Raw genomic sequence first — 230686 nt, 5'->3', positions numbered from 1 at the left:
ATAAAGCGCGGCCACGAGATAGCCGAGATCTGGACGACAGCGCCAAAATCCTTTGAAAGGCATCCGAGCTTCATCAAGCGGCTGCTTCTTCCTGCAGACTATGACGCTCGTACGGTGATCGAACGTCACGGAATACGCGTTCGAAACATCAGCGGCGTAAAGAAGCGCGATCTGGTCGCCCTTTTGGATCAGTGTAGTCCCGCGGACGCGCTTCTTTGCACCGGCAGCCATGTGATTTTTCCGCTGGAGTTGCTCGACCGTTTTCCTGACCGGGCTTTCAACCTGCACCCGGCGATGCTTCCCGATTATCGCGGCCCCGGCCCGATCGAATCTCTCGTTCTGCACGGGAAGGCGGATGAGTTTGGCGGAATAACCTTGCACCGCCTTTCAGAGGGCATCGACGAAGGCGAAATCGTCGGCCAGAGACGGTTGCCTTTCTCCGACTACGGAACACGATTGTCCTGGTCGCTCGCCTTCGCGCGCGCCAGCGGAGAACTTGTTGAAAACGAACTTGACGCGCTTCTGCGCGGGGTTGGCGCTTCAGTCCCACAGGAACCCGGATCCGGATCCTATATCGCGGCGAAAGACATCGAACTTTCGGTTCGACAAGACTGGCCATTTGATCGCGCTGTCGATCATATGCGCAAGGCGCCGCTCGTTCAGTATCGCACCTTTCTGACCCTGAATGACGGCGGGAAATACATCGCCATTATCGGGACGCCGCGTTCCGTGGCCCCCCCAACCGGCGAACCGGCCGTCATTGGACGGTGGGCCGTCGTTGTTGATCTTGCCGACAGGCGCGTCAGATTTTTCAGGGACAACAGCGTTCGAAGGATGCTTCGACGCCTGAGATCCCATGTCGATGTCGCCGCCTTCCGATGGCGATTGATAGCCAAACCGGAACCAGAAAACTGACGTCGGTTCGACGCTGTAACCAGAAATCAACGAGACAGCCCGAAATGGTTGTTGACGCAGACCGTTATATCTATTATTCTTGATGTATGGATACAACTCAGGCGATTTTTGCATTTTCAGCGCTTAGCCAGGAAACACGTCTGGACGTGCTGCGCCTTCTGATCAAGGCGGGTCAGACCGGAATGAATGCAGGCGAGATCGGCGATGTGCTGGGCGTGCGCCAGAACACCATGTCGACCAATCTCAATATTCTCCTGCGGTCCGGACTGGTTCGCAACGAGCGCGAGGGCCGTTCGATCCGGTACTTCGCCGATATCGACGGTATCCGCGGCCTTCTTGCATTTCTGATGGAAGATTGCTGCGGCGGAAAACCTGAACTCTGCGAGCCCGTGCTCGACGCAATCGTCTGCGACTGCTGATGGAGAAAAAGATGGACGACAACAAGATCTTCAACGTGCTTTTCCTGTGTACCGGAAACTCCGCGCGCTCAATCCTCGCGGAAGCCATATTGAACCGTGAGGGCGCCGGCAGGTTCCGCGCCTATTCGGCAGGCTCGCAGCCGAAGGGCGAGGTTCATCCGCAGGCGATCGCGCTCCTGAAAAAGGCCAATTACGACACGTCCTTTGCACGTTCCAAGGACTGGCTTGAATTCGCCGAGCCCGGCGCGCCGGAGATGGATTTTGTTTTCACTGTCTGCGACAACGCAGCTCAGGAAAGTTGTCCGGTGTGGCCGGGACAGCCGATGACGGCGCATTGGGGCGTTCCCGATCCGGCTGCTGTCGAAGGCTCAGACACGGTAATCGCGCTCGCCTTTGCCGATACCTACCGCATGCTCAATCAGCGCATCACGATTTTCTGCTCGCTGCCGATTCACAGCCTGGACAAGCTGTCGCTCCAGAAGCGCCTTTCCGATATCGGCAAATCCGGATCGTGACCTGGTCTGTTCCAAAACGGCTTGGCGCAGAGTTTACCGGCACTGCGTTCCTTTTGGCGACCGTGGTCGGCTCCGGCATCATGGCGGAGCGGCTGGCCGATGGGAATGTCGCGATCGCCCTGCTTGGAAACACTATTCCGACCGGCGCCATTCTCGTCATACTCATTACGATGTTCGGGCCGATTTCGGGCGCCCATTTCAATCCGGCGGTCAGCCTTGTCTTTTTCCTGAAGAGACAATTGCCGGCGCAACTCTTCGCCGCCTATGTGGCCGCGCAGATCATCGGCGGTCTGGTTGGCGTGTGGGTTGCGCATCTTATGTTCGCAGAAGAGCTCATCCAGTTCTCGCTGAAGGAGCGAACCGGCGGGTCGCAATGGTTTGCCGAGGGCGTCGCGACTTTCGGCCTGCTCATGACGATATTGCTGACCATCAGAATGCGCGAAAACGCGGTCGCCATGGGCGTCGGCCTTTATATCACCGCCGCCTACTGGTTTACCGCCTCGACATCCTTCGCCAATCCTGCGGTCACGATCGCGCGTGGTTTTTCCGACACCTTCGCCGGAATTCGTCCACAGGACGTCCTGCCCTTTATCGTGGCGCAATGCGCGGGCGCTGTTTTTGCCTGGGCCTATTGCAATTGGCAACTCGGCGAGGACGGCGATATAGATGTTGGCAAAAAGGCGTAGCGTACAAGAATAAGGTTGAGTGTGTGAATAATCCTATCGAACAGGATCTGCCAAATGTCGATTTCAGCCGGATGCGGCCGGTTATAACCGAATATCTGAAAAGCGACGACGACCCGGGGCATCCACCGCGCATACTTTTGTTGTACGGCTCGCTCAGAAAACGCTCCTTCTCCAAACTGGTCGCGCTGGAAGCGGAACGCCTTCTGAAATGGCACGGCTGCGAAACGCGCATCTTTGATCCGCGCGACCTGCCGCTGCCTGATGCAGAGGAGCCCGATCATCCAAAGGTGCGCGAGCTGCGCGACCTGGCCAGCTGGTCCGAAGGCATGATCTGGGTGTCGCCCGAACGTCATGGCGCGATGACCGGAATCATGAAGGCCCAGATCGACTGGATACCGCTTTCACTGGGAGCCGTGCGCCCGACACAGGGAAAGACGCTCGCTGTCATGCAGGTCAGCGGCGGATCACAGAGCTTCAACGCGATCAATCAGATGCGCGTGCTGGGGCGCTGGATGCGGATGGTGACCATCCCCAACCAGTCGTCCGTCGCAAAGGCGTTCCTGGAGTTCGACGAAAACGACCGGATGAAGCCGTCGGCCTATTACAACCGGATCGTCGACGTGGTCGAGGAACTGGTGAAATTCACCTGGATGGTGCGCGGGCGCTCGGATTATCTGGTTGATCGATACTCGGAGCGTGTGGAAGACGCGGCACAGCTGTCAAAACGGGTCAACCAGCGCTCCTGATTCGAGTTACGTTTCAGTGGCTCAGCTTCATGACCGCGATGCCTGCGACGATCAGCAGCGCGGCCGAGACGCGCAGCGGCGTGAGGGCCTCACCCAGGAACATCGCGCCGACAACAAGCGCGCCGACTGCGCCGATACCGGTCCAGATCATGTATGCAGTTCCGAGAGGAAGGCTGCGCATGGCCAGCGCGAGCAGTGAAAACGACACAATCATCGCACAGAGCGTAACGAACGACGGGGCAAGACGCGTAAACCCCTCCGACTGTTTCATCGACAAAGCCCAGACGACTTCGAACAGGCCGGCGAAAAGCAGAAAAACCCAGGACATGACTATCACCATGCAGGGTCGTCCCGTTTGATTTGATGGAGACTGGAAGGTCGTCCTTCCGAAACCCTATATGATGAGCGCCGCCGGGCCTTTCAAGGCTGCGCCGTTCTTTCGTCAGGCGTCCGGCTCGAGGCGGATGAGCGCGCCGGAGCTTCCGTCTGTCAGGATCATGACAGCGCCGTCCTGCGCAACGTCGACGTCGCGAATGCGCGCCTCGCCCTGTAGATACCGGGCTTCGCCCCTGACCTTCCCATCCTCGATGACCAGCCGGACCAGGGCCTGTCCGCGCAATCCGCCGATCAGCACGCTGCCCCGCCAGTCGGGAAACATCGCGCCTTCGTAAAAGGCCATGCCGCTCGGCGCTATGACCGGATCCCAGTAGTAGACCGGCTGCTGCATGCCTTCCATCTGTGTCAGTCCCTCGCCGACCCGTGCGCCGCTGTAGTTTTCGCCATAGGTAATCACCGGCCAGCCATAGTTCAGACCCGGTTCCGGCCGGTTGAGTTCGTCGCCGCCGCGCGGCCCGTGCTCCACCGTCCACAATGCGCCGTCCGGCGCTATCGCCGCCGATTGCAGGTTTCGATGCCCGTAGGACCAGATCTCCGGCAAGCCGCCCGGAATTTCCGGATTGCCTGCGGCCGGGCCGCCCTCCGGATTGATCCGCACGACCTTGCCAAGCGTTGTTCCGACATCCTGCGCCAGTTGACGCGGTTCAGGATCGGATCGCTCTCCTGTCGTTACGAAGAGGGCGCCCTCCCGGTCGAAAACAAGCCGCGACCCGTAATGTTTTGTCGAAACCCAGGCCGGTTCCTGGCGGAAGATGACCTTAACCTCTGTCATGGCTTCGCCGGAAGGCGACAGGACGCCTGTCGCTACAGCTGTGGCGTTGGCGCCGCCGCCTCTTGGTTCGGCGTAACTCCACCAGACGCGCCGCGTCGACTGGAAATCATCCCGTACGACAACGTCGAGCAACCCGCCCTGTCCCCGAGCATCGACTTCCGGCAGGCCATCGATCGGTCGCGACAGAGCGCCTTCCGGATCCGCCAGACGCATGGCTCCCTGCCGTTCGGTAATGATCCAGCCGCCGCCTGGCAATTCGTCCACGCCCCAGGGATTGCGCAGACCATCGACGATGGTCTCCTGTTTCAGTTCAATTGTCTCGTCAATGACCGGAGCACGGGTCTGGCCGGTAAACGCCGGCTCCTGCCAGGAAGCATTAGGCGGCGTTGCGTTGAAATCCTGAGCCAGAACCGCCGAAGGAGATAGCGCCGCGGCGAAAACGATCGCCAAACCGGCGATAAAAAATCTATTGGACGTCATCATAAAGCTCCCTGCGTACAGGGAACCTTAGATGGACCAGCAGCAAGGCTATTCAAGTCCGAAACGACGCGCGCCCAGATCCAGTCAGGCGCGGCGTTTCGTGAATTCTATCGACTGCAATCGCTTGCGGGCACGGACTGGACGTCGGAAACGCCTCCGCCGGTCACGGTGATCTGAGCGCATGTGCTGGTAGTGCTGTTCCACCAGACGGATGTTTGCCCGAAATTGATAACCCGTTGATAACCCCGGTCTCGCAAGGCTGCAAACGCGGGCGCCTGTGCGACGCCGTTCAGATTGGTGATGTCGCTGACATTGCCATAGGTCGGCACGGTCTGGCAGGCGGAAAACAACAACGGCGCCAGCACAACATAGATGAGGCGTTTCATACGTTCATTCCTCGTTCTTCTTGATACACGGAAGACAATCTACGGCAGCTTAGACAAATTGGCAGTAGAAATGAACTGAAAGTGATCGCTTAAAACCGGAAAGGGCCGCCGAAACAGTATCCGGCGGCCCTCCTGTATCATGATGGTGTTACGCGCTTGCCCGTCAGAGGCTGGCCCTCTCAAGCATCCGGTTAAGGCCTGCGGATTCCTGCCCGCCGGCGCCTGGACGATTGCCCTTCCGGTGCTTCTTCTTTCCACCATGCGGGCGGGCGGCCTCCTGCGGACGATTTTCCGCCGACGGCTTGCCGCGTTTGCGACGACGACGGTTTTGTTCGGACGGCTCGCCGAACGCGACCGGCTTGTCGCCTTCGGCGCGCGCCTTGTTCCTGTTGCGGTGACGCGGCTTCCGTTTCTTCGCGCGTCCCGCGCCATCAGCCTCCCGGTTTGGTTCGCCATGCGGCTTTTCGCTTGGGCGGTCGTCAGCGATCTCCGGCGTGTTGTCGTTGACCGCCCCGTCCATTACCGGAATGCGGATATTCGTCAGCCGCTCGATATCGCGCAGCAGCGAGCGCTCGGCCGTCGTACAGAACGCCACGGCGTGACCTGTCTTGCCTGCGCGAGCGGTGCGCCCGATACGATGCACATAGACTTCCGGCACATTCGGAAGGTCGTAGTTGAAGACATGCGTCACATCGTCGATGTCGATGCCTCTTGCAGCGATATCGGTTGCGACCAGGGTCGAAAGCTTGCCGTTGCGAAAAGCCGAAAGCGTCCGCTCGCGCTGTCCCTGGCTGCGATTGCCATGGATCGGCTGGGCGTGGACGCCGTCGCGGTCAAGCTGCTTGCAGAGCCGGTCTGCGCCGTGCTTCGTGCGGGTAAAGACAACCGCGCGTTCGACAGCGGCGTCCTTGAGCATCGTCGAGAGCGTGCGGGGTTTCGCCCTTCCGTCGAGGAACACCACCTTCTGGTCGATGCGCGTGATCGGCTTTGAGACCGGCGCCACAGATACTTCCGCCGGATCCGACAGGAAATCATTGGCGAGGCTGCGGATTTGTTTCGGCATCGTGGCCGAGAACAAAAGTGTCTGACGTTGCGAGGGAACGCGTCCGAGGATCTTGCGGATCGTCGGCATGAATCCGAGGTCCAGCATCTGGTCGGCCTCGTCAAGAACGACTGATCCAGTGTCCTGAAGAGTGACGGCGCCTGATTCCAGGTGGTCGAGCAGGCGGCCAGGCGTTGCGACGATGAAGTCGACGCCGTTGGCCAGCGTGCGGATTTGCGGTCCGGGTTTGGCGCCGCCGATCACGATGGCGATCGATGGCTTGAGCGCGCGGCCGTAGGTCCGGATCGAATCGGCGATCTGGGAGGCCAGTTCACGGGTCGGCGCAAGAATCAGAACCGCGGCGGTTTTCGGGCGCGGCTTTCTGCGGTTGCGCGCCAGCCGATCGAGCTGCGGCAGCACAAACGCCGCCGTCTTGCCGGTGCCGGTCTGGGCGATTCCCAGAACGTCACGACCGGCTATCATGATGGGGATCGCCTGCGCCTGGATAGGTGTGGGTGTATCGTATCCTTCGGACTTCACAGCCTTGAGGACGGGCTCGGCGAGGCCGAGATCATTAAATGTAGTCAAAACAGTCTTTCCTGCCCGCGCGCGGTCATTGACCGGTTCACGCGGTGCTATTGTTTCTTTTCTTTCAGGAAACCAGCGTAGATCGGCAGCCAAATCGGGGGCGCCCGTGACGGGCGCGGCGTGCAGGCAACGATCTTGGGGGACAATTGCAGGGTCGCATCTGTTACCGCTGATCCGTTGTCCGGTCATCTACGCGCGGCGTGCGACGTGGCGTAAATGACACCGAATCGTGATGATTGCAAGGTGTTCATGGAAAAAGATTGCTCCGAGCTCGAAGCCTTTGCGCCTTTCGCAGCCGCTGACGCCGGTGTTGTCATCAATTCTCGTCCAGGGCCTCGCCTTCGGCAAGATCCGGAATACGCGCCGTGGTTTCGGACACTTCGCCGCTCATCGTTTCCGTCGCCGGAAATCCGAGCGCTTTTCTAAGCGAATTCAACCGGTTCATCCATCCCTTTAGAAACTTCCCCTGACCTGGCTTCATTGCGAACATGTGGTAGTAGGTGGCGCGTATCTCGGTGTAGGCAAGCAGCGCAGAGTCGATATCGCATCCGTCGCACGCCGCCTGCGTCGCCGCTCCGAAGACTCCGTCTTCCTCGCATTCTGTCGCCCGCTGGAGGATCCGTACAGCGCGTCTGGGGCCCATATTGACGGCCGTATCGAATTGGCAGAACGCCATCTTGTCCCGCAACCGGTCGCATCGGGCGCCTTTCCAGTACATGGACTGATAAATGTCCGCCACTTCGCCGTCCGTGATGTACAGCACGTCCTTTGAAGAGAGCGACCTGCCGCTGCGCCATGCGTCGTAGGTGGCCTGGGTGACGCCCTTGTTTGTGCGGCCGCCTCGATCGTCCGGATCGTCGACAAACCCCCCCTCCCATCTAAGCACGAATTTCAGCGCCTGCGCATATGAGAACATGGCGTTACCTCATCGAAGTCTGAAACCGGATTTTATTATACCTTCTTTCCACCGGACCTGCGAACAGCAGCGTCGAATCCGGTCCGTCGGCGGCTTTCAAGCCTGCCGGTCAGACCGGCCGCGGGAGGTCCGTCGCCCCGAGTTGACAATCCTCAGGGGCCGACATACCAATGATCATACCGACGCGAAGAGTGTTTCGCCTTGCGAAACCGGGAGGAGCCGTGCCGGCAAAAACCAGGAATTCTGGCGGATGCGACGCTGGTCGCCACCCTGATCCGCATGACATGCGTCGATGGCTGGAGCGGCTTATCTCGCTTGTTGCGGCGGAGGGATCTGGCTGATGAAGCCTGTCTGTCTCGCCGGGCTTCCTGGCATCGTATTCGGCGTCGCCGCGGGTTGTGGCTGCGCCATCCCTCCCGACCGAATACGCCTATCTGGGAGGAGTTGCGACACATGAATTCTCGGCCTTATCCCTGGGAGCAATTCTATCCGCCAGGTTTGCGTTGGGATTGTCCAATTCCGGCAAGCACCGTGCCACAACTTCTCGAAGCCGCCGCCGCGGCGGACGGCGATCGCACGGTCGTTCATTTTCGTGACTGGACAATATCCTACAAGGAATTGCAGGCGCAGGCAGAGAAACTCGCCGCATCTCTACTGGCGAAAGGGTATGGCGGCGATCGCTGCATCGCTCTCTACATGCCCAACTCTCCTTACCATCTGATCGCCTTTTTCGGAATTCTGAGAGCCGGGGCCCGGGTCGTCCACCTGTCGCCGCTCGACGCCCGTCGCGAACTCGCTCACAAAATGACAGACTCCGGCGCACAAACGATCGTGACGACCAACGTTGGAGGGATGTTCGAAAATGCGGTCAAGCTGATGGAAGACGGTCTGGCTGGAACCGTGATTGTGGGCGACGATGCAGCTTTTGGCGATCCAGGCCCCGCACGCGACGCAATCATCGAACGCGACGGCGTGATCCGTTTTGACGAGTTCTGCAGCGCGCCCGTTCCGCCGGAATGGCCGGCGGTCGGTCCCGACGACATCGCCTTGCTGCAATATACTGGCGGCACAACCGGTTTGCCGAAAGGCGCCATCCTCACCCACGCGAATCTCAGCGCCGCCGTCAGCCAGTACGACGCCTGGTATTCGGGCCTTTACGGCCGTCCGGATGAAACCGAAATCGTGCTTTGCGTGCTGCCGCTTTTCCATATTTATGCGCTTTCGGCGGTGATGCTGCTTTCCGTCAAACGCCAATGCGAACTCGTTTTGCATATGCGGTTCGACGCCGGAAAAGTGCTTGAGGATATCGAACGGCGAAAGATCACCAGCTTTCCGGGCGTTCCAACCATGTGGATCGCCATTGTAAATCATCCCGACCTTATGAACCGCGACATTTCTTCGCTGCAACGCTGTGCGTCTGGCGGAGCGCCGCTGCCGATCGAGGTTGGCCAGCGCTTTGAGAAGCTGACGGGCCAACGTCTGGCCGGCGGTTGGGGAATGACCGAAACCTCTCCGTCTGGCACCAATCTGCTGCCTTTCGGAGAAACCAGGCACGGCTCCATCGGCATACCCTTGCCTGGTATTGAACTTCAGATCGTCTCGCTGGAGGATCCTCACAGGATCTTGTCGCCGGGCGAAATTGGCGAATTGCGGATCAAGGGAAAAAACGTGACGCGCGGCTACTGGAACAGACCTCAGGAAACGGCCTCGTCCTTTGCCGACGGTTTCTTTCTTACCGGAGACGTCGGATACATGGCCGAGGACGGTTTTTTCTATATCGTCGACCGAAAGAAGGACATGATCATTTCCGGCGGCTTCAACGTCTACCCCCAGATGATCGAACAGGCGATATACGAACATCCGGCGGTGGCTGAATGCATCGTGATCGGTGCGCCAGACAGCTATCGGGGCGAAGTCGCAAAGGCCTTCGTTACACTGAAAGCCGGCGCCGATACGCTCACACTAGAAGAATTGCAATCTTTTCTGTCCGACAAGCTCGGCCGTCACGAAATGCCGGGTATGCTCGAAATAAGGGATGCGTTGCCGAAAACCCCGGTCGGCAAATTGTCCAGGAAGGAACTTCGGCAAGAAGAGCTTTCACGGGCGGCCGGGGCCGCGAAAGACTTGGCTCTGAAGGCTTAATTCGAGGAGATTCATCATGTCCGCCGGAAGATTTCAACTGGACGGCATGGTCGCCGTCATAACCGGATCCAGCCGCGGGATCGGCCGGGCAATCGCAGAGACGATGGCGGATCTCGGCGCGAAAGTCGTGATTTCCAGTCGCAATGCGGAGCCGTGCCGGGAAGTCGCTGACAAGATCACAGGCAGTGGCGGAACGGCCATCGCGCAGCCCTGCAATATTTCCCGCAAGCAGGACGTTGAAGAACTGATTTCCGTCACGACCCGTGAACTCGGAACACCGGATATCCTCGTCTGCAACGCCGCGGTCAATCCCTATTTCGGGCCGCTGGAGGGTATCGAGGACGAGGCGTTCGACAAGATCATGAGTTCGAATATCAAGAGCAATCTCTGGCTCTGCAACCGTGTTGCGCCCGGCATGAAGGAAAAAGGCGGCGGGGCCATCGTAATCATCTCGTCGATAGCCGGACTGCGCGGCACCGAAGTCCTTGGCGCCTACGGCATCTCGAAGGCCGCTGACTTTTCACTTGCAAGGAATCTCGCCGTCGAGCACGGCCCGGACAATATCAGGGTGAACTGTATTGCTCCGGGTCTGGTCAAGACCGATTTCGCCCGCAAGCTTTGGGAGGACGAGAAGAGCCTTGCGCGCCGTACGCAGACGACGCCGCTGCGGCGCATCGGCATGCCTGAGGAAATCGGTCCGATCGCCGCATTTCTGGCCTCACCGGCGTCCAGTTTCATTACCGGACAGGTCATCGTCGCTGACGGAGGCGTGACGATCGCCTGATGACGGCGCTCGCTCTACAGAGCCAGTCTTTCAGCAAGCCGCGCTCTCAAGTCTGCGCCTCCGGGCGTCTCGAATATGCACGCGCCGTGATCGAGAACATGGGCGTGATCGGCAAGGCGCTCCGCAAATCCGAGATTCTGTTCGACAATCAGGAAGCCTCGCCCCTTGCCGGCCTCGGTTGCGACATGCGTCGCCATCCGCTCTATATTTTCCGGCTGAACGCCCTCGGTCGGCTCGTCAAGCATGACAAGCTGGGTGTCCTCCGCGACGGCGCGGCAAAAAGAAAGGATCTTCTTCTCGCCGCCGGAGAGGGTCCCGGCCCGTTGGGCGCGGCGTTCCCGCAACCGCGGGAAAGAAGCAAACAGCGCCTCGTAACGCGCAAGGTCACGATCCCGATACTGCAGCGTCAGATTCTCGCGCACGGAAAGATCGTCGAAGACGACGGATTCCTGCGGGGCGTAGCCAATGCCGATCGCACGACGCGCATGCGGTGGTTCCGCGCGCATATCGCGTTCGCCGAAGAGGATGTTGCCGGACTGGGCTGCAAGCTGGCCGGCAATCAGCTTTATCAACGTCGTCTTGCCAACGCCGTTGCGACCGGTGACGAAGACGATCTTGCCGGGTTCCACCGTCAGCGAGACGTCGCGGATGACGGTTACGTCACCGTAGCCGCCAGAAAGCTTGCTGATTGCAAGTGAATGCGGCTTGCTCATTTGCTGCCTCCGCCATAAACCGCCTGCACGGCAGGATTGGAACGAATCTCCTCCATCGCGCCGTTTGCCAGCAAGGCGCCCTGGTTCAGCACGAGGACGTGGTTCGACAGGCGTTCGACCACCTGCATGTCGTGTTCAATGATGATCGCCGTTGATCCGGTGGTCGCGACGATGCGTTCTATGGCGTCGATCATCTCGCCCGTTTCAGACGAAGATAGCCCGGCGCAGGGTTCGTCCAGCAGCAAGAGTGGCGACTGGGTGAGGCAGGTCATTGCGAAATCGAGCATCTGCCTTTGCCCGAGCGACAGCGAACCCGCCGGCTGGCGACCGTCTTCCAGGAACGGGAAGATGTCGTACATCTCGTTGAGAAGCGGCGTTGACCAACGAAACGGGCGAAGAGTGAACATTTGCGAGAGCGTGAGATTGCCTGCCCAAAGCGCGATATCCAGGTTGCGGTCGACGCTGAGATCCGGAAACACCGACGGGATCTGGAGCTTTCGAGCAATGCCCTTGCGTGCGATCCGGTGGCGCGACAATCCGCCGACCGTTGCGCCATTGTACTCGATGCGCCCCGCGGTCGGCTTCAGGCGCCCGGTCAATACGTTGAAGGCGGAAGTCTTTCCGGCGCCGTTCGGCCCTATGATGCTGTGAACGCCCGGCGTATCAATGCGGAAAGAGAGCTTGTCGAGAATACGCACGGGACCGAGAACGAGTTCGACATCCTCGAATGCGAGCCGGACCGATCCATCGGCCCGGGATTTGTCTGTCTCGAGATCCCGCTTGCGCGCTCCCTTCGCGCCGATTGACGGCAAACGGCGCGCCAGACCTTCAACGAGGCTCCAGAGCCCGCCCGGAAAACGGATCACCACGACGACGAAGACCAGCGCGATCAGCACCTCCCAGTATTGGAAGCTGTCGCGCAGTTCCGACGCCATGAAACCGATCAGGATAGCGCCGAGCACCGGCCCCATGAGACTTGCGCGCCCGCCAACCGCTGTCCATACGACGATTTCGGCAGACAGCAGGAAGCCGACGGACTGCGGCGTCACGATCCCCTGATGCGGCGCAAAGAGCGCTCCGGCGAGCCCGGCCACCGCGGCGCTGATCGCGAAGGCGATCGCCTTCAGGAGCGCGGTGTTGACGCCGAAATATTGCAGTCTTTCCTCGTTTTGCGCTGTTGCGCCCAGCAATTGCCCGAACGGGGCGGTCCCCACATAGGCGAGCACACCGGAAACGAGAACCAACGCCGCCCAGATGACATAGTAGAGCGTCTCGTAGGTATCGGTTCCCGGAAGCGCCGGTATGCCGGTCATGCCGTTGAAACCGCCGGTCAGCCAGTCCATCGAATTGGCGAGCTGAAATCCCAGCATGGTCAGCGCCAGCGTGATCAACGAGAAATAGGGACCCGATCCGATCTGCCGGATGAAGACGAGGAAGCCGACCACAAAGGCGATCAACGCCGGCAATAGGATGGCGGCGAGAAGACCAGCGACCAGAATGAGGGGGCCCGCCTCCAGCTTCAGGGCGAATCCGAAAACATAGGCGCCGACGCCGAAGAACAACGCCTGTCCAAGCGGCAGAAAGCCGGCCCTGCCCCAGCACAGCCCGATGCCCTGGCCGACCATGCCATAAAGCAGGAAAAGGCCGAGCTGATAGGCGACGAAACTGTCCCACATGAAGGGAACGAGAAGCAGCCCGATCAGGAAGAGGACGTTAATCGCGCGCGACGATGCCATTCGGTCTCAGCCAGAGAAAAAGAATCGAGATGACGAGGACGGTCATATAGCCGCCAGTCTTGCTTGTGATCGCCGAAACGATGGCGTCGGACCCGCCAATGACCGTCGATCCGACCAGCAGCCCGACGAGCGAACCCAGCCCGCCCACCACGAGGATGAAGAAAGAGGACAGCAGGTAGTCAATTCCCATATAGGGTTCGACCCGTACGAGAGGAGCGAGTGCGACGCCGGCGAGGCCCGCCATGCATACGCCGAAAATGAAAGCGCCGCGGGCAAGGACCGCCGTATTGACGCCAACGGCCGTGGCCAGCGCCGGGTTCGAGACCATCGCCTTGATGCGCGCGCCGGTGTTGCTGCGCCGATACCACAGGAAAAGTCCGGCGAAGAAAGCGACCATCAGCGCCATAAGAACAACGCGATAGGCCGGATAGACGGCGCCGAAGACCTCCACCGTGCCTGGCAAGCTCTGATTGACGCTCTTGTAGTCACGCCCAAAGACAGCCTCGACAATTTCACGCATGAGAATGGCCAGCCCCCAGGTGGCGAGCAGCGTGTCGAAAGGTCGCCTGTACAGGTGGCGAATCACGAAATATTCCAGAAGCCAGCCGACGGCTGCGCAAACAGCGAGCGCGAGCGGCAGGGCGGCGAGCAAGGGCAGTCCGGCGTTCTGAACAACAAGAACGCTGTAGGCGCCGAGCATAACGAATTCGCCATGCGCCATGTTCATGACGCCGAGCAGACCGAAGACAACGGCCAACCCCAGCGCGACGAGCGCCAGGGTCAGCGAGATATAGACGAAATTCAGCCCCTGTAGCGCGACGAGTTCCATCCTGCCCTCACTGGCAGTTGTCGCCTGCGCCGACATTGCTGAAGGTCTCGACGACGGTAAAATCCGCGCCGTTGGCCTCTGCGAGGTAGATGTCCTTGGTCGTGTGCCGCTGCTCGAGCGTCGCTTCGCCGCGCGGTCCGCTGTAGCTTACACCCTCGGCGGCCTTCTCCATGGCCGCGACGTCGAGCGAGCCAGCCTTGTCGGCGATCGCCTTCAAAAGCAGAAGTCCGTCATAGACGGATTCGCCGAGTGAATTCAGCACTGGCGCGTCATCGCCAAACTTCGCCTTGTAGGCTTCTGCAAACTTCTTTGCCGGCTCTGTATCTATATTCGCGAAGTACCCGGCGGAGGAAAAGAGGTTCTTCGAGTTTTCCGCGCCGATGCCCGCCAGTGTATTTTCCTCGATCAGTGTGCCGAGACGCGTCACATCATCGGAAAGGCCGAAGCTTGCGAACGCCCGGTTGAAGCCGACCGAAGCGCCGCCGACCAGCGTCACCAGAACGGCGTCAGCGCCGCTGTCCTTGATCTTGGCGAGGTTGGAATCGAAGTTGTCAGCGGTAAAGGGGAGATATTCCTCACCGACCACGGTTCCGCCCGAAGCCTCGATATAGGTCTTGGCCGCCGCATTGGTGTCGCGCGGCCAATTGTAGTCGTTGCCGATCAGGTACCATTTCGATGCGCCCTTGTTCTCGGCCATCCACGGTATAACCGGTTCAAGCTGCTGCGCAGGCGTTTCACCGAGAACATAGACTCCGTCTGCGCATTCACCGCCTTCATAAACCGGCGTATAGATATAGGGGACCTGTCCCTTGAAGAGATTGTCCAGCGCCCCGCGCACGGCGCTGTCATGCATGCCGATGAAGGCGTCGACCTTCTCGCCTTTCCAAAGCTTGAGCGCCGCCTGGATCGCATCGGAGGGCGGTCCGCCGACATCGGCGTAGAACGGTTCGACCATCCGGCCCAGAATGCCGCCGCCGGCGTTGATTTCCTCGACTGCAAGTTCGGCGCTGTTCTTGCTCGACGGACCGAATAGTCCGCCAGGCCCGGATTGTGGAATGAGGATGCCGACCTTGACCGGATCGTCGGCCGCGAAGGCCGACGTGACCGGGCCGGCGAGCGTCATTGCAAGCAGCGCCGCTGCGGTGGATGATTTAAGAAGCGTCCGTCTATTCATCGGATTTCTCCCGGTTCTTGTCATAAATTCGGTTTGGATGAAAACGCCGCGATGTCTTCGAGCATCTCTGCGACGGCAAGCAGGTGGCTGTCGGAGTTTTCCGGTCCATCCAGTTCCATGCCGATTGGCAAGCCGGTGGAGGAAAGAGCGACAGGAATGCTGATGCCGGGAATAGCCGCATTGCTTCCCGGGTCGGTATTGCGGATGAATGTCGCGAAAGTCGGAACGCGCGCGCCGTTTAGCTCCACGGTTTCGTCCTCTCCGATCGGACGCGCCGTCAAGGGAGCCGTCGGAAACAACACTGCATCAAGCTGGTGTTCTGCGAAATGGTCGGCATACAGTTTTCGAAGTTTGGGGCGCGCGACGTCAATGGCGTTGCGATACGCATCTTCCGGCATCGCGCCCTCGCCGAGCAGCGACGCGATCAAGCCCTTCACGTCAGGGCTGCCCGCCTCGGCGCATATCTGTTCCATGGTAAGATCCAGACCGTTTTCTTTCAGGTAGGCCGGAAGATCCTGCATGAATTCGTAGAGCACCACCGGGAAACTGACGGCTTCATCCGTTTCCATAAGCTCCGGGATATCGGCTTCGACAAGCGTGACCCCGGCGTCCTCCAGGGCCTTTATAAAGGCTTGGGCGGCCGCGTCGACGTCAGCTTCCAGATCCTGGTAGAAGGTGATCCTGGGCACGCCGATCCGCAAATCAGAGAGCCGGAGATTTGCAGGTTTGCTGCTGTCTCCGCTCATCTCCACATCGAGCAGACGAGCATCGGCGACGGATTTGGCGATCGGGCCGACCGTATCGCGGGTATGGGAAATCGGCACAACGCCGTCATTGCTGTAGCGACCGACCGTCGGTCGGAATCCGACCACGCCGCACAACGCCGCTGGTAGGCGTACCGAGGCGCCAGTGTCGGTTCCTACGCCTGCCGGCATCAGATCGGCGGCGACCGCCGCCGCAACGCCGCCACTGGATCCGCCCGGGCTCATCCGTTGATCATAAGGATTGCGGGCTGCGCCCGTCACGGCGTTGTTGCTCGTGACGCCAAACGCCAACTCATGCATGTTGCCCTTCGCGCCGAGCAGAGCTCCGGCGTCGAAGAGCTGCGCCACAGCCGACGCATCAGCCTTGGCGACATGATCTTTCAGAGAGCCCGTGCCTGCGCACGTGGTGAGTTTCGCCGTATTGATATTGGCCTTGATCACGAGTGGAACGCCATGGAGCGGCGTCTCCTTCTGAGCCTTCGCGTCGGCTTGGTCGGCGTCGTCGCGCAAACGGTCCCAGTCAACCGCGGTGAACGCGCCGAGATCGGAATGACGTTCGCTACGTTCAATGAGCGCATCAACGAGCGTCCGGCTCGACAGCGCGCCCGAGCGCATCGCGTCGACAGCCTCGTGAACACCCAGTTCGGTTGGATTCTTCATGGCGCGTCTCCCGGAACATGATCCGCAACAAATAACGATCAAACAGGGAGTATCCGGCAGTCGTGATACAGTTCCTATCCCCAATATTGAGGATATTCAGGCCAGCTATTGCAGGGTGATGCGATGAATGAGCTGGGTTCGGCTGCCGACGCCGAACTTGCGATAGATGTTCTTCACATGCGTGCGCACGGTCGAAACAGAGATGAAGCAAAGATCAGCGATCTGCTGATCCGTCCTGCCTGAAGCGAGCGCAGCGGCGATCTGCTTTTCACGATCCGTCAGGCCACATGCCCGCGACGCGCGCTCGATCGCGTTCAGCATGATCTCGCGCGACGGTCCGTCCCGGTCAGCCTGTCGGGCAAGAGCGAGACGCATCGCGTTGGTGAAGGCCGGCCCGATCAGGTCGAGAATTTCGATGTCGCGGCTCTGGAAGTCCTCCCGCCCGAACCCGCGCCATATTCGGAGATCGCCGATATTCGTGTCGCCGCTATAGGCATAGTAGTTGATGCCGAAACACAGACCGTCTCTCTTCAGAAAGTCGTTGAAGAATTCGCTGCGCTCGAAGGCGCGGCGGGACATCACCTCGTTGACGCTCGTCGTGCGCCGGCGCCGCTGCAAGCGCGGGGTAATCGGGTCATGGAACTGGTAATAGTCTTCATAAGACGTCAGATTGTCGTCCGACATGTTCAAGGCGATGCGGTTTCCGAAGATCGAAGAGTTTTCGTCCCAGACATAGGAAGCGAGATACTGAGCCTTGAGCAGATCCATGATCAGCGGACCGACTTGCCGGCGCAGTTCCGTGGGATCATGGTCGCTGGCCAATTCGCCCATGATCTTAAAAACAATGCCGGACTCTCTGGCGCTTAAACTCACCATGCTCTGTTTCCGGTAAACGGGAATTCGAGCAATAGTGTCTCAAAAGAGATGGCACCGCAAGCGGACGCAGAACCACGGATTGTCGGAATTGGCTGTTTCGGTAAAATTCCGACCGGCCGACCGCGGCCAGCCGGAACAACAAACCAAAAAAAGTCACTCACACTTGCAATTACTGCTTCTTGAGCTGCCGGTAATGGGCCAGGTAGGCGTCGACATAGACATCAACCTGCTCATCCTTGATCGGATGCGCCGCAAGTTCACGCGAGGTGTAGTTGGCCTTCACGCTGTTGACCAGACTGTCCGTGGCGCGCTTATCGATCTGGACGATGTGCATATCCGTGTCCGGAGATGGAAAGTGGGAGTTTACGATGTCTCGGGGCATTTCCTCAAATACGATGACGAGTGATTTGCCATCTGCAATCGGCGGAATTCTTACACCCCGCACAAGATCTTTCTGGGTGATGACAGTCATGCCTGCATCACGAAGCGTCTTGACATAAGTTTTAACGGCCTCCGGTTGGTGAGGGTGTTCGAAATAGCTGACGGCGATATTGCGGCCACCTTCAACATTGAAAGAAGTAATGTTCCACTCACAGTGTGACTTATATGCATAAGCGGAAGTGATACTAACCGCCGCAACACAAGCAATTACTGCTACCTTGATTGCTCTTTTCAATTTCTACTCCTCTCTTATCGCAAAAATGCAAGTTATTCGCGAAAAGAAGATAGAAATACTAAAAATATTTCACAACACAATATAATAATTTATTTATAAAGATTTGTAAAGAAATTTAACACGTTTCTATTTGACTTTGCCGCGTCTATATATTGTATTTCTATTATCAATATTAAAGAAAGTACTCAAACAAAGTTTTGGTGCCGAGCTTCATGTTCCGCTTCTCTCGTAGAATGCGCGCATGTCTTGCGTCAGCATCCGGCGCGACCCCGGATTCGTGTAGAACATGTGACCGCCGCGATAGACGCGCAGATCAGTGCGGCCGACAGCGAGTGCGGGAGGCAGGTGATCAAGCACGAAACGGCTGACGCCGTAAGGCGTCAACGTATCGCTGTAACCATGAACAATCATGAGGCGGAAGGACGGAATCACCGAGAGGAGATCGCGGATATCATCGCTCGCGCTGGACGTTGAGCGGCTGCCTCTCCAGTCCCAGCGCCGGTTGATCTCGTTGTTGAGCAGAACATAGGTGAGACGGCATTCGTAGCCGAGCTCCCGATTGGCGTAGGTGGCTAAGGCCGACCCGTAGGCCCGTGTATAGCCGTCGAGGACGGGATCGTCATTGCGAACGTAGCCTCGCTCCGGATAAGCGTCAGGGGCGGCGAGCGCGGAATCGTAACGGCTTACGATCTCGTTTCTTCCCGCTGTGTTCTTCGCCAGGAATCCCCCAACGAAACCGCGTCCGGCTTCCACGTCATCCTGAGGAATGCCGGTTATATCCGAAACGCGCGTGTAGAATACCGTCGCTTCGTCACCCGTCGGGGGCGGCCCGGCCAGAGAAACGAGATAGTCGTTCATGGCGAAGCGTTCGACGTCAGCCAGCTTTTCAGGTGTGAATTGATCGTCACGCTCCAAACGGGCGGCAGCGATGGAAGGCAGCAGCAGCGCGGCCGCCAGCGGATCATCTTCCGTGCTCGTCAGGAATCGTCCTTCGATCATCGGGGACACCATGACGACGCCGGTGACCAGCATGCCCTGCCGGTCTTTCAGCACCTTGGCCACCTTGGCGGCGCGAAAGCCGCCATAGCTCTCGCCGAGCAGGTATTTGGGCGATTCCAGGCGACCATTTTCCTGGACATAGAGCGCAATCACCTTGGCGAGGCTGTCGGCGTCCTGGCGCACGCCATAGAACCGGTCCGCCGCATCGCCGCCGGACGCCCGACTCCAGCCGGTTCCGACGGGATCGATCAGCACGAGGTCGGTAAAGGGCAACCAGCTGTCCGGATTATCCGACAGGGAAGGCGTTGTCCCGTTGCGGGCGTTGCGATCGAACTCGAGGATACGCGGACCGACGAGGCCAATATGCAGGTAGGCCGAGGCGGCGCCGGGCCCGCCATTGAAGACGAATGTGATCGGCCGGTCGCTGGACTGGCCCCCGGCGACATAGGCCGTATAGAAGACCTTTGCGGAGAGGTCGCCGTCCTGTCCGAACAGGTCGAACGCACCGGCGGTCGCTTCGTATTCCAGATCGCCTGACGGCGAGGAGAGGATGTGTTGCGTTTTTGAATCCGCGGGAATTAAAGCCAGGACGCCCTCGGCTGCGGACGCGTCCTGCGACCGTTGCGCCTGCGACAAAGACGGCGCCGACACGACAATGAAGGACAGGATTGCGACTATGGCAAGATGCCTGAGCATGGGGGCGCTCCCGCTTGAAGACAACATGACGCCTTAGCTAGCGCATCAAACCCGTTCTGTGAGAGGTAGGCGGATGCACTTTCCCGTGAAATGCCGTGTGCGAAACCGATGGGCGCATGACCTGCTGTCAGAACCGGCGGATAATCGTTCTGACTACGCGGCGAGCGAATCTACCAGTCTGTTGGCCAGATCCGCATAATTGACAGGTTTGCTGAAGACCTGAACATCAGACCCCAAACATTGCCTGATATCGTCCCGGCTGCGTCCAGTCACAAAAACATAAGGCTGACCGGACCGGTTGAGCTGCAGAGCGACGTCCGCACTGGTTTCCCTGCCCAGATCAAAATCCAGCAGAGCGCAGTCAACTGAACAATTTTCCAACAATTTGAGGGCGCTGATCTGGTCATGTGCGACGATACACCTGTAGCCTTCGCTCTCGATCCTGTCGGCGGCGTCGAACGCAACCAGAGGATTGTCTTCCACAAGCAGTATTGAACAGGGTTTCGCAATCTTTACCATGCAACAAGAACAACCGACGTCCATAAAAGTTTCATCAAAATCAGTTTGGTGTGTTCATGGTAAATTAAGTGTTGAAATCGACTCGATGTCGAGAACTACAACATTGGCAGAACGCGATCTCCGAGTAGCTCAAGCGTCCTGAGAACCAGTTTCTGATCCATTCCGAGCCACTGGATCCTCGTGATGAAACGGGTGCAGCCGGTCGCTTCCGCCAGATCCGCAAACTGTTCCGCGCATTCCTCCGGCGCGCCGATCACCACCCGGCCAGCCAGCAACTCGTCGAAATCGAGCTGCTGCTTGCCAGACCCGACCACGTCTGTGAACAGACCCCATTGGCCAAAAACGCGATAACTGGCCTCCAGAAACGGGCCTGCGTCGCGGATCGCGGTTTCCTTGTCCGGAGCCACCACGACATTGCGCAGCAATGGAAAGTCGCCCGGCATGTCTTTCCCAAGGTCGGACAACGTATTGCGGAACACGGAGGCCTGTTCGACAATCACGTCTTTCGTCAGATGCGACGAGGCCACCCAGCTGTCGCCGAGCGATGTGTCTGCAAGTCTGGCCGCCCTGGCGACCGCCTTTTCCACGCTGCCGCCGAACCAGAACGGCGGGCGCGGTTTTCGCACCGGCTTCAGGGCGAGCGTCAGGTCCTCGACCGTAAAATGGCGGCCGTTAAAGGTGACGCCGTTTTCCGTAAAAAGACGCTTGATCAGATCCACAGATTCCACAAAGCGGCTGATCCGGGCCTTGTGTTCCAATCCCATGATTCGGAACTCGTCCTCCTGCCATCCCGGCGACACGCCGAGGATCGCCCGACCGCCACAGGCGGCGTCCACGAGCGCAAGCTGGGCCGCGACATGGAGCGGATGATAGAGCGGAAGAACCAGCATGCATGTCGACAACGACATCCCTTCGGCTTCGGGAGCAAGCCGCATCAGGGTTTCGAGCGCGGGAAACCAGACCTCGTTTCCATAGTTCAGGTGAGAGCCGATGGACACGCCGTCGAAACCAAGCTGCCGGGCCACGCGCACCTGCTCGACATGATCCTGCAGGCGCTCCGGCATAGAATCGCCCGGACGATGCTCGGGATTGATGAAAAGACTCATCTTCATGGCGTAGGATCCCGTTTGTTTGGCTTCCCCGTCACTACCGACGCTTGCGCGTTCCTGCAACATTGACAAAAGTAATCGGTCAACAACGGAGATCACATAACATGGCTACATGGGTCGCTCTGCTCGGCAGCATCAATGTTGGCGGCAACAACAAGCTGGCCATGAAGGACCTGCGCGCAATACTCGCCAATATCGGTTACGAGAATGTTCGGACCTACATCCAGAGCGGCAACTGCGTGTTTGAAACCTCAGAGACGGATACCGACGCGATGGCCCGGGCAATTAGGACGACTGTAGGAAAATCTGCCGATTTCGAACCGGCCGTCTATGTCTATCGTGAAACCGAGATAGGCGACATATTGAGAGCAAATCCGTTTCATGACGGCGACCCGAAGAAAACGCACGTCTTTTTTCTCGCTGAGAAATCAGACGCCGCCGATCTTGACGCAATAAAAGCGCTCGCCGCAACAAATGAAAGGTTTCACCTTACCGATCGCGCCTTCTATCTGCATGCGCCTGACGGCGTCGGGCGGTCGAAACTGGTTGCAAAACTTGGAAAGCGCCTCGGTGTCGCGATGACGGCCCGCAACATCAATACGTTATGCGAGATCGCGAAGTTGTGTGGGGAAACCGGGCCAAGTTGACGTTACACTCCTGGCAATTGGACAGGCAATGTAAAGAGAAGGTTCGACCATGGGACGTCTGACGGCGAAGGATTTCGACCAGGAACTGCTCGAACTCTATGACTTCTACGCCCACGGCAAGATTACAAAACGTGAGTTTCTCGACCGCTCGGCCAAATGGGCGGCGGGCAGCGTGACGGCAATCGCACTGCTCGACATGCTGAGCCCGAATTATGCGCTCGCCGAACAGGTGTCTTTCAACGATCCCGATATCACGCCGCAATACATCACTTACGATTCTCCCAATGGCAACGGCTCCGTGCGCGGCTATTTCGTGGCGCCAGCCAATGCGCAGGATCCCTTGCCGGCCGTGCTGGTGATTCACGAAAACCGGGGCCTGAACCCCTATATCGAAGATGTCGCGCGACGGCTGGCGAAACAGGGATTTCTGGCCATGGCTCCGGACGGTCTGACATCTGTCGGCGGGTATCCGGGCAATGACGCGGAGGGGCGCGAGCTGCAGCGCACGGTCGATCCGGAAAAGCTGATGAATGATTTCTTTGCCAGCTTCGAATATTTGCTGAAGTCGGAAGACTCCAGCGGTAAGGTCGGCGCCGTCGGCTTTTGCTATGGCGGAGGCGTCTGCAATGCGCTGGCCGTCGCATATCCGGAGCTTGCCGCCTCCGTTCCCTTCTATGGCCGGCAGCCGGCCGCATCGGACGTGCCGCGGATAGAAGCTGCGATGCTGATGCAATACGCCGGTCTCGACGAACGCGTCAATTCCGGATGGCCGGCCTACGAGCAAGCGCTGATCGAAAACGAAAAGACATTTGAGGCCTACATCTATCCGGACGTCAACCACGGATTCCACAACGATTCAACGCCGCGCTATGATGAGGCGGCGGCCGAACTTGCCTGGTCGCGAACCATCGACTGGTTCAACCGATATCTCTCGGGATAAGGTCCAAACGCGGGATTGAAACAATGGCGCGACAAAAGACCTGGCGAACAAGGTTGCTGAGCATCATCGCGGTATTTTTGTTGTGCTTGCCTGCAACGGCGGGGGCGTCGCCGAAAAACGAGATCCTTTTCATATTCAACCACGGATCATCCGTTCACTACGGCGCTGACTGCTATATTCCGCTCCTGCATCCGAGGCCTCAATGGCTGAACGACATCGACAATCAATATGTCGAAGGCCTGAAGGTGCGGGTCGTCACGCCCTGCACAGGGTTTGAGCGCGGCGCCAATCCGGATGAAAATGGCTGCAACCAGGTCTGGGTTTGCAACCGGGCCAAGTTCATTGTCTGGATGATCGAACGGTACCAGGCGCAGGGATATCCGCCTGAACACATATTCGTCGGCGGTCATTCCGCCGGCGGCTGGGCGTCCCTTCTCATAAAACGCTGGAAACCGGAACTCTTCAACGGCGTCATCGTCACGGCGCCAGCCTTCAACGGCAAACGTCGCGGCAGGATGTGCAAGTGCGTCGATTGCGAGGGCGAACCGAAAAACAAGTGGAACAGCTTCCACAGATACTGGCATGAAAACCGGCTCGGCCTGATGGGACCTGACCGTCCGGATCTCAGAGCTCTTGTCTTCACCTTCTTGTGCGATCCCTACGCGCGACCGGCGGAACTGACTTTTGACGACAATCTTCATGTCAAGACGGAAGTTTATCCAACCGGGCTCGGCCGATCGCTGTCCTGTGCAAAAAAGCCTAAAAACAAACGGTACCGGCTGCTGGAAGAGGGCAGACCTGTTTCAGTGGAGCGATGCGACCACCCCGTTGACTATTCCCCCAAGAAGCCTCCGGCATGCGGGTCCGGGAAGGACGACGAATCGCATCCGAGCTATGCCACGATTCTCAATTGTCCCGAGGGCATGCGAGAAATATGCGAGCGCAACCAGCATACCCGCACGCACAGGAGCGACGATTTTCGCGAATACGTCGCCTCCAACAGACTGGTTATCGATTTCATGGAAGAGCGGTTGAAAGACTGGCGACCTCCGGCCCCTTCCAGTCACGGACGAACGCCGTGCAGTTTTATCGATTTTCCAAAAGAATGCCCGCCTTATCGCTACTGACAGAGCGTTGAGGCGATATTCTCCAGCAAATCCGCAGTCGCCTGTGGTTCGGTGACCATCGCATCGTGGCCTGTTGCGATTTCTCTCACCGGCCAGCCAAAGTCCTGCGCCCTCTGAAGAGCAACGTTCGCCGGTCCGTAGATCGGATTGGTGCAGTGAATATAGGCGGCCGGTAACCCGTTGCCAACTCTCGGCCCTTTCAAGTCCAGCGAAGTGGTGAATGTCGCAAAGGGATGAGGGGTCAGCCTGCTTTCAAGGAAAATCCGGTCTTCGGGCCGCGTCACTCCGAAACTTTCCGCCGGCGCCGGCGGCAGGCTGACGCCGCCGCTCGTCTTTTCAGCGAGCGCCGCGCGATCCGCAGCCAATTCCGGCGGTAAAAGGCTGAACCAGGTCTCACCAGATTTCAGCATGATGCCGTCGAAATAGATCAGGCTGGCCAGACGATCAGCGATCCGATCGGCGACGCCGGTCACCGGAGCGCCGCCGAAACTGTGGCCGACAAGCACAATGTCGTGCAGGTCCTCGCATTCAATATGCCGAACGATATCGGCTACGAACGTCTCAAGCGTAATATCAGCGGAGAGGAGATGCGACCGCTCGCCCAACCCGGTCAGGGTTGGCGCCGTAACACGGTGGCCGCGGGCGCGAAGGATGTCGACGACGCGGGACCAGCACCAACCGCCGTGCCAAACGCCATGGACGAGGACAAAAGTCTTTGAAGACATGAACAGGAGCGCCTTCCGTTTCACAGTTACCTTTGGACACCAAATCAAGCGCGTACAAAGTCATTGTTTGATATCAACTTAACATTCTGCAACACTTCCTGCATGATCAAACCAGGATCCGAAATGCGCCTTCTTGCCTGCAGATGCGGTAAAGTCACTTTTGAATAGCAAGGGAAACCGATTATCAGCGTTGCTTGCTGTTTCAACAGTCGTCGATCGAAATCCGAACGATGATCCGCGAGAGGCCAAGTGGCGTCGAATTCGACGATTCCCCGCCAAGCTATCAGTCGCATGCGGGAAAGTTCATGTGGAAATTGCTGGTCGCCTGGTTGGCGATGGGATTTCGAGCGCCGGCGGATTGGACTTGGCAAGGAGCGCTGACCAGACTTCCCCTCTCAGCCGAAGGCAAACCTGGCTGAAGGTCAAATGCGATCCGCTTTGATCCGCGATCAAAGGGAAAGGCGTGGACGCAATGACGCGGCCACGCCTTTCATAGTCAATCGGAACAAGCCCAGGCTCTAATTGGTAGCAGCCGTCAGAGCCTCATCGAGGATCTCGTCGCGACCATAGACGTCACGGCGGTAATACACAGATCCATCCTTGTTGACCCAGGCGGTCAAATAGGCGACGTGAACAGGAATCCGCTCCTCAAGCCGAACGACAGTCCGCTTGCCGGAATTGACGATCTGATCGATCTCGGCGCGCGTCATGCCCTGATCCTTCAGAATAACTTCCGCCAGATCGAAAGGATCCTGCACCCGGATGCAGCCATGACTGAAATACCGTTGAGCCCGGTCAAACTTGGATTTCGACGGCGTGTCGTGCAGATAGATATTGAACTGGTTGGGGAACATGAACTTGACCCGCCCAAGCGCATTGCCGGCGCCCGGCTCCTGGCGGAGTTTGACCGGAAACTTCGCCCGGGAATATGAATTCCACGGTACGCCGCCCGGATCCACCACGGTTTCGTTGCGCAGTACGTTGATGTTCTGCGCCCTGAGCGCATAAGGGTTGGACTTCAATTTTGGCAGGTATTCCTTCGTGGCGATGGAATAGGGCACGTTCCAGTAGGGATTGAACTCCAGATACTCCATCTGGTCGCTGAATACCGGCGTCCTGTGATAGGACGCGCCCACCTGTGTCAAAGCCGCATGTATGGTCTTCTCATCCTTGACGAACTTCACCGTCTGGTCCGCCAGGTTGACGAAGACATAGGGATTGCCGAAATTCGCCTGCATCCAGCGCCGGCGCTCCAGGTTGAGTTCTACCAAACGGATGCGTTCCTCAACCGTAGTGTTGAGTTCCGTCAACGTGTTCGGCCCGATCGCGCCGTCCTGTTCAAGGCCCATCCGACGCTGGAATTCCATGACTGCGTCGACAAGCGCTCCGTCATATGCGTCGCCGGTATGGACGCCTTCCTCGAGCTCGCCCTCCTGGATCATCCGTTCCCGCAGGACCGCTACGCGCGGATCGCTCATGCCCGGCTTCAGGGTCTCGCCGTCCGGAACCTGCACCCATCCGCCCTTGGCCTTCGTCACGATCAGCGACTGCAGATGTTTCCGCAGCCTGTCGTAACGGGCTGTATTGGGTGAAAAGTCACGCAGTTCCGCAAGTACGTCATCGGACTGCGCGAGGCGTTCAAGAATCTTGTCCGCCGAAATTTCCTCGGGAAACAGCACGAGTTCGCGATTGACCTGATTGGGCTCGACGCGTCCGCTGTGCAGATGCTGACCATAGAGAGCCACCGCATAGGACAGCGACACTTCGAAATCGGCCAGGCTCTCCTCGTCTCCGTTGTTGAGTTTCGTCAACATCGTATCCGCGCCGTATTCGGCGGGATTGAGCCCGTCCTCGTAGGCTGTGAGCAGGGCGAAAACGACTTCGCGGGCCTCCCTGGTGGGTTGACCGTCAGCCAGCCAGAGCGGCGCGTAATCGCGCTGCTCGTACCACAACGCCAGCCGCGATGAGCGTTTCTCGTCGGAAGCAAGGCGGTTTTCCGAATTGTTGAGGCGGCTCTGCATGGCGTAGTACCATGAGGAGAGATCGCCGCCCTCCGCATCAGGCGCCATCGCCGAGACATCGTCTTCCTCTATGATGGTTTCGATTGTCTGCGACCAGACCGGCAATGGCGCAGCGGCGAGGATCGCCGCCATAAATCCAAGAACAATGAATCGATTCACAGGCGTCTCCCGATAAAAGAGGGCTAAGGGCGCGCTAAAAAATCTGCCAGCCCGGTCCTCGCTCGACACCTGAACCGGAAAAGCGGCCCTGATGTCCATCAGGCGCCTTTTATCACGGAAGCCGGTATAAAATCTATTTACGCTTTCGTCATAGCGCTAGCCGGCTGAGCACAACGAACGCATTCATCTGAGCCAGACAACGCGATCCGCCGTCTGCGTCACACTGCAAGCGCCTCGCGTTCCGTCTGCAGCTCGATCTCCCGCGGCTTGAGCCAACTCCGAAGTTCCTTATACAGGTGCCGGAAGGGCCGCGGTTTGGTTCGCGGCTTGAACATACCCGAGCTTTCCCATTTCGTAGGATCGAGCGTCAGTTTCTGGACGTTCATCCATTCGACGTCCTTCAGGCGATCGAGATGTTCAGGATGCACGTCCTCGACCGCAATCAGGAACAGGGCCTGAATCAGTTCTTCGTGCAACTCCATGTTCGAGCGGTAGAGGGCGCCCAGCGCTTCGAGGCTTTCCTGTTCCTTCAGGTTCGACCTTCGATGTTCGGCCAGCCATTCAATGTTTAGGTAGTTGACGAAATCAAAGGTCAGGCGGCCGCCATTTGACTGCCTATGCTGCAGCCATTCATCAAGGAGACGGCGCATGAAAACGGAGATGACAAATAATGGAAGGACGCCGCGCGGCTGCATCGCCTGCTGCTTTTCATCGTCGGTGAATGCACGATTGAAAAGCAGGGGACACAGATGTCCCCAAGCCGCAGAGTAGTCCCACAAACCACGCGCTACGGAAACGATTTCGTCGCCCAGATATTTGTAGCCGTGCTGGATGGAGCGCGTCAGTTCATCGTTCAGCTCGATCAGATAGTCGCTGTAGTACTGAATTCGATCCACATCGTGCTTGCCCTCGAAGTCCCGCCGGATCATGTCCACCGTCATCGTATTTGCGATCGCGATCAGATCGGTGCCCGGTGAATAAAACGGATCGGCGAATACCGCCGCCTCTCCGACGCAAGCCCAACGGTCCTCGGAAAAGACCTTGCTGCTGGAATAGCTGTATTCCTTCATGAACTTGAAATCGAGCATCTCCTGCCCGTCGAGATAGGCGCCGAACTCCGGTTCGAAGCCTTTCAGCCACTCAATCGCTTTTTCTCGCGTGTTGTATGTGTCGAATGGATGCATATCATCGCGCGCCACGATCCCGATGCTCGTCACATCGCTGCTGAGCGGAATGATCCATACCCAATATCCGGCGCCGCACAGATGATTGGTTGAAAAATACCGCCTGGCTTCCGGCACCCGGTCGTGCCATTCGCTATTATTCTGCGGGACCAGGTCATCAACATCCACACGACCCGCAATCCGGAACCAGACGCTGGAGCACGCCTCGCCCTCATGCGGTAGTTTCAGTTTGAGCTGGCGTTGGAGCAACTGCCGGCGACCGGTCGCGTCAACGACCCAGCGGGCGGTCAGGGCGCCGTCCGCGCCAGCCGCTTCGGTGGTGTCGGTAAAGGTGATCCTGTGCGCGCCGCCTTCGTCGGAAAGTTCGACCTTACGTACCTGACAACCTTCCAGAAAGACCGTGCCTTCGGCGCGGGCCATATCCCGCATGTCGCGCTCGAGAATGCCCCGATCAATCTGATAGGTCGGAAACTCGGCAAAATCCGAAAGCCCAAACTCCGGCCGGGACGCCAGGGTTCCGTTGTTCGGAGATCCATCGTTTGAAAAAAAGAATCGAAGTCCGAGCTTCTTCAGCTGCGTCTTGTCCAGATAGTCCTGAAGCTGCAGAAATCCGGCCAGATAGTGCGACCCGAATTCAACCGTTGATTCTCCTACCTTCCAGATCGCGTCGGGAATCGGCGGCGTCAGCGGATCGAGAAGTGCGATCGAGCGTTCGGGTTGCTCCAGTCTGAGCTGACGGGCAAAGGCCAGGCCAGCCAGTCCCGCTCCGCAAACAACAACATCGAAATGTGAACTATTGTATTCCGAGTTCTTCACCTTGCACCTGTCCGCTGAGCTTCATCTTGTCTTCGCGTTAGGTTTCACAGCGTTGTTACCGACAATACGTTTGAATGCAAGTTTGTTGAAGATCATTGGGGTCTTCGAACCGCGCGCTGTGGATTGCTTGTATTACATACCTTAAAGCGATATTCTCACCGGATACCAGATTGCGCTGGATAAGCTGGATATGCTTCGTTTTTTCTTGCTAAGATTGGCGAAATTGAGCTGCGATCGCGCAAATGAGGAAGCAATTCTCCGTTTTCTCAGTCCTGAGATTTGATCCAGAACTTCCTCCGACGCCTCCCGCAATGACCTTTTTATCGGAAATTCGAATGCGAGTTATCCGTTGACTTTTCTTCTCCATCGAAGGAACAAACCCGTTAACCGGCAATCCGGCGCGCCCGGGCCGAAGGAATCTGGAGCAGCAGAATGACTACAGCAATGAATCTGGCCGACGTTTTTACCGGCGTGGCCAAGCGTTTTCCCGACCGCAAGGCGATCGTTTCCGACGAGGTCGTCATGTCGTTCAGCGACCTTGTCGCCCTGGCGTCCCAAGGCGCCCGTTACCTGAAGGACCGCGGTATAGGCGCGGGCGACCGGGTCGGCGTCGCGCTCCAGAGACCGGAAGAGACGGTTGCAGCCGCTCTCGCGCTATGGATGATCGGCGCTTCAGCCATGCTGCTCGACTTCCGCGCCAAGCCTGGGGAAAAGAATTCGAGCGCGAAAAACTTCAGTATCCGCGCCATTATCGAATTGCGCGGAACGCCCGCTGAACCGGAATATGAATCCGTGCTGGCAAAACAAGGCTGGCGCAACGAGATCGCCGCCATGGACAGCGCCGAGTACGAGGCGGTGACCGCGCATCATCCAGCCATCATTGCGTTGACCTCGGGCACGACCGGTTCGCCGCAGGGAATCGCCGTTGGTCACAACACATTCCTGAACCGGTATCTTGCGCACCGCACGAGTTCGCTTGGCTACAGCGGCGGCGTTTTCGTTTGCTCCCTGCCTCTTGGTTATACCGCTCCGCAGATCCACACCCTCTTTCATCTGATGGACGGCGGAACCGTGCATTTCCTGCCTATCCTGTCTTCAGCGGCGGAAGTCGCCGAAGCCTTTGTCGAACTGAAGGCGCGCGCCGCCTTCATCGTGCCGCCGCAGCTTGCGGGCATGCTTGAAATATCGTCCGGCAGAGACACTCCCATGTTTCCGGACCTGCGAGCTCTGACGGTCGCAGGCGCAGCCGTGCCGCCGGAACACAGTGTTCGGGCCCACAAGGAACTGACGCCGGGCTACCGTGTCGATTATGGTTCGAGCATCTGCTGCCCCATGATTTCAGAGCTGTCCGGCGAGGACGTGTTGAAGAATCCGAACTCCGTCGGCAAGCCGCATGTGCTGACACATATCCGTATCGCCGGCGCCGATGGCGAATCCCTGCCGACGGGTGAAAACGGGTTGATCATGATCAGATCTCCCTGCATCGCCGACGAGATCATCGGGGAGGAGCGCGAGAACTCCGACCGCATCGCTGATGGATGGGCCATACCCGGCGATCTCGGCTATATCGACGGGGATGGTTTCCTGGTTCTGACGGGCCGGGCGTCGGATTTGATTATTCGCAACGGCGTCAATGTTTTCCCGCGCGAGATCGAACACACGCTCCTTCGACATCCGGAGGTGAAGGAAGCCGCCGTTATCGGCTATCCCTCGGAAACTTCCGGCGAGGAAGTCGCCGCCTTCGTTGTCTCCTCAACTGACACGCTGACGGTCGAAAAGCTCGGCGTTTTCGCACGCGCTAATATCAGCGCGGACAAGTGCCCGCGCGAATTCAGGCTGATCGACGAACTGCCACGCAACAACAACGGCAAGGTCGAAAAGAAAAAACTGGTCGCAATGTTTACCGGCGAAGCAGTCTGACCGACCGCACGCTTCCCGGCGACCATCGGGTCGACGGGCGTCGCAAGCCCGCCAATGGCAATCTTGACGGCGATCGGCGAATCGGCTCATCGCCTTCAAGGTCCTTTTCGCCGGCTATCACCCGCCGGCTGAAACGGTGTGCATGGATTTTTCGATCAGCGCCGCAGCCGCCTCTCCCGCCTGTTCGATGTAGTCGGGGTCATGATGAACAAGCATGACGGAAAAAGCCCCGTCCATGAGTAGCGTTACCTGCCGCGCAAGGGTATCGGCGTTGTCGATTCCGGCCGCGCAAAACTCCTCTGCCAGCCATGCTTCTACATTCTTCTTGTGAAGCGACGCCGCCTTGATCGCCGGATGGCCAGGCATGTTCGCCAGTTCCCCGGCCGTCCTCAGATAACCGCAACCGCGCCATAGTCGGTGTTGCGAGGCGTCCTTCATGCCTGAAAAGACGGCTCTTACGCCGCTTGCGGGATCATTGCCCCGCTCATGGAACCAGCTTTTCATGGCGGCCAGGTTCGGTCCGTCGCGCGCCGTCAGATAGGCCTCGATCAGCTCGTCCTTGCTGGTGAAATGATAATACACGGTGCGCTTGGTCACACCTGCCTTCTCGGCGATCCTGTCGAGATTGCTGGCGCGAACGCCATGCGAATAGAAGAGCGCGCTGGCCGCCTTCACAATCGATTCCCGGGTTTTCGCGCTGTCTCTCGGCATCCAGTATGTATACTCACCAGTGAGTTTACTAGCAAGCGTCTCCCCCGTAGCCTCTCCAACAATAGAGAGGATCGTAAAACGACCATGGAACACCTTGTAACGATGGAGCGGAACGGGCCAATCGCCCTGTTGCGGTTAAACAGGCCTGAGAAACTGAATGCCCTGTGCTATGCGCTCAACGACTGCCTGTGCAACCGGCTCGATGATATCGAAGGCGACAATGACTTGAGGGCGGTTGTGATGACCGGCGCTGGCGATCGGGCCTTTTCGGCCGGGGCGGACATCGCTGAGTTCCGCGAAAGCCTGCGCCAAGGCGCCGAAATAGCCACCCGGGACTTCGTCCGGCGCGGACAGGCCATGACGGCGCGGATCGAGGCATTTTCGAAGCCGGTGATCGCGGCCGTCAACGGCGTCGCCTTTGGCGGCGGCTGCGAGATAACCGAAGCTGCGCATCTGGCGATCGCCGCCGAAAGCGCGCTCTTCGCCAAACCGGAAGTCAGGATCGGAATTGCGCCGACATTTGGCGGAACCCAGCGACTGCCCCGCCTCGCCGGACGCAAGCGGGCGCTGGAACTGCTGCTGACCGGAGAGCCTTTCTCTCCGGAGCAGGCACTAGCAATCGGCCTGATCAACCGGATCGTTCCCGACCACAACCTGATCGACGCTGCCATCGAACTGGCTCTCGCGATCATTGCGCATGAACCGCTGACCATCTCATCGATCCTGAGAGCAGTGGCGGGCGGACTGGAAACGACTACCGTCGAAGGGCTTTTGATTGAGAAGGACCAGTTCGCAGTGCTTGCCCGCAGCGAGAACACGGCGGAGAAACTCGATGCCTGGCTGGAACGCCGCAGCGAGTAGGTGCGACGACGGTCCGTTTGCGCAATTCCCAGAGTTGAAAGGACTGTTTCCGTTCGCATGAGCCGGCGACTAAATTCTCGATACCGTTCTTGCCGTAGCGCAACAAGGCGCCGTCCAAACGAAAACGGTCATTCGATAACCATGCTGTCTCCAAAAGGAGACCGATAGATTTGCTGACGCTTAAAAATGTCGTATGTACGCCTTTGGTAAACCGGGTTCCGTTGCGCCATGCCCGAAAGCGAAATCATCGGATTTTTGATCGTCAGCCTGTTCGCACTCGGTCTTGCGGTCGTCGCCAACCGGTTGACGAAGACCGTTCTGACGGCGCCGATGTTGTGTATCGGCTTCGGTCTTGCCATGGCTTCGACCGGCGTCATGTCAGGGGCAGGCGCGCACGAAGCTCTGCATCTGGTGGCCGAAATCGCCCTTATCGTGCTGCTTTTTCTGGACGCGGCGCAAACCAACCTGTCTGCCCTGCGCCGGCGGCATGTCTGGCCGGTCCGGATGCTGGTCGTTGGACTTCCGCTTTGCATTTTTCTCGGCGCATTGGCGGCACTGCCGTTCCTGCCCGGTTGGCCGATATTCGCCGTAGCGTTGGTCGCGGCGATCCTCACCCCGACCGACGCCGCCCTGGGACTATCAGTTGTGACCAATCCGGACATTCCAGAGCGCCCCCGAAGGGCCCTGACGGTCGAAAGCGGTCTGAATGACGGGATAGCCCTGCCCGCAGTGCTGCTTTTCGCCAGCCTCGCCGCGGAAGCGACCGAACGCGCCGACGTTAACTGGATCGCCTTTATGACGCGTCAGCTGACGCTCGGACCACTCACCGGCATTGTCATAGGCTGCGCCGGCGGATTGCTCCTCCTGTGGGCGAAAAGACGGCGTCTCGCCACCGATCCCTATGAAGGCATTGGCACGCTGTCACTGGCCATGACGTCCTATTTCGCTGCATCACTCATTGGCGGAAATGGTTTCATCGCTGCGTTTATCGCCGGCCTCTGCTTTGGCAATATCGTCAAGAACGCAAGCGCCTTCATCTACGAATTTACCGAAAGCGAGGGTCAATTGCTGAGCTGGGCGGCGTTTTTCCTGCTCGGACTTGCACTCTTGCCAGCCGCGCTCGCCCATCTTGACCTTGCGACTGTAGCGATTGTTCTGGTCAGCTTTTTTGTCGTGCGGCCGGTTTCGATATGGATATCGCTGATTGGAACAGACGCGTCTCCCGAAACACGCCTGTTTTTCGGCTGGTTCGGTCCCCGCGGCCTCGCTACAGCGCTGTTTGCACTGCTCGTGGTGCCGCAAATCGACGCCGGATACGCCGAACCTGTTCTCTACATCGCAATCAACGCCGTGTGGATCAGCGCGCTTCTACACGGTTTGACGGCGGCGCCGCTCGGCCGGCTCTACGCCCGCAGGATAAAGGCCCGAAACCTTGCTGCGGAATCCGAACCGGTCATTCGTTCGGCCAAACCGTTTCGCAAATCGGGCGCCCACTGACGGAACCGTAAGAACAGCGAAACTGTCGCTGCCAGAAGGAAATTCTGAAAAAGCAGGAAGATTTGGCGACATCGCCGGATCGATTCGATGCACAATCGGCGCAAGATGGAATCCGGAAAGACAGGACTGACACATGTTGCGAAACGACCAGCTCGCCGAATGGGACCGCGAAACCTTTTTTCACCCCTCCACGCATCTTGCGCAGTTTGCGCGCGGCGAACTGCCCGACCGTATCGTCAAGACAGGCGACGGCGTCTATATCACCGACCGTGAGGGCAACCGGCTGCTGGACGCATTCGCCGGACTTTATTGCGTCAATGTCGGCTATGGCCGATCGGAAATCGCTGACGCAATCGCGAAACAGGCGAGGGAGCTTGCTTACTATCACGCCTATGTGGGCCATGGGACGGAAGCCTCGATAACCCTGGCGAAGATGGTTGTCGATCGCGCGCCGGTGGGAATGTCGAAGGTCTATTTCGGTCTTTCCGGTTCGGACGCCAACGAAACCAACGTCAAGCTTGTCTGGTATTACAACAACGTGCTTGGCCGTCCGGAGAAAAAGAAAATCATATCGCGCTGGCGGGGTTACCACGGCTCGGGCCTGATGACCGGATCGCTGACCGGCCTGGAACTCTTCCACAACCAGTTCGACCTGCCTTTGTCGCAGGTCATTCACACCGACGCGCCCTATTACTTTCACCGCAATGTCCGCAGCCAGTCTGAAGCGGACTTTGTCGCGCAATGCGCCGCAAGCCTCGAGGAACTGATCGAAAAGGAAGGCGCTGACACCATCGCCGCCTTCTTTGGCGAACCGGTTCTCGGGACCGGCGGGATCGTGCCGCCGCCGGAAGGCTACTGGGACGCGATCCAGACCGTGCTGCGCAAGCATGACATTCTCCTGATCGCGGACGAGGTCGTGACCGGCTTCGGACGGCTTGGATGCATGTTCGGCTCGGACCATTACGGCATACGACCTGATATCATAACCATCGCCAAGGGCCTGACCTCAGCCTATGCGCCGCTTTCGGGCAGCATTGTCTCGGAAAAGGTCTGGAAGGTTCTCGAAGACGGGACCGACAAGCTCGGCCCAATCGGCCATGGCTGGACTTATTCGGCCCATCCGATCGGCGCGGCGGCGGGCGTCGCCAACCTGAAACTGATAGACGACCTGGACCTGGTGACGAACGCTCGTGAGACGGGCGCCTATTTCAAACAGGCGCTGAAGGACGCGCTCGACGATATCGAGATCGTTGGCGATATTCGAGGCGAAGGTCTGATGGCCGCCGTGGAATTCGTGCAGGATCGTGAAACCGGCGCCCGTTTCGAGGCGTCTCGCAAGGTCGGTCCTGCGATCGCAACCGCCCTGCTCGACCGGTCCAAGGTTATCGGCCGCGCGATGCCGCAGGGAGACATACTCGGTTTCGCGCCGCCGCTGTGCCTGACCACCGAAGAAGCCGACACCATCGTGGAAGCCACGCGCGATGCAGTAAAAACGGTTGCTGCAGGGCTCTAAGCTCTATCGCTGATCAGCAATCAGGGAGAGCGGGACGTCCGGCTCCTCCTTGATCGCCTTCGTCATGATGTAGCTGTAATAGCGCTTGAGGCCGATATCCGAGGACAGCATCTCATCGACCATTTGCTGGTAGGATTCGACGTCCTTTGAAACGATTCTGAGCAGATAGTCGATACCGCCGCCGACAGCCCAGCAACCGGTCACGTGATCATTGTCGAGAATGGCCTGCTCGAAGCGCCGGAAATCCTCGCTGCGATGGTTCTCGATCTCGGCCGCCATGAAAATGACCGATGCCGAACCGAGCGCCTTCATCGACAGTCGCGCGCCGTATCCGGAAATCACTCCGGCTTTCTCAAGCCGCCTGAGCCGCTCCCAGCACGGCGTCGTGGTGAGATTGACCCGATCGGCGAGCGCCGCTTTTGTGATCCGACCCTCTTTCTGCAACACGGCGAGTATTTTCAGGTCTATGGAATCGAGCCTTAGCATCGCGTCTAGTCCTGCCTGATCACGGAGCCGAGACCGGCAGCGCGCGCGCGCGCCAGCGCGACCGTCGCAATCGCCGTGTCCTGCGCGCCCGTGCCGGTGAGATCACAAATGGTGATGGCGTCGGCTGAAACCCGGCCAGGCCGCGAACCGTCTATGATCTGCCCGAGCTCCGGCGGCGTGACATCCGTCATCAGGCCAGCTGCGCGAGCGGCGCGCAACTCGCCGAGCTCCGCACATTGGCTGAGCCTGTCGCAGACATAGAGGTCGGCGATGGCCAGCGCTTCAGGCTGAACTTCGTTCTTGCCGGCCTGGTCAGATCCCATGGCGGTGACATGCAGGCCGGGGTGCAGCCATTCGGCGGCGAGAACCGGCTCACGCGCCGGCGTTGTCGTGATGACCAGCTGGCTTTCGGCGACAGCTTCCGCCGGATTGTCCTCCGCGATCGCTTCAACGCCGAGCGCATTCCGGATATCGTCGGCGCAACGTTCCGCCTTCTCCCGGTCACGGCCCCAGACAAGCACGCGTTCGAAGGCGCGCTCCAGATGAGCCGCCTCGATCTGCAAACGAGCCTGAACCCCTGTCCCGAAGACTGCGGCTGTCGTGACGGATTCCGGGGCGAGATGAAGCGACGCCACGGCGCCGGCCGCAGCCGTTCGGAGATCGGTCAGATAGCCATTGTCGAGAAGCACCGCGTCGACGAGGCCAGTGTTGGCGTTGAGCAGCACCATCATGCCGTTGAGACTCGGAATTCCAAGTGACGGATTGTCGAAGAAGCCGGGACTGATCTTGACGGCGAAACCATCGAAACCCGGAATATAGGCTGTCTTTATGTCGACCTCGCCGTGAGCCTGGGGAAGGTCCATCGACAGGACCGGCGGCATGACCACAGTCCCGGAGGCCAGCTTCGCGAATGCGTCCTCGACGATATCATTCGCATCGCGGTCCAGAACCATGCACTTCTTCAACTCCCGTTCGGTCAGAACCAGGATCTCGCGCATCGTTACGCCTCCGTTACAAAAATCCGGCGCTCATGAGACTGTGAGCCCGACACACGGTATTGGCTTGCCGCCCGGGAAGACAGGCGGCTTAACTGTTGTCCGCCCTGACCGCTTCCTCGAGCTTGCGCACGAGATCCGGGTTGGCCGCCTGGACGCGGCTCCAGTTTGGAATGAAAGGGGTTTCCATCGGGTTTTCAAGGAATGTGTGGCCAGCCTCGACAATGTTGCCCGCAAACAGTTCGACGGCCGCCTCCTCGATATGCCTGTCGACATAAAGTCCATTGATCACCGCGTCGTTGTAATACATCTCGATCAGGTCGAGCGCGGTTCGGTAGTAGGTCGCCTTGAGGGTGCGGAACGTCTCCTGGCTGAAGATCATGCCGTCGGTCGCCAGTTTGCGAAACAGCGCCTTGCTGATGTCGGTCGACATGCGCGACAACCCGCGTTGCGGATCATCCTGCGACAGCGGCTGATGCTTGTGATCATACGCGTCGGAAATATCGACCTGGCACACCAGTCTCTTGCTCAAATTGCGCCAGACCTCTGACAGAACGCCGATTTCCAGCCCCCAGTCTGACGGGATCCGGATATCCGGCAGAATTGCCGTGCGCATGGCGAACTCGCCGGCGAGCGGATAGCGGAAACCCTGAAGGTAATCGACATATTCGTGATGCCCGCTGACCCTCTGCAGCGCCAACAGCAGCGGCGTGACAAGCAGGCGGGATACGCGCCCGTTCAGCTTGCCGTCAGCGATGCGCGGGTAGAAGCCCTTGCAGAATTGATAGGGAAAGGCGGGATTTGCGACCGGATAGACAAGTCGGGCCAGCATCTCGCGGCTATAGGTGACGATATCACAGTCGTGCAGCGCGACGACGTCCGAGTTTCGGCTGGCGAGCGTATATCCGATGCAATACCAGACATTGCGGCCCTTGCCAGGCTCGAGCGGCGCCAGATCGGCGTCGGAGAGTTCCTTGTCAATCGCCTGCAGGCGCGGACCGTCATGCCACAGAATATCGTGGCGCTGAGGCAGCCGGGAAAAATACTCCCGGGCGTAGGCGAACTGATCCTTGTCGGCCCGGTCCAGTCCGATGACGACGTGATTGATGTATTGCGCGCCCGACAACTCGTCTACAATGTTGGACAGCGCAGGGCCTTCGAGTTCGGAAAACAGCGAGGGCAGGATAAGCGTTATCTTGCGTGTTCCCGAAAATAGCTTGAGTTGCCGCTCCAGTTCCTCGACTGGCGTCCGCGTCAGATTATGCAGCGTTGCCACGCTTCCGTTCTGGTGGAAGTCACCCATGCATCACGTCCCGTTCTTCTCAATTTCATCGATACACGACAGCACACTGTCGTTCCAGCCTTCCGGGCCCGGAAATCTTGCGCGTCTTATTCGGCCATTCATTTCGCCGGCTAATTTTGGGATTCCACCATGCGCCGGATTCGGAATTATAACACCGCAATCCGCCGCCTCCAGCATGGCAATGTCATTCGGCGCGTCGCCCAGAGCCAAACAGAACGGGCGGGATCCTTTTTTGCTTTCAATTTGCAAGCTAATTTTCCCAACCCGGTCCGCCTTGTTGCCGCCTAAGGAAAGCGTATGGAAGCGGCCACCTTTCTGAATAATGATTCCCGATTGCAAAAGCCTGCTCCGAAACGCCTCCAATTGTGTTTCTGTTCCAGTCCATAGTCCCGGCTCAGAGAAGGATCGGATGCGCGCGCGTTCAGCGGAACTCGGGTCGAGGCCGGTTCTGGATGCAATCTCGGAGACGTCCCAATCGGAAAATCCCGAGAAGCAGGATCGAAGCTCTGCGGGCAGGGCGTCGAGCGCAGCGACAAGCTTTTCATGGGTTGTCCCGGCGCCATCCTCCCCGCTGTCCGGCGGCAAGACGCCCGCGCCGTTTTCCACGATGGCCGGACAATGCGCAAAACCCATCGCAGCCCGCAGCGGCGCAATTTCCGCAGCGGTCTTGCTCGAGGCAAGAACGAGCGGAATATCCAGCTGTTTCAACCGCGACAGGGCCGGCAGAGCGGCTTCGAAACTGTATGTTTCATGATCCAGCAACGTGCCGTCCAGGTCACTGAAGACAATGATTGGACGCATCAGGCGGAACCGTTCGTGATCCAGCGACACTGGTAGGGGGCAAACTCGATATCACCGGTGAAAGCACGCACCGGCTCACCCGAAAGCAGATCGCTCCAGTCGGCTCCGCCAATCAGGTTCAGCGACATGGAGGGAATCGTTACTGTCTTGTCGGAGACGTTGTGAATTGCAAAAATACTCTGCTCCCGGTCCGTGCTTTGACGCCAGAATCCGAAAAGCTGCTCGCCCAGTTGCAATGTGAACTGTGTAGCGTTTGGATGAAACGCCGGCTGGCGGATCCGGATGCCGATCATCCGTTTGATATGGTTGAAGGCGATCGCCTGACGAGAGGTTCCATCGGCGAGTTTCTGCTGCAAATCCGGATAGTTCCAGCGATGGCGATTGATAGCGCGATTGATTCCCGTTTTTTCGACGCCTGAAATATCATTCGGTGTGGCGAGCAGAGAATGGATGTAGAAGGCGGGAATGCCTTCCAGAGCCATTGCAATCGCCTGACTGCACAGGAAGCGCTCCAGATTATAGTCGTCCTCACCCTCGCAGGTTCCCTTCATGGCGTCATAGAGCGAGACATTCATCTCGTAGGGCCGGTCTTTTCCGTCCGGCATACGCCGCATGCTGACCTTGCCTCCGAATCCCGTCACCGCGTCGATCATTTCGGTAATTTCTTCATCGCTCAGAAGACCTTCGGCCGGCCGCAATCCGATTCCGTCATGCGAGGCCGTGAAATTGAAGTAACAACAGCCGCGCTGAGCCGGCGGCATCGCCATCTGCCACGCGTTGAGATGTGTCGAATTGCCGGTCAGAAGCGCCTGCAGGATCAAGGGAGGCAGTGAAAAATTGTAAATCGCGTGGGCTTCGTTGCGATTGCCGAAATAGCTGAGATTCTCGATATTCGGCACGTTCGTCTCGGTGATCAGAACCACAGCTTCATCGCTGTAATCGGCAAGCAAGCGCATGAGGCGGACAATTTCATGCGTCTGGCGCAGGTGAATGCAAGGCGTGCCGATTTCTTTCCAGATGAACGCCACGGCGTCGAGCCGAATCGTGCGCACGCCACGGTCAACGTGAAAGCGCATGATTCGAAGGAACTCCAGAAGCACTTCCGGATTGGAGAAGTCGAAATCGATCTGGTCGTGGCTGAAAGTGCACCATACATGCTTCGAGCCATTCGCCGTTTCGACTTCGCGAAGCAGCGGATGGGCGCGCGGGCGCACCACGTTGGTCAGGTCGTCCGCTGGATCGGCCTCGAAAAAATAGCGGTCGTATGGCTCGTGTCCCTGCAGATATTCGCTGAACCAGACGCTTTGGCTGGAACAGTGATTAAGGACGAGGTCCGACATCAGTCGAAATTTGCCGGCAATGCGCTGGATATCCTCCCACGCGCCGAGGGCGCTGTTGACCGTGTAGTAGTCGGTAACCGCAAAACCGTCATCGGAGGTAAAGGGAAAATAAGGCAGAATATGCACGCCCTTGATCGTTCCCTTCAGATAGCGGTTCAGGAAATCGTACAGAAGATCCAGAGGCTTGTGTTCGCCATCGACAAGGCTGTTGCCATAGGTGATGACGTAGGTGTCCTTCTCGCTCCAGATGGTGTTGCCGGCCACCCGGCCGCGCCGTCTTGGGCGCGATTCGCCGCTCCAATAGGCAGAAATGACCGCATTCGTCAGTTCTCCAACATCGTAATCCGGATAGATTGAGCTCAGCATCTGGCGCAGGCTTTCGTTGAGACGAGCCGATACGTCGCTGCTGCCGTTCCCTTCGATTTTTGGGTTCGCCCGCCCTTCCTTGCCTGCTGCGACCGTCAACGTAATCCAAACCTTCCAACTTGCTGATTTTCTATTGGTAGCACCCTTTGTGCGCTGCCGCAAAACTCTTTGCAGCTGTCGATAAAACAGCCCCGACGATGATCAGCTTTCAGGCGCGGCGATTTCTTCGGTTCCAATTCCCGACGACACTGACTAACGTCCGCGGCAAAGAGGAAACGAAGAGATGGACAAAAGCGAATTTCGTAAATGGTCGCACCGGGCAAGCGACTGGTCCGCCGATTATCAGGATGGTATCGACAAGCGGCCCGTGCGTCCGCGCCTTCAGCCGGGCGCAATCGGCAGGATGATCGATGCTGGCCCGCCGGAGGAGGCGCACGCCATGGAGGATATCTTCGCCGATTTCGAGCGCATCATTCCGGACGGGATGACGCATTGGCAGCATCCGCGTTTTTTCGCTTATTTTCAAAGCAACGCCGCGCCTGCGGCCATAATCGCAGAACAGCTGGCCGGCGCGATGGCTGCGCAATGCATGCTTTGGCAGACATCGCCCGCAGCCACAGAGCTGGAAATCGCGATGATCGACTGGCTTCGCCAGGCGATTGGCCTACCAGAGGGGTTTCAGGGAACCTTTCAGGACACAGCCTCCACGGCGACGCTGTGCGCCATCCTGACCATGCGGGAAAGGGCGCTTGGATGGAGCGGCAACCAGACCGGACTTTTTGAGCGCGAGCGGCTACGTGTTTACGCGTCCGAGGGCACGCACACTTCCGTTGACAAGGCCATGTGGGTCTCCGGGATGGGCCAGGACAATCTCGTGCATATTCCGTTGCGGGACGATCTGTCCATGGATGTCGCGGGGCTTGAACGCGCGATCGCCGAAGATCGGGCGGCGGGGTATATTCCCGCGGGACTGGTGGTATGCGTCGGCGGCACGTCGATCGGCGCGATCGACGACGTCGGAGCGCTTTGCGCCATCGCAGAAAGGGAGAATCTCTACACCCATGTCGACGCCGCCTGGGCGGGTTCAGCGATGATTTGCCCAGAATTCCGCCATTTCTGGGCAGGTGTGGAGGCCGCCGACAGCATCGTCTTCAATCCGCACAAATGGCTTGGCGCCTCCATGGAATGTTCCGCCCATTTCGTGCGCGACCCGGAAATGCTGGTGAAAACCCTCGCGATCCATCCGGAATTCCTGAAGACCTATGGCAAGGACGGTTTCGTGAATTTCAGCGAATGGTCGGTGCCGCTCGGCCGACGGTTCCGGGCCCTGAAGGTCTGGTTTCTGTTGCGCGCCTACGGGCTGGAAGGCCTGCGCCGGCGTATCCGCGATCATGTGCGCTGGTCCGAATGGTTGGCCGGGCGCCTCGCCGCCGAACCTGACTTCGAGATTGTGACGAAGCCCATGCTGTCTTTGTTTTCGTTCCGATATGCGCCGCCTGACTATGAAGGCGATCTCAACACTCTGAACCGACAGCTTGTCGAGGCCATCAACGATGACGGCCGCATCTACCTCACCCAGACCATGTTTGATGAAAAGCTGGCCATCCGTTTCGTCGCCGGCCAGTTCGAAATGGAGGAGCAGGACATCGACATCGCCCTGAAAACCATATGTGAAGTCGCGCGGTCTCTTACGGGATGACGGCTTCCGGCCCTGTGCTGCGTTATCTCTGGCTTGCGGCCGGCTTTCTGAGTTTTGGCGCCGGCATAGCCGGAATCGTGCTGCCTCTGGTGCCGACCACGCCGTTTCTGATCCTGTCGGCGTACTGCTTTGCCCGCAGTTCGGACCGGCTGCACGACTGGCTGGTCAACCATCCGCGATTTGGACCCCCGATACGCGATTGGCGCGATCATCGCGCCATTTCCACCCGTGGCAAGCGGCTGTCCATCGTCGCGATGGCCGCCGTTCTTGCAATCAGCTTCGCCGTTGGCGTCAAAAGCTGGATCATCGCGATTCAGTTCGGTGTGCTGATTGTGATGGGTCTTTTCATCCTGACGCGACCTTCGCCGCCGCCCGACGCCGGCGGTCAGTGAAAATTCCGCCCCTTTGGCAAGATCGACCGGTTGGGCGCCTGTTGCACGTCTTTCGACGAGCCGGCGACGCGCTCCCGTATCATTATGCCGCGCGGGGTCTTGCGGGGCGGTTGCTGCCTTCGAACCTCGTCGGCCCTGGCAAGTCCGTCGACAGGCTGGTTCAGATCCGCAAGCGATGCGAGAAGCGGGGTAAGGTCCAGCAGCTGCCGGGCGACGACATGGATGACCCCGTCCTGTGACTGTAACGGCCCGCAAATGCCGACGAAGCGGCTGCCGAGCACGATCGTGCGATAGCGTTCGAACACTTTCGGCCAGACGATGGCGTTGGCGACGCCGGTTTCATCCTCGATGGTCTCGAAGACGACGCCATTGGCAGAACCGGGCCGCTGCCGCACCAGCACCAGCCCGGCGACCGTAACGAATCGCCCGGGGGCGACGTCCTGGAGATCCCCGTTGCGGCGATAACCCTTTCGCTCGAGAACCGGGCGCACGAAGGAAACCGGATGGGCGCGCAGCGAATAGGTGAGGCTGCGATAGTCATTGAGAACCTGTTCACCGAGCGGCATGGGCGGCAACAGAATTTCACTTTCTTTTTGCAAGTTATTTTGTCCGCTTATTGCAAAAAGCGGCAAACGTTCGGCTGCGCCCAGTGGATCCAGCGCCCGCACGGCCCAAAGCGCATCGCGACGGCTGAGCCCGAGCGAAGAAAAGGCGTCCGCTTCGGCAAGCAGCTGGATGGCGCGCCGGGGCAAGCCGGAACGCATCCACAAATCCCGCACGCTGTCATAGCCCCGGCCCCTGTTATCGATCAGCATGGTCGCGTTTTCCTCGCCGAATCCCTTGATCTGGTGAAGCCCGAGGCGCACCGCATGGGTGTGTTTCATCACTCCCTTCATAACGTTGAAACGGCGCGCCACGGCGCCAGGCGCCGCTTCCAGCTCCGCCGGTGTGCAATCTTCCAGCGTCGACAGCCAGTCGGAGCGATTGACGTCGACGCAACGCACCGCGACCCCATGCTCGCGGGCGTCGCGAATGAGTTGGGCCGGCGCATAGAAGCCCATTGGCTGGGCGTTGAGGATCGCTGCGCAAAAGACATCCGGATAATAGCATTTCAGCCAGCAAGACACGTAGACGAGCAGGGCGAAGCTCGCCGCATGGCTTTCCGGAAACCCGTATTCGCCGAAGCCTTCGATCTGGCTGAAGCAATGCTCGGCGAAATCCTGCTCATAGCCGTTGGCGACCATCCCCTCGACCATCTTGGCGCGGAAGGAGTGAATGGTGCCCACCCGCCGGAAAGTCGCCATGGCGCGCCTGAGCTTGTCGGCTTCACCGGGCGTGAAACCGGCGGCCACGATGGCAATGTTCATGGCCTGCTCCTGGAACAGCGGCACGCCCAGCGTCTTGGCGAGAACGCCTTCCAGCTCCTTCTTGGGATAGGTGACCTTTTCCTTGCCCTGGCGGCGCCGCAGATAGGGATGCACCATATCGCCCTGGATCGGCCCCGGCCGGACGATGGCCACTTCGATGACGAGGTCATAGTAGCAGCGCGGACGCAGCCGCGGCAGCATTGACATCTGGGCGCGGCTCTCGATCTGGAAAACGCCAACCGTATCCGCTTCGCAGATCATGTCGTAGACGCGCCTGTCGCCATCCGGGAGCGACGCCAGGGTCTCTTGTCGCCCGTAATGGTCCCCGAGCAATTCGAAAGCCTTGCGCACGCAGCTCAGCATGCCGAGCGCCAGCACATCGATCTTGAGGATGCCGGCGCATTCCAGGTCGTCCTTGTCCCACTCGACGACAGTGCGCCCCTCCATCGCCGCATTCTCGATGGGAATGACCGAGCTCAACCGGTCTCGCGTAATCACGAAGCCGCCGACATGCTGCGACAGGTGCCGCGGAAATCCGATGAGCTGGGAGGCGAGATCAAGCGCCTGCATGAGATGCCGGTCGCCCGGATCAAGGCCGGCCCTGCGGGCGTCCTCCTCGCCCAGCTTCGAGGATGACGAGCCCCATCGGGTGCCGCTGATCGCCGTGATCGTGTCGTCCGACAGACCAAAGACCTTGCCGACCTCGCGAACCGCCGATCGTCCGCGATAGCTGACAACCGTAGCGGCCAGCCCCGCATGCTCCCGTCCGTATTTGTCGTAGATATACTGGATCACCTCCTCGCGCCGTTCATGCTCGAAATCGACATCGATATCCGGCGGCTCGTTGCGCTCTTCAGAAATGAAGCGCTCGAACAGAAGATCCGTCTTCTCCGGATCCACCTCGGTAATGCCGAGACAATAGCAGACGGCGGAATTGGCGGCCGAACCACGCCCCTGGCACAGGATGTTTTGACTTCTGGCGAAGCGAACGATGTCGTAGACCGTGAGAAAGTAGGGGGCGTATTCCAACCGCCCTATCAGGTCCAGCTCATGGTCGATCGCCTTCAGTACTTTCTGGGGCGCGCCATGCGGGTAACGCTGCGCGAGGCCTTCCGCCGTGAGCTTTTCCAGTGTCTTCTGCGGCGGCAGCGGACTGCCGGTCGGTTCGTCCGGATACTGGTATTTCAGATCGTCCACGGAGAAATGTAGCCGGCTGAATACTTCCACGGTGCGGGCGACCGCTTCTTCGTACCCTTTGAAAAGACGCGTCATTTCCGCCGCGTCACGCAAATGCCGCTCGGCATTGGGCTCCAGCAGCCGGCCGGCTTCACGCAGCGAAACATGTTCGCGGATGCAGCTCACCACGTCCTGCAGAAAACGGCGCTCGGGCCGATGATAGAGCGCATCCCCGACGGCGAGCAGCGGCGCGCCCGTGCGTTTCGCCATCGCGCCAAGCCCCGCAAGACACCGCTGGTCGTATTCCGCAAAGCGCCGCGAGGCCGCGAGATGGACATAATCCCCGAAACAGTCTCTCAGATACTCGAGCGCCACCGGCTCGCGTTGCGGCAGGGTCTGCGGCGCCATGACAGCCATGACGAGGCCTTCTCCATGGGCGGCGAGATCGTCAAGACCGAGATGGCATTCGCCTTTCGGCGCGCGCCGCTTGCCGGCCGTGAGAAGTTCGCACAGACGGCCATGGGCCGGCCGATCTTCGGGCCAGACGAGGATATCCGGCGTTCCATCGCAAAACACCAGCCGGCAACCGGGCGCATAGGCGACGTCCGCCTCCTTCGCCGCCATGTGGCCGCGCACGACGCCGGCCAGCGAATTGCGGTCCGTCACGCTGACGCCTGCAAGACCGAGTCTCGCGGCTTCCGCCACCATCTCCTCCGGATGCGAGGCTCCGCGCAGGAAGGAGAAATTCGTCGTCACGGCGAGTTCGGCGTATCGGGTTGCGGTCATGCGAACAGTCCGTGCATGTACCATTTCGGATGGGCGGTCTCGCGCCCGAAAAGGCCGTGCCGGAATATCCAGAAGCGATGGCCCTCGTCATCCTCCACGCGGTAATAGTCGCGGCTTCGGCCGCCGCGGCCTTCCAGCCACCATTGCGCGCCAATCCGTTCCGGCCCTTCCGAACGCACGATGCGGTAGACTGCTCTTCGCCAGCGGAAGCGGACCGGTGGTCCGTCCGGAGCCTCGGCAATCGCCTCGACAAGCTCCGGCCGGTCGAACAGCAGGAGCGGGCGCGTGATAACGCAGGGCGCTTCGGCGGCGGCCGCGAAACCGGAGCTGTCCGGATGATCTCCTGCGGCCGAAACAAGACCGAAACTGCGTTCGGGAATATGCGCGTCAGCCGCGGCAAGGCGCAACACGCGGTCGACGCCGAGACGCGCGCCCAGCCGGTCGACCAGGCTGTCAAAGGCCTCATGCGCATGGGCGCCTGCAACGAGATCGCCCTGTCGAACCGACCGCTCCTGGCTTTCCAGGACATTCAGCCGGATCAGGTCGAAGCCGAACCCGGCGTCGAGATCCTCGTGAAAACCGGCGATTCGTTCGCGAAACAACATTTGAATGCGATCGGGCGTGTGGACCGGGCCGGCGGACCGAACCTCGATCGCGGCGACCTTTCCGTCCACGCGGAAGAGCCGCAATTCGAGCCGGCGGGCGCCGACCTGTCTTGCATCCATCAAAGGCTGCAGATTGGCGGCGAGCAGACCGATCGTCCGTTCGATGTCCTCCTGCAGGGCGACCGGCTCTGCGAAGATCTTCTCCGACGCCAACTCCGCCGCCGGCAGCCGCGGCTGAATGACCTCTTCCTCGCGACCGAGCGCCTGGTCGAGCCGTCGCAGGAGCTGAGCGCCGAAGCGGGCGGCAAGCGGCGCCCGGGGCAAATCCGCGATACAGCCGATCGTCCGCAGGCCAAGCTTGCCCAGCATGTCGATGCAGTCGGGATCGAGCCGGAGCGCGGCAAGCGGCAGGCCGCCAAGGGCCGCCGGCTGGTCGCCCGGCTCGACGATCCGCCTGTCTCCATAGCGCGCGGCCGCCCAGGCCGCCCCGGCCGTGTCGGCGATCGCCGCCTGCGCGGCGAATCCCGCGCCACGCAGACGGGCGGTCACGTCGCCGAGCATGGCTTGCTCGCCGCCATAGAGATGAACGCAGCCGGAAATGTCCAGGAAGAGGCCGCCGCAACCGCCGGCAATCGCATCCGACGGCTGATCGATCGCGACCAGCGGCGTATAGCGGTCGCACCATATGGCGACTGATGTGAGCAGGGCCATGTCGGCCTCTGCATCATGGTCGAAACTGTCGAGATCAGGCGCCAGCGCCCGGGCGTCGCTCAGGCTCTGGCCGCGACGTAGCCCCGCCCGCTCGCCTTCTTCCTCGACGGCGACGATGCGCTGGGCGTTCCTGATCCTGGAAATGGCGACGAGCGGCGGGACGTCAGGACGCCCGGTCAAGCGCCACGACCTGCCCCGTTTGCGGCGCGCCATGCGGTCGATCGAAAGGCAGGGCAGGGCGATCGACATAATGCGTTGGGACCTGTTCAAAGCGGCGACTCCGGTGATTCCATGCAATGGCCCATTGCCCCGTCCGGCCATGTCGGTTGCGTTCGAGGGCAAGGTCCAGCCGCAATGGACCGATGCCCCCTTCGAATATGGCGTCGGCAAGCGACGGCCGCGCCTGCACGCGCCAGCGCGTGGCGACCGCGCTTGCTTCTTCTTCCCCGGCCTGCCTGAGAATGCAGGCGAAGACCCTGCTGTCGCGCGCCTTCATCATCAGGCGGCGCGTCGCCGTCATGTCGCAAAGGCCGGGATTGCCGCGCATGTGGAAGATCACAGCCGCCAGATCATGGCATCCGGCGGCCTCGTCGCTTGCCCAGAGCGCCGACTTCAGTTCCGCAGGATGGATGACGAGCAAACGCGACGGATCAACGCCGAACATGGAAAGTCCCGCCGGAAAGATCTCGCCGCTTTCCAGGCGCGCCGCCGGATCGGCGATCCAGACGACAGGGCCTTGTCTGTCCTTCAGGCAGGCGACAAGCATTGCCGCCAGAAAGCCCGTAGCGGCGCCGATATCCCGGGTCAGCGGGCAGCGAATCTCGTGCAGGGCATGGGCGGGAAACCCGCCTTCGAAGACATCGTCGAGGGGCGGGAAGCCGAAGCTCGCCCCGCCATCGGCAGAGCCGTCCGTCCACGCCGCCCCGCCGACGCCGGCATGCCGCCGGTCAATTCCGGCGACGGCGTCACGCAATATCCCGATCGTCTGCTTCGCCTGATCGCGTCGCATTGGCAACCTGCTTGTTCATGTTTTGTTCTTTTATAGATTCCAAAAACACGGGAGGGAGTCAAGCAGCCGCGAGTCTGAAAAAAACCCGGACAGGCGTCAGCGCTGCGCAAAATCGCGCTGCTGACGCCGCTCTGAGCAGGCCGGCAGACGCGCCGGTGATGTTGATTATTCCGGCTGCTCGTCGCTCTTGTCGCTCTTCAGCGAGCTGAGCTTGGCGAAGACTGCGTCTGCGTCGATCTCCTTCTCTTCCTCCTTGGGGGCGGGAGGCGAGGTATCGAAAACCATCTTCTCGGTTTCCTGCGCCGGCAGCAATGTGTCGTCGGGCTTGGCGACCACTTCAGACGGTCTTTCCCTGGCGGCCTTCTCCACCTCGAGATCGAGATCGATCTGGGTGCAAAGGCCGAGCGTCACCGGGTCGAGCGGCGTCAAATTGGCCGAATTCCAGTGGGTGCGATTGCGAATCTGCTCGATTGTCGACTTGGTCGTTCCAACCAGACGCGAGATCTGCGCATCGCGCAACTCCGGATGATTGCGCACCAGCCACAGAATGGCGTTGGGCCGATCCTGGCGCTTGGAGACCGGCGTATAGCGCGGCCCTTTGCGCTTGAGTTCGGGAACGTGCACTTTGGGGTTCGAAAGCTTCAGCTTGTGTCCGGAATCGGATTCGCCCGCAGCGATTTCGTCGCGCGAAAGCTGGCCGGTCTGGATCGGGTCGAGCCCCTTGATGCCCTGCGCCGACTCGCCGTCGGCGATCGCCTTGACTTCCAGCGGATGCAACTTGCAGAACTGGGCGATCTGATCGAAGGTCAAAGCCGTATTGTCGACCAGCCAGACCGCTGTGGCTTTGGGCATAAGCAGTTGTTGTGACATGAATAAAGTTCTCCTGTCCGCCCGCTCCGGTAAGCGGGTCGTGGTAAATCACCACAATTTCCGGGAATTGACGCGCTATATAACGACGTTTAGCGCCGAATGCAACGAAGAGAAGAACCATCACGGCCATTTGTCTAATTGCCCTCGGTGCTTCACCTGCTATTAAGGGGAGACAAAGACCGGGGGCGGGCGCCTGTAGAAGCGACCGTCGGAGACTGACCGCGAAGGAGGATCGCATGTTCGAACCCAAAACCCATAAAGTACTGAAATCCGTCAAGAAACGCGCTCTGATCGACAACGAAACCTATCTCGACTGGTATCAGCAGAGCACCAAGAATCCGGAGAAGTTCTGGAAAAAGCACGGCAAGCGCATCGACTGGTTCAAGCCATACACCAAAGTCAAGAACACAAGCTTCACCGGCGACGTGCTGATCAAATGGTACGAGGACGGCGTCACAAACGTTTCCTACAACTGCATCGACCGGCATCTGAAGAAGCGTGGAGACCAGGTCGCCATCATCTGGGAAGGCGACAATCCCTATGAGGACAAAAAGGTCACCTACAACGAGCTTTACGAACAGGTCTGCCGGCTCGCCAATGTGATGAAATCCAATGGCGTCAAGAAAGGCGACCGCGTCACCATCTACATGCCGATGATCCTCGAGGCCGCCTATGCGATGCTGGCCTGCGCCCGGATCGGAGCGATCCACTCGATCGTCTTCGGCGGATTCTCCCCGGACGCCCTTGCCGGACGCATCGTCGACTGCAACTCGACCTTCATCATCACCGCAGACGAAGGTCTGCGCGGCGGCCGCGTCGTTCCGCTAAAGGCGAACACCGACAAGGCTGTCGAACACGCCGCGCGCGACGGCGTTGAGGTGCGCAATGTGCTGGTGGTGCGCCGCACCCACGGCAAGGTCGACTGGTACGAAGATCGCGATATCGACTACGACGAGGCGATGCGGCTGGCGAAACCGAAATGCCCGCCGGCGAAGATGAAGGCTGAAGACCCGCTCTTCATTCTTTACACGTCAGGATCGACCGGCAAGCCGAAGGGCGTCCTTCACACGACGGGAGGTTATCTCGTCTACGCCTCGATGACCCACGAATATGTCTTCGACTACCATCCAGGCGACATTTACTGGTGTTCAGCCGATATCGGCTGGGTGACGGGCCACTCCTACATCGTCTACGGACCGCTCGCCAACGGCGCCACGACCCTGATGTTCGAAGGCGTTCCAAACTATCCGACGCCTGCGCGTTTCTGGGAAGTCTGCGACAAGCATCAGGTCAACATTTTCTATACCGCGCCGACGGCGATCCGCGCGCTGATGGGCGCAGGCGATTCCCATGTCACGTCGACCTCGCGAAAATCCCTGCGCACGCTCGGATCTGTTGGCGAGCCGATCAATCCGGAAGCCTGGGAGTGGTATTACAACATCGTGGGCGAGGGAAAATGTCCCATCGTCGACACCTGGTGGCAGACCGAAACCGGCGGCATCATGATTACTCCGCTTCCCGGAGCAACCGACCTCAAGCCGGGATCCGCCACCCGACCCTTCTTCGGAGTACGGCCGCAAATTGTCGACGGCGAAGGCGAAGTGCTCGAGGGCGCCGTGGACGGAAATCTTTGCATCGTGGATTCCTGGCCTGGCCAGATGCGCACGGTCTATGGCGACCACGAGCGCTTCATCCTGACGTATTTTTCGACCTACAAGGGCAAGTATTTTACCGGAGACGGCTGCCGTCGCGACGAGGACGGATACTATTGGATCACCGGCCGCGTCGACGACGTCATCAACGTGTCCGGCCACCGGATGGGCACCGCCGAGGTCGAATCGGCGCTGGTCTCCCATGATTCCGTCTCGGAAGCCGCCGTAGTCGGTTATCCGCACGACCTCAAGGGGCAGGGCATTTACTGCTACGTCACGCCGATGAGCGGCGTCGAGGCAAGTGACGACCTGCGCAAGGAACTGGTCAAACATGTGCGCGAGGAGATTGGTCCGATCGCTACTCCGGACAAGATCCAGTTCGCTCCGGGGCTGCCCAAGACACGCTCGGGCAAGATTATGCGGCGCATTCTCCGAAAGATTGCCGAGAACGAATTTTCCTCGCTAGGCGACACCTCGACGCTGGCGGATCCCACCGTGGTCGACGATCTCATCGAGAATCGCCAGAACAAGAAATGAAGCCTGCCGGTCACGTAAGCCGGTAGAGATCCTCGCGCGTCGGCGGCAAGCCCGAAGGGGCCGAGCCGCGGGCGCGTTTTCGCGCCAGGGTCTGGTTGATCTGGACGGTGCCGCGTTCGAATGCGAGCGCACAACCCGTCAGATAAAGCAGCCACAGCCGCGCTTTCGGCGCGCCCACATCGGCAACGGCTTCATCGAAACGCGCATGCAAACGATCGGCCCACAGGCGACAAGTGCGGCCATAGTGTTCGCGTAAATTTTCCACATCGTGGACCTCGAAACCGTGTCCTTCGAGATTTTCGATGCTCATGCCAAGATGGTCGAGTTCGCCGCCGGGAAAAATATATTTCACCAGCGCCAGATGCTCGGCGCTCTTGCGTCTGAACGCCTTCTTGCTGCGCTTGGCGCGGCGTGAAATCGCGTGATGCATGTAAAGCCCGCCAGGCTTGAGCAAGCGCCAGACCGAATGAAAGTATTTGTCGTAGTTGGCGCTTCCAACATGTTCGAACATGCCGATCGACGACACCTTGTCGAATGTGTCCCGAACGTCTTCGTAGGACGTCAGTTCGATTGTGATCCGGTCCGACAGGCCCCGATCGGCGACACGTTTGCGAGCGAGGTCAATCTGGGCTTCCGACAAAGTGATTCCGTGTCCCGTCACGCCGTAATTTTCCACTGCATGGATCAGCAGCGAGCCCCAGCCGCATCCGATATCGAGAAGTTTCTCGCCCGGCTGCAGGCGCAGCTTGCGACAGACATGATCCAGCTTGTCGACCTGGGCTGTGTCGAGACTGTTCGACCAGTCTTTGAAATAGGCGCAGGTATAGACCATGTTCTCATCGAGAAAGAGACGGTAGAAGTCGTTCGAAACGTCGTAGTGATGGCCAATCGCCTGTTTGTCCGAACCGAAGTCGAAAGGCCTCTCTCCCGCCAATCCCGAATCGGCTTCATTGCGGCCAACGAGGATAGACGGAACGTTTTTCAGCAGCTGCCACTTGGGAAGATCCTTGATGCCTCTTTTCAGGCGGGTGTTCAGCCCTTTCTCCGCCAGATCGAAGATGGTGCCGTTCTCGATATCGACCTGTCCCGAAATCCAGAGTTCGACGATCGAATCGAGCTTCGGCCTCAGCGCGACCTTGCGAATGGCCATCGGATCGTTGACCGCAAGCAACGGACCATCCGTCGGTCCGATTATTTCTCCGTTCCAAAGGCGAATTCCGAATTGCGGCTGCAAGGTGTCCGCAACCGTCCTGATCATCGCCGCCGCTTTTTTGTCTGCGCTCATAGATTTCCCGCCGGATTTGAATCCCGGTCGAGCATTAGCCGAAAGAAAATAAAATTGCCATCCGGAGCTTCCGGATGGCGTTGCGGGGAACGTCCAGGCGCACCGATTTATTTCACGAGACGCAGAGACTGGATCGATCGCGCGATGGTTTCGTAGGTTTCGGTCAATTCGTTGGCGGTGTCGGGTTCATAATAATAGGTGAAGCTGCCTTCGTCCGGCGACGCGCAATCCTTCAGCATATTCAGGGCCGTATTATTGTTCATGCTGAAGCCGATTGTGAAGATCTTGATCTTTTGAGCCTTGATTGCGTCGCACAGATTGCGCGTATGAGTGCGCGAGGTCGAACCTTGGCCGCCATGATTGAAATCAATCTCCCGGCCCCATTCCCTGCACCTGCCTTTCTTGTATTTTTCGCAAACATCCTCGATATCGCTCGTGACATTGGCGAAGGCCGTGTTGAATTCGCCATCTGTCATCAGGATGATGTATTTCGCCGTCTCCTCGTCGATGACGGCGGGCCTGGATTCTTCGGGGACATAGTTGGCCCAGTCGTGAGAAATGGTGTACCAGGCCCATTGCAACCCGATATGACCGGCCGTGTATCCCGACGCGACCAGGCCATCGATCCGCGCGTCAAGTCCCGATTCGTCGCTGGTGAGCAGCATCAAGGGCGACGCCGGACAGAATTGCAGCCTTGAATCCCGGCTGATCATGCCATAGGACGGATTGGCGTCGGAATACTGGTAGGACGTTCCGCCGCCTTTGGGCGCCTTGCGGTCGGTCGCGCAATCGTCCGTAGCCGAGCCGTCTCTGTTCACTTCGTAGAAATCCTTGACATCATCCTCGTCGATTCCATTGCTCATGGTTTCCTTGAACGAATATGGATCGAATCCAAGGCCCGTTTCCGCATACAGCGCCTCATTGAACGCCGGCGCCTTGGTCTTGGGCAGCCAGAAATCAGGAAACACATATTTCGCCAGATCACCCGCATTGACGGCGTCGCTATAGGGGACCAGGCTGATGCGGACATTCTCGTCCGTATCGGTGTTCATGGCCAACAGTTCCTGGACACCGAGTTTCGCAGCGTTCTTGAGAGCCGAAATCTTGTTACCGCTCATCGAGCCGGTAATGTCCAGCACCATCGCAACTTCGATATCGGACATACCGTAGGATGCGGCCGAATCAGCGGAGACGACCTGAGTGTTCTTGCGGTTCGCCGTTCCCATGAAGGTCAGGTTCTGATCGGTTTTGGCGATCGCCGTTACTTCCTGGTCTATATCGTCGATATCGACGTCAACCACCTCGTATTGTCCGGACGTAAGGTCATCAAGGCCGAGATTGGCGGCGAATATTGACTTGAGATAATCCTCCGCCTCCTCTTCCTTGATATCGCCCACCGCCAAAGCACGCGCAGTCGCAAGCGTAGCCGCGTCCAACGCATTATTAATCTGCGTTTTTTCGGAAAGGTTTCGCGCCAGGTCCACAGCCAGACCCGCGGAGAAAAAGATAGCCAGAATGGCGAAGGCGAATATCATCGCGAAATTGCCGCGTTCGTCCTTCGCGAATGACCGCCAGAGCAGGCGCGCTTTTGCTGTTTTCATTGACCTGTGTCCGACCATAAAGAACCGGCAATCGCATCTGTGCGACGGAACTGCCAGAACCGCATTGTCCCAAACATGGAGCATGCGGCCTCAGTGGTATACAGGTGATGAATTGACGTCGATTTAAGTCGAAAACTCGAATTTTAGTAAAATTGGAAAACCGTTGTATCGATTCAGAAGTCTACTGCGCGTCCCTTGATTTCCCAGTCTCCAAAACGCGCAGGATCCTTGCCGCCGCGTCCACCCAGTTCCCGTTGCGGAGGCGGGTTGTCGCTGGTGCGCCTGCGTTCTTCTGCTTCCTGCAACGCCCGCATTGCGGCCGGTGGAAGATCCTTCTCCGATTGCTTTGCCTCAGGAACGCGCTCCACAGCTTGCGAATCGGCTGTTTTCGCGCCTTCCTCGCTGGCGTTTTCCAATTCTTCCGGGACGGTCATCGGTTGCTTTCAACATTGAATTGCCGGTGCGGACTTCCCATCATATAGGATAAAAACCAATACCGTGGAAGGAGTTGAACCCATATGAATCTTGTTCGCACCGCGATGCTGCTTGCGTTCATGACTGCGTTGTTCATGGCCGTCGGCTACCTGATCGGCGGTTCCGGCGGCATGATGATCGCATTGGTGATCGCCGCCGCGATGAATATGTTTTCCTATTGGAACGCGGACAAGATGGTGCTGCGGATGCACCACGCTGTGGAAGTGGACGCCCGCTCGGCGCCGGAATATTACGGAATCGTGCGCCAACTCGCTGAAAGGGCCGACCTTCCAATGCCGAAGGTCTATTTGATCAAGAACGATCAGCCGAACGCCTTTGCAACGGGCCGCAATCCGTCCAACGCTGCAGTCGCAGCAACGACGGGCCTGCTTGCCCGGTTGACCCATGAGGAGGTCGCCGGCGTGATGGCGCATGAACTCGCCCATGTAAAGCACCGCGACACGCTAACCATGACGATTACCGCAACGCTCGCAGGCGCAATCGCGATGCTCGGTAATTTCGCGCTGTTCTTTCGCGGCGGACGCGACAATCCGCTTGGCATAGTCGGCGCTTTGCTCGCCATGTTTCTCGCACCGGTCGCCGCCGCCATGGTGCAAATGGCCATCAGCCGGACGCGCGAATATTCCGCCGATCGCGGCGGCGCCGAAATCTGCGGCAATCCAATGTGGCTTGCTTCCGCGCTCGGAAAAATCGCCGGCGCCGCGAAGAACATCGTCAACGACGACGCGGAGCGCAATCCGGCAACCGCCCACATGTTCATCATCAATCCGCTCGCCGGTTTGCGGATGGATAATCTCTTCACGACCCATCCGCCCACGGAAAGCCGCATAGCCGCGTTGCGTCAGATGGCAGGCGAATTTTCCGGCGGCGCAGACTTTTCCAATGAACGCGGTCCTGCAGACGCCGTTGCCTCTTCGGGCCCTTGGGGACGAAATCCGGGCAAACCACGTCCCAAGGGGCCATGGTCTTGACGCCTGCGTCGAAGCAAAAACGTCGCCCAAGGAAAAGCGCCGAAGGAAACCGCGAACAGGTTCCGGGGCTTGGCTCACGGCTGGCTGCGGCCAAACTGCTTTCAGCTATCGTCGACAGACGCGCCTCCATGGATGGTTTGCTCGATCCGCAAAACGGAAATCCCGCCTGGCGAGCGCTTTCCGAGCAGGACCGGTCTCTGGTGCGGGCGATCCTGCAGGCCGCCCTGCGCAATCTTCCGATAATCGACGCATTCATCGATCTTCTTGTCGCCCGACCCCTGCCGGAAGGGGCAGTAGCACTGAGACACACGCTGCGCATTGCCGCTGCCCAGATCCTGTTTCTCGACATTCCTGCGCACGCCGCGGTCAACATAGCCGTTGAGATGGCGCGCGGCGATCCGCGCAACCGTCGTTTCGTCGCCCTCGTCAATGCGCTTCTTCGTCAGATGATCCGGCAAAAGGATGAAGAGCTCCCGCGACTGCAAAGCCGGGTAATCAATGCGCCCGCATGGCTTGGTGAACTCATCGAGAGCGCTTATCCGGAACACGCGTCGGCGATTTTCGAGGCGCACCGTCATCCTCCTGCAATAGATCTGACGGTCAAAAGCGACTCTGAAAGCTGGGCGGCAAGGCTGGGCGGTCGCGTGACGCCGACCGGATCGGTGCGTCTCGGACATGTGGACGGACCAATTACCGACCTTGAAGGTTTCGCCGACGGCGAATGGTGGGTACAGGATGTAGCGGCCTCCATACCGGCGCGGCTCTTCGGCGAGATTTCCGGATGGCGCGTCGCCGATCTTTGCGCTGCGCCAGGTGGCAAGACCGCGCAACTGGCGCTCGCGGGCGCTTCCGTGACGGCGCTCGATTTTTCGGCAAATCGGCTGAAAAGGCTCGATGAGAATCTGAAAAGGCTGAAGCTCGACGCCGAATGCGTCCATGCGGATCTCTTCGAGTGGCAGCCTGGTGAGGCTTTCGACGCTGTGCTGCTCGATGCTCCCTGCTCGTCGACCGGCACAATCCGTCGTCATCCGGATATCCCATGGACGAAGTCCCCGTCCGATGTTGCAAAACTGGCAGATCTGCAGGAACGCATGCTTGCACGGGCGCTGACGCTGGTTCGACCAGGGGGAATGGTCGTATTTTCCAATTGTTCGCTTGCGAAAGAAGAGGGTGAAGATGTGGTTTCGGCTATCCTGGAATCCCACCCGAAGGTAGACCGCAGAGCCGTGGAATCGGCTCTCATTCCCGGGCTTGAAGATGCAATCAGTCCCGAAGGCGATCTGAGAACGACGCCAGACATGCTTCCCGATCCGGACCCGGCCTACGCCGGGCTGGATGGCTTTTTTGCAAGTATTTTGATGCGATTAAGCTAAGTGTTAACAGTCGAATTATACCCTGCCTGTGCTTGACTGTTGTGTTATAATTGCGCGAATGGACTTCGTGTCGGGCGTTTGGAAATGGTCTTTTGGCGGCTGCGTTGTACTGGCAATACTACCCTTTGTATCTGCGTGAAAGCTTGCGACGACTGTCTCGGCGGGCTTCGCCCGGTCGTCTCGTGCCTTTCCGTTTCACCTCTGCGCCAGACCGGCTGATCGTCGCGCCTACCGATCTGCGGATCGCCGATCCCTATATCGCCGAAGAGTTTCATCTAGGCAGATTTCCTCTCGCCGGGCGCATACTCGTATGCGAAGGCGTTTCTCCGTTTGAACTGGACGGACCAACGCCGGGATTCGACGCCGCCCTGCACGGATTCCGCTGGCTCCGGCACCTGCGCGCCGCAGACAGCGACGCCGCCTTTCAAGACGCCCGACTGTTGACGGAAGACTGGATCAGCCTGTTCGGACGCCGGCAGTCCGGCGTCGCTTGGGATCCTGACGTCACTGCGCAGCGACTGATCGCCTGGCTGTCTCATTCGCCGATCATTCTCAAGAATATGGACCGCGCTTTCTACAAGCGTTTTATCAAGAGCATTGCGCTACAGATCCGGTACCTGCGGCGCATCGCCGGTGGGGCGCCCGATGGCGAGGTTCGATTCCGAGTCCGGATCGCCCTCGCCATGGCCAGTCTCGCTACGCCTGCGAGCGCGACGCGCATCAAATCGGCCGCCCGCGCGCTCGACAATGAAATCGCCCGGCAAATCCTCCCGGACGGCGGCCATATTTCGCGTAATCCCCATGCCTCGCTGGCGCTTTTGGCTGACCTTCTGCCTCTCAGGCAAACCTACCTCAATCTTGGCCATACGCCGCCGTCGAAGCTGGTAACGAGCATCGACCGGATGTTCCAGGCGCTGCGGTTCTTCCGCCATACCGAAGGAACGCTGGCGCTTTTCAACGGTGCAAGAGCCTTGCCCGCAGACAGGCTGCTGTCTGTGCTGCGATACGACGAAACCGCCGGTCAACCACTCCGGCATGCGCCGCAACTCAAATACCAGCGCCTTTCCAACAGCGATACGATCGTTATCGCCGATACGGGATCTCTGCCGCCCGTCGAACTGTCGACCGAGGCCGGCGCCGGCTGCCTGTCGTTCGAGATGTCGTCTGGTCGCAACCGGTTCATCGTCAATGCAGGAGCGCCCGCCTATTATCACGCCGAATATTCGAGGCTTTCGCGAACGACGGCCGCACACTCGACGTTGACCATCGGCGACAACTCCTCGGCCACCATGTCGACTTCAACTTTTCTGGGACCGATGATGATCAACGGTCCGAAGGTGGTCGAATACGACCGGACGGATGATTCGTCCGGCAGACAGGGTTTTGTCGCCCGGCATGACGGTTATGCAAAGACCTTCGGCCTCATTCACGAACGATCGATCCAGCTTAGCGCCGATGGTAATATTATCAGCGGTCGCGACAGGCTTCTTGCGGCGGGCAAACAAGCTCCGGGCGACACCGATTTGAGCGCCACGGTGCGTTTTCACATTCACCCGAGTATCGAGGTGACGCGCGACCCGAAAAATAACGTCGTGCTTAAGGCGCCGGATGGAGAATACTGGACGTTTTTCTGTCCGAACCCCGCTCCTGTCGTCGAGGACGACGTGTTTTTCGCCGACCTCGTCGGCCCGCGACGCTCCGAACAGATTGCTCTGACCATTCCGGCCCGCGCCGATGTCGCGGTCGGCTGGACGCTGGTGCGCACGCCGGTCAGGCGTGAAGACCCCGACGGCTAATAAAGCCGTGCATGCGGCCAAACGTCGGTTTGATCCGTTCCCACTGTATGCTAGGCGGCGGGCATCATTGTCTCTTGGCCGGGGAATCACATGGCGATCATATCGAGAAAAACTCCGATAACCGACCGGATCAGACCGACAAGGGCGCTGCTTTCGGTCTCCGACAAGAATGGTCTTCAAGATCTCGGCGAAACGCTTGCTGGTCACGGCGTCGATCTCGTGTCGACCGGAGGGACGGCCAAGGCTTTGTCCGGCGCTGGATTGTCTGTTCGGGGGGTGTCGGACCTGACCGGATTTCCGGAAATCATGGATGGTCGGGTCAAGACCCTGCACCCTTCCGTTCACGGCGGGCTCCTCGCTATCCGCGACGACGCCGAACACCAGGCGGCGATGGAGGCGCATGATATTGTCCCGATCGATATCGTCGTCATCAACCTTTATCCTTTCGAGGAGGTGCGGTCAAAGGGCGGCGACTATCCAACGACCGTCGAAAATATCGACATAGGCGGCCCGGCGATGATCCGCGCCGCCGCGAAGAATCACGCCTATGTGACTGTGCTGACGGATCCGTCCGACTACGATGCGCTGGCCGCGGAGCTTTTGGAAACCGGCGGTGAAATTCGCTACGCTTTCCGGCAGAAAATGGCGGCAAAGGCCTATGGGCGGACAGCAGCCTATGATGCGGCGATTTCCGGCTGGTTTGCGGAAGCGATCGACGAGGACAATCCGCCCTACCGGGCGGTTGCGGGGAGATTGCACGATGTGATGCGCTATGGCGAAAACCCGCACCAGACAGCCGGGTTTTACGTGACCGGGGAGAACCGTCCGGGCGTCGCCACCGCGACGCTGCATCAGGGAAAGCAGCTCTCCTACAACAATATCAACGATACCGACGCGGCATTCGAACTGGCCGGCGAGTTCGATCCGGTTGACGGGGCCGCCTGCGCGATTATCAAACATGCCAATCCATGCGGCGTCGGCACGGCGACAAGCCAGCTCGACGCCTATCGCGGCGCGCTCGCCTGCGATCCGGTCTCAGCTTTCGGCGGCATCGTCGCGTTCAATGGCAGGCTCGAGGCGGCAACGGCCGAAGAAGTGGTCAGGACGTTCACCGAAGTCATCATCGCACCCGGAGTCGACGACGACGCCATGTCCATTATCGCCGCAAAGAAAAACCTGCGACTTCTGACGACTGGCGGCCTGCCTGACCCCGCCGCGCCCGGCGTCATGGCGAAGACGGTCGCGGGCGGTCTGTTGGTCCAGTCGCGCGACGCAGGACGCGTCGCCTTGGCGGATCTCAAGGTCGTTACAGATCGTCAGCCGACCGATCGGGAACTGGCCGATCTGATCTTTGCCTTCCGCGTCGCCAAGCACGTCAAGTCGAACGCGATCGTCTACGCCAAAGACGGCGCGACAGTGGGCATCGGCGCCGGTCAGATGAGTCGGGTGGATTCGTCGCGCATTGCGGCGAAAAAGGCGCGCGACGCCGCAGAGGCGATGGGCCTTGCAGAACCGCTGACTATTGGATCCGTGGTCGCCTCGGACGCCTTTTTCCCCTTCGCCGACGGCCTGATTTCAGCCATCGAGGCAGGCGCCACGGCCGTGATCCAGCCTGGCGGATCGATGCGCGACGACGATGTCGTCAAGGCGGCCAATGAGGCCGGCGTCGCCATGGTCTTTACCGGCATGCGCCATTTTCGGCACTGACGCCGGCTACGCGCCGTCCGGTTTTGTGTGTGCGCTGACGACTCGCGGCAGAAGCAGCAGGCCAATCGCGAACAACAGCAGTATTGGCGTTACGCCTATGCGCTGGCTCTGGCTTGCAACAGTCGCAAAAACAACAAGCGCGGGACCGATGAAGGCGGTCGCTTTCCCTGACAGGGCGTACAATCCGAAGGCCTCCGTTACCTTTTCGGCGGGAACCTGATCAACCAGCAAAGTCCTGGATGCAGCCTGGGCGGCTGCGCCTCCTGCGCCGATCAGACAACCGGCGACATAGAACAGGATGGTCGGCAACTCCTCGTTGGAGACAGTTATGAAAAACGCCTGATCCTTTGCAGTGGAGATGACCAGAAGGCAACTCACGAACAGCATCAATATTCCGCTGGCGACAACGATTTTCGGCCCGTATCTGTCATCCAGCTTGCCCCCGATCCAGCCTCCGAATGCACCCGTGAAGGCTGCAAGAATTCCGAAAATGCCGCGCTCAATTGTCGTCAGTCCGAGAACGCCGACGGCATAGATCCCGCCAAACGTATAGAGCGCATTGAGGCCGTCCCGGTAAAACAGGCTCGACAGCAGGAAGCTGAAATAGCTTTTCTGACTGGGCAGCGCTTTCAGTGTTTTCCAGAGTTCGCGCAGGCCTTCCCGCACCATGCCGCGTGTGGCCATGCGCTTGTCCGCGTCCGGCGTGAAGAGAAACATCGGGATGACAAACACCACATACCAGATCGCGGTTAGTGGTCCGGACGCGCGATCACCTGCGTACGTTGTCGGATCCAGACCGAAAATCGGGTCTAGACCCAACAACGTCTTGCCTGTATCGGGCCGTCCGGCCATGAGACCCAGCACGATGATGAGCGATACGATGCCTCCCACGTAACCAAGCGCCCAGGCGGAACCGGATAATCGACCCAGACGAGCGCGAGGCACCAATTGGGACATCATCGCATTGTTGAAAACCGCTGCGAATTCGAAGCCGATAAAGGCGAGAACAATACCGGTGAGGATCAACACGACATTGCTGGAGCCGGGCGCCGAATACCAAAGCATCCAGCTCCCGATCACCGCCGGTATTGAAAACGCAAGGATCCACGGTTTGCGCCGTCCCGTGCTGTCGGCGACGGCTCCAAGAACCGGCGCCAGAAAGGCGACTATCAGACCGCCAATGGTGATCGCAGTCCCCCATTGGGCCTGTCCTTCGACGTCGGACGTAAACAGCGCGTCGACGACATACGGCGCGAACACGAATGTGATGATCAGCGTGTGAAATGGCTGCGTCGCCCAGTCGAACAGCATCCAGCCGAAGACGCCCTTGCGGTCGACCCGCTGCGTCGGTACTGCGTCACTCAATTTGCGTCCCCTTATACGCCCCTCTTGCCAACACAGCCCGCCATGGCTGGTGTGTCCCGCCTATTGCGCCGCCAGATCGCTCATCATTCCAGCGGCGACCGTCAGCCGCGAAATGCTGAAGTCGCCACTGTCGATGAGTTCGTTGATGCGCGCCTGTATCCGTTCGCGTCGCAGCCGATCCGCAGCCTGCCAGGCGGCGACCGGATTTTCCTCCTTGCCGAACTGGGTGATCACGGCATTCATCACGTTGCGGCGGGCGGCGGAAATTTCGTCCAGGCTGCGACCGATTGCGAGCTCCTCGTAGAAGTCGGCCGCCTTTGCGGAGTAAGCCGCTGCTTCCAGCCTTGAAATGCGATAGGCGCGGGTAACGTCGAAATATATTTTCGCGGCCTCTTCAAGACCGGCGTTCGACAGGTTCGCCGCCAGCATGATGTCCGGAATGTTGACCAGGCCGACGGTTTCCGACAACCGCGCCGCCTGCTTTTCCGGAACGCCATGATCGATCGCCCTTTGGTAGATCGCCTGCCTTTCGCGGCGCATGAAGTTCGGCAGGATATCGGGCATGACGGGCTGGAGCGTCTTTACCGCCTTCGCCAGCGCTTCAACCATGTCGGCGAGCGGCCCTTGGGCGACGCCGGCCTTGGCGCTCCAGCGCACCACGATGCGGAAGATATGCCGGAGATCGCCGTACAGCTCGTTCTGGTAGGCGCCGGGCGTCTGGTTATCGAGCGAATCGATGATGTCATAGAGCTCTGACAGGCCCAAGCCGTCGCGCACCACCACAAAAGCGCCGACAATCTGCGAAGGCAGCATGCCGGTGGCGTCCGCCATGCGGCTGATGAAGGACGGACCACCGCGATTGATCACATCGTTGGCGAGCACTGTCGAGACAATCTCGCGCCGAAGGCGGTGTTCAAGAATATCGTCTCTGTGGGTCTTGTGCATCCGTTTCGGGAAGTAGTCGACCAGCGTCGATTCGAAATATGGATTGTCCGGCAGATGGCTTTCCGTCAGTTCGTCGAACAAAACGATTTTCGCATAGGACAGAAGCACCCCGATTTCCGGTCGCGTCAGCGGTTTCCCGGCGGTTACGCGTTCAGCAAGTTCAAGATCATCGGGAAGGGTTTCGACCTGCCTGTCAAGATGTCCGGCGCTCTCCAGATCGTTCATGAGCTGCGACATATCTCCGGTCAGTTCGGCGCTGTCCTGCTCAACGATGGAGATTGCGAGCGTCTGCAGATAATTGTTGCGCAGCACAAGCTCGGCGACCTGTTCTGTCATTGCGGTCAGCAGCTTGTCGCGATTGGCGCGATTCAGCCGCCCCTCGCGCATCGCCTTCGCCAAAGCGATCTTTATGTTGACCTCGACGTCAGACGAATTGACGCCAGCTGAATTGTCGATTGCGTCGGAATTGCACCGCCCGCCTTTCAGGCAATAGGCGATGCGACCACGCTGCGTCACGCCGAGATTGGCGCCTTCGCCAATCACCTTGGCTCCTACCTGGCTGGCGGTGACGCGGATGCCGTCATTGCCCCGATCGCCGACCTCGGCGTCGGATTCTCCGTCTTCCTTGATATAGGTTCCGATACCGCCGAACCACATCAGATCGATATCCATTTTCAGGATCGCCCGAAGCACTTCCTGCGGCGTAGCCGTCGTCTTCGTCAGACCGATCGCGGCTGCGGCCTCGTCCGTCAGCTTTATCGACTTCTGCGAACGGGACACGATCATGCCGCCTTTTGACAGCTTAGACTTGTCGTAGTCCTGCCAGCTCGATCGACCTAGCTCGAACACGCGTTTGCGTTCCTTGAAAGATGTCGAACAGACCGGTTCCGGGTCAATGAAAATGTCGCGATGGTCGAAGGCGGCCACCAGCCTGATCTTGGGCGACAGCAGCATGCCGTTGCCGAACACGTCGCCCGACATGTCTCCGACGCCAGCGGCTGTAAATTCCGTCGTCTGGATATCGATGTTCATTTCCCGGAAGTGTCGCTTGACCGCCTCCCAGGCGCCGCGGGCGGTAATTCCCATCTTCTTGTGATCGTAACCTGCCGATCCGCCGGAGGCGAAAGCGTCGTCCAGCCAGAAATCATGCGCCTGGCTGATGGCGTTGGCCGTATCCGAGAAAGTGGCCGTGCCCTTGTCGGCCGCGACCACAAAGTAGGGGTCATCGCCATCGATGCAGCGCGTTTCTTCAGGATGCGTCACCACGCCATCGATAATATTGTCGGTAATGTCGAGCAGCGAGGAAATGAAGGTTTTGTAGGCTTCGCGCCCCGCCTTAAAGACATCGTCCCGGGAGCCGCCGGTAGGCAATTCCTTGGGATAAAATCCTCCCTTGGAACCGACGGGCACGATGACTGCATTCTTGACTTGTTGCGCCTTGACGAGGCCCAGAACCTCGGTCCGGTAGTCCTGCGCCCGATCCGACCAGCGCAGACCGCCGCGCGCGATCGGACCGAAACGCAAATGGACGCCTTCCACTTCTGCGCCGTAAACGAAGATTTCGCGAAAGGGCGCCGGCGCCGGCATTCCGTCGATCGCCCGCGGATCCAGTTTCAAAGACAAAATAGCCGGCGAAGCGTTATCGCCGCCCTGATAGTAGTTGGTGCGAAGGGTCGCCGATATCAGATTGACGTATTGCCGCAATATCCGGTCGTCATCCTGGCTTGGCACCCTGACCAGCGCCTCGTCAATCCGAAGCCGGATCTCTTCGGTAATCTTGTGCATCTCGTCTTCGGGCGTCGTCAGCGCAAACCGACGTTCAAACAGTTCGAGGATGTCACAGGCGATGTCGTGGTACCGATTAAGGGCTTCCGAGATGTAACCCTGCGAATAGGTAACGCCGATTTGCCGGAGGTAGCGGGCATAGGTCCGCATCACCTTCACTTCCCGGACGGACATGCCGCAATTGACCACCAGGCGGTTGAAGCCGTCATTGTCCACCTTGCCTGACCAAACCGCCAAAAATGCGTCTTCCAGTTTCCTCGCGATTCGCGGCAGATCTATGGCTTGCCCTTCCCTTTGAACCAGCTCCATATTGTGCAGCACGACGGTGCGCACCGCTCCGACATCCTCGCCCACCGAAAGTTCGAAGGTTTGTTCGCTGATGACGTTGAAGCCGAGATTCTCGAGCATCGGAACGCGTCGTGACAGTTCCACGGCCTCGTCAAGATGGAATATCTTCAGGCCGAGATGATCGCTTGTCTCGCCGGCGCGCTGATAGAAATCGAGGCCTATATCATTATCCGGCAAACAGTCGAGGAAGCTCTGCAGGTCCTCCACCGCCTCTTCGGGGGTGAAATAATCACGATAGGCGTCCGATGTGTGCAACGCCAGGCCATCGGGACCTGCCAAAGCCAGAAAACGATCTTCCCAGCGCGTCACGATCCGACGGACATTTTCTTCCAGCACCTCCTGCGGAACGCGAGGTGTCTTGCCGCTGGAACGACCGAATATGAAATGCACGCGCGCGACTGATCCTTCGGGAAACGCCGGATAGAACGCCGACAGGTGCGCGTCAAAGACGTCCTTTAGATAGGCCGCCACGCGCACGCGCGCCTCGGAGTCGTACTGATCCCGCGGCACATAGAGAATGACCGATACAAAGCGGTCGAAGCGGTCAATGCGCGGCAGAACGCGGACGCGCGGCCGGTCGTTCAACTCAAGCACCTGTTCGCAGAAACCCGCAAGCATCGGCACGTCGATCTGGAACAGCTCGTCGCGCGGATAGCTTTCAAGCACATTCAGAAGCGCCTTTCCGGAATGACCCTCCGGATCAAAGCCGAAACTGGAGATGACTTCATGGACTTTGGATCGAAGCAGCGGGATGCGCGTGACGGATCGCGTGTAGGCGCTTGAGGTGAACAGACCGACAATCCGCAATTCGCCAATGACCTGGCCTTTCTCGTCGTAGCGTTTGACCCCGACGTAATCCATGTAGGCGCGCCGATGCACAAGCGAACGGACATTGGCCTTGGTGACGATCAGCATGTCGGAGCCTTGCATAAAGGCAAGCAATTCCGGCGTTGTGCTGACGTGGTCGGCGCCCCTGCGCAGAACCCTGACATCAGGGTCTGAAAGTATGCCGATCCCTTCTTCGGCGGCGCGCTCGATCGTCGCATCCATGCCGTAGCCGCTGTAGACATATTCGCGCATGCCAAGGAAAGTGAAATTGTCGTCCCGCAACCACTCCAGAAAGGCGAGGGTTTCAGTCTTCACCTCCGGATCGTGGCTGGTTTTGCTTGTCTCCAGCGACGTGATCACAGAATCGAGCCTGGTGAGCATGGCGCGCCAGTCGGAGTTCGCGCGGTGCACTTGATCCAGCACCGACGCCAACGCGTCCGCGAGCTCTTCCCTCGCCGCATCAGACAACGGATGCAGGTGGATCTGGATAACGCTGACCTTTTCCAGCGCACCCTGGTCGCCGGCGCTGAACAGCCGCGTCTGTTCGATCGCGCCGTCCTTGGACCGGCCAATAGACACGATTGGGTGTGCGGCGAGTTGCAGATCGCGATGCGACGCAGATATTTCGCCCATCACCGAATCATAGAGAAACGGCATGTTGCGGTCGATAATCGTCACCACCGTCAGCGCCGCGCCGCCCATTTCAACGTCGTTGATGTGATCCACAACCACTCGGGCCTGAGCGCCGTCCCACGCCTGGAGATTTCTCCAGGCGTCGATCGCCGCCGCAGCCAGCGCCTCGGGGCGGAAGGCGAGAACATCGTCGGCGCTAACCATGCCGAAAAGGATTGACGGATCGAGATAGGCTTCGTCCTGCTTCTTCAGAATCCCCGAAATTTTTTCGATCTGCCTGTCGCGCCTGGGATGGCTGCGTACGCCCATTTCCGTCTCCCCACTCTTGCGATTTCTTCGCCATTTTGAATATTTGTCATGATGGTATCAGAACTGTGACGGCAGGCGACTCCTTTTTGGAAGCAAGCTGGAACGCAATTAAAAAGTAGCCAGAAGGATAATCGATTTGAAAAAAGAACAGGTAACAGCGCTCGATCTGCCGCCGGCTGAAGAACTCAGCGACGAAACAAGAGCCTATTTCGACAAATGCGCGGAGAAGCTCGGTCTCATACCCAATGTCCTGCTTGCCTATGCGTTTGACGAAACCAAATTGCGGGCGTTCACCGACTTCTACAACGATCTCATGCTGGGGAAATCCGGTCTCTCCAAGCTCGAGCGTGAAATGATCGCCGTCGCCGTTTCATCGACGAACCGCTGCTATTACTGTCTTACGGCCCACGGAGCCGCCGTCCGGAGCCTGTCAGGCGATCCGATCCTGGGCGAACAGATGGTGATGAACTTTCGGGCAGCCGATCTCGATCCACGACAGAAGGCGATGCTCGATTTCGCGGTCAAGCTAACGCAATCACCCGATCGCATTGAGGAGCAAGATCGCGCCGATCTACGCAGCGCCGGCTTTTCGGAAAGAGATATCTGGGATATTGCGGCGACAGCGTCATTCTTCAATATGTCGAACCGCATGGCTGCGGCGACGGACATGCGGCCGAATGACGAGTATCACGGGATGGCTCGCTAGAACTGACAGGGAAAGCCTCAATGGCTGACAAGGACGATCTTTCGAAGAAGGCGCGGCGCGACCTCGACAAGCTACAAAACGAAGGCGGTCTGCTCGATGCGCCGAAGCTCGAATCAAAGACAAAATCGGTCCGCGGCCATTTCACTGCGTCCGACGCGGATCCGTCGGACCCGATCGAGGTCTGGGGCACGCGGATTGGCCGCTGGCTTGCAGTCGTGGTATTTATCGCCCTCGCGATCTGGCTTTTCAATTTCTTCGGGCGGGGCGAATGACGATAAACGGAGACAGGCTGCATGCCGACCGGCCAGCCGTGCTGGTCATTTCCAGTCATGTGGTGCGTGGTTCCGTCGGCAATCGAGCGGCGGTTTTTGCGCTCGAATCGCTTGGACACGCAGTCTGGGCGCTTCCGACTGTCGTACTTCCGTGGCATCCCGGACATTCTCCGTCCACCCGCTCGATGCTGCCCATCGCGGATTTTTCGGCAATAGTCGACGATCTGTGCCGGGCGCCCTGGCTGGGTGAAATCGGCGCGGTTTTATCCGGTTATCTCGGGCATCGCGAACAGGCCGACGGCGTCGCCCGTCTCGTCTCGGAGATCCGCAAACTCAATCCCGACGCGCTCTATCTCTGCGATCCCGTCATCGGCGATCGGGGCGGTCTGTACGTTGCCGATGACATCGCGTGCGCCATTCGCGACACGTTGCTGCCGATCGCCTCAATTGCGACGCCAAACCGGTTCGAACTCGGCTGGCTCACGGATTTCGAAATCACCAGCAACAACGACATCGTCACCGCCGCCGCGACGCTCCGACCCGAAAGGGTTCTGACCACATCGGCTATTCCCATGATGGCTGGCAGCATCGGCAATCTCCTGCTTCGCGACGACCGGGCCTGGCTCGCGGAGCACCGCGAGATCGCCAACCCTCCGAATGGCCTTGGCGACCTCCTTTCGGCGGCTTTTTTGTCTCGTATCCTTGATGGCGAAGCTGATGAAAAGGCGTTACAAAACGCGACGGCGACGGTTTTCGAGATACTGGCGCGCACCGTCAAGCGCGGCGCCGATGAACTTACTCTTGAAAAAGACGTTTCCAGCCTTGTGAGGCCTTTCGCAATGGTGCACATGCGCCGCGTCATGACACCTCAGGCCGCAAGCTGACCTCCAGGAAAGTGATCCGCACAATATGACACAAAAAGACGCTACGCAGACATTTCCGGACAAGCTTCTGAGCGGTTATCAGCGTTTCATGCAGGGGCGCTACGCGGACGAACGCGATCGTTATCGCGACCTTGCTGAAGCCGGTCAGAAACCGCATACCCTGATTGTCGCCTGTTGCGATTCACGAGCGGCTCCAGAAACCGTTTTCAATTCTGGTCCGGGCGAACTGTTCGTGGTGCGCAACGTCGCCAACCTCGTTCCTCCCTATGCGCCGGATGGCGAGTATCATTCAACATCCGCTGCGCTGGAGTTCGCCGTACAGTCGCTTCGTATTCGAGATATCGTCGTGATGGGTCATGGCCGTTGCGGCGGCATTTCAGCGGCTCTCGATCCGGGCTTGAAGCCTCTGTCGCCCGGCGACTTCATCGGTCGCTGGATGGGCTTGCTCAAGCCGGTGGCCGCCGAACTGCAAAACAGCTCGCTACTGACTACGGCGGAGCGTCAGACGGCCCTTGAGCGCATTTCCATTCGCCACTCGATAGAAAATCTGCGCAGCTTCCCCTGCATCAGCATACTGGAGGAGCAGAAGAAACTCCGCATCCATGGCGCCTGGTTCGACATTTCGACCGGCGAACTATGGGTTATGGACTGGAAAACGGGCGACTTCATTCGCCCGGATCATTGAACCAAAAGGCTCTCAATCAGCTGTCTATTCTCTGGGCGATGATGGCGATCGCCTGCTGATACACACTCGCCGCATTCCAGGCCTGAATCGCACGGTAATTTGTCTGGCCCGGCTGATACCCGCCACCCCGACGCCATCCATGCGCTTTCAGATAATTGGCGGTCGATGCAAGCGCGTCCGTTCTTGAGCGAACGAGATCACGCCGGCCATTCCTGTCTCCATCCACAGCGTATCGCAGATAGTTCGACGGCAGAAACTGCGTGTGCCCAAGTTCGCCGTGGGCGGCGCCGCGCATTTGCGACCGGCTGAGTTCGCGCCGCTCCACCAGCGACATCAATGCATAGAGTTCAGCGGTAAAGAATTGCGACCGCCGGCAGTCATAAGCGAGCGTCGCAACGGCCGAAACCGTGTCTTCGTTACCCATATATCCGCCGAAACCGGTCTCCATGCCCCAGATGGCAAGCAAAACACCGGGCGGCACGCCGTATTTGCGCTCAAGGCTGTTGAACAGACTCTGGTTCTGCTGCTTCAAGCGCCGACCCTTGGCAACGATTGCGTTGGCGCCGCGCTTCGCCATGAACTGGTTCAACGAAAGCTTGAAGCTCGACTGGCTGCGGTCCAGGCGTATTGTCTTGGTGCGATAGCTGACGTTGCCCAGCGTCTCGTTGATCGTTCTCTGGCTGAAGCCCTTGGCGGCGGCTTCCCGTTTCGTCTGCTCGACCCATTTGTTGAACCCGGCGGCGTTGTTGCCGCATTTGGCGGCCAGGGACTGGCTAACACCTGCGATTCCGATCACTGCGGCAAGGCCGATTGCCATTGCGGCCTTTTCGATACGGCGATTCATAACCAAACCCCTTTCCATTTGTCTCGTCGAATGGATCTCTACCGAAACTGTGTAAACAACAGGTATCTGTAGCAGCCGAGTTCCAATTCAATCCGTAGGATACTACGGAGAATCAAGTCAAACGGATAGGATATTGTTGCACAAACAATATTTGGACTGTTCCTGATCGGCAACAAATAGGTTTTAGGCAAAACGGATCGGTTTATATGTCCGATCCGTCCAGCTCGGCGAGATCAGGCGGCCTGGTTCTTTGCGGTGACAAGTCCCCGCGCCACGAGCAATTCCGCAATCTGAATGGCGTTTAGCGCCGCTCCCTTGCGTAAATTGTCCGAAACGATCCATATGTTGAGACCGTTTTCGACCGTGGCGTCTTCGCGGATGCGGGAGATGAAGGTCGCGTCTTCGCCTGCGCATTCATACGGAGTCACGTAACCGCCGTCCTCCCGCTTGTCGACAACCAGGCAACCCGGCGCGTCACGCAGGATATCACGGGCTTCGTCTGCCGAAATTTCATTCTCGAATTCGATATTGACCGCTTCGGCGTGTCCAATGAAGACGGGAACCCGCACTGCGGTGCAAGTAATCTTGATCTTTGGATCGAGCATCTTCTTGGTTTCAGCCAGCACCTTCCACTCTTCCTTTGTGTAGCCGTCATCCATGAAGACATCGATATGCGGAATGACATTGAAGGCGATGCGCTTCGTGAACTTCTTGTTTTCTATCGGATCCGCGACGAAAACAGCCCGGGTCTGATTGAACAATTCATCCATGGCGTCCTTGCCGCCGCCGGAAACGGACTGGTAGGTAGCGACGACCACGCGCCGTATCTTCGCGGCGTCGTGAAGCGGCTTCAGGGCAACGACGAGCTGCGCCGTGGAACAGTTGGGATTGGCGATAATGTTACGCTTGGTGAAACCTTCGACAGCGTCCGGATTGACTTCCGGAACAACCAGCGGCACATCGGCGTGATAGCGCCACGCCGACGAATTGTCGATCACCACGCAACCCTGGGCGCCGATTTTCGGCGACCACTTTTCCGAAACCTTGCCGCCTGCCGACATCAGGCAGAAGTCAGTTCCGGAAAAATCGTAGGTTTCGAGGTTCCTGACCTTTAGCGTGCGATCTCCATAGGACACGTCCCTGCCTACGGAGCGGCTGGAGGCCAGCGGCACAACTTCATCAGCCGGAAAATTGCGTTCCGCCAGAATATCGAGCATTTCCCGGCCCACATTTCCGGTGGCGCCAGCGACTGCTATCTTGAATCCCATATTGGTTTCTCCTGTCTCTCTTCCCGTTCCGGCCTGGAATGCAGGCCTTCGCCTCCCCGGCTGGACCGGGAAGAGAACGGACAAGCCAGAGACGTCAGATCTTGACGGTCGTTTTCTTTGTTGCCGTTTTTGTGGAAAGGCGCGCGCGTATGCATGGTTCCGGCGCCATTTCGGCGCGGAACAGACCGTTTATCAAGCTGCGGTCAGAGATGTGCATGTCGCGACTCCGTTCGAGAGCGCTTTTACAGTGGTTTTGCAAGGAGTCAACCGATCTCGCGCTACGGCCTGAAAAGATAATAATCCTTGCGCAAGACCGGCCATCCCTTGCCATCGGTCGTAAAAATGACGCCGTATCGGGCGAATACGAGCGCCTGGAAGTAGGCGTACCACGCGCCGAGGGCCACGCCGGCGATGACGTCGCTCGGATAATGGACGCCGACAAGCACCCGGCTGAAGGCAAGCCATACCCCCAGGAAAAGAGCCGGCAATCTCAACGCCGGGAAGAAGATCGCAATGCCAGCAAACAGTGCGCCGGCGGTCGTCGAATGTCCGGAAGGAAAGCTCGCAAAAGCCGCGTCCAGGGAGAATGGCCGAAATTCAAAGGCGCCGACCCGATCATAGAGAAAGGGGCGAGCGCGGCCGATCGCATATTTCAGGGACGAGGCCAGAAGACCGGATATACCGACGGACAGAAAGATGTAGCTCGATACCGCCATCATCTTTGCAAACAGCAAACGCGTCCGAGACTGCAAGCCGCTCCAATCCAGGCAATAGCATCCGAGCATGAAGACGCCGGATGGAACGAGTATCCATCCGGACTTGCCGATGTCGGTAAAGGCTCGGGCAAAATTTTTCAGCGGCTGCGGCCAGTCGGCCCGAAAGCTGCCGATGGTGTCGTCGAGCACGACCATCGTCAGCACCACCACCATGGCGACGATGAACATGTATCGCCAGCCAAGGATGTTAACATCCGTTGTGGCGTTGTTGTCAAAGCGCCGTTTAAGGAAGCCGCGGTTGGCGACGATGTTGCTTCTGATCCGGGAAAGAAATCCGGTATCTGAAAAAATGCCGGTTTGCGAAATGCGTCTGAGCGATAGGACGCTCATGAAAAATTATCCAGTTCTGAAGCCGGCTCGCAATACTGAGCCGGCTCGTTTGCTGTTTCAGGTAGACAGGGCTCGAAATTCCTTGACGATTTCGTCGCCCATCTGTCCGGTTGAAACGGTCGTCATGTCGCCCGATGCGATGTCGCTCGTACGAATTCCCCGGTCGAGTACATTCGCAATTGCGGCTTCAAGTCGATCCGCTTCCGTGACCATATCGAAGGAATATTTCAAACACATGGCAAATGATGCAATCATTGCGATCGGATTCGCCATGCCCTTGCCGGCGATATCCGGAGCCGAGCCGTGCACCGGCTCGTAAAGCGCCTTGCGCTTGCCGGTCTTTCCATCTGGCGCGCCAAGCGAAGCCGAAGGCAACATGCCGAGCGACCCGGTCAACATCGCCGCCACATCGGACAGCATGTCACCGAACAGATTGTCCGTTACGATCACATCGAACTGTTTGGGCCAGCGCACCAGTTGCATGCCGCCGGCGTCGGCGAGCATGTGGTCGAGCTCGACGTCCGAATAGCGTTCCTTGTGCGTGTTGGTCACGACTTCGTTCCACAAAACGCCGGATTTCATGACGTTTCGCTTTTCCATCGACGTGACCTTGTTGCGGCGGTTGCGCGCAAGCTCAAAGGCGACGCCGGCGATCCGTTCAATCTCGTAGGTGTCGTAGATCTGGGTGTCTATACCGCGCTTCTGTCCGTTTCCGAGATCGATGATCTCCTTTGGTTCGCCGAAATAAACACCGCCGGTCAGTTCGCGAACGATCAGAATATCGAGACCTTCCACGACATCGGGCTTGAGCGAGGAGGCCTCGGCCAGCGCCGGATAACAAATGGCGGGGCGCAGATTGGCGAAGAGCTCCATATCCTTGCGCAGCCGCAACAGACCAGCCTCAGGCCTTACGTCATAGGGCACGGAATCCCATTTCGGACCGCCAACGGCGCCGAAAAGGACGGCGTCTGCAGCCATCGCCTTGGCCATGTCCTCTTCGGAAATCGCCTGCCCGTGTGCATCGTAGGCCGCGCCGCCGACAACGCCTTCCTCGATCTCGAAGCCAGCCTGAAGTTCGTTATTCATGAAGTCGATGAGCTTGCGAACTTCGGTCATCGCTTCCGGGCCGATGCCGTCTCCGGGAAGAAGAAGAAGTTTACGGCTGGTCATGGATATTCCTTTTCAATTGCAAGTGTATTTATCGCGCGATCAGAGCAGCGCGTTGGTTTTGCCTTCGCCCCGATAGGCTGTAACCTGTATTTCAACGCGCATTTCCGGTCTGACAAGGCCTGCGACCAGCATCGTCGCAGCCGGACGGATATCTCCGAAAAATTCGCCGAGAATGGGAAAAACCCGGCCCGCGTCGGCCGCGTCTGTTATGATGTACTGCGCCCGCACCACGCTAGCGAGATCGAACCCGGCTTCGGCGAGCGTCTTTTCGATGGTCGCGAGCGCATTTCGGGTTTGCTCCTCGACTGTCGAAGGCATGACCATCGTGTCGTAATCGTAGCCCGTTGTGCCCGCGACAAAGCACCAGTTGTCCTGGACAACGGCGCGCGAATAGCCGGCGGCCTTCTCCAGTGGCGAGCCAGTCGAAATCACCTTGCGCATCTCGTCTCCGCAGTAGAGGGGGCGGGATCGCCGGACAGACCGCCTTTCCCGGTTAGGCCGGACCGTTCGTCGTGACTAGTGCCAGGGCCGGTGATTGGCCAGGTGGTCCTCGTGCCGGGCGATATGCTGGCTCTTCTCCATGGTGAGCCCGATGTCGTCGAGCCCGTTCAGCAGACAGTGCTTTTTGAACGGGTCAATCGAAAACTTGATCACGTCGCCGTCCGGCCGATGTATTTCCTGGGTGACCAGATCGACGGTGATCGTTGCATTGGCGCCGCGCGACGCATCATCCATCAGAAGGTCCAGTTCTTCCGGCGTAACGACGATCGGCAGCAATCCGTTCTTGAAACTGTTGTTGTAGAAGATATCGGCGAAGCTGGTCGAGATAATGCAACGAACGCCATAGTCCATCAGCGCCCACGGGGCGTGCTCGCGCGACGATCCGCAACCGAAATTGTCGCCGGCGACCAGAATGCTCGCATTCTTGTAGGCCTGCTTGTTGAGAACGAATTCCTCGTTTGGCGTGCGATCTTCATTGTAGCGCATCTCGGCGAAAAGGCCCTCGCCAAGACCGGTCCTCTTGATAGTCTTCAGATAATCCTTGGGGATGATCATATCCGTGTCGATATTGATGATCGGCAACGGAGCGGCGACGCCGGTCAGGCGGCTGAACTTTTTCATGGCGAGACATCCTTGAATATCCATTTCCCCGCGGCGGCGGCCTGAAAAGACAGTGGCAGCCAGCAGGCATGCGAAGCATGTATCAAAGCTCTCGCGGAAAAAGAAGGGCTCAAGAAGCGATTCTTGCCCCCAGAGGCCTACATGTCGATGATAGTGCCCCGGCCGTCGTTCCAAATATGCGGATCGTCGCCCCGGCGGTTCTCCCGCATGGCGGACCTGTTCCGGAGACGCGCAACGACCAGCCCGACCCCGGCAAGCGTGAACGCAAGGCCGATCATTGCAACGCCGACCGTAGCGAACACCAAAACGGCGACCACCGCCACGGCTAAACCGACAACGCCAATGATGATAGAGCGAATCTGATCCATAATACTTCCCCTGAATTGCTGTTGCCGGCGAGGCCGACAATTTGTTTGAAGGGCTGTCATTCAATTGGCTATTTCGAGGAACCGTTTCAACCGGCGACACATGACATTTCCGTCAGATTGCTGTTGCACTGTAGCTTCGCTCGTGAAACCAGTATCGTCATGACCAGTAAAACCGCCATGCCACACCGCCATGCGCGTTCACGACGTTCGGCCCTCTATGTTCCGGCCAACAATGTTCGCGCGCTCGCCAAGATCGGCGACCTTGCCGCTGACGGCTATATCATCGATCTGGAAGATTCTGTGTCGCCGGACGACAAGGAGACCGCCCGCCAAACGCTGACTGAATATTTTTCCGGCGGTCCGGAGGCCCATAGCGAGCGCATTATTCGCGTGAACGCTCTCGATACGCCTTGGGGAGAAGCGGATCTTGCAGCGGCCGTCGCGTGCAGGCCGGACGCTGTCCTGATGCCTAAAATTTCTTCACCGGAGGATATTGTCGACGTAGAGGCAAAGCTCGCGTCCCTTGACGCCCCGGAGAGCCTTCGCATATGGGCCATGATCGAAACGCCCGCGGGAATCGCACGTTGTCGCCACATATCGGAGGCGGCTTTGGAAAGGCGCACGCGCCTGGATTGTCTCGTCGCCGGAACCAACGACCTTGCAAAGGACACCGGAACCGCGTTGACGCCAGACCGCGCCTTTCTTACGCCATGGCTGTTGGAAATCGTGCTTTGCGCCCGATTTGCGGGACTGGACGCGCTGGATGGCGTATCGAATGAATTCCGGGACGCGGAGCGCATCACGGCGGAATGCCGACAGGGCCGGCAGATGGGATTTGACGGCAAGACCTTGATTCACCCCAACCAGATCCGGCCTGCAAATTCGGAATTTGGTGTATCCGAGCAGGATATCGCCACCGCTCGTCGCATCGTCGACGCTTTTTCGTCTCCAGAGCATGCCGGCAAGGGCGTCATCAGTCTGGATGGCAAAATGGTGGAGCGACTCCATCTACAGCAGGCAGAAGCGCTGCTTGCCAAGGCCAGCATGGAGGAAACCTGATCATGCAACTCTATCGACTGCTTACCGGCCCGGATGATTCAAGCTTTTGCCACAAGGTCACGAAGGCGCTTAACGAAGGATGGGAGTTGCACGGCTCTCCCGCCTATGCCTTCGACGACAAGGACGGTCAGATGCGATGCGCGCAGGCCGTCGTGAAAACAGTGGCCGGAAAGACCTACGAACCGGACATGAAACTGTCCGAGCAATAACGGGCGGCCGCTATTCGATATGGTCCTGCAGAGAGCCGCCTCTGCGATCTTCGACGCGCCGGTAATAGTCGGACAGCATCCGCCCGCGCTCGGGTCGGAATGTCTCGCCAGTCGGCGCGACGCGCACCATGCGATCGATACGAAAAGTCCTGAAATCATTGCGCATTTCGCACCACGCCGCGAGCGTCCAGACCTTTCCCCAAAACAGCAGCGCCAGCGGACGGATATGGCGCGTTGTCGGGCTTCCTTCCGCGTCCGCATAGTCGATCGCGAGCGTCTTGCGATCGTCGGACGCCCGCTCCAGCAGGTCGAAAAGTTCGCGCACCGTATTCGGCATCATGAAGTGCGGCGCATGGATCTGCGTGCGCGCGATCCGGCGACGCTCTTTATCCGGCAGCACTGCCTCGATCTTGACCAGCGCCTCCTGCGCAGCGTTGGCGATCGCAATTCCGCCCCAGGCGCGCGCCAACCTCGCGCCGGTCACCAGGGCGACGATTTCGTCACGCGTGAACATGAGCGGCGGAAGGTCGAATCCCTCTCGCATGATGTAGCCGACGCCGGCCTCTCCTTCGATGGGCACGCCCGTCGACTGCAGGTCCGCCATATCGCGGTAGATGGTGCGTTCGGACACCTCCAGCCGTTGCGCCAGATCAGCTGCTGTCACGAGGCGTCCGCCGCGCAAATGCTGGACGATTTGAAAAAGACGGTCGGCGCGGCGCATGGCCTACCTCATTCGTCGGGGCAACCGGAGCCGGTCCGGTTGCCTTGTCTCACAGGATCCCTGTGAGATCATTTGAAGACGCCGATGCTGTTACCGTCCGGGTCGAGACAATAGACGAAGCGGCCGGCCGGAATGGAAATGATGTCCGACACGACCTTCCCGCGCTGGGCGACCAGCCGATCCATCGTTTCCTCGACGGAATCCGGCGCGGCGAGATGCACAGTGACGCCTTTTCCGGCGTCCGCGGCCTTGCCTTCGTATATGTGACCTCCGACACCGTTTTGCGGATTCTCGCAGGGAAATACTGCGATGGGATTGGCGCCGGTTTCATTGACGACCAGTTCGGTCTTGAAAACGGTGTTATAGAAAGACTGGGCGGCAGCGAAATCGCTGACCGGAATTTCAAACCAGACGATGGCGTTCTGGGGAAGTGTATCGGACATGATAGTCTCCTTGCTGTTTGACGGAAGAACTATCGCACACCCCTCCTGACAGCATCCTGTCAGGAGGATCGTGCCACATCGGACAGTTTTGACAAGCCATCGCCTATCGGCGCCATAATTTAATGCCGCGAAACCGATGTTTCCGGACGATTACGCCAACGATGCAGCCTTTTTGGCGAAACCGCGCGCACTCAGTGCATCGTCGATTTCTGTCAGGATCGCGGGATCGTCGATCGTCGCCGGCATCTTCCACTCCTGCCCGTCGGCGATCTTCTGCATCGTTCCACGCAAAATCTTTCCAGATCGGGTTTTCGGCAGCCGATTGACGACAATGGCGATCTTGAAGGCCGCGACCGGTCCGATATGGGTGCGGACTTCGCGGACCAGCTCCTGCTCGATTTCCTCAGGAGACCGTGTAACGCCGGTGTTGAGTATCACGAAGCCGAGCGGAAGCTGTCCCTTCAGTTGATCCTCGATGCCAATCACCGCACATTCGGCGACGTCCGGATGGCCGGCGATCACCTCTTCCATGGCGCCGGTCGACAGCCGGTGACCCGCCACATTGATGATGTCGTCCGTGCGGGCCATGATGAAGAGATATCCGTCATCGTCGATGTAGCCTGCGTCGGCGGTCTTGTAGTAACCGGGAAATTCCGCCAGATAGGTGTCTTGAAACCGGGAATCCGCATTCCACAAGGTTGGCAGGCATCCGGGCGGCAACGGAAGTTTCACGACGATATTGCCGAGTTTTCCGTCCTCGACCGGATGACCGGCGTCGTCGAGGATCCTGATATCGTATCCCGGCATTGCAACCGTCGAGGAACCGGGTTTGACTGTCAATGCGCCAAGTCCCACGGGGTTGCCCGCAATGGTCCATCCCGTTTCGGTCTGCCACCAGTGATCGATGACCGGAACGCCCAATTTGGTTCGCGCCCATTCAATCGTGTCAGGATCGGCGCGTTCGCCGGCCAAAAACAGCGTGCGGAAATGATCGAGGTCGTGCCCGGCGATGAATTTTCCTTCCGGATCCTCCTTCTTGATCGCCCGTAAGGCCGTCGGCGCCGTAAATAGCGCCGCAACCTTGTGTTCTGCTATGACCCTCCAGAAAGTTCCGGCGTCCGGCGTTCCGACCGGCTTGCCCTCGAACAGCACTGTGGCGTTGCCGTGTAGAAGCGGCGCATAGACAATGTAGGAATGGCCTACCACCCAGCCGACATCGGACGCCGCCCAGAAGACTTCGCCTGGCCGCATTCCATAAATGGCGTTCATGGACCAGGCGAGCGCAACCATATGGCCGCCATTGTCGCGCACCACGCCTTTCGGCTGGCCGGTGGTTCCGGACGTGTAGAGAATATACAGCGGATCGGTTGCCTCGACAGGCTCGCAATCGGCGTTCCGGCCAGCAGCGCGCGCGCTTTCCATCGCACTGGCGAAATCCACGTCGCGACCGTCTATAAGATCGCATTCGTGCTGTTCGCGCTGAAGCACAAGGCAGGCGCGCGGCTTGTGCGTGGCGAGTTCGATCGCCTCGTCAAGCATGGGTTTATAGGGAACGATCCGCCCCGGTTCGATGCCGCAGGAGGCCGCAATGATGAGATCGGGCTTGGCGTCGTCCAGTCGCGTCGCCAGTTCCGGACCGGCGAACCCGCCGAACACCACGGAGTGGATTGCGCCGATCCGCGCGCAGGCGAGCATCGCGATCACCGCTTCAGGCGTCATCGGCATGTAGATGATGACCCGGTCCCCTTTGGAAACGCCGAGATCGCGTATGACCGCGGCAAGCGTTGCGACCTCGTCTCGCAGTTCAAGAAAGGTGAATGTCTTCTTCGCCCCGGTAATCGGGCTGTCATAGATCAGCGCCGACTGGTCGCCCCGTCCGTTCTGGATGTGCCGATCAACGCAATTGTAGCAAGTGTTGGTTTTGGCGCCGTTAAACCAGCGTCCGTAAACGCCTGCCTGCGCGTCGAAAACGCTGTCCCAGGGCTCAAACCAGTCGATCGCCTTTGCCGCTTCGGCCCAGAAAGCCTCAGGATCCTCGCTCCAGCGCCGGTACTCTGACGGATATCTGCTCGTCATTATCTCCTCCCGCGAATGACCTTCATCAGAATTCGGTTATCGGAAAACCGCCATGACGTAAATCAAACCATCGGCTTATCCGGTCTTCTGGTCGCGCACGCCGAATATTGCCGACCCGACCCTGACCGAGGTGGCGCCGAAGGCAACTGCGGTCTCGTAATCCGCGGACATGCCCATCGAAAGCTTTTCTAGACCCGCCTGCTGACCGAGTTTTTCCAGCAAAGCGAAATGCGGCCCCGGATTTTCGTCAAAAGGCGGGATGCACATCAATCCCTCTATGGCGAGGTCATAGTCGTTTCGACACATATTGACGAAATCCAGCGCCCGGTCCGGCGCCACGCCCGCCTTCTGCGGTTCCGATCCAGTGTTGACCTGCACATAAAGCCTTGGCGCACGGCCCTGTCTGCGCGATTCTTCAGCGATCGTCCTGGCGATTTTTTCGCGATCTACGGTCTCGATGACATCAAACAGGGCGACAGCGTCGGCTGTCTTGTTGGACTGCAGCGGCCCGATCAGGTGCAATTCGATATCGGGATAATCCTCCTTGAGGCCGGGCCATTTGGATTGGGCCTCCTGGACGCGATTTTCACCGAAAATACGCTGACCAGCGTTGATGACAGGTCGAATGGCGTCTGCGTCGAAGGTCTTCGATACGGCGACCAGTGTGACCGAGCCTTCTTTGCGTCCCGCCGAACGCTCCGCCGCCGCTATATTTGATTTCACCGCCTTGAGTTGCTCGCTCATATCGTGGATTTCGGTTTCCTTTCCTTGCTCCGATACGACAATACGCCACGCGTCCTTGCCGATGTCGGCCCTTTCTACACCTGTCATCGGTTCATAAACGGTATCGCCGGACAATGGAATATCGCCGATTTTACCGAACGTTGCTTCGACTTCACGGTTGACCCTTGCCGGGTTTCGTGGTGAAGGTCCACGAAATCTTGTGGAAGACTACGGATCCCACCATTTATGGCCATTGAGCGTTACAATCCGCGCGACGCCGAACCGCGCTGGCAAAAGATTTGGCAGGAACAAAGGCTGTTCGAAACGGCCAATGACGATCCGCGCCCGAAATACTATGTCCTGGAGATGTTTCCCTATCCTTCGGGACGCATTCACATGGGCCATGTGCGCAACTACGCCATGGGCGACGTCGTCGCGCGCTACAAGCGCGCCCGCGGCCATAACGTGCTGCATCCCATGGGTTGGGACGCTTTCGGGATGCCTGCGGAAAACGCCGCCATGCAGAACAAGGTTCATCCGAAGGAATGGACCTACGGCAATATCGACACGATGCGGAAGCAATTGAAGTCGATGGGTCTGTCGCTTGACTGGTCGCGCGAATTCGCTACCTGCGACGTCGAATATTACCATCACCAGCAGCAATTGTTCCTGGATTTTCTCGAGCATGGCCTGGTTTACAGAAAACAGTCCAAGGTCAACTGGGATCCCGTCGACCAGACGGTTCTCGCCAATGAGCAGGTGATAGACGGCCGTGGCTGGCGTTCGGGCGCGCTTGTGGAACAGCGCGAATTGACCCAGTGGTTCTTCAGGATAACGGATTTCAGCGAAGACCTGCTCGAATCTCTGGAAGAACTCGATCAGTGGCCGGAAAAGGTCCGGTTGATGCAGAAAAACTGGATCGGCCGGTCTGATGGTCTGCACATCAGCTGGGAAATTGTCAGCGAGACGGCGCCTGCCGGCGAAGAACTGCTCGAGGTCTACACAACGCGTCCGGACACCATATTCGGCGCGTCCTTTATGGCGATCGCCGCCGATCATCCGCTGGCGCTGACCGCTGCGAGCTCCAACCCGGAGCTCGCAGCATTCTGTCAGGAGTGTCGCCGGGCCGGAACATCTCTGGCTGCGCTCGAAACCGCCGAAAAGGTCGGTTATGACACCAAAATCCGTGTGCGCCACCCCTTCGACGAGAACTGGACACTGCCCGTCTATGTCGCGAACTTCGTTCTGATGGACTATGGAACGGGAGCGATCTTCGGCTGTCCCTCAGGCGACCAGCGCGACCTGGATTTCGCAAACAAATACGGATTGCCTGTAACAGCCGTCGTGATGCCCAAGGGAGAAGATTCGGCCTCATTCCAGATCACCGAAGACGCTTATGTCGGCGACGGTGTGATGATCAATTCCAGGTTCCTGGACGGTTTGACCCCTCAGGAAGCCTTCGATGCTGTTGCCGAGAAACTGTCAGACAAAAAAGTAGCCGGCGAACAACAGGCGTTTCGACAGGTCAATTATCGCCTGCGCGACTGGGGCATTTCACGCCAACGCTACTGGGGCTGCCCGATTCCGGTTGTCCATTGCGACGCCTGCGGTGTGGTTCCACTGCGTCGGGAGGATCTGCCGGTCTCGCTGCCGGACAATATCGATTTCGACAAGCCGGGCAACCCGCTCGACCGGCACCCGACCTGGCGCAACGTTGCTTGTCCCAAATGCGGTTCGCCGGCGAAGCGTGAAACCGACACGATGGACACATTTGTCGATTCATCCTGGTATTTTGCCCGGTTCACTGCGCCTGACGTCAGTGAGCCGACCGATCCGGCAGCGGCGGACGCCTGGCTGCCCGTCGACCAGTATATCGGCGGTATTGAGCACGCTATCTTGCATCTCCTCTATTCCCGCTTCTTTTCGCGTGCCATGAAGATCGCCGGCCATCTGGATGTCAAAGAACCGTTCAAGGGACTGTTCACCCAGGGCATGGTGGTGCATGAGACCTATCGCGGCAAGGGCGGCTGGGTTACGCCCGCCGAGGTCAAGCTGGAAGAACAGGACGGCGTTCGACGCGCCATCCATTTGGACTCCGGCGAAGAATTGACCATTGGCGCAATTGAAAAAATGTCGAAGTCGACCCGGAATGTGGTCGACCCCGATGATATCATTGCTTCCTTCGGCGCGGACACCGCGCGGTTTTTCATGCTGTCCGATTCTCCGCCTGATCGCGATGTCATATGGACCGAAGCCGGCGTCGAGGGCGCCTATCGCTTTCTCCAGCGCAGTTGGCGGCTGATTGGCGATGCGGCCGATACCCTGCGGGAGGTTGCGCCCGCGGCGGCCAACGCTGGCGACGCTGCTTCCGTTTCAAGAGCCGCCCACCGCACGCTCAAGGCTGTCGGAGAGGATATCGAGCGGCTCGCCTTCAACAAGGCGATCGCGCGTATCTATGAACTGGTCAATGAGATCTCCGCTCCGCTCCGCGCGGTAGCTGAAGGTCAAGCCGACGCCGCCATGTCTGGCGCCTTGCGCGAGGCGGTTGAGATCGTCATCGCAATCATGGCGCCGATGACGCCGCATTTCGCCGAGGAATGCAACGCGTTGCTCGGCGGCAAGTCCCTTGTTGCCAAATCGGACTGGCCGGAATACGATCCGGCATTGGTCATTGACAGTACCGTAACCTTGCCGGTGCAGATCAACGGCAAGAAGAGGGCTGAACTGGCAATTGCCCGTGATGCGGATCAACAGGCTGTAGAAAACGCCGTGCTGGAGATTCCAGCCGTTCAGTCTGCCCTGTCTGGCAAAGCGCCGCGCAAGATCATTGTGGTACCGCAGAGGATCGTCAATGTCGTCATTTGAACTTCGCCGCATCAGCAGGATTGCTCTCGCGGCTACAGCGCTGGCTGGCGCCGCCTTTACCCTGCAGGCCTGTCAGGTCCAGCCGTTATACTATCAGAATACATCGACGCTGGCGCCGGAAACTTCAACCCGTGAACAACTCGCTTCCGTCGCTATAAAGCCGGTTGGAGACAGGATTGCGCTGGAACTGCGCAATGAGCTGATTTTCATGTTTTCGGGTGGAGCGGGCGAGCCTTCCAATCCGGAATATACAATGGACCTGAAGGTCAAGACCGAGGCCGGCCGCGCGCTGCGCGACGGCCTGTTGAACGGTATTGTTTCCCGTCGGATCCTTGCGACCGCCGTTTACACAATCACACTGACCTCCACCGGCGAGGAAATCTACAAGGGCACGCGCAAAGTTACGACATTCTATGACCAGAATACCCAGGAATTCGCCAATAATCGCGCAAAGCGAGACGCTGAAGATCGGGCGGCCCAGCAACTGGCTGAAATTATTCGCGCCGATACGGCAAGCGTTTTGAACAGGCGGCAAGCCAGGAGCTGATCTTGGCGCAGAAGAAGGCTCATGAGGTCGACTCCTTCCTGAAGGGTTCGGTTTCCGCTTTCACGAGCTTTCTTGTTTACGGTCCCGATCGCGGGCTTGTTTCTGAGCGCGCCTCCCTGCTCGCCGGCAAATCCGGCGTTGATGTTTCAGACCCGTTCAACGTCACCAGGCTCGACAGCACCGACGTGCAATCGGATTCATTAAAAATCCTTGATGAAATCAACTCCGTAGGCCTGTTTGGCGGTAAACGTCTCGTGTGGATCAAGGCGGGTGGAAGCGACAAGACTATTGTCGAGGCGATCAATGCGATTGAATCCGATCCGCCCGACGACATGGTGTTTCTTGTGGAGGCCGGCGATCTCAAGAAATCATCATCTCTGAGAAAGGCGGCCGAATCCGCTGCAACTTGTATGGCCTTGCCTTGCTATGGCGATGACGGACGCAGCATTCACGCGCTGATTGACGAAGAACTCGGATCGGCGGGATTGCGCATCGACGCAGCCGCCAGGCAGATCCTGATCGAACATCTCGGTGGCGACAGACTGGCGTCGCGCGGCGAACTGAAAAAACTGGCGCTTTACTGTCATGGTCGCGACGTCATTGGGGAAAATGATGTGATCGAGATTGTCGGCGACGCCTCGTCGCTTTCTGTCGACAGCGCGGTAGATTGCGTGCTTTCCGGGGATCTTTCAGGGCTTGATCATGCTCTGTCGCGCATCATTACCTCAAAAACCCAGATTTTTCCGGTGCTTCAAGCCTGCCTGCGTCAATTTCAGCTTATGGATCTCATGCGCTCCGCAATGGAGAAAGGGCGCATGCCCGCATCTGGCGCTCTACAGAAATATGCGCCGAGAATGCATTTTCGGCGCAAACCGGCCTTTGAGAAAGCACTCTCATCCTGGTCCGCCAAAGCGACGGGCGCAGCGCTCGACCATATCAATCGCGCGATACTCGAAACCAGAAGACAGCCGGCCCTGGAGGAAAGCATATCTCGACAGGCGTTGCTGGCGCTGGCCATACGGTCCTCGCGCAGACAGCAAAGATAGTCTGGCTTTGTTTCGGGAATTCGGTGTTTCGTCCGCCTACTGCGGTCGATGCGCGGACTGAAGAACGCGACAAAGATCATCGAGCTGATCCAGCGTTTTGTAGTCGACGCGCAGGAAACCACCACTTTCCTTGTGACTGATCGACACGTTCAAACCCAGATGATCACCGAGCATTTTTTCCAGAGCTATGGTGTCGGCGTCCTTTGGTGGTTGTTTCGGACGCGGTTCTACTACCGCCTCGCCATCTCTTTGAGCCATGCGTTCGGCTTCACGAACCGAAAGTCCCTTGCGAACAATTTGTTCGGCCAGCCTTTCCGGGCTTGAGGTCGACGCGATAGCCCGCGCATGGCCTGCAGACAGATCGCCTCTGCCCAGCATTTCGCGAACTTTATGCGGCAGTTTCAACAGGCGCAGCGTATTGGCGACGTGGCTTCGGCTTTTTCCGATGATATCCCCGAGGTCGTTCTGCGTGTAACCGTGTTCCGATATCAACTGCCGATACCCTTCGGCCTCGTCGATCGGATTGAGGTCGGAACGCTGGACATTCTCGACGATCGCGAGCTCCAGAGCCGTGCGGTCATCCACATCCCGGATAAGCACCGGGATTTGCACCAGCCCAGCGCGCTGGGCTGCGCGCCAGCGCCTTTCGCCAGCTATGATTTCATAGCGACCCTCTGGCATGGTCCGCACGACCACCGGCTGAACGATACCGTGCTGACTTATGGAGCGCGAGAGTTCATCAAGTTCCGCCTCGTCGAAAGTCCTGCGCGGGTTTCGCGGATTGCGTTGCACGAATTCGATCGGCACCGAATCATCCGCGCTTGTTTTCGGCGTTTGGTCAGAGCCGGTCGGCTGGTCCATTTCGCCGATCAGTGCAGCGAGTCCTCGTCCCAAGCGTCTTTTTGATGTGTCATCGGTCATACGGTCGACTGCCATAATGGTCTGGATATGTTGATTAAACTTATAAGAATCAGCAAGTTACACGACAAAAGCCGAATTATGCGGCCTGCCGTTCCTTTTCTCGCTGGATGACTTCTGACGCCAGCCTCAGATAAGCCTGACTTCCCGAACAGTTCAGATCGTAAAGTATTGCCGGCTTTCCATAAGACGGCGCCTCCGAGACCCGCACATTGCGGGGTATCAAGGTTCGGTAGACCTTGTCGCCCAGATAGGACCGCACATCATCCACCACCTGATTGGCGAGGTTGTTGCGCGAATCATACATCGTCATGACGACGCCCTGGATATCCAGATCCGGGTTGAGAGTTTCCCGCACCTGCCGGACCGTATCCAGCAGTTGGGAAAGCCCTTCCAGCGCGAAAAATTCGCATTGCAGCGGCACAAGCACCGAATGAGCGGCCGCCATGGCGTTGATCGTCAGCAGATTGAGTGATGGCGGGCAATCGATAAGCACATAATCGAACTTTTGCGCAAAAAACTCAGCCAGGGATTCCTTGAGCCGGAAGGCGCGATTGCGTTCTCCGGCAATCTCCATTTCAACGCCGAGCAGGTCCATGGTGGAAGGCACGATGAAGAGGTTCGGAACATCCGTTTCCATACAGGCCCGCTCTATCCGCGCAGATCCGATCAACAGGTCATACGAGGAAACTGTTCTGTCCTGTTTTTCGATACCAAGGCCTGTGCTGGCATTGCCCTGCGGATCGAGATCGACAATGAGAACCTTCTTGCCGATTGCAGCCAGGGCCGTGGCCAGATTTATTGCGGTGGTTGTCTTTCCAACGCCGCCTTTCTGATTGGCTACGGTGATGATTCTATTGCGTTCGCCCAACATCGACATGATCCCGTGGTAATCTGTCATAGAACTCATTTGTGTTACCCTGATGACTGGATTTACAGCTTGATCGGGCGAACGTTGCTCACCTGCAGTATCACAGAATCCGCATCGATCTGACTTTGATGTTCTACCAGATCGAAGGTCCAGCTTCTACGGGCTTCGTCAATCTCGCGACGGTAATCCCGGCCTTTATGAAACCATCCGATTGTTTTATTAGTCAGCCAGGGCGCCGTGTGGCCCAGCAGATCGTTCAGACTGGCCAGAGCGCGGGCGGAAATGGCGTCATATTCCGAGAAATTCCCGGTAAGGGCCTCTATTCTTACGGCATGAACTTTGCCGGGCGAACCTGTTAGTGAAAGCGCCTGACGCAGAAACGCCGCCTTCTTGTGATTACTTTCCACCAGATCGATCAAGCCGCCGCCTGCTTCTCTCAGGAGAATTGCAGTAATAATTCCCGGAAATCCGCCGCCGCTGCCCAGATCCAGCCACTTCAGTGGACCGGGATTCAAAGCATAGAGCTGCACGCTGTCTGCGACATGGCGACGCCATATGTCAGGAAGCGTTGATGGCGCCGCCAGATTGATTGCAGTCGACCATTTCTGAAACAAGGCGACGAATTCCGTCAGACGGTCCATTGTTTCACGTGAAACAGGTAAAATCTTCTCTATGTCTGATTGATCTCTCATACAAAGAACCAAAAGGCAAAACACGCATCAATTTCAATGAACAAACTAACTAACCGCGCGGTCATCGAGAATACTAATCTGTTCCTGCGTACGCAGTCGGGAAAGCAGTATAGTAATCGCCGCAGGCGTCATACCCTCAAGCCTTGCTGCGTGGGCTATAGACTTGGGACGGGCCAACGCCAGCTTCTGCTTTAACTCTCCGGACAAACCGGGAAGACCAGAATAATCGAAATTGTCCGGTATGCTGCGTAGTTCCTCTCGCCTGTGGGAGAAAATATCGCGGCTTTGGCGCTCGAGATAGACTGAATACATGGCCTCTATCTCCAACGGCTCGGTAAGATCCGTATCAACGCCGTTCAATTCCGGCCAGATCTGGGATAGCCGCGCAAAATCAATATCCGCATAGGTCAACAACTGATAGGCGCTCCGCCGCACGCCATCTTGATTGACATTCAAACCGGCCGTTTTGGCCTCCACAGGCGTGAGCGACAAAGATTGCAGTCTGGCGCGGAGCTCGGACAAACTATTGCTCCAATTCGAAAATTTACGTTGCCGCTCGGATTTCACCAGTCCGAGGGATATTCCAAGAGGTGTAAGCCGGAGATCAGCATTGTCCGCCCGCAACGACAGACGATACTCCGCCCTGGAGGTAAACATACGGTAGGGTTCGGTAACGCCGCGACTGGTCAGATCATCAATCATGACACCGATATAAGAATCCGTCCGACTGAAATGTTGCGGATCCGAATCGGAACAGAGTAGTGCTGCGTTCAATCCAGCGACAAGCCCTTGCGCGGCTGCTTCTTCGTAACCGGTCGTACCGTTTATTTGACCAGCCAGGAAAAGACCAGAAACGCGTTTGGTCTCTAGCGTTGTCTTGAGCTCCCGTGGGTCAATATGATCATACTCGATCGCGTATCCGGGTTGCTTGATCGCAACCTTTTCGAGACCCGGGATCAACCTGATAAACTCATCCTGAACATCCTCGGGCAAAGACGTCGAAATTCCATTCGGGTATACGGTATTGTCATCCAGCCCCTCCGGCTCAAGAAAGATCTGGTGTGATTCACGATCCGCGAAGCGAACGACCTTGTCTTCAATGGACGGACAGTATCGCGGACCCTTGCTTTCTATTCGACCGGAGTACATCGCCGACCGACCAAGATTTTCTGAAATAATCTGGTGGGTCCGGGCTGTCGTGTGCGTCACCCCGCAATCGATTTGCGGGTTAATGATTGTATCTGTCATGAAAGAAAACGGCGTCGGCTTTTCATCCGCCGATTGCCGTCCAACGGACGCCCAGTCGATCGTTGAACTGTCAAGCCTCGCCGGCGTGCCGGTCTTGAGGCGACCGAGGTGAAATCCTGCATTTAGTAGCGTATCCGCCAATCCGGTTGTCTGCTTTTCACCCATGCGTCCCGCCGGGAATTGTTTCTCCCCAATATGAATAAGTCCCCGCAGAAAAGTTCCCGTTGTCAGAACCACAGCGCCGCATAAAAGAATGCGGCCATCTGCGAGGACAACCGAACGCACGCGATTACTTTCCATCGTAATGTTGAAAGCTTCGCCTTCGACTACGTCGAGATTTGCGTAGTCGGCAAGAATGGTCTGCATGGACTGGCGATACAGTTTTCTGTCGGCTTGGGTTCGTGGACCGCGTACCGCCGGCCCTTTGCTACGGTTGAGCAATCGAAACTGGATACCAGCGGCATCCGCCACTACACCCATTAAACCGTCCAGTGCGTCAATCTCGCGCACCAGATGCCCTTTGCCCAGACCACCAATGGCCGGATTGCAAGACATAACGCCTATCGTGTCGCGATTCAGGGTTACAAGCGCAGTTGACGCACCTGATCGCGCAGCTGCCGCCGCGGCTTCGCAGCCAGCATGGCCTCCGCCGATTACCACAACATCATAGTTCATGTTCATTGGTCCTGATCACCGCGCCCCTGATCATTGCGCCTATGTGTTTCACGTGAAACTGTAACGACGCTCTGGCCGTGACAAACTGATGTTTCACGTGAGTCACTCGTTTATGTCTGGAACGGACCGTATATAAGAGTGAATGCGATGCAAGTCATTACCCAACCGACACTTATTTGCCGATGCAAAACTCCGAGAAAATTACATCGAGAAGGTCTTCCGTATCGATTGCCCCGGTCAAACGCCCTATCATGTCCCCGGCATTTCTCAATAACTCAGCCCGCATTTCTAACGGCGTTTCCAGATAAATGAGCGCCTCATCCAAAGCATAAAGGCATCTTTGCAGATATTCTCTGTGGCGCTGACGGTTCGGCAACAGCGGCGATGTAGACGCTGTTGATGATGAGACGCGTACAGCCAGTAGGTTTATAAGCGCATCGAGGCCGTGATCCGTTCGCACTGATACTTCACAATCATAGCCATAGGCTGCTCCTCCATTTCCCAAATCAGATTTGGAAGCGACCAGGAGATGGCGATCTGGTTCGATATCAACCAACTGTTTTTCTGCGCCGGGTTCTCTGAGTTCGAGGACGAGATCCGCGGATGCAGCGGTCGCCTTGGCCCTGCGAATACCTTCTTCCTCGACCGCGCCAGCACCTTCACGTATTCCAGCAGTATCGAATAGAATGACGCTATATCCATTGAGATCCAGGCGCACCTCCAAAACATCCCTCGTCGTCCCGGCTTCGTCCGACACGATGGCGACGTCCCTTTTCGTTAGCGCGTTAAGCAGACTCGACTTACCAGCGTTCGGTGCGCCGACAATCGCCACACGGTATCCGCTACGAATAATCTCGCCGGCTCGGGCGTCTTCGAGATGACGCCCGATTTCGTCTCTCAAAGCACTGACATTGGTCCAAATCGATTGCACAACAGAGCCAGGCACATCTTCTTCATCGGAGAAATCGAAATCCGCCTCGATCATTGCGCGTATGCGAATAAGTTCGTTGCGCCAGCGGCGATAGATTTCCAGGAGCGAACCCGTTGACTGCTCAAGCGCCATTTTTCGCTGCGCTTCCGTCTCGGCGGCAATAAGATCCGCAAGACCCTCAACTGCTGTGAGATCCATTTTCCCGTTATCAAATGCCCTACGGGAGAATTCTCCCGGCTCAGCACTGCGTAATCCTGGCAAAGCAGACAGGGCCGCTAGCATTGAGCTAATGACAGCCATTCCGCCGTGGATTTGAAACTCCGCACAATCTTCCCCGGTAAAGGAATGCGGGCCGGGAAAATATATAATAAGTCCGCGATCAATAATCTTGCCACTACGATCACAAATATTTGCAAGGACGGCGCGGCGTGCGTCGGGCGCTGCGCCGGTCATTGTTTCGAGAGCGAATCGGACGTCCGGGCCGGATATTCGAATAACGGCCACCCCGGATGGCGGCGGACCACTCGACAAGGCAAAAATCGTATCTCTATAGTCAGGAGCCGTCATTGACCATCAAGCCAGTATTCGGAGCCGTGATGTTAAAGAACGTCCTACACCAATCCGCAAGTCCCTATTTGCGTCAGCACAGCGACAACCCTGTTCACTGGCAGATGTGGGGCGCAGAAGCTTTGGAGGAGGCAGAGAAATCAGGGAAACCAATTCTTTTATCCATTGGATACGCCGCTTGCCACTGGTGCCATGTCATGGCGCATGAGAGCTTCGAGGATGACGAAACAGCAGCAGTGATGAATGAACTCTTCGTCAATATCAAGGTTGATCGGGAAGAACGCAGCGATATTGATCAGATCTATATGGCGGCCCTGCAAGCGACTGGAGAGCAAGGCGGCTGGCCTTTGACGATGTTTCTGAACAGCAAGGGCGAGCCATTCTGGGGTGGCACATACTTTCCAAAAACAGCGAACTTCGGTCGCCCGGGATTTGTGACTGTGCTCAAGACCATTTCAGAACTCTATCGCAATGATCCCGACAAGATTGAACGCAATGCCGAAGCGATCGGCAAGCATCTCAAACAACAGTTTTCAGCAAGTACATCGCCCGAATCTCCCGACAGAGAAGTGTTGGCCAATCAGTCGAAGGGGATATTGTCCATTTACGACGCCCGCCACGGTGGTATCGGCCAGTCTCCCAAATTCCCCAACGCCACAATGCTGGAGACATTATGGCGCAACTGGAGAACCAACGGCGCCACAGCTTCTCGAGACGCCGCCCTCCATTGGATAAAAGCCATGATCAATGGAGGCATTTACGACCATATAGGAGGCGGCCTTTCTCGCTATGCCGTCGACAATGCGTGGCTCGTACCGCATTTCGAAAAAATGCTCTATGATAATGCACAACTTATCCGCAGCTTGATTTGGGCTTATGCACAAACTGAAGAGGATCTGTTTCGCAGCCGAATCGAGGAAACCGTCGATTGGCTTGAACGCGAGATGCTGCTACCGAACGGCGGTTTTTCTTCCAGCCTCGACGCTGACAGCGAGGGCGAGGAAGGCCGATACTATGTCTGGAGAAAAGAGGAAGTGGATACAGTTCTCGGAACAGACACCGACCTGTTTTGCGACCGCTACGACATTACGACCGCCGGGAACTGGGAAGGTAAGAATATTCCCAATCTGAAGCCGGACGCCGAGGCTCCGACTACAGAGGAGATACTTCGGCTATCTTTCGCGCGAAAAAAACTTTTCCAGGCCCGCGAAGAAAGGGTCCGGCCGGAACGCGACGACAAGGTTCTCGCGGACTGGAACGGATTGGTAATTCGGGCGCTGGCTGAAGCATCTCGAACTCTGTCGGACGCCCGATATCTGCGTCTGGCTGAAAACGCATATGATTTCGTTTCCGAATCAATGAGTGACAACGACGGACGCCTCGCCCACGCCTGGCGGGAAAGCGCGATGACCTGGCCAGCTTTAGCGTCGGATTACGGTGCCATGATCAACGCAGCGACAAGCCTTTATCTCTGCACCAACAAAGGCCGCTATATCGAAGACGCTCGACGATGGGCCGATATACTCGAAGAGTGGTACAGCGATGGAGAGGGGGGTTATTTCTATTCCGCCAGCGATTGCAACGACATCCTGCTGAGGGCGCGTCATGAACACGACGACGCCATGCCGTCCGCCAGCGCGCAGATCATTGAAGGGCTGGCGCGTCTGGCCTGCCTAACAAACGACCCCGAACTGACGCTCCGGACCACGTACAGCGCAGCAGCCAGTTGGGGACGCGTAAGGACAACGCCGCTCGCCGCCAGTGGTATCGTTAACGCTATAGCAACGGCGCTAGAACCCAGAAAACTGATCGTCTTGAATCCGACTAAACAAATAGTCGATTTGATAATCGGCCAGCCAGATCCTTCCCGAATGGATATCACCCTAATGGATGAAACGGACGCACAGGAATTTTTGCCCGCGGACGCTGTTTATGAATCCGGCGAAGGATCGGGCCGGGCCTATTTGTGCAAAGGCGCTGTTTGCCTGCCTCCAGTCGAGACAGTTGAGGAACTGGCGGCGCTGCTCTCGCCGCCAGAATCGTCAGGTGTTCATTGAGTCGAAGAAATCGCCGTTGTTCTTCGTCTGCTTGAGTTTGTCGATCAGGAATTCGATTGCGTCCGTGGTTCCCATCGGCGCAAGAATACGACGCAGAACGAATATCTTCTGCAGGTCTTGCTTTGGAACCAGCAGGTCTTCCTTGCGCGTGCCCGATTTGAGGATGTCCATGGCCGGGAAGATACGCTTGTCCGCAACCTTGCGGTCGAGCACGATTTCAGAGTTGCCCGTTCCCTTGAACTCTTCGAAGATGACTTCGTCCATGCGGCTGCCCGTATCGATGAGCGCCGTGGCGATGATCGTCAGAGAGCCACCCTCTTCGATGTTACGGGCGGCGCCAAAGAAACGCTTCGGCCGCTGCAACGCGTTAGCGTCGACACCACCGGTCAGCACCTTGCCCGATGAGGGAACAACCGTGTTGTAGGCGCGACCGAGGCGGGTGATCGAATCCAGCAGTATAACGACGTCACGGCCATGCTCCACGAGGCGCTTGGCTTTTTCTATGACCATTTCTGCAACCTGAACGTGGCGGGCGGCCGGTTCGTCAAAGGTCGAGGAAACCACCTCGCCGTTGACCGAACGCTGCATGTCCGTCACTTCTTCCGGACGTTCGTCGATGAGAAGAACGATCAGGTAGCATTCCGGATGATTTGCGGTGATCGAGTGGGCGATATTCTGGAGCAGCACCGTCTTACCGGTCCTGGGAGGCGCCACAATCAAACCGCGCTGTCCCTTGCCGAGCGGCGCGATGAGATCAATCACACGCGCCGAAAGATCCTTTCTTGTCGGATCGTCATGCTCCATCTTGAACCGCTCATCGGGATAAAGCGGCGTCAGATTGTCGAAGTGGGTCTTGTGGCGAATTTTCTCAGGGTCTTCGAAATTGATCGTATTGACCTTGAGGAGCGCGAAATAGCGTTCGCCTTCCTTTGGACCACGAATCGGGCCCTCCACCGTGTCGCCGGTCTTCAGGGAGAAACGACGTATCTGCGACGGGGAAATGTAGATATCGTCAGGACCAGGCAGATAGTTGGCGTTGGCCGATCTGAGGAAGCCGAAGCCGTCCTGCAATATTTCGACGACGCCTTCGCCGATGATTTCGATATCCTGCGATGCTAGCTTTTTCAGGATCGCGAACATCAGCTCCTGCTTGCGCATCGTGCTTGAATTCTCGACTTCCAGCCCGTCGGCGAATTCCAGGAGTTCGGTCGGGTTCTTGTTCTTGAGCTCTTGAAGCTTCATTTCTTGCATGGGGTTCCACGATCATGTCGTTGGGTGGCATGTGAAAACGGATGTTTCGGATTGCTTTCCGCGACAGCAGTCAATGCTGGCCGGCATGCCAAGTGGGGGGAAATTGGGTCCAGGCGATTCACGTGAAACACGCATTTCAGCCTTTTCTCCATCGCCTCTCGCATATTTTAGGGTAAACGGCAAGCCCTCAAAAGGGTTTCACGATCACCATGATGACGATAAAGATCATCAACAATGTAGGAACTTCGTTCATCATGCGCCAGTAACGCGCCGTCTTTTCTCTTCGATCCGTTGCAAACGCTTTCAGCGCAGCGCCAAAATATTCATGGGCGCCGGTAAGCGCAAAGACCGCGGCTATTTTCAACCACAGCCACCAACCGACAAAACCGAAACCTTGCCAGGCGAGCCAAAGTCCAAGCGCCCAGGAAATCACCATGGCCGGGCGCATGATGATCCGGAACAGACGGTCCTCCATCACCTTGAAGGTTTCCGATTTATCCGAACCCGGTTCACTTTCAGAGTGATAGACGAACAGGCGCGGCAAATAGACGAGCCCGGCCATCCAGGAGATTACTGCGATGACGTGAACCGCCTTGATCCATAGAAAGAGCTCAGGCGGGTTCCAGATCATCAGCCCGGCGACGACCACTATGAGGCAAGCAATCGCTACACGCGCCCGAATGGAGGCTTTCTCGCCATCTTTTACTTCGCTCATGGATTTGCGCCTCTACCGCTTATGCGCCGAAATCGAACTCACGCATTGCGAATGCGCTTCACCAGCTGCGAAACATGGGCGGGATCGGCGTCCGGCGTTATCCCATGGCCAAGATTGAAGATCAGCGGACCCTCTCCAAGTTCTGAAAGGATCTTGTCCACGCCTTCATCCAGCGCTTTTCCGCCTGCGACGACACGCACCGGATCCAGATTGCCCTGGACTGCTCCCTCCACCTGCAGCTTCTTTGCAAAAGAAAGGGGCACGGTCCAGTCCAGACCGACGGCGTCCGATCCGACGCGACGTCGATAATTTTCGAGCAACAGACCAGCGCCTTTTGCGAAAGCGATAATTTTCGCCTGTGCATGTCTTTCACGAACGCGGCGAATGATCTTTGCGACTGGCGCTGCGCAATACCGCTCGAATTCAACCTCTCCCAGAACGCCCGCCCAGGAATCGAAGATCTGCACGGCGTCGGCGCCCGCTTCAATCTGCGCGCAAAGATAATCAGCCGACAGATCAGCGAGAAGATCGATCAGCGCATCGAAAGCTTCCGGATGCTCATAGGCGAAGCGCCGCGCCGGCGCCTGATCCGGCGTGCCGTGCCCGGCGATCATATAGGTCGCAACCGTCCAGGGAGCGCCACAAAAACCCAGCAGCGTCGTTTCATCCGGCAAATCAGAACGCAAACGGCTGACAGTTTCCATAACCGGCGCCAGATGGTCGAGAAATCCGGAGCCATCAAGTCTGGCGACGCCTTCAGCGTCTATCGGCGTCATCAAAGGTCCCCGACCCTCTTCAAAGCGCACATTGCGATCCAGTGCGTCTGGAATAACGAGTATGTCGGAAAACAGGATCGCCGCATCAAACCCGAAACGACTAATGGGTTGCATCGTCACTTCGACAGCCAGTTCCGGTGTGTAACACAGATGAAGAAAGCCTTTGGCTTGCTTCCGAACCTGCCTGTACTCCGGAAGATATCTGCCGGCCTGACGCATCAGCCATACAGGAGGCGGAAACACCGTCTCTCCGTTCAGAACCCTGAGCACTTTGCGGGATTCATCCACGCTGGATCCTTTCTCCAATAAAAAAATAGATTCCTTAAAAGGTCTTCTAATTCTATGAGTCGGTGGGTTTCAAGGATTAGTGGAATACCGCGACGTGTTCACAGATAACGGACAATTCACAGAGCGTCGAAATCGTCTCCAATCCTATAGTGAGAATTGTGGTTAAAATTTCCGTAATCTTATTAATTCAATGAGTTGAGTTAGCTGTTTCTCCAAGACCAAAAAAACAAGCTGTGGATTAAGCAATAACAACCAGGTTTTTTCCCGCTTTCCCGAAACCAATGCCGGATTGACCACGATGCAACGCCGATGTGGAAAAACACACCGGTTTTCCCTTGCATTGAGACGGACCCCGGTACTAGGTCGAGTTCACGCACAGCAATCAACAGCACCCGGTGAATCATGTGGATCAACAAAAAAACTATTTCCATCTTCACCTGATCTCCGATTCGACCGGCGAAACATTGCTGACGGTTGGCCGCGCAGCCGCCGCACAGTTCAAGAATACGCGCGCCCTGGAGCATGTCCATCCGATGGTCCGGACGCGCCGACAGCTCGACGCCATCCTGGATACAATCGACGGCGCGCCCGGAATTGTCCTTTACACAGTGGTCGATCCGGAAATCTCCAACGTGATAGACGAGCGCTGCCGGGATATGGGCGTGCCATGCATTTCCGTGCTGGATCCCGTCATTACGTTGTTCGAATCCTACCTCGGACCGCCTTCCAAACATCGGGTTGGCGCACAGCATTCGCTGAATGCGAGCTATTTCCGCCGCATGGAAGCGCTCAACTTCACCATGGAGCATGATGACGGTCAGTTGCCTGCCGATATCGAAGAGGCGGACATCGTGCTTGTCGGCATCAGCAGAACGTCGAAAACGCCCACGAGCATTTATCTCGCCAATCGCGGCTACAAGACAATCAACGTGCCGATCGTTCGCAACAGCGCTTTGCCGGCGTCTTTGGAAAAGGCAAAGCATCCCCTGATCGTCGGCCTCGTCGCTTCTTCCGACAGGATAGCGGAAGTCCGCAAGAACCGCGTTCTCGGATCGACCGGCGGTTATAGCGGCGCCGACTATGTCGACAGGCTTGTCATTGCCGAGGAGCTCAAGCACGCCAGAACCATCTGCGCCCGCAACAACTGGCCCGTGATAGACGTTAGCAGACGGTCCATCGAAGAAACCGCCGCTGCAATCATCGCATTGAAGGTCGGCGCGCGATAAACCGACAAGGAGGAACCATGTCCGACACACTCATTCTGGCTTCCGCAAGTCCCCACCGCAAGAAATTGCTGGACGACGCAGGACTGGAGTTCGACGTTGCGCCCGCCGATATCGACGAACGGGCGGCGGAAGAGCCACTGAAAGAAAGCGGCGCCACGCCCGCCGATATCGCGCAAGTGCTTGCGGAAGCAAAGGCGCTGGAAGTCAGCGCGCGAAATCCTGGAGCCATCGTCATCGGCGCGGATCAGACGCTTTCGCTGGATGATGAGGTTTTCTACAAACCTGATGACATGGACGCCGCTGCGCGGCAGATCCTGAAGCTCGCCGGCAAGACGCATGCTCTTAACAGCGCAGTGGTGCTGGCGAGGGACGGCGCCGTGCTTTGGCGACATGTCGGAACGGCCCATTTGACCATGCGCCCGCTCGATCCGGCCTATGTTGGACGATATCTGTCCATGGTCGGCGACAAGGCGTTGTCGAGTGTTGGCGGCTACCAGATTGAAGGGCCGGGCGTACGATTGTTCCGGAAGATCGAGGGCGACTTTTTCACAATTGTCGGTCTGCCGATGCTGCCCTTGCTCGGCGAACTCCTCAAGCTGGGCGTCATAGATGGCTAAGCCGCTGGCGTTCGTGGCCGGTTTTCCGGTTGCCCATTCACGCTCTCCGATGATTCACAGATACTGGCTTGAACTCTACCGGATCGACGGTGGCTATGACGCTATCGAGGTCAGACCGGAAGCGTTTGCGCAATTTCTGCAGGATCTCGCGGCCGGCCGCACCGGTTTCATCGGCGGCAACGTAACCATACCGCATAAGGAAGCGGCCTTTCGCATGGCTGATTTCGCTGATGAATTGGCCACGGAACTCGGCGCAAGCAACACTATGTGGATGGAAGACGGCAGGCTCTGCGCGATGAATACGGACGGCTATGGTTTCGCGGCCAATCTCGACCAGGCCGCGCCCGGCTGGAAGGCGGGAAAAACCGCTGCAATTTTAGGCGCCGGCGGCGCCAGTCGCGCGGTGATCCAGACGGTCCGCGACAGTGGCTTCACCACAATTCACGTCGTCAACCGCACCCTGGAGCGCGCGCGTGAGCTCGCGGACCGGTTTGGCGACGCCGTCTTCGCCCATCCGCTGCCCGCTTTGAAGGAGGTGGTCGAACAGGCGGATCTGTTCGTAAACACGACGTCGCTCGGCATGTCGGGCGAGAACCCGCTGCCTCCGCTCTATCTCGACCGGCTGGCGGCCGATGCGGTTGTCACCGATATTGTCTACGTTCCCTTGCAAACGCCGGTGCTGGAGCAGGCTTCAAAGCTCGGATTGCGAACAGTCGACGGTCTGGGCATGCTTCTGCATCAGGCGGCGCCTGGCTTCGAGAAATGGTTTGGCAAGCGACCCGAGGTGACAGAAGAGTTGAAAGCGATGATCGTAAAAGATCTGGAGCGGCAAGAATGATCCTGCTGGGATTGACCGGGTCCATCGGGATGGGGAAGACGACAATTGGCGGCATGTTCGCCGATCGCGGCGTACCGCTGATCAGCGCGGACGAAATCGTGCACAAAATCTATGCGGGCAGGGCCGCGCCGCTGATTGAAGCCGCGTTTCCGGGTTCAGTGATCGATGGCGTGGTCGACCGTGACGTCCTGTCGCGCTTTGTGCTCGGCAATGAAGACGCGATGAAACGGCTTGAAGCAATCGTCCATCCGCTGGTGCATGAAGAGCGCGAAAAATTTGTTGAAAGCGCCAGACGTGACGGCGCTCGACTTGTCATCCTGGATATTCCGTTGCTTTTTGAAACGGGCGGCGATGCAAGCGTGGATCGCGTTCTCGTCGTCACTTGCGATGAGGCCATCCAGAGAGAACGGGTTCTGGCGCGCCCCGGAATGACGGAAGAGAAATTCGAGGCGATCAAATCCCGGCAGACTCCGGATGCGGAGAAACGGCGTCGCGCGGACTATGTGATCGATACCTCCGGAACCTTTGCGGATTCGGAAGAACAGGTCGACCAGGTTCTGGCGCAATTACTGGCGGAAGGCACGGATGGCTGAGGAACTGCGCGAAATCATCTTCGACACTGAAACGACCGGAATCGATAGCGAACATGATCGCGTCATCGAGATCGGCGGGGTCGAACTGCTCAACAAGTTTCCAACTGGCCGCACTTTCCACGTCTATATCAACGCCGGCGGCCGCAAGGTGCACCCCGAAGCGCTGGCGGTCCATGGCATCACCGACGAATTCCTTGCGGACAAGCCAACCTTCGACCAGATCGTCGACGATATGGAAAATCTGTTCGACGGCGCAAAACTGGTCGCCCACAACGCATCCTTCGATATCGGCTTTTTCAATGCGGAGTTTGCACGGATTGGACGGCCGCCCGTTGATCCGGGACGGGTCGTGGATACGCTCGCGCTGGCGCGCCGACGTCATCCGATGGGCCCGAATTCGCTCGATGCATTGTGCAGGCGATACGGAATAGACAATTCGCGCCGCACCAAGCATGGCGCGCTGCTCGATGCGGAACTGCTGGCAGAAGTCTACATCGAGATGAATGGCGGCCGCCAGGCGGCGCTCGGGCTTGTGGATGTTCGATCGGCGAGCGAGGATCAGAGCGCAGTCACGCTGTCAGGCGAAGTCGGCTCCCGTCCGGAGCCCCTGCCGCGACGATTGACCGAATCGGAGCAGGCCGCTCACGACAAACTCGTCGAGGGCCTTGGCGACAAGGCCCTCTGGACAATTCATTACAACTGAATTCGAATCAGGTTAGTTGGCGGCCGCCGGAGGCTGAACCTGTCCCTTCGCCTGTTCTTCGGCCATGCGCTTTGCGAACATCTGGGCGAAGTCGATCGGGTCGATCATGAGCGGCGGGAAGCCGCCATTGCGGGTCGCGTCGCCGATGATCTGCCGCGCGAACGGAAACAGCAGCCGCGGGCATTCGATGAAGAGCAGCGGCAGCATGTGTTCCTGCGGGAAACCGTCGATCCGGAATACGCCGCCATAGGTCAACTCAACATTGAACATGACCGAATCTTCAGTCTTTGCCTCGGCGGAAAGCGTCAGAACGACGTCATAGTCTTTTTCAGCAACCGGATTGGCGTTCACGTTCACATTGATGGAGATGTTCGGATTCTGTTTCTTCTGGATCAGCGACTGGGGCGCGTTCGGATTCTCGAAGGAGAGGTCCTTGATGTATTGCGCCAGCACATTGAGCGTCGGCGCTTTTCCGTTGCCGGGCGCAGCGCCAGCGGGATTCTGCGGATTTCCAGTTCCTGTCTGACTGGGAGTGTCGGCCATTCATCTGTCCTTGGGTTAGATCGATCGGAGCCGGACCGGTTCCTTTTGCGGCCACTGGCTAACATTTCATTCGGGCGCTTACAACAAAAAAGGCCGCGTTTGTCGAGACCTCCGGAAACAGACGGCGCTATCCGTGTGATCAGCGATCGGACCAAGGCGAATCCGGATCCGGATCGCGTTCATATTCGCTTTCGTCGAGATCGATCGATCCCTTGGGGTTTTTTCCTGACCGCGGATCATTCCGATAGTCGCCGCCAGGCTTCATGCCGCCGGGAGCCATAATGGTGATGCGGCTGCGGATCATTCGCCAGCCGGCGTCCCGGATCGCGGGAACGAATAGAAGAAAACCAAGCGCATCGGTGATGAAACCGGGAGTCAGCAACAATATGCCAGCGACCAGGATCATCACGCCGTGAACGAGTTCGCGGCCAGGCACGCGCCCGGCCTCTGTTTCGGCGCGAATGCGGGCGATCAGACCCAGTCCCTGGACGCGCAACAATATGGAGCCGAGCACTGCAGTGAAGAACACCATTGCAAGCGTCCACAAAACGCCTATCTCGCGTCCTATGAGGATAAAGGCTGCGATTTCCGCAAGCGGTATAGCGAGCAGCAAAATGGGAATAATGGAAAAGGGCATGAATCTCCGTATGACAGCCTTGTTTTGACGCAAGGTTACAGATCGCGGTCCGGAAATGAAAGCCGGCCGTATCCGACGAGCAATATAGGTACGCCGCTCCTTTTTCGGTAGGGAACGCTCAGCTGTCGCCCGACGTTAACCCTGACGGCGATCGAATTGCAGCAAGTTGATGCGATCCCGATTTGAATGATGCATGCCGAAGGATTATATGTTTTATGAAAGTTGGCGCGCAGCGAACTGTCTGAATGACTGGTACCAAGTACGATGGATTTTGACTTTGTAACTATCTTTTTTCTCGTGGCGGCAGTGATCATCTTCCTGCAGCTTCGAAATGTGCTTGGCCGGCGCACCGGCAGCGAAAGGCCGCCTTTCGATCCCTACAGCGCGCGCAATGCGGAAAAACCTGTCGCCGATTCGGACAACGGCAAGGTTATCACACTGCCGCGCCGCGAGGGCGAGACGCGCGTGGAAGAGAAATTCACCAGCGTCGACGCTTACGCCAAACCGGGCACTGAACTGAACGAAGGCTTGAGGTCAATCGTTACAGCCGACCCGACTTTCGATCCGAAAGAGTTTATCCATGGCGCTAAAACCGCCTACGAGATGATCATCACAGCCTTTGCCGAGGGTGACCGGAAAGCCCTGCGGTCGCTTTTGTCGAAGGAGGTCTATGACGGCTTTGTCGAGGCGATCAAGGATCGCGAATCACGCTCCGAAACCGTCAAATCGACCTTTGTCGGCATCGGAAAGGCGGATATCGTTAGCGCCGAAATGAAAGGCCGAGAGGCCAGCGTGACGATGCGGATCTCGTCCCAGCTCATTTCGGCCACCTACGACAAGCAGGGTGACGTCATTGATGGCGACCCTGAGAATGTGGGTGAGGTCAACGATGTGTGGACGTTCGCGCGCGACACCGGTTCGCGCGATCCGAACTGGAAGCTGATCGCGACGGAGTCGGAAGACTGAGAGCCGAAATCCCGACGCTTTAGCGAACGGATCCGATAATGGAGCGCCAACGGCATGACGCAATTTCCGGCTGCTCGGGAAATGGACATGCCAACGGCCCTGACATCCGTAGAGTATTGCGATCTGCCAGGCTGGGAGGACGGCGATCCTGGGCCAGTTCTCGACGGTCTGCGGCGGTGCGCCTGCTATACGTCTGCCGTCAAGCCCTATCGCACTGGCGCATTCGGTCTTGCCGTTGAAGATTTTCGGTCCATTTTTGATGACGCTCAATCGGCCGGCGCTTTAAGCGGACTAGCCGCGCGTCGGTTTTTTGAGGATCGGTTCGAGGTTTTCCGCATCGATGCGCCCGGCCATGTGACCGGCTATTACGAGCCGGAAATCGAGGTTTCACCGCACAGAACCGATCGTTTCCGTTATCCGTTCTATCGCCGTCCTGACGATCTCGTCGATCTCGACGCGACCAACCGCCCTCGCGATATGGACGCCGCCTTCCCCTTTGGAAGAAGAATGGGCGATCTGATTGTCGAATATCCTGATCGCCGGCAAATCGACGAGGGATTTCTTGACAATCGCGGCCTCGAGATCGCCTGGGCTGAAAGCCGCGTCGACGTCTTTTTCATTCATGTCCAGGGCTCAGCGCGCCTGAAATTTCCGGACGGCTCCGTCAAGCGCATCACCTATGCAGCAAAGACAGGGCACCCATACACATCGATTGGCAAGGAATTGCTTGCGCTTGGCGTCTTCCGTCCGGGTGAAGCCACGATGACGGCAATACGCGACTGGTTCGACCGGCATCCTGATCGTATCGAGGATATATTGTGGCGCAACCGGTCCTGTATCTTCTTCCGCGAAGCGCTGGTTTATGACCCGTCTGCGGGGCCCATCGCAGCAGCCAAGACGCCGCTGACCGCCATGCATTCTCTCGCCGTCGACCGGCGTCTGCACACTTTCGCAACGCCCTTCTTCATCAGCGCGCCGGAACTTACACACCTCACGGGCGCGCCGTTCAGGCGGCTGATGCTTGCGCAGGACACCGGGTCGGCGATTGTAGGTCCTGCCCGCGGCGATATTTTTGTCGGATCCGGTGAGAAGGCCGGAGAACTTGCGGGATCGGTCAATCACCAGGCAGTGTTTTACATGCTCGCGCCGAAGGTCGCAGCGGGGCGGTATCGGTGATGGCGCGGGACAGGAAGAGCAGTCTCAGCGACGAGGACAGGGTGCTCTGGAACCGGGTGGCGCGCACGGTAAGGGCTTATCCCGGCAAATCGGTGGCCGATGTTGCAAACGAGCCCGAGGCGGCTCCCGCTACGCCGCGGAAAAAGGCGAGTGCGCCAATGCGCGCAAGCTCAGCCGTTCAGCCGCCGCACTCGCCAGACCTTCAGCCGATCGACCGCAGCGTCTATCGCAAACTGTCGCGCGGACGCGTGCCCATTGAAGCAACGATCGATCTCCATGGACTCACCCAAAGCCAGGCGCACCATCTGCTGCGCCGGTTTTTGCACGACGCCAGGGAAAAAGGGCTTCGCCATGTGCTGGTCATTACCGGCAAGGGCCGGTCCAATGACGGCGACGGCATTTTGCGCAGGGTCGTTCCGTTGTGGCTCACAATGCCGGAATTTGCTGGTCTCGCCTCTGGCGTCCAGCCTGCAGCGCGTGGACACGGTGGCGAGGGCGCACTCTATATCAGGTTGAAAAGAAAAGAGAAAAGCCGGTGACTCCCTTCGGTCAGGCGCTTCGCGACATGCGCAGAAAGCGCGGTATCTCGCAAAAGACGATGGCGGCGGCCATCGGCGTAACCCCGGCCTATGTGTCAGCCCTTGAGCATGGCCATCGCGGACAACCGAGCTGGGAGCTTCTGCAGCGCATCATCGGCTATTTCAACGTCATCTGGGACGAAGCAGAAGAACTTCAGAAGCTGGCTTCCGTTTCACATCCACGCATTGTGGTGGATACGTCAGGTCTTTCTGTCGACGCTACCCGGCTCGCCAACCGGCTTGCAAGCGACATCGGCAAACTGGACGAAGCCGACATACGCGAAATGCTGTCTCTTCTCGAGACGCGGTCGCCGGACGTTCCGCGATAGCCGGTTCAGAAAAGCGCTCTTAAATCGTCGATGCGATCATTGACCAGCCAGCCATAGTAATTTTCCTGCGGCATCAAAAGGCTTTGGCCACGCGCCTTGCGGTCGCGGTTCCGACGGGCGAGCACTCTCGCCCGATCATCCGGATTTCCGACATTGTACAGCGTGGCGGTAATGCCGGGATTGCCGGATATGTCCAGACCCGCAATATCGCGATAGGCGTCGATGGAATGGCGTAGAGCCGCCGCCACATAGGCAAGCGACATGTCCGGATTCATAATCGCCTTGTAGACGTCCTCCCCGTCCCGGTGGGACAGCTTCCTGTAGCCGGATACGCGATTGACCATGTCGGTGTGCATAAGCGCAGTCAGCGGATTGAGCTGTCCGAGGCCAAAGGTCTGACCGGCGTAAAACGGCTGGAAGAAGACAGCGCTGAAGCGGTCGTTCGGATAACGGACCCCGCGCACCGTGCGGTTTTTGAAGGATTTTTCCCAAACGGCCTCGCGACAGGTCCACAGGTCAAAGGAACTTGAAAAGGAGCGGCATTTGTCGAATTCGGGCAGATTGACGAATTCATCCACGTCCATGCGGTTGTAGGAGAAGGACAGCCCGCCCGTGGCGTAGGCCATGGCTTTTATGTAGTAAGATTGCAGGCGGTCATAGGCGTCGACATTGTAGGTATGTTCGCCGACCAGCGCCCCAACGATATGAATTGGATCGATCCCGTACTGCGCCGCCGTCGAATTGATCTTGGCGCGCAGCTTTCGGTCTCGCTGCAAAAGGTCGAGAATCTTGTCATATTTGCGATCGAAGGTGGAGCGGGTGTCGCGCGTGCGCTTGATCGAGGCGCCCGGAACCTTGGGCTGGCTGGCGTGCCTGTTGCCCTCGGGCACGACAATCGTTTTACCGCTGGCGCCTGTCGTCGCCAGCGCGGCAATAACGATTGCAAGAAGCATGGTTGCCATTTTCGGCAAGGACAATGCGACAGGCCTCCGAAAGAAGTAATAGACAGAGCAACTTTTAAGACCAAAATTCAAAAAGTCGAGTATTGAGGGACCGTCTCAAAGGATTATCCGTTTTACCAACCTAATATATTGTCGCGACCGATGCCGAAAAGTCACAGGATGTAACGTGAAAGATCGGCGTCCTTGGCGAGATCGCCGACATGTTTTCGAACATAGTCCGCATCGATTGTGAACTCGCTGCCGGCTTTGTCGGGCGCTTCGAAGGAAATGTCGTCGAGAACCCGTTCCATGACCGTCTGAAGCCGCCGCGCTCCAATGTTCTCCACGCTGTCGTTCAGTTCGACGGCGACGTCGGCAAGCGCATCGATCGCGTCTTCGGTGTAGGACAGCGTCACGTCCTCTGTTTTCATCAGGGCGACATACTGCTTGATGAGGCTTGCTTCAGTTTCGGTCAGGATGCGCCGGAAATCCTCCTTCGTCAGCGCGCGCAGCTCGACGCGGATTGGCAAACGGCCCTGCAGTTCCGGCAGCAGGTCGGACGGTTTCGAGACATGGAAGGCGCCTGAAGCGATGAACAGGATATGGTCTGTCTTGACCTGACCGTATTTGGTCGCAACCGTCGTGCCTTCCACCAGCGGCAAAAGATCCCGCTGAACACCTTCTCGCGAAACGCCCGCGCCCATGCCGCCGTCGCGCGCCGCGATCTTGTCGATCTCGTCCAGAAAGACGATCCCGTCATTCTGGACGATGCGCAGCGCTTCCTGGTGGATCTGGTCCTGATCCAGCAGCTTTTCCGATTCATCGGAGATCAGCTGGCTGTAGGACTCCTTGACCGTGGTGCGGATCTTGCGGGTCGACTGACCCATGGCCTTGCCGAGCATCTCGGAGATGTTCAGGACGCCGATATTGGCGCCCGGCATGCCGGGAATTTCGAAATTCGGCATTCCGGAGCCTGTGTCGGCCACCTCGATCTCGATTTCCTTGTCGTCGAGAAGACCGTCGCGAAGCTTCTTGCGGAACGAGTCCCGCGTCGAAGGCGACGCCGTGGATCCGACAAGCGCGTCGAGCACCCGTTCCTCGGCGTTGAGATGGGCCTTCGCCTTGACCTCTTCGCGCTTCTTGTCCTTCACGAGAGAAATGCCCACTTCCACCAGATCACGAATAATCTGTTCGACGTCGCGGCCGACATAGCCGACTTCGGTGAATTTGGTGGCTTCAACCTTGATGAAGGGCGCGCCCGCAAGCCGCGCCAGCCGACGCGAGATCTCCGTCTTTCCGACGCCGGTCGGGCCGATCATCAGAATGTTCTTCGGCATAACTTCGTCGCGCAGGCTGTCGGACAGCTGCTGGCGGCGCCAGCGATTACGAAGCGCCACGGCGACGGCTCGCTTGGCGTCTTTCTGGCCTATGATGTAACGGTCGAGCTCGGAGACGATCTCGCGCGGTGAGTAGGTTGTCATATGTACTGGACCTGGTCTTGATCTTCTGTGTGGGTGTTCGCAGCGAGCCCTGGACTTAGCCCGCGGTGTTCTCGAGGGTTTCGACGATGATGCTGTCGTTGGTGTAAACGCAGATTTCGCTGGCAATCCGCATGGCCTTGCGCGCGATGTCCTCGGCCGAATTGTCGGTGTCCATCAGCGCGCGCGCTGCTGCATAGGCATAGTTTCCGCCCGAGCCGATCGCCATTGTGCCATGTTCCGGCTCCAGCACGTCGCCGGTGCCGGTCAGCGCCAGCGTCGTGCCCGGATCCGCCACCAGCATCATGGCTTCGAGCCGTCGCAGATAACGGTCGGTGCGCCAGTCCTTCGCCAGTTCCACGCAGGCCCGCATGAGCTGCCCTGGATATTGCTCCAGCTTTGATTCCAGTCGTTCAAGCAGGGTAAAGGCGTCCGCCGTCGCGCCGGCGAACCCTGCAAGAACGTCTGCTTCGCCGGACTTGCCGGAACGGAGGCGGCGAACCTTGCGGGCGTTGCCTTTCATGACGGTCTGGCCAAGGCTCACCTGCCCGTCGCCGGCCATAACCACCTGATTGCCCTTGCGCACAGTGATGATCGTCGTGGCGTGCATGACGCCGTATGGATCGTGTTCGCTCATCAAAGCCTTTCCTCGTGTCGAATCCGGATTTTGCACCGGTGCAGAAGTCCCTATGTAAGGGGCTCGGCCGTCTTTGCAAATCGTCCTCCTCGATTCGTGTGCGCTGCATGATGCTTTTCTGGATATTTTTCTCACGCCCTGATATGCAGCGTTCATTATCAACCAGGTGAGGCAGTGCTTTGGACAACGGTCAGGCAAGAGCCGCGCAAATTGAACGCAACACCAATGAGACATCGATTTCCGTCACGATCGATCTCGACGGCGCCGGCGCATCGAAGATCTCGACCGGGATCGGTTTTTTTGACCATATGCTCGAACAATTGTCCCGGCATTCGTTGATCGACATGCAGATCGAAGCCAAGGGCGACCTGCACATCGACGATCACCATTGTGTGGAGGACACCGGTATCGTGCTCGGCCTGGCGCTTGCAAAAGCGCTTGGAGACCGGCGCGGCATTACCCGTTACGCGTCGCTTGACCTCGCCATGGACGAAACGCTGACCAAGGCGGCGGTGGATGTTTCGGGCCGCCCCTATCTGATCTGGAACGTGGATTTTCCGACTCAGAAAATCGGCGCGTTCGACACCGAGCTCTGCCGGGAATTCTTTCAGGCGTTCGCCCAGAACGCCGGCATAACGCTGCACATCATGAACCATTACGGCGCCAACAGTCATCACATCGCCGAAACATGTTTCAAATCGGTCGCCCGGGTGCTCCGGACGGCCATCGGGATCGACAGCCGCCAGAAGGACCGTATTCCCTCTACCAAGGGAACGCTGGGTTAGGTCGAAAATGACAAGCTATGTGGTTCTGACGCCTCCGGAGGCGTCCCGGTTCGATGAAGGCGCCGTTTTCATCCGGGATGGATTCGCCTTCATCGCCCTGATCTTGCCATTTCTCTGGCTGCTTTGGCACCGATTGTGGTTTCACGCCGCTGTCGTCCTGCTGGTCTCCGTCGGTCTGGCGATCGCCTCCGGCGGTCTGCCGCAATGGGATCTTCTGTTCGTCCTGGCCTCGCTGCTGGTTTCTGTCTACGTGGCGCTTGAGGGCAACGCGATGCGCATTGCCGGGCGCGAACGCCGGGGATGGACTTGCCGCGGCGTTGTCGACGCGCCGGATCTTGCGACGGCAGAGGAGATCTATTTCGCCGGCATGGAGCAATCCTCGTTGTCTGAGAGACCACCTGAAAGAGCGCCCTTGCCGCCGACGCAACCACTCCCCAGAAAAAGTACGTCGTCGGGTCCAGCGCTCGGTTTGCTGGACATGGACGGCTGACGGTCATGAAAGTCGCCATTATTGATTACGGATCGGGCAATCTTCGGTCGGCCGTCAAGGCTTTCGAACGGGCCGCCCGTGAAACAGAAACAGACGCCGAAATCATTCTGACCGACCGGCCGGAAGTGGTGGCGATCGCCGATCGCGTCGTTCTGCCCGGCGTCGGAGCTTTTGCCGACTGTCGCAATGGTCTTGCGGCGATCGCCGGTATGGACGATGCGCTCACACAAGCCGTTGTCACGGCTACGCGACCGTTTCTCGGTATCTGCGTCGGCATGCAACTCATGGCTGCCCGCGGACTGGAAAAGACCGTGACAGACGGATTCGGGTGGATTGCCGGCGATGTCAGGATCATGGAACCGCAGGATCCGACCCTCAAGATACCCCAGATCGGCTGGAACACCCTGGAAGTCCGCCGCGGCCATGCGCTTCTGGAAGGCGTTCCGACTGGTTCCGATGGTCTGCACGCTTATTTCGTCCACTCCTATTTCCTCGACTCGGAGAACCCGGAGGACATCGTGGCCGATACCTCCTATGGCGGTCCGGTCACGGCGATCGTAGCCCGTGACAATATGGCTGGAACCCAGTTTCATCCCGAAAAGAGCCAGATGCTCGGGCTGAAACTGATCGCGAATTTTCTGAGGTGGTCTCCATGATCCTGTTTCCGGCCATTGATCTGAAGGACGGCGTTTGCGTTCGTCTCAAGCTTGGCGATATGGACCGCGCGACGGTGTACAACACCGACCCGGCCGCGCAGGCTCGCCGGTTTCAGGATCAGGGCTTCAAATGGCTCCATGTGGTGGATCTCAATGGAGCCTTCGCGGGCGAAAGCGTCAATGGGGCGGCGGTCGACGCCATCCTGAAGGCGACGTCCAATCCCGTGCAGCTTGGGGGAGGCATCCGCAGCATCGGCCACATCGAGGCCTGGCTCGGCAAGGGCCTTGCCCGCGTCATTCTCGGAACCGTCGCGGTCCGCGATCCGGATCTCGTCAAAGAGGCCTGCCGACTGTTTCCCGGACGCATCGCAGTCGGCATCGACGCGCGGGGCGGCAAGGTCGCCGTTGAGGGTTGGGCCGAAGCGTCCGAACTGGGCGCGATTGAACTTGCGAAACAATTCGAGGGCGCGGGCGTCGCAGCGATCATCTACACGGATATCGACCGGGACGGCGTGCTTGCAGGCATCAACTGGGATTCGACGCTGGAGCTGGCTGCAAGCGTCGCAATCCCGGTGATTGCGTCAGGCGGCCTGGCGTCGATGGACGACATCGAACGGTTGACCAGAGCAGACGCCGCCGTCCTCGAAGGCGCGATCTCCGGTCGCGCCCTTTATGACGGCCGCATCGATCCGGCTGAAGCCCTTTCCATGCTCGAAACCGTCGCAGGGATTGAGTCATGACACTGAAAGCACGCGTCATTCCCTGTCTCGACGTGAAAGACGGGCGCGTCGTCAAAGGCGTCAACTTTGTCGATCTCATCGACGCCGGCGACCCGGTCGAACAGGCGCGCGTCTATGACGCGGCCGGGGCCGACGAACTCTGTTTCCTCGATATTACCGCCTCGTCCGACAATCGCGATACGATTTACGATGTCGTTGCGCGCACCGCCGAACAGTGTTTCATGCCGCTGACAGTCGGCGGCGGTGTGAGGACGGTCGCCGATATACGCAAATTGCTGCTTGCCGGCGCCGACAAGGTCTCTATCAATACGGCGGCCGTGAAGAACCCGGAATTTGTAGCCGAAGCCGCCGACAAGTTCGGCAATCAATGCATCGTCGTGGCGATTGACGCCAAGAAGGTGAGCGGCGAGAACGAGGCGGATCGTTGGGAAATCTTCACTCATGGCGGTCGTGAACCGACCGGGATCGAGGCCATCGGTTTCGCCCGCAAGGTTGTGGATCTCGGCGCCGGCGAAATCCTCCTTACATCCATGGACCGCGATGGCACCAAAAGCGGTTTCGATATTCCCCTGACGCGCGCCGTCGCCGATGCGGTGTCCGTACCGGTGATAGCCTCAGGCGGCGTCGGAACCCTCGATCATATGGCCGAAGGCGTTCTGGAAGGCCACGCGACGGCGGTGCTTGCCGCCTCGATTTTTCATTTCGGGACCTATAGTATTCGTGAAGCCAAGCGCCACATGGCCGAAGCTGGGATCCCCATGCGTCTCGACTGAGCGCGCAACGGAGTTGGCGATGTCCGGATTTACACTCGACGAACTGGAAAAAGTCATAGCGGAGCGCGCCGAGGCGTCGCAACGGGATTCCTGGACGGCGCGGCTGGTCGCAGCGGGCCAGGAAAAAGCGGCCCAGAAGCTTGGCGAGGAGGCCGTGGAAGCGGTTATCGCCGCCGTTTCCGGTGATCGCAAGGCCTTGATCGGGGAATCCGCCGATCTGCTCTATCATCTGCTCGTTGTCCTCAGGATCGCCGGCGTTGGCGTCGACGAGGTGATGACCGAACTCGAAAACAGGCGCTCGCAAACCGGAGTTCAGGAAAAGGCGAACCGTAAAGCCAGTAGCCATGGATAAGCAGATTTCCCCACAACCCGGTGAATCGCTCGACCATATGGATGGCAGCGAATATTCGCCCTACAGGGTCTTCACCGCCGATAGATGGGCGAAGTTCAGGGCCGACACGCCGCTGACGCTCGCAGAAGACGAAGTCGACCGGCTGCGTTCGATCGACGATCCGGTCGATCTCGACGAGGTGCGCCGGATCTACCTCTCGCTTTCGCGATTGCTCTATTCACACGTCGAAGCATCGCGCCTGCTCTTCGAACAGCGCAGGAAATTTCTGTCCGTGCCAGACGCCACGAAAACACCGTTCATCATTGGCATCGCCGGTTCGGTGGCGGTCGGAAAGTCAACAACCGCCCGCATTCTGAAGGAACTGCTGGCGCGCTGGTCGGGCAAGCCGAAGGTCGATCTCATCACCACAGACGGCTTTCTGCATCCCAACGCCGTTCTGCGCCGCGACGGTCTGATGGAACGCAAGGGTTTTCCGGAAAGCTATGATGTTGGCACGATTCTGAAGTTTCTCGCCGACATCAAAGCTGGCCGGCCGAATGTCAAGGCGCCGGTCTATTCCCACCTGATCTATGATGTGATTCCGGATGAACACATAGAGATCGACCGGCCGGATATCCTGATTTTCGAGGGTATCAACGTGCTGCAGGTGCGCGATCTGCCCGAAGACGGCAAGATTGTTCCCTTCGTCTCCGATTTCTTCGATTTTTCGATCTATATCGATGCGCAGGAGGACCTGATCCACAAATGGTATGTGGACCGGTTCATGCGCCTGCGCGACACTGCCTTTACAAATCCAGATTCGTTCTTCCACCGCTATGCGGCTGTCTCCGAGCAAACGGCGCTGGCGATCGCCAACGGGCTCTGGGAGAACATCAACCTGAAAAACCTCAAGCAAAACATTCTGCCGACGCGGCCGCGGGCTGACCTGATCCTGCAGAAAGGCGCCGACCATCTCACGAAACAGGTGGCGCTGCGTAAACTGTGAACGGGCGACTGTTCAGACCGGGTCCACCCGGCGCAGGGTGAGATTGATCCTGCCTTCCTTCTTCATCAGCATGGATGTTCCGGGATAGATCCGGTCGACGCCGTGGTAGCGCAACCGCGACTCACCGCCGAGCTGGATCACGTCGCCGCTTGCAAGTCTCAGGGATTGCGTAGGCCCGCCTCTTGTCAAACCGCCGATCCTGAACAGGCAATCGTCGCCAAGCGACACCGAAAGCACCGGGGCGGAAAAGGTTTTTTCGTCGCGATCCTGATGCAGTCCCATTTTGGCGTCCGCTTCGTAGAAGTTTATGAGGCACGCCTGGGCTGGCGCTTTGCAGCCGGACAACCGGTTCCAGAGTTCGCGCAGCATTTCCGGCATTGGCGGCCAGGGACGCCCGGTCTCCGGATGGGTCGTCTGGTAGCGATAGCCGCCTTCCTTGTCCGTGACCCATCCAAGCGCGCCGCAATTGCTCATGCGAACATGCATCGGCTTTCCGGTGCGCGGCATTCTTGGCGTGAAAAGCGGAGCTTGCGCCACAACCGCGCGGATGTCTTCAAGCAGCGCCGTCTGGGCGGCGGCGTCCAGCCAGCCCGGATGATAGTCGACGCCGTCGGGCAGACGGTCAATCGTCATTGACATTGCCTCGCAGACTTTTTGTCCGGGACCGTTCAGACTTCGCCTTGAGCCGCCGTTCGACCGATCCGCGCGTTGGTTTGGTCGGCACGCGTTTTGGCGGCGGCGGCGCAGCAGCCCGAAGGATCAGCGCCTTGAGCCTTTCGCGGGCGTCCTCCCGATTGCGTTCCTGGGTGCGATGGCGATCCGCCTCGATCACCAGCACGCCGTCCTTGGTCAGCCGCCGCCCGGCCAGCCGCGTCAGCCGGTCCTTGACCGCCGACGGCAGGGACGGCGAATTCCGGACGTCGAACCGCAATTGCACGGCGCTCGAAACCTTGTTGACATTTTGCCCGCCCGGTCCGGATGCGCGAACGAACTGTTCGACGAGTTCCCACCCTTCGATTCTGATCGTCCGGTTTATGTAGAGCGTTTCGCTGGCCATGGCGGGTTCTCACTACAGCAGAAAGCAGTCTTGCGAAACCACGCAAAAAAGCCGCGGACCGGAATCCGCGGCTGTGATTATTCCGGCGTTTGTTTACCTTATTCGGCGGCTTCCAGCATTCCGGGCGCGGCGCCAAGCACGTCGCTTTCGACATGCGATTCGAACTTTTCGAAATTGCCTGTGAACATGTCCACCAGACGGCGGGCCTGTTCGTCATAGGCCTGCTTGTCTGCCCAGGTCGACCGCGGGTCGAGAATGCTGCTGTCAACGCCCGGAACCGCGACAGGCGCGAGTATGCCGAAATTCGGATCGCGCCGGAATTCGGCCTGGTTCAGGGAGCCGTCGAGCGCGGCGGTGAGCAATGTGCGCGTCGCCTTGATCGGCATACGGCTGCCGGTCCCGTAGGCTCCGCCGGTCCAGCCGGTGTTGACCAGCCAGCAATCGACATTCTCCCGGGCGATCAGATCCCGCAGCAGATTTCCGTAGACCGATGGATGGCGCGGCATGAAAGGCGCGCCGAAACAGGTGGAGAAGGTCGCCTCGGGTTCGGTCACGCCTTTTTCGGTGCCGGCGACCTTGGCCGTGTAGCCGGACAGGAAATGATACATGGCCTGAGCGGGCGTCAGCTTTGCGATCGGCGGGAGCACGCCGAAGGCGTCCGCTGTCAGCATTACGATATTGGAAGGCTTGGTCGCCTTTCCGGTGGCGCTTGCGTTCGGAATGAAGTGAAGCGGATAGGCGCAGCGCGTGTTTTCCGTCAACGAACCGTCGTCGAAATCGGGAACTCGGTTTTCGTCGAGAATGACATTTTCCAGAACCGTGCCGAAGCGCCGGGTCGTGGCGAAGATTTCCGGTTCGGCCTCTTCAGAAAGACGGATGGTCTTGGCATAGCAGCCGCCCTCGAAGTTGAACACGCCGTCTTCGCCCCAGCCATGCTCGTCATCGCCGATCAAGGTGCGCGCCGGGTCGGCCGAAAGCGTGGTCTTTCCAGTTCCGGAAAGTCCGAAGAATACCGCCGTGTCGCCGTCCGGTCCCTGGTTGGCGGAGCAATGCATGGGCATTACGCCGCGTTCGGGAAGCAGGTAGTTGAGCACCGTGAACACGGATTTCTTCATCTCGCCGGCGTAGGACGTGCCGCCGATCAGCACGATCCCGCGCATGAGGTCGGCCGCGATGATGGTTTCGCTTCGACAGCCGTGACGCTCCGGATCGGCTTTGAAGGACGGCAGGTCGATGATCGTCAATTTGGGAACGAAATCTTCAAGCGCGTCGCGATCAGGACGAATGAGGAGATTGCGAATGAACAGCGAATGCCAGGCGAATTCCGTGATGACGCGAGACGGCAGGGCGTTGGCTTCATCAGCGCCGCCGATCAGGTCCTGGACGAAGAGGTCCTTGCCTTCCGCGTGGGCGAGGAAATCGGCGTGCAGAGCGTCGAAATGATCGCGCGACAGGGCCTTGTTGTTGTCCCACCAGATCTGGCTCTCGGTTGCGTCGTCGCAGACGATGTATTTGTCTTGCGCCGACCGGCCGGTGTGCTGTCCGGTCTTGGCGCACAGCGCCCCGTGGGCAGTGAGCGACGCTTCGCCGCGCCTCAGCGATCTCTCGTAAAGCTCGGCCTCAACGAGGTTGTAATACACGTGACCGAGATTCTTCAGGCCAGTGCTTTCGATTCCGGCCGATGGATTGCGCTGTCCACTTTCGCCTGCATTTTTCTGCATGATGGTCGCCTTGCCGTCGTTGAGTTCCCGTTTAAAAAGTTTCGGGAACATAGGGAGATAATTTTCGACAATCAACATTGAATTCGCAAAAAATACAATAAATTCAGATTATTAATCGATTTAAAATTCTGTGAAAATTTTTAAATCGGTTTATAAATCGCGTTGCAGCGCAGCAATTTGTTGAAATCCGGGTTTTGCAGAGCGCTGGTCGTCCAAGGAAAGACAAGGCCTGAGACGACAACGGCGCACTTTCCATGGCGCCTCGCCACAATTTGTTCTAGCTTTGCCCCCATGAGAGCCCGATTGGCGGCACGCACTGGCCGAAACCGGCGGATGGTCGAGCCTTAAAAAAGACGGAGATACCGCATGCATACGATCGCGCTTGTCGATGATGATCGAAACATATTGACCTCTGTGTCCATCGCCCTGGAGTCGGAAGGCTATCGCGTCGAGACCTATACCGATGGCGTCTCCGCGCTTGAGGGCCTGGTGGCGCATCCGCCGCATCTCGCTATTCTCGATATCAAGATGCCGCGCATGGACGGCATGGAGCTGCTGCGCCGGCTGCGCCAGAAACTCGACATCCCGGTCATCTTCCTGACCTCAAAGGACGAGGAGATCGACGAATTGTTCGGTCTGAAGATGGGCGCCGACGACTTTATCACCAAGCCGTTTTCGCAACGTCTGCTGGTCGAGCGCGCCAAGGCTATTCTGCGCCGCGCGGCAGGCCGGGAAGGACAGGCGGCGACCCGCTCGACCCCGACGGAGAGCGCCTCGCTCGAACGAGGACAGCTCGTCATGGATCAGGAGCGGCACACCTGCACCTGGAAGGACCGTCCGGTCACGCTTACTGTCACCGAATTCCTTATTCTTCATGCCCTGGCGCAACGGCCGGGCGTGGTGAAAAGCCGTGACTCTTTGATGGATGCGGCCTACGATGAACAGGTCTATGTCGACGACCGCACCATCGACAGCCACATCAAACGGCTGCGCAAGAAATTCAAGATGGTGGACAACGATTTCGACATGATCGAAACGCTCTACGGCGTCGGATACCGATTCCGGGAGGATTGAGAACGGTTTCGGCCGAAACATGACGGCAGGTATCGACCACAGCAAACTTTCTCCCCGGACTGTTCCCGCGCCGGCGGACGAAGACGCAGCCGAGCCAGGCAGGCGCGGGTGGTCGCGGCCGTTTTCGATTCTGCGCAGGGTCTTTGGCCGGGCGATGTTTTCGAGTCTCACGCGCCGCATCATATTTCTCAATCTTGCAGCCTTGCTGGTCCTGCTGTCGGGCATTCTCTATCTCAACCAGTTCCGCGACGGCCTGATCGACGCGCGGGTGGAAAGCCTGCTGACGCAGGGCGAGATCATAGCGGCCGCAATTGCGGGATCGGTCAGCGTGGAGACCGACGCAATCACCATCGATCCCCAGAAACTGCTGGAATTGCAGGCCGGAGAAACAATCTCGCCGGGCAATGATCTAGACAATCTGGATTTTCCGATCGATCCGGAACGCGTGGCCCCGGTGCTCAGACGGCTGATTTCGCCGACCCGGACGCGCGCGCGCATCTACGACCGCGACGCGAGCCTGATACTCGATTCGCAACACCTTTATTCCCGCGGTCAGATTTTGCGGTATGAACTGCCGCCGCTCGACGACGAGCAGCTGAATATCACTGACCGCTTCATGTCCTTTTTGAACCGGTTGATCCAGCGGGCCGATATGCCGGTCTACAAAGAACAGCCGGGCGCTGACGGATCGCTCTATCCTGAGGTGCTGACCGCGTTGACCGGCGGACGCAGCGCAGTGGTCCGGTCGACCGAGAAGGGCGAACTGATTGTTTCTGTCGCGGTGCCAGTGCAGCGGTTTCGCGCCGTGCTCGGCGTCTTGCTGCTGTCGACCCAGGCCGGCGATATCGACAAGATCATCCGGGCGGAACGCATAGCGATTCTCCGGGTTTTCATTGTCGCCGCGACCGTCAATATTCTGCTGTCGCTCCTGCTCGCCGGCACGATCGCCAATCCGCTTCACCGGCTGGCCGACGCGGCGCAGCGGGTGCGCAGAGGCGTCAGTATCCGCGAAGAAATTCCGGATTTTTCGGCAAGACAGGATGAAATAGGCAATCTGTCCGCCGCTATCCGCGACATGACCAATTCGCTCTATGACAGGATCGAGGCGATCGAGAGCTTCGCGGCCGACGTCAGCCACGAACTGAAGAATCCGCTGACGTCCCTGCGCAGCGCCGTCGAGACGCTGCCGCTCGTCAAGAACGACGCGTCGCGGGCGAGATTGCTCGAAATCATCCTGCATGACGTGCGCCGCCTCGACCGGTTGATCAGTGATATATCGGACGCTTCGCGCCTCGACGCCGAACTCGCGCGCCAGGACGCCGAACCGGTAGATCTGAGCAAACTCATGCAGGACCTCGTGCTGATATCGAGACAGATTTCAAAAGGCTCGAAAACAGTCGAGATTGATCTGGAGATAGAGCCTGAGAACGCGCCGAAGGACCGCTTTCGGGTCAATGGTCATGATCTGCGCATCGGCCAGGTCGTCACCAATCTCATCGACAATGCGCGATCCTTCGTGCCTGAAAAAGATGGGCGCATCACCATCAGGCTGCAGCGTCGCAAGGACAGCTGCATCATTCTCGTCGAGGACAATGGTCCTGGCATCGGCGTGGAGAACATCGAAAATATTTTCAACCGCTTTTATACGGACAGGCCGGAGGGCGAGGCTTTTGGTCAGAATTCCGGACTTGGCCTTTCCATCAGCCGTCAGATCATCGAAGCCCATGGCGGCACGCTCAAGGCCGAAAACATGATCGATGGCAAGACCGGCGAAGTCCTCGGCGCCCGCTTCATCGTCAAGCTTCCGGCCGAACGGATCTGACTGGCCAAATGAGCCGGAATATCCACGCAACGGCGATCGTTACCGGTGAAACGGGACTCTTGATCATCGGTCCGCCCGCAAGCGGCAAATCTCACCTGGCGCGCCAGTGTCTTCTCGACGCCTGCAGCCGCGGGCGCTTCGCGGCGCTGGTCGCTGACGACCGCGTCATCGTGGAAGAGGCCGGTCAACGACTCATCGCCTCCTCGCCTCCCGAGATAGCGGGGCTCATGGAAATTCGCGGCTCCGGAATAGTCGGCGTCGAGCATCTGCCGCAGGCGGTGATGCATGTCGCGATAAGGGCGGTGGATGCGCAAGAGAGCGAAAGGCTGCCGGAACGACAGTTTTTCGAGCCGTTGCCGGGCGTCGCTCTTCCGTTGCTGTTCATGGTCGCCGACCGGATGATAGGGCCTCTTGACCTCATCGAGGCCTTTCTCAATGACCGTCTGATCCGACCCTGACTCCTCACCAGGGCACTACGCTCACCTCTGGCCACAGCCGTTTCGCCCGCTCGCCCTTCTTTTCGTGGGTTTTACGGTTGTTGGTGGCCCTGTTGGGCGTGATCCTGAACGAAAAGACATCATCGAGGCCAAATGGCGCGTAGAGGTCGACCTGATCGTCGGCGTCCAGACGAAGACCGACTGCATGGGTTTTTGACGCGAATCGACCGAGCGACTCATCGCCGGTTGCAAGCGCAGTAAACGTTTCACCGAATTTCTCGCGGTACCAGAGGTGGACCCGGGCTTGATTGCGGATCTCCACCGGCACCGGCAGCGTGGCAAAGAGAATCGATCCGCGGCGGATAACCGTATCCTCGGCCTTCCACGAAATGTCTCTCGCATCGTAGTAAAAGAGATCGATGTCCTTGACGCCATAGCCGGAAGGCTTTCCGGTCAGATGGTTCCACACAGTGTTGTAGACGGCGCCCGATACGATACGCCACTGCGGAAGCTGCATGCTGCGCGCAATCGCCAGCGCTTCATGGAGGAGTGGATCCTTTTGCGCGATGTCGAGCAGCGCCGCACATTGTTCTTCATGGGACAGGCCGGCATAGCGCAAATGGCTCACGCATAATCCCCTGTGTGGATTTCCGATTCGTCGCCCGGCGAATCACGCGTCACGGTGATTATGCGTCTGCGACGGTGCGCATACAAGCCGCCTCAGACCGTCTCCCAGCCATCGTGCTCCGCCGCCCGGTAGACGGCGTCGATAAGCTTCTGGTTCAGCTTCGAGTTTTCGAGCGAAAACAGCGCCTCTCCGCTGCCGCCGATAGCCCGAACGAAAGTTTCGACCTGGTTGCGATATTGCTGGACGCCCGAAAATCGAAACACTTCCGCGCCGGTATGATCCTGATTGTGCAGCGTGACGACGGCGTGGCCATAAGTGCCGGCGTTGAATGGCGCATGGACTTCTATCGCGCCCTCTTCACCATGGAACACCATATGCTGACGAAGCGCCATCTGCGTTGAACAGTAGAAATCCAGATTGAAATCACCGAAATCGGCCGAGACGTTGGCGTAGACATCGGTTCCAAAGCTTGGATCGCGCGTGACGGTGGACCGCACGCGCACCGGTTCCATGCCCGTCGCGATGCGCGTGGAAACGGTCGGATAGACACCGATGTCCGGCAAGCCGCCGCCGCCGAGCGCTACCTGGTTGCGCATATTCGACGGATCGGTGTTGTAGTAGGCGAACGCCCCCTGCACCTGTCGTAATGCGCCAATGGCGCCGTCGGCGATCAGACTCTGCACCTTGGTCCATTGCGGGTGGTAAAAGACCATGAAAGACTCAGAGATCATGACGCCCAACCGGTCGCGCGCTTCAACCAGCTTGTCGATCTCGTCGGCGTGCAACGAGATCGGCTTTTCGCACAGCACGTGCTTGCCGGCTTCCGCGGCCCTGAGGCTCCACTCGATATGCTGGCTCGTCGGCAGCGGAATATAAACGCCGTCAACAAGGTCGGAATCGAGCAGCGCCTGGTAAGAGCCGAAGGCGTGCTTGGCGCCGATCCGGTCGGCAAGCGCCCTTGCCCTCGCTTCGTCGCGGCTTGCAATCGCAGAGACGACGCCGTTGTCAGAATCCTGAATGGCCGGCATCACATGCTCGCGCGCAATCTTAGCCGTCGACAATATACCCCATCGAAACATGACGCGTTCCTCCCGTATTTGTCAGCCTCGCAGCACGGCGCCCGTCTTCGACTTGACGTTGTCAATGATCTTGTCGGCGATGGCGTCGATTTCCGCTTCCGTCAGCGTGCGTTCCCGTGGCTGGATTTCGACCTCGATGGCGATCGACTTGGCGCCCTCGCCGATCGATGCGCCCTCGAACACGTCGAACAGGTTCACGGCCGTGATCATCTTTCGGTCGGCTGCCTCGGCCGCCTTGAGAATTTCGCCGGACGCGACGGTTTTGTCCACAACGAACGCGAAATCGCGATGCACGGTCTGGAACGCCGACAGATCGAGCGGCGGTTTGGTGCGGGTCGCCTTGCGCTTGGGTTCAGGCAGAGCGTCGACAAGTATCTCGAATCCGCACACCGGGCCGGAAACGCCCATTGCGTCCAGCGTCTTCGGATGGAATTCACCGAAGGCGCCGAGCGTCATTTTCGGGCCGAGCTTGATAACGCCGGAGCGGCCGGGATGATACCATGCGGGCGCGCCTCGCTCGACCTGCAGGTTGCCGACGGGCGCGCCGCAGGCTTCAAGGGCCGCCATTGCGTCTGCTTTTGCGTCGAAGGCATCGACGGCGGACGTCGTCTTGCGCCAGTGCCTTCCGGCGCCTTCCATGCCGGCCGAACCGGTCCGCAAGCCCGCCGCGGCCCTGTGCTGTTCGCCGGACGCATCGCCCTTGTAGATGTCGGAAACTTCAAACAGGGCGATGTCGCCATGTCCCCGGTCGGCGTTGCGCCGCGCCCCGGCAAGCAATCCGGGCAGCAAGGACGGGCGCATGTCCGACATTTCCGCCGAAATCGGATTGGCGAGTTTCAGTTCGGCCTGGCCGCCGCCAAACAGGGCGGCCTCCTGCACCGAGATGAAGGACCAGTTGACGGCTTCCATCATGCCGCGGCCGGCCAGCGCGCGTTTCACCTTGCGGGTCCGGATCTGCAGCGTCGTCAGGATCCGCGTATTCACGCTGCCGGTGCGCGGCAGGGCTTCTGCTTCGATCATGTTGATGCCGTGAATGCGCATCACCTCTTCGACGAGGTCGGCCTTTCCGTCGATGTCGGGGCGCCATGTGGGCGCCGCGACGTCCAAGACGTCACCTTCGCCCTGGCTCTCGAAGCCAAGCTTGCCGAGGATCGAAATCGATTCCGACTGCGGAATGTCGAGACCCGTCAGCCGCTTTATCTCGGAAACCGGGAACCGGATAATCTTGCGTTCCGGTTCACTGTATCCCGCCACAATGGGTTTCGACGGGTTTCCGCCGCACATTTCAAGGACAAGGCGTGTTGCAAGCTCCATGCCCTCCACCATATAGGCCGGATCGACGCCGCGTTCGAAGCGATACCGAGCATCGGTAATAATGCCGAGATCACGGCCAGTGCGGGCGATGTTCATCGGGTCCCACAGAGCCGATTCAATCAGCACTTCGGTCGTGTTCTCGTCGCAGCCGGTCACCTCGCCCCCGACGATGCCGGCGATGGATTCCACGCCATTGTCGTCCGCGATCACGCAGACATCGTCATTGACCTCGTACTTGCCGCCGTCCAGGGCTTCTACCGTCTCGCCCTCGCGGCCGCGCCGGACAACGAGGTCGCCCTTGACCTTCGCTCTGTCGAATACGTGAAGCGGACGACCGCGGTCGAACGTGACGTAGTTTGTAATGTCCACCAGCGCATTGATCGGCCGCAGTCCGATGGCCTTCAGGCGCTGCTGCATCCAGCGCGGGCTCGGACCGTTTTTGACGCCGCTGACGCCGCGCAGCGCAAATCCGAGACACAACGCATCAGTATCGCCGAAATCAAGTGTAACATTCACCGGACAGGGTCCTTCCCCGCCCGCCGGCGGCGTATCGCCGTCCTTGAGCACGCCGAGACCCGCCGCCGCAAGGTCGCGGGCAATGCCGCGCACGCCTGTGCAATCCGGCCGGTTGGGGGTCAGGCCAATCTCCAGAACGGGATCGTCGAGGCCGGCGAATGAGGCGAAGCTCGAACCGATCTCGACATCGCTGTCGAGGTCGATAATGCCGTCATGCTCGTTCGACATCTGCAGCTCGCGCTCCGAGCACATCATGCCGTGGCTTTCAACGCCCCGGATCTTGCCGACGGACAAGGTCAGATCGATCCCGGGCACATAGGTTCCGGGCGGCGCGAAGGCGCCGACGAGGCCAGCCCGGGCGTTGGGCGCGCCGCACACAACCTGCACCGGCGAGCCCGAACCGGTTTCGACGGTAAGAACCTGCAGCCGGTCTGCGTCCGGGTGTTGACGGGCCTCGATCACGCGGGCCACGACGAACGGGCTCAGGGCCTTGCGGTCATCGACATGCTCGACCTCGAGGCCAATCATGGTCAGCGTTTCGACGATCTGTTCGAGCGTCGCGTCCGTTTCGAGATGGTCCTTGAGCCAGGAAAGGGTGAATTTCATCGGACTGTCCGTAATACGTTCAAAAGGTCAAAGGCGGGATCAGCTGGAAAGGCCGGAAAACAGCGTCGGCATGTCCAGCGGCCGGAAGCCGTAATGCGACATCCAGCGGACATCGGCGTCGAAAAAGTCGCGCAGATCCGGCATGCCGTATTTGAGCATTGCAAGCCGGTCGATGCCGATCCCCCAGGCGAACCCCTGGTAGACGTCCGGATCAAGGCCGACATTGCGAAGCACGTTCGGATTGACCATGCCGCAACCGAGGATCTCCATCCAGTCGTCGCCTTGCCCGAAGCGTATTTCCGAGCCGGAGCGATCGCATTGAATGTCAAGTTCGAGGCTCGGCTCCGTGAAGGGGAAGTAGGAAGGCCGGAACCGCATGTTCAGCGACGGCACCTCGAAGAACTCGGCGCAGAATTCCTGCAGCACCCATTTCAGATTCGCGACGTTCGAAGCCGTGTCGATCACAAGACCCTCAAGCTGATGGAACATCGGCGAGTGCGTGGCGTCGCTGTCGCAGCGATAGGTCTTGCCCGGGATGACGATCCGGATCGGCGGAGCCTGCTTCTCCATCGTGTGGATCTGGACCGGAGACGTATGGGTGCGCAGAACCTTTCTCTCGCCCTTTTCGTCGGGGTTGAAAAAGAACGTGTCGTGCATCTCGCGCGCCGGATGGCCTTCGGGAAAATTCAGCGCCGTGAAATTGTAATAGTCGGTTTCGATGTCCGGACCTTCGGCGATCGAGAAGCCCATATCGGCGAAGATCGCCGTCACTTCGTCCACCACTTGCGAGATCGGATGGATACGGCCGGCTTCGAGCGGCGACTGGCGCACCGGAAGCGTTATATCGATGGTTTCTTTTGCAATCCGATCCTCGATCGCCCTTTCGTGCAATTCCTGCTTGCGCGCGCCGATGGCGTCAGCGATGCGGACTTTCATTCCGTTGATCGCCGGGCCCATCACCTTGCGCTCGTCCGCCGACATGCCGCCGAGCGTCTTCAGTTTCTCCGAGACTGTGCCTTTCTTGCCGAGTGCGCCGACACGGACCGTTTCGATCGCCTGCTCGCTGTCGGCCGCGGCGATGTCGGCGAGGATGGTCCGTTCGAGTTCTTCCAGGTCACTCATTGTCGTGTATCCGTTGAACTTGTCTGTCTGTGGCCGGATCAATAATCCGGAATTGCGAAAACCAAATAAAAACCCGCGCCAGCCCTGCCAGCGCGGGTTTCCCTGATGTCCATGAGATGCTTCGGGAAAACGCTGGCTTAGCCGACAGCGCTTTCAAAAGCGTTCGGAGTGGTGTCCTTGAGATATTCCAGCGCCGACTTGGAGCTTGCGACCAGCGCGCCGAAAGCTTCCGGCTGGTTGATGGCCATGTCGGAAAGAACCTTGCGGTCGACTTCGATGCCCGCCTTGTTCAGACCGTCGATGAAACGCCCATAGGTCAGTCCGTGCTCGCGCACGGCTGCGTTGATGCGCTGGATCCAAAGCGCACGGAAATTGCGCTTGCGGACCTTTCGGTCGCGATAGGCGTATTGTTTCGAGCGGTCGACAGCGGCCTTGGCTGTGCGGATGGTGTTCTTGCGGCGGCCGTAGAAACCTTTGGCCTGGGCGAGAACCTTCTTGTGTTTGGCGTGGGACGTTGTGCCCCTTTTGACACGTGCCATGATGTGATCTCCTGGTTCCGGGCTTTAGAGGCTGTTCGGCATGAACTTCTTGACGATGCGGGCGTCCGGTTCGGAAAGAACCATCGTGCCGCGCGCGTCGCGGATGAACTTGTTGGACCGCTTAATCATGCCGTGGCGCTTGCCGGCGGCCGCAGATTTGACCTTGCCCGATGCGGTGATCTTGAATCGCTTCTTGCAGGAAGACTTCGTCTTCATCTTGGGCATTTTGCTTCTCCGTTCTTTTCGGGCCAGCCAATCGGCGTCGCCCTGTTGTTTTGATACCCGTGTCGCCCGCGCGGCGTTGCGCTCTAGGGCCGGTCGCAAACCGAAACGATTCCTTGCGGAAAGGTTGATGTCTGCGCCTGTAGGGTGTTTTGCATTCAGAACCGACACGGCATGCCCTGCCGGCCGGTTCGGACGCGGCCTTATAACGACAGAAAACCGCCCGCGCAAGCCTCCGCGGGCCATTTGCCGTTATTGGTTTTCCGATGCAGATAGCTCGGCGGTTAGCGGGGAGCCAGCACCATCATCATCTGGCGGCCTTCCAGTTTCGGTTCGGCTTCCACTTTCGCAATATCGATCGTGTCGTCCTTCACCTTCTGGAGAAGCTGCATACCAAGCTGCTGGTGAGCCATTTCGCGGCCCCTGAAACGCAAGGTGACCTTCACCTTGTCGCCGCTTTCGAAAAAGCGGTTCATGGCCTTCATCTTCACGTCGTAATCGTGCGTGTCGATGTTCGGGCGCATCTTGATTTCCTTGACCTCGACCGTCTTCTGCTTTTTGCGGGCCTCGGCGGCCTTCTTCTGGTTCTGATATTTCAGCTTGCCGAGATCGAGGATCTTGCACACCGGAGGTGTGGCGTTCGGCGAGATTTCGACGAGGTCAAGCCCGGATTCCGTTGCGGCGGAACGCGCTTCCTCAATATCCACTTCGCCTCTGTTGTTTCCTTCTGAATCAATGAGTTGTACCCGGGGAGCCCGGATATCATCGTTGGCACGCGGACCCGTATTGGTTGTCGGCGGTGCTCTGAATGGTCTGCGAATGGTCGTAGTCTCCCATACTGTTGCGTTTTTGGTTCGGCAGGTTGTTGAATTTTCCCACCCGCCTCCCGCGAGTTGCGGCACTTTCAACATCACCTGAATTAAGTCAATAGCACGGTCGCGACAAAAAATCACCAACCCTTCGCGGTTCGGTGTTTACGGCGCGGCGATGAACCTGCACCAATGGCCGGCGATCAGCTTTCAGGAGGACGGCGCAATGACGCAATTACAAATGGCGACGGTCGGACAGGATGACAAGGCGCGGCGCATTGCAGTGCGTTATCGCGCCTCGGGGAACGAGGCGGCAAAGGCTCCGGGCCTTGTCTGGCTTGGCGGCTACCGGTCCGACATGACGGGAACCAAGGCCGTGGAGCTTGATCGTTTCGCCGAACTGCATGGCATGTCCTGTTTGCGCTTCGATTACTCCGGCCATGGCGAATCCGGCGGCGCTTTCATCGACGGCACGATATCGCGCTGGCTGGAGGAGAGCCTCGCCGTCTTTGACGCGTTTACGCGCGGGCCGCAGCTGCTCGTTGGCTCCTCGATGGGGGGCTGGATCGCGATCCGGATGCTTCAGGAGCTGCGCAAAACCGGCCAGGCGGAACGTGTGAGCGGCCTTCTGCTGCTGGCGCCGGCGCCCGATTTCACCAGCGCCCTGCACGAACCGCTGCTGACAGACGCACAGAAGCAGGCGCTCGAAACACAGGGATATTTCGAGGAGCCGACGCCCTATGGGCCGGAGCCGAACGTTTATACCCGGGCGCTTTTCGAGGACGGCGCGAGCAATTCGGTGCTCACGGGCATCATAGAGACGGGCTGCCCGGTTCATATCATTCAGGGGATGGAGGATCCCGACGTTCCCTATGAACATGCGCTCAGGCTGGTGGACCATCTGCCGGGTGAGGATGTGGTGCTGACGCTGGTTCGCGACGGAGATCATCGCCTGTCCCGGCCTCAGGACATTGCCCGCATGTTGAAAACTGTTGCGGCGATGACACGCAGATGACGTAAAACTTCCCGCTGTTAACTTTTACGGTAACCATAACCGGAAGTTTCCAATGCTTAAGATTGACTTAATAGCCGTGTCTCCCTTTAACTGTTCATTAACGATGTTCGCGGGGGTACGGGGACCGGTCGTTTATGGGACGTTTTTTCTTGCATGCAATGGTTGTCGGCCTGGCTGTTATTGCAAACGTGACGCCAACGGCGCTGGCGGCGCAACTCGCCAATCCGCACGGATATTCATCGATGCTGGAAGGCGGGATGACCTCTCAGCCGATTGGCCATTACGAGTTCTGCCGTCTTCACCGCGAGGAATGCGGTCGCACGGAGGCTGAAAAGTCGCCGCCCCGGGTCACCGCCTATGGCTGGTCCGTCGTTCGGGAAATCAACACGGCCGTCAACTATTCCGTTATGCCGATGACGGATCAGGAAATCCACGGCCGGGAAGAAGTCTGGTCCTATCCGGGGGCCTTTGGCGATTGCGAGGATTACGTCCTGCAGAAGCGCGCCATGCTGATGAAGCGCGGCTTTCCGGCCTCGGACCTCCTGATTACGGTGGTTCGCAAGCGCAATGGCGAAGGTCACGCAGTGCTGACGCTGAGAACGGCCGAAGGAGACTATGTGCTCGACAATCTCGATGACGAAGTGCGTCTTTGGATCGACACGCCCTACACCTACCTCAAGCGCCAGGCCAGCTTCCACGCGGGCCGCTGGGTCAGCATTGAGAATGGCGACGAACTGATGGTGGGATCGATTCCCAACTGATTTCTGCTAAGGTCGGCGGATAACCATCAGTCTGAAGAAGCGCCGCCGTCTGGCGGCCTGCTTCCATTTCTATCGGAGACAGTGATGAAATACAAAAAGCTGGGTCGCAGCGACCTGAGCGTGAGCGAAATTTGCCTTGGGTCGATGACATGGGGCTCGCAGAACAGCGAGGCCGAAGGTCATGAACAGCTTGATTACGGTGTCGATCAGGGAATCAACTTCATCGACACCGCCGAAATGTATCCGACCACGCCGCGCCTGGCCGAAACGACCGGTCGCACGGAAGAGATCATTGGCGCATGGCTCAAGGGCCGGCCGGACCGGGACCGCCTGGTTGTCGCCACAAAGGTGACCGGCGAAGGCAATCGCGATGTCCGGAACGGACGCCGCGTCGACGGGGCGACTGTCAGGGAGGCGCTTGAAGACAGTCTGAAACGCCTGCAAACGGATTACATTGATCTCTACCAGCTTCACTGGCCCAATCGCGGCTCCTATCATTTCCGCAAGCACTGGACTTACAATCCGCGTACGCTGAACGTCGGCGACATGGATCAGGAGGTCGCCGATATTCTGGGCGAGGTCGCGCGGCTTACGGAAGAAGGCAAGCTGCGCGCGTTCGGCCTGTCCAACGAGAGCGCCTGGGGCGTGATGAAGTTCATCGAAGCGAGCAACCGCCATGGTCTGCCGCGCATCGCTTCAATCCAGAATGAATACAACCTGCTTACCCGTCTGTTCGATCTCGATCTTGCCGAAGTCAGCGTGCTCGAGGATGTGACGCTCCTTGCCTGGTCTCCCCTGGCGGCTGGATGTCTCTCCGGCAAATACGCAGACGGATCGAAGCCGGCCGGATCGCGCATGACAATCCAGGAAAACCTGAACGGGCGCTATCACGAAGTTTCGAAAGCGGCGATTGCGCGCTATCTCGACGTCGCCGCCCGCCACGGGCTTGATCCTGCGCAGATGGCGATCGCTTTTTGCCTTTCCCGCCCTTTTCCGACAATTCCCATCATTGGCGCGACGTCCATGCAACAGTTGAAGATCGATATCGACTCCGCGGACACCGTCCTTTCCGACGCGGTTCTTGACGGGATTCAGTCAATATATCGTGATCAGCCCCGGCCGATCTGACTCCGCAAAGGCCTTAATTTCGCTTTTCTGCTGGTCGAAGCGCGCATTTGCACTATCATGATGGGCAAGGCGGCCGGCCGGCCGGAAGCCGGTCCCCAATTCGGAGAAAAGATGAGCTGGTTCAAGCAGTCCCTGCTTCTGATTTGTCTGTTGCTTGTTGCGCTTGTCGCCTGGGCCAGACTGGATGCATCGGCCGCCGGCAAACTGACAAACTTCGGAGTGCCGCAATCGATCGTCGCCCTGATTTCCGGCGGCGGAGACGGGCAGGTCGCAAAGGCGGATAGCGGCGCGCGGCGCCGCGGCGCCGGTCAGCCCAGCCCGGTCATCACCTCAACGGTCGGTAACGCGGCCATCAATGACAGAATCAGCGCGATCGGAGATGGCGAAGCCGTCCGGTCAGTGAAAGTGGTGCCGCGCTCCGAAGGCATCCTTGAAGCGGTTCTGGTTCTTCCGGGCGACAAGGTCGAGGCGGGCGACCTGCTGGCCGAACTGGATTCCGACACCGAGTCCATAGCCAGAGATCAGGCGAAGCTGGCGTTCGAAGTCGCTGACGAAAAGGTCAAACGCTACGAACAGCTCGTGACCGCCCGCGCCGCAAGCCAGGTTCAGCTGATCGACGCACGGATCGAGCGCGACAACGCCGAACTTGATCTGCGCGAGGCCGAACTGGCGCTGAGACGGCGCTCGGTCATCGCGCCGATCGACGGAATTGTCGGTTTCATCGAGGCGGAAACCGGGGACTATGTCACCCAACAGACCGAGATAGTCACAATTGACGACCGGTCATCCATTCTTCTCGATTTCTGGGTTCCGGAGCGATTCAGCCTGCAGATACGGCAGAACCAGCCGGTCGAGGTCACCGCGATTGCCCTGCCTGGCGTTCGCATCGAGGGCAAGGTCAGTACGGTCGGCAGCCGCGTCGACAGGGCGAGCCGCACGATCCAGGTGCGCGCCATTCTTGAAAACGAGGATGATCGCATGCGGCCCGGCATGTCGTTTCGTGTGGTCCTCAAATTCCCGGGCGAGACATTCCCGGCGGTCGATCCGCTGGCCGTGCAGTGGAGTTCTTCGGGTCCCTATGTCTGGAAGGTGAAGGACGGCAAGTCCGATCGCGTTCCGGTGTCGATCCTGCAGCGCAACGCTGACTACGTGCTGGTGTCCGGCGACGTCGCGGAAGGCGACGAGGTCGTGACGGAGGGTCTGCAGAGCCTGCGACCGGGGTCCGACCTGGAAATCACCCGAAACACCGGCTCGCCCGTTTTCAGAGGCTCCTAGGTGGACAAGAGCGAGAACGAGAAGAAAACAGACAGCGGCGGTTTTACCGCGCTGTTCGTGCGACGGCCGGTGCTTGCTTCCGTCATCAATCTTCTCATTCTCGTCGGAGGCGTCGCCGCGCTGTTTGGCGTCGAAATCCGGGAATTGCCGGAGGTCGACAGTCCTGTTGTTACTGTCAGGACCGACTATAGCGGCGCTGCTCCGGAAACCATCGACAGGGAAATCACCGCGCGCATCGAAGGCGCCGCCGGACGCGTGCCCGGCGTTCGCTCGATCTCGTCCACATCCTCGCTTGGCCGCAGCCGGGTGACCGTGGAGTTTAACGAATCCGTCGACATCAATGTCGCCGCCAACGATTTGAAAGACGCGATCAGCCGCATTTCGAGAGACCTGCCGGACGATATCGACGAAGTGCGCGTCATCAAGGCGGACGACAACGCCCAGGCGGTGATGCGGATTGCCGTGACGTCGGACGCGCTTACGGTCCAGGACATGACAATCCTGGTCGAGGACGACGTGCTTGACCGTTTGACGGCTATTCCGGGCGTCGCCGACGTCTATGTCTATGGCGATCGCGACAAGATCTTCCGCATCGACGTCGATCCGAACCGGCTCGCAAGCCGCGGCCTGACGGTCGGCGACCTGGCGTCGGCTTTGAATTCGGCTGCCTTCGACGCGCCGGCCGGTTCGCTCACGAGTTCCAGCCAGGACATCGTCGTGCGCGCCTCCGCCGCGATCGACTCGACCGAGGAATTCGATGCGACCATGCTGTCCGACAAGACCAAGCTGTCGGATGTGGCGGTTATCTCCTACGGTCCTGATCCCGGCGATTCAACCCTGCGTGCCAATGGCAGGGCGGGCATAGGGCTTGGCGTGGTGCGTCAGGCCGGATCGAATACGCTGGAAATTTCCACGGCCGTGCGGGCCGCCGTCGACGAGATCAGGGACGTCCTCCCGCCAGACGTCGATATCCGCGTTACCAGCGACGACGCGACCTTCATCAGCGCCTCGATCGAGGAAGTGGTCAAGTCGCTGCTGCTGGCGATACTCATCGTCATCGCCGTCATCTACCTCTTCCTTCTCAATGTGCGGGCGACCATCATCCCGGCGATCACCCTGCCCGTGGCGCTGATTGGCGCGGTCGCCGGCATCTGGCTCGCCGGACTTTCGATCAATATCCTGACCCTGCTGGCCCTTGTTTTGGCCACAGGAATGGTCGTCGACGACGCCATCGTCGTCCTCGAGAACATCGTCACCCAGCGCAATCGCGGCCTTGGTCCCAGAGCCGCGGCGGTGGTCGGCGCGCGCCAGGTGTTTTTCGCTGTCATCACCACGACCGCAACATTGGCGGCCGTCTTCGTGCCAATATCGTTTCTGCCGGGCAAGACAGGCGGCCTCTTCCGCGAATTCGGCTTCGTGCTGACGATCGCCGTGCTGATCTCTTCCATCGTTGCGCTGTCGCTTTGTCCAATGCTTGCTTCAAGACTACTCAAGGCCGTGGATCCGCGAGACGCCGAAAAGCGGGAGGCGCCCGGCCCGATCGCCCGCTTCGGCGCATTCTGCGCGAATATCTACGCAAAGATGCTCGGCGCCTGCCTGCGAATGCCGATTGTCGTCATCGGCGTCGCCGTGCTGCTCGCGGCAATCGCCTATCCGGTCTTCACAGGCCTCAGGCAGGAGCTGACGCCGCCTGAAGACCGGTCGATCGTGATCCTGTCGATCACCGCGCCACAAGGCGTCAGCCTTGACTACACCTCGTCGCGCCTCAAGCAGATCGAAGCCCTCGTCAAACCGCTGCAGGACAGCGGCGAGGCGCTCAACGTGTTCTCGCTGGCGGGCCGCGGCGGCAAGGCGAACAACGCCTTTCTGGTCATGACCCTCGCCCCCTGGGAGGAGCGCAAGCGCAGCCAGCAGGAGATCGCCAACGAGGTCAATGGCCTGCTGGGGCAGGTGCCAGGTTTGCGCGCCTTCACCATTCAGCCCAACAGTCTGGGCATACGCGGCGCCGGATCCGGATTGCAGTTCGCCATCGCCGGCGACGATTACGACCAATTGGCCAAAACCGCGGAAGCCGTCATTCGCGACATGGAAGACGATCCGCGCTTCAGCCGCGTCCGGCTCTCCTACGAGACCAACCAGCAGCAATTGCTGATCTCCGTGGATCGCGAGCGCGCCGCGATGCTCGACATCGACATTGACGGACTTGCGCCCGTAATTCAGGCGATGCTCGACGGACGTAGCATCGGAACGGTTTTCGTCAAGGATCGCGCCGTTGAGATCAAGGTGATTTCGACTGGAAACCCGATCAACGACCCGACGGATCTCGAAAACATCTTCCTCAAGACCGGCGACGGCCGCACGGTGCCGATGTCGGCGATTTCAAGTCTCGAGGAAATGGCCGTGGCGCCGGAGCTCGGCCGTGAGCAGAAGATGCGCTCGGTGTCGATCACGGCCAGCCTCGATCCGGATTTTTCACTCGGCGACGCACTGACCGCAGCCGAAAGCATCGCCGCGCCGCATCTGGAAACCGGCATGCGCGTGATACCACTGGCTGAAGCGGCGACGCTCAACGAGACGTCCGGCAATATCGGACGGACCTTCCTGTTCGCGATCATCGTCGTCCTGCTGGTGCTTGCGGCCCAGTTCGAAAGCTTCATAAGCGCGCTGATCATCATGTTCACGGTGCCGCTCGGGCTTGCCTGCGCGGTGTTCGCCATGTGGTTCACGGGCACCAGCCTTAATGTCTACAGCCAGATTGGTCTCGTTTTGCTGGTCGGGATCATGGCCAAGAATGGTATTCTGATCGTCGAATTCGCCAACCAGCTTCGCGACGAGGGCCGGTCGGTGCGGGACGCGATCGAAGAAGCCGCGATCCGCCGGCTGCGACCGGTGATGATGACCATGATCTCCACTGTGCTCGGCGGTCTGCCGCTGGTGCTGGCCGTCGGCGCCGGCGCCGAAGCGCGCGTGTCGCTGGGCTGGGTGATCGTCGGCGGTCTGGGCCTGGCCACGGCCGCCACGCTGTTCTTGACGCCTGTCGCCTATCTTGTCTTCGCCAGGTTCACCAAGACAAAGGCGCACGAAACCGAACGCCTCAACCGCGAGCTGGAAAGCGCGGGCGTTTGAAACTCTTAATGTTCGGCTTTGTCGAGTGCTTCGGTCGGATCGCCGGTCAGCTGCGCTTTCAGGAACGCGGTGGTTTCGGGGATGGCGATGCGGAAATCGTTCAGCGCCTCGATTTGGCAGTCGAGCCCGTCCGCCGCGCAATCAAGCAGGTGGCCGCCTTTCGACCTGTCGTCGGATATGAAATGAATGTGCCAGCCCGCGATATTGACTGTCTTGGCGTAGGCCGGCGTCCAGAAGCCGATCAGCGCGCCCGAAACGCCCTCATAGGCGAACACGCTCTGATGCTCCGCAGCAACCGACAGTGACTGGCCAACAGGCGTTTTAGAGACGGAGCGCGTTTGAATTCTCGAAAACCTTCCATCGAGCCTGACAGCGAAAAAGTGATTGTCGGAGTCGCGTAAAGCGTCGAGTTGTTCTTCGAGCCCAGCCATCGTTTTAAATCGCGCGATCCGCGCTGATTGCCGGGGCTCGAAATGCGTGACCACAGCGAAAGGGGTCATTGTCTCGTCAGCTGCTTCGTTCACCGTTCCATCCCCGGCGACGCGGAAATAGCGTCCGCCCAGCGCGACCATTTCGCCGTCGAAGCCGGTGAACGTGCCGATCCCGAAATCGCCATGGTCCTTCAGCGTGGCGATCGACACCGCGTCACCCGACACGCCCTCGATCAGAGCGCCGGAGGTCGAAACCTGGAACAGCGTGCCGTGGTCAAGCTGAAGCGCGTCGGCAAGAGTCCGGGCGATGGCGTGGTCAGGCGTTTCTCCACTTTTCGCGCAGTGCTCCTGAAGAGCATCGAGGATCGATTGCGGAATATCGACGACAAGCTGTGGCATGGTCGTGGCCTCTTCGAATACATGCGACCGCACCGTCGCACAGGAATGGATGCGCGACAATTGTCGCTCGTTCCCGGCGCCATTACGCAGTGCCGATCGCGAGTCCCGCGGCGAAGACCAGCGCGCCACCGAGAACGACCTGGAAGATCGCCCGCGACCAGGGCGTTTCCATGAACCGGTGCTGGATCCAGCTGATCGCCCACAATTCGAAGAACACCAGCACGATGGCGATCGCCGTCGCCGTGTAGAAATGCGGGATCAAATAGGGCAGCGCATGGCCGAGGCCTCCCAGTGTGGTCATGATTCCGGTCGCAAAACCCCGCTTGATCGGCGCGCCGCGTCCCGAAATGACGCCGTCGTCGGACGCTACCTCCGTAAAGCCCATGGAGATGCCGGCGCCCACCGACGCGGCGAGGCCGACGAGGAAGGTCTGCCAGGTGTCGCCAGTCGCAAAGGCTGCGGCGAAAATCGGCGCCAGCGTCGAGACCGAGCCGTCCATCAATCCGGCGAGGCCGGGCTGGATATAGGTCAGGATCATCTGCCGGCGTTCGTGCTGGGATTCCTTCTCGCGCACATCTTCCGGCGCGTGTTCCGCGACCAGCCGCTCGGCCTGCGTTCCGTGCTTTTCCTCTTCCTGCGCCAGATCGCCCAGCAGTTTGCGGGTCGCCGCGTCCTGCGTGCGCTTCGCCGCTTCCCGGTAGAACCGGGCGGCCTGGGCCTCCATCCGCTCCGCCTCGCTGCGGATGGCGTCGATGGACAGCGTCTTTGCCAGCCAGAGCGGCCGGCGCTCGTAATAGCCGCGCACATGGTCGCGGCGGATCAACAGGATGCGTTCGCCGAAGCGCTTGCGATAGAGATCGATGAGGCGCCGGCGATGTCCGTCCTCTTCCGCCGCCATCTCCTCGAAGATTGCAGCCGAACCGGGATAGTTCTCGCGCAGGAAATCGGCATAGGCGAGGTAGATGCGCCCGTCATCCTCTTCCGACGAGATGGCGAGCGCCAGGATTTCCTGTTCGCTCAAGCTTGAAAAGTCGCGGCGAAGAGCGCCGGTCAGCCTGCTCAGCATAATTCGAATTCCTGATTTAGAATAATTCTAAAATACGAATTGTGAGGTCTGCGTCAAGCGCCTGCGACAGGCCACGCCAAAAGCAACTCACTTGAAATATTGACGCAGGCGTCATTTAGTGTGCGCCATGACCGGGAGTTCCGCCGCCATTGCCAAGGACACGTTGCTGGATCGTCTCGGCCGGATGGTCGCGGCGCGGCTGCAGAGCGAGACGTCGGGCTATCAGCCCTATACGCCCTCCGATCCCGAAACACTGGAGCGGTCGCTGGTTCCAGGCGACGTGCTGCTGATTGAAGGCAACCAGAAGATTTCGGCCGCGATCAAGTATCTGACCCAGTCGACGTGGTCCCATTCGGCGATCTTCGTTGGAGATGAACTGCCGGCGCCCAGGGAGGGCGGCGACCGGCCGCAGCTCATCGAGGTCAATCTCGGTGAAGGCTGCGTGGCCGTACCCCTCGCCAAATACGAGACCTACAATACCCGGATCTGCCGGCCCGTGGGACTGACGGGCGACGACCGGCGCGCCGTCCTGTCCTTCATGATCTCAAAACTCGGCCTGAAATACGATACCCGCAACGTTATCGACATGCTGCGCTATTTCCTGCCGACGCCGCCGGTTCCGGTGCGCTGGCGCCGCCGTATGCTGTCGCTTGGCTCCGGCGATCCGACGCGCGCGATTTGCTCTTCTCTGATTGCGCAGGCGTTCCAGTCCATCCAGTATCCCATTCTGCCGGAGATTACCCGCGTCAAGGGGCAGGCGTCTGCCGCCTCCGCCTATTCGCAGCAGGAAATCCTTCATATCCGGCATCATTCCCTCTACGCCCCGCGCGATTTCGACCTGTCGCCCTATTTCAGGATCGTGAAACCAACGCTGCAACATGGTTTCGATTACAAGAACCTGCATTGGGAGCCGAATGACAGCAATGGCGAAACGACGCAGATTGCGGACAGTCGGAAGAAAGCGGCATCCGGGGAGGAATCATGAGACGGGAACGAGTCCCGCCTCCCGCAGAGCTGCCCGGTGGCTGCGACTGACCGGCAGCACGGCCCCGCCGACCGTTTCGACCAGCAAGCGGTCGCCTTCGCGGCGGATGCGGCCGACTGCGGAAAGCGCCACCCAGTGCGAGCGGTGGATGCGCAGTCCTTCGACCGGCGCGGTCTCCGCGATGGCGTCGCCAAGCCGCATCAGGACGAGGTAGCTCCCCTTGTCGGTCACCACCTCGACGTAGTGATCCTGCACGGTCAGGTATTGCAGTTTGCCGCGCAACTCCACCGGCAGGCGCTTCATGAGGCGCGCGCCGGCGGGTATCGGTGATGTCGGATCATCGGGCTTTTCAGTCACGTCACGCTGGACCCAGGCAAGGACGGCAGAAATGCACAAGCTGATCAAGCAGCCATAAAAGACAAGCCTTGTTAGTCCGAGGCCGGTTTCGGTAACCGTGAAACCCGCGACGACGTTGATTGCCAGAACGCAGAGCGCAATCGGAATTCCGCCGATAAGACCGGCAATTGCATAGGCCGGCACCACCTCCAGCCGCTTCAGCGGCGTGTGTTCGCGCATCAGCCGCCCGCTCAGGAGCCCCACCGCATATGTGACGATCGTCACCGCGAGCCAGTAGAGGATGCGCGGCAAAGGCCTCAGCGCCTCATAGGTGCCGAATGGACCGGCGAGGCCGAAGATCGCTCCCGCCACGAGCAGCACCGTGAGCGTGCGCGGAGACGAAAGCGACCGCCACCATTCGCGAAGCGTGAGTTGCAAGGTGTTGTCGGCCACGAATTATCCCGGTCTTTCGCGTAACGAGACGTGTGTGGCGAATAGTAGTGGTCCATCTCGGCATTGCAACGGGCGTTTCGCATCGCCTGTCAAAGGAGGTTGCCGATCATGACACTTGCGCCGCTCGCCGAGGCCTCGCTCGCTATCCAGATCCATGTCGCCGCGGCCGTTTTCGCTTTCGGGCTGGGGATGGTCATCCTATTCCGCCGCAAGGGAACGTCCACCCATCGAATCTCGGGCTATGCCTGGGTGATTCTGATGCTGGTGACGGCCTTTTCTTCCTTTGCGATCCACGAACTGCGCGTCTGGGGCGAATGGAGTCCGATCCATTTGCTTTCCATTGCCACGATCGTCAGCCTGGGCTGGGGCGTGTGGCTTGCCCGGAACGGACGGATACAGGGCCATCTCAACACGATGCGGGTGACCTTCGCGGGCGCACTGGTGATTGCCGGATTGTTCAGTTTCATGCCCGGCCGCATCATGCATGCAGTACTGTTTTCAGCGGACAATTCTCTCATCGTCCGCGTAGTGGCAGGGACGCCTTTCTGGGTATGGCCGCTGCTGGCCGGTCTCATCCTTCTCGGAATTCTGCGCAGCCGTGACCGGGTCGTGCCCCGCTGGCGCCTCTACACCTTGCCGATTTCCATCCTTCTGCTTTCCTTGACAGGCCTTGTTCGTTCTTCGGAAACATCGCTCGTCGCAGGCACCATGGCCCTGGGCTTGGCGCCTGGCCTTGTGGCCGGATTCCTGGTGTCGCGAACTGACGAAATACGGTTCGTTGCCGGGAAAGCAGCGGTTGGTGGCGAATGGCTGTCGCTCGTCCTGCTGCTTTGTGTATTCGCACTCCAATATGCAAACGGACTGGTGTCCGCGATGATGCCGCAACTGGCGGCGGATACGGCATGGATCGTCTCGCGTGCGGCCGCAAGCGCGTTCCTTTCGGGCCTCGTCATCGGCCGTAGCTTGGGATGGCACAGGGCGCTGCTGCAGGCTGAATGACACATCGAAGAATGCCGGGTGCGCCTTACGAATTGGCTTTTCAGGCGCGCGGGAAATGACTATAGGGCAGTTCCATGACTGCACCGAACCGCACTCCGCTTTCCCGTATCCGCAATTTTTCGATCGTGGCGCATATCGACCACGGCAAATCGACGGTCGCCGACCGTTTGATCCAGATGACCGGCGGCGTCGCCGAGCGCGAAATGTCGGACCAGTTGCTCGACAGCATGGATATCGAGCGCGAGCGCGGCATCACCATCAAGGCGCAGACTGTGCGCCTGCACTATCGCGCGCGCGATGGCGAAGACTATGTGCTGAACCTCATGGACACGCCGGGCCATGTCGACTTCGCCTACGAGGTCTCGCGCTGCCTGTCGGCTTGCGAGGGCTCGCTTCTGGTGGTCGACGCAAGCCAGGGCGTCGAGGCCCAGACGCTCGCCAATGTCTATCAGGCGATCGACAACGACCACGAGATCGTCACCGTGCTCAACAAGATCGACCTGCCGGCCGCCGATCCCGAGCGTGTCAAGGCGCAGATCGAAGAGGTGATAGGGCTCGATGCGTCCGACGCCGTCGAGATTTCCGCCAAGACCGGCCAGGGCATGCCGGAAGTGCTGGAAGCGATCGTGACCCGGCTCCCGCCGCCGAAGGAAGGCGATTCCGACGCCCCGCTGAAGGCGCTGCTGGTTGATAGCTGGTATGACGCCTATCTCGGCGTCATCGTGCTGGTGCGGGTTATCGATGGCGAGCTGAAAAAAGGCCAGACCATCCGGATGATGGGCACGGGCGCCCGCTATCCTGTCGACCGGGTCGGAGTCATGACGCCGAAAATGGCCGCGGTCGAGGCGCTGGGCCCCGGCGAGATCGGTTTCATCACCGCGTCCATCAAGGAGGTGGCCGACACCCGCGTCGGCGACACCATCACCGAGGACAAGCGGCCGACGCCGAAGATGCTGCCGGGCTTCAAGCCGGCGCAGCCAGTCGTTTTCTGCGGTCTTTTTCCGGTCGACGCCGCCGATTTCGAGGATCTGCGCTCCGCCATGGGCAAGCTGAGATTGAATGACGCCAGTTTCTCCTTCGAGATGGAGTCTTCCGCGGCGCTCGGTTTCGGCTTTCGCTGTGGCTTCCTTGGCCTGCTGCATCTGGAGATCATCCAGGAGCGGCTGGAGCGCGAATTCGATCTGGATCTGATCGCGACCGCGCCATCCGTGGTCTACGAACTCGTCATGACCGACGGGTCGAAGCGCGAATTGCATAATCCCGCCGATATGCCTGACGTCGTCAAGATCGCGGAAATTCACGAGCCGTGGATCCGCGCGACGGTTCTCACGCCGGACGAGCATCTGGGCGCGATCCTCAAGCTCTGCCAGGACCGCCGCGGAATCCAGGTGGAAATGACCTATGTCGGCAGCCGGGCGATGCTGACCTACGACTTGCCGCTCAACGAAGTCGTCTTCGATTTCTACGACCGGCTGAAGTCGATATCGCGCGGTTACGCCTCCTTCGACTACCAGATCACCGATTACCGGCCGGGCAATCTCGTCAAGATGTCGATCCTGGTGAATGGCGAGCCGGTGGACGCGCTGTCCATGCTGGTGCATCGCAGCGCCGCGGAGAAGCGCGGTCGCGACATGTGCGAGCGGCTGAAGGAACTGATCCCGCGCCATATGTTCAAGATTCCGGTGCAGGCGGCGATCGGCGGAACAGTGATCGCCCGCGAGACGATCGCGGCCCTGCGCAAGGACGTCACGGCGAAATGCTATGGCGGCGACGCCACCCGCAAGCGCAAGCTTCTGGAAAAGCAGAAAGCCGGCAAGAAGCGTATGCGTCAGTTCGGCAAGGTGGAGATTCCGCAGGAAGCTTTCATCGCCGCGCTGAAGATGAAGGATAACTGACGCCGATTCGGCCGGAAACGCAAATCCCCGCCACGGGGAAGCATGGCGGGGATGCTCGAAGCGCGGCCGCGCACGCGTCGGCGGTGCGTCCTGAGAGGTGCGCGCGGCCTCGTATCAGCCTATTGGGCGAGCGCTTCGAACTCGGTTGAAGTCAGAATTCCGTCGCCATTGGCGTCGGCTGCCGAATATTCGTATAAATCGCCGATAGAACACGAAGTCTGGCGATCAGAAAGTCCCGATCGTGCGAGGCGGCCCTGAGCGTGCCCGCAGCGCGATCGACTGTCGGCATCAGATCGCTGGCCTTCGGCGATGGCCACAACCCGATCAGCACGATCCAGAAGGCCACAATACCGACGGGCATTTCCTTGACCCAGAAATAGGCGGCCTCGACGCCGTCGGCGGCGCCGCTGCAACGAGAACCGCGGCGGAAAATAAGGTGAATCGTATCGACTGGATGATCCTCAGTCGCTGCAGTTGTGCACGAAGATCAGTCATGGGCGCAAGCTCCGCCTTGCGCCGGAACGGCGGTGTAGCTTCGATAAAGGACACGGGCATGGCCAATTTGTGGGTTTCATGTTTTCCGGCAGTTTCTGCAATTGGAAGTTTAGCCAGATATCCGGCATAACCTCAGTGCCTGTGTCGAACGACTGCGGGGCGCGCATCCGATCAGCGGCGCGACAGATTGACAGAGATGCCGCATGGATGGAAAATCGCCGCCATGGACAGCCAGAGGACAACCACCGGTCCGGAACCGGCCGCGTCGCCGCCCGATGTAGAAAATTGCGCCCATGTCGAAACGCCGATCGGCGCGATTGCGGTGGTCGAGCGCGACGGCAGGATCGTGAGGCTGCTCTGGCATTCGGAAGCGAAGCGCCGGCAGCCGCAGGGTCAGTCGGAGGCGCTCGACGAGGCAGTGCGCCAGCTTCGCGCCTATTTCGCCGGCGATCTGAAGCAGTTCGATCTGCCTTTGGCGCCGAAGGGCGGCGACTTCGAGCATGCGGTGCAGAAGGCCATGAAGGCGATCCCCTACGGCGAAACCCGCACCTATGGCGACATTGCAAGGGAACTCGGAACCTACGGACAGCCGGTCGGCCAGGCCTGCGGGGCCAATCCGATCCCTGTCATAATTCCCTGCCACCGTGTTCTCTCGGCAAACGGCCTTGGCGGATTTTCCGGCGAAGGCGGCGTGGAAATGAAGATCAGGCTGCTCAAGCATGAGGGCGGATATCCCTTTTTGCTGTAGGCGCAGCCCATTTAAAACGAATTGCTTCAACAGCCGGATTTGTCATTGACAGGAAACTGTCACGGTCTTACATGACGCCCTCGTGTTGAAATGCCCAGATGGCGGAATTGGTAGACGCGCCAGCTTCAGGTGCTGGTGACCGCATGGTCGTGGAGGTTCGAGTCCTCTTCTGGGCACCAACGTTTCTCAAAAAATTTCATTGTAAATACTTATTGTTCCCGCATCATCTGATGCTCATCCCGATCTGTGCGTCATGTACTCGCGAACGATGACGAACACCCCGCTTGATATGATCACGACCGCGCCCAGATAGGTGACTGGATCGGGGACCTCGCCCCAGATGAACCAGCCGAGCGCCGTCGCCCATATCAGCGCCGTATAGTCGAGAGGCGCGATCACCACCGCGGGCGCCAGCCGGAAGGCCTGGGTCATCATGGTCATGCCGGCCGTGCCGAACAGGGCGATCGCGACGAACAGCCAGAGATCTTCCAGCCGTATGGCGCTCCAGAAGAAAGGCGTGATGAAGCTGCTCAGGAAGGCGCTGCAGCCGGTCAGGTAGAGCATGAGCGTCCACATGCTTTCGCGGGCGTCCACCCAGCGGGCGCTGATCATCAGCAAAGCGTAGAGCAAGGCGGTCGCCACCGGCAGCAGCGATGCCGGCTGGAAGGTCGATCCGCCTGGCCGGATGACGATGACCACGCCGATGAAGCCGACGATCACCGCCATCCAGCGGCGCCAGCCGACGTGCTCGCGCAAAAACAGCGCGGAAATGGCGGTAATGAAAAGCGGCGCCACGAAGATCAGCGCCGTCGCCTCCGCCAGTTGCAACAGCTTGACGCTGGTGAAGAACAACAGGGTCGCGGCGATCCAGAGCACTGTGCGCATAAGGTGCGTCACCGGCCTGGTGGACTTCAGGGCGCTCACGCCGCCCATTTTCAACGCCATGAGGATGGCGAAGGGCAGCGCGATGATATTGCGCATGAACATGATCTGAAGTGGCGAATAGCTGGCGGTCAGGGCCTTGGCGAGGGCGTCGTTGACGCACAGGCAAGCGACCCCAAAGCACATCAGCGCAATGCCGGAAAGTCTTTGCTGGGTTTCTTTTCCGGCTATCACATCCGTCATACTGGTCTCCTCGCCGTCCGGCGCCCGCCGTTGCGCGACACGGAAGCATAGCACCTATCGCATTGATTATATGGCTGGAACAAGCGGACAACCTGATTCCTCGCGCGTCTCAACGCGCCGTCTTTAGCCTAAACTTTCCCGGCGTCAGAATCGCGACATTTTTCTCATTCATCAATCTCGACTTGAAACGAGCGCGACCTGTCTGTTTTGATGACGGCCGGGTTTGAAAAGGCAGACGGGTACGCGATGAGAAGAAACCGCATATTGGGCGCCCTGTGTTGCCTTGCCATGTTTCTCTGCCTGTCCGCGCCGGCGCGGTCCAGCGTCGAAATCCCGGAGGCGCTTCTGTCCAGTGAACTGTCAATGGACGCAGAAGGGCGCGACACGGTCGCGATGGTGCAATATTCCGACCTGATGCAGCGCTGTGCAGCCCAGTTCAGCAGGGGCCGCGACAATAATTGCCTGTTCGTGCGGCAGGTAGACCGACTCCGGCACAGTTTCTGGATCTGGCGCGATCAGACCGGCCACATCATCAATCGCACCATGCAGGGACGCTACAGGTTGCGGCGGCCGGGTTGTCTGAAGAGTTTCTGCGTCAGCATGGAATGTTTGATTCCGGCCTCGCCAACAATGTTGTGCGATGACGGCACGCAGCATGTCTGGTCGGCGCCTGACCGGCTGCATTTCGAGATCGACGGGGTCGTCTTCGAGCGCATCCGCAAGGACTAGCGATTGAAGGCGGCAGACAGACCGGAATCGCAGAAGATCCCGGTCAGCCTTTAGCTCAGCGCATTTTGATCGAGAGGCCTTCGAGGTTGAGCGACGCGTCGACGCCCATTTGCGTTCCGATCAATTCAAGGGTCACGCCCTTGTCGTTGATCATCACGGCTGTCTTGGCGCCTGCCGCAATCGCAAGACCTGCGCCCGCCGCCGAATAGACGCCGATGATGTCGGAAGGCTGATTGATGTTCTTGACGGCGCCTTGCAGATTGGCCTTCGAAAGCGAAATCTGCCATCCGGCGCTCAAACCGCCGATCCGCAACGGATATGTCTTTCCGTCGAAGGTCAGCGTGCCTTTACCGCCCGTGCCGCCAACGACGAAGGCGGCCTTGAGAAGTTCCATGGAAATTTTTCCCTGGCCTGCATAGGCGGTCGTCGGGGCAAGCATTAGGCCTGCAATCATCATGAAAGCGCTGGTAAGCGCGACAATCTTTTTCTGTATCATTCTGAACCTCGTTCGATTTGTTGCCATTATTTGCGAAAGGTACCGAGTCAAGTATTACTCAATATTATGTGACACGTCCACGAACTGTGCCCGATACTGTTAACGCGGTTTCAATCATGGTCGTCGCGTTGATCCGCAGGCGCGTCGCCCGACAACCGAAAGCGCCATTTCTCTTACTGATTTAATACCGAGACGCCTGATGCAACCGGATGCGGTAACCATTCGTTCAGCATCCGTTCAGCCGTTCCGTGTCACTTGAGCGCTTCGTCATGAAACCGCCTCATAAGCCGCCGACAGAAGCGGCTCGAAAGGAACCCCGAACCAATGATGATAGTAAGAGTTTGTCTTCTGACCGTTCTTCTGGCGCTTGCGGCGGCTGGCTGCAAATCCGGCGACAGTGAGTTCAAACCGCCGGCGGGACCGTTGTCCTACACGACGGAACGATACGTCTTCGACAAATTCGGCAACGAAGTGATCGTGCAGAAGCCGGTCAATGCGGAAGGTCCGATTCCATGGTTATTCAATGTTCCGGGCGGCGGCTGGATGCACAGAAACACCATGCCGAGCTACCGGTTTTCGCAACAGATCACGGCCCGCGGCATCGCCATCGTTTCCACGGATTATCGCCTTTCGGACCAGGCGACCTGGCCCGCCCAACGCGTTGACGTGGAAAACGGGTTCGAATTTGCGAGGAAGAACGCTCGCAAATGGGGTCTGGACCCCGATCGCTACGCGGTTCGCGGCGCAAGCGCGGGCAGCACCGAGGCCGCCTGGCTCGGTATCACGGAAAACCCGCGCTGCACAGTGCTGAACGCCTCGCCGCTGGATTTCACCACCTTGCAGAACAAAGAAACCACAAAGATGCTGGGAGATTACAGCGCCCGCAAAGCCTCACCGTTATACGCCGTGCATGGCGGCATGTCGCCGACGATCCTGGTTCATGGCACTCGCGACAAGATCGTGCCGTTCAGCCAGTCCGCAGCCTATGAGCAAGCCATTAAGAAAGCCGGCGGCGATGTCCAGCTTTGGCGGCATAACGGTGGTCATGGCGGCGGGCCAAGGAGCCTTGCCACGCGGGTGGGCGATTACATCCAGCAATGTCTCGGCGCGACATCCTGAGACGGAGTCGTCATCAAAGTCCGGACCGGAATGTGAAAAAACCTTCAAACTGAAACGGTACTACAAGATCGCATAGGTTGCATGGGCGCGTGGCCTGTGTACTGAATGTACGCGTTCAAACCGGAGGTATTTTCATGAAACCGCGTTTATTTCTGGCGGCCGCTTTCCTTTTCGCCACCTCATGGGCGGCGGCTCCTGCTTTTGCGCAGGAGAGCCTGCTCATTCCCGATGAAGGCGATCCGGTGATCGTCTACACCCACAAATTCAAACCGGCCGATTTCGAGGCAGGCAAGAAGCTGGTGATCGACGGATTTACTGAGGCGATCAACGATCATGGCCTGGACCGGCTGATATTCTTTCTTGTCGACGAACACGCAAGCGAAGTCGTCGCCATATCCATCTTCCCCGACGAAGAGGCGATGCAGGCCTGGCAGGCGGCCGGAGTAAGACACAAGGTGCTTGAAGAACTGGAAGGCGCGCGCCGTCAACCGCTGATCTTCCAGCATTTCGTGCTGGAAAGCATGCACAGCATCAACAACGGCGACTGATATCAGCGGCCCTCAATATCGAGGGCGTTGGCAGGCGGGAGAACGTTTTCGCGCGGCTGGTCGTCGTCAGTCGCGCGACGCTTCTTCGAAGCGTCTGCGGTATTCCCGCTCCATGGTTTCGACATGGTTGAGAACGTTGTCGAGGGCCTCATGCTTTGAGCCGTCCTGAGCCTCGTCGACCCACTGCGCAAACTCTTCCTTGAGTTCGAACAGCACGTCGAGCGCGCCGCGCAGTTTGTCCAGCGCATTTTCGTCTTTCGCCATCATCGGCCCCTTGTCGTCAGTTTGGCTTCGGCTCCGGACTGTCTCCATATCAAAAGCCGGCTGCAAGACGCAAGCCGGCTCGATCAGTTCGTTACAGGCGCCACGTAAAGATAGATGGTCAGAAACTGCAGAGCGCTGCCTGCGACCACGAACAGGTGCCAGATCGCGTGATGATGGACCAGGGTTCGCCACAGATAGAAAGCCACGCCGGTCGTATAGGCCAGGCCGCCGGCGGCAAGCAGCGCCAGTCCGCTCGTCGGAATTCCCGTAACGACATCGTCCCAGACCCATAAAAGCGGAATCCACCCCAAAGCAAGATAGGCGATGAAACCGAAACGCTCGTAGTGATTGCTGTATCCCGTCACGAAACACGTCATCTGGACGCTGATGCCCACGCCCGCCAGACCCCATATGAAGGCCAGCAGCAACCACCCCTGACCGGGAGGCATGATGAGACAGAACGGCGTGTAGGTGCCAGCGATCAGCAGATAAATGCCGCAATGGTCCAGCGCCAGGAACACATGCTTTGCGCCCGGATGCGAAATCGCGTGATGCAAGGCGGAGAAGCTGTAGAGAAGAACAAGTGCTGCGCCGTAGAGGGCGCAAAGGGCGAAGTTGTCCGACGCGCCGGCGACGCCGGCGCGCCCAAGAAGCAAGATCAGGCCGGCAACCGCCAGAAGCGTTCCGAGGGCGTGCGTGGCGGCGTTCCAGCGTTCTTCAAGCGGGCTGAATTCGGCGGAGACAAGATTCGCTCGCGGCGCTTGCGGTTGCATCAGTATATCGACCACGTTTGAGATTGGGTTCACGCTAACTGAAATCAAATCGATGATCCAGCCGATTGCGCTCTGGCGGGATGGCCTAGATCTCTTACCCAAGGAACATCTTCTAATCGGACAGTTATCGCAGCCTATTTAATCGCGAGGAAACCTTCGAAATTGACCCACTTCATGATCGACATTACATCGACGAATCCCGCCCGTTTCATCAAATCCAGGTTGCCCTGGGTCGAAAATGGCTCAAGAACGCCCTTCAGACTGCGTTGCTTGTTCAGAATCTCGGATTCGTTGAAATTACGCTGCAGCTTGTACTCCTGGTAGATCTGGCCGCAAACATCCTGGAATCGCGCATCGGGCGCCCGAACCTTTTCGAACAAAACAAATGCGCCGCCCCAGTCAAGGGTATTGTAGACGATATCAAAAACTGTCTGCCGTGTTCGAGGCGGAATAAACTGCAGGCAGTAGTATGAAATCACCATGCTGCTGCGTTCGAAAGAGTGCGTCAATACATCTGCTTCGAAGAATTCCGCGCGCCTGTCATTGGCGAGTCTTTCGGAAGCTTTGGAGACCATTGAGCCGACAACGTCGATACCCACATACCGGATATCGTCCCGGTCGGAATTGTGCTTCAGAAACCGGGAGCAAAGCACACCGGTCGATGTGCCCAATTCCGTAACCACCGCATCAGGCGGCAAGAAGAAGTCGCTGAGCTGGCATACGAGATCGTGACCTTCATTGTAGAGAGGCACGGAGCGCTCGACATGTTCATCGAACGCGTCGGAGATATTTTCGAAACTCCAACCTGCATTGGGAGCCTCGATTTTCGGATCAACCTTTCCCATGCCGCCTCCTTGTCAGATCTCGGTGATGCTTTCAAAATAGGGAACCATTGGACGCAATCTGTAGCCGAACGGCCCCTTGCGTTCGGGCGCCCCGTAGGAATAGAGAAAAACAGGAGAAACTCCAAAGTAAAGCCTCTTGGCCGGGTCAAGAATCGGATAGTCCAGGACGCAGACTTCAGCATCCTGCATAGCCATGTGCTTGTCGACAGGGTTCGAGGTGTAGAAATATCGGGCCGAGAGGAATGCGTCGGATCGGATATACCGGTCGAAAAGTGTACGCTTGAGTTCACCGAGACAGGAAAAGCTCGTCACCAGATCGATGCTCCCGCCGGCAAGCTGTTCGAATCTGTCAGCCGGCAAGAGAATGAAGTCGTACGCGTCGACGGTTTCGCGCGTGATCGCGCCAAGCTCTTCAATCGTGCGAGCGCCGGCAATTCGGGCGTCGGGAAAGCAGTTGCGCAGGAAGTAGTGAGCGAACAGGAGCTGGTTCGGCAAATCGACCAGAACGTGATGCGATCCCGGATATTCGCGGAACATCATGTAGCTGAACACGCCATAGCTGCTGCCGATATCCAGCACGGAAAAGCCTTCTTTGAGCGACGCGCTCAATGTCCGGTTGAACATTCCCAGATGATGAATGTGCTTGATCCAGCGATGCGTAACCGGGATTCCGTTCCAGTCGAATGTCCGCGGATTGCCGGCAGGGTGACACGGATGTTTTTTCAGCAGTTCGATGTCGCCGGTTTCAACGAGCGCCGCAAGACATTCCATCAACATGCGACGCTCACCCCTCCGTAGTATGAATTTGGTCAGTCCGCCTGGCGTTGGCGCAGGATTGTCTCCGACGCTAATCATAATACGTCGGAAATTCTCCAACACATAGGGATCAGCATGAATACCGTTTCGGGAAGGTCGATTCAAATTTTGCCGGCGTATCCAGTATTCGGTATGCTGCTCCGAATCCTCCAGACGAAAATCATTCTCGATGTAACTTCGCCATTCCCTTGTGATCTCGTCGACAATATTCTGGCTACGCGAATCCATTGAGATTATTTAGCCCCATTTCAATAAACATAACCAGCTAATTGCCGCCGCCGCTCTCGTCAATCCATAGGAATTCGGAAGAGCGCCCATTTCATTAGGCGTCGTCAGCAATGCGCTGGATGATGCGAGCATTCTCCGGTCCCTTCGTCGAGACCGTATCATTGTGGTATTTTCCGAGCACAGTGATGACGAGATCCGGCATCAGCCGTCTAATGGGATAAGCCGGATTCTTGAGTTTTTCGTTCTGGAATTCGCTCGCCACCATATGAACTCTGGATTGTAGAGGTGTATGCGGACCGTATTTGTACCAAGCGCGCTTGAGCCTTGATATTGCTTCATTGGCTGCGTCTGTCCGCTGTAATTCGAGTTCCTTTTCGGTGTCGAAGGCGCCCTCGCCCTCGCGGTCCCACATCCATTGGCGTTCCGTCAGTTCCTGCTCGGTCGCATTCGATCCGGCTTTATTCAGGGCGCGCGCCTGGCGCTCCCGATTGCGTTTCTGCAGGTAGTCCCAGACCTCCGGGATGTCGAAGCAGCGAGGATCGGACGGTGCGATCCAGTGCCCGGTCGCGCGCCAGCAACGCCAGGCGTCGAGCATGGATTTCGCACCGAACTTCAATTCCGCGATAGCGGTCGCGAGGCCGTTTTTGCCGCGCCGCCTCGTGAAACGCATGTAGTCGTTCAGCATCTGGCCTTCCTGAACGCCCGGATCGAGCAGCGTCAGGCTAAGCGGTTTGCGACCTTCTTCGGCAAGTTGGATAGCCATTTCAAACGCGATCCAGGAGCCGTGGCAGAAGCCGGCAAGGTGCCAGGGGCCATCCTGACTGACCATTCGCATACATCTCAGATATTCTGTCGCGATTTCCTCGACCGAATCGAGCGGTTCGAAATGTCCGTCATAACCGGGAACCTGAAAAGCATAAATGGGCTGATCGGCGTGGAAGCCGTCCATGAAGGCGGCGCTGGGAAACAGCAGACCGGCTGCGCCATGAACGATAAAGATCGGCGTGCGCCCACCGCCGCTACGCAGCGGAACGAGGTGCGAAGGCAGTGAATTGCCAGACGCGTTATCAAGCAGTTCTGCTATGTCGCGTACGGTTCGCGCCTCGACCAGGGCGCCGGCCTTCAGATTTATTTTGAGCATTTCGCCGATCTGCCGTGTAATTGTTTCGGCTATGACGGAATCGCCGCCGAGATCGAAGAAGTCGTCTTCAACGCCCAGATCTGCTATCCCGAACGCCGCAGACCAGATTTCCGCAATGGCGGTCTCCCTTTCCCCTTCCGGCGCAACATAGGGTGTATCGAGCATCAATGTTTCGCGTTTGGTGTGAGGTGACGGTGCGGTCAAAACAATTCTCCGGCGGGACTCGGTTTTCCGCTAAAGCGGGACCTATTCCTGAAACGGGACAATTTCATTGCGAAATGGCTTGTCGAATAGTCGCTTGAAGCGCTCTTTTATGTCTCGACGGATCCGCGACCGCGCGCCCGGGGCCTGCTTTTCCGTCCATTCCGCCATTGCTTGCCTCCCCTCGACGCTGTTCGCCAGCTCCTTGTGACCGAGCGAACTGGAAAGCTGCGGATTCTTGTGGCCAGATAACCGCATGTCCTGGATGCACAGCGCTGGATAGAGCTGATAGACGCGAAGATCGGCGCTTCGGGCCGGTTTCGGTCCGAAAAGCAGATAGCTTACCCCGCCGTAGTCGTTTCGGGTCTCGTCCAGCAGTCTTTTCGCCGCTGTTTTGGAGATGATGTAGCCGGCTGACCCCTGATGCAGTCCTCTCAGGGGATAAAGCGTTCTGTCCTGAGCCTCGACCGGTTGCTTGTGGTAGAATTCGGCTTCCTTGTTGAATGTTTCCAGCTTGATAAGGTCCGCCCCTCCGGGAATCCACGACGAGCTGGAAAGGAATTTCCCTGCGTCGCGGCTCAGATGCACGTCGTCCTCGAAGATGCAGACATGTTCGTCCTTGCCGTCTGCGACAATCCTCCAGCAAGTCTTGTGGCTGATATTGCATGCATATTCATTCGGAGTACGTTTCAGCCCCGACACGCAGCTCTGCGCGATTCTCTGGATTTCGTCTTCGGTTAGCGTGCTGCCATCGCACGCGCTGACGCGTTCGAAATCAAGGCCGATGCGCGAAAATTGCGACTCCAGCCAGCGGAGTCTTTCCGTGTAACGGTCCGGGTTGATCACGAGAATGCGCATCGGCTTATGGCCTGTATCTGTTTTCTTTTTGCGATACGGTCGCGCTATTCAGCAGGGCGGCGCATATCTCCGTTGGCATGGCCACTGATTTGCATCCGTGGTTTCCCGGAGTCAAGCAGGCGCCGTTGAGGCCTTGCCGCCGTTCGCCTTGTCGATGGCGGCCTGAATATAGAGTGCGTTGTCGGGTTTGGCGGTTGATATAACGTCGCGATGAAACCTGCCAACGACGGTCGTTTCCAGGTTTGGCATGGCGCGGCGGACCGGAAAGGACGGCTGCCGGTATGACGTCGCGCGAGATTCGCTGGACATGACATTGACTGGCATATCGATGGTGTCGGTTGGGACAAATTTGTACCAGGCGTCCTTCAGTTTTTCGATCGCCTCGTTGGCTTCCGGCGTTCGCCGGCGCTCGAGTTCCGCCTCTGTATCGAAATTCTCGTCATCCCATGTCCATTCGATTTCTTTCAATACGCTCGTGTCTTCGCCGCTTTGTCGCGCCTTTGCGATCGTTGCCTTGTGGCGCTCCCGGTTGAGGTTCTTGATCCATTCTTTCACTACAGGAATCTCGTAGGCTTCTTTTTTTCTGAGGTTTACCCAGTGTTTCGTGGATCGATAACAGCTGTAACTCTGCGTAAGATCCTGTCCGAACGCCTTGATCAAAAAAGCCAGGCGTTTCAGGCCTTTCTTCGCGGTGATCGCCCGTCGTCGGAGATAGTCCTGTTGCATGAGGCCTTCCTGGACGCCTGGATCGAGCAGTGTCAGGCTTAGCGGACTATTGCCTTCCTTTTCGAGTTGCGCCGCCATGTGAAATGCGATCCAGCTGCCATTGCAGAAACCCGCTAGATGCCAGGGTCCGTCAGGACTGACCTGCTTCATGCAGCGCACATATTCCGCTGCGATCTCCTCGACGGTGTCGAAGGGTTCGCACTGACCGTCATAGCCGGGGACCTGGAAGGCGTAGACCGGCTGGTTGTCGTGGAATCCGCTCATGAACTCAGTGGAAGGAAAAAGAAGGCCCGCGCCGCCGTGGACGAGGAAAACCGGCGTGCGGTCGCCGTTTGAACGCAGCGGCACAATGTGCGAGGCAAGCGACAGTTCAGATGTGTCTTTAATGACCCGCGCGACGTCTCTGACGGTGGTTGCTTCGACGAGCGATCCGGACTTGAATGTAATTCCGAAAGCTTCCGAGACCTTGAGCGTTATCGTTTCCGCAATAGTTGAATTTCCGCCGAGATCGAAAAAGTCGTCGTCGATACCGATATCCGATATTTCGAATACCTCGGACCAGATCTTCACGATGATCGCCTCGGATTCTTGCGTTGGCGCGACATAAGGCGTGTCCAACAGGAGTGATGCGCGTTCAACATTGCCCACTGTCTGATACCTGCTTTTCCTGCTGCGCCCGATGTTCTGTGTTAAAGATTGCCGCTTTGTCGATCAGACGAGACAGGACGCCTCGTCCGCCACCCGTTGTATGATTGATGAATTTTCAGGTCCGGTCGTCGAAACCGTCTGCCTGTGCGTTTTCCCGAGAACGGTAATCGTTAGCGTGGGCAAAAAGCGACGCAACGGATACAGCGGGTTATTCAATTGCCTGTTCTGCTTCTCGCTTGCGATCAGATGGACAGGAATGGTCAGAGGAGCATTCGGACAATACCTGTAGTAGGCAATCTCGAGCCTGGCGGTCGCGGAATTGGCGTCCTTGGAACGACGGCGTTCGAGTTCCTTTTCTGTATCGAACTTACCTTGCACTCCATGTGGCTCGTCTGCTCGAGCGTTATTTTGAGCATGGGTATCGTGTCGAGCGAGGTCGCGTTGTCGTATCCATTCCCAGACACCTGGCAGATCATAGGCGTCTGGATGATAGGGGTTGATCCATTGGCCGGTTGCGCGAAAGCAGCGAAACTTGTCCATCTGGACCCTGGCGATCCACCTTGCTTCGGAAAACGCGCGCGCGAGTGGATTTTTCCTGCTTCTGAGAAACTGCAAATGCTCATTGAGCATTCTGCCCATATGCATCACGGGGTCGATCATGGTCAGACTCGACGGGCTCTTGCTTTCCCTGCCCAGTTGCGCGGCCATTTCGAACGCAATCCACGAGCCCTGGCAGAAAGCCGCGAGATGCCATGGGCCATCGGGACTGACCATCCTCATGCATTTAAGATATTCAGCAGCGATTTCCTCAATCGTATCGAGCGGTTGGCATTGGCCGTCATATCCCGGCACCTGGAAGGCGTAGACCGGCTGGTCGTCATGGAAACCCTCCATGAAGCTGCTGGTCGGGAACAGGATTCCGGCTGCGCCATGGACGATAAAGATAGGAATCCGGTTCCCCGTAGAGCGGAGCGGGACGATATGCGACGGAAGGGATGGGCGATTTGCTGAGCTGATAACGTTCGCGATTTCTCGAATGGTGCTGGATTCGACGAGCGCCCCGCTTTTTACGCTGACGCCGAATTTCTCCGACACCATTCGAGTAATTGATTCCGCCGCCAATGAATCGCCGCCGAGTTCGAAAAAGTCGTCGTCGACGCCGATACCCGAAATGCTGAATACCTGCGCCCATATATCCGCAATAATCTGCTCGGTTTCGCCGGTCGGCGAGGCATATGCCGTTTCAAGAGACAGGGAATCTCGCGCAACCATTTCCGAAGTTTCATTCACAATCAGTCACCGTCCACTCAGAGTGCCGCCCCTCTCACTAAAGCAGCAACAGTTATAGTAAATTCGCCTTGTATGTGAAGAAATACTTCGAGCTCCGACTAATTTTATGCTGAACAATTGGGGGCGGAGTAAATAGTCAATTGACGGGAAAAAATAACTTATTCAATGGCTTACGGATTTTCTCTTCGAGAGTAGAGTCTGTAACCGGCCTGTTCCGGTTTCCGGCTATTCGCTTTCAGGCGTATTGCCGATTACAGTTATTCTGATCAAGCGGCGCCTGATCCTGAATAGGAACGATTTCATACGGAATACTTTGTCCAAAATCACCCTCCTTGCCTCTTTGTCTCTCGACGCAAATGCAACCAGGCGCCACTTGAATTGGCCTTTCCGCGCTCCGACAATGTAGTCGGTTGACCCTGATGCAATACCCCAATTCCCGGAAGGGCGTGTCCTTCGCCGAAATCCGTTTGAAACACGGTTTGCGTTCCGCAAACCGGGTTTTCTGAAGCGGCCGTCCAGTGAAGTGCTGGAATCCTGAGCGCCTATTGCGATTTGTCGGCAATGGCCTGCATGATCAATGCATTCTGGTCGCTTCGTGTCGAGATGGTGTCGTGATGATACTCGCCGAGAACTGTGACTTCGAGATGCGGCATAAGTCGTCTCAGGGGATAGGACGGCTCATTGAGCTTTTCAGCCTGGAACCGGCTTGCGATGAGGTGAACCGGCATGTCAAGCGGCGTGTTGGAGCTATATTTGAAAAAGGCGCGCTTAAGCATAACCGCGGCATGATTGGCTTGTGGCGACCTTCTGATTTCAAGCTCTTTTTCATTCTCGAAGGTTTCTTCGCGATCCGCCATCCATGGTTTGATGTCGTCTTCACCAGTCGCGACGTTATCTCTGGCAACCGCCTTTGCGAGTTTCTTGCGGTTGCGTTTCCGATTATAGTCCAACACCTCCGGAATATCGTAGGACGCCGGATTGGAAGGGTCTATCCACTGGCCAGTGGCGTAATAGCACCGGATCGTATCCACCATCCTCTTTCCGCTTAGTTTGACGCTGTACAATGTTCCGCTGCGACGTCGCTCGACGTCGCGCATGAACTCACTGTGCATGCGCCCTTCCTGTATGCCCGGATCGAGCAGCGTCAGACTCAGCGGTCGCTGGCCCTCTTTGGTTAGCTGATGCGCCATCTCGAAGGCAATCCACGAACCATGGCAGAAGCCGGCCAGATGCCATGGACCGTCAGGGCTCGCGAGCTTCATGCATCGCAGATATTCGGCCGCGATATCTTCCACTCTTGCGAGCGGTTCGCATTGGCCGTCGTAACCCGGAACCTGGAAAGCGTAGACAGGTTGATCGTCATGAAATCCGCCCATGAAAGCGTCAGTAGGAAACAGGAGGCCGGCAGCGCCATGGACGATAAACATCGGAACGCGATCGCCGCCTGTGCGCAGCTGCACAAGATGCGAGGGCAATTCATTGCGCATCGTGTCATCGAGCAGGTTCGCGATGTCGCGTATTGTTCTCGCTTCCAGGAGCGCGCCTGCCTTTAATGGCATATCAAGAGTCTCGGCGACTTTCCGGGAGATCGTTTCGGCTATCACCGAATTTCCGCCAAGGTCGAAAAAATCGTCTTCGACGCCAAGATCGCTGATCCCGAATGCCTCCGACCATATTCTGGCGATGGCGTTCTCTCTTTCACCGGCCGGGGCGACGTATTGCGTTTGCAGCATCAGTATGTCGCGGGTAACTTCTTTTGATGGTGCGCTCATCCGGCGATCGCTGTTCCCTGATTTCCGATTATTACGTTCTTTTTAAGCGCGACCTCAAACTATTTCTAGTATCTGTTTTCCAATGAATTGCTTTCCAAGGATCAGATTGCGTCAATCAATTATTGAATACTGAATGAAGAAGAATGTGAACTGAGTAATATATTACCTTACCTTGCAAATGACGCCGGCCGCGTTTTCCGATACGCGGCCGGGAGCAATTATCCGGTCAGTGCAGGTGCGGCGCAGAGACCAGCCCGGCGCCGCGGTCGGGAATGTCGACGCCCGGCGCAAAGGGATCAGTAACGGAGCTCGCCAGGATCCGCGCTCTCACCGTGTCCGATGTTACCGGTATGGGCAGGGTCTGAAGCTTTTCCCACCACAAGGCGGCGACCCCGGCGACATGCGGCGTCGCCATGCTCGTGCCGTTGAAGGACACGAGGCCGCCATTGGCTTTGGCGGAAATCACGTTCACGCCAGGCCCGCAGACGAGCGGGTTTGTGTTGGAGAAATCGGCGATGGTCAGGCCGTTCTGTCCTTCTCCCGCGGCGCCAACCGAAACCACGCCCACAGCGGCGGCGGGCACGGAAACGCTGACTTCGAAGTTGGCGTGCACCTGCCTGCGGCTTTCATTGCCGGCGGCGGCGACGACAAGGCTTCCGCCGCTAAAGGCGCTGTGCGCGCGTATCATGTCCATGATGGCGTCGAACATGCGCAGGTTTTCCCGATAGGCCTCGAGAGCGACCGAGCTGGCGATTTCGACAGGCCAGCCCTGGTCGGCGAGGCTATTCGTAAGCCCGGGAAAATCGAAACCCAGCGACATCGAGATCACATGGGCGCTTTCCTGGATGGCCGCCCACTGCATGGCTTCGAAGAGCATTTGCGATCCGCCGCTGCCATTGTCGTCGAGCACTTTTCCGATCAAGGCGGTCGAGACGCCCGGCGCGACGCCGATCCGCAACCCGTCCACGTTTCTTCCGAAGATCGTGCCGGCGCAATGCGTGCCGTGGCCATTTCCGTCTCCGTCGCCGGTTCCGGTAAAGTCCCTTTCGATGATGTTGACCCCGGCGAACGCGATATGGTCGCGATCGATACCGGTGTCGAGCACCGCGACCGTCACGCCGGCGCCGTCCACATCGGTGTCATCGGCTCCCACGGCGTGAACGCCCCAGGTGGTCTGGCCTTGCGGCTGGGCGTTCGACGTTCCAACCGTGTCGATCAGTTTGGTCGGCATCGGCCGGGCCTTCTGCCGGAAGGTTGGGTCCCGGGCCAGGTCGCGCATGTCGGACGGTTCGAGTGATTCGACGCTGATTTCCGGCTCCGGTTCGATCACCGGATGTGAGGAAGGACCGAAGCGGTCGGCAAACGACCCCGGTCCGCCTGTTGGCCTGAGTGATTCCAGTTCGCCGGGATTAAGACGCCCCAGGCTTTTGTCTCTCAGTACGATATAGTCGGTCATGGCATGCCTCCTTTTCACGCCGGGCCGCAAAAGCCTGTGCCCGCGCCGCTATATCGTGCTGCAAATCAGGATTGTGTTCTGTGACAATCGCCACCTAGAATGCACAGAGTCAGATAGCCGCAACGATCGCCCGCATCAGTTGGCGAGCTGGACTTCGCAGCCCCAGCCGTCATATTGTCCGTGTAGTTCCACGGCTTTGTCATAGAGAGTATAGACGATGTCATCGATTTCGGATGGCAGATCAATACGGCTGAAATCCACCGCGATTCGTGCGTCGACTGGAAATATCTCGATCGCGCCAAATCCGTTGCTGCGCAAAAACCGGGAATAGGTTTGCGCATTGGCGGTGGTGTTGAAATAGACCCGGTGATCGATCTCTCTCGGCGATTGCAAAGTATCTCCCCGGTCTCTCAGGGCGCCGAGCACTTTGAGATTCTGAACAGATTGCATCTCCCTGTCTGACGGATAAAGAAAATTCCGATAGACGTCCCATTCGGGATCCGGTTTGCATTGAGTACGATACCGATAATCGGGAAATCTCGTCATCGCCGATTGAAGACGTGCATCGAAGTCTGCGTTCATAGCGGCGTAATAATAGAGATGTCGTTGGCCGCCATGGGTCACCCGTCCAACGAACTTGACCTCCCCGGCTTTGGTCACAGTCTCCGCGATGTGGTCTTCCAGGGCGGACAGGGATTCGAATTCCTCCGAACTTGACAGACCATCGTCTCTGGGATGGTTCATTTCAATCTGAACCCGGCAACTGGTCATAAGAGTCAAATCAGGAGTTTCCGGGAATAGACCGATATTCAGGAAGATCGAAGCCGGCTGTTCCTTGATCCACGCGAAATAAAACACCCAATCCTGATCCATTACGTATACCCCCGACAGAGAAATAGTCGCTGGATAAATATGAAGCCTTTTTCGTGTGATCGTTGTCAATGAAGCAACCGGATTGCGCCCGACAAAGTTCGGCATGGACCGGTGATACGGAGACTTTCAAACTATGCCCGCGGACGCCGGGATTTGCATTCGCCCTACAGGACAGCTGGATATGAGAAAAGACCGAAACGGTCTGAGAACGGTCCCGGTCTTTCACTTGGTCTGAGCGCCTTCATTACACAAGGGGCCGCAGGGGAGTTGCGCCGGCGCAGCGATATCAGGCTGCAAACCATGATAGCGTTATGCGGCGCTCACGACCTTGGAAACTGTGACTCAGATCGCCGCCACAACCGTTTCAAGCATGCCGCGCACCTGGCCTGCGACTGCCCCCAACTCGCTGTTTTCGACCGCCTGCATCGAGGCGACAGGATCGACGGCGCTGACCTCGACGCCGTGTCCCGGGGTCGATCGGACGATCACGTTGCAGGGCAGCATCGCCCCGATCCGCGGCTCCGACTGCAAGGCGCTGAACGCAAGCTTTGGATTGCAGGCGCCGAGGATGAGATAGTTGTCCATATCGGCGTCGATCTTCTTCTTCATCGTCGCCTTGACATCGATTTCCGTCAGGACGCCGAAACCCTGATCGGCAAGCGCATTGCGGGTGCGTTCGACGATCGCGTCGAAGCTGTCGTTCTCGAATGTGCGGTTAATGGTGTAGCCTTGGTTGCTCATTGATTCCTCCTGTCGTCCGGTCCGCTGAAACAGCGCGCGACAACTGCAGATGATATATTAGTGTAGTCTAATATATTGGTTGACTGATCGATTACAAGTCGAAACTGGTTGAAGCGCCGGGCGACGATTGACAAACATCCCCTGCCAACTAGGCTCGACACTAAATTCCAACCTGTCTCTTTGCCGATATTGATGCTTGAAAATCTTGCCCTGAAGCTGTCGACCGTTTCAGTTTCGTCCATTGTAGCACTGAACATCCTGTTCATGATCATTGGAGGGCTGTTCGCACCCGTTTTCGCCAGGAGCCTTGGCGAACTCGACCGCGCTCCCTACTTTGCCTATTCCTTTCTGCTCTTTCTGGCTTTGTCGGTGACAATGCAGTTCTGGCTGGCCGCCCCGATCGCAATGAGCGGCGGTTTTTTCTGGCTGCTATATCTCGTGCAGTTCATCTCATTTATCATTTATGGATTTCTGGTAGCTGTGCTGGCGATGGCCCGGTCACGAGACATATTCGGACACGGCTACGGCGCGATCCTGGCTTTTATCCCTTTTGTAGGCTTCTATCTCATGTTCGCACGTGGCCAGGATCTGTTTTCCGAGAGGAAAATCATGGCTCCGCGCTATTTCTCGGGGGCTATGGGCGTTGTTATCGGCCTGCTGTCCGTGGTTGTCGGGTTTGTCCTGGTCAATAGCCTGTCCGAAAGAGTGCAGCGGATAACCGAAAACCGTTTCTCTGCGCCGGATATGCAGGAAAAAGGATTCGATATCTCTCTGCGCACCTATGGGCTGACACGAACTCTGGGCCTGGTCGCCGAGGGCGTCGATGTACCCGTCAAATTCGACGACGGACGGATCCTGATCAGGATCGAAACAGAAGGCGATACGCTGCTCTATATCTACAGCGTCGTTTCGGACGACGGCGCGAGTGTCGAACGATGGCGTAGAGGTCTGACGCAGGGCAATTGCAACAACGCGCAATTGCGCCAGTTGTTCGAGGCCGGCGCAACCATTGAACACGTATTTTTAAGCCGCAGCGACGGTTATGAAGACGGCCGCGTCACCATCGACCGGGAAACCTGCGGCATCTGATCGCGACGCCTACCCTCTGACGACAAACACAGAAATGCTTGAGTGCTCGACGAGATAGCCGGCGTTGGATCGCACGAAACGGTCGACGAAGCCCGGCACATGCGACGCCATGATGACGAGGTCGACGCCGATCTCCTCCGACTTGCGCTCGATGATCTTGTCCAGTTCCACCGCCGGGTCATGGGAAACCTCGGCATGAGCTTGAAACCCCACGCCTTTTTCACGCGATAGCCGGTCGGCGAATTCTTCGAGTGTGCGCTTGTATTCCTCCGGCGTATGGCCGACCGCCCCGGGCGTCACGCCCGTCACGCCGATCAGGTGTATTTCCGCGCCGTAGTGGCGGCCCAGATCGGCGGCCGTTGCGAGCGCTTTTTCCAGCCGGCTCTCATGGGCGAGATCGACGGGAACCATGATGTTCTTGTACATTGTCCTGTTCCTCTTGCTTCACAGCGTCCTTGGGATTGCCGGGCGCCGGTTAGGCGCCCGGCGATTTCCGCGTTTCTCGCAAACCGAGATAAAGGCTGACGCACATGGTCAGAAGCACGATGGTGAAGGGGAAGCCGGTGCTGACGGCCATCGCCTGGAGCGCGGTCAGCGCGGTTGCGCCGCCGACCAGCAGAAGCACCGCTGCGACGACGCCCTCGAATGTGCACCAGAACACGCGCTGGGCGACCGGCGCGCTGGTCTTGCCGCCGGCTGTAATTGTGTCGATCACCAGCGAGCCGGAATCCGAAGACGTGATGAAAAACACCAGCACGAGAATGATGCCGAGGAACGAGGTAAAGGTGGCCAGCGGCAGTGGCCGCAGCATTTCGAAGAGCTTGAGCTCCAGCGGCGCGTCCTTCACGGCGGCCGATGCATTGGCTACGACCTGCGAAATCGCCGTGCCTCCAAATACGCCCATCCACAGGATGCAGACAATGGTTGGTATTATGATGACGCAAAAGATGAACTCGCGCACCGTGCGTCCGCGTGACACGCGTGCGATAAACATGCCGACGAAGGGCGACCATGATATCCACCAGGCCCAGTAGAAGGACGTCCAGCCCTGTGAGAAATTGGTGTCTTCGCGCCCGAATGGCATGGAAAGCGGTATGATCTCCCGCGCATAGGCCACGCCGCCCGAGATTATCGCCGAGAAAATATCACCCGTCGGTCCGATGATCATGACGAAGATCAGCAGCAGCGCCGCCATTGCAATATTGACTTCGGACAGCAGTTTGACGCCGCCGTCCAGGCCGCGCAGCACCGAAATAAGGGCGATCGCCGTGATGACGGCGATCAGAAGCACCTTGGCGAAGTCGCCAGTGCTCCATCCGAACAGGTAGTTCATGCCCGCAAGCGCCTGCTGGGTGCCGAATCCGAGCGAGGTCGCCAGCCCGAAAAGCGTCGCGAACACAGCCACGGTGTCGATGATATGCCCCCACCATCCCCAGACCCGCTCGCCAAGAAGCGGGTAGAAGGAGGACCGCAAGGTCAGCGGAAGGCCGCGATTGAAGGAAAAGAATGCGAGCGAAAGAGCGACCACCGCGTAGATCGCCCAGGGGTGCAGGGCCCAGTGATAGATTGTCGCGGCCATGCCGAGGTCGCGCGCCGCCGCCGCATCGCCGGCAGCCGCGCCAAGCGGCGCCCAGTCGGTTCGTGCGCCGCCTTCCAGCGCAGTGCCTCCAAGCGACGAATTGAAATGCGAGATCGGCTCGGAGACGCCAAAGAACATCAGCCCGATGCCCATGCCGGCGGCGAACAGCATCGCAAACCAGCCCATGTAGGTGTAATCCGGTTTGGCGTCGGGTCCACCAAGGCGGATCTTTCCGAGCGGCGAAACCATCAACACGATGCAGAAGAGTACGAAGATGTTTCCGGCGGACAGGAAGAACCAGTCGAAATTCTGCGTCAGGAAGTCGCGCAGCCAGACGAAGAATTCGGATGCGCTGTCCTGAAACATCAATGTCAGGATCACGAAGGCGACGATCGATATGCTGGAGATCATGAAGACCGGATTGTGGATATCGAGACCGAATGGCGTGATGTTGTCCTGGCCAATGTGGTATTCGGTCTCGATGGCGTCAGGCGCTTCTTCGATCGATGTGTCGACATGGTCTGTCATGACGGGCCTTTCCAGTATTCATCACTATATCAGCGGCTGCGGGTCCCGGTTTGGTGGAGCCTGCAATTTTACGCGGCTCTGGCCTGTTCGAGGCCCGACGAAGATCGCGTAGGATCGCCGAATTGGCCAAAAGGCTAACATCTTAAGGTATTTAGCGAAAGTCCACGCGCGCGATCGCTTGTGGACCGGACCCGCAAACCCCCGCGATGCGGGATTTAGCGCATGTACAAAAAAGTCGACACTGCTTGCAATCAATCGCCAAAGCTTCGATAGAGGCGGTTTGGAAAGACTGCAAGGACATGGCATTGACCCGCAAAGAGGCCCTCGAAGGCACGCTTGAATACCCCTTTGCCGAAGCCCCCGAAGAAGGTGAACTCATCGAAGTGGCGCCGGGTTTGCTCTGGACCCGCCTTGCGCTTCCGTTTCGCCTCGACCATGTGAACATCTACTTTGTCGAAGACGGCGACGGATGGGCGATCATCGACGCCGGGATCGGGACAAGCGCCACGCAGGAAGCCTGGGAAAAGCTCGCCGCCGGGCCATTCGCCGAAAGCCGCTTCACCAAACTGATCGTCACCCACCATCATCCGGACCACATTGGTATCGCGGGATGGCTCAGCGAACGCTTCAACATCCCCGTGCTGACGAGCCAGACGGCCTGGCTCGCATGTCTCAACATTTCGCTGAGCCCGGGCGCCCTCGACGCCAAGCCCTATCGCGACTTCTACCTTCGGCACGGTCTGGATGCGGAGACCACCGAAATCGTCGCAACGAGCGGCCACGGATATCTGAAGCTGGTGAGGCCGCTGCCGCCGACCTTTCGCCGTCTCATAGCAGGCGACACGCTCAAGATCGGGTCGCGGGAATTTGCGGTGCTTAGCGGCGAAGGCCATGCGCCGGAACAGATCATGCTTTGGTGCAAAGAGGACTCTCTGTTTCTGGCCGCCGACCAGGTGCTCGCCAGGATTACGCCGAATATCGGCGTCTGGGCGGTCGATCCGGATGGCGATCCGCTGGGCTTGTTCATGCGGTCGCTCGGCGCCCTGAAGGCCGACGTGCCGGACGACGTGCTCGTTCTGCCCGGTCATCAGCTTCCGTTTTACGGTCTTCACACGCGCATCGACGAACTGGTCGCGCATCATGACGAGCGCTGCGCGACGATCGCCGCGGCCTGCGCAAGTCAGGCGCGGTCGGTCGCCGATCTCGTGCCGATCCTGTTTACCCGCAAGCTGGACGCGCATCAGCTGAGCTTCGCCTTCAGCGAAGTCCACGCTCATGTCAACGCGATGGTCGAGCGTGGCGAACTCGTCTGGCAGGCAGGAGAAGATGGCGTCCTGCGAACGGCCGCGGCTTAAGCTTACTCTTCCGACAGCTTCAATATCGGGACCGTCGATATCGCCATCTTGGCCGATCCGTCCTGAACCTGCCGGGCGTGCGATATGTAGATCAGAGTGTTGTGCGCCTCGTCATAGATGCGCTTGACCTGAAGCGTCTTGAAGATGATCGAGCGGCGTTCCCTGAAGACGTTTTCACCTTCCTCCGACATGTCGATATCGCCGATCGTTATCGGCCCGGTCTGCCGGCATGCGATGGAGGAGTTGGAGGGATCCTCGAACCAGTTGCCCTTCTGCAGACGGTCGATCAGTCCGCGGTCGAAATAGGCGATGTGACAGGTCACGCCCTCCACCTTCGGGTCTTCGATCGCTTCGATGATGATGTCGTTTCCAAGCCAGTCGACATCGACGTGACCGACTTCTTCGGCCTGCGATCCGGTCGTGGCGGAACCCGCTGACAAGACGGCGAGCATGATGAGGGCGAAGAACTTTCGCATGTCAATCTCCATGAAGGTACGGCGCTTCATGTGGAAGACGCCGGACTCCGGGAATGGTTCCGGACCCGCTACATGTAGGAAGCGCTTTCAATTTCGCCAGCACATGGTGGCGCATGCCGCGCACCAGCCGCGTGTCATCGGGATGATCGAGCGCCTGTTGCGTCGTCGTTGTCATGCGCTCCATCAGATCAGGCGCAAGGCCCCGTTGCTTCGTCTGCTGATGGAGCCGTTCGACCAGGTTTTCCGGTCCGGTTTCCTTGAGATCGGTGGCGGCGACGGAAACTGTCTTGCGGGCGCCGATCCGGAAGACGTCCCGTTCGGTCACCGCCGGATGGTGTATTTCTTCTCCAACCGCATGGCGAGATAGGCGGCCGGAATGGAGACCAGCAGGAACAGAAGGCCGACCAAGGTCATCGGCTCCAGATATTTGTAGTAGCTGTTGGAATAGATGTTGGCGGCGTTGAACAGCTCGATGACCGTGATTGCGGCGAGCAGCGGCGTTTCCTTGAACATCGTGATCAGATAGTTGGCGAGCGGCGGGATCATCGGTGGAATAGCCTGCGGAAGGATCACGTAGCGCCAGGTCTGCCATGGATTGTAGTTGAGCGAGCGCGACGCCTCCCACTGACCTGTCGGAACATTGTCGATCCCGGCGCGAAACACTTCCGACGTATAGGTGCTGAAGTGGAGCCCGAGACCAATCACGCCGGCGGCCAGCGGCGACAGGAAAAGGCCGAGATCCGGCAGCACGTAGAACAGGAAATAGAGCTGGACGAGCAGCGGCGTGCGGCGGATGAATTCCGACATCCAGTACACGGTCAGAGCAAGGGGTCGGTTTTGTGAGCGTTTCATGATCGCCAGAAACAGCCCCAGAACGTAGGCGACGGCGGCGCCCATGATGGTCGCCTCGACGGTGACGACCAATCCTCCGAGCAGCAGCGGAAACACGTCCGCCGCAACGGTCCAGCTCCAGTTCATGACCGTCTCACTCCGGCAAGCGTGATGTGGCGTTTGCGCGCGATGCTGCGCGCAATGAAATCGGTGAACCCGACAAGAACCGAGGCGATCAGGAAATATATGACAAGGATCAGCAGGAACGGTTCCAGCGTCATCGCTGTCTGAGCGCGTATGATCTGCGCGACGAAGGTCAGGTCGGCTATGGTGATCAGCGAAGTGACCGCCGTCAATTTCATCAGTTCGATCAGCAGGTTCCCGAAAGGCGGGATCATCATCGGAATCGCTTGCGGGATCAGCACGTATCGATACCGTTGATAAACGGTGTAGTTCAGCGCCGTACTGGCCTCATGCTGGCCTTTTCCGACGGATTGCACAGCGCCGCGCACCACTTCGGATCCGTAGCTGCCGAGATTGAACCCGCAGGCGATCACGCCCGCAATAAAGGGGGACAGCGTCAGGCCGAGTAGCGGCAGCACGTAAAACATGAAGAACATTTGCACGAGCGCCGAGGTGCCGCGGAAGAATTCCAGATAGATCGTCGCCAGCACCCGCACGGACCTGGAGCGGGACAGGCGTGACAGGCCGACTACGAAGGAGATGACGAGGGCGAGAATTGCACTGACCACCGTCAGCTTGATGGTCATCCATGTGCCTTCGATCAGCAGTGGTGTGAATTCGAGTATCTGGCCCATCGGATCGCCCTGGAAGGCTGCTCCCGCCAGGGAGCAGCTGTGGTTTCGGAGTTGCGGTCAGGCTTAGTTGCCGGGACAGAAATCGTCGCGTTTCACCTCGAACGTCGCCTCGGCCGAGAACCCGTAGGGCTCGATGATCGAGGCGAATTCGCCGCTTTCCTTGAGTTCGGCCAGCGCCGTGTCATAGGCTTCCCGGAAAGCGGTGTCTTCCGGATTGAATGCTGCGCCCGCGCACCCGATCGGCACGCCCTTGACCGGCATCACCAGCTCAAGGTTGGGGTCATTGGTTTTCCTCAGGAGATCCTGCGTGCCAAGGCCGGAAAGCGCAAAGACGTCGACGCGGCCCTGCTGCAGCATCTTGATGCCGCTTGGCGGATCGGTGAAGACCTTGATCTGGTTCTGCTTGACGCCGCGCTCCTTGGCGTAGAGCTCTTCGGCGCAGCCCGCGCAGGTGGTCATCGTCACGTCCGGATTGGCGGCAATGTCCTCATAGGTCTTGATATTGTGCGGGTTTCCCTTGGCGACGGCGAAGGCCTCGGCGCCGCAAAGATCGGGTTCGGAATAGATGATGGATTCGCAGCGGTTCGGCTTGATATAGAGACCGGACGTCGCCATGTCGACGCGACGGGCGAGCAGGGCGGGAATCATCGATCCGTAAGGCACCACCTGGGCCTTGAGCTCCGGCACGCCGAGCTTTTTCATCACCGCCCGGGCGACATCGGGCGCTGCTCCCGTCACGTAACCGTCGGCCTTGATGTCGCTGTAGGGCGGCTCGTTGGCGACCGCGACGGTGGCGTAGCCTTGTTTGCGCAGTTTCTCCAGGGTGTCGGCCTGCGCGACGGCGCCCACCGCCAGACCTGCAACGGCGGTTACGACAAGTATTTCCAGCGGTTTTCTGAGAAATGACAAGGTCATTGATCGTCCTTTCGGTTGTTTCGTTCAGGGGTCGTTACGAGACAGTGATGAATTTGCTGAGGAAGTTGCGCGTTCTCTCTTCTTTCGGATGGGTGAAGATTTCTTCGGGCTTTCCGGCCTCGACGATCTTTCCCTTGTCGAAGAAAAGCACGCGGTCAGCGAAATCTCGGGCAAAGTGCATTTCGTGCGTCACTGTCAGCATCGTCGTGTCGGAGTCGGCCGCCAGGCGCCTGAGCACATTCAAAACTTCGTCGACAAGTTCCGGATCGAGCGCCGAGGTCACCTCGTCGAACAGCATGATCTTCGGATCCATGGCAAGCGACCGGGCGATGGCGACGCGCTGCTGCTGTCCTCCGGAGAGTTCGTGCGGAAAGTGGTTCTGCTTGTCGCTGAGACCGACGAGTCCCAGCAGTTCCATGGCCTTTTCGCGCGCCTCGATCTTCGACGTCTTGCGCACGAGGATTTGCGGCTGCTCGATATTCTGAATTGCGGTCAGGTGCGGAAAAAGATTGAAGTGCTGGAACACCATGCCAATCCCGTTGCGCATCTTGTGGAGGTGGGCGTCGCTCGCTACGACCAGACGCCCGCCCTTCTCCTCGTGCCACAGATAGTCCCCATCAACGATTATCCGTCCGGAACTCAGCGTTTCGAGAGTCATCAGGATACGCAGGATCGTGGTTTTTCCTGAGCCGCTCGGGCCGATCAGCGCCAGCTTTTCACCTGGCTCGACATGCAGGTTCAGATCGTCGAGAACCTTCAGCTCGCCAAAGCTTTTATGAACGTTCTGGAATTCGATGATATTCGCCATGACCGGACCTCGACCCCTTCTTCAGCGGGCGGAGGAGCAATGCAGCGCCGGCGATTTACGCCTGACGGAACCGGATTTTGCGTCGTCGATCGGGTCGCACGAAACCCTCTGCGCCAGCTTTGGGCGCATTGCAAAAGTAATAATGATGTTCCCCTTTACATCTCTTAATGGATGTGATGTTGAAAATCATCATAACAAAGCAATTTGCACCTCATGTGCAGCAAAACACGGCATTCTGAAAAAATAGCATCAAAAATTTTCGATATGTGAGAGAAAGAGAACGAGATGAACATTACGCCTTCAGATTTGATCATCTTGCGGATGCTTCAGGAAAACGCTCGGGAGCGGCTCGAGACAATAGCCTATGAAGCCGGGCTCTCCGTCGCCACGGCGCAGCGGCGCGTACGTGCGCTGAAGGACGCCGGCGTCATCGAGCGCGACGCTGCGATCGTGTCTCCGCAGGCTCTCGGCTACAACATGACCTTCATCATTCTCGTCGAGTTGGAGCGCGAACGCATCGATCAGCTGGACGCCTTCAGACGAAAGGTCAAACAGGAGTCCAGGGTCCAGCAGTGCTATTACATAACCGGCGAAGCCGATTTCGCCCTGATCGCGCTCGCCCGGGACATGGACGACTACCAGAGACTGACGCAGCGCCTCTTCTTCGATGACAGCAATGTCAAACGGTTCCGGACGTCGGTCGTAATGGACCGGACCAAGGTGGGCGTGGATGTGCCCGTCGAGGAGCCGGAGGAAGACTGATCTTCTTCTGGACGATTTCGATCTCCGGCGGCCGATGGGCGGTGACAGGCGGCGGTTCTGCCTTATGGCGCTCGATCTCGACGAGACAGGACAGCGCCGCCGGCCCCTGGGCAAGTTCCGAGGTCGCCCTGTCTGCGGTCACGATGTTGACGTTGCCGTGCTTGCAGCAGGCCGGGGTCAGGGACTCGTCGAGGTCCAGCCATGCGCCGGTTGGCATCATGGCGACGCCGGGCAACACGTCCTCGCAAATGCGAACGCCGGCGAGGCATGACCCGCGGTCATTGAAGATCCGCGCTACGTCGCCTTCACGAAGGCCGCGCCTCGCGGCGTCCTGCCTGCTGATCACGCAGGCCTCTCGCCCGTTGATCTTGCCCTCAAGGCTGTGGCGCGCCTGGTCGAGCTGACTGTGCAGGCGCCGGGCCGGCTGGTGGGTCACGAGATGGATGGGCCATCGTTCCGCAAGGCGCGCGCCAAGCCATTCCACCGGCGGTGTCCAGGCCGGGTGCCCCGGATTGCCCATAATGCCGAAGCCGGCGATCGTTTTGCTGAAGATCTCTATGCGCCCGGACGGCGTCGGGAGCGGGTGGGCGTCCGGGTTGTCGCGAAACGCCTTGAGCAATATGCAAGGGTCTTCTGGCGCGTCGAATGCAAAGAATCCGGCCTCCCGGAACGCTTCGAATGCCGGCATATGGACGCCCGTTTCGGCGAGGCGGTCGCGGGTGTCGTCGTAAAGGGATTGAAGCCACTCATCCTTGTCTTTGCCGCCGGTAAACGCCGCCTCCAGAGAATTCAGGCGGTTGTCCGGCGAGGAAAGCCGCGCAGCAAGTCCGGCGAATATGTCATGGTCGTCGCGCGCTTCGGCGAAGGGTTCGGCGATCGCTTTCGTGGCGAACAGGTGGGTGTCGCGCGGCGAGCCTGCAATGTCGTTTCTTTCCGCCGGGAGCGTCGCCGGAAATACGATATCGGCATGGCGCGCGAGCGGCGTCCAGTGCGGTTCGTGGACGATCACCGTTTCAGGCTTGCGCCAGGCCTTGCGCAGTCTGTTCAAGTCCTGATGATGGTGGAACGGATTGCCGCCCGCCCAGTAGACCAGGCGGATGTCCGGATAATGCAGGATCTGTCCATTGTAACGGAACGGCTGGCCCGGATGAAGCAGCATATCCGCGATCCGCGCCACGGGAATGAACGCCGATATCGGATTGCGGCCTGTCGGCAGCGCGGCGAGCCGGACCGTCCGGCGGGTATTGCCGATGCTGTTGACGGCGCCGAGCCCCAGCGCGAAACCCTCTCCCTTGCGTCCCACGCCGCCGAGCATCGCCGCAAGGACAACGGTCATCCAGTAGTTCATTTCGCCATTATGTTGACGGGTCAGCGACCAGCTTGCATTGACGACTGTCGGCTGTTTCGCCATGCGTCTGGCGAGGGCGCGGATCGTGTCCGCATCGACGCCGGTGATCACCGCTGCCCAGTCGGCGTCGCGCGCAAGTCCGTCCGTTTCGCCGCAAATGTAGGATTCGAACTTGTCGAACCCGGTGCAGTAGCGCGTCAGGAAGTCCTTGTCATGTAGCCCTTCGCTTGTCAGCGTGTGGGCGAGCCCAAGCATCAGCGCAAGGTCCGTGTTCGGACGTATCGGAGTCCATTCGTTCGAATATCCCTCGTCGCGCGAGGGCGTGATGGAAACGATATGCGCGCCGGCCGCAATCGCGCCGGCGATGTCGCCTTTGTGGGTGTGACGCGCCACGCCGCCGGGATTGATCTGGCTGTTGCGCAGGGACACGCCGCCGAACGCCACAACGAGCGCGCGGGTTTCTCCGATCGCCCGCCAGGACGTGTGATCGTTGAACAACTGGTCCAGCGGCGCCACGACATGCGGCAGCACCACTTCAGCCGCTGCGTAGCTGTAGGTGTTTCTTGAAGCGGTATAGCCGCCAAATAGGTTGAGAAGCCGACGAAGCTGACTCTGTGCGTGGTGAAACCTGCCGGCGCTGGCCCAACCGTAGGAGCCTGCGTAAATCGCCTCGTTGCCGTAGTTCGCCCGAATTCGGGTCAATTCGCGCGCGGCAAGGTCCAGCGCCTCCTCCCAGGACACGGCGACGAAGCTGTCTTGCCCGCGGCGGGTCGTGTCGCCGCGCTCGAGATAGCTTTTGCGGATCATCGGTCGTGCGATCCGGCAGGAATCGGAGAGCGTTTCAATGATGGATTCGCCTATCGGCGACGGATCCGGATCGTCCTCGAAAGCCGCAAGGCTTGTTGCGCCGGTGGCGTCATTACGCGCCCGATAGGTTCCCCAATGCGTCGATACCAGGGGATCTCCGGATTGCGGCATGATCTCAGCGCGCCTCCGGCCCTTCCGTGATGAAAGCCAGGCATCGGCTTTCCGGTCCGGCGTCGAAACGGGCAAGCGCGGCGAATGACGCGGCGCCGCTGGGCGTTGTTGCAATTCCCGCTTCGGCCAGCTGTTGCGAAGCTTTCTCGGCCTCGTCGTCCGTAATGGTGGTGAAACAGTCCGCATCCGTTTCGAGCGTGTCGAACGCGATCAGCGAGGCGTCCTTGCAGTCGAGCCTGCCCATATTGGAAAGCGGTCCGTCGGCGCGTGTGAGCGTTCCGTTTTCAATACTGCGCAGAAGGCAGGGCGCCCGGTCGGGCTCCACCACCACGATTGTCGGCTGTTGCTTCCAGAAACTGCGGATATGGGCGCTGATCGCCCCGGCGAAGCCACCGACTCCCGCCTGCAGGAAGACATGACTGGGCCATTTGTTGGAATGGTCGAATTCCGCGCGGCATTCCTCGGCAATCACCGTGTAGCCCTCCATCACGAGCGCTGGCCGGTCCACATACCCCTTCCATGACCCGTCGGCGAGCAACAGCCATCCGTGGCGATCCGCCTGCTCTGTGGCGAAGGAGACCGATTCCTCGTAAGTGCCCTTCAGCCGCTGGACCTCGGCGCCGGTTCGACGGATGCGTTCTTCGAAGGCTTCCGGCGCGCTGGAAGGCAGCACGATGACCGCCTTCGCGCCGAAGCGGCGCGCGCCTGTGGCGACCGACAGGCCGTGATTGCCGGCGCTTGCGGTAATGAAGGTCATGGTCGCGGCGGCTCGGCGCCCTGCCTCGCTGTCCGGGTCTTCTCCGGACGCCGCGTCGCTGATCATCTGGGCGACTGCGAAGCCGCCGCCAAGCGCCTTGAAACTGCCGAGCTCCATCCTCTGCGATTCGTCTTTCAGCCACAGCCGGTCGATCCCGAGATCGTCGGCGAGCGCGCGCATGTCCCTTGCCGGGGTCGGCTGGTATTCGGGACGTCGTTCCATAAGCCGGGCGGGACGCTCGGCGGAGACCCGGAACATATAATCGCGTTGCCCGCGATCGTGGCGTTTCCTCGTCATCAACATGTGCGCATTATGCAGGCATGATGCGAGAAAATTGCCCAATTCTTGGCCAAAGGCAGAGTATTTCCTTGAGGTTTCGCAGAAAAATTGCGGTTTCCGGATCATTGCCCCGGTCGTTGCCGGGGGCCGGGATCCGGTGCGGAGAAAGTTCCAAACCGCGGTTTCTGCGGCTTTGTCAGCTGACTTCGCGCTTCGGAATTCGCACGGAAACGGGTTCGGCCGGCGCACTGGCTTTGTTCAGCGGCGTCATGATGTTCATGACCGTTTCACGAAGCCATTGATGCGCCGAGCTGGCGGTTCTTCGGCGGTGCCAGATCATGCATATGGTCACGGGATCCACTTTCATCGGCAGATTGTAGATCGACAGACCGATGCGCGGCGCAATGCTCTCGGCAAGCTGGTGCGGTATCAGCGCCACAAGGTCGCTTTTGGAGACGGAGTTGTAGACGCCGGAAAAGCTTGGCATGGACATGACCACGCGGCGTTCGCGCCCCACCTGCGCAAGCGCATCGTCGCCAAGGCCCGTCAGATTGCCCCGCATTGACATCAGCATATGTCCGAGACTGCAGAACAGGTCCATCGGGACCACGTCTCCCGGCAATACGCCGGCGCCGGCGAGCGCCGGATGGCCCTCCCGCGCGATCATCACATATTCAGATTTGAACACCGGCACATATTCAACCCATTCGGGAAAATCCAACTTGGGTCTGAGCGTGAGATCGATATGGACGTTTTCGAGATCATTGACGCCTTCCGGATCCTGCAGTTCCGTCAACTGGATCCGCATATGCGGCGCATGGCTGGAGAGGATGTTCGCGAGCGAAGGCATCAGCAGGTCACCGAAGAAATCCGTGCCTGAAATCATGAAGGAAACGCTCGACGTGGTGGGATCGAATGCTTCCGCCCGTTTCAGAAGGGCGTCGAGATCTTCGTACATGCGCTGAAGCGGCAACTCGAGGCTCTTTGCGAAATCCGTCGGGACGATTCTTTGTCCCTGTCGGATGAAGAGCGGGTCGCCGAGAGACTCCCGCAATCGGCCAAGAGCCGCTGAAACCGCCGGCTGCGACAATCCTACGCGCGCGCCCGCCTTGACGGTCGATCGCTCCTGTAGCAACGCGAACAGGATGCGTAGCAGATTGAGATCCAGAGTCTGTATATTCATCGGATTAATATATTCTATATAATTAATTCATTTCCACAATTAATCCAGATTTTCTACTGATTGGCCGTGGCCGCGATGATCTGGTCGTCCATCTTGCGCCTCAAGCGACTGGATCGTGGTGGCCACTTCTTCTCTTTCCTGTTGTGCCGTCATCATTGTCGCGCCCGCTCCATCATTGTTTTTTCAGTAGAAAATCACTCTGTTACCGGCAGTATGGACGGTAATTCAGTCCTGCACAAGCTTACGGTTGCATAAAAGACACGTGCTCAAACCACGTAATGTGACAGTCATGGCGAAAGCTTGAAGTCCCGACTTTGCACGCGCTGTGATCGCCGCAAGCAGGACCTTTCAAGAGGACAACGGCTTCAGAACGCCTCGTCTTGACACGGGTGGGCCGAATGACGTGGAAATGCCCGGCCATTTGAAGTGGCGAATCGGCGGAGGGGAGTGTTTTATGAACGGCGGAAGACCACCAGTCGCCACCCGTTTCTACTATGGGTGGGTCGTGATCGCCGTTGCGTTTCTGACGCTTGGAATAGCGGTCAACGCGCGCACGGCCTTTTCGCTCCTGTATCCGCCGATTCTCGACGAGTTCGGTTGGGAACGCGGCGTCACAGCGGCCATTTTCTCCGTCGGTTTCATCGCATCGACGGCGTCCGTCCCTTTCATCGGCATGCTGATGGACCGTTACGGGCCACGGATAATCCTGCCGGTCAGCGCAATCGTGGTGGCGCTTGGCTATTACGCCGCAACTTTCGCCAGCACGCCGCTTGCATTTTACCTCAGCCTTGGCCTGCTGGCGACCGGCGGTTCCATGCCGATGGCCTATGTCGGGCATTCCATGTTTCTTCCAAACTGGTTCATGCGCCGGCGCGGACTGGCGCTCGGCATTGCGTTTTCCGGCGTCGGGGTACTGGCGCTCGGCCTGTTTCCGCTGCTGCAGATCGTCATAGACACATCGGGCTGGCGCACCGCATGCATCGCCATGGCGTGCGCGTTTATCATCGTGATCATCCCGCTCAACCTGCTGCTTCAGCGTGGTCGGCCCGAGGATGTCGGCCTTTTGGCCGACAATGGAGATGCGTCCGGGGAAGCGGATAGCGCCGCCGGCGGTCCCGTCATCGTCGACAAGGCCTGGGCGGAGCGAGACTGGACGCTGCCTTCAGCCATGAGAACACGGCGTTTCTGGTGGATCGCCGCCGGATATTTCCTGGCGCTCTACGCCTGGTATGCGGTCCAGGTCCATCAGATCCGGTTCTTTCTGGATGTCGGCGTCAATGCAACGGAGGCGGCCTTCGCCTTCTCACTTGTCGCCGCCGCCGGCGTGATCGGGCAGATTACAATCGGTCATTTCTCCGATCGTTTCGGCCGTGAGGTCGGCTGGAGCGTCGCGGTTTCCGGTTTTATGCTTTGCGCAATCGCCATGGTCGTCATGGAGAGCCATCCAAACCGCTTGCTGCTTTATGCAACGGTCGGCTTTCAGGGGTTGTTGGGATACGGGATCGCGTCGCTGTTTGGCCCGGTGACGGCCGAAATCTTCGCAGGAAGGCGCTTCGCCACAATCCTTGGCACTGTCGCCGTCATGGCCAATCTCGGAGCCGGAACGGGACCCTGGGTCACCGGGTATCTCTACGATCTGGCCGGCAGCTACACTGTCGGTCTGTGTGTTGTCGCCATCGCCTGCCCGCTGTCGATACTGTGCATCTGGATAGCGGCGCCGCGCAAGGTGCGCCGCGTGGCAGGCGCTACCCGGCATTCCGCCGGGTGACGCCTGCGCGTCTGTCGAAATTTTAGGAGGAAGCCGCGCCGCGTGCAGGGCTCTCGCCCCTAAGCCTGCTGCACCAGCATGGCGCGGGCTTCCTCCATGCCAAGCGGCCGCGGCCGCTCGCATCCGATTGTTATCGTGACGAACTCGCCGGTTTCCCCCGATTTCAGGATCGAGGTCATGATGTCGATCACGTGCAGCGCCAGTTCGAGCGAACAGCGGTGCGGTCTGCCCTCCAGAATGGCGAGCGCCATGTCGGACAGCCCGGCCGTGCGATAATTGGCGAGTGGTCCCAGGCTGTGGTGTTCCTGATTGGGAACCGAAAAGGGGTGGTCGTAGGCTTCCAGGTGGCTTACCGGCTCGGTCCCTTCGGTCATGGACAACGCCCCGCCGAAGAAATTGGGGTCGGGAACATAAAGCGTACCCTTCTCCCCATACAATTCGATATTGCCGTGTTCATGACTCCACACGTCCCAGCTGGCGCCAAACGTCACCACCGCGCCGTTGGCGAATTGCAGCAGCGCGTGGATTGTCGTCGGCGTTTCCACGGGAATGGTTTCACCGGCGCGCGGCTCGGAGGATATCGTCCTGCGCCGGCTCGGCGCGGCGGTCAGCGCCGCCACCTTTTCAACCGATCCGATCAGCTGCACCAGATCGGTAATGTAATACGGGCCGATATCGAGGATCGGTCCGCCGCCTTTCTGGTAGAAAAAGTCAGGATTGGGATGCCAGTGCTCCATGCCGTGATTCATCACGAAAGCTGTGCCGCCGGTGATTTTGCCGATGGCGCCGCTGTCGACCAGGTGACGGGCGTGCTGGTGCGCGCCGCCCAGAAACGTGTCCGGCGCCGATCCGATGCGCAACTTCTTCTCGTCGGCCAGTTTGGCCAGGGCGAGGCCTTCTTCCAGCGACAGCACGAAGGGCTTTTCCGAGTAGACATGCTTGCCGGCGAGCAGCGCCGCCTTCGACACGTCGTGATGGGCTGCAGGGATGGTCAGGTTGACGACGATGTCCACGTCGTCGGCGTCCAGAAGCTCCTCGAGGGAATTGTCGCGCACGTCGAATTCAGCGGCGCGCTGGGCGGAGGCCTTCCGGTCGATATCGGCGCAAGCGACCACCTTGACGCCACGAAACAGCGGGGCGAGGCTGAAATAGGCCTGAGAGATGTTGCCGCAGCCGACAATGCCGACGCCGAGGGTTTTTTCCTGCATGGTCTACTCCGTCAGGGCCTTGAGGGACGCGATCGAACGGCGGGCGAAACGCTCGTCGTCATTCGGTTTGTCATGTTCCATTACGTAAAGGCTGACATCGGCCTTCTTCAGGGCCGCCAGCAGGGACTTCCAGTCCATCACGCCATGGCCGACATCCGCCCAGCCGTCCTCGCCGGCGTTTTCGCCCTCGGGAGCGATGTCCTTGACATGCGCTGCTACAATGCGGTCGCCATACCGGTCGATCCAGGAAAGCGGGTCGGCCTTGCCGCGCGCGATCCAGGCGATGTCGGCCTCCCAGCCAAGCGTCGGACCGCCGTCCAGGATGTGCTGCAGCGGTATGCTGCCGTCGGACAACGGGCGGAATTCGAAATCGTGATTGTGCCAGCCGACGGTCAGGCCGGCGTCTCGAAACGGTTGACCGGCCTTTTCGAGCCGCGCGCCGAAGGCCCGCCAGCCGGCCGCGTCGCCCGGTCGGTCCGGTTCCATCAGATAGGGGCATATGACCATCTTCATGTCCGTCGCCTGCGCCACCGCCATCGCCTTGTCCGGCGCGTCTTCCAGCATGTCGAGGCCGAAATGGCCGGATGGCATCGCAAGACCGGCGGCCTTGAGCGCTGCGCCGAGCGCCGCCGGGTCCGCGTAGAGGCCGCCATACCCCTCGACTTGGGTGTAGCCGAGCCCCTTCAGCATCGACAGGGTTTTTTCAAGCGGAGGAAATTCGCGGGAAGAATAGAGCTGGTAGGATATATCTTTCATGGGAATTCCATTCGTGGAGACAGGCCGGGTTGGTTAGCGCAGGGCGCGGCTTAGAGCCGAAGCTCTGTTTTTTTGTCGAATATGGACGCGCGGGCCGGATCGAAGCCGATCCTGACGTTTTCGCCCGTCGATACCGGGATCTGGCCGTCCACGCGGAAGCGGAAGTCCTGTCCGCCGAGTTTCGACCAGACAAGCGTATCGGATCCCATAGGCTCGACCACGTCGACCCGGACCTCCGCGGTGAACGGCGAATCGGCCGCGGCGTCGCCGAAGGCGATATGTTCCGGACGGACGCCGAAGGCGCAGGCGCCGTCCGACGAGCCGTCCTCGAACGGATACCGCTCAAGATCCACGACCACTTCGCCAGAAGTGAAGCGCGGTTTCCCGTCGCGTGTGACGGCGCCGTCCAGGAAATTGATGCTGGGAGAGCCGATGAAGCCGGCGACATATTTGTTGATCGGGCGATTGTAGATCGTGTGGGGATCGGCGAGCTGCTGGATCGCGCCGCCGCGCATGATGGCGATCCGGTCGGCAAGCGTCAGCGCTTCGATCTGGTCGTGGGTGACATAGATCATCGTCGTGTTTTCGAGCTGCTGGTGCAGACGCTTGATTTCCACGCGCAATTCGGCGCGCAGCTTGGCGTCCAGGTTGGAAAGCGGCTCGTCGAAAAGGAACACGTCGACGTCGCGCACCAGCGCCCGGCCAATGGCGACGCGTTGCCGCTGACCACCAGAAAGCTGCGCCGGTTTGCGTTTGAGCAGCGGTTCGATATGCAGAAGTTCCGCGGCCTGCTTGATCCGCTTGGCGATCTCTGCACGACCCACGCCGGCGTTTCTCAGCCCGAAGGCGAGGTTTCCCTCCACCGTCATCTGCGGATAGAGCGCGTAGGACTGGAACACCATGCCGATGCCGCGGTCCTTCGGCTCCTCCCAGGTGACGTTTTTGTCACTGATGAAGATCTGTCCGTCAGAGATGTCGAGCAGGCCGGCGATGCAGTTAAGCAGCGTTGATTTTCCGCATCCCGACGAACCGAGGAGCACCAGAAACTCGCCGCGACCGACCTCGAGATTGAGATCCTGCAGGACCTTTACCTCGCCGAAACTCAAGAACAGGTTTTTTACCGATACGCTTGCCACGACGTCTTACCCTTTCACCGCGCCGGCGGCGATGCCGCGCACGAATAGCTTGCCCGAGATGAAATAGATGATGAGCGGCACAAGGCCCGTGATGATCGTGGCGGCCATATTGACGTTGTATTCCTTTACGCCCTGCGTCGAGTTGACGATATTGTTGAGCTGTACCGTCATCGGATAGGTTTCCGGACCGGTGTAGACGACCCCGAACAGGAAGTCGTTCCAGATGCCGGTGACCTGAATGATCATGGCGACGACGAAGATCGGCAGGCTCATCGGCAGCATGATCCTCAGATAGATCGTCCAGAAACCGGCGCCGTCGACGCGCGCCGCCTTGAACAGCTCTTCCGGGATCGACGTGAAGTAGTTGCGGAAGAGCAGGGTCAGGATCGGCATGCCGAAGATCGTGTGCACGATCACGAGCCCCGTCAGGCTGCCGTAGAGGCCGATTTCGCGCAGGATGATGACGATCGGATAGAGCATCACCTGGTAGGGGATGAAGGCGCCGACGATAAGGATCGTGAAGAAAATGTTTGCGCCCTTGAAGCGCCAGTTGGCGAGCGCATAGCCGTTCACCGACGCCACCAGGATCGACAGGATCACCGAGGGAATGGTGATCCGCACCGAGTTCCAGAAACCGCGGGAGAGGCCGTCGCAGTTCAGCCCCGTGCAGGCCGTCGCCCAGGCCTTGACCCATGGTTCGAACGTGATTTCCAGCGGCGGCGAGAAAATATTGCCGAGCCTGATCTCCGGCATGCCCTTCAAAGACGTCACCACCATCACGTAAAGCGGCAACAGATAGTAGATCGCGGCGACCGTCAGCGTGCCGTAGATGATGATGTTGCGGCGAGACAGCCGGCGCTGCGGTTTCTTTCCGCGCGGCTCGGCCCTGGCGGCGTGGCTTGTCGGGAGCGTTGCGGTCGAACTATCCATGGCTCTTGCGGCCTCCGAATTCGAGATAGGCCCATGGAATGACGACGATCGCCACCGACAGCAGCATCATCGTCGACGCGGCGAAACCCTGTCCGAGATTTTGTGACAGAAACATCGCGTCATAAACGTATTTCGCAGGCACTTCCGAGGCGATGCCCGGTCCGCCGCTGGTCTGCGCCACGACCAGATCGTAGACGCGCACGATGCCGGACGCGATGATGACGACTGCGGTGATGAAGACCGGCCGCATCATCGGGATGACGATGAAGAGATAGGTTTTCCACATCGGGATTCCGTCGACGCGCGCGGCTTTCCAGATGTCCTCGTCAATACCGCGCAATCCGGCGAGCATAAGGCACATGACAAGCCCGGTGCCTTGCCACAGAGCTGCGATTAGAATGCCGTAAATGACGATGTTCGCGTTGTAGAGCGGATCGAAATCGAAGCTCTCCCATCCGAGCGACCGCACCACGCTCTGGATTCCGAAGTCCGGGTTGAGAAGCCACTGCCACACCAGACCGGTGACGATGAAGGACAGCGCGAAGGGAAACAGGAAGATCGAGCGGAACGTGTCCTCGAAGCGGATCTTCTGATCGAGCAGAGCCGCGAGAACGAATCCGATGATAAAGGAGAAGATCAGCGAGCAGATCCCGAAAATGAACAGGTTCTCGATGGAAATCAGCCACTTGTTGCTGTTCCACAGGCGCTCATACTGATCGAGCCCGACGAATTTCGCCCGCGGCAGCAATTTGGAATTCGTGAAGGAATAGATGATGGTCCAGACGGTGCCGCCGACGAATACGACAAGCGCCGTCGCGATCATCGGGATCGCGCTGATTTTCGCATTCAGATTTCGGAACAGCCTGATTGGCCGATTGCTCGACATGCGGCTTCCCCCCGCTGATCCCCGGTCCGGCGGCGCATTGCCGCCGGACCGGGTCATTTCGGTTCAGCCTTAGTCGGCGTTTTCGACGATGTCGGCGTAGCGCTTCTGCGCGTCCTCGGCGGAGATCGACGGATCCTTCATGAATTCGACCATGAGATCGTTGAACTGCGTCTGGGTGTCGGCCGAAAAGACCTGGTCGCCGGAAGGCAGCATACGGCCGGCGGCAAGGATCTCCAGACCCTTCTTCATGCAGTCATTGGCCGCTTCGAGGTCGACGTCGCCGCGGATCGGCAGGGAGCCCTTCTTCAGGTTGAAGGCGACCTGCACCGGCTTCGAAACCATAAGCGAGGCGAGTTCGAGCTGCGCCTTGGTCTGCTCCGGATCGTCGAGTTTCGGGAAGTAGAAGGCGTCGCCGCCCGTCGAGATGTATTCGTGCACGCCGAGGCCCGGCAGGCAGGAATAGTCTTGGCCTGCGACCTGGTTTGCGACCTGGAATTCGCCTTGCGCCCAGTCGCCCATGATCTGTCCGCCGGCTTCACCGGTGATCACCATGTTGGTGGCCTGGTTCCAGTCCTGGACGTTGGATTCCTCCGCCATTTCGCGGGCGTCGGCCATGGCCTGAAAGACCTTCGCCATTTCAGGACTGCGCGCCGCCTCGGCGTCTTTTCCGAGGTTGACCTGCTTCCACAGGTCAATGCCGCCGATCGCGATCTGCACTGCGCCGAAGAGCAGGTTGGACTGCCAGGGCTGGTTGCCGAGCGCCAGCGGCACCTTGCCGGCTTCAACCAGAGCGGGGACGGCGGCTACGTATTCGTCCCAGTTCGTGGGAACCGGAACGCCGGCGTCTTCAAACGCCTTGTGGGAGAGCCACAGCCACTGCGGGGAATGGATATTGACCGGCACGCAGTAGATGCGCCCGTCGAGCGTGCAGCTGTCGAGCAGCGACGGCGGATTGACGACGTCCTTCCAGTTTTCCTTTTCGGCAAGCTCCGTCAGATCGACGAACAGTCCGGCCTCGATCAGTTCCTCGGCCTGGCGACCATGGTTGAACTGCGTGGCGCCCATCGGATCGCCGCCGGTGATGCGGCTGATCATCACGGGACGCGCCGTGCCGCCGCCGCCGGCGATCGCGCCGTCGACCCATTTGTTGCCGGTGGCGTCGAAAGCCTTGGCGAATTCGGCGACCGCGGCGGCTTCACCGCCCGATGTCCACCAGTGTGTCACTTCGAGTTCTGTCGCCTGAGCCGCGCCGAGCGGCATCGCCACTGTAGCCGCCAAAGCGAGAAGTCGTGTATGAAAACGCATGGTTGTCCTCCCAATCTGCAACGTTGCAGTAAAAACGTTAGAAGAAAAGATTTCAATTTGCAATAGCGCCGTTCAAATCGATTCAATGCAGGCCTGAACGACGCCTTGCAGGCGTTTTCGGCTTAACCGAAAACAACCGTTGAGTGCAAATAGAAATTTAGGAAAAAGCCTCAATTATAAGGAAAACAGACCCTTACAGTGATCCGGCGCCGGGTGAATTTGAACGTCAAAACGGATTGTTGGTGTCGCTATCCGGCGCCGCGCAGGCGGGCGGACTTGCTTTTTTCCTGCAACGTTTTAGTAATATGCGCCCGGACCGGCTGACGACCCAGTCGTTTTTGCCCGCTTCGTTCACGCCGGTTAATTGCCTGGAGGGTATCTCGGTCATGGTCAAGTCAGCGCGTCCCGGAAGCCTGACCCGTTCGGCTGACCGTCCCGGCGGCCAGCGGCCGACGCTGAAGACGATCGCCTATCTGACCGGCCTCGGCGTGACCACCGTGTCGAAAGCGCTGAAGAATGCGCCGGATATCGGCGAGGACACCAAACATCGGGTTCGGACTGTGGCGGACCAGATCGGCTACCTGCCCAATCGCGCCGGCGTGCGCCTGCGCACCGGCAAAACCAACGTCATCAGCCTGATCCTGGACACCGAGGATGAAATCACCGGCCTGACCTCCAACATGGTGCGGGGTATTTCCGAGATTCTCGCCGGAACGCAATACCACCTCGTGGTCACACCCTATGGCGATCCGGGAGACCGCATGGGTCCGGTGCGCTACGTCGTGGAAACCGGATCCGCCGACGGCGTCATCCTGTCGCGCACCCAGCCTGACGATCCGCGCGTGCGGTACCTGGCGCAAAACAATATGCCGTTCGCCACGCATGGCCGGACCGATATGGAGGTCGAGCACGCGTTCCATGATTTCGACAACTGCGCCTTTGCGCGTGAAGCCGTCGATATCCTGGCGTATCTTGGCTGCCGGCGGCTCGCCCTGCTCGGACCGCCGGACAACCAGACCTATTCCCGGCATATGCAGTCGGGTTTTCAGTCCGGCGTCGCGGCGCACGGTCTTGAAACGGTGGCCATCAATGACGTGACGGTCGATGACCGCATCGAGGAAGTCGAAAGCGCGATTTACCGGCTGATGACGTCGGCCGGTCGTCCGGACGGGATCGTCAGCGGAAGCGCCGCCACGGCGATCGGCATCTGTGTCGGCGCGGAAAAGGCGGGTCTTGCGATCGGCAAAGACCTGTCGATCGTCTCCAAGCAGTCGTCCTTCACCTATCTTCGGTGGTTCCGCCCGGCGATCCACGTCATCGGCGAGGATTTTCGCGAAGCCGGCCGCGATCTCGCCCGTTCGGTGCTGGGGCTGATCGAGGGCGATCCAGTCTCGAGCCACCAGACGCTGGTCTATCACGGCGTCACAGAAGAGATCGGAAGCAAGCTCAAGGCCGGCGAACCCGTCTGACCGGAAAGACCGGAATCAGTTGCCTCTCCATCATCGAACTCCTCGGCGAAACCATACCGTTTACGGTTGCGGGTATGGCGGCGGGTCTCGCCGTCGCCTTCGTGGCGCTTGCGCAGAGTTTTGCGCTCAAACCGACGGCCGCCTTCGATCAGGTAGACGCCTATGGCGCGAACACGGTAAAGAAGCTGTGGCTGGTCGCCCTCTACCAGCTTACCCATGCGATCGACCGGATGACCCGGCTGCGTTGAGGCGGCGATTACGAGGGTGAGGTTTTGACGGCGTCCTCGGCGATGTATCCGACAACCAGCATGGCGATCCACATAAAGATGATATTAAAGAATGCGACCCAGAGGCTGAAGAAAAACATCATCGCCGACATGATCAGAAGTTCGCCCCGCTCCGCGTAGAAATCGTAGTGTCGCAGGAAGCCGGAAATCGTAAAGTCGCTGGCGTAGAGAATGATCAGGATTGCTGCGACCGGGTAGCCGACAAGTACGAACCGGAAGCATAATCGCCAGCTCTCCCTCGGCTGCGGTCTGCGCCTTTCCCATTGGGCGAAGTAGTGACCCATGGCGCCCCCGGCGATAACGGACTGCCACATAGGCAGGACCAGAACCGTCTGCCTCAACAGGAATGCGGCTGAAACGAAAGCAATCGAGACGGCTGTGAAGATCAACAGGAAGCGCTTGAGATAGCCGGACAGGCTGACATTTCTGTTTTGGGTGACGCCTTCTGTCATATCTCCGCCTCCATATCTTTGGCTTAAGTTCTGGTTGCACGATCCGATGGCCGACACCAGAGGATGAAATGGGAATCTTGCGGAAATTGCTGTTCGCATTTGCGTTGCTGTTTGTCGGCGCAACCGGGCTGCTGTACTACGTAGCCACCCCTTCGTGGTTTACTGCTTTGCCGCAGCAGTGGATGGGCTTGGACCTCATCGGCAAAACGCCTGAAGAGGTTCACAGTGTATTGGGTGAACCCACTGGCAGCGAACTGTCGGTCAAGATGCTCGAAGAATGGGCAATATCCGACGAGCCTACTGGGCGTTGCGTATCTATTACGCGTCCGTTCCACCTTGTATCGATTGCGAGGGGGTTGAAAGGACTCTGTCCGCCAGAGGGATATCGGCATCGCGAAAGTATCGAAGGTTCGGCCAGTTGGAACGCGACAAATACAGACCGCTGAAAGAGTACTGGCAATAATCAAATCGCTGCGGGGCTGCGGCTCGCCTTAATGCGCCTCGTCCCAGTTCGAGGCGGCGCGGGCGTCGACCTTCAGCGGAACCTTCATCGCCACCGCCGGCATCGCTGCGTTCTCCATGATGTCGGTCGCCACGCGGATCGTTGCGTCGACCTCGTCGTCCGGCGCCTCGAAGATCAGTTCGTCGTGCACCTGCAGAAGCATGCTTCCCGTCAGGTCAGCCTCGTCGAGCGCCGCGTCAATGCGGATCATTGCGCGCCGTATGATATCGGCGGCCGAGCCCTGGATCGGCGCGTTGATGGCGGCGCGCTCGTTGAATGACCGGACCTGCGGATTGGACGACTTGATCTCCGGATAGTGCGCCCGCCGGCCGAAGATGGTCTCCACATAGCCGTGCTCGCGGGCGAACGCCTTGGTCGACTCCATATAGTCGCGGATGCCCGGAAAGCGTTCGAAATAGGTCTTGATGTATTCGCTCGCCTCCGACCGCGGAATCGAGAGCTGGTTGGCGAGGCCGAAGGCGGAAATGCCGTAGATGATGCCGAAATTGATCGCCTTGGCGCGGCGGCGAATTTCCGGGGGCATGTCCTTGACCGGCACGCCGAACATTTCCGACGCGGTCATCGCGTGAATGTCCAGACCATCGGCGAAGGCCTTTTTCAGCGCTTCGATGTCGGCGACATGGGCGAGCACCCGCAGTTCGATCTGCGAATAGTCGGCCGAGACCAGTTTGTAGCCCGGCTGTGACACGAATGCGGTGCGGATCTTGCGGCCTTCGGCCGTGCGCACCGGAATGTTCTGCAGGTTCGGTTCGGACGAGGAAAGCCGGCCGGTCGTCGTCGAGGCGAGCGCATAGGATGTGTGCACCCGGTCGGTCTCGGGGTTGATGAAGCCCGGAAGCGCGTCCGTATAGGTGGACTTGAGCTTGGTAAGCTGGCGCCATTCGACGATCTTGCCGGGAAGTTCAAGCCCTTCCGCCGCCAGTTCCTCGAGCTTCTGCGCGGTGGTCGACCATTGTCCGGAGCGGGTTTTCGTACCGCCCGGCAGCCCCATCTTGCCGAACAGGATCTCGCCGAGCTGACGCGGCGATCCGACGTTGAACTTTTCGCCGGCGAGCGTCTGGATCTCGTCCTCGAGGGCGGCGGCGCCTTGCGCGAAATCGCCCGACAACCGAGACAGGATCTGCCGGTCGACGCTGACGCCGCGCATTTCCATATTGGCAAGGGTCGCCACCATCGGACGTTCCAGCCGTTCGTAAACGCTGACAAGGCCGTCGGCCGCAAGACGCGGTTTCAGCGCCTGCCAGAGCCGGAGCGTCACGTCGGCGTCTTCGGCGGCGTAGGTCGTCGCCTTCTCTATATCGACGAAATCAAAGGTGACGGCGGAGCGCCCGCTTCCGGCGACCTCCTTGTAAGCGATGGGCTTGTGGCCGAGCCAGCGTTCCGACAGGGCGTCCATGCCCTGGCCGCCGACGCCGGCGTCGATGGCGTAGGAGATCAGCATCGTGTCGTCGAAACTCTCGATTTCGACGCCGTGGCGCTTCATGATCAGCCAGTCATATTTCATGTTCTGCGCGATCTTGAGGACCGAGGGGTCTTCAAGCAGCGTTTTCAGCCGCGCCAGCGCTTCATCGACCGGGATCTGGTTTTCCACGAGACCGCCGCCCAGCAGGTCGTCAGCGCCCGCCTTGTGGATGAGCGGCGTATAGGCGGCCTGGATCGGCCCGCTTGCCGCAGCCTTGCCGTCCTGCGGCTGGTAGGCGAGCGAAAAGCCGACCAGTTCGGCCTGCATCGGATCGAGCGAGGTCGTTTCCGTATCGAAGGCGACCACGCCGGTTTCCCGGGCCGCCGCGATGAAAGCGTCCAGGGCCTCCATGTCGCGCAGGCAGTGATAGGCGGAATGATCGATCCTGGCGCTTGCGGCCTCTTCGGCCCGCGCCCTGGCGAGGGCCGCCGGCGTCCACTGCCCGCTGTCGGAATCGTTCGCCGTCGCCGTCTCCGGCGTTGCGGCGTCGCCCTCGTCGAGATCCGGTCCGCGCGCCGCGGCGCCCCACGCGACCTCGACGGTGGCCGGATCGACGTCCGAAGCTTCGGCGCCGGTCGCCTCTGCAACGCGACGGGTCAGCGTCGTGAATTCCATGGCCTTCAGGAACGCGATCAGTTTCGGACCGTTCTGCGGCTCCAGTTTGAAACTGTCCAGATCGTCCTCGACCGGCGTATCGATCTTGAGCGTCACGAGTTCGCGCGACAGGCGCGCCTGGTCGGCGAAGGCGATGATGTTCTCGCGTCGCTTGTTCTGCTTGATCTCCCCCGCCCGCGCCAGCAGCGTGTCGAGATCTCCGTACTCTTCCAGAAGCTGGGCCGCCGTTTTCGGTCCGATTCCGGGCACGCCCGGCACATTGTCGGTGGAATCGCCGGTCAGGGACTGCAGGTCGATCATCTTTTCCGGCGGCACGCCCCATTTCTCGATCACCTCGTCGCGGCCGATCTGCCGGTCCTTCATGCTGTCATACATCGACACATGCGGGGTCACGAGCTGCATCAGGTCCTTGTCGGAAGAGATGATCGTCGTGTCGGCGCCGGCTTCCTCGGCAAGCCGCGCATAGGTGGCGATCAGATCGTCGGCCTCGAAGCCTTCCAGCTCGATGCAGGGCAGATCAAAGGCCTTGGTCGCTTCGCGAATCAGGCCGAACTGCGGAATGAGGTCTTCCGGCGGCTCTGACCGGTTGGCCTTGTATTCCGGATAGAGCTCCTTGCGGAAGGTCTTGGAGGAATAGTCGAAGATCACCGCCAGATGGGTGGGCGTGACCCCGACGGACGTGTCCCGCGCGTCGGCGAGGAGCTTCCACAGCATGTTGCAGAAGCCGGCGACGGCGCCCACCGGCAGGCCGTCGGATTTGCGGGTCAAAGGGGGCAGGGCGTGGAAAGCCCGGAAAATATAGCCCGACCCGTCGACCAGGAAGAGATGATCATTCTTGTTCATGGCGGAATGGATACCCCAGCCGCGATACCGCGTCCATGCCGTTGGCTCGTCCGCAAGCCGCAATTCTCGCGACAGGAGCGCGCGCGCCGCTGCGGGCTCTGCGAAATGCGGCGAAGAATCGGGCGCGGCGGTCGATTTTCCTGCCCGATTTTACTCTCTGATCCAGGAATCCCGTGCCGCCGCGTCCGATTTTTAAAATTTTTTTTCAGCCAATCTGGCGCTGTCGCCTCCGGGATTCCAAAACCGCCCCGAAATGGCCGATTCTGTGCTTCTGTGCGAAGCCGGAAATTTCGCCGCGGTCACCCGTTCGGGTGATCTTTCAGCTTAACCCTTGATTCTAATGACAACTTGTCGCATTGCCGAATCCGGACCGAAACAGGCAAATATTCATCCCGCCGATAGTTCCTATCGAGCCTGCATATTCAGTTTCAGACCCCCGCCCGGGATTCGCGTGATCGCGACGGTGATGAAATCGCTGTCGCCGGCGTTCCTGCGGGCTTGCGGCGGCAATTGTGTCCTTGAATTGCCACATTCGTCTCCACAAATATCAGGAACCGGCAGTTAGATAATGCCGATGTCTGGCGAGAGGCATGTCCCCCGCCGCGTCAGACATAGGGCGGTGACCTCATCCCCCCTCTCCGGGTCGCCGCCTGCATCCCCAACGCCACCGTGACATCCCCCTCCAGTCACGGTGGCATTTTTTTATCCGCCTCCCGGAAAATGCAATCATTGCCGCTTGTATTCGGCGACCGGCAAGGCCTATGGTCCCGGCGTTTCAAAGGAGCATAGCAGCTATGGCCGATCTCGAAGACGTTCTCTCAGCAGCCGACGCCAGTCTGGAGGCGAGTCTCGGGCGCCTGAAGGACCTGGTTCGCATTCCCTCCATCTCGACCGACAAGTCCCATGCCGGCGATTGCGAAAAGGCGGCTGAATGGCTGGTCGAAAGTCTGTCGGAAATGGGTTTCGACGCGTCCGTGAGAAAGACCGATGGTCATCCGATGGTCGTCGCCCATCATGCCGGCGCCGACGCCGCTGCGCCGCATGTGCTTTTCTACGGCCACTACGACGTGCAGCCTGTCGACCCGCTGGAACTGTGGAGCACCGACCCGTTCGAGCCGACCTTTTCGGAAACGCCGGACGGCCGCAAGATCATGACCGGTCGCGGAACCAGCGACGACAAGGGCCAGCTTCTGACCTTTGTCGAGGCCTGCCGCGCCTGGAAAGAGACGCGTGGCGACCTGCCGCTGAACGTCTCCATTCTGTTCGAGGGCGAGGAGGAAAGCGGATCGCCGTCGCTCATTCCGTTTCTCGAGGCCAACAGCGACGAATTGAAGGCGGATCTGGCGCTTGTTTGCGACACCGGCATGTGGGACGCGGAGACGCCGGCGATTTCCGTCAGCCTGCGCGGCCTCACCGGCGAGGAAATCACGGTTCATGCGGCGAGCCGCGATCTGCATTCCGGCCACTACGGCGGCGCGGCCGCCAATCCCATCCATATTCTGACTGGCATTCTCGGCGAGATGCACGACGAGACCGGCCGGGTGACGATTCCCGGATTTTATGACGGGGTCAGCGAAACGCCGGACGACATCAAGGCGATGTGGGACGGCCTCGGGCGCTCGGCGGAGTCCTTTCTGAGCGAGGTAGGCCTGTCCAAACCGTCCGGTGAAGAGGGCCGCTCTGTGCTGGAGCTCACCTGGGCGCGGCCGACCGCCGAGATCAACGGCGTCTGGGGCGGCTACACGGCCCCTGGCTTCAAGACGGTTATTCCGGCGGAAGCTTCGGCGAAGATCTCGTTCCGGCTGGTCGGCGAACAGGATCCGCATGCCATCCGCGCGGCCTTCCGGGAATTCGTCTCCTCCCGCATTCCGGAAGATTGTTCCGTCGAATTCAAGGCGCACGGAACGTCCGGCGCCATTCATCTGCCCTATGAGTCCGACGAGCTGGCGAGCGCCGGCAAGGCCCTGACCGAGGAATGGGGAAAGCCCGCCGCCTTTGTCGGCATGGGCGGCTCAATTCCCGTTGTCGGCTTCTTCCAGTCGATGCTCGGCATGCAGTCGCTTCTGGTCGGTTTCGCGCTGGAGGACGATTGCATCCATTCGCCCAATGAAAAATACGACGTGAAATCGTTCCACAAGGGCATCCGGTCCTGGATCCGCATCATGGACGCGCTTGCCGCCCCGAAGGCGTAAGCCGCGCCCAGCCGGGCCGCTCGAAAAGGAAACGGCCGTAACCTGATGTCTCGACCAGCAGGAACAGGACGGCCGGGCCGATGACCGCCGCGATCCAGACCAGCAAGGACACCGCGCCTGCGTTGTCGATCAGTCCGGATCTGACGAGGATGACTCGGCTTGCCGCCATAGGCAGGAAGAACGCCAGATAGATGACGATCGAATGCGCGCCGCACCAGCGGATGGCGCGCGCCAGGTGAAAGCGGTCTAGCGCTGCGCAAATCGCGATCAGCGCCGCTGCGCCGGCGAGCCCCAGCACGAACGATACGCCCGGCCAATGCGACGCCGCGATACTGGTCCACGGCGTCCATTCGGTGAAAAACCAGATTGTGGCGAGAGCAATCGCGCTGAAGGCAAGCGAAGCGGGCAGTCGCGTTCTCATGAGATCGGCAAGCCGGAAGATGTGGTCGGCATACGCGTATCCGATAAAGAACCAGACATAATAGCTGGCGAATTCGTCGATCACGACGAGGCCGGTATGGACCGGAAGCATCTGCAGGACAAGCGCTGCGATCGCAACGGCCGCCGCCGGCAGTCGGCGCAGGGCCCGCGTCACGAGGAAGAAGATCGGCAGGACATAGATGAACCACAACGTGCCGAACGGCTGGACAAGCGCCGTCAGCCAGGCGATCGGCGGCGCCGCCAATCCGCCTTCCAACGCCATGCCGGGCGCCTTGAACGCAAACTGGATCGTCAGCCACAGCAGGTAGAAATAGACAAAGTGGACGACCTTCGTATCGATGTAGCGATCGAGCGGCCGGTCGATGGAACGCATCAGGAAGAGCCCGGCGACCATGAAGAAAGCCGGCATTCGGAACGGTTGCGCCGTCTGCACGAACACATGCATCCAGCCCTCTGACCCCATGGCCTCCTCGACGCCGAGCACGGAATGCATCATCACGACCAGCAGGATCGAGAACCCTTTCAGGTAGTCGACCCATCCGATCCTGCCGGCATCCAGATGAATATAGGATTCTTCGGCCCTTTCCTTCCGGGAAAGTCCGCCTGTCATGGCCATCCGACAATCGCCTCCTTCGCGTCGGTCAAGCGTTAACTCCGACGCAATGACAGAGCGTTAAGATAAGAGCGTGCGGCAAGCCAGACGTTCGTCAGGATTAACGGCGCCTTAAAAAACCGCAATTAGGGTTCACTGCACCGCAAAAACCTTGATGGATTCATGGCCAGAAACAAAAAGACCCGCAAGAAGATCGATCCTGTGCTGGACAAGTCCGGCCGGAAGTCCGATCTCCGGGCCGACGCAAAGGACAGGGTTGGCCGGTCCGGAAAGTCCGGGCGCGGAAAACGCGGCGCTAAGGCGTCTTCGGGCGCCAGGCGATCCGGCGCGCTGCGCAGGTTTCTCGCGGTTGCGGCGCGACGCAGCCTCTATTGGGGTTTCGTCATCGGTCTTTGGGGGGCCATCGGTCTCGCTGGTCTGATGGCCTACTATGCGGCAAAAATGCCGAGCGCGACCACCTGGGCGGTGCCGGAACGCCCGCCGAACGTCAAGATCCTGTCGACAGACGGCGGCACGCTCGCCAATCGCGGCGCCACCGGCGGCGAGGCGCTGACGCTCGCCAGCATGTCTCCCTACATTCCCCAGGCCGTCATCGCCATCGAGGATCGCCGGTTCTATTCGCATTTCGGGGTCGATCCGATTGGCCTCGCCCGCGCGATGGTCAGCAATCTGATGGCGGGCGGAATGGTGCAGGGCGGCTCCACGCTCACACAGCAGCTGGCCAAGAACCTTTTCCTGTCGCCGGAGCGCACAATCGAGCGCAAGGCCCAGGAGGTGATGCTTGCCTTCTGGCTGGAGCAGAAGTTCACCAAGGACCAGATTCTCGAAATGTACCTCAACCGGGTCTATTTCGGCTCTGGCGCCTACGGCGTCGAGGCCGCGTCCCGGCGTTATTTCAAGAAATCCGCCCGTGACGTCAATCTCGCCCAGGCGGCGCTGCTCGCCGGCCTGCTCAAGGCGCCGTCGCGTTTGTCGCCAGCGCGTGACCCGGACGCAGCCGAAGCCCGCGCCCAACTCGTGCTGGAAGCCATGCGGGAGGAGGATTTCGTCACCGACCGCGAAATCACCACCGCCATGACCCAGGCGCCCACCCGGGCGCGCAGCTACTGGAGCGGTTCGGAGAACTACGCCGCCGACCTGGTCATGGAGCGGCTCGAGGATATCCTCGACGGCAAGATCGAACAGGATCTGATCGTCGACACCACCATCGACCACCGTCTGCAACGACATGGCGAAGCGGTCATCCAGGAAGCGATCGCCCGCGAGGGCGAAAAAAGGAACGTCACCCAGGGCGCGCTGGTTTCGATCGACGGAGCCGGCGCCATCCGCGCCCTCATCGGCGGTTTCGACTACACGGTGAGCCAGTTCAATCGCGCCTCCACGGCCAGGCGGCAGCCAGGCTCGGCGTTCAAGCCGTTCGTCTATGTCGCCGCCATGGAAATGGGGCGCACGCCGGAGACCGTGCGCAACGATACGCCGGTCAGGATCGGCAAATGGACGCCGTCCAACTATGACGACGAGTATCGCGGCCCGGTAACGCTGTCCGAGGCGCTGACAAAATCGCTGAACACCATCGCCGCTCAGCTTGTCATGGAGGCGGGGCCGCGTCACGTCGTCAAGACGGCGCATCGAATGGGTATCGAGTCCAGGCTGGAAGCCAACGCCTCGATCGCGCTCGGCACGTCGGAGGTCACGCTCACCGAACTGACGGCCGCTTACGCGCCTTTCATGAATGGCGGATACAAGGCGACGCCGCACATCATAAGGCGGGTGCGCACGGCGTCGGGCAAGGTGCTGTTCGAAAACACCTACGACAATCCCCCGCGGGTTCTGCGGCCGCAGATCGTCGGCATGATGAATTCCATGCTGATGCGCGTCGTCAGCGAAGGCACAGGCCGGCGTGCGGCGCTCGGGCGGCGCGACGCCGCCGGCAAGACCGGCACGACGCAGTCCTTCCGTGACGCGCTCTTTATCGGTTACACCGCCAACCTGACGACCGGCGTGTGGTTCGGCAATGATGACGGAACGCCCACCAAAAAAGTCACCGGCGGCACGATGCCGGCCGAGGCCTGGCGCGGTTTCATGACCGCTGCGCATGAGGGCGTCGCAATGGCCCGCCTGCCTGTCGGCTACAGCGTGTCGGGCGCCGATTCGGTCGCAACGCCGGCGACGCGACCGGAGGACAATATTCCCTCCCCGGCGATATCGACCGAACAGACGGGATCAACGAATCGCAGGCTTCCGCCGGCCTCCGTCGGCGGCGGCAATGCTTCTGGCGGCGGGCAGACAACCCTGCTTGAAATTCTTCTCGGTCAGTAAAACACTACCATTGCATGTATTCTGGCGAAATTGCATGCGGAAGTCTTCCAGTTTGGTCGTATTTCCGCCGCAACTGATGCCGAAATACAACACATATTTTTCTTTGCGAACGCTTTTCTACAAACCCCTTGAATTATCGGCCGGGCCGCGGTCTGTTAAGAATCGTTAATCGAGTTAGGGGACATCCAAAACATGCGGCCATTTCACCGGCTCTTTTTGAGTGTGGCGGGTTTTCTACTGCTTGCCGCCAGCGCCAGTGCGGCCGACATCACGCCGTCGAGCGAGCCGGTTCAGGCTGACGAGCTCATTCATCGCGGCATCGTCTTCGGCAAGAACTCCGACTATTGGGAAGTCCGACTCGGCGGAGGCGTCTACGACTGGGGTCCGGCAACGCCCAGCGACTTCAGCGGCGGCGTCGTCAATGCGGAAATACTTGCTCCGACTTTCGATGCGCTGTCCCTCATCGGATCGCCGAGGATCTATCTCGGCACGGATATCGCCATTTCCGACGACGCCATCCACACCATCTACGCCGGTTTGAACTGGCAGGCCTATTTCACGCCGAAACTCTATATTGGTTTCAGCGGCGGCGGCGCCTGGGTCAGTTCGCAGGTCACCACGAGCGCGAACGGCGTCACCAAGGATCTCGGTTCGGAATATCTGTTCCATCTCCAGGCGAGCGTGGGGTACGACATCACCTCGACTGTGACGATGGAAATTTTCTACAATCACTTCTCCAACGCCAATCTGGCCTACACCAATCCGGGTCTTGAATCCGTCGGCGCGCGTCTCGGCTACCGCTTCTGATATTTCGTCGGCTCTGACTGATTTCGTGGCGCGGTCGCATTGCGCCTAGCGGAGCGTCGCGCGTCTCCGGCTATTGCATGCAACCCGGCACAATGCTACTCGCGGCGACACATTCGGGCTTCGACCGAATTCTGAATCCGTCTTGCAGTCCGAAAACGGCTTTCTTATATACGCAGCAACACTGGCGCACGCGCACGCGCCGGGGAAATAAGAGACTATGCTAGGGACTGCCAATCGGAATGCCTCAACGGGTCCGGGCGGTTCGCTTCAAGGAGTATGAAACATGGCAAAAGTAATCGGTATCGATCTGGGAACGACAAATTCCTGCGTCGCCGTCATGGATGGATCAGACGCGAAAGTCATCGAAAACGCAGAGGGCGCGCGCACCACGCCGTCCATGGTCGCTTTCAGTGAAGACGGAGAACGTCTGACAGGCCAGCCCGCCAAGCGGCAGGCCGTCACCAATCCGGAAAACACCCTGTTCGCGGTCAAGCGCCTGATCGGCCGTCGCTACGACGACAAGATGGTCGAGAAGGACAAGGACCTCGTCCCCTACAAGATCGTCAAGGCCGACAATGGCGACGCATGGGTCGAAGCCAATGGCGATAGCTATTCGCCGTCGCAGATTTCCGCAATGATCCTTCAGAAGATGAAGGAAACGGCCGAATCCTATCTCGGCGAGTCGATCGAGAAAGCCGTCATCACGGTCCCGGCCTACTTCAACGACGCCCAGCGTCAGGCCACCAAGGACGCCGGCAAGATCGCGGGCCTCGAAGTCCTGCGCATCATCAATGAGCCGACCGCGGCCGCGCTCGCTTACGGCCTTGACAAGAAGGACGGCAAGACCATCGCCGTTTACGACCTTGGCGGCGGCACCTTCGACATCTCGATCCTCGAGATCGGCGACGGCGTCTTCGAGGTCAAGTCGACCAATGGCGACACCTTCCTCGGCGGTGAAGATTTCGACATGCGCCTGGTCGAGTATCTGGCCAAGGAATTCAAGAAAGACCAAGGCATCGATCTGACCGGCGACAAGCTCGCCCTGCAGCGCCTCAAGGAAGCTGCTGAAAAGGCCAAGATCGAACTGTCGTCCTCCTCGCAGACCGAAATCAACCTGCCCTTCATCACCGCGGACCAGACCGGTCCGAAGCACCTGACGATGAAGCTGTCGCGGGCCAAATTCGAAAGCCTCGTTGACGATCTCGTCCAGCGCACCGTCGCGCCGTGCAAGGCGGCCCTGAAGGACGCAGGTATCCAGCCGGCTGAAATCGACGAAGTCGTTCTGGTCGGCGGCATGACACGCATGCCAAAGGTCCAGGAAACGGTGAAGCAGTTCTTCGGCAAGGAGCCGCACAAGGGCGTGAATCCGGACGAAGTCGTGGCCATGGGCGCCGCGATCCAGGCTGGCGTTTTGCAGGGCGACGTGAAGGACGTTCTGCTGCTCGACGTGACGCCGTTGTCGCTGGGCATCGAAACGCTCGGTGGTGTCTTCACCCGTCTGATCGATCGCAACACCACGATCCCGACCAAGAAGTCCCAGACCTTCTCCACCGCTGAAGACAATCAGAACGCGGTGACGATCCGGGTCTTCCAGGGCGAGCGTGAAATGGCCGCCGACAACAAGATGCTCGGTCAGTTCGATCTGGTCGGTCTTCCGCCTGCGCCGCGCGGCGTGCCGCAGATCGAAGTCACGTTCGACATCGACGCCAACGGCATCGTCAACGTCTCGGCCAAGGACAAGGGTACCGGCAAGGAGCAGCAGATCCGCATCCAGGCCTCGGGCGGTCTGTCCGACGAAGACATCGAACAGATGGTCAAGGACGCTGAATCCAACGCCGAGACCGACAAGGCGCGCCGTGAAGCCGTCGAGGCGAAGAACCAGGCTGAAAGCCTGATTCATTCGACCGAGAAATCGCTGGCTGATTTCGGCGACAAGGTCGGCGACGAAGACCGCAAGTCGATCGAGGACGCCCTGGAGGCGCTCAAGATCGCCGTTGCGGCCGAAGAAGCCGATGGCGAAGACATAAAGGCCAAGACCCAGACCCTCGCCGAAGTGTCGATGAAACTCGGTCAGGCGATGTATGAGCAGCAGCAGGCGGAAACCGCCGAAGCTGATGCAGCCGCCGACGCCGCCCGCGATCAGGCTGCCGACGATGACGTCGTCGACGCCGATTTCGAGGAAATTGACGACGACGACGAAAAGAAGTCGGCCTGACCACCATGATCGCCGGCGCGAATGGCTTTGGCCGTTCGCGCCGGTTTTTCTGTTGTCGGGGGAGCAATAGTGTTCCCCAGGCTTCAGTTGAATATTTACTTGGATAACGAACTGTACGAAATTGGTCAGGATGAATATCACCACATTCAGCCGGACCGCATTCGACGGTCTTCCGGAACGCGATGGCAAACGGAAAATGAACGAGAATTTGTCTGCGGAGCACGTGAATGGCTAAGGCGGATTTTTACGAAACGCTTGGCGTCTCGCGCGGCGCAACGGACAAGGATCTGAAGAGCGCCTTCCGACGCCTTGCGATGAAATTCCATCCGGACAAGAATCCGGACGACGCAGACGCCGAGCGTCGCTTTAAGGAAGTCAACGAGGCTTACGAGACGCTGAAGGATCCGCAAAAGCGCGCGGCCTACGATCAGTTCGGTCACGCCGCCTTCGAAGGCGGCGGAGGCGGTGGCTTCAACGGCGGTTTCGGCGGCGGAGGCGGTGGCTTCTCGGATATCTTCGAGGATATCTTTGGCGAGATGATGGGCGGCGGTCGCCAGCGTCGTTCGTCCGGCGGCCGCGAGCGCGGCGGCGATCTGCGTTACAATATGGAGATCAGCCTCGAGGAGGCTTTCACAGGCAAGACCGCGCAGATCCGCGTTCCGACCTCCATCCAGTGCGATGAGTGTTCGGGAAGCGGCGCCAAGCCTGGTTCGAGCCCGACCAGTTGCGCCACATGCGGCGGTTCCGGCCGGGTTCGCGCGTCCCAGGGGTTCTTCTCGGTCGAGCGCACGTGCCCGACCTGTCACGGCCGCGGCGAAACGATTTCAGACCCCTGCCAGAAGTGTTCGGGCCAGGGTCGGGTTACCGAAGAGCGCAGCCTGTCAGTCAACATTCCGGCGGGCATCGAGGACGGCACACGCATACGGCTGGCCGGCGAAGGCGAAGCCGGCTTGCGCAGCGGTCCGGCCGGCGATCTCTACATTTTTCTGTCGGTCAAGCCGCACCAGTTCTTCCAGCGCGACGGCGCGGACCTCTATTGCAACGTTCCGGTTTCCATGACGACGGCCGCCCTCGGCGGACAGTTCGATGTGGTCACGCTGGATGGCGCGAAGACGCGCGTCAAGGTGCCCGAAGGCACGCAGACCGGCCGCCAGTTCCGGCTTAAATCCAAGGGCATGCCGGTGCTTCGCTCGTCCCAGATGGGCGATCTGTACATCCAGATTTCGATCGAGACGCCGCAGAAGCTGACCCGCAGGCAACGCGAGCTTCTGGAGGAATTCGAATCGATCTCGTCCCACGAAAACAATCCGGAATCACACGGCTTCTTTTCAAAGATGCGGCATTTCTTCGACACGCTCAGCGACTGATACGTAATCGGAGATGGCGTTGGGCAAGCACTCACACCTGCCGCGGCATCTGACCACGCATCTGAGCCGTAATCTACGGTTTTTCAAGGGTCTGGTCAGTCAGCCGAAATCGGTAGGCGCCATCGTTCCGACATCCGTATTCATGGCGCGCCGCATGGCGAGCGTCGCCAGCGCAGCCTCGGGGCTGCCCGTTCTGGAGCTGGGTCCGGGCACTGGCGTGGTTACCCGGGCCTTGTTGCGGCGCGGCCTGCCGCCGGAACGCATTGTCGCGGTCGAATATTCCGAGCATTTCTGCCGGCTTCTCGAAGTCGAACATCCGGAAATCAAGGTCATAAAGGGCGACGCGTTCAATCTCGACAAGACGCTGGCCGGACTTGGCCACACCCGGTTCGACTGCGTGATTTCCGGCTTGCCGCTTCTGAATTTCAGCGTCGGCGAACGCATCGCGCTGGTCGAGGATTGTCTCGGTCGCATTGCGCACGGCCGGCCAATGATCCAGTTTTCCTATGGTCCGACCTCGCCGGTTCCGGCCGGGCGCGGCCGCTATACGGTCGAACGCTTCGGCGTCGAAATCCGGAATATTCCGCCAGCCCAGATGTGGATCTATCGTCGGGCCTGAAGAACAGACAGACGCCGGAGTGTCAAAATCTATGGTGCCGCGCATACTCGTTCTCGCAGGATCCCTGAATTTCGGCTCGCCCGCCAACCGGCTCGCCAACGCGGCCCAGCTTGTGCTCGCCCAGCGCGGCGCGGAAGTCACGCGGGTTTCCCCGCTGGACCACCCCTTGCCGATGGTCACTGACGGACCCAACGCCACGGTGGTTCCGCAGATCGCCGCCCGGCTGGGCGACATGATCCGCCATCACGACGCCGTGCTGATATCGAGCCCCTCGCTTCACGACGTTGTCCCGCCCCTGCTCGTCAATCTCATTGCCTGGACGGCGCGCGCAAGCGCCGGTGAACGCCCGGCGCAACCCTGGCGGGACCGGGTGGTTGGGCTTGTTGCGGCGGGCGGAGCCGAAGGAGAGGCGGGTCCGGTCGCCGACCAGTTGCGCCGGATGCTCGGGCGTCTCGACTCCGACGTGATCGCCGCCCAGTGTTGCATCGGCAAATCCGACCTCGCCTTCGACGAGGACGGTTGGCCGCAGGACGGTCAGGATCGCGCCGATCTCGAAAAAACCTGCCTGCAGCTCTACGAACGGGCGCAGGCGTTCCGAAAATCCACCCGCCCGGCTTGAACCCGCCGGTCCGGCGTGCCAAACGGGTCATGCGGATTCGACATCACAGGAGACGAGGCGGATGCAACCGGTGCGGGACAGGCTGATAGTCGGATTGGATCTTCCCACGATCGGCGATGCGGAAAAGGTCGTCGCGGCGCTGGATGACACGGTCGATTTCTACAAGATCGGCTATCAGCTGGTGTTTGCGGGCGGACTGGAATTCGCTCGCGACCTGATCGCCTCCGGCAAAAAGATCTTTCTCGACATGAAACTCCTGGATATCGACAACACGGTGGCCCGCGGCGTCGAGAATGTCGTCGCAATGAATGTTTCCATGCTGACCCTGCACGCCTATCCGAAAGCGATGGCGGCGGCCGTTGAGGCGGCGCGCGGCTCGGATCTCTGCCTGCTCGGCGTCACCGTGCTGACATCCATGGACGCGGACGATCTCAAGGACGCCGGTTACGCGGATGATCCCGCGACGCTGGTCGGCAGGCGGGCGAAACAGGCGCGCGACGCCGGTATGGGCGGCGTTGTCTGTTCGGCCCGCGAAGCGGCGATGGTCCGCGGCATCGTCGGACCGGATATGGCCGTCGTCACGCCCGGCATTCGCCCGGCGGGCGCCGATCACGGCGACCAGAAACGGGTCGTCGCGCCGGCGGACGCTTTGAAGGCCGGCGCCAGCCATCTGGTCGTGGCGCGGCCCATCGTCAAGGCGGCCGATCCCGCGGCGGCGGCGCGCGCCATCCTCGCCGAAATGGATTATGCCCCGGCGTAACAGTTCCACGAGACGCCCTACCGGAGGAAACGAAAAATGACGAAAGCCTATTGGATCGCCCGCGTCGATGTGCGCGACCCGGAGCGCTACAAGGATTATGTGGCTGGCGCAAAGCCCGCCTTCGAACGCTACGGAGCGAGATTTCTCGCCCGCGGCGGCGCCTTCGAGGATCTGGAGGGTCCGAACCGCGGCCGCAACGTCGTCATCGAGTTTGCATCGAAACAGGATGCGCTCGATTGCTACAATTCGCCCGAATACACAGAAGCCCGCGCCATTCGCCAGAGTGTGGCGGACGCCGAACTCGTCATCGTCGAAGGCTGCTAGATCCTGCGACAATGCGTCGGGGCCACCATCATGTCCGTTCGCATACGGGAAATGCAGGACGGCGATCCGCCGATCCTTCATCGCGTTGAACACGCCGCCGCGCGCCTGTTCGCAACCGTTTCTGATCCGGCGATTGCCGCAATCGCGGAACACCCGCCCGTTCCCCTGGAGGATTTCATGCCGGTCCTGTCGGGCGGTCCGGTCTTCGTCGCCTGCGACGCCGGCAGCCGGCCGATCGGGTTTGCGGCCGCTCTCGACATGGTCGACTGTCTCTATCTCAGGGAATTGTCGGTGCATCCCGATCATCAGGGCAAGGGCGTGGGCTCGGCCCTTCTGGACGCGTACATACGGCGCGCGCGCCGGGATGGCGCAGCCCGTTGCGCGCTGTCGACGTTCCGCGCCGTTGCGTTCAACGCCCCGTTTTATTGTCGGCGCGGATTTGTCGAGTTGCCGCTCGATCATGCGCCGCAGCAATTGCGCGACCGGTTCCACGACGAGGCGCCGCCGGGCCTGGATCCGGCCAGCCGGATATTGATGGTCCGCCGCCCCTGACATATTTGATGATTCGGTCTGCCGGGACTTCACCTCGGCGTCGGATTTCCGTATGACGGAGACAACGTTTCGAAGTCAGGTACGCATCATGATGACACGCAAATCTCCGAAAGTGGTCACCGTATTCGGTGGTTCGGGTTTCGTCGGCCGCCATCTCGTCCAGGCGCTCGCCCGCCGGGGGTATTATATCCGCGTCGCCGTTCGCCGCCCTGACCTTGCAGGCTTTCTTCAGCCGCTCGGCAATGTCGGCCAGATCGTCGGCGTCCAGGCCAATCTGCGCAATCGCGCCTCCGTGGACCGGGCCGTCGCCGGGTCCGACCATGTCGTCAATCTCGTCGGCATCCTGTTTCCCAAGGGCGCCAACACCTTCGACAGCATCCAGGATTTCGGCGCCTGCGCCGTGGCCGAGGCCTGTCGCGCCGCCGGCGTGCCGCTGACCCACATGTCGGCGATCGGCGCCGATCCCGAAAGCGAGTCCGATTACGCCCGCACCAAGGGTCTGGCCGAACAGGCTATACGCGAGATCCTGCCGGAAACGACGATTATGCGTCCCTCCGTGATTTTCGGTCCGGAAGACGAATTCTTCAACAAATTCGCCGATATGGCGCGTTTCTCGCCTTTCCTTCCGCTGATTGGCGGCGGCGAAACCAAATTCCAGCCGGTCTATGTTGTGGATGTCGCGGAGGCTTTCGCCCGCGATGTCGATGGAGCAATCCAGCGCGGCAAGACCTGGGAGCTCGGCGGCGCCGAAGTGCTGACCTTCAAGGAGTGTCTGGACTATATGCTCGAGGTCATTCGTCGCCAGCGCTTCTACGCCAACATTCCCTGGCCTGTCGCCGGCGTCATGGGGCGTCTGATGTCGCTTGTTCCGCTCATCGATCCGATGCTCACCTACGACCAGGTGCAACTGCTCAAGGGCGACACGATCGTCTCGGACGCCGCGATCGCCGAAGGCCGGACCCTGGAAGGCATGGGCGTCGTTCCCGCGACCATCGAATCAGTTCTGCCTTCCTATCTGGTTCGATTCCGGCCAGCTGGCCAGTTTACCCGCGGAGCGCCCGTCTGACGGCGGACGCTTTTTGGCCTGTTCGGAACTTTTTCTCTGAAATCGCATTCTAGTTACTCGACTGTGGCGAGAATGTCATTGAAGTGTGTTGTTTGCCACGTTAAATCGCGTGAGGTTTCGTTAGTATTTCCTTGCTAGATTTCGCTGAGGCGGAGTGGTCGAATGATTGCTTCCAAGGCGGATTATCGTCTGACAAGGCGGCGTTGGGGAACGCCCGTATAACCGGAGAGGCAACATGGCCGAACAGAAATCACTCGGCAGGACAATCGTCACGTCCTTCATCGTCGCGGGCGCCATCATTCTGGCCGGCGCATTCGCAGCGCCGCATTTCGTGACGGCCAGCAAGGCCGGCTGCGCGCCGTCCTACGGCGTTGATCCGTGCGCACAGGAATTCGCGGCCGACGCCGCGAAATAAGCCTTTACAGGTCACTTCCGGCTGGCGCTGCATTCACGGCGCGCCGAAAATCCGGTCCAGATATTTTTTACCGGCGCGTCGTGACCGTCATCGGCAGGCCGCCGAGCGGCTGCGTTGTAACGCGCTGCACGGGCCACGGCTTCGTGTCTTGCGTGCAGTCGAATCGAAAGCGCTTCATCAGCACGCCCAGCGCAATGGCGGCTTCCTGCAGCGCGAAGGTCGCACCGATGCACACGCGCGGACCGGCGCCGAAGGGCAGATACTGGAACCGCCCGATTTTCGCACGGTTTTCCGGCAGAAAACGCTCCGGAATAAAGGCGTTCGGCCGATCCCAGAGCAATTTGTGGCGGTGCAGGATCCACGGCAGCACGAGGACTGTTGTGCCGGCCGGAATCTCCGTTTCGCCCCAGCGGTCATCGGCGATCGCCTCGCGATTGATCGACGGCGCCGGAGGGTAGAGCCGCATGGCCTCCTCGAAAGCTGCTCTCGTATAGGGCATGGCGTCCAGCCATTTCACCGGTTCCAGACCGCTGTCGACGATCCGGTCGACCTCCTCCTCCACATGCTCGCGCTCCCGCGGCGCATTGGCCAGGCAATAGATCGTCCAGCCGAGCGCCCGCGCCGTCGTCTCGTGGCCGGCGCCGAGGAAAGTCAGGATGTTGTCTTCCACTTCCTGCTCAGTCAGGCCGTCCGGCCCTTGCTGCGCGATGAGCAGCGTCAGAAAATCCTCGGGCGCCTTTTCGCCGCGCGCCAGCATCTCCTGGCGTCGGGCGATCATCTCGCGCACCATCTTGCGAAAATAGTTCAGCGAGCCACGACCTCGGATGCGGGTAAGGCGCGGAATCCATTCCGGCGCCTTGAGCAGATCGAGCGGATCCACCCGCCCCATCGTGTCGAGAAGCCGCGCGACATTCTCCGCCAGCGACGAATTCGGGTCCGGATCCTCGGAGAACAGGGTTGCGGCAAGAACCTCGTAGGTCAGGTCCGTCATCGCCAGCGCCACGTCATGAACGCCGCCATCGCCCGCGAAACGTTCGGCGAAGCGCTCGCTGCATGCAAGCATCTGGTCGGCGAAACCGGCCGCATGCCGAGGCGTAAAGACGGGCGCGACCGCCCTGCGAGAGCGTTTCCATGCCGGACCTTCCGCTGTCAGCAATCCGTCGCGCAGGATCGGCCTCAGGACGAGCTGGCGCACCCGCGCCATCCGGTAGTTCTTCGCATTGTCCACCAGGATATGCCGGATGAAGTCCGGCTGGTTGGCGACGATCATGCTCTCGTTGAACATTTTCGCCTTCAAAACGGGATTGGCGTAGGCCGGCTCACCCCACAGTTCTATGGGGTTTCGATAGATGGTTTTTATCACCTGCAGCCGGCTCGGCGGTTGCGATCTGGGTTTCGGCGCCGGTGGCTCGAATGGCTCGATAAGCGCGTCCATGAACTGCTCCTTGCGTCCAATATAGGTACATGGCTTCCGGCCCGCCAGTAACAGTTGGAGCATCGGTTCCGATCGCGCCTGTGGACCACCCGGGAGCCGCCTGTCTTTTACGATCCCGGATTTGGAAAAACCGAAAAAAATCATTATATTCAGGCTTACGGGCAGGGGTGATTCGGAAGCGCCGAAAGCAATCCCGCGCCTTGCAGGAAAGAACAGGCAATATGAGCGACGAATCCGCCAGCGAAAACCAGTCCAGCCCGGAATACGGCGCCGAATCCATCAAGGTTTTGAAGGGTTTGGACGCGGTTCGCAAACGTCCGGGCATGTATATTGGCGACACCGACGACGGCTCCGGCCTGCATCACATGGTCTATGAGGTTGTCGACAACGCCATCGACGAGGCGCTGGCCGGCCATGCGACGGACGTCACGGTTACGCTCAACGCCGACGGTTCCTGCACGGTGACCGACAATGGCCGCGGAATTCCGACCGATATTCACTCCGGAGAGGGCATCTCGGCGGCTGAAGTCATCATGACCCAGCTCCACGCCGGCGGCAAGTTCGACCAGAATTCCTACAAGGTGTCCGGCGGCCTTCACGGCGTCGGCGTTTCCGTGGTCAACGCCCTGTCGGTCACGCTCAGGCTGACCATTCGCCGCAACGGCAAGATCCATGAGATGAGCTTCACCCACGGCGTCGCCGACGGGCCGCTCGCCGTGACCGGCGACGCCGGCGGCGAAACCGGCACCGAGGTCACCTTCCTGCCGTCCACCGAGACCTTCACCATGACGGAGTTCGATTTCGACACGCTCGAACATCGGCTTCGCGAACTCGCCTTCCTCAATTCCGGCGTCCGCATCACGCTGACGGATCTGCGCCATTCCGACGAGCGAAAGACCGAGATGTCCTATGACGGCGGCATCCAGGCCTTTGTGAAATATCTCGACCGCAACAGAAAGTCGCTGGTGGAAGAGCCGATCGCCATCGTCGGCGAAAAGGACGGGGTCACCGTCGAGGTGGCCATGTGGTGGAACGACAGCTACCACGAGAACGTGCTGTGCTTCACCAACAACATCCCCCAGCGCGACGGCGGCACCCACATGGCCGGCTTTCGCGGCGCGCTCACCCGCCAGATCGTCGCCTATGCCGAGAGTTCGGGCCTGACCAAGAAGGAAAAGGTCTCGCTGACCGGCGACGATTGCCGCGAAGGCCTGACGGCGGTTCTGTCGGTCAAGGTGCCAGATCCGAAATTCTCCTCCCAGACCAAGGACAAGCTGGTCTCCTCGGAAGTCCGTCCCGTCGTCGAGAATCTGGTCAACGCCGGGCTCAACCAGTGGCTTGAGGAGCATCCCCAGGAAGCCAGGATCCTGGTCGGCAAGGTGGTCGAGGCGGCCGCCGCCCGCGAGGCTGCGCGCAAGGCGCGCGAACTGACCCGGCGGAAGGGCGCGCTCGACGTGGCCTCGCTCCCGGGCAAGCTTGCAGACTGCTCGGAGCGCGATCCGGCCAAGTCGGAAATCTTCCTCGTCGAGGGCGATTCCGCCGGCGGTTCGGCCAAACAGGGGCGTTCGCGAGAAAATCAGGCGATCCTGCCCCTGCGCGGCAAGATCCTCAATGTCGAGCGGGCCCGCTTCGACAAGATGCTTTCCAGCCAGGAGATCGGCACACTGATCACGGCGCTCGGCACGGGCATCGGCAAGGACGAGTTCAATATCGGGAAGCTGCGCTATCACCGCATCATCATCATGACGGACGCCGACGTCGACGGCGCGCATATCCGAACGCTTCTCCTGACCTTCTTCTTCCGCCAGATGCCGCAACTGATCGAGCAAGGCCACCTCTATATCGCCCAGCCGCCGCTCTTCAAGGTGTCGCGCGGCAAGTCCGAACAATATCTGAAGGACGAGGCGGAACTGGAGGAATACCTGATCGCCCTGGGTCTCGAAGAAGCGTCGCTCGAGCTTCGCGACGGAGAAATTCGCGCCGGACAGGATCTGCGCGCGATCATCGAGGATGCGCGGCGTATGCGCGCGCTGATCGACAATCTGCATTCGCGCTACGATCGCAGGATCGTCGAGCAGGCGGCGATCGTCGGCGGCTTCAATATAGAGGCGATGAACGATCCGGAGCGCGCCGCGGCCATCGCAACGCGGGTGTCCGGGCGGCTTGACGCGATTTCCGAAGAAACCGAACGCGGCTGGACGGGCGAGATCACTCCGCAGAACGGTCTGTTGCTGGAACGAACGGTGCGCGGCGTCAAGGAATCCCATCTGCTTGACGCAGGGCTTCTCGGCTCCGCCGACGCGCGTCGCATCGACCAGATGTTCCAGAGGCTCGACGAGATCTATTCGGGCGACGTCCGGTTGCTGCGCAAGGAGCAGTCGACGGCGATCCACGGGCCCGCCGATCTGCTAGAAACCATCTTCGCGGTTGGCCGCAAGGGCCTCAGCATGCAGCGCTACAAGGGTCTCGGCGAGATGAACGCAAGCCAGTTGTGGGAAACCACGCTTGATCCGAACGCCCGGACGCTGCTTCAGGTCAAGATTGCGGATGCGACCGACGCAGACGGGCTGTTTGCTCGCTTGATGGGCGACGAGGTGGAACCGCGCCGCGACTTCATCCAGGACAACGCGCTGAGCGTCGCCAATCTCGACATCTGACGGTCTGTATTGCCTCTCAGCGCCGTGAGTTGGTGAGAATCAACGAGCGAGTACAGAGAGTTACGTAACATTTGATTCGCGCTGTTGCGTCGCAGCAAAAAAATGCTAGTTTGGCTCGGCTGAACCGGGTCTGCCGATCCCGACGCATGAGCTTGGCGAAAATCGGCGGTTTGCGTCCCGCAGAGGTTTGATCGCATATGTTCTATCAATTTTACGAATTGGGCCACGCCGCCATGTTCCCCTGGAGGACGGCGGCAGACGCGATGCGTATGACCTACGCCAATCCGCTAAATCCGATGTCCCGCACGACATTCGGCAGGGCGATGGCGGCCAGCTTCGAGCTGTTCGAACGGACGACGCGCCGTTACGGCAAACCCGAATTCGGCATCGATGAAATTTCGATCAACGCGCAGAAGGTCTCCGTGCACGAAAAGATCGTGTGGGAACGCCCTTTCTGCAGCCTTATCCATTTCGAACGGTCAATGCCGGCGAATTATCGCGGCAAGAACCCGAAGATCCTGGTTGTCGCGCCGATGTCCGGCCACTATGCGACATTGCTGCGCGGAACCGTGGAAACGCTGCTTCCATACGCCGACGTCTATATCACCGACTGGACGGACGCCCGCATGGTGCCCTTGTCGGACGGCTTCTTCGACCTGGACGATTTCATCGACTACATCATTTCGATGCTGCACTTCATGGGCGCAGACACCCATGTCATGGCCGTGTGCCAGCCGTCCGTCCCGGTTCTCGCCGCTGTGGCGCAGATGGAAAAGCACAATGACGGTCAGGTTCCCCGCTCGATGACGCTGATGGGCGGACCCATCGACACGCGCAAGAATCCGACCGCCGTCAACGAACTTGCGGAAAATCGCCCGATCGAGTGGTTTCGCGACAATGTCATCATGCGCGTGCCCTGGCCGCAGCCGGGCTTCATGCGCGAAGTCTATCCCGGCTTCCTGCAGCTTTCCGGCTTCATGTCGATGAATCTCGACAAGCATATGATCGCGCAGAAGGATTTCTTCCAGCACCTGGTCGTCAATGATGGCGATTCGGCGGAAAAACACCGGGAATTCTATGACGAGTATCTCGCCGTCATGGATCTGACGGCCGAGTTCTACCTGCAGACGGTGGAGCGCGTCTTCATCCAGCACGCGCTGCCCAAGGGCGAGTTCATGCATCGCGACGAACTGATCGACCCGTCGGCGATCAAGCGCGTGGCGCTGTTGACCGTCGAAGGCGAGAATGACGACATTTCCGGCGTCGGCCAGACCAAGGCCGCGCACGATATCTGCCCGAACATTCCCGACGACAAGCGCATGCATTACATGCAGCCCAAGGTCGGTCACTACGGGGTGTTTAACGGATCGCGGTTCCGCTCGGAGATCGCGCCACGCATACTCGACTTCATGCGCACCCACAACGAAGCGCCGAAAAAGCCGGCGCCGGCGGCCAAACCCGCGGCGAAGCGCCCGACCCGGTCTCGCAAGACAGCCAAAAGCGCCTGAGAAAACTTAATTTATTCAATAGCTTGCTTGGTAACTTCTGAATCTTTCTTGAATCAGCGGCGTTCACCACCCACATGGTTTTTCGCGCAGACACTTTCGTCTCGTCTGTTTGAACAAGGGCTATTCAATGACCAACACCTCAATGCTCCGTCCGGCCTGGACGCCTCTCACTATCGGCCTGATGGTTCTGGGATTTGTCGTGTTCTGGCCGCTCGGCCTGGCCATGCTCGCCTACATTATCTGGGGCGACCGGCTCGACGAATTCAAGCAGGACTTCAGAAAGGCCACGAGTGGCAAGGCCTTCGGCTGCAAGCATACCCGCCGTCACGGCGGCTTTCATGCGCGCACCGGAAACGTCGCTTTCGACGAGTGGCGTGAAACTGAACTCAAGCGTATCGAGGAAGAGCGCCGCAAGCTCGATGAAGCGCGTCAGGAATTTGACGACTATCTTCGCGAACTGCGCCGCGCCAAGGACCAGGAAGAGTTCGACCGCTTCATGTCCCAGCGCAAGCCCGGACGTGATCGCTTCGAGGACAACGACTGACAGGCCATCGCCTGAACAGCAACACTTCAAGAGCGCTCTTCGGGCGCTCTTTTGTTTTGCGCTATTGAATCAGAATCAGCTAGGTATTTCCTGAAGACAATCCGGTTGATGACATTGCCAGCCAATCCGAAGGAACGCGATATCGCCGTAGCCGGCAGGCGACTGCCCCTGACGATCCGGGAACACAGCCGTGCGACGCGGCTCACGCTCAGGATCGAACCGGGCGGCCGGGCCCTGCGCATGACCGTGCCGCCAGGCGTCAGCGACCGTGAAGTCGAGCGGTTCCTCCTGCGCAACAATGGCTGGCTATCGTCCCGGCTCGGCAAATTGCCCAGGCCGAATTCGCTCGCGGACGGCGGATCGATCCAGATTCGCGGCGTTGATCACACTATCCGTCGCACCGGCGCGGCGCGCGGTCTCACCGAGGCCCGCGAGACCGGTGAGGGGCGCATTCTGTTCGTCGGCGGCGCGCCCGAACATCTGGCCCGACGGATTGTCGATTATCTCAGGCGCGAGGCCCGCGCGGAACTCGAGGCCGCCGTCGCCCGTCATGCCTCCGCCCTTGGCCGCAAGCCCCGGGCCATCCGCCTCAAGGACACGCGCAGCCGCTGGGGATCCTGTTCCTCGGAAGGCAATCTCTCCTTTTCCTGGCGCATCATCATGGCGCCCGATCACGTGCTCGATTATCTGGCCGCCCACGAAGTCGCGCACCTGCGCGAAATGAATCACGGCCCCGGTTTCTGGAAACTCTGCCGGACGCTCTGCCCGCGCACGGACGAGGCGAAAACCTGGCTGAAGCGCCACGGTTCGGCGCTTCACGCCGTCGACTTCGGCTGAGTTTCGTCGCCCCGCAAAACCACGAAAACTCTCGACTTTGCAACGGATTCATGCGACGAGCGGCGCATGACGACGACGGTCAAGATCTGCGGCATGAGGACGAAAGAGACCATCGAGGCGGCGCTTGCCTCGGGGGCGTCCCTTATCGGCTTCATCTTCTTCGAGAAAAGCCCGCGAAACGTGACGCCGGAAGAAGCCGGCCGCCTGCGCCGCCTGATCGGCGATCGCGCGTCCGTCGTGGCCGTCACCGTAAACGCCGACGACGCCGTCCTCGACCGGATCGTGGATGAGGTCAAACCGGATTATCTGCAGCTTCACGGCGGCGAGACGCCGGAACGCGTTCGCGAGCTTCGCGCGCGCTACGGCCTGCCCGTCATCAAGGTTTTCTCGATACGCGAGGCGGCCGATATCGAAGCGATACAGGCCTGGCGCGGCGTCGCAGACCGTTTCCTGCTTGACGCCAAGGCGCCTGCAGGTTCGGAGCTTCCCGGCGGCAACGGCGTCTCCTTCGACTGGTCGCTGCTGCGCGCGCTTGACGGCGATATCGATTACATGCTTTCCGGGGGTCTCAATGCGGGCAATGTCCGCGCCGCCCTTGAAACCACCGGCGCCAGGGCGATCGACATATCGTCGGGCGTGGAATCCGCTCCGGGGGTCAAGGACAGCGCACTGATCTCCCGGTTTTTCGAAAAGGTCGCAGCTGTCAGCCAGCCCGCGGCCTGATGTGCAAGTCGCTATGATATGGAAGTGTCCGTGAACAAGCCCATTGAACCGAATTCATTTCGCGCCGGTCCCGACGAGGACGGCCGCTTCGGAATTTTCGGCGGTCGTTTCGTTGCCGAAACCCTGATGCCGCTCATCCTCGACCTGCAGGAGGCGTGGGCCTTCGCGAAGTCGGATCCCGAGTACAAGCGCGAACTGGACAATCTCAACACGCACTACACCGGCCGGCCGAGCCCGCTCTATTTCGCCGAGCGGATGACGGAGGAGCTGGGCGGCGCGAAGATCTATTTCAAGCGCGACGAACTCAATCACACCGGGTCTCACAAGATCAACAATTGCCTGGGCCAGATTCTGCTCGCCAAGCGCATGGGCAAGACGCGCATCATCGCCGAGACGGGCGCCGGTCAGCACGGCGTCGCCACTGCAACGGTCGCCGCGCGCTTCGGGCTCCCCTGCGTCGTCTACATGGGCGCGACCGATGTTGAACGCCAAGCGCCCAACGTGTTCCGCATGAAGCTTCTCGGCGCCGAGGTCATCCCTGTCGAGGCCGGCAACGGCACCCTCAAGGACGCGATGAACGAGGCGTTGCGCGACTGGGTGACGAATGTCGAGAACACCTATTACCTGATCGGCACCGCCGCCGGACCGCATCCCTATCCGGAGATGGTGCGTGACCTGCAGTCGGTGATCGGCCGCGAGGTTCGCGAGCAGATCATGGAGGCGGAAGGCCGCCTGCCGGACATGCTGGTCGCAGCCGTTGGCGGGGGATCCAACGCCATCGGCCTGTTCCACCCCTTCCTCGACGACAAGCAGGTCGCGATCGTCGGCGTCGAAGCCGGCGGCAAGGGGCTCGACACGGACGAACATTGCGCCTCGCTGACGGCCGGCAGCCCCGGCGTTCTGCATGGCAACCGCACCTATCTGCTGCAGGACGCCGATGGTCAGATCGAGGAGGGCCATTCCATATCCGCCGGCCTCGATTATCCGGGCATCGGTCCGGAGCATTCCTGGCTGAAGGATATGGGCCGGGTGGAATATGTGCCGATCATGGATGACGAGGCGCTGGCCGCATTCCAGAGGCTCACGCGCGTCGAGGGCATCATTCCTGCGCTCGAGCCGTCGCATGCGCTCGCCGAAGTCATCAAGCGGGCGCCGGATATGGACCGGGATCAGATCATCGTCATGAATCTGTGCGGCCGGGGAGACAAGGACGTCTTCACTGCGGCCCGCCACCTCGGCATCGAGTTGTAGGAGCGGACATGACCGAACGTATGGACAAAAGGTTTGCGGCGCTTGCTGCGGAGGGACGCCCGGCGCTGGTGACCTATTTCATGGGAGGCGACCCGGATTACGCCGCCTCGCTGGAAATCATGAAGGCGCTGCCGGCGGCCGGCGCCGACGTCATCGAACTGGGCGCGCCGTTTTCCGATCCCATGGCCGACGGCCCGTCCATCCAGGCGGCGGGACAAAGGGCTCTGAAGGGCGGCCAGACCCTGGCGAAGACCCTTGAAATGGTCCGCGAGTTCCGGAAGACCGACAACGAGACGCCGATCGTGATCATGGGATACTACAACCCGATCTACATTTACGGTGTGGACCGCTTCCTGACCGAAGCAGTCGCCGCCGGTCTCGACGGGCTGATCATTGTCGATCTGCCGCCGGAAATGGACGACGAATTGTGCCTGCCCGCGCTGGAGAAGGGCGTCAACTTCATCCGTCTGGCGACGCCAACCACCGACGATCGGCGCCTTCCCGCCGTTCTCAACAATACGTCGGGGTTCGTCTACTACGTCTCGATGACCGGGATCACCGGTTCGGCCCTGCCCGATACGGACAATGTCGGCGCCGCTGTCAGGCGCATCAAGCGTCACACGCAACTGCCGGTCTGCGTCGGCTTCGGCGTGAAGACCGGCGAGCAGGCGCGCGCCATCGGAGCGACGGCGGACGGCGTCGTCGTTGGAACGGCGATCGTAAACGCTATCGCCGGTTCGCTTGACGATCAGAACGGCGCCACCGGAGATACGGTGCAAGCCGTAACCGATCTTGTTCGGTCTCTTGCCGACGGAGTGCGCGCCGCACGCCTTGCCGCAGCCGAATAAATAACCAATTATGAAGGTACGTAACACTCCAGATTGACAGGAGTTCGCCTTGAACTGGATTACCAGCTTTGTACGGCCGAAATTCGGCTCCATGCTTGGCCGCCGTGAGGTGCCGGAAAACCTCTGGATCAAATGCCCGTCGACCGGTGAGATGGTGTTTCACACCGATCTTGAGGAAAACATGTGGGTCATTCCGGGGTCCGGCCACCACATGCGGGTCACAGCGCGGCAGCGTCTTGGCTACCTGTTCGACGCGGGCGAATTCGAGGAGTTGCCCGCGCCGCAGGTTCAGCAGGATCCGCTGAAATTCCGCGATTCCAAAAAATACACCGACCGGCTGCGCGACAATCGATCAAAGACAGGTCTGGAAGATTCCATCGTCGCAGGCATCGGGACAGTCAAGGGGCTGAAGCTCGTCGCCTGCGCGCATGATTTCAACTTCATCGGCGGTTCGCTCGGCGTGGCTGCGGGCGAGGCGATCGTCCAGGCCTTCGAGACGGCGATCAGGAACGAATGCCCGCTGGTGATGTTTCCCGCTTCCGGCGGCGCGCGCATGCAGGAAGGCATTCTCTCCCTGATGCAGTTGCCCAAGACCACGGTCGCCGTGGAAATGCTGAAAGAGGCGGGCCTGCCCTATATCGTCGTGCTGACCAACCCGACGACCGGCGGCGTAACGGCGTCCTACGCCATGCTCGGCGACATCCATATCGCCGAACCGGGCGCGGAGATCGGATTTGCCGGCAAGCGCGTCATTGAGCAGACCGTCCATGAGAAGCTTCCGGAAGGCTTCCAGACATCGGAATACCTGATGGAACACGGCATGGTCGATATGGTGGTGACCCGCCACGAACTGCCGGACACGCTTGTCAGCCTGCTCAGGATGCTGATGGGACTGCCTGCGCCTGAAGAGCCTGTCGGCCCTGAGGCAGTCGCAGGGGAGCCGGAAGCCGAAGCGCCGCTGGCCGAAACCGCGGAACCGCCCGCTGTTGACGAGGAACTCGAGACGTCCGACGCCGCCGGACCGGAGCCAGGTGACAAAGACAAGAGCGACTGAAGCGATCGAACGACTGATGACCCTTCATCCGAAGGGTTTCGATCTTACGCTCGAACGCATACGTAAACTGTTGAGCCGCCTCGGCGATCCCCAGGACCGTCTGCCGCCCGTCATCCATGTGGCCGGCACCAACGGCAAGGGGTCGGCGACGGCGTTTTGCCGGTCCATGCTGGAAGCGGCCGGCCTTGGCGTTCATGTCCATACCTCGCCGCACCTTGTGAGCTGGCATGAGCGCTATCGCATAGCCTCGAAACCGGGGCCGGGTCAGCTTGTCGACGATGATCTCTTCGCCGACGCCATCGAACGCGTAGCCGAGGCCAATGGCGGCCAGCCCATAACGGTTTTCGAGATCCTGACCGCTGTCATGTTCCTGCTTTTCAGCGAACAGCCGGCCGACGTCGCGATTGTCGAAGTCGGGCTTGGCGGGCGTTTCGACGCAACCAACATCCTCAGCGATCCCGCAGTCAGCCTGATCATGCCGATCGCGCTCGACCATCAGGCCTTTCTGGGTGACCGGGTGGAGCTGATCGCAGCGGAGAAGGCCGGCATTATCAAGCCGGGATGTCCGGTTGTGGTCGGCGCTCAATCCGAGGACGCGGCGCGCGAAACGATCGTTTCGGCCGCCGACCGGCTTGGAAGCCCGTTGAGCGTCTACGGACAGGATTTCCAGGCCTTTGAAGAACACGGACGCCTCGTCTATCAGGATGAGACCGGCCTGCTCGATCTTCCGTTGCCCGCGCTGAACGGCCGCCACCAGATCGCAAATGCGGCCGCCGCCATCCGTACGATCAGGGCCGCGGAGTTCGCTTGTCCGCCGGAGGCGATCGAAAAAGGCCTGCAGACTGTCAGCTGGCCGGGCCGCATGCAGCGCCTGTCGTCCGGCCGGATCGTCGACGCGGCGCTGCCCGGCGCAGAAGTTTGGGTCGACGGCGGCCATAATCCGGGCGCGGCCGTTGTCGTGTCCGAAACCCTGGCTGAGCTCGAGGAGCGTTTCTCGCGGCCGCTGTTTCTGATCGCCGGCATGATCAACACCAAGGATCCGCTCGGTTATTTTCGCGTCTTTGAGGATATGGTGCGCCACGTCTACGCCATACCTGTCAGCGGTTCGGAAGCCGGCATCGATCCGGTCGCGCTGGCCGATGACGCTGCGCGGGCCGGCCTGACGGCACAGCCGGCCATCGACGTCTACCAGGCGCTCGACCTGATGGCTGAAGACTGGAAAAAGCTCGACGTCCCCCCGCGCATCCTGATCTGCGGCTCGCTCTATCTGGTCGGCGAGATCCTGGCCGAAAACGGAACCCCGCCACAGTAGCGGCAATCTGCAGAACAAAGACAGAACTTAAGGTGCATTTTTGGGCTGGATGTGCTATATATGCGCCTTTCGCAACACGGATTCAGTGTCGGCCCAGGCGCTCAAAAACGGTGAGAAACGCCGATTCCCGAAACAAAGCCAGACCGTCCTGAAAGATGGAAAACTGAAAATCCCGAAACAAAGCCAGATTGGATGAACGCCCGGTCCTGTTGCGCTCAGCCCGCCGGAAGAAGGTAGAATTTGTGGTGCTTCCGAGGATGCGTCGTATCGAAAATCGCCGATTCCCGAAACGAAGCCAGATCTCCAACGAGCGAAAAATCCAAATTCCCGAAACAAAGCCAAAGGAAAAGGCAAACAGGTGCGCGCGCTGGAAATATATAGAAAATACAAAGACTTAAAACTGCTACGCTTTTCTTCCCTCTTTCAAGCCGGCCCCCGAGCCGGGATCGATTCGGTCTTACTGCAAAACCAGCCTTTGCGACCCAAAGCCAGCCTGCACTGGGCAAAGAAAAACCCGCAAGGCCTTAAAGCCTTGCGGGCTGAATGCGTGGGAAAAGCGGTTTGGCTCAGACGGCGCCGCTGATCCAGCTGGACAGCGCCGATTTCGGCAGAGCGCCCACCTTCATGTCGGCGACTTCGCCCGCCTTGAACATGGTCAGCGTCGGAATCGAACGCACGCCGTAGCGGGCGGCGAGCTCCGGATTTTCGTCGATGTTAAGCTTTGCGACCTTGATCTTGCCTTCCATCTCCGCAGAGATTTCCTCTAGGCTGGGGGCGATCATCTTGCACGGTCCGCACCATTCGGCCCAGAAGTCGACTACCACCGGCTCGGCGGAATTGAGGACTTCCTTCTCGAAATTTGCATTGTCGACCTTCACAGTGGCCATGAATTTGCTCCTTCGAATTGAATTCGGGCCCGAAAAGAATCGGACCCTGTCGTTGGATCTAATATCAGACACGGCCGGCAGAATTTCAAGGCGGACGCGCTCACATTGTCGACAGCGCTAAAAGCGTCTCGTCGAGGCGCCGGTTGTCGCAGACGATCAGGCGCGGAGCTTCCGTGTAGAGCAACGCCGCGCGCACCGTCCGGTCCGGGTAGATCGGCTGCAGAAGCGCGCGGTAAAGCGCAAGCTGCGTCAGGTACACCTGGGCGACCCCGCTTTCGTCGGCGGGCGGATTGCGGTCGGTCTTGTAATCGACGATCAACACCTCCCCCTCCGAGACGGCCAGCCGGTCGAGCCGCGCCGAGACTGCCCGTTGCTCGCCGGCGATCTCCAGTGTGCCCATCATCGAAACCTCCGCCCGGCTTGCGGGTGAGAACACCGGCGCGAACCGGGGATCCTCCAGAATCTCAAGAATGCTGTCGGCGAGGGCTTCGCAGTCCGGCGGGCTCCAGTCGGGAAGCGCCCGACCCAGATAGCGCGCAGCCAGACGCCGCCGTTCGGCCGGCGCCTGGTCGGGCAGAAGCTGCAGAAGCCTGTGAACGACCCGGCCGCGCTCCAGCGGCCGCTCGTCGCCCCGTTCGTTGTCGAAGGGCGACGTCATGACCGGCGCGTCAGAGGGTTCGGCCTCGACCGCAAGGCCCGTCGATGACGGCGTCAACGGTCGCGGCAGCCGCGCCGGTTTTGGCAGCGGGCGGCCAAGGGCGCCGGGAAGCGGCGGATGGTCGCTTTCGGGCGCGGCCGGGCCCGATTGCCGATGAAAGCCCTCGGCGTCGTGCTGCGTGTAGCGCAGCCCCTCCCATTGCGCGCCCCCCGCGCTGAAAGTCATGGGTGTCACGGAGGCGTTGTCAGAGAAGGCCTCTTTCACGGTTGCGTGCCAGTGACGCCAGGAGGGAACCTTGATCCCGTGATAGCCGCAGACGATCAGCCGGTCAGCGGCGCGCGTCATCCCGACATAAAGAAGCCGACGGTATTCGTCGTCCATGGCTGAAAGCCAGTCCGATTTCATCGCGTCGCCGACGCTGTTCGCGTAGCTTTTGCCGGGAATCCAGAGCGGCGCGGACACCGGCAATCCGGTTGCGGCCTCTATCGGCAACGTCTGCAGGCGCGGCGCATGGCGTTCGTCAGCCGGTTTGCCTCCGGAATCCACCAGGAAGACCACCGGCGCCTCGAGCCCCTTGGAGGCGTGCCCCGTCATGATGCGGATCTCGTCGCGTCCCTGCTCCAGTTCGCGCTTGATGACGGGAGAGGCGCTTTCCAGTGACGCGATCAGCGCCTGAAGCCCTGGAAGGTCGCCGGATTCATGATCGAGGCAGAACGAAAGAAACTCGTCCAGAATGTCGCCGGCTTCCGTGCCAAGCCGGGCGAGGAAACGCTGCCTGCCGCCGTCAGGTCCGAGCAGGCGGGCGTAGAATTCAAAGGGCGACGCGGCGTCGGCGATCGCAAGCAGTCCGGACAGCCGGGAATACGATTCCAACCAGGCGCCGCCTTCCGATTCCGCAAGCGTTGCCAGATGATCAAACAGGCTCGCCCGTTCAGGCCGCTCGGCCGCCAGGCGAAACAGCATGTCCTCGTCAAAACCGAACAGCGGGCTCTTGAGGATGGCCGCCAGCGAAAGATCGTCTCCAGGCATCAGCATCACCCGACCGAGCGCCATCAGGTCCTGAACGGCGATATGCCCGGTCAGTATGAGCCGGTCCGCGCCAGCCACAGGGATCTGCGCCTTCTTCAATTCGCGCATCAGCGCGTTGACGAATGCGTCCCGCTTGCGCACCAGCACGAGGATGTCTCCGGCGGTGATCGGCCGCTTCACGCCGGAGCGCACGATGCATTCTTCATGGCGAAGCCACTCGACGATCGTCCCGGCTATCCGGCGCGCCAGTTCCGCCGGCGGCGCGGTTTCTGCGATCGCGTCGAAAGGCGCGCGCCAGTCGTCGTGGTCGTCGCTTGCCTGCTTGCCGATCATGTCCCACAAATCGACGACGCCCGGTTCGCCGCCTCTGTGGGAGCTGTGGGCGACCGGCTCGCCCGGTTCGCCGAGTCCGCGCCGGATCTCTTCCGGCTCGAAAACGTCGTCCACCGCCGAAAGCACGCTCGCCGTCGAGCGGAAGGAAAGCCGCAGTCGCGGCTGTTCGAAATGCCGGTCGGCGTCGCGGGCCATGAGGCTGAATTCACGCTGCTTGATCCGGAAGAGGTCCGGCCGCGCGCCCTGGAAGGAGTAGATCGACTGCTTCTCGTCGCCGACAGCGAACAGGGTGCGAAGCGTTTCGCGCGACGATTGGCCAGCAAAGAATTCTGCGGCGAGCCGACTGATCACCGCCCATTGTTCGGGGCTCGTGTCCTGGGCCTCGTCGACGAGAATATGGTCGATCCCGCGATCGAGCTTGTAGTGCACCCATGGGCCCGCGCCGTCACGCGCCAACAACGCGCCGGTTCGAGCGACAAGGTCGTCGAAATCCAGTTTGCCGTCGCGACGCTTCAGCGCCTCGTAGCCGCTGTCGAGACGGCGTGCGAGAACCAGCGCGTCGCAAGTGAGAAACACCATGCGCAACCTCTGCAGCCGGTCGCGCGCCGCGATGAAATGATCCTGGGCCTCTGCAATTCGGTCTTCCAGATCGGGAATGGCCTCCTGGATTGACTTGGTCGCCAGGGAGGCGAGTTTGCGGGGCTTGCCTTCCGACGTCAGAAACAGCGTCGCAAGCTCTGTATAGCGGTCCTGCGGTTCGTCCAGCGCCTCGGCCCGCATCAGCCCGTCAACGAATTCACGCGCCCGCTTTGCTTTCTGACTGCGCGCGACGTCTGCGAATTCGGCGAGCGCTGGTCCCTGAAATCCTGCGAGCGGCCAGACCGAGCTCAATATGGAATCCTCGGTATCGTCCGGATCGAGCCCCGTGATCCTGCGCAACAGCTTTTCTTCGCCGCCTTGGCGTTCCGCCGCAAGCCCGAATTCATTGATGGCGGCGCGCTCTCCGACGATCTCCTCGAACAGCCGGTCCATGCCCCACTGGCCGGTGGCGGCCAGCACGTTTCTGAACGCCTCGACCAGGCGCGCGTCGGCCTCCTGCGCCACCTCTGTCAGCAGAGCTTCGCGGGCCTCGTCGAGCAGTCGTCGCGCGCCGGCCTCGTCGAGAACCTCGAAATGGCCGGCCACATTGGCTTCCAGCGGAAACTGGTGCAGCACCGCCTCGCAGAAGGCGTGAATGGTCTGGATTTTCAGACCGCCCGGCGTTTCCAGCGCGCGCGCGAACAGCTGGCGGGCGAAGGCGAGGCGCAGGGCGTCCGGCCTTCGGCCCTCGATGTCCGCAAGCCTCGCCGACAGCGCGGCGTCATCCAGCCTTGTCCATTCCGCCAGCCGCTCGAACACCCGGTTCGACATCTCCGAGGCGGCCGCCTTCGTATAGGTCAGGCAGAGAATGGCGGATGGCCGGCAACCGTTCAGCAAGAGCCGGACGACCCGCTGCGCCAGCACATGCGTCTTGCCCGAGCCGGCGTTCGCCGACACCCAGGCGGACCGGGCCGGATTGGAGGCTTTTTCCTGCTGCGCCTGCGTCCAGGTGATGTCGAAGGAATCGCTCATTATTCGCCATCCCCGTTCGGGCTGTCTTCCAGCACGGACCATTCCTGGACGCGGGCGAGATGGTCGTATTCGCGGCCGTATTGAGCGGCGGCGTCGGGAATGACCTGCGAGGCGAAGCCGAGTTCGCCGCGCGCCAGCGCGTTGATCAGATCGGTGAAACGGGCGAGCGATTCCGTCGCAAGATCCGTCGCCGACTTCGCGTCCGGATATCCGCGGATCGACCCGTCCACACACTCCGCCTTGAAGTTGTCGTCGGGACGGAGCCGCACATAGATCAGATGCTCCGGATCGAGAGGATCGACCCCGGCGAATGCGCCGGCCATGAGGGCCGCGCCCTCCAGCGGCAATTGCGGGTCGAGCAGGGTCCAGGCGACTTTCCGGCTCGGCGAACTGCCGGTCTTGAAATCGATGATCTCGACCGTTCCATCATGAGCAATGTCGATCCGGTCCGCGATCCCTGTCAACAGAACGCCGCATTGGTCTATGTCGTAGGCCGCGCGAATTTCGGTATGGCGTGTCGCGATCGTAGCGTCTCGGCCGCGTTCCCATTCGATCAGCGGCCCGGCGATCCGTTCGAACTCGGTCTGCCAGATGATCCGGATATGCGCGGGCAAGCCGGCTTCCTCGAAAGTCTGTCGCCAGATATCGCGCAAACGGTCCTCGGCGTCGACCTGACCGGCCACGATGGCGAATTGCTCGGCGATGCCGTGATACAGGGTGCCGCGCTCCGCAGGTCCCGGCTCCAGGCCGAGTTCTTCCGGCGGGTCGAGCCGCAATACGCGCCTGGCGTAGATCGCATAGGGGTCGCGCCGCAGTTTCTGGACTTCGCTGAAGGAGTAACGCTTCGGCTGCAGCTCCGCCGGCGGTTTCGGGGCCGGCCGGGCGGCGAGCGGCATGTCGTCGGCAAGATCGAGATCGCTGGCCCATTGCACGAAGCGGCCTCCGCGCGAGCGCATGGCCGTCGCGTCGTTGTCGCCGACGATCGCAAGAAGCCGCTGCAGCCAGCGGGAAGGCACCGTTGGCGCATTCGCAGACCGCGCGGAGCGCGAGAGGATGACATGGGGTGCGCCAAGATTCATCTGAAAATCATGGGCCGCGAGCCCGATCCGCCTTTCCGGCGGCTCAAGGCCGATATCCGCCATCATACTCCGCGAGAGGAAAGGATCGGTCGAGGTCTGACCGGGCCAGGTTCCCTCGTTGAGGCCGGCCATGATCAGCGTGTCGACTGGCTGAAGACGCGCTTCGAGAGAACCCCAAATGAACACATGGGGATGGCTCCCTGCGCGCGGTTTGACCATCTCGCCGGCCAGCAACGCCGGCGTCATGCCGGCCCATTCGAAGGCGCTGCAGGCAAGGCCGGAGCGATCCTCCAGCATCTCCGCAAGCAGGCCGTACAATTGCTCTCCGGCCTCTCCCGACCACAGGTTCGAAAGGTCGCCGCGGTCGTCCGCCGCCACCGCCTCCAGCGCCTCGATCGTCTTGCCGACCCATTCAGCGACCGGCAGCGCAGCCTTTACGCCTGTCAGGGGCGCAAGGGCGGTTTCCACGGTTTCGGCGAAGGTTCGGCAGCGCTGAATATCGGCGTCAGTCAGGCGTCGCCACCAGAAGGGCGCATGACGCGCCTCCGCCTGGCGTTCCGCAAGGCGGAGGTCGAACGCCGCGACGATCGCATCGGTTTCAACCGGAAACCTGGCGTCGCGAAGCACGATCCGTTCGAAAAGACGGGCGTTTTGGCGCGCATCGGCCGCCGTTCCGCCGAAGCGGGCGAGCGGATGTTTCAGCAGTGACAAAAGCGCCACCGGATCCTGCGGCCGGCAGCAGGCGGCAAGTATGAGCCGGCAGATTGCGCCTGGCGGAGTGAGAGCAAGCGACTGTCCGCCGGAATCGTCGGCGCCGATCCCGAAGCGCCTGAGTTCGGCGGATACCCGGCGCGCCAGGTTGCGGTCCGGCGTCACCAGCGCCACATTGCGCGGCTGGCTCGCTGCTTCCGGCTCGGCCGAAAGCCGCATGGCTGTTGCAATCGCCAGGGCTTCCTCGCGCTCGTTCGCCGCCTCGATCAGGTCGATGCGTCTGCAGGCCCCCGCGATTTCCGTAGGAGTCAGATCACTTTCGACCCAGCTTTGCGTGGCTTCCGCAGGCAGCAGCGCGGTCGAGACTATGCGATTGCGCAGGGCCATATCCGCATCCGGTTCTGCGAGGCTTGACACCTCGTCACGGCCGGCTTCGAGTTTTGCGAGCAGGGCGAACAGGCCATATTGCGGATGAGCGCAGATCGCCGGGTCGAAAAATCCGTCCCGTGGCGCGCCGCCGACGAGCGGCCATGTCGCGTCGCCGATGTTGAAATCCAGACCCGGCAGCACCACGGCGCCACGCTCCATGCTGGCTACGGTTCGCATCAACTCGGCCGTCGCGGGGATCGATCCCGTTGACCCGGCGATGACGACCGGTCCGTCTGGAGGAGCGCTCTTCAGGCGTTCGGCCTCCGCGCGCAAGACGACATTGCGATGCGCGGCCGCGCTCGATCTGTCCAGTTCGACCAGCCGCTGCGGCCAGAAGACCGAGGCGATCTTGAGGAATTCCAGCGACAGTTGCCACCAGCGCGCATGATCCTCGCTGCTGATATCGGAAAGCGCCGACCAGGGCCGTTCCTCGGTCTCCATGGAATCGAGCAGGTCGGCAAGGCTTCTGGCCAGCCACACGGCGTCCGCGGGGTTCGCCGGCGCGAGCAGCGGGTGATCGCCATGCACGTCGGCGACGGCCTGCGGCAGCCTGCGTTTCCAGGCCAGAATCAGGTTGGCGAGTTCGAGCAGCCTTTCTGTCTGGCCAACGGGCGGCGCAAGGTCCTCCTGCGCAATCGTCTCGTCAAAAAAGCCCGCGTCCTCGTCATAGTCTCCCAGCGGCCGGATGACCGGCAAGATGGCGCTTGGGGCAGGCAGCAGGTCTACGAACTCGGATCGCAGCGCGCGCGCCGCCCTGCGTGTCGGAACATATATTACGGCGGAGGCTAGTGACAGCGGGTTGTCGGCGCGATGGTAAAATCCCTCAATCAGCGTTCCGTCGCACAGGCGCGCCGCCAGCACCTTGAGAAATGGCGCGCCGGGCGGGATCGTGAAAAGCTTTTTGCGCGTCATGGGTTTGCGCCGAACCGGGCCATCACCGTTTCGGCTTCGCCGATCGCTTCGGGCGTGCCGATGGTCAGGATATGACCGCTCATGGCAAAACCGAACAGGCGGTCGGAGGCGATTGCCCGGTCGAAGCACCAATTGAGAGAGAAGGGCTCATTCGGCGCGTCCTCGAATATGCGCGGATGGATGATCGCCGCGCCCGGATAGACCACCGGATCAGCGGACACGCGGTCGTGACGGCGCAACCGGCCATCCGCATCGACCAGGAAATCGCCCTTGCCGTCATATCCCGTGCACTGGTCGAGGCGGGCCGTCATCAGAAGCATGTCCATCCGATTCCCGTCCCAGGCGTCGGCCATTGCCCGGAGGCTTGAGACGTCGCCGCCCGGCGATTCCAGCCAGAACGTGTCGGCGTTGACGATCGCGAAAGGATCGGCGCCAAGCAGCGGCAAAGCCTTCACAATGCCGCCGCCGGAATCGAGCAACCTATCGGTCTCGTCGGAAATCTCGATCTCGATACGGTCGACCGTCTGCAGGTGCTCACGCAACTGAGCGCCGCGATAATGGACATTCACCACGGTCCGTTTGACGCCGGCCGCGACGAGATTGTCGATGGCGTGGTCGATCAGGCTCCGTCCCGCGACCGTGACCAGCGGCTTCGGCAGCGTGTCGGTGATCGGTCGCATGCGGGTTCCAAGACCTGCTGCCAGGATCATGGCTGTTTTGGGCATGATGCGTTCCCCGGCGGATGGTCCGCTATGATTCGTCTGGGCCGATACCAGCCCGATAATAGTGTTCATGCAAGGAATTTAGCGCCGGGTGTCGCAGAGCCTCGGCGAGATAGGCGCGGATGCGCGGCAGATGCGCGATATATCCGGGTTTGCCGTCTCGCTCTTTCAGCCGCACGAAAATACCAAGAATCTTGGTGGCGCGCTGCGCCTGGGTAATGGCGAGCGCCTCCAGGAAGCCCTCCTTGTCGAAATCCGCGTCGTCCCCGCGCGCATCGAGATAACGCGCCACCAGTCGTTTGGCGAGCCTCGGATCGACTGTCACCCGCGCGTCGTGAACGAGCGACGCGACGTCATAGGCGGCCGGACCGGTGAGCGCATCCTGGAAATCCACGATGCCGATCTGGTCGGTTCCCTGTCCGGAAGCATTCCACAGCAGGTTGGGGGAGTGGAAGTCGCGCAGAACCAGGCTTTGTTCGGTGTTTTGTAGCCTGTCGATAACAGCCCGCCAGGCCGCGATGTAGCGGTCACGCTCCCCGGCCGTCACCGTCTCGCCGGCGAATTGGGGCAGATACCAGTCGAGATAGAGCTCTACCTCGATCATCATGGCGTCGGCGTCGTAGGGCGGTATCACGTAGTCCGGCCCGCCGGAGACCGGAATGGAGGGCGGGATCGCCGTACGGTGCAGCTTCACCAGGCAGTCGATCGCCGTTGACAGCCGTTCCTCGATCGGCAGGCCATGCGCGTCGAGCACGCCGGTCCGCCCGAGATCACTGACAAGCAGAATGCCGTCATCCAGCAAACAGGCGACGATCTCCGGAACCCGAAAGCCGGAAGCGCGCAGGAAATCGGCTATTGCGACGAAAGGCGCAACCGTCAGCGCCGTATGGGCGATAGCCGTGTAGGCCTTGCCGTCGCGCACCACGGGACCGGCGGGCTTTTCCGGCGAATCCATCAGGAAAAGCGCCTCGCCGTTTTCTCCGCGTATCAGTTCGAATCGCCGGGTCGAGGCGTCGCCCTGGAAGTATCGTCTTTGGGCGCCTGGCCGAAATTTGTCCAGAAAGGCCCGGATCCGAAGCGTTCGCGCGATACGGTCCATGGGTTCCGGAGGACCGGAGATCGTGACGGATCGTCCGGCGCCAGCTTCCGCGAAGGCGATCTGGATTGTCTCGTCCGGCAGTTCCCCTTCCGCCCTTTCTGGCCACTCGATCAGGGCGACGCCCGTGGCGAGCGCGTCGTCAAGGCCGAGTTCATCGATCTCTTGCGGGTCGGAGATCCGGTAGAGGTCGATATGGGCGACCGGCAGGCGCAATTCATAGGTCTGGACGAGCGTGAAGGTGGGGCTCGGCGCTTCCAGTTCGTCGTCATCGGCGATCGCCCGGATCAGCGCGCGCGCCAACGTCGATTTTCCCGCTCCAAGATCGCCGGCAAGGGCGACGCAGTCGCCGACAGCAACAGCCAGGGCGAGATCCTGGCCGAGTTGCGCGGTCGCGGCTTCATTCTCCAGCTGAAGGGTTTCGGTCCGGATGGTCATCGCTTGGCGATAGTCGATATCGGTTCCGTTTGGCAAGGACGCCTACTCCGCGGCGTCCGCCTGAATCTCGGCGTTGGCCGGAAGGCGGCAGATCACGGTCGTGCCCTTGCCCTGCGAAGTTCTCACGTCGACCCTGCCATTGTGCAGCCTGACGAAACTGTCGACGATGGAGAGACCAAGGCCTGCGCCGCTGCGCCGGCCGTTGGGCGCATGCGACTCAAAGCGTTTGAAGATCGTCTGCAACACGTCGTCAGGAATGCCAGCGCCGGTGTCGGACACGGCGAAAACGATATCCTCGCCCTCACGCGTGCAGGAAAGGTCGATCGCGCTACCGGCGGGCGCATGATTCGCGGCGTTGCCGAGCAGCTTGAGCAGGATCTGCTTGAGGCGCTGTTCGTCGGCGACGATGCGGCCGATCGAGTCCGGCGCGTTGACGCGCAGGGAAATATCGTCTTCCTTGAGCCGGGTTGCGAACAGTTCGCCGACCTCTTCCGCTACCTGGATGACATCCACGCTTGTCATATTGAGTTCCATGATCCCGGCGTCGACGGTCGCAAGGTCGAGAATGTCGTTGACGATGGTCAGGAGCAGGGAAGACGAGGTGGAGATATGTTCGACATATTCGGCCTGCCGCTCGTTGAGATCGCCGACCTGAGGCGTCTTCAGAAGATCGGTGAAACCGATAATGTTGGTGAGCGGAGAGCGGAGTTCATACGAGACGTGCTGCACGAAATCGTTTTTGAGCGCATCGGCCTTGCGCAGCGCGTCGTTTTTCTCCGTCAGCGCCTTTTCGACCATCGCGTTGTCCGTGACGTTGAGGAAGGCGAGCATGATTTGCGCATCCGGTAGCGGCACGACCGCATAATCGACAATGAGCCCGCTGTTCAGCGTCAGGCGCCCCTGATGCGTTCGACGCTCTTCGTCGTAACCGGTGATGACAGAGGTGAAGAAGGGCCAGCCGTCCGGGCCGTCGTGGGAAGGCTTGCAGAGCCCCGCGATTTCCCGAACATGCACCCCTGCAGCCGCCGATTTTTCCGGAATTGTCCAGAGCGCGCGGAAGGCAGGGTTGGACAGGCGCAGACGGCCATCGGCGCCAAAGACCGCAACCCCTTCGGCAAGGTGATCAATGGTTTCGCCCTGCACTTTAACCAGCGTGTTGTAGCGGGATTCAAGGTCGTATTTTTCTGTCAGGTTCTCGAACACCCAGGTTACGCCGCCGCCTGGATGAATATTGGCGAAGACGTTCAGCGTCTGTCCGTCGGCGAGATGCCACAGGCGCGGCTCCGGATCAACGGATCGGTAGACCGAAAGCGTTTCTTCCTTCCAGTCACGCCAGGAGGGCTGTTCCGGCAGTCGGCCGGCGGTGCGCAGCTTTTCGAGAAGCTCCGAATTGGTCGGGCGGTTTTTCAGAAACGGCGTTTCGAGCCCCCAGAGATCCTGAAAGGCCTGATTGTAAAACTGCAGGCACTGGTCACCGTCGAACATGGCGACCGGGGTCGTCAGGAGGTTCAGCGTTTCTGCGTGACTGTCGATAGTTCGTCTGAGCTCCTCGCGAACAGCTTCGGTCTCGGTGATGTCGGCGGCGTAGCCGGCCGTGCCCGACGAGGTTCTCGCTTCGGTGATGTCGAAGAAAGTGCGGTTGCCGTGGACCACGGTCGACACCTTTCCAACGAATGGCCGCTCATGCGTCGTATGTGACGCGATCTTGTGGCGCGCCTGCGTTCCAAGCAACTCGATCTCCTTTTCGATCGCCTCGCGGCAATCCGATGCCTCCACGGCCGCTGCGTAGGCCTGGTTGACCCAGACCATGCGGTCGTCGCTGTCCCGCAGCCAAATGGGCGTCTCGAGCTTGTCCATGAGAGCTTGCAGCGATTCCGAGCGTGCAGCGAGCCGGCTGCGTTCGGATTCCGTCGCCGCCAGCTCCGCCTGCAGATCGGCCAGGACGCAGAACCGGATAAAGGCGCGACCGCCGAGCGTTCTTCCCTGAATTTCCAGCATTTCGCCGTCACGGGTTTCGACAGAGCATTCGAAGACCTTGGCCCGGCTGCGCAGCTTGTCCACCGCATCGTCCATCTCTGCCGCGGATTTGGGGTCCAGCCATTTGCCGAAGGCAAGCAGGTCGCTGTCGGAGCGCAGAGCGCTGACGTGAGAAGCAAGGCTGCCGAGTACATGCGGCGGTAAATCACCGTCCCAGATGACGTAACAGCGATCATTCTCTGCAATCAGCGCTTCATAGCGCGATAGGTCAGTCTGGGCCTGGGCCAGGCTGATTCGCAGTTCATCCGCCTTCTGCGCCGTGCGCGCGCGTTCACGAATCATCCATATTGCTGAAATCATTGCAGCGGACACCGCGCCGATGACCAGCGAGAGATAGATGAGGTCGAAGGAGCTGGAAAAAGGACCCATTCCGCCGTCTGTCTCGACGGTCTCAAGCCCGCGCAAGTCCTGCGCCAGGGATCGTCCCGTCGCAGCCGTGATGGCGACACAGCCCAAAAACGTGAGGACCGGAGTTCCAGAGCGGATCCCCGAAAACCAAGTTATGAATCTACCGCCGGCGCTGGTCCGACTGGACTCAGCCCTTGAAGACACGTTCGTGCCCGGCATGTCTTGTACCTCTTTGCCGCATTCTGCCAAGACAGCCCTGCAACGCGGCCCGTCTTGTCCTCGTCGGGTCCGCGAATCATTGTGAATTCAGAATAACTTATTGGCGAATCAGCGTGAAGCCGCGCGGCGAAAAAAAGAAAGCGCGCCCTCTGTCAAGGGCGCGCCTACCATATATTGTGGGAAGAATCTGAAAAATCAGTATCTGTAGTGTTCCGGCTTGTATGGTCCGGTCGTCTCGACGCCGATATAGCTGGCCTGTTCGTCGGAAAGTTCGCTCAGCCGCGCGCCCAGTTTGTCGAGGTGCAGCTTCGCCACCTTCTCGTCCAGATGCTTCGGAAGCACGTAGACTTCATTGCCGTACTGGTCGCCCCGCGCATAAAGCTCGATCTGCGCAAGAACCTGGTTGGTGAACGACGCCGACATGACGAAGGACGGATGACCGGTTGCATTGCCGAGGTTCAGAAGACGTCCCTCCGACAACAGGATCATCCGGCTGGCGTCCGGAAACTCAATCATGTCCACCTGCGGCTTCACGTTCGTCCATTTGTAGTTGCGCAGGGCCTGCACCTGGATCTCGTTATCGAAGTGGCCGATATTGCCGACGATCGCCATGTCCTTCATCTCGCGCATATGCTCGATCCGGATCACGTCCTTGTTGCCCGTCGTCGTCACGAAGATGTCGGCCGTGGAGACCACGTCCTCAAGCTGAACGACCTCGAAGCCGTCCATCGCCGCCTGGAGCGCGCAGATTGGATCAATCTCGGTCACCTTGACGCGGGCGCCCGCGCCGCGCAGCGAAGCCGCCGACCCCTTGCCGACGTCGCCGTAACCGCAAACGACCGCCACCTTGCCGGCCATCATGACATCCGTCGCGCGACGGATCCCGTCGACCAGCGATTCACGGCAGCCATACTTGTTGTCAAATTTCGACTTCGTCACCGAGTCGTTCACATTGATCGCCGGAAACGGCAGTAGTCCCTGCTTCTGAAGCTGGTACAGACGGTTCACGCCCGTCGTCGTCTCCTCGGTCACGCCGCGGATCGCATCGCGCTGCCTGGTGAAGAATCCCGGAGAGGCTGCAAGGCGCTTCTTTATCTGCGCGAAAAGGACTTCCTCTTCCTCGCTGCCCGGAGAAGACAGCACGTCCTCGCCGGCCTCGGCGCGCGCGCCCAGCAGGATGTACATCGTTGCGTCGCCGCCATCGTCGAGGATCATGTTCGATGGTTCGCCGTCCGGCCACTGGAAGATCCGGTCCGTATAGGTCCAATATTCCTCCAGCGTCTCGCCCTTGACCGCAAATACCGGCGTGCCGGTCGCCGCAATTGCTGCAGCCGCATGGTCCTGCGTGGAAAAGATGTTGCAGGACGCCCAGCGCACATCCGCGCCAAGCGCGTTCAATGTTTCAATCAGAACCGCGGTCTGGATCGTCATGTGCAGCGAACCGGTGATCCGCGCGCCCTTCAGAGGCTTGGCCTCGCCGAACTCTTCCCGGCACGCCATCAGCCCGGGCATCTCGGTTTCCGCTATTTCGATCTCCTTGCGACCGAAATCGGAAAGACCGATGTCCGATACGACGTAGTCATTTTCAGTGCTCATGCTTGTCTCCAGCGCGGATGCGGGCTGCAACCCGGTTGTTTGTCTTTGTCTGGCCGCCGTTTAACAGGCAATGCGACAAAGGGCAACAGCATATAAAGAAGTCTTTATGTGATTGGACAAAGTTTGATCGCGCCGGGATCAATTGTCCTCGCCGAACCGGCTGGCCACCAGATCGTTGAGAGCGTCGAGAGCCTTTTCGGCGTCCGGCCCTTCCGCAGTAACAGTAATACAGCAACCCGGACTGGCGGCGAGCATCATCAGTCCCATAATGGATGTGCCGTTGACGCTGACCCCATCCTTGGAAACGGTTATGTCGGCGTCAAAGGATTCCGCCAATTGCACGAATTTGGCCGAGGCGCGCGCATGCAGCCCCCGCTTGTTGACAATATCGAAGCGACGGCTCGGGATGGCTTTGACCGGGTTCATGTCTACTTACCGCTGAGAACCCGGCTGGCGACGTTGATATACTTGCGTCCGGCTTCCTGCGCATCGGCGAGGGCGGCTTCCATGTCATTTTCCGTTCGCGCGCTCGCGAGCTTGATCAGCATCGGAAGATTGACGCCGGCGATCACCTCGATCCGGCCATTGTCCATCACGGAAATCGACAGGTTGGACGGCGTGCCGCCAAACATGTCCGTCAGGATGATGACGCCGTGACCGTCCTCGGCAGCCGCGACGGCCTCAATGATGTCGATCCGGCGCTGGTCCATGTCGTCTTCGGGTCCGATGGACACCGTTTCAAGATTTTTTTGCGGCCCGACCACGTGCTCAAGCGCATTGCGAAATTCCTGAGCAAGCTTGCCATGGGTCACAAGCACCAGTCCGATCATATGCTCAATGCTCCCGTAGTCGTATCGAACCCGTTGCGTCGGTCCGCATATGGAAACCGGCCAGGCGTTTCGGTGGAAATGCCCGCTGCTTTACGTAGATGGTCAAACACGAATCCCCTGATGTCTCTCCCGATCCCGGCGCTGCCCTTTGGCGCCGGCGAAATCCCACGCGGAGGCCCGGAGCAGGTCCAGGTGATCCGCCCTTGCCCGCTCTTTTGCCCTGTCGTCCGTTGAGCAAACCGGTAGACCGGCCCGCTTTCCGGAGCGACATAGTGCACACTGTTCATCTCAAAGACCAGTAAAACTTTTTGCATGGCACAATAGCCGGAATAGACCCTATTAGCGGCCGAAAACGAGTTTCGCATAGCCTGTGTAGGAAAAAATCGTAGCGGAGGCCGATCCGAGCGTCAGGGCTGCGACCGGCGGCAATGTAGGAACAAAAACAAGAAGACAGGAATAGACCAGATAATTGAGCAAGCTGCTCGCAATGCCAACGCCGCTGTAACGCATTCCCTCGACGGCGGCGTGACGATGACTCTTTTCGAAAGTGAAACGGCGGTTCAGCAGCCAGGTGACTTGCAAGGTGATCGCAATGGCGATGAGCCGGCCGGTAAACGGATCAATTTCCGTCCAGCGCAACAGCGCCATGAGGATACCGGCGTCCGTCACGTATCCGACCCCGCCGACAACGAGAAATTTCAAAAGACGGCTGTTCATCCGGTCAGTGGAATCCCCGAGTGGACGGCGCAGGACCGGAACGGTTGGTTTGAATGGTCCCAGCACCACCTGGCATACAATCCTCCGGTCGGGCTGGCAGACGGTGCAACATGGTTTTGACCCGGTGACGGGCGGACCGGCGTTCCGGTCCGCAATTGGCTGATGCCTTTGACTTCGGTCTGAATATGGTCGCCTCCTTATTCGAATGTGACATATATGTAAAGCCGCGGACCGTCGCCGCAATCGCGGGCGGCTGCGATATGCGCCAGTCACAACAGATCCTTCCGCATGGAGCGGGAAACCGAGTTGATGTAGGCTTTGCAGCAAGCAAAGAGAATAGCGGGAGCGAACGGTGAGTGTTTATTCATGGATGCGACGGGTTGCGCGGTGGGTCGCAATGGTCTCCATTGGCGTCATCGCCGCCGGAGCCCCTTCGCTCGCCGCCGACCAGACGCCAGCCAAACAGCTTTTTGGCGCCGCCGATCTCCCCTCCAGCCTGGATGCGCAGGCTTACGGTTTCTATTCAAAGGGCTGCCTTGCCGGCGGCGTAGCGCTTCCCGTGGATGGACCGCGCTGGCAGGCCATGCGCCTGTCGCGCAATCGGCGATGGGGACATCCCCAATTGATCGACACGATCCGGCAATTGTCGGAAGACGCTGCGCGCCATGACGGGTGGCCGGGTCTCCTGGTAGGCGATATGTCGCAGCCAAGGGGCGGGCCAATGCTGACGGGACACGCTTCGCACCAGGTGGGGCTCGATGCGGATATCTGGCTGACCCCCATGCCCGACCGGCGCCTGACCGGACAGGATCGGGAAACGATCAGCGCAATCTCGGTTCTCAAGCCGGGCAGCGTCGACATCGATCCAAAAGTTTGGACGTATGCCCACGCCGGCCTGATCATGCGAGCCGCAAGCTACCCGCAGGTCCAGCGCGTTCTCGTCCATCCGGCGATCAAGAAGCAGCTGTGCGAGACCTGGAGAGGCGATCGCAAGAACCTGAACAAGGTAAGGCCCTACTACGGACATTACTATCATATGCATGTGCGGATACGCTGTCCGGACAATTCAAAAGCCTGCAGGGCGCAGAATGCGGTGCCTGCCGATGACGGATGCGGTGAGCCGCTCGACTGGTGGTTCAATGTCGCGTTGAAGCCCAAGAAGCCTGCAAAGCCGTCGACAAAGCCCGCAAAGCCGCGCCATATCATGATGTCGGACCTACCGTCCGTGTGTCGCGCCGTGCTTGCGGCCGCCGCGCCGGCTTCCGCTTCGGCGGCGACACGCGATTCCGGCGCGGACGCAAGCGCATTTGCGCCGGTTGAAACGGTCACGACGCCTTATTCCATGCCCGCGCTCATACCGCTTCCCAAACCCCGCCCGGCTGTGCAATAAGGCGGCGACAAACGCCGTTAAGCCGGCGCGAGCGTTGGAAGCAACAACGGCCAGTTTGCAGTTTGTGGTTTGACGGTCGGTTTTGACATTTGAGCGCGCGCGGCAAGCGAGATCAAATGTAGAATCCGCCACACCTAGTCCTTTGACGTTTGCGGGGATCGCATCTTTCAATTGCTGACAACCTTGCCTATAGGGGACCAGTCCAGATCGGTTATGTACGATAACCGGCGACGGAGCGCCGGTGCGAGCACACCGGGTGGATTATCGAGAGTAGAACGCACTATGACCGAAAAACATGACCAGGACGCCGCGGTCAGTTTTCCGATCCTTATCGGCGATATTGGTGGAACCAACGCGCGTTTCGCCATTTTGGTTGATGCAAATGCGAGCCCTCGGGATTTTCCGGTGTTTGCGACAGCAGATTTCGATACGATTGACGAGGCGATACAGACTGTTGTGCTCGACAGCACGTCGGTTCAACCGCGATCGGCGATCTTTGCGATCGCAGCCCCGGTCGATGGTGACGAGATCAAGTTGACCAATTGCAATTGGGTTGTTCGACCCTATGCGATGATTGAATCGCTTGGCTTTGAGGAAGTCATCGTGCTGAATGATTTTGAAGCCCAGGCGCTGGCGGCCGCATCGCTCGAACCGGAATATCTACGTGCAATCGGAGAGGCGAAGGCGGAGAAATACGCTACACGAGTGGTGGTCGGCCCGGGGACGGGGCTTGGCGTGGCAGGTCTTGTCCACTCGCATCACATGTGGATTCCGGTTCCCGGGGAAGGCGGACATATCGATCTCGGACCGCGTTCGTCGCGCGATTTTGAGATATTTCCGTATCTGGAGCCCATCGAAGGACGAATCTCCGCCGAACAGCTCCTGTGCGGCGACGGTCTTTTGAACATCTACAGGGCCATTTGCAAATCCGGCGGGCTGGACCCTGTTTGCAATAAACCGTCCGAAGTCACCGCGGCGGGGCTTGACTGCGAGGATGCCGCGGCGTCCGAAGCCCTTGACCTTTTCGCCGCCTATCTCGGTCGCGTCGCCGGCGACCTTGCTCTGATCTTCATGGCTCGGGGCGGCGTCTTTATCGCCGGCGGTATCGCGCAGAAGATCATTCCTGTTCTGATGCGGCCCGATTTCCGAAACGCTTTCGAAGACAAGGCTCCGCATTCCACACTCATGAAATCCATACCTACTTGCGTTATCACCCATCCGCTGGCTGCGCTTTCAGGGCTCTCAGCCTATGCGCGCGCTCCCGGCCGGTTTGGCGTGACAACGGACGGTCGGCGTTGGAAGAAGCAGATGTTGCACGCATGAACCAGTTCAGACCAACACCCGGAATGAGGCCTCCAATGGCGCCGGGCAGGGGCCCGCATTCGCGAGAGGAACCACTGGATAGGGAAACCATCTGGCCGCTTCTGAGACGCATATTCTCGGAGAATTTCCGCGACTATATCGGCACCTATGTGTTCGCCATCGCCTGCCTAATGCTGGTTGCGGCGACGACCGCGTTCACCGCCTGGATCACCAAGGACATTGTCGACGAGGCTTTTGCCAAACAGCGCGGGGAAGTGGTCTGGTGGATCAGCGGCGCTGTTTTCCTTGCCTTTGTCGTACGCGGTCTTGCCGGCTACGGCCAGGCGGTCGCCCTCGCCAAGATCGGCAACAATATCGTGGCGCGCTATCAGCGTCGTCTGTTCACGCATCTGATGAAGATGAGCGTCGGTTATCTGAGCGAAGTGCGTTCCGCGCAGCTCGCCGCCAGGGTGTCGCAGAACGCTGGCGGCATTCGGTCCGTTCTCAACATGACCATCACATCGCTTGCGCGCGATCTTCTCACCGTAATCGGTCTCGTCGCAGTGATGATCTATCGCGACCCGGTTCTGTTCACAGGCGTGGTGCTGGTGGCGCCGCCGCTTGTGCTGGCTCTGCGTTACATTGCGACCCGCCTGCGCGTCATCGCGCGCGAGGCGGTTCTCGTCAACAGCCGGGTGCTGGGCACGATGCAGGAATCCCTGCAGGGAATCGCGGTCGTGAAAGCTTTCACGATGGAGAAGGAACTCGGCAAGAATGTCGATGTACTCATCCGCGATTCCGAAGCCCGGTCCAACCGTATCGCAAGGCTGACTGAACGCACCGGGCCTTTGACGGAAACGCTCGCCGGCATCGCCATCGCCGGCGTGCTGGCCTACGCGGCGATCCGAACGATCTATGGCGGCGTGCTTCCGGGCGACTTCTTTTCTTTCGTCACCGCGCTGCTGTTCGCCTACGAACCGGCAAAGCGGCTTGCACGGTTGCAGATCTCCCTGGAAGGCGCGATGGTCAACGCGCGCATGATTTACGAAATTCTCGATGAAGAGCCGGACCAGCCCGATCTCTCTGGAGATCAGGTGCTTGAGGTCAAAGACGCCGAGATCCGTTTTGAGGATGTGTCTTTCAGCTACGGCGAAGCGAGCCCGGTGCTCCACAATGTCAGTTTTGTCGCCGAAGGCGGCAAGATGACGGCGCTGGTCGGTCCGTCAGGCGCGGGCAAGTCGACGATCATGAGTCTTCTTCCCCGATTCTACGACCCGGATGGCGGGCGTATTTTAATCGACGGGCAGGACGTATCCAAAACCACCAAGGATTCCTTGCGTCACGCGATCGCCTATGTGTCGCAGCAACCGTATCTCTTCGAAGGCACGATCCGCGACAATATCCGCTATGGACGACCGGAAGCCACGAACGAGGAAATCGAAGAGGCTGCGCGTCTGGCTTACGCGCATG

The 230686-nt window shown here is 59.5% G+C and carries 209 protein-coding genes and 1 tRNA gene (2 of these 210 cut by a window edge); 94 read left to right on the top strand and 116 right to left on the bottom strand.

Translation table 11 applies throughout. From position 1 onward, the window contains the following. From K1W69_RS14615 to arsH, 5 genes are all read left to right on the top strand, one after another. Positions 1-915, top strand: the 3' portion of a protein-coding gene (locus K1W69_RS14615) for a formyltransferase family protein (RefSeq protein WP_220229051.1). The gene continues 129 nt to the left of window position 1, outside the view; the window shows 915 of its 1044 coding nt (coding positions 130-1044); its start codon lies beyond the left edge, outside the window; its stop codon occupies positions 913-915. 86 nt (positions 916-1001) lie between these two features. Next, positions 1002-1334: an ArsR/SmtB family transcription factor gene (locus K1W69_RS14610; RefSeq protein WP_220229050.1), complete on the top strand. Its 333-nt coding sequence runs from the start codon at positions 1002-1004 to the stop codon at positions 1332-1334. 11 nt (positions 1335-1345) lie between these two features. Next, entirely contained in the window at positions 1346-1849 is a 504-nt protein-coding gene (locus tag K1W69_RS14605; RefSeq protein ID WP_220229049.1) for an arsenate reductase ArsC, read from the top strand. Beyond that, positions 1843-2535: an aquaporin gene (locus K1W69_RS14600; RefSeq protein WP_220229364.1), complete on the top strand. Its 693-nt coding sequence runs from the start codon at positions 1843-1845 to the stop codon at positions 2533-2535. Before K1W69_RS14605 ends, K1W69_RS14600 begins: the two co-directional genes overlap by 7 nt. A gap of 23 nt (positions 2536-2558) precedes the next feature. After that, a complete protein-coding gene (arsH, locus tag K1W69_RS14595) occupies positions 2559-3281 on the top strand; it encodes an arsenical resistance protein ArsH (RefSeq protein ID WP_370688247.1) in 723 nt (240 codons plus the stop codon). Between the two features lie 13 nt (positions 3282-3294). Here arsH and K1W69_RS14590 read toward each other — a convergent pair whose 3' ends face one another. The 5 genes from K1W69_RS14590 to K1W69_RS14570 all read right to left on the bottom strand — a co-directional run bounded on the left by K1W69_RS14590 (position 3295) and on the right by K1W69_RS14570 (position 7861). After that, positions 3295-3609 (bottom strand): DMT family transporter, encoded by a 315-nt coding sequence (locus K1W69_RS14590; protein WP_220229047.1) that lies wholly within the window; start codon positions 3607-3609, stop codon positions 3295-3297. A 114-nt stretch (positions 3610-3723) separates the two neighbouring features. Then, on the bottom strand, positions 3724-4932 hold the full coding sequence (locus K1W69_RS14585) for a PQQ-dependent sugar dehydrogenase (protein WP_370688246.1): 1209 nt from the start codon (positions 4930-4932) through the stop codon (positions 3724-3726). Between the two features lie 104 nt (positions 4933-5036). Continuing rightward, positions 5037-5315, bottom strand: a complete 279-nt coding sequence (locus K1W69_RS14580) for a hypothetical protein (protein WP_220229045.1) — start codon at positions 5313-5315, stop codon at positions 5037-5039. A 163-nt stretch (positions 5316-5478) separates the two neighbouring features. After that, a complete protein-coding gene (locus K1W69_RS14575; protein WP_220229044.1) occupies positions 5479-6945 on the bottom strand; it encodes a DEAD/DEAH box helicase in 1467 nt (488 codons plus the stop codon). Positions 6946-7261: 316 nt separating this feature from the next. Beyond that, positions 7262-7861 carry a glycoside hydrolase family 108 protein gene (locus K1W69_RS14570; RefSeq protein ID WP_220229043.1) on the bottom strand — a complete coding sequence of 200 codons (600 nt, stop codon included), beginning with the start codon at positions 7859-7861 and terminating at the stop codon, positions 7262-7264. A gap of 453 nt (positions 7862-8314) precedes the next feature. Between K1W69_RS14570 and pimA the strand changes: the two genes are divergently transcribed. Continuing rightward, complete coding sequence (gene pimA / locus K1W69_RS14565) at positions 8315-10003, top strand: dicarboxylate--CoA ligase PimA (protein WP_220229042.1); 1689 nt, start codon at positions 8315-8317, stop codon at positions 10001-10003. A 16-nt stretch (positions 10004-10019) separates the two neighbouring features. Then, positions 10020-10787, top strand: coding sequence for an SDR family NAD(P)-dependent oxidoreductase (locus K1W69_RS14560; RefSeq protein WP_220229041.1), 768 nt, complete (start codon positions 10020-10022; stop codon positions 10785-10787). 14 nt (positions 10788-10801) lie between these two features. On the opposite strand, the gene K1W69_RS14555 is transcribed toward K1W69_RS14560, so the two are convergent. The 10 genes from K1W69_RS14555 to K1W69_RS14510 all read right to left on the bottom strand — a co-directional run bounded on the left by K1W69_RS14555 (position 10802) and on the right by K1W69_RS14510 (position 21541). Then, on the bottom strand, positions 10802-11500 hold the full coding sequence (locus tag K1W69_RS14555) for an ATP-binding cassette domain-containing protein (protein WP_220229040.1): 699 nt from the start codon (positions 11498-11500) through the stop codon (positions 10802-10804). Further along, positions 11497-13236, bottom strand: a complete 1740-nt coding sequence (locus tag K1W69_RS14550; RefSeq protein ID WP_220229039.1) for a branched-chain amino acid ABC transporter ATP-binding protein/permease — start codon at positions 13234-13236, stop codon at positions 11497-11499. Before K1W69_RS14550 ends, K1W69_RS14555 begins: the two co-directional genes overlap by 4 nt. Then, positions 13214-14101 carry a branched-chain amino acid ABC transporter permease gene (locus tag K1W69_RS14545; RefSeq protein ID WP_258571042.1) on the bottom strand — a complete coding sequence of 296 codons (888 nt, stop codon included), beginning with the start codon at positions 14099-14101 and terminating at the stop codon, positions 13214-13216. The genes K1W69_RS14550 and K1W69_RS14545 overlap by 23 nt, the downstream gene beginning before the upstream one ends. Beyond that, positions 14073-15239: a substrate-binding domain-containing protein gene (locus tag K1W69_RS14540; protein WP_220229038.1), complete on the bottom strand. Its 1167-nt coding sequence runs from the start codon at positions 15237-15239 to the stop codon at positions 14073-14075. Before K1W69_RS14540 ends, K1W69_RS14545 begins: the two co-directional genes overlap by 29 nt. 20 nt (positions 15240-15259) lie before the next feature. Next, a complete protein-coding gene (iaaH, locus tag K1W69_RS14535) occupies positions 15260-16663 on the bottom strand; it encodes an indoleacetamide hydrolase (protein ID WP_220229037.1) in 1404 nt (467 codons plus the stop codon). Positions 16664-16768: 105 nt separating this feature from the next. Further along, a complete protein-coding gene (locus K1W69_RS14530; protein WP_220229036.1) occupies positions 16769-17539 on the bottom strand; it encodes a helix-turn-helix transcriptional regulator in 771 nt (256 codons plus the stop codon). Positions 17540-17708: 169 nt separating this feature from the next. Beyond that, positions 17709-18215, bottom strand: a complete 507-nt coding sequence (locus K1W69_RS14525) for a hypothetical protein (RefSeq protein ID WP_220229035.1) — start codon at positions 18213-18215, stop codon at positions 17709-17711. Between the two features lie 210 nt (positions 18216-18425). After that, positions 18426-19910 (bottom strand): S10 family peptidase, encoded by a 1485-nt coding sequence (locus tag K1W69_RS14520; RefSeq protein WP_220229034.1) that lies wholly within the window; start codon positions 19908-19910, stop codon positions 18426-18428. Between the two features lie 153 nt (positions 19911-20063). Then, on the bottom strand, positions 20064-20351 hold the full coding sequence (locus K1W69_RS27480) for a response regulator (RefSeq protein ID WP_370688263.1): 288 nt from the start codon (positions 20349-20351) through the stop codon (positions 20064-20066). Positions 20352-20524: 173 nt separating this feature from the next. Continuing rightward, positions 20525-21541: an LLM class flavin-dependent oxidoreductase gene (locus K1W69_RS14510; protein WP_220229032.1), complete on the bottom strand. Its 1017-nt coding sequence runs from the start codon at positions 21539-21541 to the stop codon at positions 20525-20527. Between the two features lie 101 nt (positions 21542-21642). Here K1W69_RS14510 and K1W69_RS14505 point away from each other — a divergent pair, with 101 nt between their 5' ends. Genes K1W69_RS14505 through K1W69_RS14495 form a run of 3 tightly spaced genes read left to right on the top strand, consistent with a single transcriptional unit; the run spans position 21643 to position 24252 of the window. After that, positions 21643-22185: a DUF1697 domain-containing protein gene (locus tag K1W69_RS14505; RefSeq protein WP_220229031.1), complete on the top strand. Its 543-nt coding sequence runs from the start codon at positions 21643-21645 to the stop codon at positions 22183-22185. Positions 22186-22234: 49 nt separating this feature from the next. Beyond that, positions 22235-23125: a YghX family hydrolase gene (gene yghX, locus K1W69_RS14500; RefSeq protein ID WP_220229030.1), complete on the top strand. Its 891-nt coding sequence runs from the start codon at positions 22235-22237 to the stop codon at positions 23123-23125. Between the two features lie 23 nt (positions 23126-23148). Beyond that, entirely contained in the window at positions 23149-24252 is a 1104-nt protein-coding gene (locus tag K1W69_RS14495) for a hypothetical protein (protein WP_220229029.1), read from the top strand. On the opposite strand, the gene K1W69_RS14490 is transcribed toward K1W69_RS14495, so the two are convergent. The 3 genes from K1W69_RS14490 to K1W69_RS14480 all read right to left on the bottom strand — a co-directional run bounded on the left by K1W69_RS14490 (position 24246) and on the right by K1W69_RS14480 (position 29157). Further along, positions 24246-24977 (bottom strand): alpha/beta fold hydrolase, encoded by a 732-nt coding sequence (locus K1W69_RS14490; protein WP_220229028.1) that lies wholly within the window; start codon positions 24975-24977, stop codon positions 24246-24248. The genes K1W69_RS14495 and K1W69_RS14490 overlap by 7 nt on opposite strands. Before the next feature lie 518 nt (positions 24978-25495). Further along, a complete protein-coding gene (locus K1W69_RS14485) occupies positions 25496-27157 on the bottom strand; it encodes a L,D-transpeptidase family protein (RefSeq protein ID WP_220229027.1) in 1662 nt (553 codons plus the stop codon). 218 nt (positions 27158-27375) lie between these two features. After that, a complete protein-coding gene (locus K1W69_RS14480) occupies positions 27376-29157 on the bottom strand; it encodes an NAD(P)/FAD-dependent oxidoreductase (protein WP_220229026.1) in 1782 nt (593 codons plus the stop codon). A gap of 432 nt (positions 29158-29589) precedes the next feature. Here K1W69_RS14480 and K1W69_RS14475 point away from each other — a divergent pair, with 432 nt between their 5' ends. Beyond that, positions 29590-31077, top strand: a complete 1488-nt coding sequence (locus tag K1W69_RS14475) for a class I adenylate-forming enzyme family protein (protein WP_220229025.1) — start codon at positions 29590-29592, stop codon at positions 31075-31077. A 117-nt stretch (positions 31078-31194) separates the two neighbouring features. On the opposite strand, the gene K1W69_RS14470 is transcribed toward K1W69_RS14475, so the two are convergent. Beyond that, entirely contained in the window at positions 31195-31752 is a 558-nt protein-coding gene (locus tag K1W69_RS14470; RefSeq protein ID WP_370688245.1) for a TetR/AcrR family transcriptional regulator, read from the bottom strand. 120 nt (positions 31753-31872) lie between these two features. On the opposite strand from K1W69_RS14470, the gene K1W69_RS14465 reads away from it, so the two are divergent. The 3 genes from K1W69_RS14465 (at position 31873) to K1W69_RS14455 (ending at position 35659) form a co-directional block, all read left to right on the top strand. Continuing rightward, positions 31873-32649: a crotonase/enoyl-CoA hydratase family protein gene (locus tag K1W69_RS14465; protein ID WP_220229023.1), complete on the top strand. Its 777-nt coding sequence runs from the start codon at positions 31873-31875 to the stop codon at positions 32647-32649. A gap of 228 nt (positions 32650-32877) precedes the next feature. Beyond that, positions 32878-34146: a cation:proton antiporter gene (locus tag K1W69_RS14460; RefSeq protein ID WP_220229022.1), complete on the top strand. Its 1269-nt coding sequence runs from the start codon at positions 32878-32880 to the stop codon at positions 34144-34146. Positions 34147-34279: 133 nt separating this feature from the next. Next, complete coding sequence (locus K1W69_RS14455) at positions 34280-35659, top strand: aspartate aminotransferase family protein (protein ID WP_220229021.1); 1380 nt, start codon at positions 34280-34282, stop codon at positions 35657-35659. Positions 35660-35662: 3 nt separating this feature from the next. Here the strand turns inward: K1W69_RS14455 and K1W69_RS14450 are convergent, their stop codons facing one another. The 5 genes from K1W69_RS14450 to K1W69_RS14430 all read right to left on the bottom strand — a co-directional run bounded on the left by K1W69_RS14450 (position 35663) and on the right by K1W69_RS14430 (position 41049). Beyond that, on the bottom strand, positions 35663-36145 hold the full coding sequence (locus tag K1W69_RS14450; protein WP_220229020.1) for an Lrp/AsnC family transcriptional regulator: 483 nt from the start codon (positions 36143-36145) through the stop codon (positions 35663-35665). 5 nt (positions 36146-36150) lie between these two features. Then, complete coding sequence (locus K1W69_RS14445; protein WP_220229019.1) at positions 36151-37143, bottom strand: cyclodeaminase; 993 nt, start codon at positions 37141-37143, stop codon at positions 36151-36153. A gap of 88 nt (positions 37144-37231) precedes the next feature. After that, the gene (locus K1W69_RS14440) at positions 37232-38443 is read right to left on the bottom strand and encodes a glycosyltransferase family protein (protein WP_220229018.1); all 1212 of its coding nucleotides are present in this window, start codon (positions 38441-38443) and stop codon (positions 37232-37234) included. 3 nt (positions 38444-38446) lie between these two features. Next, on the bottom strand, positions 38447-39244 hold the full coding sequence (locus tag K1W69_RS14435) for an HAD-IIB family hydrolase (protein WP_220229017.1): 798 nt from the start codon (positions 39242-39244) through the stop codon (positions 38447-38449). Beyond that, positions 39244-41049 carry a sugar phosphorylase gene (locus tag K1W69_RS14430; RefSeq protein ID WP_258571041.1) on the bottom strand — a complete coding sequence of 602 codons (1806 nt, stop codon included), beginning with the start codon at positions 41047-41049 and terminating at the stop codon, positions 39244-39246. Before K1W69_RS14430 ends, K1W69_RS14435 begins: the two co-directional genes overlap by 1 nt. 184 nt (positions 41050-41233) lie before the next feature. Here K1W69_RS14430 and K1W69_RS14425 point away from each other — a divergent pair, with 184 nt between their 5' ends. Continuing rightward, positions 41234-42649 carry a pyridoxal phosphate-dependent decarboxylase family protein gene (locus K1W69_RS14425; protein ID WP_220229016.1) on the top strand — a complete coding sequence of 472 codons (1416 nt, stop codon included), beginning with the start codon at positions 41234-41236 and terminating at the stop codon, positions 42647-42649. Continuing rightward, positions 42646-43041, top strand: a complete 396-nt coding sequence (locus K1W69_RS14420) for a YbaN family protein (RefSeq protein ID WP_220229015.1) — start codon at positions 42646-42648, stop codon at positions 43039-43041. Before K1W69_RS14425 ends, K1W69_RS14420 begins: the two co-directional genes overlap by 4 nt. Here K1W69_RS14420 and K1W69_RS14415 read toward each other — a convergent pair. The 4 genes from K1W69_RS14415 to K1W69_RS14400 form a co-directional block, all read right to left on the bottom strand. Next, positions 43035-46370, bottom strand: coding sequence for an error-prone DNA polymerase (locus K1W69_RS14415; protein ID WP_220229014.1), 3336 nt, complete (start codon positions 46368-46370; stop codon positions 43035-43037). The genes K1W69_RS14420 and K1W69_RS14415 overlap by 7 nt on opposite strands. Then, entirely contained in the window at positions 46367-47956 is a 1590-nt protein-coding gene (locus tag K1W69_RS14410; protein WP_220229013.1) for a Y-family DNA polymerase, read from the bottom strand. The genes K1W69_RS14415 and K1W69_RS14410 overlap by 4 nt, the downstream gene beginning before the upstream one ends. Then, positions 47850-48695, bottom strand: coding sequence for an ImuA family protein (locus tag K1W69_RS14405; protein ID WP_220229012.1), 846 nt, complete (start codon positions 48693-48695; stop codon positions 47850-47852). Before K1W69_RS14405 ends, K1W69_RS14410 begins: the two co-directional genes overlap by 107 nt. Positions 48696-48860: 165 nt before the next feature. Continuing rightward, positions 48861-49565, bottom strand: coding sequence for a DUF1013 domain-containing protein (locus K1W69_RS14400; protein WP_220229011.1), 705 nt, complete (start codon positions 49563-49565; stop codon positions 48861-48863). 236 nt (positions 49566-49801) lie between these two features. Between K1W69_RS14400 and acs the strand changes: the two genes are divergently transcribed. After that, positions 49802-51754, top strand: a complete 1953-nt coding sequence (gene acs / locus K1W69_RS14395) for an acetate--CoA ligase (RefSeq protein WP_220229010.1) — start codon at positions 49802-49804, stop codon at positions 51752-51754. Between the two features lie 10 nt (positions 51755-51764). Here the strand turns inward: acs and K1W69_RS14390 are convergent, their stop codons facing one another. The 3 genes from K1W69_RS14390 to K1W69_RS14380 all read right to left on the bottom strand — a co-directional run bounded on the left by K1W69_RS14390 (position 51765) and on the right by K1W69_RS14380 (position 55074). After that, positions 51765-53039: an SAM-dependent methyltransferase gene (locus K1W69_RS14390; RefSeq protein WP_220229009.1), complete on the bottom strand. Its 1275-nt coding sequence runs from the start codon at positions 53037-53039 to the stop codon at positions 51765-51767. Between the two features lie 107 nt (positions 53040-53146). Next, a complete protein-coding gene (locus K1W69_RS14385) occupies positions 53147-54640 on the bottom strand; it encodes a TadE/TadG family type IV pilus assembly protein (RefSeq protein WP_220229008.1) in 1494 nt (497 codons plus the stop codon). A gap of 173 nt (positions 54641-54813) precedes the next feature. Continuing rightward, on the bottom strand, positions 54814-55074 hold the full coding sequence (locus K1W69_RS14380) for a DUF1674 domain-containing protein (RefSeq protein ID WP_220229007.1): 261 nt from the start codon (positions 55072-55074) through the stop codon (positions 54814-54816). Positions 55075-55158: 84 nt separating this feature from the next. Between K1W69_RS14380 and htpX the strand changes: the two genes are divergently transcribed. The 4 genes from htpX to purH all read left to right on the top strand — a co-directional run bounded on the left by htpX (position 55159) and on the right by purH (position 60982). Beyond that, a complete protein-coding gene (gene htpX / locus K1W69_RS14375; RefSeq protein ID WP_220229006.1) occupies positions 55159-56106 on the top strand; it encodes a zinc metalloprotease HtpX in 948 nt (315 codons plus the stop codon). Continuing rightward, positions 56103-57479: a transcription antitermination factor NusB gene (locus tag K1W69_RS14370; protein ID WP_370688244.1), complete on the top strand. Its 1377-nt coding sequence runs from the start codon at positions 56103-56105 to the stop codon at positions 57477-57479. The genes htpX and K1W69_RS14370 overlap by 4 nt, the downstream gene beginning before the upstream one ends. 92 nt (positions 57480-57571) lie before the next feature. Then, a complete protein-coding gene (locus K1W69_RS14365) occupies positions 57572-59275 on the top strand; it encodes a heparinase II/III family protein (RefSeq protein WP_258571040.1) in 1704 nt (567 codons plus the stop codon). A 90-nt stretch (positions 59276-59365) separates the two neighbouring features. After that, entirely contained in the window at positions 59366-60982 is a 1617-nt protein-coding gene (gene purH / locus K1W69_RS14360; protein WP_220229004.1) for a bifunctional phosphoribosylaminoimidazolecarboxamide formyltransferase/IMP cyclohydrolase, read from the top strand. Between the two features lie 6 nt (positions 60983-60988). On the opposite strand, the gene K1W69_RS14355 is transcribed toward purH, so the two are convergent. Beyond that, a complete protein-coding gene (locus K1W69_RS14355) occupies positions 60989-62347 on the bottom strand; it encodes an MFS transporter (protein WP_220229003.1) in 1359 nt (452 codons plus the stop codon). A 60-nt stretch (positions 62348-62407) separates the two neighbouring features. After that, positions 62408-67195 carry an NAD-glutamate dehydrogenase gene (locus K1W69_RS14350; protein ID WP_220229002.1) on the bottom strand — a complete coding sequence of 1596 codons (4788 nt, stop codon included), beginning with the start codon at positions 67193-67195 and terminating at the stop codon, positions 62408-62410. Positions 67196-67331: 136 nt separating this feature from the next. Between K1W69_RS14350 and K1W69_RS14345 the strand changes: the two genes are divergently transcribed. Genes K1W69_RS14345 through K1W69_RS14330 form a run of 4 tightly spaced genes read left to right on the top strand, consistent with a single transcriptional unit; the run spans position 67332 to position 69742 of the window. Then, entirely contained in the window at positions 67332-67901 is a 570-nt protein-coding gene (locus tag K1W69_RS14345) for a peroxidase-related enzyme (RefSeq protein WP_220229001.1), read from the top strand. Between the two features lie 20 nt (positions 67902-67921). Beyond that, the gene (locus K1W69_RS14340; protein ID WP_220229000.1) at positions 67922-68173 is read left to right on the top strand and encodes a hypothetical protein; all 252 of its coding nucleotides are present in this window, start codon (positions 67922-67924) and stop codon (positions 68171-68173) included. Then, entirely contained in the window at positions 68170-69057 is an 888-nt protein-coding gene (gene pdxY / locus K1W69_RS14335; protein ID WP_220228999.1) for a pyridoxal kinase PdxY, read from the top strand. Before K1W69_RS14340 ends, pdxY begins: the two co-directional genes overlap by 4 nt. Before the next feature lie 25 nt (positions 69058-69082). Next, positions 69083-69742, top strand: coding sequence for a carbonic anhydrase (locus K1W69_RS14330; protein WP_220228998.1), 660 nt, complete (start codon positions 69083-69085; stop codon positions 69740-69742). Between the two features lie 16 nt (positions 69743-69758). Here K1W69_RS14330 and K1W69_RS14325 read toward each other — a convergent pair whose 3' ends face one another. The 7 genes from K1W69_RS14325 to K1W69_RS14295 form a co-directional block, all read right to left on the bottom strand. Further along, positions 69759-70586 (bottom strand): lytic murein transglycosylase, encoded by an 828-nt coding sequence (locus K1W69_RS14325; RefSeq protein WP_220228997.1) that lies wholly within the window; start codon positions 70584-70586, stop codon positions 69759-69761. A gap of 233 nt (positions 70587-70819) precedes the next feature. Next, complete coding sequence (locus K1W69_RS14320) at positions 70820-71854, bottom strand: aspartate-semialdehyde dehydrogenase (protein WP_220228996.1); 1035 nt, start codon at positions 71852-71854, stop codon at positions 70820-70822. Positions 71855-72132: 278 nt separating this feature from the next. Beyond that, positions 72133-72960, bottom strand: coding sequence for a phosphatase PAP2 family protein (locus tag K1W69_RS14315; RefSeq protein WP_220228995.1), 828 nt, complete (start codon positions 72958-72960; stop codon positions 72133-72135). A 57-nt stretch (positions 72961-73017) separates the two neighbouring features. Next, on the bottom strand, positions 73018-74130 hold the full coding sequence (gene leuB, locus K1W69_RS14310) for a 3-isopropylmalate dehydrogenase (protein WP_220228994.1): 1113 nt from the start codon (positions 74128-74130) through the stop codon (positions 73018-73020). Between the two features lie 39 nt (positions 74131-74169). Then, complete coding sequence (locus K1W69_RS14305; protein WP_220228993.1) at positions 74170-74571, bottom strand: RidA family protein; 402 nt, start codon at positions 74569-74571, stop codon at positions 74170-74172. 75 nt (positions 74572-74646) lie between these two features. Continuing rightward, positions 74647-75252, bottom strand: a complete 606-nt coding sequence (gene leuD, locus K1W69_RS14300; RefSeq protein ID WP_220228992.1) for a 3-isopropylmalate dehydratase small subunit — start codon at positions 75250-75252, stop codon at positions 74647-74649. A 137-nt stretch (positions 75253-75389) separates the two neighbouring features. Further along, positions 75390-75620 (bottom strand): hypothetical protein, encoded by a 231-nt coding sequence (locus K1W69_RS14295; protein WP_220228991.1) that lies wholly within the window; start codon positions 75618-75620, stop codon positions 75390-75392. A 159-nt stretch (positions 75621-75779) separates the two neighbouring features. Here K1W69_RS14295 and K1W69_RS14290 point away from each other — a divergent pair, with 159 nt between their 5' ends. Both K1W69_RS14290 and K1W69_RS14285 read left to right on the top strand, forming a co-directional pair. Further along, the gene (locus K1W69_RS14290; RefSeq protein ID WP_258571039.1) at positions 75780-76679 is read left to right on the top strand and encodes an HpcH/HpaI aldolase/citrate lyase family protein; all 900 of its coding nucleotides are present in this window, start codon (positions 75780-75782) and stop codon (positions 76677-76679) included. A 2-nt stretch (positions 76680-76681) separates the two neighbouring features. After that, a complete protein-coding gene (locus K1W69_RS14285) occupies positions 76682-76888 on the top strand; it encodes a DUF1737 domain-containing protein (protein ID WP_220228990.1) in 207 nt (68 codons plus the stop codon). 10 nt (positions 76889-76898) lie between these two features. Here the strand turns inward: K1W69_RS14285 and K1W69_RS14280 are convergent, their stop codons facing one another. The 4 genes from K1W69_RS14280 to K1W69_RS14265 all read right to left on the bottom strand — a co-directional run bounded on the left by K1W69_RS14280 (position 76899) and on the right by K1W69_RS14265 (position 80872). Continuing rightward, positions 76899-77609, bottom strand: a complete 711-nt coding sequence (locus tag K1W69_RS14280; RefSeq protein WP_220228989.1) for a helix-turn-helix transcriptional regulator — start codon at positions 77607-77609, stop codon at positions 76899-76901. 68 nt (positions 77610-77677) lie between these two features. After that, entirely contained in the window at positions 77678-78052 is a 375-nt protein-coding gene (locus tag K1W69_RS14275) for a VOC family protein (protein ID WP_220228988.1), read from the bottom strand. Between the two features lie 150 nt (positions 78053-78202). Further along, on the bottom strand, positions 78203-80128 hold the full coding sequence (locus K1W69_RS14270; RefSeq protein ID WP_220228987.1) for a propionyl-CoA synthetase: 1926 nt from the start codon (positions 80126-80128) through the stop codon (positions 78203-78205). Between the two features lie 75 nt (positions 80129-80203). Further along, a complete protein-coding gene (locus K1W69_RS14265) occupies positions 80204-80872 on the bottom strand; it encodes a YggS family pyridoxal phosphate-dependent enzyme (RefSeq protein ID WP_258571117.1) in 669 nt (222 codons plus the stop codon). A 225-nt stretch (positions 80873-81097) separates the two neighbouring features. On the opposite strand from K1W69_RS14265, the gene leuS reads away from it, so the two are divergent. Genes leuS through holA form a run of 3 tightly spaced genes read left to right on the top strand, consistent with a single transcriptional unit; the run spans position 81098 to position 85309 of the window. Then, positions 81098-83716: a leucine--tRNA ligase gene (gene leuS / locus K1W69_RS14260; RefSeq protein WP_220228986.1), complete on the top strand. Its 2619-nt coding sequence runs from the start codon at positions 81098-81100 to the stop codon at positions 83714-83716. Further along, positions 83703-84263 (top strand): LPS assembly lipoprotein LptE, encoded by a 561-nt coding sequence (locus tag K1W69_RS14255; RefSeq protein ID WP_220228985.1) that lies wholly within the window; start codon positions 83703-83705, stop codon positions 84261-84263. Before leuS ends, K1W69_RS14255 begins: the two co-directional genes overlap by 14 nt. Positions 84264-84265: 2 nt before the next feature. Next, the gene (gene holA / locus K1W69_RS14250) at positions 84266-85309 is read left to right on the top strand and encodes a DNA polymerase III subunit delta (RefSeq protein ID WP_220228984.1); all 1044 of its coding nucleotides are present in this window, start codon (positions 84266-84268) and stop codon (positions 85307-85309) included. Between the two features lie 36 nt (positions 85310-85345). On the opposite strand, the gene K1W69_RS14245 is transcribed toward holA, so the two are convergent. The 5 genes from K1W69_RS14245 to mnmE all read right to left on the bottom strand — a co-directional run bounded on the left by K1W69_RS14245 (position 85346) and on the right by mnmE (position 91211). After that, complete coding sequence (locus tag K1W69_RS14245; RefSeq protein ID WP_220228983.1) at positions 85346-86230, bottom strand: ParB/RepB/Spo0J family partition protein; 885 nt, start codon at positions 86228-86230, stop codon at positions 85346-85348. A 76-nt stretch (positions 86231-86306) separates the two neighbouring features. Further along, positions 86307-87101 (bottom strand): ParA family protein, encoded by a 795-nt coding sequence (locus K1W69_RS14240; RefSeq protein ID WP_220229358.1) that lies wholly within the window; start codon positions 87099-87101, stop codon positions 86307-86309. A gap of 59 nt (positions 87102-87160) precedes the next feature. Then, positions 87161-87790 (bottom strand): 16S rRNA (guanine(527)-N(7))-methyltransferase RsmG, encoded by a 630-nt coding sequence (gene rsmG, locus K1W69_RS14235; RefSeq protein WP_220228982.1) that lies wholly within the window; start codon positions 87788-87790, stop codon positions 87161-87163. Between the two features lie 45 nt (positions 87791-87835). Then, a complete protein-coding gene (gene mnmG, locus K1W69_RS14230) occupies positions 87836-89713 on the bottom strand; it encodes a tRNA uridine-5-carboxymethylaminomethyl(34) synthesis enzyme MnmG (RefSeq protein WP_370688243.1) in 1878 nt (625 codons plus the stop codon). A 172-nt stretch (positions 89714-89885) separates the two neighbouring features. After that, positions 89886-91211, bottom strand: a complete 1326-nt coding sequence (mnmE, locus tag K1W69_RS14225; RefSeq protein WP_220228980.1) for a tRNA uridine-5-carboxymethylaminomethyl(34) synthesis GTPase MnmE — start codon at positions 91209-91211, stop codon at positions 89886-89888. On the opposite strand from mnmE, the gene K1W69_RS14220 reads away from it, so the two are divergent. Beyond that, positions 91211-93268, top strand: a complete 2058-nt coding sequence (locus K1W69_RS14220; RefSeq protein ID WP_258571038.1) for a thioredoxin domain-containing protein — start codon at positions 91211-91213, stop codon at positions 93266-93268. The genes mnmE and K1W69_RS14220 overlap by 1 nt on opposite strands. On the opposite strand, the gene rho is transcribed toward K1W69_RS14220, so the two are convergent. From rho to hemE, 3 genes are all read right to left on the bottom strand, one after another. Beyond that, complete coding sequence (gene rho / locus K1W69_RS14215; RefSeq protein ID WP_220228979.1) at positions 93254-94519, bottom strand: transcription termination factor Rho; 1266 nt, start codon at positions 94517-94519, stop codon at positions 93254-93256. The genes K1W69_RS14220 and rho overlap by 15 nt on opposite strands. A gap of 187 nt (positions 94520-94706) precedes the next feature. Next, the gene (gene hemJ, locus K1W69_RS14210; RefSeq protein WP_220228978.1) at positions 94707-95234 is read right to left on the bottom strand and encodes a protoporphyrinogen oxidase HemJ; all 528 of its coding nucleotides are present in this window, start codon (positions 95232-95234) and stop codon (positions 94707-94709) included. A 38-nt stretch (positions 95235-95272) separates the two neighbouring features. Further along, a complete protein-coding gene (hemE, locus tag K1W69_RS14205; RefSeq protein WP_220228977.1) occupies positions 95273-96298 on the bottom strand; it encodes a uroporphyrinogen decarboxylase in 1026 nt (341 codons plus the stop codon). A gap of 404 nt (positions 96299-96702) precedes the next feature. Between hemE and K1W69_RS14200 the strand changes: the two genes are divergently transcribed. From K1W69_RS14200 to dnaQ, 5 genes are read left to right on the top strand one after another with little or no spacing between them, the layout of a single operon-like run. Then, positions 96703-97524: a pyruvate, water dikinase regulatory protein gene (locus K1W69_RS14200; RefSeq protein WP_220228976.1), complete on the top strand. Its 822-nt coding sequence runs from the start codon at positions 96703-96705 to the stop codon at positions 97522-97524. Between the two features lie 17 nt (positions 97525-97541). Next, positions 97542-98141: a Maf-like protein gene (locus tag K1W69_RS14195; protein WP_220228975.1), complete on the top strand. Its 600-nt coding sequence runs from the start codon at positions 97542-97544 to the stop codon at positions 98139-98141. Next, positions 98134-98979: a shikimate dehydrogenase gene (locus tag K1W69_RS14190; RefSeq protein ID WP_220228974.1), complete on the top strand. Its 846-nt coding sequence runs from the start codon at positions 98134-98136 to the stop codon at positions 98977-98979. Before K1W69_RS14195 ends, K1W69_RS14190 begins: the two co-directional genes overlap by 8 nt. Beyond that, a complete protein-coding gene (gene coaE / locus K1W69_RS14185) occupies positions 98976-99572 on the top strand; it encodes a dephospho-CoA kinase (RefSeq protein WP_220228973.1) in 597 nt (198 codons plus the stop codon). The genes K1W69_RS14190 and coaE overlap by 4 nt, the downstream gene beginning before the upstream one ends. Positions 99573-99576: 4 nt before the next feature. Further along, positions 99577-100275: a DNA polymerase III subunit epsilon gene (dnaQ, locus tag K1W69_RS14180; RefSeq protein ID WP_220229356.1), complete on the top strand. Its 699-nt coding sequence runs from the start codon at positions 99577-99579 to the stop codon at positions 100273-100275. Positions 100276-100287: 12 nt separating this feature from the next. Here the strand turns inward: dnaQ and secB are convergent, their stop codons facing one another. Continuing rightward, positions 100288-100818 (bottom strand): protein-export chaperone SecB, encoded by a 531-nt coding sequence (gene secB / locus K1W69_RS14175; protein WP_220228972.1) that lies wholly within the window; start codon positions 100816-100818, stop codon positions 100288-100290. 139 nt (positions 100819-100957) lie between these two features. After that, entirely contained in the window at positions 100958-101455 is a 498-nt protein-coding gene (locus K1W69_RS14170; protein ID WP_220228971.1) for an FxsA family protein, read from the bottom strand. Positions 101456-101719: 264 nt separating this feature from the next. Between K1W69_RS14170 and K1W69_RS14165 the strand changes: the two genes are divergently transcribed. The 4 genes from K1W69_RS14165 to K1W69_RS14150 all read left to right on the top strand — a co-directional run bounded on the left by K1W69_RS14165 (position 101720) and on the right by K1W69_RS14150 (position 104504). Continuing rightward, on the top strand, positions 101720-102421 hold the full coding sequence (locus tag K1W69_RS14165) for a Tim44/TimA family putative adaptor protein (protein ID WP_220228970.1): 702 nt from the start codon (positions 101720-101722) through the stop codon (positions 102419-102421). Between the two features lie 81 nt (positions 102422-102502). Continuing rightward, complete coding sequence (gene mltA / locus K1W69_RS14160) at positions 102503-103597, top strand: murein transglycosylase A (RefSeq protein WP_220229355.1); 1095 nt, start codon at positions 102503-102505, stop codon at positions 103595-103597. Further along, entirely contained in the window at positions 103597-104136 is a 540-nt protein-coding gene (locus K1W69_RS14155; protein ID WP_220228969.1) for a Smr/MutS family protein, read from the top strand. The genes mltA and K1W69_RS14155 overlap by 1 nt, the downstream gene beginning before the upstream one ends. Further along, positions 104133-104504 (top strand): helix-turn-helix domain-containing protein, encoded by a 372-nt coding sequence (locus K1W69_RS14150; protein ID WP_220228968.1) that lies wholly within the window; start codon positions 104133-104135, stop codon positions 104502-104504. The genes K1W69_RS14155 and K1W69_RS14150 overlap by 4 nt, the downstream gene beginning before the upstream one ends. Before the next feature lie 5 nt (positions 104505-104509). On the opposite strand, the gene K1W69_RS14145 is transcribed toward K1W69_RS14150, so the two are convergent. The 3 genes from K1W69_RS14145 to hslV all read right to left on the bottom strand — a co-directional run bounded on the left by K1W69_RS14145 (position 104510) and on the right by hslV (position 107560). Beyond that, complete coding sequence (locus tag K1W69_RS14145) at positions 104510-105466, bottom strand: DUF1402 family protein (RefSeq protein ID WP_220229354.1); 957 nt, start codon at positions 105464-105466, stop codon at positions 104510-104512. 152 nt (positions 105467-105618) lie between these two features. After that, the gene (hslU, locus tag K1W69_RS14140) at positions 105619-106926 is read right to left on the bottom strand and encodes an ATP-dependent protease ATPase subunit HslU (protein ID WP_220228967.1); all 1308 of its coding nucleotides are present in this window, start codon (positions 106924-106926) and stop codon (positions 105619-105621) included. A 55-nt stretch (positions 106927-106981) separates the two neighbouring features. Continuing rightward, positions 106982-107560 (bottom strand): ATP-dependent protease subunit HslV, encoded by a 579-nt coding sequence (gene hslV, locus K1W69_RS14135; RefSeq protein WP_220228966.1) that lies wholly within the window; start codon positions 107558-107560, stop codon positions 106982-106984. Positions 107561-107739: 179 nt separating this feature from the next. Here hslV and hisB point away from each other — a divergent pair, with 179 nt between their 5' ends. Genes hisB through coaA form a run of 7 tightly spaced genes read left to right on the top strand, consistent with a single transcriptional unit; the run spans position 107740 to position 112341 of the window. Next, positions 107740-108345 (top strand): imidazoleglycerol-phosphate dehydratase HisB, encoded by a 606-nt coding sequence (hisB, locus tag K1W69_RS14130; RefSeq protein WP_220228965.1) that lies wholly within the window; start codon positions 107740-107742, stop codon positions 108343-108345. Positions 108346-108352: 7 nt separating this feature from the next. Beyond that, a complete protein-coding gene (locus K1W69_RS14125) occupies positions 108353-108835 on the top strand; it encodes a DUF2628 domain-containing protein (RefSeq protein WP_220228964.1) in 483 nt (160 codons plus the stop codon). Between the two features lie 5 nt (positions 108836-108840). Next, positions 108841-109491, top strand: coding sequence for an imidazole glycerol phosphate synthase subunit HisH (gene hisH, locus K1W69_RS14120; RefSeq protein WP_220228963.1), 651 nt, complete (start codon positions 108841-108843; stop codon positions 109489-109491). Further along, entirely contained in the window at positions 109488-110231 is a 744-nt protein-coding gene (gene hisA, locus K1W69_RS14115; RefSeq protein ID WP_220228962.1) for a 1-(5-phosphoribosyl)-5-[(5-phosphoribosylamino)methylideneamino]imidazole-4-carboxamide isomerase, read from the top strand. Before hisH ends, hisA begins: the two co-directional genes overlap by 4 nt. Further along, positions 110228-111004: an imidazole glycerol phosphate synthase subunit HisF gene (gene hisF, locus K1W69_RS14110; protein ID WP_220228961.1), complete on the top strand. Its 777-nt coding sequence runs from the start codon at positions 110228-110230 to the stop codon at positions 111002-111004. Before hisA ends, hisF begins: the two co-directional genes overlap by 4 nt. 19 nt (positions 111005-111023) lie before the next feature. Further along, positions 111024-111356 carry a phosphoribosyl-ATP diphosphatase gene (locus tag K1W69_RS14105; RefSeq protein WP_220228960.1) on the top strand — a complete coding sequence of 111 codons (333 nt, stop codon included), beginning with the start codon at positions 111024-111026 and terminating at the stop codon, positions 111354-111356. After that, a complete protein-coding gene (gene coaA / locus K1W69_RS14100) occupies positions 111349-112341 on the top strand; it encodes a type I pantothenate kinase (protein ID WP_220228959.1) in 993 nt (330 codons plus the stop codon). The genes K1W69_RS14105 and coaA overlap by 8 nt, the downstream gene beginning before the upstream one ends. Before the next feature lie 12 nt (positions 112342-112353). Here coaA and K1W69_RS14095 read toward each other — a convergent pair whose 3' ends face one another. The 3 genes from K1W69_RS14095 to K1W69_RS14085 all read right to left on the bottom strand — a co-directional run bounded on the left by K1W69_RS14095 (position 112354) and on the right by K1W69_RS14085 (position 115119). Further along, on the bottom strand, positions 112354-112974 hold the full coding sequence (locus K1W69_RS14095; RefSeq protein ID WP_220228958.1) for an alpha-ketoglutarate-dependent dioxygenase AlkB family protein: 621 nt from the start codon (positions 112972-112974) through the stop codon (positions 112354-112356). Further along, a complete protein-coding gene (arfB, locus tag K1W69_RS14090; RefSeq protein WP_220228957.1) occupies positions 112964-113398 on the bottom strand; it encodes an alternative ribosome rescue aminoacyl-tRNA hydrolase ArfB in 435 nt (144 codons plus the stop codon). Before arfB ends, K1W69_RS14095 begins: the two co-directional genes overlap by 11 nt. Before the next feature lie 98 nt (positions 113399-113496). Next, positions 113497-115119, bottom strand: a complete 1623-nt coding sequence (locus K1W69_RS14085) for a phosphoenolpyruvate carboxykinase (protein WP_220228956.1) — start codon at positions 115117-115119, stop codon at positions 113497-113499. Between the two features lie 366 nt (positions 115120-115485). Between K1W69_RS14085 and K1W69_RS14080 the strand changes: the two genes are divergently transcribed. From K1W69_RS14080 to K1W69_RS14070, 3 genes are read left to right on the top strand one after another with little or no spacing between them, the layout of a single operon-like run. Next, positions 115486-116193 (top strand): response regulator transcription factor, encoded by a 708-nt coding sequence (locus K1W69_RS14080; RefSeq protein ID WP_220228955.1) that lies wholly within the window; start codon positions 115486-115488, stop codon positions 116191-116193. A 19-nt stretch (positions 116194-116212) separates the two neighbouring features. Beyond that, the gene (locus tag K1W69_RS14075) at positions 116213-118015 is read left to right on the top strand and encodes a sensor histidine kinase (RefSeq protein ID WP_220228954.1); all 1803 of its coding nucleotides are present in this window, start codon (positions 116213-116215) and stop codon (positions 118013-118015) included. 8 nt (positions 118016-118023) lie between these two features. Next, positions 118024-118473: an HPr kinase/phosphorylase gene (locus tag K1W69_RS14070; RefSeq protein WP_220228953.1), complete on the top strand. Its 450-nt coding sequence runs from the start codon at positions 118024-118026 to the stop codon at positions 118471-118473. A gap of 4 nt (positions 118474-118477) precedes the next feature. On the opposite strand, the gene K1W69_RS14065 is transcribed toward K1W69_RS14070, so the two are convergent. From K1W69_RS14065 to infC, 7 genes are all read right to left on the bottom strand, one after another. Further along, positions 118478-119080, bottom strand: coding sequence for a nucleotidyltransferase family protein (locus K1W69_RS14065; RefSeq protein WP_220228952.1), 603 nt, complete (start codon positions 119078-119080; stop codon positions 118478-118480). Positions 119081-119172: 92 nt separating this feature from the next. Next, a complete protein-coding gene (locus tag K1W69_RS14060; RefSeq protein WP_220228951.1) occupies positions 119173-120159 on the bottom strand; it encodes a Gfo/Idh/MocA family protein in 987 nt (328 codons plus the stop codon). A 21-nt stretch (positions 120160-120180) separates the two neighbouring features. Continuing rightward, positions 120181-122595, bottom strand: coding sequence for a phenylalanine--tRNA ligase subunit beta (gene pheT, locus K1W69_RS14055; protein ID WP_220228950.1), 2415 nt, complete (start codon positions 122593-122595; stop codon positions 120181-120183). Positions 122596-122634: 39 nt separating this feature from the next. Beyond that, complete coding sequence (gene pheS / locus K1W69_RS14050; RefSeq protein WP_220228949.1) at positions 122635-123717, bottom strand: phenylalanine--tRNA ligase subunit alpha; 1083 nt, start codon at positions 123715-123717, stop codon at positions 122635-122637. A 137-nt stretch (positions 123718-123854) separates the two neighbouring features. Further along, complete coding sequence (gene rplT, locus K1W69_RS14045; protein ID WP_220228948.1) at positions 123855-124256, bottom strand: 50S ribosomal protein L20; 402 nt, start codon at positions 124254-124256, stop codon at positions 123855-123857. A gap of 24 nt (positions 124257-124280) precedes the next feature. Continuing rightward, positions 124281-124481, bottom strand: a complete 201-nt coding sequence (gene rpmI / locus K1W69_RS14040) for a 50S ribosomal protein L35 (RefSeq protein ID WP_220228947.1) — start codon at positions 124479-124481, stop codon at positions 124281-124283. Positions 124482-124762: 281 nt separating this feature from the next. After that, complete coding sequence (infC, locus tag K1W69_RS14035) at positions 124763-125299, bottom strand: translation initiation factor IF-3 (protein WP_220229353.1); 537 nt, start codon at positions 125297-125299, stop codon at positions 124763-124765. 214 nt (positions 125300-125513) lie between these two features. Between infC and K1W69_RS14030 the strand changes: the two genes are divergently transcribed. From K1W69_RS14030 to K1W69_RS14010, 5 genes are all read left to right on the top strand, one after another. Then, positions 125514-126302, top strand: a complete 789-nt coding sequence (locus K1W69_RS14030; RefSeq protein WP_220228946.1) for an alpha/beta hydrolase — start codon at positions 125514-125516, stop codon at positions 126300-126302. 134 nt (positions 126303-126436) lie between these two features. Next, positions 126437-127063 carry a transglutaminase-like cysteine peptidase gene (locus K1W69_RS14025; protein ID WP_370688242.1) on the top strand — a complete coding sequence of 209 codons (627 nt, stop codon included), beginning with the start codon at positions 126437-126439 and terminating at the stop codon, positions 127061-127063. An 84-nt stretch (positions 127064-127147) separates the two neighbouring features. After that, positions 127148-128191 (top strand): aldo/keto reductase, encoded by a 1044-nt coding sequence (locus K1W69_RS14020; RefSeq protein WP_220228945.1) that lies wholly within the window; start codon positions 127148-127150, stop codon positions 128189-128191. 111 nt (positions 128192-128302) lie between these two features. After that, entirely contained in the window at positions 128303-129466 is a 1164-nt protein-coding gene (locus K1W69_RS14015) for an efflux RND transporter periplasmic adaptor subunit (protein WP_220228944.1), read from the top strand. Continuing rightward, positions 129467-132592 (top strand): efflux RND transporter permease subunit, encoded by a 3126-nt coding sequence (locus tag K1W69_RS14010; protein WP_220228943.1) that lies wholly within the window; start codon positions 129467-129469, stop codon positions 132590-132592. A gap of 5 nt (positions 132593-132597) precedes the next feature. On the opposite strand, the gene budA is transcribed toward K1W69_RS14010, so the two are convergent. Further along, positions 132598-133422 carry an acetolactate decarboxylase gene (gene budA / locus K1W69_RS14005; protein WP_220228942.1) on the bottom strand — a complete coding sequence of 275 codons (825 nt, stop codon included), beginning with the start codon at positions 133420-133422 and terminating at the stop codon, positions 132598-132600. Positions 133423-133504: 82 nt separating this feature from the next. After that, complete coding sequence (gene mbfA / locus K1W69_RS14000; RefSeq protein ID WP_220228941.1) at positions 133505-134488, bottom strand: iron exporter MbfA; 984 nt, start codon at positions 134486-134488, stop codon at positions 133505-133507. 127 nt (positions 134489-134615) lie between these two features. Between mbfA and K1W69_RS13995 the strand changes: the two genes are divergently transcribed. After that, positions 134616-135473 carry a C40 family peptidase gene (locus K1W69_RS13995; RefSeq protein WP_220228940.1) on the top strand — a complete coding sequence of 286 codons (858 nt, stop codon included), beginning with the start codon at positions 134616-134618 and terminating at the stop codon, positions 135471-135473. On the opposite strand, the gene K1W69_RS27475 is transcribed toward K1W69_RS13995, so the two are convergent. Next, entirely contained in the window at positions 135468-136262 is a 795-nt protein-coding gene (locus K1W69_RS27475) for a LytTR family DNA-binding domain-containing protein (RefSeq protein WP_220228939.1), read from the bottom strand. The two genes, K1W69_RS13995 and K1W69_RS27475, sit on opposite strands and share 6 nt — an antisense overlap. A gap of 108 nt (positions 136263-136370) precedes the next feature. Between K1W69_RS27475 and K1W69_RS27320 the strand changes: the two genes are divergently transcribed. Both K1W69_RS27320 and lepA read left to right on the top strand, forming a co-directional pair. Continuing rightward, positions 136371-137261 (top strand): DUF2306 domain-containing protein, encoded by an 891-nt coding sequence (locus tag K1W69_RS27320; protein ID WP_220228938.1) that lies wholly within the window; start codon positions 136371-136373, stop codon positions 137259-137261. Positions 137262-137335: 74 nt separating this feature from the next. After that, entirely contained in the window at positions 137336-139156 is a 1821-nt protein-coding gene (gene lepA, locus K1W69_RS13980; RefSeq protein WP_220228937.1) for a translation elongation factor 4, read from the top strand. Positions 139157-139307: 151 nt separating this feature from the next. Here the strand turns inward: lepA and K1W69_RS13975 are convergent, their stop codons facing one another. Then, positions 139308-139517, bottom strand: a complete 210-nt coding sequence (locus K1W69_RS13975; RefSeq protein ID WP_220228936.1) for a hypothetical protein — start codon at positions 139515-139517, stop codon at positions 139308-139310. 330 nt (positions 139518-139847) lie between these two features. Between K1W69_RS13975 and K1W69_RS13970 the strand changes: the two genes are divergently transcribed. Both K1W69_RS13970 and K1W69_RS13965 read left to right on the top strand, forming a co-directional pair. Then, complete coding sequence (locus K1W69_RS13970) at positions 139848-140399, top strand: methylated-DNA--[protein]-cysteine S-methyltransferase (protein ID WP_258571112.1); 552 nt, start codon at positions 139848-139850, stop codon at positions 140397-140399. Between the two features lie 92 nt (positions 140400-140491). Continuing rightward, positions 140492-140578, top strand: a tRNA-Leu gene (locus K1W69_RS13965). A gap of 55 nt (positions 140579-140633) precedes the next feature. Here K1W69_RS13965 and K1W69_RS13960 read toward each other — a convergent pair. After that, positions 140634-141524: a DMT family transporter gene (locus K1W69_RS13960; protein WP_220228935.1), complete on the bottom strand. Its 891-nt coding sequence runs from the start codon at positions 141522-141524 to the stop codon at positions 140634-140636. A 246-nt stretch (positions 141525-141770) separates the two neighbouring features. Here K1W69_RS13960 and K1W69_RS13955 point away from each other — a divergent pair, with 246 nt between their 5' ends. Next, the gene (locus K1W69_RS13955; RefSeq protein ID WP_220228934.1) at positions 141771-142253 is read left to right on the top strand and encodes a hypothetical protein; all 483 of its coding nucleotides are present in this window, start codon (positions 141771-141773) and stop codon (positions 142251-142253) included. A gap of 55 nt (positions 142254-142308) precedes the next feature. On the opposite strand, the gene K1W69_RS13950 is transcribed toward K1W69_RS13955, so the two are convergent. After that, positions 142309-142749: a hypothetical protein gene (locus K1W69_RS13950; RefSeq protein ID WP_258571036.1), complete on the bottom strand. Its 441-nt coding sequence runs from the start codon at positions 142747-142749 to the stop codon at positions 142309-142311. 324 nt (positions 142750-143073) lie between these two features. Here K1W69_RS13950 and K1W69_RS13945 point away from each other — a divergent pair, with 324 nt between their 5' ends. Both K1W69_RS13945 and K1W69_RS13940 read left to right on the top strand, forming a co-directional pair. Continuing rightward, on the top strand, positions 143074-143868 hold the full coding sequence (locus K1W69_RS13945; RefSeq protein WP_220228933.1) for an alpha/beta hydrolase: 795 nt from the start codon (positions 143074-143076) through the stop codon (positions 143866-143868). A gap of 134 nt (positions 143869-144002) precedes the next feature. Further along, positions 144003-144416 carry a hypothetical protein gene (locus K1W69_RS13940; protein WP_220228932.1) on the top strand — a complete coding sequence of 138 codons (414 nt, stop codon included), beginning with the start codon at positions 144003-144005 and terminating at the stop codon, positions 144414-144416. Positions 144417-144482: 66 nt separating this feature from the next. Here the strand turns inward: K1W69_RS13940 and K1W69_RS13935 are convergent, their stop codons facing one another. The 12 genes from K1W69_RS13935 to K1W69_RS13880 form a co-directional block, all read right to left on the bottom strand. Next, a complete protein-coding gene (locus K1W69_RS13935) occupies positions 144483-144680 on the bottom strand; it encodes a hypothetical protein (protein WP_220228931.1) in 198 nt (65 codons plus the stop codon). 83 nt (positions 144681-144763) lie between these two features. Next, positions 144764-145453 carry a PAQR family membrane homeostasis protein TrhA gene (gene trhA / locus K1W69_RS13930; RefSeq protein ID WP_220228930.1) on the bottom strand — a complete coding sequence of 230 codons (690 nt, stop codon included), beginning with the start codon at positions 145451-145453 and terminating at the stop codon, positions 144764-144766. A gap of 134 nt (positions 145454-145587) precedes the next feature. Further along, on the bottom strand, positions 145588-146298 hold the full coding sequence (locus K1W69_RS13925) for a methyltransferase domain-containing protein (protein WP_220228929.1): 711 nt from the start codon (positions 146296-146298) through the stop codon (positions 145588-145590). Between the two features lie 12 nt (positions 146299-146310). Beyond that, positions 146311-147075 (bottom strand): putative sugar O-methyltransferase, encoded by a 765-nt coding sequence (locus K1W69_RS13920; RefSeq protein ID WP_220228928.1) that lies wholly within the window; start codon positions 147073-147075, stop codon positions 146311-146313. A gap of 361 nt (positions 147076-147436) precedes the next feature. Next, positions 147437-148687, bottom strand: coding sequence for a thioesterase domain-containing protein (locus K1W69_RS13915; protein WP_220228927.1), 1251 nt, complete (start codon positions 148685-148687; stop codon positions 147437-147439). A gap of 42 nt (positions 148688-148729) precedes the next feature. Continuing rightward, on the bottom strand, positions 148730-149542 hold the full coding sequence (locus tag K1W69_RS13910; protein WP_220228926.1) for a glycosyltransferase family 25 protein: 813 nt from the start codon (positions 149540-149542) through the stop codon (positions 148730-148732). Between the two features lie 111 nt (positions 149543-149653). Next, entirely contained in the window at positions 149654-150916 is a 1263-nt protein-coding gene (locus K1W69_RS13905) for a thioesterase domain-containing protein (protein WP_220228925.1), read from the bottom strand. 63 nt (positions 150917-150979) lie between these two features. Then, on the bottom strand, positions 150980-152206 hold the full coding sequence (locus K1W69_RS13900) for a thioesterase domain-containing protein (RefSeq protein ID WP_220228924.1): 1227 nt from the start codon (positions 152204-152206) through the stop codon (positions 150980-150982). 542 nt (positions 152207-152748) lie between these two features. Further along, a complete protein-coding gene (locus K1W69_RS13895) occupies positions 152749-153978 on the bottom strand; it encodes a thioesterase domain-containing protein (protein WP_220228923.1) in 1230 nt (409 codons plus the stop codon). A 226-nt stretch (positions 153979-154204) separates the two neighbouring features. Continuing rightward, entirely contained in the window at positions 154205-155434 is a 1230-nt protein-coding gene (locus tag K1W69_RS13890) for a S8 family peptidase (RefSeq protein ID WP_220228922.1), read from the bottom strand. A 135-nt stretch (positions 155435-155569) separates the two neighbouring features. Beyond that, positions 155570-156412, bottom strand: coding sequence for a DUF695 domain-containing protein (locus K1W69_RS13885; RefSeq protein WP_220228921.1), 843 nt, complete (start codon positions 156410-156412; stop codon positions 155570-155572). A 237-nt stretch (positions 156413-156649) separates the two neighbouring features. Beyond that, positions 156650-157048 (bottom strand): DUF302 domain-containing protein, encoded by a 399-nt coding sequence (locus tag K1W69_RS13880; protein WP_220228920.1) that lies wholly within the window; start codon positions 157046-157048, stop codon positions 156650-156652. A gap of 192 nt (positions 157049-157240) precedes the next feature. Here K1W69_RS13880 and K1W69_RS13875 point away from each other — a divergent pair, with 192 nt between their 5' ends. Further along, positions 157241-158137 carry a DUF805 domain-containing protein gene (locus K1W69_RS13875; RefSeq protein WP_220228919.1) on the top strand — a complete coding sequence of 299 codons (897 nt, stop codon included), beginning with the start codon at positions 157241-157243 and terminating at the stop codon, positions 158135-158137. A 9-nt stretch (positions 158138-158146) separates the two neighbouring features. Here the strand turns inward: K1W69_RS13875 and K1W69_RS13870 are convergent, their stop codons facing one another. Together K1W69_RS13870 and K1W69_RS13865 are read right to left on the bottom strand one after the other, a co-directional pair. Further along, positions 158147-158563, bottom strand: a complete 417-nt coding sequence (locus K1W69_RS13870) for a universal stress protein (RefSeq protein WP_220228918.1) — start codon at positions 158561-158563, stop codon at positions 158147-158149. Positions 158564-158612: 49 nt separating this feature from the next. Then, positions 158613-160244: a BCCT family transporter gene (locus tag K1W69_RS13865; RefSeq protein ID WP_220228917.1), complete on the bottom strand. Its 1632-nt coding sequence runs from the start codon at positions 160242-160244 to the stop codon at positions 158613-158615. 305 nt (positions 160245-160549) lie between these two features. Between K1W69_RS13865 and K1W69_RS13860 the strand changes: the two genes are divergently transcribed. Continuing rightward, positions 160550-161599 (top strand): MBL fold metallo-hydrolase, encoded by a 1050-nt coding sequence (locus K1W69_RS13860; protein ID WP_258571035.1) that lies wholly within the window; start codon positions 160550-160552, stop codon positions 161597-161599. A 2-nt stretch (positions 161600-161601) separates the two neighbouring features. On the opposite strand, the gene K1W69_RS13855 is transcribed toward K1W69_RS13860, so the two are convergent. From K1W69_RS13855 to ehuA, 6 genes are all read right to left on the bottom strand, one after another. Continuing rightward, positions 161602-162075 (bottom strand): CreA family protein, encoded by a 474-nt coding sequence (locus K1W69_RS13855; RefSeq protein WP_220228915.1) that lies wholly within the window; start codon positions 162073-162075, stop codon positions 161602-161604. A gap of 1 nt (position 162076) precedes the next feature. After that, complete coding sequence (locus K1W69_RS13850; RefSeq protein ID WP_220228914.1) at positions 162077-162400, bottom strand: hypothetical protein; 324 nt, start codon at positions 162398-162400, stop codon at positions 162077-162079. Further along, the gene (gene ehuD, locus K1W69_RS13845) at positions 162397-163053 is read right to left on the bottom strand and encodes an ectoine/hydroxyectoine ABC transporter permease subunit EhuD (protein WP_220228913.1); all 657 of its coding nucleotides are present in this window, start codon (positions 163051-163053) and stop codon (positions 162397-162399) included. Before ehuD ends, K1W69_RS13850 begins: the two co-directional genes overlap by 4 nt. Further along, positions 163050-163724, bottom strand: coding sequence for an ectoine/hydroxyectoine ABC transporter permease subunit EhuC (gene ehuC, locus K1W69_RS13840; RefSeq protein WP_220228912.1), 675 nt, complete (start codon positions 163722-163724; stop codon positions 163050-163052). Before ehuC ends, ehuD begins: the two co-directional genes overlap by 4 nt. Before the next feature lie 63 nt (positions 163725-163787). After that, positions 163788-164639 (bottom strand): ectoine/hydroxyectoine ABC transporter substrate-binding protein EhuB, encoded by an 852-nt coding sequence (ehuB, locus tag K1W69_RS13835; RefSeq protein WP_220228911.1) that lies wholly within the window; start codon positions 164637-164639, stop codon positions 163788-163790. A 34-nt stretch (positions 164640-164673) separates the two neighbouring features. Continuing rightward, positions 164674-165447 carry an ectoine/hydroxyectoine ABC transporter ATP-binding protein EhuA gene (gene ehuA / locus K1W69_RS13830; RefSeq protein WP_258571034.1) on the bottom strand — a complete coding sequence of 258 codons (774 nt, stop codon included), beginning with the start codon at positions 165445-165447 and terminating at the stop codon, positions 164674-164676. Positions 165448-165732: 285 nt separating this feature from the next. Here ehuA and K1W69_RS13825 point away from each other — a divergent pair, with 285 nt between their 5' ends. Then, positions 165733-166209, top strand: coding sequence for an Lrp/AsnC family transcriptional regulator (locus K1W69_RS13825; protein ID WP_220228910.1), 477 nt, complete (start codon positions 165733-165735; stop codon positions 166207-166209). On the opposite strand, the gene K1W69_RS13820 is transcribed toward K1W69_RS13825, so the two are convergent. The 3 genes from K1W69_RS13820 to K1W69_RS13810 all read right to left on the bottom strand — a co-directional run bounded on the left by K1W69_RS13820 (position 166127) and on the right by K1W69_RS13810 (position 170754). Continuing rightward, positions 166127-168535 (bottom strand): molybdopterin-dependent oxidoreductase, encoded by a 2409-nt coding sequence (locus K1W69_RS13820; protein WP_220228909.1) that lies wholly within the window; start codon positions 168533-168535, stop codon positions 166127-166129. The genes K1W69_RS13825 and K1W69_RS13820 overlap by 83 nt on opposite strands. A gap of 4 nt (positions 168536-168539) precedes the next feature. Beyond that, on the bottom strand, positions 168540-169589 hold the full coding sequence (locus K1W69_RS13815) for a diaminopropionate ammonia-lyase (protein ID WP_258571033.1): 1050 nt from the start codon (positions 169587-169589) through the stop codon (positions 168540-168542). A gap of 178 nt (positions 169590-169767) precedes the next feature. Further along, positions 169768-170754: a LysR family transcriptional regulator gene (locus K1W69_RS13810; RefSeq protein ID WP_220228907.1), complete on the bottom strand. Its 987-nt coding sequence runs from the start codon at positions 170752-170754 to the stop codon at positions 169768-169770. A gap of 454 nt (positions 170755-171208) precedes the next feature. On the opposite strand from K1W69_RS13810, the gene K1W69_RS13805 reads away from it, so the two are divergent. After that, the gene (locus K1W69_RS13805) at positions 171209-172522 is read left to right on the top strand and encodes an MFS transporter (RefSeq protein ID WP_220228906.1); all 1314 of its coding nucleotides are present in this window, start codon (positions 171209-171211) and stop codon (positions 172520-172522) included. A gap of 59 nt (positions 172523-172581) precedes the next feature. Here K1W69_RS13805 and K1W69_RS13800 read toward each other — a convergent pair whose 3' ends face one another. From K1W69_RS13800 to K1W69_RS13775, 6 genes are all read right to left on the bottom strand, one after another. Further along, positions 172582-173730: a Gfo/Idh/MocA family protein gene (locus K1W69_RS13800; RefSeq protein ID WP_220228905.1), complete on the bottom strand. Its 1149-nt coding sequence runs from the start codon at positions 173728-173730 to the stop codon at positions 172582-172584. A gap of 3 nt (positions 173731-173733) precedes the next feature. Next, positions 173734-174486 carry a sugar phosphate isomerase/epimerase family protein gene (locus K1W69_RS13795; protein ID WP_220228904.1) on the bottom strand — a complete coding sequence of 251 codons (753 nt, stop codon included), beginning with the start codon at positions 174484-174486 and terminating at the stop codon, positions 173734-173736. Between the two features lie 50 nt (positions 174487-174536). Then, on the bottom strand, positions 174537-175622 hold the full coding sequence (locus tag K1W69_RS13790) for an ABC transporter ATP-binding protein (RefSeq protein WP_220228903.1): 1086 nt from the start codon (positions 175620-175622) through the stop codon (positions 174537-174539). A gap of 6 nt (positions 175623-175628) precedes the next feature. After that, positions 175629-176552: a carbohydrate ABC transporter permease gene (locus K1W69_RS13785; RefSeq protein ID WP_220228902.1), complete on the bottom strand. Its 924-nt coding sequence runs from the start codon at positions 176550-176552 to the stop codon at positions 175629-175631. Then, positions 176545-177438 carry a carbohydrate ABC transporter permease gene (locus K1W69_RS13780; protein WP_220228901.1) on the bottom strand — a complete coding sequence of 298 codons (894 nt, stop codon included), beginning with the start codon at positions 177436-177438 and terminating at the stop codon, positions 176545-176547. Before K1W69_RS13780 ends, K1W69_RS13785 begins: the two co-directional genes overlap by 8 nt. Positions 177439-177507: 69 nt before the next feature. Beyond that, positions 177508-178743: an ABC transporter substrate-binding protein gene (locus tag K1W69_RS13775; RefSeq protein ID WP_220228900.1), complete on the bottom strand. Its 1236-nt coding sequence runs from the start codon at positions 178741-178743 to the stop codon at positions 177508-177510. 386 nt (positions 178744-179129) lie between these two features. On the opposite strand from K1W69_RS13775, the gene K1W69_RS13770 reads away from it, so the two are divergent. Together K1W69_RS13770 and K1W69_RS13765 are read left to right on the top strand one after the other, a co-directional pair. Then, positions 179130-180212, top strand: a complete 1083-nt coding sequence (locus K1W69_RS13770; protein WP_220228899.1) for a LacI family transcriptional regulator — start codon at positions 179130-179132, stop codon at positions 180210-180212. A gap of 74 nt (positions 180213-180286) precedes the next feature. Next, positions 180287-180460, top strand: a complete 174-nt coding sequence (locus tag K1W69_RS13765; RefSeq protein WP_220228898.1) for a hypothetical protein — start codon at positions 180287-180289, stop codon at positions 180458-180460. Positions 180461-180468: 8 nt separating this feature from the next. Here the strand turns inward: K1W69_RS13765 and K1W69_RS13760 are convergent, their stop codons facing one another. Next, positions 180469-180951, bottom strand: a complete 483-nt coding sequence (locus K1W69_RS13760; protein ID WP_220228897.1) for a hypothetical protein — start codon at positions 180949-180951, stop codon at positions 180469-180471. A gap of 77 nt (positions 180952-181028) precedes the next feature. On the opposite strand from K1W69_RS13760, the gene K1W69_RS13755 reads away from it, so the two are divergent. Next, positions 181029-181397, top strand: coding sequence for a hypothetical protein (locus K1W69_RS13755; RefSeq protein ID WP_220228896.1), 369 nt, complete (start codon positions 181029-181031; stop codon positions 181395-181397). Between the two features lie 45 nt (positions 181398-181442). On the opposite strand, the gene polA is transcribed toward K1W69_RS13755, so the two are convergent. Then, a complete protein-coding gene (polA, locus tag K1W69_RS13750; protein WP_220228895.1) occupies positions 181443-184394 on the bottom strand; it encodes a DNA polymerase I in 2952 nt (983 codons plus the stop codon). Positions 184395-185188: 794 nt separating this feature from the next. Here polA and K1W69_RS13745 point away from each other — a divergent pair. Beyond that, positions 185189-186586 (top strand): dipeptidase, encoded by a 1398-nt coding sequence (locus tag K1W69_RS13745; RefSeq protein WP_220228894.1) that lies wholly within the window; start codon positions 185189-185191, stop codon positions 186584-186586. Here the strand turns inward: K1W69_RS13745 and K1W69_RS13740 are convergent. Next, positions 186555-187643, bottom strand: a complete 1089-nt coding sequence (locus K1W69_RS13740; RefSeq protein ID WP_306308788.1) for an acyltransferase family protein — start codon at positions 187641-187643, stop codon at positions 186555-186557. The genes K1W69_RS13745 and K1W69_RS13740 overlap by 32 nt on opposite strands. A 159-nt stretch (positions 187644-187802) precedes the next feature. Here K1W69_RS13740 and K1W69_RS13735 point away from each other — a divergent pair, with 159 nt between their 5' ends. From K1W69_RS13735 to K1W69_RS13685, 11 genes are all read left to right on the top strand, one after another. Beyond that, positions 187803-189959 (top strand): transglycosylase domain-containing protein, encoded by a 2157-nt coding sequence (locus K1W69_RS13735; protein ID WP_220228893.1) that lies wholly within the window; start codon positions 187803-187805, stop codon positions 189957-189959. Between the two features lie 192 nt (positions 189960-190151). Next, positions 190152-190766, top strand: coding sequence for an acyloxyacyl hydrolase (locus K1W69_RS13730; RefSeq protein ID WP_220228892.1), 615 nt, complete (start codon positions 190152-190154; stop codon positions 190764-190766). Between the two features lie 283 nt (positions 190767-191049). After that, on the top strand, positions 191050-192981 hold the full coding sequence (dnaK, locus tag K1W69_RS13725) for a molecular chaperone DnaK (RefSeq protein ID WP_220228891.1): 1932 nt from the start codon (positions 191050-191052) through the stop codon (positions 192979-192981). Between the two features lie 227 nt (positions 192982-193208). Beyond that, positions 193209-194348: a molecular chaperone DnaJ gene (gene dnaJ / locus K1W69_RS13720; RefSeq protein WP_220228890.1), complete on the top strand. Its 1140-nt coding sequence runs from the start codon at positions 193209-193211 to the stop codon at positions 194346-194348. Positions 194349-194361: 13 nt separating this feature from the next. Continuing rightward, the gene (gene pmtA / locus K1W69_RS13715; protein WP_220228889.1) at positions 194362-194967 is read left to right on the top strand and encodes a phospholipid N-methyltransferase PmtA; all 606 of its coding nucleotides are present in this window, start codon (positions 194362-194364) and stop codon (positions 194965-194967) included. 31 nt (positions 194968-194998) lie between these two features. Further along, positions 194999-195586 (top strand): NADPH-dependent FMN reductase, encoded by a 588-nt coding sequence (locus K1W69_RS13710; protein ID WP_220228888.1) that lies wholly within the window; start codon positions 194999-195001, stop codon positions 195584-195586. Positions 195587-195647: 61 nt separating this feature from the next. Beyond that, the gene (gene pyrF / locus K1W69_RS13705) at positions 195648-196346 is read left to right on the top strand and encodes an orotidine-5'-phosphate decarboxylase (RefSeq protein WP_220228887.1); all 699 of its coding nucleotides are present in this window, start codon (positions 195648-195650) and stop codon (positions 196344-196346) included. Between the two features lie 36 nt (positions 196347-196382). Next, positions 196383-196670, top strand: a complete 288-nt coding sequence (locus tag K1W69_RS13700; RefSeq protein WP_220228886.1) for a DUF1330 domain-containing protein — start codon at positions 196383-196385, stop codon at positions 196668-196670. A gap of 30 nt (positions 196671-196700) precedes the next feature. Then, positions 196701-197222, top strand: coding sequence for a GNAT family N-acetyltransferase (locus K1W69_RS13695; RefSeq protein WP_220228885.1), 522 nt, complete (start codon positions 196701-196703; stop codon positions 197220-197222). 88 nt (positions 197223-197310) lie between these two features. Beyond that, positions 197311-198288 carry a complex I NDUFA9 subunit family protein gene (locus K1W69_RS13690; protein ID WP_370688241.1) on the top strand — a complete coding sequence of 326 codons (978 nt, stop codon included), beginning with the start codon at positions 197311-197313 and terminating at the stop codon, positions 198286-198288. A 235-nt stretch (positions 198289-198523) separates the two neighbouring features. Then, a complete protein-coding gene (locus K1W69_RS13685; protein WP_220228884.1) occupies positions 198524-198703 on the top strand; it encodes a hypothetical protein in 180 nt (59 codons plus the stop codon). A gap of 67 nt (positions 198704-198770) precedes the next feature. Here the strand turns inward: K1W69_RS13685 and K1W69_RS13680 are convergent, their stop codons facing one another. Continuing rightward, the gene (locus tag K1W69_RS13680; protein WP_220228883.1) at positions 198771-200138 is read right to left on the bottom strand and encodes a cytochrome P450; all 1368 of its coding nucleotides are present in this window, start codon (positions 200136-200138) and stop codon (positions 198771-198773) included. 221 nt (positions 200139-200359) lie between these two features. Here K1W69_RS13680 and gyrB point away from each other — a divergent pair, with 221 nt between their 5' ends. From gyrB to K1W69_RS13635, 9 genes are all read left to right on the top strand, one after another. Further along, positions 200360-202795 carry a DNA topoisomerase (ATP-hydrolyzing) subunit B gene (gene gyrB / locus K1W69_RS13675; protein WP_220228882.1) on the top strand — a complete coding sequence of 812 codons (2436 nt, stop codon included), beginning with the start codon at positions 200360-200362 and terminating at the stop codon, positions 202793-202795. 197 nt (positions 202796-202992) lie between these two features. Next, complete coding sequence (locus K1W69_RS13670; RefSeq protein WP_220228881.1) at positions 202993-204303, top strand: polyhydroxyalkanoate depolymerase; 1311 nt, start codon at positions 202993-202995, stop codon at positions 204301-204303. A gap of 127 nt (positions 204304-204430) precedes the next feature. Further along, positions 204431-204847, top strand: coding sequence for a DUF2852 domain-containing protein (locus K1W69_RS13665; RefSeq protein WP_220228880.1), 417 nt, complete (start codon positions 204431-204433; stop codon positions 204845-204847). A gap of 108 nt (positions 204848-204955) precedes the next feature. Next, entirely contained in the window at positions 204956-205684 is a 729-nt protein-coding gene (locus tag K1W69_RS13660; RefSeq protein WP_220228879.1) for a M48 family metallopeptidase, read from the top strand. A 66-nt stretch (positions 205685-205750) separates the two neighbouring features. Then, positions 205751-206407 (top strand): phosphoribosylanthranilate isomerase, encoded by a 657-nt coding sequence (locus K1W69_RS13655; RefSeq protein ID WP_220228878.1) that lies wholly within the window; start codon positions 205751-205753, stop codon positions 206405-206407. Between the two features lie 18 nt (positions 206408-206425). Continuing rightward, positions 206426-207658 (top strand): tryptophan synthase subunit beta, encoded by a 1233-nt coding sequence (gene trpB, locus K1W69_RS13650; protein WP_370688240.1) that lies wholly within the window; start codon positions 206426-206428, stop codon positions 207656-207658. Positions 207659-207666: 8 nt separating this feature from the next. Continuing rightward, a complete protein-coding gene (gene trpA / locus K1W69_RS13645; RefSeq protein WP_220228876.1) occupies positions 207667-208506 on the top strand; it encodes a tryptophan synthase subunit alpha in 840 nt (279 codons plus the stop codon). Positions 208507-208555: 49 nt separating this feature from the next. After that, positions 208556-209560, top strand: a complete 1005-nt coding sequence (gene accD, locus K1W69_RS13640; RefSeq protein WP_220228875.1) for an acetyl-CoA carboxylase, carboxyltransferase subunit beta — start codon at positions 208556-208558, stop codon at positions 209558-209560. Positions 209561-209576: 16 nt separating this feature from the next. Beyond that, positions 209577-210872, top strand: coding sequence for a bifunctional folylpolyglutamate synthase/dihydrofolate synthase (locus K1W69_RS13635; protein WP_220229346.1), 1296 nt, complete (start codon positions 209577-209579; stop codon positions 210870-210872). 566 nt (positions 210873-211438) lie between these two features. On the opposite strand, the gene trxA is transcribed toward K1W69_RS13635, so the two are convergent. The 10 genes from trxA to K1W69_RS13585 all read right to left on the bottom strand — a co-directional run bounded on the left by trxA (position 211439) and on the right by K1W69_RS13585 (position 226524). Then, positions 211439-211777, bottom strand: coding sequence for a thioredoxin (gene trxA / locus K1W69_RS13630; protein WP_370688262.1), 339 nt, complete (start codon positions 211775-211777; stop codon positions 211439-211441). An 82-nt stretch (positions 211778-211859) separates the two neighbouring features. After that, entirely contained in the window at positions 211860-215390 is a 3531-nt protein-coding gene (gene addA / locus K1W69_RS13625) for a double-strand break repair helicase AddA (RefSeq protein WP_220228873.1), read from the bottom strand. Then, complete coding sequence (addB, locus tag K1W69_RS13620) at positions 215390-218521, bottom strand: double-strand break repair protein AddB (RefSeq protein WP_220228872.1); 3132 nt, start codon at positions 218519-218521, stop codon at positions 215390-215392. The genes addA and addB overlap by 1 nt, the downstream gene beginning before the upstream one ends. After that, entirely contained in the window at positions 218518-219246 is a 729-nt protein-coding gene (locus K1W69_RS13615; RefSeq protein ID WP_258571031.1) for a nucleotidyltransferase family protein, read from the bottom strand. The genes addB and K1W69_RS13615 overlap by 4 nt, the downstream gene beginning before the upstream one ends. Before the next feature lie 25 nt (positions 219247-219271). Then, a complete protein-coding gene (gene tsaE / locus K1W69_RS13610; protein WP_220229344.1) occupies positions 219272-220777 on the bottom strand; it encodes a tRNA (adenosine(37)-N6)-threonylcarbamoyltransferase complex ATPase subunit type 1 TsaE in 1506 nt (501 codons plus the stop codon). 42 nt (positions 220778-220819) lie between these two features. Next, positions 220820-223219, bottom strand: a complete 2400-nt coding sequence (locus K1W69_RS13605; protein ID WP_220228871.1) for a sensor histidine kinase — start codon at positions 223217-223219, stop codon at positions 220820-220822. A 357-nt stretch (positions 223220-223576) separates the two neighbouring features. Continuing rightward, the gene (gene ahcY, locus K1W69_RS13600) at positions 223577-224977 is read right to left on the bottom strand and encodes an adenosylhomocysteinase (protein WP_220228870.1); all 1401 of its coding nucleotides are present in this window, start codon (positions 224975-224977) and stop codon (positions 223577-223579) included. Positions 224978-225115: 138 nt separating this feature from the next. Next, positions 225116-225403: an HPr family phosphocarrier protein gene (locus K1W69_RS13595; protein WP_220228869.1), complete on the bottom strand. Its 288-nt coding sequence runs from the start codon at positions 225401-225403 to the stop codon at positions 225116-225118. Positions 225404-225405: 2 nt separating this feature from the next. Then, entirely contained in the window at positions 225406-225807 is a 402-nt protein-coding gene (locus K1W69_RS13590) for a PTS sugar transporter subunit IIA (RefSeq protein ID WP_220228868.1), read from the bottom strand. Between the two features lie 339 nt (positions 225808-226146). After that, positions 226147-226524, bottom strand: coding sequence for a GtrA family protein (locus K1W69_RS13585; RefSeq protein ID WP_220228867.1), 378 nt, complete (start codon positions 226522-226524; stop codon positions 226147-226149). A 370-nt stretch (positions 226525-226894) separates the two neighbouring features. On the opposite strand from K1W69_RS13585, the gene mepA reads away from it, so the two are divergent. From mepA to K1W69_RS13570, 3 genes are all read left to right on the top strand, one after another. Then, positions 226895-227914, top strand: coding sequence for a penicillin-insensitive murein endopeptidase (gene mepA, locus K1W69_RS13580; RefSeq protein WP_220229343.1), 1020 nt, complete (start codon positions 226895-226897; stop codon positions 227912-227914). A 282-nt stretch (positions 227915-228196) separates the two neighbouring features. Beyond that, positions 228197-229237, top strand: coding sequence for a glucokinase (locus tag K1W69_RS13575; RefSeq protein WP_220228866.1), 1041 nt, complete (start codon positions 228197-228199; stop codon positions 229235-229237). Positions 229238-229272: 35 nt separating this feature from the next. Continuing rightward, positions 229273-230686 carry the 5' portion of an ABC transporter ATP-binding protein gene (locus K1W69_RS13570; protein WP_220228865.1) on the top strand. The gene runs 440 nt beyond the window's last position, so only the first 1414 of its 1854 coding nucleotides appear in the window; its start codon is at positions 229273-229275; its stop codon lies beyond the right edge, outside the window.

Source organism: Flavimaribacter sediminis (genome assembly GCF_019492055.1).
GTDB classification, from domain to species: Bacteria; Pseudomonadota; Alphaproteobacteria; order Rhizobiales; family Rhizobiaceae; genus Flavimaribacter; species Flavimaribacter sediminis.
The sequence above is the reverse complement of the archived record's forward strand: the minus strand, read 5'-3'. Positions and strand labels throughout refer to the sequence as shown.

Bases quoted from the DNA above. Each gene is read 5' to 3' on its own strand.
- leuS (WP_220228986.1), top strand. From the start codon at position 81,098: ATGGCCATTGAGCGTTACAATCCGCGCGACGCCGAACCGCGCTGGCAA.
- K1W69_RS13865 (WP_220228917.1), bottom strand. From the start codon at position 160,244: ATGACAGACCATGTCGACACATCGATCGAAGAAGCGCCTGACGCCATC.
- K1W69_RS14080 (WP_220228955.1), top strand. From the start codon at position 115,486: ATGCATACGATCGCGCTTGTCGATGATGATCGAAACATATTGACCTCT.
- K1W69_RS13815 (WP_258571033.1), bottom strand. From the start codon at position 169,589: ATGACGAGGAAACGCCACGATCGCGGGCAACGCGATTATATGTTCCGG.
- K1W69_RS14550 (WP_220229039.1), bottom strand. From the start codon at position 13,236: ATGGCATCGTCGCGCGCGATTAACGTCCTCTTCCTGATCGGGCTGCTT.
- K1W69_RS13890 (WP_220228922.1), bottom strand. From the start codon at position 155,434: ATGACCGACTATATCGTACTGAGAGACAAAAGCCTGGGGCGTCTTAAT.
- K1W69_RS13595 (WP_220228869.1), bottom strand. From the start codon at position 225,403: ATGAACCCGGTCAAAGCCATCCCGAGCCGTCGCTTCGATATTGTCAAC.
- trpB (WP_370688240.1), top strand. From the start codon at position 206,426: ATGGAAGTGTCCGTGAACAAGCCCATTGAACCGAATTCATTTCGCGCC.
- coaE (WP_220228973.1), top strand. From the start codon at position 98,976: ATGATCCTGCTGGGATTGACCGGGTCCATCGGGATGGGGAAGACGACA.
- K1W69_RS13775 (WP_220228900.1), bottom strand. From the start codon at position 178,743: ATGCGTTTTCATACACGACTTCTCGCTTTGGCGGCTACAGTGGCGATG.
- K1W69_RS13575 (WP_220228866.1), top strand. From the start codon at position 228,197: ATGACCGAAAAACATGACCAGGACGCCGCGGTCAGTTTTCCGATCCTT.
- K1W69_RS14435 (WP_220229017.1), bottom strand. From the start codon at position 39,244: ATGCGTCCAATCATTGTCTTCAGTGACCTGGACGGCACGTTGCTGGAT.
- K1W69_RS13635 (WP_220229346.1), top strand. From the start codon at position 209,577: ATGACCCTTCATCCGAAGGGTTTCGATCTTACGCTCGAACGCATACGT.
- K1W69_RS14015 (WP_220228944.1), top strand. From the start codon at position 128,303: ATGAGCTGGTTCAAGCAGTCCCTGCTTCTGATTTGTCTGTTGCTTGTT.
- K1W69_RS14540 (WP_220229038.1), bottom strand. From the start codon at position 15,239: ATGAATAGACGGACGCTTCTTAAATCATCCACCGCAGCGGCGCTGCTT.
- K1W69_RS14030 (WP_220228946.1), top strand. From the start codon at position 125,514: ATGACGCAATTACAAATGGCGACGGTCGGACAGGATGACAAGGCGCGG.
- K1W69_RS13740 (WP_306308788.1), bottom strand. From the start codon at position 187,643: ATGGCCATGACAGGCGGACTTTCCCGGAAGGAAAGGGCCGAAGAATCC.
- K1W69_RS14460 (WP_220229022.1), top strand. From the start codon at position 32,878: ATGCCCGAAAGCGAAATCATCGGATTTTTGATCGTCAGCCTGTTCGCA.
- K1W69_RS13660 (WP_220228879.1), top strand. From the start codon at position 204,956: ATGACATTGCCAGCCAATCCGAAGGAACGCGATATCGCCGTAGCCGGC.
- K1W69_RS14020 (WP_220228945.1), top strand. From the start codon at position 127,148: ATGAAATACAAAAAGCTGGGTCGCAGCGACCTGAGCGTGAGCGAAATT.
- K1W69_RS14380 (WP_220229007.1), bottom strand. From the start codon at position 55,074: ATGACCGTCCCGGAAGAATTGGAAAACGCCAGCGAGGAAGGCGCGAAA.
- K1W69_RS14290 (WP_258571039.1), top strand. From the start codon at position 75,780: ATGACCAGTAAAACCGCCATGCCACACCGCCATGCGCGTTCACGACGT.
- ehuB (WP_220228911.1), bottom strand. From the start codon at position 164,639: ATGACCTTGTCATTTCTCAGAAAACCGCTGGAAATACTTGTCGTAACC.
- K1W69_RS14610 (WP_220229050.1), top strand. From the start codon at position 1,002: ATGGATACAACTCAGGCGATTTTTGCATTTTCAGCGCTTAGCCAGGAA.
- dnaJ (WP_220228890.1), top strand. From the start codon at position 193,209: ATGGCTAAGGCGGATTTTTACGAAACGCTTGGCGTCTCGCGCGGCGCA.
- K1W69_RS13810 (WP_220228907.1), bottom strand. From the start codon at position 170,754: ATGAATATACAGACTCTGGATCTCAATCTGCTACGCATCCTGTTCGCG.
- rplT (WP_220228948.1), bottom strand. From the start codon at position 124,256: ATGGCACGTGTCAAAAGGGGCACAACGTCCCACGCCAAACACAAGAAG.
- K1W69_RS13945 (WP_220228933.1), top strand. From the start codon at position 143,074: ATGATGATAGTAAGAGTTTGTCTTCTGACCGTTCTTCTGGCGCTTGCG.
- rpmI (WP_220228947.1), bottom strand. From the start codon at position 124,481: ATGCCCAAGATGAAGACGAAGTCTTCCTGCAAGAAGCGATTCAAGATC.
- addA (WP_220228873.1), bottom strand. From the start codon at position 215,390: ATGAGCGATTCCTTCGACATCACCTGGACGCAGGCGCAGCAGGAAAAA.
- polA (WP_220228895.1), bottom strand. From the start codon at position 184,394: ATGAACAAGAATGATCATCTCTTCCTGGTCGACGGGTCGGGCTATATT.
- K1W69_RS14315 (WP_220228995.1), bottom strand. From the start codon at position 72,960: ATGAGCGTCCTATCGCTCAGACGCATTTCGCAAACCGGCATTTTTTCA.
- mltA (WP_220229355.1), top strand. From the start codon at position 102,503: ATGGACATGCCAACGGCCCTGACATCCGTAGAGTATTGCGATCTGCCA.
- rho (WP_220228979.1), bottom strand. From the start codon at position 94,519: ATGCAAGAAATGAAGCTTCAAGAGCTCAAGAACAAGAACCCGACCGAA.
- K1W69_RS13730 (WP_220228892.1), top strand. From the start codon at position 190,152: ATGCGGCCATTTCACCGGCTCTTTTTGAGTGTGGCGGGTTTTCTACTG.
- K1W69_RS14085 (WP_220228956.1), bottom strand. From the start codon at position 115,119: ATGCAGAAAAATGCAGGCGAAAGTGGACAGCGCAATCCATCGGCCGGA.
- rsmG (WP_220228982.1), bottom strand. From the start codon at position 87,790: ATGAGAGATCAATCAGACATAGAGAAGATTTTACCTGTTTCACGTGAA.
- K1W69_RS14350 (WP_220229002.1), bottom strand. From the start codon at position 67,195: ATGGGCGTACGCAGCCATCCCAGGCGCGACAGGCAGATCGAAAAAATT.
- K1W69_RS13885 (WP_220228921.1), bottom strand. From the start codon at position 156,412: ATGCCGAACTTTGTCGGGCGCAATCCGGTTGCTTCATTGACAACGATC.
- ehuD (WP_220228913.1), bottom strand. From the start codon at position 163,053: ATGAACTGGAGCTGGACCGTTGCGGCGGACGTGTTTCCGCTGCTGCTC.
- K1W69_RS13690 (WP_370688241.1), top strand. From the start codon at position 197,311: ATGATGACACGCAAATCTCCGAAAGTGGTCACCGTATTCGGTGGTTCG.
- K1W69_RS14070 (WP_220228953.1), top strand. From the start codon at position 118,024: ATGAGCCGGAATATCCACGCAACGGCGATCGTTACCGGTGAAACGGGA.
- K1W69_RS27320 (WP_220228938.1), top strand. From the start codon at position 136,371: ATGACACTTGCGCCGCTCGCCGAGGCCTCGCTCGCTATCCAGATCCAT.
- ehuA (WP_258571034.1), bottom strand. From the start codon at position 165,447: ATGGCGAATATCATCGAATTCCAGAACGTTCATAAAAGCTTTGGCGAG.
- K1W69_RS14270 (WP_220228987.1), bottom strand. From the start codon at position 80,128: ATGACGAGCAGATATCCGTCAGAGTACCGGCGCTGGAGCGAGGATCCT.
- coaA (WP_220228959.1), top strand. From the start codon at position 111,349: ATGGATAAGCAGATTTCCCCACAACCCGGTGAATCGCTCGACCATATG.
- K1W69_RS14320 (WP_220228996.1), bottom strand. From the start codon at position 71,854: ATGGGATTCAAGATAGCAGTCGCTGGCGCCACCGGAAATGTGGGCCGG.
- K1W69_RS14465 (WP_220229023.1), top strand. From the start codon at position 31,873: ATGGAACACCTTGTAACGATGGAGCGGAACGGGCCAATCGCCCTGTTG.
- trpA (WP_220228876.1), top strand. From the start codon at position 207,667: ATGACCGAACGTATGGACAAAAGGTTTGCGGCGCTTGCTGCGGAGGGA.
- trhA (WP_220228930.1), bottom strand. From the start codon at position 145,453: ATGCAACCGCAAGCGCCGCGAGCGAATCTTGTCTCCGCCGAATTCAGC.
- K1W69_RS13870 (WP_220228918.1), bottom strand. From the start codon at position 158,563: ATGTACAAGAACATCATGGTTCCCGTCGATCTCGCCCATGAGAGCCGG.
- K1W69_RS14165 (WP_220228970.1), top strand. From the start codon at position 101,720: ATGGATTTTGACTTTGTAACTATCTTTTTTCTCGTGGCGGCAGTGATC.
- purH (WP_220229004.1), top strand. From the start codon at position 59,366: ATGGCGATCATATCGAGAAAAACTCCGATAACCGACCGGATCAGACCG.
- K1W69_RS13665 (WP_220228880.1), top strand. From the start codon at position 204,431: ATGACCAACACCTCAATGCTCCGTCCGGCCTGGACGCCTCTCACTATC.
- htpX (WP_220229006.1), top strand. From the start codon at position 55,159: ATGAATCTTGTTCGCACCGCGATGCTGCTTGCGTTCATGACTGCGTTG.
- K1W69_RS14025 (WP_370688242.1), top strand. From the start codon at position 126,437: ATGGGACGTTTTTTCTTGCATGCAATGGTTGTCGGCCTGGCTGTTATT.
- K1W69_RS13780 (WP_220228901.1), bottom strand. From the start codon at position 177,438: ATGTCGAGCAATCGGCCAATCAGGCTGTTCCGAAATCTGAATGCGAAA.
- mbfA (WP_220228941.1), bottom strand. From the start codon at position 134,488: ATGCTGAGCAGGCTGACCGGCGCTCTTCGCCGCGACTTTTCAAGCTTG.
- K1W69_RS14475 (WP_220229025.1), top strand. From the start codon at position 29,590: ATGACTACAGCAATGAATCTGGCCGACGTTTTTACCGGCGTGGCCAAG.
- K1W69_RS14105 (WP_220228960.1), top strand. From the start codon at position 111,024: ATGTCCGGATTTACACTCGACGAACTGGAAAAAGTCATAGCGGAGCGC.
- K1W69_RS14190 (WP_220228974.1), top strand. From the start codon at position 98,134: ATGGCTAAGCCGCTGGCGTTCGTGGCCGGTTTTCCGGTTGCCCATTCA.
- K1W69_RS13700 (WP_220228886.1), top strand. From the start codon at position 196,383: ATGACGAAAGCCTATTGGATCGCCCGCGTCGATGTGCGCGACCCGGAG.
- K1W69_RS14590 (WP_220229047.1), bottom strand. From the start codon at position 3,609: ATGTCCTGGGTTTTTCTGCTTTTCGCCGGCCTGTTCGAAGTCGTCTGG.
- K1W69_RS14145 (WP_220229354.1), bottom strand. From the start codon at position 105,466: ATGGCAACCATGCTTCTTGCAATCGTTATTGCCGCGCTGGCGACGACA.
- hisA (WP_220228962.1), top strand. From the start codon at position 109,488: ATGATCCTGTTTCCGGCCATTGATCTGAAGGACGGCGTTTGCGTTCGT.
- K1W69_RS13670 (WP_220228881.1), top strand. From the start codon at position 202,993: ATGTTCTATCAATTTTACGAATTGGGCCACGCCGCCATGTTCCCCTGG.
- K1W69_RS14450 (WP_220229020.1), bottom strand. From the start codon at position 36,145: ATGCTAAGGCTCGATTCCATAGACCTGAAAATACTCGCCGTGTTGCAG.
- arfB (WP_220228957.1), bottom strand. From the start codon at position 113,398: ATGGCCAGCGAAACGCTCTACATAAACCGGACGATCAGAATCGAAGGG.
- K1W69_RS14255 (WP_220228985.1), top strand. From the start codon at position 83,703: ATGTCGTCATTTGAACTTCGCCGCATCAGCAGGATTGCTCTCGCGGCT.
- K1W69_RS14530 (WP_220229036.1), bottom strand. From the start codon at position 17,539: ATGGTGAGTTTAAGCGCCAGAGAGTCCGGCATTGTTTTTAAGATCATG.
- leuD (WP_220228992.1), bottom strand. From the start codon at position 75,252: ATGAAAAAGTTCAGCCGCCTGACCGGCGTCGCCGCTCCGTTGCCGATC.
- K1W69_RS14305 (WP_220228993.1), bottom strand. From the start codon at position 74,571: ATGCGCAAGGTGATTTCGACTGGCTCGCCACTGGAGAAGGCCGCCGGC.
- K1W69_RS14075 (WP_220228954.1), top strand. From the start codon at position 116,213: ATGACGGCAGGTATCGACCACAGCAAACTTTCTCCCCGGACTGTTCCC.
- K1W69_RS14400 (WP_220229011.1), bottom strand. From the start codon at position 49,565: ATGTCACAACAACTGCTTATGCCCAAAGCCACAGCGGTCTGGCTGGTC.
- hisH (WP_220228963.1), top strand. From the start codon at position 108,841: ATGAAAGTCGCCATTATTGATTACGGATCGGGCAATCTTCGGTCGGCC.
- pheT (WP_220228950.1), bottom strand. From the start codon at position 122,595: ATGAAATTCACCCTTTCCTGGCTCAAGGACCATCTCGAAACGGACGCG.
- K1W69_RS14330 (WP_220228998.1), top strand. From the start codon at position 69,083: ATGACACAAAAAGACGCTACGCAGACATTTCCGGACAAGCTTCTGAGC.
- K1W69_RS13970 (WP_258571112.1), top strand. From the start codon at position 139,848: ATGCCGCATGGATGGAAAATCGCCGCCATGGACAGCCAGAGGACAACC.
- K1W69_RS14520 (WP_220229034.1), bottom strand. From the start codon at position 19,910: ATGCTCAGGCATCTTGCCATAGTCGCAATCCTGTCCTTCATTGTCGTG.
- ehuC (WP_220228912.1), bottom strand. From the start codon at position 163,724: ATGGGCCAGATACTCGAATTCACACCACTGCTGATCGAAGGCACATGG.
- hisF (WP_220228961.1), top strand. From the start codon at position 110,228: ATGACACTGAAAGCACGCGTCATTCCCTGTCTCGACGTGAAAGACGGG.
- K1W69_RS14495 (WP_220229029.1), top strand. From the start codon at position 23,149: ATGGCGCGACAAAAGACCTGGCGAACAAGGTTGCTGAGCATCATCGCG.
- K1W69_RS14340 (WP_220229000.1), top strand. From the start codon at position 67,922: ATGGCTGACAAGGACGATCTTTCGAAGAAGGCGCGGCGCGACCTCGAC.
- K1W69_RS13935 (WP_220228931.1), bottom strand. From the start codon at position 144,680: ATGGCGAAAGACGAAAATGCGCTGGACAAACTGCGCGGCGCGCTCGAC.
- K1W69_RS13770 (WP_220228899.1), top strand. From the start codon at position 179,130: ATGGTCAAGTCAGCGCGTCCCGGAAGCCTGACCCGTTCGGCTGACCGT.
- K1W69_RS14280 (WP_220228989.1), bottom strand. From the start codon at position 77,609: ATGCGCCGCGCCGACCGTCTTTTTCAAATCGTCCAGCATTTGCGCGGC.
- K1W69_RS14585 (WP_370688246.1), bottom strand. From the start codon at position 4,932: ATGATGACGTCCAATAGATTTTTTATCGCCGGTTTGGCGATCGTTTTC.
- K1W69_RS14490 (WP_220229028.1), bottom strand. From the start codon at position 24,977: ATGTCTTCAAAGACTTTTGTCCTCGTCCATGGCGTTTGGCACGGCGGT.
- mnmE (WP_220228980.1), bottom strand. From the start codon at position 91,211: ATGACGGCTCCTGACTATAGAGATACGATTTTTGCCTTGTCGAGTGGT.
- K1W69_RS13590 (WP_220228868.1), bottom strand. From the start codon at position 225,807: ATGATCGGACTGGTGCTTGTGACCCATGGCAAGCTTGCTCAGGAATTT.
- hemJ (WP_220228978.1), bottom strand. From the start codon at position 95,234: ATGAGCGAAGTAAAAGATGGCGAGAAAGCCTCCATTCGGGCGCGTGTA.
- K1W69_RS14125 (WP_220228964.1), top strand. From the start codon at position 108,353: ATGACAAGCTATGTGGTTCTGACGCCTCCGGAGGCGTCCCGGTTCGAT.
- K1W69_RS14420 (WP_220229015.1), top strand. From the start codon at position 42,646: ATGACGGCTTCCGGCCCTGTGCTGCGTTATCTCTGGCTTGCGGCCGGC.
- K1W69_RS13880 (WP_220228920.1), bottom strand. From the start codon at position 157,048: ATGAGCAACCAAGGCTACACCATTAACCGCACATTCGAGAACGACAGC.
- K1W69_RS13920 (WP_220228928.1), bottom strand. From the start codon at position 147,075: ATGTTGATGGAATGTCTTGCGGCGCTCGTTGAAACCGGCGACATCGAA.
- K1W69_RS14265 (WP_258571117.1), bottom strand. From the start codon at position 80,872: ATGAGCGAGCAACTCAAGGCGGTGAAATCAAATATAGCGGCGGCGGAG.
- K1W69_RS14195 (WP_220228975.1), top strand. From the start codon at position 97,542: ATGTCCGACACACTCATTCTGGCTTCCGCAAGTCCCCACCGCAAGAAA.
- K1W69_RS13855 (WP_220228915.1), bottom strand. From the start codon at position 162,075: ATGCGAAAGTTCTTCGCCCTCATCATGCTCGCCGTCTTGTCAGCGGGT.
- K1W69_RS14510 (WP_220229032.1), bottom strand. From the start codon at position 21,541: ATGAAGATGAGTCTTTTCATCAATCCCGAGCATCGTCCGGGCGATTCT.
- K1W69_RS13765 (WP_220228898.1), top strand. From the start codon at position 180,287: ATGGCGGCGGGTCTCGCCGTCGCCTTCGTGGCGCTTGCGCAGAGTTTT.
- K1W69_RS13955 (WP_220228934.1), top strand. From the start codon at position 141,771: ATGAGAAGAAACCGCATATTGGGCGCCCTGTGTTGCCTTGCCATGTTT.
- K1W69_RS14295 (WP_220228991.1), bottom strand. From the start codon at position 75,620: ATGGATCAGATTCGCTCTATCATCATTGGCGTTGTCGGTTTAGCCGTG.
- K1W69_RS13735 (WP_220228893.1), top strand. From the start codon at position 187,803: ATGGCCAGAAACAAAAAGACCCGCAAGAAGATCGATCCTGTGCTGGAC.
- K1W69_RS13820 (WP_220228909.1), bottom strand. From the start codon at position 168,535: ATGCCGCAATCCGGAGATCCCCTGGTATCGACGCATTGGGGAACCTAT.
- pheS (WP_220228949.1), bottom strand. From the start codon at position 123,717: ATGAGTGACCTGGAAGAACTCGAACGGACCATCCTCGCCGACATCGCC.
- K1W69_RS14505 (WP_220229031.1), top strand. From the start codon at position 21,643: ATGGCTACATGGGTCGCTCTGCTCGGCAGCATCAATGTTGGCGGCAAC.
- K1W69_RS13940 (WP_220228932.1), top strand. From the start codon at position 144,003: ATGAAACCGCGTTTATTTCTGGCGGCCGCTTTCCTTTTCGCCACCTCA.
- hslV (WP_220228966.1), bottom strand. From the start codon at position 107,560: ATGAGCGAACACGATCCATACGGCGTCATGCACGCCACGACGATCATC.
- K1W69_RS14560 (WP_220229041.1), top strand. From the start codon at position 10,020: ATGTCCGCCGGAAGATTTCAACTGGACGGCATGGTCGCCGTCATAACC.
- pimA (WP_220229042.1), top strand. From the start codon at position 8,315: ATGAATTCTCGGCCTTATCCCTGGGAGCAATTCTATCCGCCAGGTTTG.
- K1W69_RS13745 (WP_220228894.1), top strand. From the start codon at position 185,189: ATGGCCGATCTCGAAGACGTTCTCTCAGCAGCCGACGCCAGTCTGGAG.
- K1W69_RS14415 (WP_220229014.1), bottom strand. From the start codon at position 46,370: ATGACCGCAACCCGATACGCCGAACTCGCCGTGACGACGAATTTCTCC.
- K1W69_RS14440 (WP_220229018.1), bottom strand. From the start codon at position 38,443: ATGGGTGACTTCCACCAGAACGGAAGCGTGGCAACGCTGCATAATCTG.
- K1W69_RS14325 (WP_220228997.1), bottom strand. From the start codon at position 70,586: ATGAATCGCCGTATCGAAAAGGCCGCAATGGCAATCGGCCTTGCCGCA.
- iaaH (WP_220229037.1), bottom strand. From the start codon at position 16,663: ATGAAGAATCCAACCGAACTGGGTGTTCACGAGGCTGTCGACGCGATG.
- K1W69_RS14425 (WP_220229016.1), top strand. From the start codon at position 41,234: ATGGACAAAAGCGAATTTCGTAAATGGTCGCACCGGGCAAGCGACTGG.
- K1W69_RS13875 (WP_220228919.1), top strand. From the start codon at position 157,241: ATGCTTGAAAATCTTGCCCTGAAGCTGTCGACCGTTTCAGTTTCGTCC.
- K1W69_RS14390 (WP_220229009.1), bottom strand. From the start codon at position 53,039: ATGAGCGCAGACAAAAAAGCGGCGGCGATGATCAGGACGGTTGCGGAC.
- leuB (WP_220228994.1), bottom strand. From the start codon at position 74,130: ATGACCAGCCGTAAACTTCTTCTTCTTCCCGGAGACGGCATCGGCCCG.
- secB (WP_220228972.1), bottom strand. From the start codon at position 100,818: ATGGCCGACACTCCCAGTCAGACAGGAACTGGAAATCCGCAGAATCCC.
- K1W69_RS13950 (WP_258571036.1), bottom strand. From the start codon at position 142,749: ATGATACAGAAAAAGATTGTCGCGCTTACCAGCGCTTTCATGATGATT.
- K1W69_RS13795 (WP_220228904.1), bottom strand. From the start codon at position 174,486: ATGAAAGATATATCCTACCAGCTCTATTCTTCCCGCGAATTTCCTCCG.
- K1W69_RS13615 (WP_258571031.1), bottom strand. From the start codon at position 219,246: ATGCCCAAAACAGCCATGATCCTGGCAGCAGGTCTTGGAACCCGCATG.
- K1W69_RS13655 (WP_220228878.1), top strand. From the start codon at position 205,751: ATGACGACGACGGTCAAGATCTGCGGCATGAGGACGAAAGAGACCATC.
- K1W69_RS14545 (WP_258571042.1), bottom strand. From the start codon at position 14,101: ATGTCGGCGCAGGCGACAACTGCCAGTGAGGGCAGGATGGAACTCGTC.
- pdxY (WP_220228999.1), top strand. From the start codon at position 68,170: ATGACGATAAACGGAGACAGGCTGCATGCCGACCGGCCAGCCGTGCTG.
- acs (WP_220229010.1), top strand. From the start codon at position 49,802: ATGTTCGAACCCAAAACCCATAAAGTACTGAAATCCGTCAAGAAACGC.
- K1W69_RS13585 (WP_220228867.1), bottom strand. From the start codon at position 226,524: ATGAACAGCCGTCTTTTGAAATTTCTCGTTGTCGGCGGGGTCGGATAC.
- K1W69_RS13960 (WP_220228935.1), bottom strand. From the start codon at position 141,524: ATGACGGATGTGATAGCCGGAAAAGAAACCCAGCAAAGACTTTCCGGC.
- K1W69_RS13800 (WP_220228905.1), bottom strand. From the start codon at position 173,730: ATGCAGGAAAAAACCCTCGGCGTCGGCATTGTCGGCTGCGGCAACATC.
- K1W69_RS14445 (WP_220229019.1), bottom strand. From the start codon at position 37,143: ATGCGCGAGATCCTGGTTCTGACCGAACGGGAGTTGAAGAAGTGCATG.
- K1W69_RS13910 (WP_220228926.1), bottom strand. From the start codon at position 149,542: ATGCGCATTCTCGTGATCAACCCGGACCGTTACACGGAAAGACTCCGC.
- K1W69_RS14405 (WP_220229012.1), bottom strand. From the start codon at position 48,695: ATGCGACGCGATCAGGCGAAGCAGACGATCGGGATATTGCGTGACGCC.
- K1W69_RS14285 (WP_220228990.1), top strand. From the start codon at position 76,682: ATGCAACTCTATCGACTGCTTACCGGCCCGGATGATTCAAGCTTTTGC.
- K1W69_RS14170 (WP_220228971.1), bottom strand. From the start codon at position 101,455: ATGCCCTTTTCCATTATTCCCATTTTGCTGCTCGCTATACCGCTTGCG.
- ahcY (WP_220228870.1), bottom strand. From the start codon at position 224,977: ATGAGCACTGAAAATGACTACGTCGTATCGGACATCGGTCTTTCCGAT.
- pmtA (WP_220228889.1), top strand. From the start codon at position 194,362: ATGGCGTTGGGCAAGCACTCACACCTGCCGCGGCATCTGACCACGCAT.
- K1W69_RS13995 (WP_220228940.1), top strand. From the start codon at position 134,616: ATGACCGGGAGTTCCGCCGCCATTGCCAAGGACACGTTGCTGGATCGT.
- pyrF (WP_220228887.1), top strand. From the start codon at position 195,648: ATGCAACCGGTGCGGGACAGGCTGATAGTCGGATTGGATCTTCCCACG.
- lepA (WP_220228937.1), top strand. From the start codon at position 137,336: ATGACTGCACCGAACCGCACTCCGCTTTCCCGTATCCGCAATTTTTCG.
- K1W69_RS14060 (WP_220228951.1), bottom strand. From the start codon at position 120,159: ATGTTTCGATGGGGTATATTGTCGACGGCTAAGATTGCGCGCGAGCAT.
- K1W69_RS14245 (WP_220228983.1), bottom strand. From the start codon at position 86,230: ATGACCGATGACACATCAAAAAGACGCTTGGGACGAGGACTCGCTGCA.
- K1W69_RS14605 (WP_220229049.1), top strand. From the start codon at position 1,346: ATGGACGACAACAAGATCTTCAACGTGCTTTTCCTGTGTACCGGAAAC.
- K1W69_RS13695 (WP_220228885.1), top strand. From the start codon at position 196,701: ATGTCCGTTCGCATACGGGAAATGCAGGACGGCGATCCGCCGATCCTT.
- K1W69_RS14155 (WP_220228969.1), top strand. From the start codon at position 103,597: ATGGCGCGGGACAGGAAGAGCAGTCTCAGCGACGAGGACAGGGTGCTC.
- K1W69_RS14555 (WP_220229040.1), bottom strand. From the start codon at position 11,500: ATGAGCAAGCCGCATTCACTTGCAATCAGCAAGCTTTCTGGCGGCTAC.
- K1W69_RS13825 (WP_220228910.1), top strand. From the start codon at position 165,733: ATGAACATTACGCCTTCAGATTTGATCATCTTGCGGATGCTTCAGGAA.
- K1W69_RS13685 (WP_220228884.1), top strand. From the start codon at position 198,524: ATGGCCGAACAGAAATCACTCGGCAGGACAATCGTCACGTCCTTCATC.
- gyrB (WP_220228882.1), top strand. From the start codon at position 200,360: ATGAGCGACGAATCCGCCAGCGAAAACCAGTCCAGCCCGGAATACGGC.
- K1W69_RS13805 (WP_220228906.1), top strand. From the start codon at position 171,209: ATGAACGGCGGAAGACCACCAGTCGCCACCCGTTTCTACTATGGGTGG.
- K1W69_RS14095 (WP_220228958.1), bottom strand. From the start codon at position 112,974: ATGACGATTGACCGTCTGCCCGACGGCGTCGACTATCATCCGGGCTGG.
- K1W69_RS14385 (WP_220229008.1), bottom strand. From the start codon at position 54,640: ATGAAAACAGCAAAAGCGCGCCTGCTCTGGCGGTCATTCGCGAAGGAC.
- K1W69_RS13895 (WP_220228923.1), bottom strand. From the start codon at position 153,978: ATGAGCGCACCATCAAAAGAAGTTACCCGCGACATACTGATGCTGCAA.
- hslU (WP_220228967.1), bottom strand. From the start codon at position 106,926: ATGACAACCTACTCACCGCGCGAGATCGTCTCCGAGCTCGACCGTTAC.
- K1W69_RS14580 (WP_220229045.1), bottom strand. From the start codon at position 5,315: ATGAAACGCCTCATCTATGTTGTGCTGGCGCCGTTGTTGTTTTCCGCC.
- mnmG (WP_370688243.1), bottom strand. From the start codon at position 89,713: ATGAACTATGATGTTGTGGTAATCGGCGGAGGCCATGCTGGCTGCGAA.
- K1W69_RS13710 (WP_220228888.1), top strand. From the start codon at position 194,999: ATGGTGCCGCGCATACTCGTTCTCGCAGGATCCCTGAATTTCGGCTCG.
- K1W69_RS14275 (WP_220228988.1), bottom strand. From the start codon at position 78,052: ATGTCCGATACACTTCCCCAGAACGCCATCGTCTGGTTTGAAATTCCG.
- K1W69_RS13680 (WP_220228883.1), bottom strand. From the start codon at position 200,138: ATGGACGCGCTTATCGAGCCATTCGAGCCACCGGCGCCGAAACCCAGA.
- K1W69_RS13760 (WP_220228897.1), bottom strand. From the start codon at position 180,951: ATGACAGAAGGCGTCACCCAAAACAGAAATGTCAGCCTGTCCGGCTAT.
- K1W69_RS13925 (WP_220228929.1), bottom strand. From the start codon at position 146,298: ATGGGAAAGGTTGATCCGAAAATCGAGGCTCCCAATGCAGGTTGGAGT.
- K1W69_RS14570 (WP_220229043.1), bottom strand. From the start codon at position 7,861: ATGTTCTCATATGCGCAGGCGCTGAAATTCGTGCTTAGATGGGAGGGG.
- K1W69_RS13785 (WP_220228902.1), bottom strand. From the start codon at position 176,552: ATGGATAGTTCGACCGCAACGCTCCCGACAAGCCACGCCGCCAGGGCC.
- dnaK (WP_220228891.1), top strand. From the start codon at position 191,050: ATGGCAAAAGTAATCGGTATCGATCTGGGAACGACAAATTCCTGCGTC.
- budA (WP_220228942.1), bottom strand. From the start codon at position 133,422: ATGCCACAGCTTGTCGTCGATATTCCGCAATCGATCCTCGATGCTCTT.
- mepA (WP_220229343.1), top strand. From the start codon at position 226,895: ATGCGACGGGTTGCGCGGTGGGTCGCAATGGTCTCCATTGGCGTCATC.
- yghX (WP_220229030.1), top strand. From the start codon at position 22,235: ATGGGACGTCTGACGGCGAAGGATTTCGACCAGGAACTGCTCGAACTC.
- addB (WP_220228872.1), bottom strand. From the start codon at position 218,521: ATGACGCGCAAAAAGCTTTTCACGATCCCGCCCGGCGCGCCATTTCTC.
- K1W69_RS14455 (WP_220229021.1), top strand. From the start codon at position 34,280: ATGTTGCGAAACGACCAGCTCGCCGAATGGGACCGCGAAACCTTTTTT.
- tsaE (WP_220229344.1), bottom strand. From the start codon at position 220,777: ATGACCATCCGGACCGAAACCCTTCAGCTGGAGAATGAAGCCGCGACC.
- K1W69_RS14240 (WP_220229358.1), bottom strand. From the start codon at position 87,101: ATGTTGGGCGAACGCAATAGAATCATCACCGTAGCCAATCAGAAAGGC.
- K1W69_RS13975 (WP_220228936.1), bottom strand. From the start codon at position 139,517: ATGCCCGTCGGTATTGTGGCCTTCTGGATCGTGCTGATCGGGTTGTGG.